Here is a 229,374-nt window from a genome sequence, read left to right as displayed (position 1 = left end):
ACCCCTCGGGCGGCAACCGATTAACCCATGACCGGGTCAAAAATAAGCCCCGGTAAAGAACTGGGGTCACACAAGGACCGGGCGGTGCTCCCGCCGGTGGGTCAGGAGAACGCGCCGGGGTGCGACTGCTCCCGGACCGTCGAGTACTGCTGACGCACCGCCTGGCCCACCGCGAGCTCCTCGCCCGGTTCGAAGATCTGCGCCGCCGCCCCCTGCCAGAGCGGGAGTTGCCCCGTCAGCGCCCACGCGGCCTGGCGCGCGGCGCCGATCGCGGCGTAGTCCGCGGGCTGCGGCACCACGACCTGCGTGCCGAAGAGCATCGGCGCCGCCGCCTGCACGGCGGGCAGCTCGGCGGCGGCGCCCAGCAGGAACACCCGCCGCACGTCCACCCCGCGCACGCGCAGCACGTCGAGCGCGTCCCCGAGCCCGCAGAGCATGCCCTCGAACGCGGCCCGCGCCAGATGCTCGGGCTTCATCGACTCGCGCCGCAGCCCGGTCAACGTCCCTGCGGCATGCGGCAGGTTCGGCGTCTTCTCCCCCTCCAGATAGGGGAGGAAGGCGAGGCCGTGCGCACCCGGCGTCGACTTCATGGCGAGCGCGGACAGCTCCTCCAGATCCGCGACGCCCAGCATCTCGGCGGTGCCGCGCAGCACCCGCACCGCATTCATGGTGTGCACCACCGGCAGCTGCATCCCGGTGGCGTCCGCGAGCGAGGTGATCATCCCGCGCGCGTCGACCAGCGCCTCGTGGTGCACGGCCATCACCGACCCCGAGGCCCCGAGCGACACCACGGCGTCGCCCTGCTGGACCCCGAGCCCGAAGGCGGCCGCCATCGTCTCGCCGGTGCCGGCCGAGATCAGCAGCCCCTCGGGCGTCGTCCCCGCGGGCTCGGCGGGACCGATGACCTCGGGCAGCATCGCCTGGTGCCCGAGCGCCAGCTCGACGAGGTCGGGGCGGTACGCGCCCGTCGCCGCCGACCAGTAGCCGGTGCCGGAGGCCCCGCCGCGGTCGGTCGTACGCCGCGCGGGGCGGCCAAGGAGCTGCCACACCAGCCAGTCGGGGGCCTGCATGAGGGCGGCCACGTGCCGCGCCGCCTCCGGCTCGGTCCTGGCCAGCCAGCGCAGCTTCGTCACGGGCTGCGCGGCCTGCGGCACACACCCCACGGCCTGCGCCCACGCCTCGCGGCCGCCGAGGGCGTCGATCAGATCAACGGCGGCCACCTGCGCACGCCGGTCGTTGCCGACGAGCGCGGGCCGCACCGTGTTGCCATGGCTGTCCAGCGGCACCAGCGCGTTCTGCTGGGCGGAGACGCCGATGGCCTGCACGCCTTCGAGCAGCCCGCCGCCCGCCGCCTCGCCGAGGGAGAGCAGCCAGGCCTGCGGATCGACGTCGGAGGGCCGGCCGCCCCCCTCCGCGCTCTGCGGCGGATGCGGGGCGTAACCCTGCTTGAGTACGGCGCCGGTGTCCGTGTCACAGACCACAATGCGCGTGAAATCGGGCGAACTGTCCAACCCTGCGACTATCCCCATGCCAGGAATTCTGCCGCACCGCACCAGGTGTCCCGTACCCCCGGCGGCACAGGGCCACCGGCGGCACGGGCCCGCGTGCCGCTAGGTGTTGCTCGTGCCCCAGTCGTCCTCGCCGGAGCCCTGTCCCCGCTCGCGCAGCGACCGCACCCGGTCGGCGACCGAGTCGGGCATCCGGTCGCCCATCTTCTCGGAGACCGAGTGGAAGGCCTTGCCCGCCACCTCGCGCCCCTGCTGGCTCGCGGACTCGACGGTGTTGCGCACGGCCGGGTTCTGCGCGATCTCGCGGGCGGACTTCCTCAACTGCTCGTAACGCTCGCGTCCGGCCCGGGTCCCGAGCACGTACCCGAGGGCCAGTCCCGCCACGAATGTGAGCCGGTACCGCATGGCTGCCACCCTTTCCTTGCGTCGGCGTCGCACGTCTCTCGCACGTCAGTCGCGCGTTCTGTCACGCGGCTGTCACTCGTCTGTCGCTCGTCTGCTGATCGGCCGAGGGGATACCGATTGGCGGAGCACCCCCCTGCTTGCGCTAATGTATGTGTCGCAGCGAGCGACCGCCGCCCGGAGAGTTCCCAGGTAGGTGCGTTCGATGCAAACGAGACGATCCCCTGTAGCTCAATTGGCAGAGCAGCCGGCTGTTAACCGGCAGGTTACTGGTTCGAGTCCAGTCGGGGGAGCTCGGTCTCCTGTAGCTCAATTGGCAGAGCAGCCGGCTGTTAACCGGCAGGTTACTGGTTCGAGTCCAGTCGGGAGAGCTGTACGGAAGGACCCCTGAGGAGCCTCTCAGGGGTCTTTTCCGTACCCCGTGGAACCACGACGGCTGCCCTGCGGTCATCATGGTCGAGCGTTGCCGACCATCCGAAGCAGGAGATCGTATGAGCGGCTATGCTGCGGCAGACGGCGCGCACAAATGTGCGCGACGCGCCGTTAGGGGCGGTAGCTCAGCCGGTTAGAGCAGCGGACTCATAATCCGTCGGCCGTGGGTTCGAGTCCCACCCGCCCCACACAGGGTTCTCCCAGCAGAACCGTTTCTACCCGTGAAGACGGTGGAACAGGGGCCGCCGCGCTGACGCGCCGGCCCCTTTCGCACGTCCGGACCAAGGCGTGCCGGGTCGAGTGCCGCGTCAGGGTGCCGGGTCGGGACGGGAGTCGCGGCGGCGGGGCCAGGTGCGGGTGTCGCGGGGTTCCACGTACGGCTCCTCCTCGGCGGGCATGCCGCCGCTGATCGCGCGCTGGCGGGCCAGTTCGGCGTCGAATTCCAGGCCGAGCAGGATGGCGAGATTCGACAGCCACAGCCAGACCAGGAAGATGACGACACCGGCCAGGGTGCCGTACGTCTTGTTGTACGAGGCGAAATTCGCGACGTAGAGCGCGAAGCCGCCGGAGGCCAGCAGCCACAGGAGTACGGCGAGCACGCTGCCGGGGCTCAGCCAGCGGAAGCCGGGGCCACGGACGTTGGGGGCGCGCCAGAACAGCAGGGCGATCATCATCATGACGATGATCAGCAGCACCGGCCACTTCGCGATGGACCAGGCGGTGACCGCCGCGTCGCCCACGCCGACGGCGTCGCCCGCGCGCTCGGCGAGCGGTCCCGTGAAGACCACGAGCAGCGCGCTGATGGCGAGCAGGATCATCAGGGCCACGGTCAGCGCGATCCGCAGCGGTGTCAGCTTCCACACCGGGCGGCCCTCGGGCAGGTCGTAGACGGCGTTGGAGGCGCGGATGAAGGCCCCCACGTAACCGGACGCGGACCACATGGCGAGGACCAGGCCCGCGATCGCCACCACGCCGCTGGTGCCGCCGCTGCCCTCCAACTGGCGTACGGCGTCGCTCAACAGGTCGCGCACCGGACCCGGGGCCAGCTTGTCCAGGTTGTTCAGCACGGAGTCGGTGGCCTTCTTCCCGATCACGCCGAGGACCGAGACCAGGACGAGCAGCGCGGGGAAGAGCGACAGGACGCCGTAGTAGGTCAGGGCGGCGGCACGGTCCGGCAGGTCGTCGTCCATGAACTCCTGGCCGGTGCGGCGCAGCACCGACCACCAGGAGCGGGCGGGCAGGTCGGTGGGTTCGTCGGGGGCCGCCTCCTCGACCTCGGGGGCCGGGCCGTGCTCGCTCCTGGGGGCGTGGGGCCTGTCCTGGTGGTCGTCGTGCTCGCTCTCGCGCTTGTGCCTGCCGAAGAGTGCCATGCGGGGGCGAGTTGGCCGACTGGGCCGAGGTATGCCTGGCGGCCCGCGGTGCCTGGCCCGGGGAGCGCGTCCGGCCCTTTGGGGCTTCCTCCAGGGGCGAGCGCAGCTGCCATGGAGAATCCGATCAAATATTTCAGATGCGAGCCGATCGGGCCTATCTTGTCGCACATGCAGTCCTACACGATCGGGCAGGCCGCGCGTCTGCTCGGGGTCAGTCCCGACACCGCCCGCCGCTGGGCGGACGCCGGCCGGGTCGCCACGCACCGCGACGAAGGCGGGCGGCGGCTCATCGACGGCCGTGACCTGGCCGCCTTCTCCATCGAGGTCGCGCAGGGCGGTGGCGCGGCCGAGGACGACGTCCCGTACACCTCCGCCCGCAACGCCTTCCCCGGCATCGTCACCGCCGTGAAGCTCGGTGACGTCGCCGCCCAGGTGGAGATCCAGGCGGGCCCGCACCGCCTGGTCTCCCTGCTGACCCGTGAGGCGGTGGAGGAACTCGGCCTGGAGGTCGGGGTGCAGGCCACCGCCCGGGTCAAGTCCACCAGCGTGCACATCGACCGTGCCTGAGCCGATCGACCGTGCCTGAGCCAGGAGCCCCAGCCATGTCCCCGTGCCACCCGAAGTCCCTCGCCGCGCGCCGTGCCGCCGCCGCTGCCGCGACCGTCGCGCTGCTCGTTCCGCTCGCCGCCGCCTGCGGCGATGACGACGACAGCGCGGGCAAGAAGGGCGGGGGGGCCGGCGGCGAGAACGTCCGTCTCACCGTCCTCGCCGCCTCCTCCCTCACCGATGTCTTCGCCACCGCCGAGAAGGCGTACGAGAAGGAGCACCCGGGCACGGACCTCACGGTCTCCGCGGCCGGTTCGCAGGAGCTCGCCGCGCAGGTCAAGCAGGGCTCGCCCGCCGATGTGCTGGTCACGGCCGACACCAAGACCATGGACGGGCTCAAGGCGGAGACCGGCGCGCCCACCGTGATCGCCAAGAACCGGCTCGTGATCGCCACGCGTGAGGGCAACCCGGACCGGATCAAGGGGCTGAAGGACCTCGCGGACCGCGGCCTGAAGGTCGTACTCGCGGACGACACCGTGCCGGTCGGGCGCTACAGCAAGGAGGTCCTTGACCGGCAGGGCGTCGAGGTGAAGCCCGTGTCGAAGGAGGCCAACGTCCGCTCCGTGCAGAGCAAGGTCGAACTCGGCGAGGCCGACGCCGGGATCGTCTACCGGACGGACGCCGCCACCGCGCCCGGCAAGGTCGACGCCGTCGAGATCCCGGACGCGCAGAACGCCGTGGCGTCCTACCCCGCCGCGACCCTCAAGAGCTCCGAGAACGGCGCTGCCGCCGCCGCGTTCGTGAAGTGGCTCAGCGGCCCCGAGGCGCAGAAGATCCTGCGGGACGCGGGCTTCCAGAAGCCGTAGCGGGGCCTCCGCTTCCGGTAGACCGGCTTGCGGACCTTCGCCGCCGGCACCTCGACTTCCGGGCGCCCGACGCCTCCCCGCAGCGGGCGCCCGGTCGCACGTTTCGCGTCAGACCACCGATCCCAGGACCGCCGATGAGCCGCCTCCGTCCCCGCGCGCCGGGGCGTCCCCGGACGCCCCTCGCCCTCGCGCTGCCCGCGCTCCTGGCGGTCGCGTTCCTGTTGATGCCGCTCATCGGCATCCTCGTACGCACCGAGTGGGGCGAGCTGGCCGACCACCTCTCCGCGCCCGGCGTCACCGAGGCCCTGAAGCTGTCGATGCTGGTGTCCTTCTGGGCGCTCGGGTTCTCCCTGCTGCTCGGGGTGCCGCTGGCCTGGCTGCTGGCGCGCGTGGACTTCCCCGGGAAGGGCTTCGTACGGTCCCTCGTGCTGCTGCCGATGGTGCTGCCGCCGACCGTCGGCGGTGTCGCGCTGCTGCTCGGCTTCGGGCGGCGCGGGCTGCTCGGGCCGTGGCTGGAGAACACGTTCGGGATCGTGCTGCCGTTCCACACCTCCGGCGCGGTGGTCGCGGCGACGTTCGTGTCGATGCCGTTCCTCGTGATCAGCCTGGAGGGCGCGCTCGGCGGGCTGCGGCCCGGCTTCGAGGAGACGGCGGCCTCCCTGGGAGCCTCTCCCGTACGGGTGTTCTTCACCGTCACGCTGCCGATGGTCGCCCCCGGGCTGGTCGCCGGGGCCGCGCTGACCTGGGCGCGGGCGCTCGGCGAGTTCGGCGCGACGATCACCTTCGCGGGCAACCTCCCCGGCACCACGCAGACCCTGCCGCTCCAGGTGTACCTGCTGCTCCAGGACTCCCCGGAGGCCGCGACCTCCCTGTCGCTGCTGCTGCTCGCCATCGCCATGGCCGTGCTGATCGGGCTGCGGGGGCGGTGGTCGGCCGGAGCGACCATGAGGACCGCCGCACCGGCCGCACCGGGGGACGGCCCGCTGGCGGAGGACGGGGCGGAGGACGGGCCCGAGCCGCTCGTCGAAGCCGTGGGACCGCAGGAGAAATGGGGTCTGCACGCCGACGTCACCGGCGCCAACCAGCAGACACTCGACGCGGAACCCGGCACCACCATCGCCGTCGTCGGGCCCAACGGCGCGGGCAAGACCACCCTGCTGCGCGCCCTCCTCGGCCTGACGCCCCGCGCCCACGCCCGGCTGCGGCTCGGCGAACGCGACGTCACCGCGCTGCCGCCGCACCGCCGAGGAGTCGCCTGGGTGCCCCAGGAAGGGGCGCTCTTCCCGCATCTGAGCGCGCTCGGCAACACCGCCTACGGGCTGCGCGCGCAGGGCGTCCGGCGCGCGCGGGCCCGCCGTGAGGCGCAGGCCTGGCTGGACCGGCTCGGCGTCGGCCACCTCGCGCACCGCAGGCCCGCGCAGTTGTCCGGCGGGCAGGCCCAGCGGGTCGCCCTCGCGCGGGCGCTCGCCGCCCGGCCCCGGCTGCTGCTCCTGGACGAACCGCTCGCCGCCCTCGACCAGACCACCCGCGCCCACGTCCGGCACACCCTGCGGCGTCACCTCGACGGCTTCGGCGGGGTCTGCCTCGTCGTCACGCACGACCCCGTCGAGGCGGTGTCGCTGGCCGACCGGGTCCTCGTACTCGACGACGGGCGTACGTTGCAGGACGCGCCGCCCGCCGAAGTCACCCGGCACCCGCGCTCGCCCTGGGTGGCGCGGATGCTCGGCCGCAACGCCTGGCCGGGCACGGCCGCCGCGGACGGCACGCTCGTGCTGGCGGGGGAGGGGCGGCTGGTCGTCGCCGACCCGCCGGCCGAGGGCACGCGGGCGCTCGCCGTCATCGCGCCGGAGGCCGTCTCGGTGCACCGCGGCCGGCCCGAGGGGAGCCCGCGCAACGTATGGCGCGGGACGGTGCGGGAGATCACGGCCGCCGGGAGCAGGCTGCGGGTCCTGATCGTCTCGGGGCAGGCGCCCGACCTGGTCGCCGAGATCACCCCGCAGGCGGCGGCCGAACTGGGGCTCGTGGACGGCGCCGAGGTGTGGACCAGCGTGAAGGCCACGGAGGTGACGGTGGTCGCGCTCTGACCCGCCGCGCCGCCGACCCCTCTACAGCGGTGCCTGCCAGGTGACCGTCGTGCCCGCCTCCACGCCGTCCGTGGCCCCGTCGTCGTACACCGTCAGACGTACGCCTTCGCGGCCGTCGGGGAGCGTGGCCCGCGCGTCGACCGCCACGTCGACCCGGGTGACGCCGGTACGGCGCGACACGGCGGCCAGGGCGCGGCGCAGGGCGGCGAGGAGATGGCTCCCCGCCGGGTCCGCGATCCGGGTGTCGACCGCGCCGGCGAAGTGCACCGAGGGCTGGACGCCGAGGAGCGCGGCGGCGCCCGCCGTCTCGCGCAGGACCTTGCCGCGGAAGGTGGCCGGGGCGTCGGCGGGCGGCTGCTGGAGGGCGAAGATGGCCGTGCGGACCTCCTGGATGGTGGACTCCAGCTCGTCGACGGCCTGGTCGAGGGTGGACTCGACCTTCGACGACCGGGCCTTGCGGCGGGTCGACTCCAGCATCATCCCGGTCGCGAAGAGACGCTGGACGACGAGGTCGTGCAGGTCGCGGGCGATGCGGTCGCGGTCCTCGAAGACCGCGAGGCGCTCCCTGCTCTGCTGGGCGTCGGCGAGGACCAGCGCGAGGGCGGCCTGCGAGGCGAACTGGGTGGCGAGCAGCCGCTCGGCGGCGGTGTAGGCGGGGGCGCCCCGTCTGCGGGGCAGCGCGAGCGTCCCGATGAGCCGGCCGCCGGCCTGGAGCGGCAGCATCATGCTGGGGCCGAAACGGACGCGTACGTGGGTCGTCATCCGGGGGTCGGTCGCGGAGTCCTCGATGAACACCGGTTCGCCGCCGAGCAGTTGGGTGAGGACCGCGCTGCCGGGTTCGATGGTGGTGCCGATGAGGTCGTCGTAGGTGGGCGGTGAGGGCGTGGGGCCGGGGCTCGGGCTGGGGGGTCCTGTGCCGGGGGAGGTGTCGGTGTCGGGCGGCGGGGTCTTCTCCGTCCGGTCCGCTCGGTCCGCCCGGTTCGCCCGGTCCGGCTGGTCCGCCCGGTCCGGCTGGGGCGTCGTGGCTGCCGTGACGGGCCCGGTGCCCGCGGGGCGGTCGCCCGCCGAGGCGCCCCAGCCATGGGGCTCGCCGTCCGTGGAGGCGGCGACGATCCGCATGCCGCCCGCCTCCGTGGGCTGCAGGATCACGCCCGCCGCCGCGCCCGCGAGGATCCGTGCCCGGTCGGCGACCGTCATCAGCGCGTCGGCCGCCGCCTCGCCGGTGAGCAGGGCCGTGGTGACCGCCGCCGCGCCCTCGATCCAGCGCTCCCGCTGCCGGGCCGCCTCGAACAGACGGGCGTTGCCGATCGCGATGCCCGCCTGGCTCGCCAGGACCTTCAGGAGCTGCCGGTCCTCGTCGGTGAACGGCCCCCGCGTCTTCTTCGCGAGCAGGAGGTCACCGAACGCCTCGTCCTGGACGGGGATCGGTACGCGGATGACGTCGCCGCCCGCCTCCTCGGCGGGGCCCCGGCCGGGGCCGCCCGCCACGAACACCTCGGCGGGGCCTTCGTGTGCGGACACTCCGGCACCGGCATCGGCACCGCCGACGTCGAGTGTGCCGTACTCCGCCCCGGTCAGCCGGGCCGCGCTGTCCACGATGTGCTGGAGCGTGGCGTGCAGGCCGAGATCCGTGCCGACGCTGAGGACGGCCTCCAGCAGTGGCATCGGCGGCAGCGGCGCCTCCGCTCCGTCGGGCATCTCGGTCACGCGCTCCGTGTCGCCGGCTCGGGGTAGCGCGCCGGTCAGGCGGACAACGGGTCCAGGGCCAGCGGCTGGGTCTTGCCCTCCAGCATGGCACCGAGGCCCAGCACGGCGCACACGTCCGGCCGTTCCGCGATTTGTACGGGCATTCCGGTCGCGTCCCGCAGCATCTGGTCGAGCCCGGGGAGCCGCGCGCTGCCGCCGACCATCATGATCCCGCGGTCCGCGAGGTCGGCGACCAGGTCCGGCGGGCAGTCCCGCAGCACCTTGCCGATGCCGTCGAGCACGGCGGTGAGCGGGGTGTGGATCGCTTCGCGTACGGCGGCGGTGTCGACGTGGACCGAGCGGGCGAGGCCCGTCGCGACGTCCCTGCCGTGGATCTCCGTGGACTCCGGGCCGTGCGGGGTGAGGCCGTTGCCGCTCAGGGCGAGCTGGAGGGGGCGTACGGACTGCGAGGGCAGCATCAGTTCGTGCTGGTGGCGCAGGTGCTGGACGATCGCGTGGTCGATGGCCTCGCCGCCCACGGGGATCCGTTCGGCCGTCACGATCGAACCCATGGAGAGGACCGCGACCTGGGTGGTGGCGGCGCCGCAGACCAGGATCATCGTCGCCTCGGGGCGCTCCACCGGCAGCCCGCAGCCGACGGCCGCCGCGATGAGGGTGTCCACCAGCTCGACCCGGCGGGCGCCGAGCCCGACCATCGTCTCGATGGCGGCGCGCTGCGCGAGCGGGTCCGCGTCGTGCGGGGTGCAGGCGGCGGCGCGCAGCCGCGGTTTGCGGCGCAGGGCGCGGCGGAGCTTCTCGCCGAGGAGGTGGCGCAGCATCCGCTGGGCCATCTCGATGTCGACGACGGTGCCGCCGGAGACGGGGCGGACCACGCGAATGTATCCCGGGGTGCGGCCCGTCATCTGCTCGGCGAACTGGCCGACCGCGATGAGCGCGCCCGTGCGGGTGTTCACGGCGGCGGCGCTCGGCTCGTCGACGACGAGGCCCGCGCCCTTCACGAACACCCGGGTGCGCGCGGCCCCCAAATCGACGGCGATGTGGCAGCGGCGCAGCTGCTCCAGACTGACGGTCATGGCAGGTCCTCCCGAGAGCGCAGACCATACGGACCGACGGTCTGCGGCCCTGTCTCGCATCGTGCGCCGCGCGCGGGGGCCGCGCGCGGCGGGCTGAGCCGGGTGGGGCGCGGCCGTACGGGTGGTGTTGGGGGGCGTTGGGTGGTGCGTCCGCCGACCGCTGGGGGTGCGGTGCGTCCGCCGTTCCGGGCGGTGCGGTGCGTCCGCCGTCTCGGGCGGTGCGGTGCGTCCGCCGTCTCGGGCGGTGCGGTGTTCCGTCGGCCTGGATGGTGCGGTGCCCCGGGACGGCGATGCGGCGGCGTCAGTCCGTCGCGGTGCGGCGGGCGTAGGCGCGGGCGGCGCGGGCGCGGTCGCCGCAGCGGGTGGAGCACCACTGGCGGCGGCCGTGTTTGAGCAGGAAGCGGTTGCAGGGCGGGGAGGCGCAGGCGGTCAGGCGGGCGGCGTCGGGGGAGGTGAGCAGGTCGGCGGTGTCGGCGGCGATGACTGCCAGGGCGTGCTCGACGATCGCGGTGGTGGGGTGGGGTGCGGCGCGGTAGGGGCCGGTCTTCTCGTCCCACAGCAGCAGGGACGCGGTGGGGACGCGGGTCATCGCGTCGTTGATCGCCTTGACGGCGGCGGGCAGGGCGGGCAGGCCGGCGGCGCGGGAGGCCAGCAGTGACCTGACCTGTTCGCGCAGCGCGCGCAGTTGCGTCGCGCACACCTCCGCCAGACCGGCGTCGGCGGGGGCGAGCTCGCGCCGCGCCAGCCACTGCTCGGCCCGCGCCGGGCTGCTCAGGAGGTCGGCCGTGTGCCCGCCGGGCAGGGCGACGGCGCTGTTGGCCAGGGCCAGGGCGGGGTGCTCCGCCTCGCCCGGCGCCGAGGGCAGGGCTGCTTCTTCCATCACGGACTCTTCCACCCTCCTCATGGTACGGGTTGCTTTCATCCGTGAGACATGCCTACAGTCGACTCACGGTTAACAAGCTATCTATCCGTGAGGAAATCCTTTCGTGTCTTCTCCGACCCCGCAGAGCAGCCCGTTCCCCGTCCGGGTCTTCGGTGGCCCGACCGCTCTGTTCGAGTACGGCGGCCTGCGCTTTCTCACCGACCCGACCTTCGACGGCCCCGGCGACCACCAGGCACCGGCCGTCGTGCTGACCAAGACGGCGGCGGCCGACGGCAGCCCGGCCGATCTCGGCCGTGTCGACGTGGTCCTGCTCTCGCACGACGAGCACGCCGACAACCTCGACACCTCAGGCCGGGCCCTGCTCGCCGACGTCCCGCTGACGCTCACCACCCCCGGCGGTGGGGAGCGCCTCGGGGAGGCGGCCACCGGCCTCGCCGACTGGCAGTCGGTCGAACTGGAGCGCAGGGACGGCGGCCCCGGCACGGTCACCGTGACCGGCGTGCCCGCCATTCACGGCCCCGGTCCGCGCGAAGAGGTCGAGCCGATCTGCGGCGAGGTCGTCGGGTTCGTCCTGACCGGCGAGGGCCTGCCCACGGTCTACGTCAGCGGCGACAACGCCTCACTCGACGCGGTCAGGGAGATCGCCGGGCGTTTCGCCCCGGTGGACACGGCCCTGCTCTTCGCCGGAGCGCCCCGCTTCTCCGGGGTCTTCGACGGCGGGCTGATCGTCCTGGACAGCGCCCAGGCCGCCCAGGCCACGAAGATCCTCGACGCCGGCCGCGTGGTCCCCGTCCACTACGACAGCTGGGCCCACTTCACCGAGGGCCGCGACGAGCTCGTCGCCGCCTTCGCCGCCGCCGGTCTCACCGAACGCGTCGACTTCGGCGTCCGCGGCTGACCCCACGTACGCCGGGCACGTACACCGGGCCCGCACACCGGACATGGCCGGGTGCCGGCCGGCAGAGACCCGCCGCGACTGTCGGCCGGCGCCCGGCCCCGCCCCACCCTTGCCTCCCGTACCACCGAAGGACCGCACCACCATGACCGACCCGATCCGCGGCACCCGCCACGGCTCCGCCCCCGCCGCCCTGTCCGTACTGGACTCCGCCATGACGGGCACCGGCCAGACAGCCGCGCAGGCGCTGGCCGGCAGCATCGAACTCGCCCGGCTCGCCGACCGGCGCGGCTTCACCCGCTACTGGATGAACGAGCACCACGCCATGCCCGGCGTCTCCACCTCCAGCCCGCCCGTCCTGCTGGCCCGGCTCACCGCGGAGACCAGCAGACTGCGGCTCGGCGCGGGCGGGATCATGCTGCCCAACCATCCGCCACTGGTCGTCGCCGAACAGTTCGGCATGCTGGGCGCCCTCGCCCCCGGCCGCATCGACCTGGGCCTCGGCCGCGCCCCGGGCACCGATCACGCCACGGCCGCCGCCCTGCGCCGCGGCGCGAGCAGCGACGAGGACTTCCCCCGGCAGGTGACCGAGCTGCTGCACCTCCTCGCCGACGACTTCCCGGCCGAGCACCCCTACGCCGACCGCGTATACGCCGTGCCAGGGCCGGCCCAGGACCGGCTCAACGGCGTCACCCCGCCCACCGGCCGCCTGCCGGTATGGCTGCTCGGCTCGTCCGGCTACTCGGCGCGGCTCGCCGCCCGGCTCGGCCTGCCGTTCGCCTTCGCCGCGCACTTCAACCCGCGCGATGTCGTGGCCGCCCTGCGCCTGTACCGCGAGCAATTCACTCCGTCCCAGGCCCTGGCCGAGCCGTACGCGCTGGTCAGCTTCACCGTCGCCGCGTCCGACGACGAGCGCGAGGCCCGCCGCCAGGCCGGCACCCTCGCGCACGCCATGCTCCGCATGTTCCAGCGCAAGCCCTACCTCCTGCCGTCCCCCGAGCAAGTGGACGCCTACACCTACGACGCCCGGGAACGCCAGGCCGTCGAGAGCTGGCTGACCCACGTCCCGCACGGCACCCCCGAGCAGGTCACCGCCCACCTGAACCAGGTCCAGCGGGACTCCGGCGCCGACGAACTCATGATCGGCAGCGTCGGTCACTCCGTCCAGGCCCGGCTGCGCTCCACCGAACTGATCGCCGACGCCTACGGCATGCCGGACAGCCCGCACTGACGCGGGACGGGCGGACCTCCGCCCGGCGACGCCCTCCACCCTTCACCGCCAAGAACCCCTGCTTCCCGAGGAGTTCCCCAGGAGTTCCCATGGCCACCGTCCTCGCCCTGTCCGGTGGCCCGTCCCCTACCGCGTCCCTCGCCCGCGCGAGCACCGGACCGCCCCGCCCGGTAAACCGCCACACCGATCTCCCGGCAACCCGAAAGTACGGACCCATGGGCCGACTGTCCCTCACTCCCACCCGCACCCCGCCCACCACCGCTCCCGCCGCCACCCCCGCCATATCCGCGGTGCAGAAGCGCACCCTGACCGTGCTGCTCGCCTCCCAGGTCCTCAGCGGTGTCGGCCTCGCCGCCGGTGTCACCGTCGCCGGACTGCTGGCCGGGCAGATGCTCCACAACACCTCGCTGTCCGGACTGCCCATCGCCCTGCTCACCGCGGGCTCCGCCGTCGCCGCCGTCGTCATCGGACGCGTCTCCCAGCGGCTCGGCCGCCGCCCCGGACTGGCCGCCGGATATCTCACCGGCGCCCTCGGCGGTGCCGGTGTCGTCGTCGCGGCCGCGCTCGACAGCCCCGCGCTGCTGTTCGTCTCCCTGTTCCTCTACGGCGCCGGCACCACGTCCAACCTCCAGGCCCGGTACGCGGGAGCCGACCTCGCCGCACCCCACCAGCGCGCCCGCGCCACCTCGACCGTCATCGTCGCCACCACCGCCGGCGGCATCGCCGGACCTCTGCTCGCCACCCCCGCCGGGCACCTCGCGACCGCCCTCCACCTGCCCGAGCTGACCGGCCTGTTCCTCCTCTCCACGGTCGCGTTCGCCCTGGCCGCACTCACTCTCCTCGTATGGCTGCGCCCGGACCCGCTGCTGCTCGCCCGGACCCTGCCCGCAGCCTCCGACAAATACGCACCGACCGACTCCCCCACCCGGACCGGCCCCGGCCTGCTCGTCGGCGTCGTGGTCCTGGTCCTCAGTCAGCTCGTCATGGTGGCCGTGATGACCATGACCCCCATCCACATGCACGCCCACGGCTTCGGCACCGCCGCGTCCGGGCTGGTCATCGCCCTGCACACCGGCTCCATGTACCTGCCGTCGCCGCTGGCGGGCCGCCTCGTCGACCGATTCGGTGCCACCGCGATGAGCGTGGTGACGGCCGGGACGCTGCTCACCGCGGGAGGAGTCGCCGCCCTCGCGCCCGGCCACTCCTTCACCCTGATCACCCTCGGCCTCGTCCTGCTCGGCGTCGGCTGGAGCTTCGGCCTGGTCACCGGCACCGCGATCGTCACCAACAGCACGCCCCTGGCCACCCGCGCCAAGGTCCAGGGGCTCGTCGATGTCGCCATCGCCGTGGCGGGCGCCATCGGCGGCCTGACCTCCGGCATCGTCGTGGCCTTCGCCGGCTACCCGATCCTCGCCATGCTGTGCGGCGCCCTCGCCTTCGCGGTCGCGCCCGCGGCCATCGTCACCGCCCGCAAGAGCTCCACCCACACCCCCGGCACACCCGCGGCGACGACGCGGCGGCCCTCCACACCTGGCGGGTAGTCACCTGGCGGCTTTCCGCCACCGCTCGTCAACTCCCCGGCCACGCAAGGCCCCTGACACTCTTCGCAGCACTCGGGCACCACCCCCGCCCGGGTCCGACGAAGAGAGGCAGCCCATGACCAGAGCCCCCGCGCGGCGCAGAGCCGGGGTCGCGGTTGTCGTCGGTCTCGTGTTCGCCCTGCTTCCTGCCGGGCCGAGCGCCACCGCCGACGACGCCCCCGAGGCAGCGCCCCCCGGCCCCCGCGACGCCGCCGCCCACACCGTCACCCTCATCACCGGCGACAAGGTCACCGTCACCCCGCTCCCCGGCGCCAGACGGACCGTCACCGTCGACCGCCCCGCGAAGGCGAGCGGCGCCGTGCGGACGCAGGTGGCGGGTGGCCGCGTGATCGTCGTACCGGATGAGGCGCGGCCGTATCTGCGCTCCGGGGTGCTGGACGAGCGGCTGTTCGACGTGAGTGAGCTGATCCGGCAGGGGTACGCCGACCGCGCCGGAGCACGGCTTCCGCTCATCGTCACGTACGGGAAGAACGCCCGGGGCGCCGCACGCCAAGTGCCGCGCGGGGCCCGGAAGGTGCGGTCCCTGCCGAGCGTCGCCGGGGTCGCCGTGACCGCCGAGCGGCCCGCCGCCCTGTGGCGTTCCGTGCGCGACGAGGCGTCCGGCATCGAGAAGGTCTGGCTCGACGGCCGCGTCGAGGCGGACATGGCGCGGAGCAACGAACAGATAGGCACCCCCAAGGCGTGGGAGGCCGGGCTCACGGGGAAGGGCGTGAAGGTCGCCGTCCTCGACACCGGCGTCGACGCGGGGCACCCGGATCTCGACGGTCGTATCACCGAGAGCAGGAGCTTCGTCCCCGGCGAGGAGGTCGCCGACCGCAACGGCCACGGCACCCACGTGGCGTCCACCGTCGGCGGCAGCGGCGCCGCCTCCGAGGGGGGCAAGGAGAAGGGGGTCGCGCCCGGCGCCTCCCTGGCCGTCGGCAAGGTGCTCAGCGACGAGGGTTTCGGCAGCGAGTCGGAGATCATCGCGGGGATGGAGTGGGCCGCCAAGGACGTCGGCGCCAAGGTGGTGTCCATGAGCCTCGGTTCGCAGGAGCCCAGCGACGGCACCGACCCGATGGCCGCCGCCGTGAACACCCTCTCCGAGGAGACCGGCGCCCTCTTCGTCGTCGCGGCCGGGAACACCGGAACGCCCTCCTCCATCGGCTCACCCGGCGCCGCCGACTCCGCCCTGACCATCGGCGCCGTCGACTCCGCCGACCGGGCCGCGTACTTCACGAGCCAGGGGCCGCGCGCGGGCGACCACGGGCTCAAGCCCGATCTGTCGGCGCCGGGCGTCGACATCCTCGCGGCCCGCTCCCGGCTCACCGCGGGCGAGGGCCCGTACACGGAGATGAGCGGTACGTCGATGGCGACCCCGCACGTCGCGGGCGTGGCCGCGCTGCTCGCCGAGCGGCACCCCGACTGGAACGGCGCCCGGCTCAAGGACGCCCTGATGTCCAGCTCCGTACAACTCGACGCCTCCGCGTACACGTTGGGGGCCGGACGGGTCAGCGTGCCCGACGCCGTCGACGCCCGGATCACCGCGACCGGCAGCGTCGACCTGGGCTTCCACGGCTGGCCGTACGAGGACAACCGGCCGGTGGTGAGGGACATCGTCTACGCCAACTCGTCCGACGAGTCCGTCACGTTGAGCCTGGCCGTGCGGGGCGCCGCCGACGGGGCCGCCGAACTCGCCGACACCATCCTCACCGTCCCGGCCCACGGCACCGCCTCGACCACCGTCACCGGCGACGGGGCGAAGGCGCCCGTCGGGAACACCAGCGGCCACGTCGTCGCGAGCGCCGGCGGCGAACAGGTCGCGCGGACCGCGTTCGGCCTGGTCAAGGAGGAGGAGCGGTACACGCTCACCGTGCGCGTCAAGAACCGTGACGGCGCTCCCGCCCCGGCCGACCTCGTGGTGCAGCGGCTCGCCGAGGGCGTCGACCCGTTCCCGGCCGCCGTGGGTGACTCCGGCACCCTGAAGCTGCGCCTGGCACCGGGAACGTACGCCGTGTCGTCCTTCCTCGACGTGCGCGGCGCCCGGGGCGCGGACTCGCTCGGCCTCGGCTTCCTCGCCGACCCGCAGATCACCCTCGACCGGGACCGCGAGGTCACCCTCGACGGGCGGAAGCTGCGCGAGATCAGCGCCGAGGTCGGCCGGCGCACCGAGACCCGGCAGCTGCTGATGGAGTACGACAGGAAGGCCGGCGGCGCCGAACTCCAGGGTGCCGTCCAGGTGCCCGTGAAGTACGACAGCGTCTTCGCCGCCCCCACCGCCGAGGTCACCGACGGCACCTTCGAATACCGCACGGTGTGGCGCCTCGGCAAGCCCCTCGTGGCCGTCAAGGGCCTGCGCGAGGCCGTCGCCCAGCCCGGCGGGACCATCGCCGAGGGGCGGCACAAGTGGGCGCTGGTGGACGCGGGCGACGGGGCCCCGGACGCGTACGCGGGCAAGGACGTGCGGGGCAAGGCCGTCGTCGTACGCCGCACGGACGCGGTCACCCCGGAGCGGCTCGGGCAGGCGGCGCAGGACGCGGGCGCCGCGGCGCTGTTCGTGACGGACGACCGGCCCGGCCGTCTGAACGCCTGGTTCGGCACGGACGACAACGCCGACCGGCCCCTCCAGATCACCACGGTCGACGTCGCCGACGGCGCCCGGCTCATCGCTGCGGCCAAGGCGACCAACGCGGGCGGGAGGGTCGAGAGCGTCGGGACCGTCGATACGCCGTACGTCTACGACCTCTCCGAGGGCCATGAGAAGGCCGTGCCGAAGGACCTGACCTTCCGGCCCGGCAAGCGTGGACTCGCCGTCCTGGACACGAAGTACCACGCGGTGAAGCCCGCCCGGGGCGGCGAGTTCCGGTACTCGATCACCGACACCTTCCCGGTCGGCATCGGCTTCCAGGAGGAGGTCGCCCTGCCGGCCGAGCGGACGGAGTACGTGTCCACGGGCCGGGGGCAGCTGTGGCACGAGTCCGTCTCCACCGGGCCCGGCGCCCTGGAGGAACGCAGCGGACTCGTCACGTATGAGGGCGGCGTGCGGACCGGCCTGAACTGGTTCAGGCCCGTCCTGCACCCCTGGCTCGGCACCGGCCTCGGCTGGGGCCAGACGCGCCGCGGCGACACCCTGGAGTTCAACGTGCCCGGCTGGGGCGACTCCGGCCCCGACCACACCGGCTTCGGCGACGTGTGGAACGAGGAGTCGATGACGCAGGTCAGCGAGGTCTTCGTGGACGGGGTCAGCGCCGACCGGCGCAAGAGCTCCGCGGTGTACGTGTGGGACGCGGACCCCGCCGAACGCACCTACAAGGTCGTCACCGACACCACCCTCGACCAGGCGCGGTGGCACCTCGCCACGAAGGGCCACACGGAGTGGACCGTCAGGTCGAAGCAGACCCCGGCGGACCGGAGGACCCGCCTGCCGCTGCTCAACCTCGGCTTCGACGTCGACACGTCCCTCTCTGGCGACGTGCGCGGCGGGCGGACCGTGCCCGTCGGCATCTTCTCCGAGTACGTCGCGGGGGCCGCGGACACCGGGAGCATCGGCGGCGGTGAGCTGTCGGTGTCGTACGACGAGGGCAGGACCTGGCGGGCCGTCGCCCTGGACAGGGACGGCGAGAAGGCTGCCTGGACAGGACGGTTGAAGGTGCCGGCCGGTGCCGACTCTGTGTCGCTGCGGGCCTCGGCCCGTGACGACCGGGGCGGGTCCGTGACGCAGGAGATCATCCGGGCGGTGGGGGTGAGGTGACCCCTGTTCAGGCCTTGCCGCCTCCGTTCCCCAGGGCGCGCTTCATGATCTTGCCCATGTCGTTGCGGGGCAGCGCCTCCAGGTAGTGGACGACCCGCGGCCGCTTGTGCGGGGCGAGCGAGGACGCGACGTGGGCCGCCAGCTCATCGGCCGGGGGCGGCGCGCCGGCGTCGGCGGGCACCACCCACGCCACGATCCGCTCGCCCAGGTCGGGGTCCGGCTCACCGGTGACCGCGGCCTCCCGCACCCCGGCATGGGCGAGGAGGGCGTTCTCGATCTCACCGGCGCCGATCTTGTAGCCGCCGCTCTTGATGAGGTCGGTGGCCTTGCGGCCGACGATCCGTACGTAGCCGTCGGGGTCGCGGACCGCCATGTCGCCCGTGCGGAACCAGCCGCCCGGCGCGAAGGCCGCGGCGGTCGCGTCGGGGCGGTTCAGGTACTCGGTGAAGAGGTTCGGGCCGCGCACCTGGATCTCCCCGACCGCCTCCGGACCGTCCGCCGGGAGCGGCTCGCCCGCCTCGTCGACCAGGCGCAGGTCGACCCCCGGCAGCGGCACCCCGACCGCGCCCGCGCGCGGCTCGCCGTCCGCGCGGACGCTGGTGTTCATGAGGGTCTCCGTCATGCCGTACCGCTCGATGACGCGGCGCCCCGTGGCCGCCGCGATCCGCTCGTGGTCGTGCACCGGCAGCGCGGCCGAGCCGGACACCAGCAGCCGTGCCCCGGCCAGCGCCTTCGCCAACTCCGGCTCACCGGGCAGGGCTTCGGCGATTCGGTGGTACATCGTCGGCACCCCGAACAGCATGGTCGCCCCGGCCCCCAGCTCGCGCGCCACGCCCTCGGTGCCGAACCGGCCGAGGTGGCGCACGCTGCCGCCGTGCCGCAGCGGGCCCAGCGTGCCGAGGATCAGGCCGTGCACGTGGAACAGCGGCAGGGCGTGGACGAGTACGTCGTCACCGGTCCACTGCCAGGCGTCCGCGAGGGCGTCCAGCGTGGCGGCGATCGCGCGGCGCGGCAGGACGGCGCCCTTGGGCGGGCCCGTGGTGCCGGAGGTGTAGACGATCAGGGCGGGGGCCTCGGGGTCGTCCGGCTCCGGGAACGCGGTTCCCGGGCGAGCCCCGGAGTCTCGTACGTCCATGTCGACGTCGAGCCGCGTCACATCCGCCAGCGCCTGCGGCAGTACGACGCCCGGCTCGGCCAGCACCAGTGACGGCGCGCTGTCCGCCACGATGTGCGCCAGCTCGCTGCCGCCGGACTTGGGGTTGAGCGGCACCGCGGGCACGCCCGCCCGCAGCGCGGCGACCACGGCGACGGCGGTCTCCAAGGAGGGCGTGGCCCAGACGGCGACGCGGCCCGCTCCGCGCAGGCTGCTCGCCAACGCCCCGCTGACGGCCGCCAGTTCGGCATGGCTCAGCGTGCGGTCGCCGAACCGCAGGGCCTCGTCGGCGGCTCGCGCGTGCGGGGCGGACAGGGTCGGGAAGAGGGGATCCACGTCGCGTACTCCTCGAAGTCTGCTCGGCCGATGCGGGCACACGCAGTCTCACACAGGGTGACGCTGTCCCTCCCGGGGAGCGGCCGTCTCAGCGGTAGTCGGCGAAGAACTCCCTGATCTCCGTGAGCATCAGGTCCGGCGCCTCCAGGGCGGCGAAGTGGCCGCCCCGGTCATAGTCCCGCCAGCGCACCACGTTGTTGATCTTCTCCTCGTCGCGGCGCAACGCGATGTCCTGCACGGTGAACTGCGCGACGCCCAGCGGGACGGACGTCGGCTCCGGTTCGCCCCAGGCCGCCGCCTCCTCGTGGTAGAAGGCGGCGGACGAGGCCGCGGTGCCGGTCAACCAGTAGATCGTCACGTTCGTGAGCAGCGTGTCGCGGTCGACGGCCTCGTGCGGCAGCTCCTTCTCCAGGCTCGTCATGTCCCGGAACTTGTCGACGATCCAGGCGAGTTGGCCGACCGGCGAGTCGGTCAGGCCGTACGCGAGTGTCTGCGGTCTCGTCGACTGGATCGCGATGTAGCCGCCCGCCTCGGCCATGAACTCGTTCATGCGCCGCACCCTGGCCCGCTCGCGGTCGCTGAGTGTCGGGTCGTCCTCGGCGGCGCTCGGGTAGGTGGTGCCGCCGTTCACATGGAGGGCGACGACGTGCTCCGGGTCGACGACGCCCAGCTCGCGGGTGATGCCGGCGCCGAGATCACCGCCCTGCGCGCCGTACCGGCCGTAGCCGAGCCTGCGCATCAGCTCGGCCCACGCGGTCGCGGTGCGGCGGGTGTTCCAGCCGCTGTCGGTGAGGGAGCCCGAGAAGCCGAAGCCGGGCAGGGAGGGGATCACCAGGTGGAAGTCGCGCGAGAGCGGACCGATCAGCTCGAGGAACTCCACGACCGACCCGGGCCAGCCGTGGGTGAGGAGCAGCGGCAGGGCGTCGGGGTCGGCGGACCGGACGTGCAGGAAGTGGATGTGCTGCCCGTCGATCACGGTGGTGAACTGCGGGTGCGCGTTCAGCCGCGCCTCCCAGGCCCGCCAGTCGTAGCCGTTCGCCCAGTGATCGGCCAGCTCCTTGAGGTACGCGACCGGGGTGCCGCGGCGCCAGCCCTGGCCGGGGGCCTCGCTGGGCCAGCGGGTGCGGCCGAGGCGGTCGCGGAGGTCGTCGAGATCGGCCTGGGGGACGGCGATCTCGAAGGGGCGGATCTCGAAGGCGTCCTCGGAAGTGCCCTCGGAAGTGCCCGGGAAAGTGCGCTGGGAAGTGCCCTGGAAGGTGTCCATGGAGAGGACGGTAGGGGCCCTTGCGGACAGGATGTGTCCTCAAGAACCCCGGGGTTTCGGCCGCCCTCCCACGTCAGTACGTCAGGACCACACCCACGTACGAGATCCCGGCGATCACACCCCACGCCACCAGGCCGAGCGCCGCGACCCGGCCGCCCGTGCGGGTCAGCGACGGCAGGTCGACCGCGCTGCCGAGGCCGAACAGGGCGGCGGCGAGCAGGAGTTCCTGCGCCACCTGGGCGGCGTCGATCGCACCGCCCGGCAAGAGGCCGGTCGTGCGCAGGGCGACCATGGCGAGGAAGCCCACGACGAAGAGCGGCACGAGCGGCGGACGCCGGGAACCTCCTGTCGCCGTCCCGGTCCGCTCGGCGGAGCGGGACCGCGACCGTGCCCGCACCGACAGCGCGACGGCCGCGACGAGCGGCGCCAGCAGCGCGACCCGCATCAGCTTGACCAGGACCGCGTCGCCGAGCGCCCCGGAGCCGGCCGTCTGCGCGGTCGCCACGACCTGCCCGACGTCGTGCACGCTCGCCCCGACCCAGCGGCCGAACTCCGCGTCACTGAGGCCCAACGGGACCTGGAGCAGGGGGAGTACGGCGATCGCGAGCGTGCCGCAGAGCGTCACCAGGGCCACCGAGGTGGCGGTGTCCCGCTCGTCGCTCTCGGAGACCTCGCTGACCGCGCCGATCGCGGACGCGCCGCAGATCGAGTAGCCGGTGGCGATGAGCAGCGGCTGGTCGCCGCGCAGGCCCATGCGGCGGCCGAGCCACCAGGTGCCGAAGAAGGTCACGGCGACCACGCCGAGCACCATCACGACCGAGGACCAGCCGAGCCCGAGCACGTCGTCCAGGCTCAGCTTCAGGCCGAGCAACACGATGCCGACCCGCATCAGCCGCTTCGCCGCGAACGTCAGCCCCGCCTTGCCTCGGCCGCGCACGAAGTGCCGCGCGGAGCCGGGCAGATGGGCCGCCACGATGCCGAGGACCACGGCGGCGGTGAGCATCGGCACGCCGGGCATCAGCCGGTGCACGCCCCAGGCCACGGCGACGCCCGCCGTGGCCAGCACGAGGCCGGGGACCTTGCCGTGCGGCCGACGGGGCCGCGCGGTGAGGGGGGCGGTGCGGGACTTGGCGCGTTCTCCGAGCAGCGCCATTACCGGTCGGCCGGCAGTTCGTACACCCGGCGGACGCTGCTGCCCAGGCGGGCTATGTCGGCGCCGTAGATGTGGAGGGATATCGCGCGCGTGCCGCAGGCGTTCCACACCCGGTGGATGTCGCCGGGCGGCGCGAAGCCGCAGACCGCGCCCCGCGGGTTGACGACGTCCTCCGTGGCGATGAGCCGGGCGGTCCCGCCGGGCTCGGCCGCGGGCACGAGGCGGTACCGGCGCTCGTGCTCCTCGCCCTCGTGCACGCCGGTGACGCACCACGAGACGTGGTCGTGGACGGAGGTCCGCTGCCCCGGCAGCCACACCAGGGCCACGATCGAGAAGCTGCCGTCCTGTTCGGCGTGCAGGACGTGCTGGCGGTAGCACTCGGGGTCGCCCTCGCACTGCTCGTCGGTGAGCAGGTCGGCGGCGCCGAGGTGCGGGGCGAGCCGCTCGCCGACCAGGTACGCGGTCAGGTCGGGAGGCAGTCCGCGCCCGACCGCCTCGCGCACGTCGGCGACGAGGGTGTCGAGGCGCTCTGTGGTCCGGGCGGCCCGGTACGCGGTCGGAGTGGTCATACCGGCAGCGTGGCGCCGCCTGATCCATCACGTCCAACGACAGTTTCTTGGCAACCCCACAACTTCCGCTTATGGATGGGGCGGGGGTGCGGGCGGACGGGGCGTGGGCGAGAGCGTCAGCAGCCGACGCGGTTGGCCGCCACCGTCCTCAGCTCGTCGAGCACCAGCGCGGTGGCCGGGATGCGCAGATGGTCCTTGAGGACGTACGCCGACACCTTGCGCCGCGAGGCGGGGTCCAGGGCGCGGCCCGTCACCTTGCGGTGGCACAGGAAGTTCAGGACGAGCCCCGGCATCATCGCGATGCCGAGCCCCTCGGCGACCAGGCTCTGCACGACCAGGTTGTCGTCGGTGGTGAAGGCGATGTCGGGCGCGAAGCCCAGCTCGGCGCACTCGTGCAGGAAGTTGGCACGGCAGCGCGGGCACCCCGCTATCCACCGCTCCTCCGCAAGCTCGGCGAGCTTGACCGAACGGCGGCGCGCCATGGGGTGCCCGGTGGGCAGCAGCACGGTCAGCTGGTCCTCCATGAGCGGGATCTCCGCCAGCTCGGCCGGCACCTCTTCGTGCAGGCCGGGGTAGGTGAAGGCGAGCGTGATGTCGCACTCGCCGCGCACCACGCGCCGCAGCGACTCCGGCGGCTCGTCCTCCAGGAGCTCCACGCGCACCCCCGGATGACCCGAGGCGAGGCGGGCCAGGGCCTCCGGGATGAGGGTGGCGTTGGCGCTCGGGAAGGCGCAGACCCGCACCCGCCCCGAGCGCAGCCGCGTGATCGCGTTCATCTGCTGCTGGGCGGCGGAGATGTCCTCCAGGATGATCCCCGCGTGCCGCGACAGTGCCTCGCCCGCCTCGGTCAGACGCATGCGGCGCCCGACGCGGGTGAACAGGGGGGTGCCCACGGACCGTTCCAGGGCCTTCATCTGCTGGGTGATCGCGGGCTGTGTATAGCCGAGGGAGCGGGCGGCCGCCGAGTACGACCCGGCCCGGACCACTTCGTGGAACGTCTTGATGTGCCGCGAATCGAACACCGCTGAATCATAAGCAGATGTTGGGAGGATCGAACAAGGGTGGGGGTGTGGCTTGTACGGGCCCCTGCCGAGGGGAGTGTGAGCGGCGCGCGACCCCGACCTTGATGCCGCCGCGCGCTCGTTACAGCACGCGTCCGACCTCTTACGCTAGGTCACTTCAGGGGTCGCGCGGAAGCGGCCCGGGTGGGGAAGGGGTACGCGCATGAGGCGACGACGCATGGCCGAGGTCATCGGGGCGCTCGCGGCGGCCGCGGCACTGGCGTTTTCCGCGCCGGGCGCGGCGTGTGCGGCGGAGGGCATGCTGACCATCAACGGCACGCGCCACGTGAATCCGCGCGGCTGCTATCCCATCGACCGGTTCCCGAGCTCGGTCATCAATGACACCCGTTCCATCGCCGAGGTCCACACCGGCCGGAACTGCACCGGCCAGGTCGAGGAACTGGTGTACCCGGGGAGGACCTACTACACGGAGACCGCCAGGAGCGTCTTCATCCTCTGAGCCGCCCCCGGAGGCGGTTGCTAGCCTGCGGGGGCCCGAACTCGCGTCCGAAGAGGAGCCTCCGTGCCCAGCCCCCGCATCGCGCTCGTCACCTGCCGGCCGCAGCCGGAGTACGACCGTGACCTGCCGGTCCTCGCGCGGGCCGTCGCCCGCGCCGGGGCCGATGTCCACGTCGTCGGCTGGGACGACCCGGACGTCGACTGGGCCGGCTTCGACCTCGCGGTGATCCGGTCCACGTGGGACTACAGCCTGCGCGCGGACGCGTACGTGGCCTGGGCCGAGCGGTGCGGCCGGCTCACCCGGCTCGCCAACCCCGCGCCGGTCGTGCGGTGGAACACCGACAAGCGCTACCTCGGCGAGCTGGCGGCGGCAGGCGTCCCCACCGTCCCGACGTACTACTGCCCGCCCGGCGAGGAGCCCGACCTGCCGGAAGCTGACGGGGAGTTCGTCGTCAAGCCGACTTCCGGGGCCGGGGCCAGGTACGCCGCCCGCTACCGCACCGAGGAGCGCGACACCGCCCTCGCCCAGATCGCGCGCATGCACGGCGAGGGATACACCGCCATGGTGCAGCCCTACATGCGGCGCATCGACACCACCGGCGAGCGCGCGCTCGTCTTCCTCGGCGGGCAGTACCTGCACGCGATACAGAAGGGCGCGGTGCTCGCGCCCGGCACGGCGTACGACGCCGACAAGATCCCCCACCCCGACCTGCGCCCCTGGGAGGCGACGGCGGCCGAACTGGACGTGGCGGCGCGGGCGTTGAAGGCCGTGCCGGACGCCCCCGAGCTGCTGTACGCGCGCGTGGACCTCGTGGACGGCCCCGAGGGCGACCCGCTCGTCATGGAACTCGAACTCGTCGAGCCAAACCTCTTCCTCGCCACGCACCCCGGCTCGCTGCCCCACGTCGTGGAGCACATCCTCAAGGCGGCGGTGTGACCCCGGAGCCGGACCCCGCGCCCATCGGCCCGCACTCCACCCGCTGAAGCAGGCCCCATGTGAACTCCGCGACGCACGCCCGCCGTTCACCGCTCCCGTCCTGCGCGGTGAACGCGAGGCGCCACCGCGTCGGTGCCGTCCCCTCCATGGGCCGCGCCGGGGCGAAGGCCCGCGCCACCTCGTCGACCGTGCAGGACCACGGGGTGAGATCGTCGACCGTACGCAACTCCGGCCCCGCCACCCCCGGTGTGCGCACCACCCACTCGTTCCACACCGCTCCGTTCGGCGCGAGCAGCACCTCGAAGCGCAGATCCGGCCAGAGCGGTACCGGCCAGAGCAGGGCCTCGCACTCCAGGTCGCCGATCTGCCGGCGGGCACTCGACTCGGGGGTGCCGAGGACCGAGCGGTAGCGCGCCGCGGCGCCCCGCGAGCGCGACCCCCGCGCCATCGCCTGCCAGCGGCGGTTGGCCTCCCGCATCTCGGCGATGGAGGCGCCCAGTTCGCGGCGGGCGTCCTCCACGAGACCGGGGTTGTGGTCGGCCATGCGGCGCAGCAGGACCAGCTGGAAGTCCAGCGGGGTGAAGGGGGCGCGGGGCGAGGAAGAGCTAGCGGGCATGCGCCCCATCGTCGCGCACCTCGAAGGCGCCCGGGCGGCGGCCTTCCGGAAGGAACAGCACCGAATTGACGTACCGGGGACGCCGGGGAGTGAGGACCCGGCGCAGCAGGCCCTGCGACACGACGTACGCCGTGTCGTCCTGGTGCGCCTCCAGGTCGAAGGCGGCCAGCGGCAGCCAGGTGTCGCCCGGCAGGACCCAGCCCCGGTATCCGTGGCCGGTGAGGAGCTCCACGATGGGGGCGATCGGCTGGATGCGGGCCTCCAGCTCGATGAAGAGCGCCGGACGGTCGCGGGTGATCAGCTCGTGCGCGCCGCGCAGCACCGCCAGTTCGTTGCCGTCCACGTCGATCTTGACGAAGTGGACGTCCCGGAGGCCGAGCCCGTCCAGGGTCAGACACGGCACGTCGAGGGCGGTGGCATGGATGTCGCGGCGGATCAGCGACGACACGCCCCGTCGGCCCTGGTCTCCGCGCGGCAGCCAGAGCCGGGCGGTGCCGGGGTGGTCGCTCGCCGCGCCCTGGACGACGCGGACGTTGCCGGGCGTGCTGGCGGCGAGCAGCCGGGCGAGGCGGGGCACCGGCTCGACGGTCACCACGCGGCGGGCCCGCCCGGCGAGGCGGCGCGACCACGGGCCGTACCAGCCGCCGACGTCCACGGCGGTGCCGCAGTCCGGCGGGCAGAGGTCGCCGAGGCGGGCCAGCTCCGGCTCGAAGCGCGGGTAGACGAGGCGGGCCAGGGAGGCGATGAGCCGGTCGGGGACATAGGGCGCGAGGCGCGCGGCGAGCGTCATGGGCGGCCCCTCCGTCACGGCGATATTCGCTTGAGCAGCTGCTCGTGCTCGTCCTCCGGGACCTGTTCGCCGGAGGAGGGCAGCAGCTGCGGGACGCCGTCGACCACCGGGTAGCGGCGGCGCAGCCGCGGGTTGTACAGCGCCTCTTCCGGTACGAGGGGCGCTTCCTGCGAGGTGAAGGACTCCTCCGGGGTGAGCAGGTGCAGCGGCCCCTTGTCCAGCGGGCAGGCGAGGATCTTCAGCAGCGGGTCTTCGGGGTTCATCCGCTTGTCAACTCCTTGGGCGGGGGCGTGGATTGCGGCGTGGGGCCGTCGTGCTTGGGCATGGCGAGCAGTACGGACACGGCGAGCACCGTGCCCGCGATGCGCAGGGCGAGGCGCACCGGTTCGTGCGGCAGGGCCTCGCCGAACGCCAGCGTGCCGAGGACCGCCGTGAACAGCGCCGTCACCGTCGTGCACACCGGCACGATCAGGGAGGCCCGGCAGCGCTGGAGCGCCGCCTGCGACATGACGAGGCCGAACGCGCCGGTGAACAGGAGCAGGTACGGGTAGGGCGAGAGCAGCAGGTCGACGAGCGCGCCGCCGAGACCGTCCGTCGTCAGATGGCTGGAGACGCCCTTGATGGCCAGCGAGCTGACGCCGTACAGCAGACCCACCGCGACGCCGTACTCCACGCCCGCCGACGGCATGCGGTGGCGGTGCTTGGCGCGGCGCTCCGCCGAGCTGTAGAGCCAGACACCGGCGGCGAGCGAGGGCAGGCAGACGGTGAGGACAAGCGGCGCGGGCGCGCCGCGGCTCACCGTGTCGTCGGTCTCGCTCAGCGACAGCACGACCATGAGCAGCGCCAGCAGGATCGCGCCGACCGCGTACCGCTCGCGCCCCGAGGTCCGCTCGCCGAGCAGGGCCGAGGACAGGAGCAGCAGCAGGACCAGGCCCGACACGAAGATGCCCTGGGCGGCGGCGATCGGCAGCGTCCGGTACACCATCAGCTGCGCGCCGAAGCCCGCCGCCAGGGCCAGCGAACCGCCGATCCACAAGGGGCTGCCGAGGACCTGCCGCAGCAGCCGCACCGGCTTGCGGACGCTGACCGACGGCATGGTGGTCAACGCCCGCTTCTCCAGGACGAACCCGGTGCTGTAGAGCACGTTCGCGAGCAGCGCCGCGGCCACACCCCACCACATGGGACTCAAGTCCTTCGGGCGTGCAGCAGCAGGATCGAGGCGGCGCTCGGGACGGCGCAGGCGAGCCGGTCCAGGGCGCGCAGCGGGCGTGGCACGCCGTGGAAGGGCGCGCCGGACAGGCCCATGACGCTGAAGCCGCTCGCCGCGACGAACTCCCGCAGCGCGCGGGCGGTGTAGAGCCGCAGGTGGCCCACGACCTCCTTGCCGGGGCGGCCGTGGATGCCGCGCAGGCTCACCTCGGAGAAGACCGGCTGCACCCCGGCGAGGAGCAGGCCGCGGTTGTACCAGGCCGCGAGGTTGGGGGTGGACAGCATGAGGTGCCCGCCCGGCCTGAGGACCCTGCGCAGCTCGTCCAGCGCGCTGTCCGGGTCCACGAGGTGCTCGATGACCTCGCTGAACAGGACGGCGTCGGCCGCGCCGTCCGCGAACGGCAGCCCGCCGTCGGTGAGTTCTCCCCGTACGACGTACGGAAGGTGGGCGTGGGCGCGCTTCAGGGCGTCCTGCGACCAGTCCACGCCGATCACCCGGTGGCCCGCGAGGAGCGGTGCCGCGGCCGCGGCGGCCGTGCCGTCGCCGCAGCCGATGTCCAGGACGGTGGCGGTGCGGGCGGTGGCCGGGCCGAGCGCGGCGGCGAGGATGCGGGCCTGGCGCAGGCTGCGGGCGTCGCCCGACGCCACAGGGACGGCCGGGTTCTCGTAGAAGTCGCGGAGCCCGGCGGACCGCCTGCCGGTCGCGGTGGTCACTTCCGCCCCTCCTCGGTCGTGCCGGTCACGGTGTCCTCCGTCGCGTGGAGGTAGTGCTCGAACAGATCCCGCAGGTGCGCTCCGTCGCCGTGGCTGAGCAGCGTCCTCGACCAGCGCAGCGCGAGGTGCAGCCGGCCCGCGGTGGACGCCGTGGTCACGGTGAGGCCGCGCGGCAGCCGGGCCGGGGCGGAGAACCACACGGCGTGCGCGCGGCCCGCGTCGCCGAAGTCCAGGGCGTACGGGATGCGGCCGATGTTGCTCAGCAGTGTCGTCGACGTCCAGGGCGCGGCGGCCCGGCGCAGCCCGCGGGTGACGGCCGCCCGCAGCGTCACCGGGAGCACTGGCGCGGTCAACAGCGTCGCGCCGTGCCCCAGTTGGGGCCTGGCCAGGGCCTTCAGCGCGCGGGTGCGGTCGGAGGTGCGGCGCAGCAGGTCGCGGATGGCCTCCGGGGTCCAGTCGCGCCGCGCCAACTCGGCGGCGCTGAAAGGCACTTCGACGAGGCGGGTGCCGTTGCCGATCGGCATGGTCGCGTCGCGGGGGCGGTCGTCCACCGGCATCGTGATGCGCACGGGCTTCGGCCGCGCGCCGTGCTCGCGGTTCCAGTGCACGATCATCAGCGCGGTCGCCACCATGAGCTGGTCGTTCACGGTGAACGGCGAGCCCTTGGGGCGGCGGGGCACGGGCAGCTCGGCGACCAGCATGCCGTTGCCGGGCGAGGGCTCCGGTGAGCCCTTGGCGACCCTGGCGGGCGGCGACCAGCCCGACGGCGCGTCGGGCGGCAGCAAAGGCGCGGCCCCGGCGCTCTCCGGCGTACGGCTGGGCGGCGCGGCCGGGGAGTTGTCCCGGCCGCCGTACAGCTCGGCGGCCGTCGCGAGGACACGCAGGCAGGCGGGGCCGTCGAGCGCGGTGTGGTTGATGGTCAGGAACAGCACCGCGCCCGGGTCCTCTCCCGGCCGGGCCCCGGAGCCCGGCTCGGCCGCCACCACCTCCAGGCGGATGGGCGGCGAGGCCGACAGCGCAGGCGCCTCGGCCAGCGCCCGCTCCCGGGCCCGTTCGAGGGCGTCCGGCTCCGGCCCCGGGAAGGTCACCACCTCGGTGTCCGGCCCGTCGGTGAGCTCCCACTCGTAACGGCGGCGGTACCAGGGCCCCTTGGCCTCCCGCATCAGGATGCGGGGATGGCGGCGCAGGGCCTCGGTGAACGCGGCCTTGAGCCGCTCGCGGTCCGGTGTGCCCGGCAGGTGCACCTCGATGTGCACGGTCTCCGGCTCCTCCTCCTGGAGGCAGTGCCGGGAGACCTCGTCGACGACGGGGAACGGCACGCGCGCGGGCGGCCGGCCGGGGCCGTCCGCACGCCGTGCCGGGTGTTCCAGTGCGGTCATCGCTGCGTGCCTTCTCCTGTGACTGCGGTCATCGCTGCGTGCCTTCTCCCGTGCCGGGTGTGCGCTTGTGCCGCGGGAAGCGGACCGTCGCGTCGCTCTGCGGCGCGGGCCCGGGGGCGGGCCCTGCCGGTTCGGGTCCACGGGCCGAGACCGTCGGGCCCGCCCCGGGGTGCGCCGGGGCCGGTGGCACCGGTGGGGCGCCCGGCGCGCCGCCGTCACGCCCGCGCTGCGGCAGCGGGGGCGCGGCAGGCTGCCCGGGGGCGGGCCCGCCGCCCGGTCCGTACACCAGCGTATCGGCGGTGTCCGGATGCGCGTACCGCTCCTTCACGCTCACAAGAGCCGCGAACAGCGCGATGAGCGCGAGGAGTTGGGCAACCGGACCGAAGGCACCCTGGTCGGCGCTCACGGCCTGCCCGGCCCCGATCGCCGCCGCGACACCCGCGCCCGCCATCGCCGCGAACGCGATCGGCACCAGCAGGGTGTGACGCCACCAGGCCAGCAGCGCCAGCGCCGGGACGAGCAGGGCGAACGGCCCCGCGATCACCGCGGCCACCAGTGTCAGCGCCACCGTGCCGAGGACCAGGCCGGGCGCGGGCGGCGCGGGCACCAGGGCGTCGGTGTTGCGCTCGCGGCGCCACAGGACGACGAGTCCGATCAGTGCCAGGACGCCGGCCCCGGCCAGGATCAGGCCGATCTCGTAGGTGCGCGACGGCTCGTAGCTGAGCTTGACCGTGCCGCCCTCGCCCTTGGGCACGAGCCAGCCCTGCTGCCAGCCGTCCAGCCGCAGCGGGGTCAGCTCCTTGCCGTCGAGGGTCGCCTTCCAGCCGTCGTTCACGTTCTCGTACGTCGTGAGGTACGAGGCCGCTCCCGCGCCGACGCTCACCTCGCGGCGGTCGCCCAGCCAGTCCTTGACCTTCAGTTCACGGGCGGCCTCGTCCACCGCGCCCGGGGTGCCCCGGGTGAGGGAGGCGTCCATGACGGCGAGCGGACCCGCGTCCCCGGTCTCGACGCTGTGCGCTCCCGCGTCGAGTCGGACCGCCGTGTCCTTCTTGCCGCGCTGGCACAGGCTGATCTCGACCGGCCTGCGCTCGGTGAGGTCCGCGACCTTGCCCTTGGCGCTCGTCTCGTACAGCTCACCGTCGATCGACATCATCGGGCCCTGGCCGCAGGGCAGCGAGAAGCGCGCCGAGGCCTTGGGCCGCGGGGTGCGGTACTCGTCGAGCGCGGGGACATAGACCTCCGTGAGGCCCACCGGCAGCCGCAGGTCGTCGTCCGCGACCGGGTTGTGGACCGTCAGCGGAGCCGTCTTCGTGATGGTGATGTCCATCTGGTCCGTGGTGATCGGGGCGAAGCGGGCGTTGCCGTGCTCGTCCACGCCCGCGGTGGCGGCACCGTCCGGCGAGCTGATCTCGATCTTCTCGGGTCGGGTCGACAGGCCGCCCGCGCCGGGCAGCACGATCTCGCCCACCGGCTTCTTGTCCGGCCACTTGAGGCGGATCACCGGACGCTTGTCCGTGCCCGCGATCCACGCCGTCGTCAGATCACCGTCGGTGAGGTTCCGCGGCGAAAGGCCGTTGCCGAGCCTGGCCGTGGAGTCCGCCGACGCGGTGATCCGCGGCTTCTGCTCCGGGGCCACCTTGTAGAGCAGCTCGTCCAGTTCGGCGCCCGGCACGGCCACCGCGCTCGCCTTCACCTCGTACTCGCCGTCGCCCGTCGTCGTGAAGCGGCGGTGCAGACCCGACTCGGCGTTCACCGGCGAGAGGGCACTCGGGTCGGAGGAGCGGTGCAGCGAGTACGTCGTCGCGTCGGCGCCGGTCGTCTTCTGAGCGTCCTTCGGCAGCTGGAGCAGCTTGGTGACGCGCACCTCGGGGAGGCTGATCTCCGAGAAGCCCGCGCCCGTCAGGCCGGGGCGCGGCTCCTGCGTGTCCACGATCGTGATCTTGATCCAGTCGGTGCTGCCCGCGCGGGCCTTGACGCGCTGCGCCGTGCCGTCCGGCTGGAGCGAACTCGTCACGGAACCGTGCTCGGTCTCGACGCGCACCCGTGTCGGCGCCGCCCGCACACCGTTCTGCGGCAGCGGCGTGACCTGGAAGGAGGAGGGGACGGTGATCGCGGAGTTGAAGTCGGCCCTGATCCACTCGCCGTCCGCCGAACCGGAGCCGCCCTCGGCCCAGGCCGTGGCCGGGTTGCCGTCGAAGGCGTTCACCGGGTCGTACTGCGGCAGGTGGAAGAGCCAGTTGCCGTAGGAGGAGGCGGTCACGGACCTGGCGCCGCGCAGCTCCGCCGTCGTCTGGTGCTCGACGCCGTCGGTCGGCAGGATCTGGTGCGGCTTCTTGCCCGGGTCCTGGACCGCTTCGGGCGCGTTCCGCTCGTCGGGGCCGTAGGTGTACGACGTGTTGGTGTTGACCAGGCCGAAGCGGGTGTCGGCGCGGCGCAGCCCGTCACCGACCGCCAGCAGGCCCGGCGTGCCGACGCCCGGGTGGTTGTCGCCCGTCAGCACGGCCGGACGGTCGCGCATCGCGGGGTCGGCGGAGAGCGGCAGCAGGGACTCCGGTCCGCCGCTGACCACCGCCGTGTTGGACACGGGCTTCAGGCCCGCCTGGCCGGGGCGTTCGGCGCCCTCGCCGGGGGCGTAGATCTCCACCGCGCGGTGGCGCGGGTAGAGGCCCTCCACCTGGAGCGGGGTGTCGTCGGGGATGACGCCGCCGGTGGTCTTCGGGCCGAAGCCGGTGACGCGGCGGAAGCCGGACTCCTCCAGGGTGCGCTTGACCGTCGCGGTCGGGACGTGGCCGACCTGGTCGGGGTCGAGGTCGTTGCGTACGACGACGTAGTACAGCCCGGCGCGGGTCAAGTAGTCGCTCAGGCCCGGCACTTCGCCGCCGGTCATCAGCGCCTGCTCGACCGCGTCCATCGCCCGGCGGTTGCCCGGCGTGCCGAACGGCACGTAGTCGCGCTGCGCCCAGCGGGACTCGGCGAGCACGTCGAGGGGCTGGTCGATGGGGGAGCCCCAGGTGTAGATCCCGTGCGCGGTCGCCGGGACGACGAGGGCGCGCGAGTCGGGGGAGTACTTCTCCAGCCAGTCGGCCGTCGTCTGCCAGTACGTCGGCAGCTTCTGGAACGAACCGGGCTGGAGGATCGAGCCGTTGAGGTACGGCCAGACGAGGCCGGGCAGCACGAGGACCGCCGCGATCAGCGGGGCATGGCGCCTGCCGCGCACCCGCCGCGCCCCGCGCGCCTGCGCGGCGACGCCGACCAGGTGCATCAGGCCGAGGACGAGCGCGAGGGCGAGGCCCGCCTGGAACTTGTAGATGTTGCGGAAGGGGACGAGCCCGCCGTTCAGCCACGACTGGACGGTCTCGTGGAAGGGCGCGCCGAACGCGCCGCCGTACCCGGCCAGCGTGATCAGGGCGACCGAAAGGACGGTCAGGACCAGCCAGCGCCGCTCGGGCAGGTCGCGCCGGGCGAGCCCCGCGAGGCCGAGCGCGGCGGCCAGCGCCGAGCAGACGACGGTCACGACGGCCGTCGCCACCGTCCAGCCGGCCGGCAGCCAGGCCTCACCGAAGTACAGGTACGCGACCCAGTTGCCGGCGCCGCGCAGCGTCTCGGTGGCCGACATGGTGCCGGTGGTGGTGGCCGAGTTCTCCACGTACGGAAGGAAGTTCTCGCCGTGGATGCCCAGCATGAGCAGCGGCACGATCCACCAGGCGGTGGCCAGGATGACGCCCGGCACCCACCAGGTGATCAGCTTCCGCTTGCGCGGGCCGTTGGGGCGGGAGAGGAGGTAGAGGGCGACCGGGAGCAGCGAGGCGAGGGTCGCCGCCGCGTTCACACCGCCCATGAACGGGATGATCAGCGCCGAGCGGCACGCGGCGAGGCGCGCGCTGATCCGCTGGTCGGCCAGCGGGAGCAGCACCCACGGCAGGACCGCGCCGGGCAGCGCCGCCGCCGACGTCGAGCCGACCACCACGGTGAACGTCGGCCACAGCGCGTACACCACCGCGCCGAGCAGCCGGCTCTGACGGCTGCCGATGCCGAGGCGTTCGGCCAGGCGCAGGGCGCCCCAGAACGCCGCCGTCACGATCAGCGACAGCCACAGCCGCTCGGCCAGCCAGACCGGCAGCTGCACCAGGTCGGCCAGGCCGTAGAACGGCAGCATCGGGAACGCGTAGCCGACGTACTGGTCCTGAATGCCGCCGAAGCCGCCGCGGTCGTGCCAGAGCTGGCCGAGGTCGGAGAGGAACTGCCAGGGGTCGACGGTGACACCGAGCTTGGTGTCGAACGTCATCCGCCCCGGTCTCACCGCGAGGAACAGCACGAGCACCACGGCCCAGAACCCCAGCAGCCAGCGCCGCGAGCGCGGCCCCCGCGAGGGTTCAGGGGCGTCGGTCGTGGGTCTTACGGCGGCCGGGGGTGGGGCCTGGACCGTGGTCATGGACACCGCCTGAGTATGAGGAGGAGGTTCCAGGTCGCGACCTCGCGCACACCCGGCACCTTGGTGATCGCCCCGGCCAGGAACGGCCAGTAGCGCGAGCGCGCCGACACCACGTCCACGTCGTCGCGGGCCCGCACCTGACGCAGGGTGGCTCCGACGTGGTGTGCGAAGAGGTTCTCGCCGAGCGTGTGTTTCGCGGCTTTTCCGGTACGTCGTTCATAGCGGGCGCGGGCCCGGTCGGCGCCCAGGTAGTGCCAGGGCGCCCACTCGTGACCGCCCCAGGGGGAGAGCCAGTTGGTGAACGAGACATAGATGAGTCCGCCGGGCCTGGTGACCCGGACCATCTCGCTCAGGAACGTCTGCGGGTCGTCGACGTGCTCCAGGACGTTCGAGGAGAACGTGACGTCGGCGACGGCGTCCGCCAGCGGCAGCAGATAGCCGTCGGCGACGACCGAGCCCTCGGGGGGCTTGGTGCCCGACGCCGTCATCTCCGCGAGATCCGGCTCGAAGAGGAAACTCTGCGCGCCGCGGCGCCGGAACTCCTCGGTGAAGTAGCCGCCTCCGCCGCCGATGTCGACGACGACGCGGTCCTTCACCGGTACGTACGCCTCCACTTGGTCGGCGGCGTCTTTCGCGAGGAGGGTGTAGCAGCGTTCGGGCTCCTGCTGTTCACGCAGGAAGGCCCGGAAGAGCGTGACGGAGCGGCGCAGGGACGGGTCTTTCACTTAGGTCCCCTGCGGGGTCGGGGGCCCGGCGGGCGCGTGGTGGGCGGCGACCGCCTCGGCCGCCACCGCCTGGAACTGCCGGACCGTGTTGCCCCAGCGGAACTGCGCGGCCCGTTCGCCCGCGGCCTTGCCCAACGCCCTGCGGCGCTCGGCGCTGAGCGCCAGCGTGCACCAGGCGGCGGCGAAGGAGCTCTCCCCGCGCGCGAGGAGGCCGGTGACCCCGTCCTCGATGGAGTCGCGGACCCCGGGGACGTCGAAGCCGACCGAGGGGGTCGAGCGCGTCGCCGCCTCGGTGATGACCAGGCCCCAGCCCTCCACGGCCGAGGGATGCAGCAGCATCCAGGCCTCGCAGAGCAGCCGGTGCTTCTCGGCCTCGGAGACATGGCCCCGGAACTCCACGCCGGGACCGGCGAGCCGCTCAAGGCGGGCCCGCTCGGGGCCCTCGCCCACGATCACGAGCCGGCCGCCGGTGACGGGCCTGACCCGTTCCCACAGCCGCAGGAGGAGATCGATCCGCTTGTACTCGACGAGGCGTCCCATGGCCAGGAACAGCGGCTCGTCGGAGCGGGCGTGCAGCGGGCCAGGCTCCTCGACGCCGTTGTGCACGATCCGTATTCGTTCACGGTCCACGCCGATGGCGCGCAGAGCCGTGGCCGTCGACGGCGAGACGGCCACCAGCAGGTTGCCGCGCTGCGCGCCGGACAGGGCCCAGTGCTCCAGTCTTCGCCCGAGCCGGGCCGCGGGGGCGAGCGCGCCTTGGAAGCGCATCCCCCACAGATCGGTGTGGACGTGGTTGACCAGGCACAGGGTCGGCCCGCGGTGCCACAGCGGTGCCAGGTACGGCATGCCGTTGCAGACCTCCACCAGCAGGTCGCAGTCGCCGACCTGCCGGGTGAAGGCGGAGCGTGCCCGCAGGTAGTGACCGAGGTCGCCACCGGCGGAGACCACGCGGTAGTCGCGGTAGGCGGCGGGCCCGCCGCACAGCAGAGTGACCTGGTGGCCGAGTCTGCTGAGCCCGTCGGCCAACCGGTCGACGAGCAGTTCGGAGCCGCCCGCGGCCGGGTTGCCGAGGTCGCGGTGGGCGAGGAAAACGATCCGGCGCGGCTGTGGGGGAGGCGCCGGAAGGTGCTGCGCGTGCCGTGGGGCGGCCTCGCGCAGCGAGGACGGTACGTGCTGGGGCATGCGTGCTCCAACTCGTCTCAGGGTGCGGAACTGTGGGGGGCCGGGCGGGAGAAACGGTCCTGCTGGGGTCTGCGGGTGCGGTGTCCGGCGTGTGCGGGGGTGGTGCGGGGACTGTGTTCGGGTGGGGTGGTCAGTTTTCGCCGCCCCTTACCGCGGGTCTACTCACCGAGGTGACAATTTCCGGGCTTTTCCGGCCTGACGTCTCATCACATCGTGCTGGGATGCAGGGCCGTCTTGGACGTTCCAGGATTCGGACTCCCCGGCTCCGCTGATCCGCCGTCCCCGCCGGGGCCGTTCCCGTGTCCGGCGGAGCCGTCCGCACCGTCGTCCCTGCGCCCGCGTACGACCCAGACGGCACCGGCGAGCGCGAGCACGGCGCCGAGTACCCCGGTAACCACCGGAAGAGTCTCACCGACCAGCTTCAGCCGGTCGCTGTCGTCCTTGGCGAGCTTGACCTGCGCCTTCTGCGTGTCCGGGGTGAAGGCGACACGCTCACTGTCGAGCAGCACCCTCGCATCCTTGTCCGAGCCGGGCGCGCGCAGCGTCTTGCGGGGCCCGATCGCGGCGTAGATGATCCGACCGGTGCGCTGGTCGGCGACGAGCTCGATGCCGTGGTTGGCGTAGTACTCGTCGGCGATCACCTGGCTCTTCCTCGGCTGTCCGACCAGCCGCCCCGGCACCTGCCGCGTACCGGTCTTGGTCGCCTTCACCGTCGCCGTGAAGCGCAGGCCCTCGTACCCCTGGATCTTCTTCGTGCCCCGGTACGTGAGCGGCACCGTCGCGCCGAGCGTGTTGTCCCACCAGCGGTAGGAGCGCTTCTCCACGTCGAAGGGGAACTTCAGGTACGCCTCCCCCTCGAAGTGCGGCTCCTCGCCGCAGCAGTGCACCGGCTTGTTCGTCTTCCGGTCGGTGACCCAGCGCTCCTGGGTCCACTGGAGCGAGTCGTGCGGGGTGGCGGCGGGCAGCGACTTGTCCGGGTCGACGGAGGTCACCACGTCCCAGACGGCCCGCCCGCTCTCCTCGCTGTCGGCGACGTCACCGCGGACCTGGCGGGTGATCGTGAGGTTCTTGTCGTGCACCGTTTTGATCTTCTTGGTGTCGAAATAGCTGCCTTTCCCCTTGAAGACGGTGATGGTGTCGATATCGGTCGGTGTGCGTTTCGCACGTGGCTCGACGTACCAGGCCAGCATGGGTGCCAGGACCAGAAGAAACGCGCCGAGGCCTAGGAGGATCAGGGAAAAGGGCGAGGTGGTGCGGCGCATGGGGGCACTCCTGGGCTATGGGCGGGAGAAGTGTTACCGAGCCGTACGTATGGGCGGGGAACCGTAGGCGCACCCTTGACTAGGTGTCAATGGATGCAGAGACTGGGGCCCAGCCGGACGGGACCGGCCGGGACTGTGGGACTGTACGAAACTCCGTGGCGCCGCCGCGCGCCATGAACCGGGACCCTATGCCCAGGGTGGGGACGACCTCCGACAGAGAGGCTGGCCCTCGCAATGCACCGACTGCTCGCCGCATCACTCACCGTCGCCGCCGGGGCGCTGCTCGCCGTGGGCGCCGCCCTCGGCATCGTCGCGCTCCTCGACGCCACACCGGAGCAGCCCAACACGCCGCTGGTGCACTACGACGCGCCTTCGCGGGGTCAGTGACCACCGTGGCCGTGACCGACACCCAGCCCCCCGAGGCCGCCGCGGCGGACCAGGGCGCCGCGCCGTCGCGCTCCGCCTGGCGGGACGTGCCGCCCCGGCAGGTCCGACGGTTCGCCGCGCTCGCCCTGGAGGAGGTCCCCGCCCTCGCCCAGGACATCCTGCGTGAGATCCGCGCCGAGTACCCGGGCCTGCCCGTCGTCCTCGACGACTCGGGGGAGCCCATGGCGCTGGTCGGCATCCGCCGCGCCCTGGAGGGCTTCGTCCAGCAGCTGGCGTCCCAGGAGGGCCGGCCCCGCTACCACCTGGAGGTCTTCCAGGAATTCGGCCGCGGCGAGGGCCTGCACGGCCGCAGCCTCGACTCGCTCCAGGCGATCTACCGCCTCGGCGTACGCCTCGCCTGGCGCCGCCTCGCCGAGATCGGCCAGCAGATCGAGATCCCGCCCCCCGCCATGTACGAACTCGCCGAGTCGGGCTTCGAGTATCTGGACGGCCTGGTCGACCAGTCCGTACGCGGCTACGCCGAGGCCGCGGCCCGCGAGGCCGGCGAGCGGCTGCGGTTGCAGCGCAAGCTGATGGAGCTGCTGCTCTCCGAGCGGCGCGCCGAATCCACCGGCGGCACGGCACACGCCACCGGCACGGGCCGCGGCTCGTCGTCCGGACCCGCCCCCTTCGGCAACGCCCTCGGCGAGCGGGCCGCACGGGTCGGCTGGCAGCTGCCCGAGCGGGTCGCCGTGGGCGTCCTGCTGCGCCCCGCCCGCGAGGCCGTCGCGCCCGCCGTCGGGGAGGGCGTCCTGCTCGACATGGAGGCCGAACAGCCCCGCATGGTCGTGCCCGACCCCGAGGCGGCCGGCCGCCCCGAACTGCTGCGCCGCGCCATGACCGGCTGGTCGGGGGCGATCGGCCCGCCCGTGCCCCTCGCCGACGCCGCGAAGTCACTGCGCTGGGCGGAGGCGGCGGTGCGGCTCATGGAGCGCGGCCTGCTGCCCGCCGGCGAGGTCCTGCACTGCACCGAGCACACCGAGGCCCTGGTGCTGCTCCAGCCCGAGGAGCTCATCGAGGACCTGGCCCGCCGCTGCCTGGCCCCGCTCGACCACTGCGGCCCCGCCCACGGCCGCCGCCTCGCCGAGACCCTCCTCGCCTGGCTGGAGACCCGCGGCGGCGCCCCCGAGGTCGCGGCCCGCCTCGGCGTCCACCCCCAGACGGTCCGCTACCGCTTGCGGCAGATCAGGGAGCTGTGGGGCGACGAGGTGGACGACCCCGACCGCCGCTTCGAGCTCGAACTGGTGCTGCGCGCACGGCGGTTGAGGGGACTGCTCGGCCGCGCCGAGCCTCCCGCGCCGGGCCGGGCAGGCGGCACCGCCAGGTGAGTCAGCAGCACTGCCAGGTGAACAGCGCCCGGTCGAAGCGGAGCTCCGCCAGGTCGGCGCGGCGTATCAGCCAGTAGAGGCAGCCCACGTCGCCCCACATCATGCCCGCCGCCTCGTCCGAGTCGAACTGGGCGAGCAGCACCCACCGCTCCGTCTCGTCGGCGAGCCGGGGGTCGTGCCAGTCGGTGCCGGGGCCCAGCGCCGCGCGGGCGACCTCCAGCTCGACGGGCCCCTGCACCGACTGCGGGGTGCCGCCGAGCTGGTGGCCCACTTCGCTGCCGTACTCCCACAGGGCATCGGTGAACTTCTCGCCGCACACCGGGTGTTCGTACTTCTCGAAGGGCTGCGCCTCAGGTGCCAAGGCCTGCTGGATCCGTGGGTGCGTGGCGCCAGCGACCGTCAGGTCGGCGCGCGCGGTGAGCGGGATGTGGGGGTAGGCGTCGAGCTCCTCGGGCGTGGCCCGCGCCTCGGCGGGCGTGCCCGCGGGCACGAACACGACCCGGGCCCCGGCCCTCGACTCGACGTCGCCCACGTCCACCAGGGCGTCGCCGTCGTCCAGTTGGCCGTCGAAGTAGAAGAAGGCCAGCGTGCCCGAGGCGGGGAACGGTATGTCGAGCACCCCTCGGGGCAGGGCCGCGCAGTCCACCGAGGCGATGAACGACAACGGGCCGTTCCCCTCCCACACCGGCCACTCCACGTCCCGTGGCAGCCGGGGCTCCCCGCCCAACTGGCCCACCACCGCGTCGTCCCCGCCCGCCGCGGTGAGCCGGACGCCGGGCCGCAGCAGCCCGAGCCACCGCTCGGCGACGTCGGAGGGAAGGTGCTCATGGGCGAGGGCGCGCAGTGCGCCCGAAGAGGTCTGCGTCATGCCCCCGATCATGCCTCCCACCACTGACAACGCCTCGCCGCGCCGGAGTTATTGATTCCGCACACAACTTTCACAGCGGTGACTTCCGCTGTCACGTGCGCGGCACCTAGCCTCCAGGCCTCATGGACTACTGCCACCCGTGCCACAGGCACCTCAACGGCGCCCTCGCCTGCCCTGGGTGCGGAACCCCGGCCGAAGCCTGCCGGGAGTACGCGCAGGCGGCCACCGCGGGGGAGGAACCGGGCGGCAAGGACGCCGCGTACGACGACGAGTCCCCGCGCATCCGCTCCCGCCGCAAGGAGCGCGGCCGCGGTGAGCGGGGCCGCAGGGAACGCGGCCGCAAGGCCGCCCACCGTCGCAGGCGCCGCAAGGTCCTGCTCGCCACCGCGGGCCTCGCGCTGGCGGCCGGCGGTCTGAGCCTGGCCGAGCTGGGCGCCGAGGGCCCCTCCGGCGACCCGGCCGCCGCGTCCGCCCCGGACGGCGGCGGTCCGAGCCCGTCCCCGGGGGCGGCCGGGGGCCCGGGCGGCAGCGCACCGGCGTCCGACGCGGCCGGCTCGTCCTCGGCGTCCGCGGAGGCGAAGAAGGACGCCGAGGACGAGACGGACGAGAAGGACGCGGCCCGGAAGAAGAAGCGGGATAAGGACCGGCAGGAGAAGCGGGACAAGGAGCGCGCGGACAGGGAAGAGCGGCAGGGGCAGGAAGAGCCCACGGACGACGGGCGGCCCGACGGCTCCTCACCGACCGCCCCTGGCGCCCCCGCCGACACCCCCGGCTCATCCGCCCCCACCACACCCCCGCCGACCGCCGAGAACCCGCGGCCGACCCCGGAACCGGAACCAGAACCGGAACCGGAAGAGCCGTGCGACCGCTTCCTGTGGTGGTGCACGTGACGCGGTGCCGCGCGGAGCGTCACGTGCGGCCGGGCCGCGTCAGTTCATGAAGGGAACGGCGTCGGCCGGGTCGGCGTGCCAGTTGGTGGAGACGGGCTTGTCGACCAGCGTGGCGCTGGGCAGCTTCAGGGTGACGGCCCCGGCCTCGTCACCGGCGACGGCGAGGTGCAGCCGCTCGTACTCCGTGCCGTAGTCGTCGTCGGTCGTCTTCGGGTTGATGCCGGCGTAGGCGGCGGTGGCACCGGAGAGCTTCACGGAGTCGGTGACGGCCTGCTCGGCAGGGGTGACCTCCGAGTCGGGGGAGGACCCGAAGGAGGCGGAGGGGATGGTGCCCTCCAGGTAGCAGGTGATGCCGGGCCTGGCCTTGGCGGTGACGAGGAGGTAGCCGCCGGCCTGCGTCTTCTCGGCGAGCTTGAAGGTCAGGTCGTTGGTGCCGCAGAGCTGCTCGACGGGAGCCTTGCTCTGGCCGCCGGCGGCCAGAGCGGTCCCGGCGGCGGTGGTGGCGAGGGCCGCGGCGGCGACGGCGGTGAGGGCGAGACGGGCGGAACGGGCGGCAAGACGCGAACGCATCGAGAACTCCATGGTGACGAAGAGCGGATGCCCAGCGAGCTGCTGGACGGCTCTCAGCGTGTGCCGCGATCCGTCCCATCCACTACGAAACCCCGACATGACGGGACGCTGGAACGCCGGAAGGGCCGCTGACCAGCACCGATGCCACCCGTCTGGAACGACCGACTGGAACGACCGACTGGAACGACGGGCTGCAACAAGGGCTGCAACGACGGACCGCAACCACCGCCCGCGACGTCGGCGGCTACGCCTCCTCGCCCAGCATCCTGCGCAGCAGCCCCCGCAGCGAGAGCCGCTCCTCGCGCGAGAGCTCGGCCAGCGGCTCGCGCGCGAAGTTCAGGGAGTCGCGCAGACCGCGGGCGACCTCGGCGCCCTCCGGGGTGGGCGCCGCCAGCTTCACGCGCCGGTCGGCGGGGTCCGGGCGCCGCTCGACGAGACCGCGCGCCTCCAGGCGGTCGACGATGCCCGTGATGTTCGACGGCTCGCACTTCAGCTTCTGCGCGATGCGGCGCATGGGCATAGGTTCGAGGAAGAGCAGACCGAGGACGCGCGCCTGCGCGCCCGTCAGCGCGTGCTCGGCCGCCGCCTCCTCGTACTCCTCGTAGTAGCGCCCGACGACCGTGCCGATCAGCTCGACGACTTCGCGCGTCAGCGGATCGGCTCGGGAGGAAGGGGTACGTGAGCTGCTGGTGGCCATGGCGACCAGGCTACCCACTTACTTGACATCATGAAATATCCAGGAGCATGGTTGTTTCACAACCTGAAGCATTTCTAGGAGGACGCCCGCATGTCCGTCACCCCCGAGCAGCTCCCCTCCGTCAGCCGCGAATGGCACCTGGTGCGCCGCCCGAACGGCTGGCCGGTCCCGGAGGACTTCGCGCTGCGCGAGGTTCCCGTCACCGCCCCCGCCGAGGGCCGCGTCCTGGTCCGCAACCTCCACTTCTCCGTGGACCCGTACATGCGGGGCCGGATGAACGACGTGAAGTCGTACGTCCCGCCGTTCCAGCTCGACCACCCCATGGAGGGCGGCGCGGTCGGCGAGGTCGTCGCCTCGAACGCCGAGGGCTTCGCCGTGGGCGACCACGTGCTGCACTTCGCGGGCTGGCGCGAGTACGCCTCGGTGCCCGCCCAGTACGCCACCAAGGTCGACGCCGACGCCGCGCCGCTCTCCGCCTACCTCGGGGTGCTCGGCATGCCGGGCCTGACCGCGTACGCCGGGCTGCTCGAAGTGGCCTCCTTCAAGGAGGGCGACGCCGTCTTCGTCTCCGGCGCCGCCGGTGCCGTCGGCAGCCAGGTCGGCCAGATCGCCAAGCTCAAGGGCGCCTCGCGCGTCATCGGCTCGGCCGGATCGGACGAGAAGGTCAAGCTCCTCGTCGAGGAGTACGGCTTCGACGCGGCCTTCAACTACAAGGACGACAAGCCGGTCGCCGAGCAGCTCAAGGAGGCCGCCCCCGACGGCATCGACGTCTACTTCGACAACGTCGGCGGCGAGCACCTGGAGGCCGCCATCGGCCGTCTGAACGTGCACGGCCGCGTCACGATCTGCGGCATGATCGCCAGCTACAACGAGAAGGAGCCGACCCCCGCTCCGCGCAACCTCGCCCTGGTCATCGGCAAGCGCCTGCGCCTTCAGGGCATGCTCGTGCAGGACCACTCCGCGCTCCAGCCGGAGTTCGTCCGCGAGGTCGGCGCCTGGATCCGCTCGGGTGAGCTGAAGTACAGCGAGACGGTCGTCGAGGGCGTCGAGAACGGCGTGGAGGCCTTCCTCGGCATGCTCCGCGGCGAGAACACCGGAAAGATGATCGTCTCCCTGGCCTGAGGCCACCGAGGACCGACCCCGATTTCCGGTATCCGATAATGTGATTCCACTTGGCCGCGGTTGTGGGCGCGCGCCGCGGCATGCATCGGGAGGAATCGGCAGTTATGTCCATTCAGAAGATCGACGTCAAGTACACCGCGGTCGCCACCGCCGAGAACGGCCGCGACGGCCGTGTGGCCAGCGACGACGGCAAGCTCGACGTCGTCGTGAACCCGCCGAAGGAGATGGGCGGCAGCGGCGCGGGCACCAACCCCGAGCAGCTGTTCGCCGCCGGGTACAGCGCCTGCTTCCAGGGCGCCCTCGGCGTCGTCGCCCGCAAGGAGAACGCCGACATCTCAGGCTCGACCGTGACCGCGAAGGTCGGCATCGGCCAGAACGAGTCCGGCGGCTTCGGCCTGGAGGTGGCGATCACCGCCTCCATTCCGAACGTGGACGCGGCCACCGCGCGGTCCCTCGTCGAGAAGGCGCACCAGGTGTGCCCCTACTCGAACGCCACGCGCGGCAACATCACGGTCGAGCTCGCGGTCGCCTGACCCGCGCTCGCCCGCACGCGAGGGCCGCACCCCGGAGCCGGGGTGCGGCCCTTCGCCGTGCCCTGCCGCTTATCGCGCGACGCTCAGCAGCGCCCGCCCGACCTGCGGGAACGCACCCTTCGGGTGGTCACGGAAGAGCGGCTCGGTGCCGAACAGGACGACGTTCGCGCCCCGTGCCGATCCGCTGACGACCGAGGCCCGGCCCGCCGCGTCCGCAGGCCCGCCGGCGCCGTCCTCCATGGCCCGCCAGTGCCCGGAGACCAGGGGGTTCCCGGCCCCGTACCGCTGCTCCACGCGCACACCGGAACCGAGGCCGGTGAACCACATCGGCGAGTAGACGAAGCTGTGGTCCGGGGCGCCGCCGGTGACCGTGCCGCCCGCGTTGGCCACGCGCACCACGCCGTTGGCGTCGCCGTTGCCCTCGACCGCCTTCGCGGCGAGCAGCTTCGTGTCGGCGTTCAGCGCGGCGCCCGCCGCGCCGCGCCCGACGAGGCCGCCGCCACGGGTGAGGAACCGGTCCAGGCCTGCCTTCGCCGTCGCGTTCAGCTTGGCGTGGTCGAGCCCCGCCGAGACGAAGAGCGCGTCGGCCTTCTTCCAGTCGAAGCCCGCGTTGAGCACGGCCGTCGACACGGGCACCACGTCGAAGTCCATCTCCCGCAGCGCGAACAGCTCGCCCGGCGTGACGGCCGCCGCGACCCGCGTCCGGTGCAGCACGGCGCCGCCCTCGGCCTTCGTCGCGTCGAACGCGACGTCGTACTTCTTCGCGGCGGCGGTCGCGGCGCGGCGCGCGGACGACGGCACGATGGCGCTGCCGTCCCGGTCCCGGCGCGCCGGAACCCCTTCGGTGAGCAGCGAGTTGAGGGCCGCGATCTCCCGTGGGTCGTCGAGCCGCAGCCGCAGGTCGCCGCGCGGCGCCACGTACCCGACACCGGCCGCGGCACGCACCTCGCGGGCCCGGACACGGTCCAGCTCACCCTTCTTCGCGGACTCCACGGAGTCGACGCTCGCGCCCCACAGCCGCCCGAGGCTCCACCCCGAGATGTCGTACATGGTCGACACCTTGCCGCTGATGTCCCGCCCCTCGGCCAGCATCACATTGGCCAGACCGCGCTTGGGCTGATGCATGTCGACGACGTACGAGCCCTTCGCGTACGTCTTCCCGCCGAGCCGGAAGCCGTGGCTCGCCCGTTCGACCCGCACGTCATTGGCGATCAGATGGTCCACGAGCCGGGCCGCCGCCGTCGCCGAACGCTGACCGCGCCCGTGTGACGCGGAGCCCGCCGGAATCACGTACGCGCGCGGGAACTCGGTCGTGTAGACGTCCTCGGGACCGATCCCGGGCACGCCCGGCACCGTCTCCTCCGAGACCGGCACCTGCTTCGCGCCCGTCGCGCCCCGCCGGAAGACCTCGATCTGGTCGGCGATCAGCGTCGTGCGCCGACTGTCGGCGAACTCGATGCTCGCGCGCATGGCCGCGCCCGCGATGTCGACGTTGATGCCGGCCCTGCGCCGCAGCTCGGCGACCGGCTGCGTCTCGTACGCCGCGTTGTTCACCTGCATCGGGAACTCGATGGTGTGCGTCGCGACCGCGCCGTGGAAGGGCATGTACTGCGGGGTGAAGATGGGCGGCCAGTCGTCCCAGCCCTCCTCCTGGTCACGGAAGGGGATGACGGCGGGCTTCACCCCGTCCTTCTCCTGCGTGTACCCGAGGCCGTTGACGGCGGCCTCCATGCCGAGGGCGTTGGCGTAGGAATTCTTGAGGAAGAGGTCGTACTCGTAGTTCTCGCCGTGCGGGGGAGTGGTCGGCTCGATCAGCGTGCCGTTCACGTACCCGTGCAGGTCGATCATCACGGCGGGCTGCTTGGCGACGGCGATGGCGCGGACCGCGCGCGCCTCGGGCTGGGAGGCGGTGATGAAGTCGCGGTTCAGGTCGAAGCCGTTGGCGTTCGCCCGGGTGCCGGCGATGCGGCCGTCGGGGTTGGTGGTGACGCTGAAGTAGAGGCGGTTGCGCGCGAGCAGGGACCGGCTCTTCCCGTCCTTCGCCTTCGCCAGCTTCTCGATGAGCTTCAGGGCGGCGTCGGTGCCCTCCCACTCGTTGCCGTGGATGTTGTTGTTGATGAAGACGGGCGTCTTGTACGAGGACTTGATCGCCTTGTCCTTGGCGGCGGACGCGGGGTGGTTCTCGATGCGCTCGCGCATCCGCTCCTGCCTGGCCGTCTCGCGCGCGGACTCCGGGGCGGTGACCGTCACGAGGTAGAGCGGGTGTCCGCCCGCCGAGCGGCCCGCGATCTCCACGCTGACGCGGTCCCCGAGCCGCTGGAGCTCATTCAGCTTCGGGGCTATGCCGTGGTACGGCGTCAGCCCCAGTTTTATCGACTTGTCGGCAGGATTCTCCGGAGGTGCGGGGAGCTTGCGCTCGCGCGGGTAGCCGCGGCCCCTGTCACCGGCGAGCCCCGGAGCCGGGGCGTCCGCCAGGGTGTCGCCGAGGGCGCGCTCGGCGGCGGCCTGTGGGGCCTTCGCCGCCCGGTCGGCGCCGAGCGGCGAACCCTCGCGGGTGACCGGGCGCGGCGTCGGGTCGGCGGTCGCGCTGCCCGGGGCGAGCGCGGTGAGGACCAGCGCGCCGGCCGTGGCGGCGGTGGTGAGCAGAACGGGTCTGGATGGCCGGGACATGCCCATGCGTACCTCCGATGATCGGTAAGCGAGGTCTTACACGGTTCAACTCCCGCGCAACAAGAGGGCATTACCAGGAAACCTTCCGCCCCTGCTGTGACAGTCCTGGCACACGGCACCCAGCAAAGCACCCCTCACCTGCGGCTAAGGTGTGCCGCATGCGTGATCTCGGTGTGGGCTTCGGCTACTTGATGAAGGGCCAGCGCTGGGTCGCCCAGCACGGCAAGCAGTACGGGATGGGCCTGTTGCCCGGCCTCATCACCCTTGTCCTGTACGCGGGGGCGCTCGTCGCGCTCGCGCTCTGGGGCGCCGATGCCATCGGCTGGGCCACGCCCTTCGCCGACGACTGGTCCTCGCCCTGGCAGGGCCTCTTCCGCGGCTTCCTGACGGCGCTGCTCTTCGCCCTCGCGCTGCTGCTCTCCGTCCTCACCTTCACCGCCGTGACGCTCCTGATCGGGCAGCCCTTCTACGAGTCGCTGTCCGAGAAGGTCGACATCGCCGAGTCGGGCCACGCCCCCGAATCCGGGCTCCCGCTCTGGCGCGAGCTGTGGATCTCCGCACGGGACAGCCTGCGCATCGTCGTACGCGCGGCCGTCTGGGGCGTCCTGCTCTTCGCGCTCGGCTTCATCCCCGTCGCCGGGCAGACCGTCGTGCCGGTCATCGGCTTCTGCGTGACCGGTTTCTTCCTGGTCGAGGAGCTCACCGCGGTCGCCCTCCAGCGCCGAGGCGTCGACCTGCGCGAGAGGCTCACGCTGCTGCGCTCGCGCAAGCAACTCGCCTGGGGATTCGGGACGCCGCTCGCCGTCGCCTTCCTGGTGCCGTTCGTCGCGGTCTTCCTGATGCCGGGCGCGGTCGCGGGGGCGACGCTGATGGCGCGGGACCTGCTGGGCGAGAACGGCTCGGACGACGGCGAAGCGGCTTCCCGTGGCGGTCAGGACTCCGCCGCGGCCACCCGCAGGATGCCCCGCACCTGAGCGATGATGTCGAGCCGGTTCCGTACGAACTCGGGGTCGGTGACGGCCCCCGTCGCCGGGTCGGTGTTCCCCGCGCCGAACTGGAGGACGGGCGTGTGCACATGGCCGCCGGGCAGCCGGTCGCGCAGCCCGAGCCGGTCCCGCAGCAGCGTCGCCCGGTAGGCGATCTCGTTGGACAGATAGTCACCGCCGCCGCCCGCACGCGCCGTCGACCCCTCGGTGGGCCCATCGGGCCGGACCACGGGCTGCGTGCCACCCGCCGGGATCTCCGTCACCGACGTGTTGTCGTACACGGGGAAGCGGCCCGTCCCGCCCTCCACGATCTTCTTGTACGGGAGGGTCGTCGTTGTCCACTGGGGCTGCGAGGCAGGGTCGTTCACCGGCACGGTCTCCGTCCTGGAGACGTTCTCGTTGTCGGGGAAGCCGCCGCGCCAGGCCCCGTTGGTCCGCTCGATGTCGAAGCGGCCCACCCGGCCCTGACTGATGGTGGTGAAGAGGTCGACGCGCGGAAGGTGCGGCCGCAGCGCACGCTCCACGGCGCCGTCGGCGAAGTCCTGCCAGCGGACGGGGAACGTGACCGCCTCGATGCGGGCGGGCCCGTCGGCGGTGCGGATCGTCGTGCCGTCCAGGGCGAGCGCGGTGGCGCCCGACGGATTGCTGATGCGGACATCCCGGTCGAGCGTGAACGGGTCGAACCCGGTCACGAGGATCCGCTTGGTGTGCCCCCGCCCATGAGGCAGGAGCACGTCGTCCTGCCCGCGTGAGGCGGACTCCAACGCCCGTATCAGCCGGTCCCGCCCGCCCTCGCCGAGGGAGAAGCGGTCGGGCTTCCACTGCCGCAGCTCACGCGTCATCCCCAGCCGGGCCCAGTACAGCGGCCGGTCGTCGTCCCGGCTCAGCTCCCCTCCGGTGGGACCGCGCCCCTGCGCCCGGTCGACGGCCCGCCGCCACAGCGACCTTCCCTCGCGTACGACGAGACGCCGCGCCTGTTCGTAGGAGCGGGCCTTGCCGAGGGCCCGCGCGAACTCCGGGGCGACGGAGTCGAATCCGCTGCGCCGCAGGATCTCCTGCGGGACGGCGCGGTCGAGCCGCTTCTCCTCGACGGTGGCGGGACGGCCGTCGGCGTCCGGGGCGGCGGTGGCGGTCGCGGGGGCGGCGAGGCCGGTGAGCAGGGCGGCGGCGCCGAGGGCGCCGAGTCGAGACAGCACAAGAGATCGAGAACGCACGCGAGTCCTTCCGTAACCGGTGGGGTGGCGGGAGTATCGCGCGACGGGAGGGGCGGGCGCTACGGCGTCCCGCGGGCGATCCGACGGCGCGCGGCCAGGGCGAGCAGGACACACCCGGCGACACCGACGAGCAGATCCGTCCACGCGGGGGCGTGGGCCTCGCGCAGCAGGGCGGAGACGCCGAAGGAGGTGTCCCACGCCGCTTCCGTGACCGCGGAGCCGAAGCCCTGGACGAGCAGGATGAAACCGAAGAGGGGCAGCAGGCCTCCCGAGGACTTCGTGGTGCTCTTCGCCATGGATGTGTCTCCCTCTGCCTATGTGATGTGCCTGCGTGATCGCACAGCGATGTGACCGCATGTCCAGGTGACCGCGTGATGTGATGCGACCGCATCGGAATGCGCTTCGCCCGATCATGCCTCGCCGACGGGATATGATGCAACCGCATCACAATCTGGGGAGGCCACGCCACATGCCCAAGCAGGTCGACTACGAGGAGCGGCGCCGCCGCATCGCCGAAGCGGTCTGCCTCCTGATCGCCCGCTCCGGGATGGAGTCCGTCAGCCTCCGCGACGTCGCCGCCGAGGCGCGGGTGTCGATGGGCGCGGTCCAGCGCTGCTTCCGCACCAAGGACGAGATGCTGCTCTTCGCTCTGGAGGACATCTCGCAGCGGGTCGGCGAGCGCGCGAGAGCCCGCATCGAGATGTCCGACGCGCCCCGCTCGGCCGCGACCCTGCTGGACCGCACGCTGGCCGCGCTCGCGCTCGTTGACGCGGAGGACAGGGAGCAGGCGCAGGTCTGGGGCGCCTTCGTGGCGCACGCCGCGGTGAGCGGGCAACTGGCGGCGGTGCTGCGCGAGACGTACGCCAAACTGCACGAACTCCTCGTCTGGCTGCTCGGCTACGGCAAGGACACCGGCGAACTGTCCCCGGCCCTGGACCCGTCCGCCGAGGCCCGCGCCCTGCTCGCCCTGACGGAGGGCCTCACCGCGCAGGTCCTGGTGGGCCATCAGACGCCGGAATCGGCACGGGAGGTGCTGGGGCGGTATGTGCGCGGCCTGATGACCTGAGCGCCCCGTGCCGGGCCCCCGCGCGTAATTCGGTTGCCGGGGCGGGGGCGCCGCCGCGAGGCTCTGGCTCATGACCACCACCATGCCGGCCGCCACCTCGGGCACCGTCACCCTGCCGCTGTCCCTCTCCGCCTCCCTCTCCGTCGCCGTTCCGGCGCGGGGTCAGCAGCAGGCCGGGCCGGATCGGAGGCCGATCCCCGCGCTCGCGTGAGCACGGCCCTGATCGCGGGCCTCCTCGCCGGCTACGGCATCGCCATGCCGGTCGGCGGGGTCGCGACCTACCTGGTGGCTCTGACTGCGCGTACGTCCCTGCGGACCGGCGCCTGCGCCGCCCTAGGCATCGCGACCGCCGACGGCCTCTACGCCCTGGTCGCCGCGGTGGGCGGCACCTCGCTCACCCGCCTCATCGCGCCGCTCATGACGCCCCTGCGCTGGGCCTCGGTCCTGGTGCTCCTCGCGCTGGCGGCACGGGGAGCGGCCGTGGCGATCCGGCAGTACCGCGACCCCGGCACGGCCGTCGGCGGGACCGGCACCCCGCTCGGCCCCGCCCGCGCCTACGCCGCCCTGCTCGGCCTCACGCTCCTGAACCCCGCCACGGTGATCTACTTCGCCGCGCTCGTCCTCGGCGGCCGGACCACCGCGTCGCTGACGGGTCCCGAGCAGCTGGTGTTCGCGCTGGCCGCCTTCGTGGCGTCCGCCAGCTGGCAGCTGCTGCTCGCGGGCGGCGGGGCGGCCCTGGGCAGGGTCCTGACGGGCCGCAAGGGGCGCCTGATCACGGCCCTCGCGTCCAGCACGCTCATCACGGGCCTCGCGGTCCACCTCCTCGCCGCGGCGCCGTGACGCCGTGCGTCACACCGGCCGGCGTGCGGGGGAGTCCTCCTCCGCCAGCCGGCCGGTACGTACATGACGTTGGACGTCCCCGCGGAGCACCAGCCGCACGGGCGCAACACCTCCGTCCGGACCGGCTGTGTACCGGGCGGTGAATTGACGCGGCCGGGCCGGCTACGGCTGCCCCAGCTCCACCGCGACGGCCCCCCGCAGCAGCTCCCGCGCCCGGTCGAGCGTCGTCGTGCCGCTCAGCCATCGCTCGCTGACCCCCTCGACCAACGCGGTGAGCCGCTCGGCGGCGGCGCGCGGGTCGACCTCGGGCGCGGCCTGCCCGGCGGTCCGCGCCTGCCGGACCAGATGCGCCAGGTCGTCGGCCCACTCCTCGGTGGCGGCGGCCAGCTGCTCGCGCAGCTCCGGGTCGAAGACCGCGGTGGCACGCAGTTCACCCCAGGCGGCGCTGTTCTCCCGTACGCGAGGGGTGTCCTGGAGCTCCAGGAGCAGCAGGTCGGTGAGGCGGGTGCGCGGGTCGGCGGCGGTGTGCAGCGCGGGATCGGTGTATCGGACCGCGCGGCGGCCGATGAACTCCAGGGTGCGGCGGAGCAGGCCCGCGCGGTCCTTGAAGTGGTAGTAGATCAGCGCCGTCGACACCCCGGCCTCGGTGGAGACCTCCTCCACGCGCAGCCCGCGCACCCCACGCCGGGCGATCAGCCGGGCGGCGGCTTCGAGGATCTGAGTGGGCCTGTCCGGCATTCGCGTACTCCACTGCCTGAGGATTCGACTGGTTCCGGCCCTCGATCATGCCTTACGCTCATCCTGACTAAATTTTCAGTCAGGTAGGGAGCGGCATGAATCGGGACACAGGGCTCGGCCCACGACTGTCCAGACGGCGGACCCTGAAGGCGGCAGGCGCCCTCACGGCCCTCGGCGCGGCGCTGACCGCCTGCGGCGCCGAGCCGGCCAGGGGGCCGGGCGACGGCCCGGACGACGGCAGCGGCTCGGACCGCCGTGCCCGGCGCCGGCGCATGCCGGACGAGGCGAGCCCACACGAGCTGACCTACATGTCCTGGCCGAGCCGCCGCATATGGAAGGCGTACGTCCATGCCATACGGGAAGACATCGCGCGGATCGCCCGGGCGATCGCCGAATTCGAACCGGTGACCCTGCTCGCGGACGAGCGGGACGCGAAGGAGGCCCGGCGGGCCTGCGGCTCGGGGGTCGAGATCCTGCCGGCGCCGGTGGACGACCTGTGGATGCGGGACACGGGCCCGAGCTTCGTGCGCGGTCCGGACGGCATCGCGGGCGTCGACCTCAACTTCAACGGCTGGGGCGGCAAGCAGCCGCACGCCCGTGACCGTCGCGTCGCGCGGCGCGTCCTGTCCGACCGTGGCGTCCCCCGCATCGAGGCGCCGATCGTCGGCGAGGGAGGCGCGATCGAGGTGGACGGCGCGGGCACGCTGCTCGCGACGGAGAGTTCGCTGGTCAACGCCAACCGCAACCCGGGCATGTCCCGCGACGACGTCGAGCGGGCGCTCAAGCGCCTCTTCGGCGTCACCGAGGTGCTCTGGGTGGACGGGGTCAGGGGCAAGGACATCACTGACCACCACATCGACGCGCTGGCCCGTTTCGCCGCACCGGGCGTGGTCGTCATGAGCACCCCGCCCTCGACGACCGCCGAGGACGTCTGGACCAGGGCCTACCGGCAGGCCCGCGACACCCTTGCCACGGCCAAGGACGCCCGCGGCAAGACCCTCGACCTGATCGACCTCCCCGAACCGACGGACATCGGCCGCCGGGGCCGCGACTTCCTCGCGAGTTACGTCAACTACTACGTGGCGAACGGCGCCGTGATCATGCCCCGCTTCGGCGACAGGAAGGCGGACGACGACGCCGCGGCGATCGTGCGGGACCTGTACCCGGGCCGCGAGGTCACCCAGGTCCCGGTGGACGCGCTCGGCGAGGGCGGCGGAGGAATCCACTGCGCGACCCAGCAACTCCCGAAGGCGGGGCGGTGAGCGCGGTGGCGGTGGCCGGTGCGCGCTCTCCCTCGTCCACCCCGGCCCGCAGCGCACCGCCGAGGAACTGACGTCCGAGGGCGGAGCGGGGTCAGCGCACGGAGAACCCGTACACGGTCTGCGAGGCGTACACCTCGCCCGGCCGCAGCGTCGCGGAGGGAAAGCCCGGCCGGTTCGGGGAGTCGGGGAAGTGCTGCGTCTCCAGCGCGATCCCGTCACCCGGTGCGAACGGCAGGTCCGCCGCGAAGTGATCCGCCGTATAGAGCTGAAGCCCGGGTTCCGTCGTCGCCACGCTGAGCGTGCGGCCGGACACGGGGTCGCTCAGCGCGGCCACCGGGACCGGCCGGGCCGTGACGCCCTTGTCGAGCACGTAGTTGTGGTCGAGCCCCGGCCCGGCAGGCCGTGCCGAACGGAAGTCGAAGCGCGTCCCGGCCACGTCCTCGTACACCCCCGTCGGAATCCCGGCGCCGTCCGTCGGAGTGATCCGGGAGGCGGCGATCCGCACCTCGTGCCCGAGCGCGCTGCCGGAACCGGCGCCCGCGAGGTTCCAGTACGTGTGGTTGGTGAGGTTCACGACGGTCGGGGCGTCGCTCGTCGCCTCGTACGCGATGGTCAGCGCCCCCGCCGCGTCCAGCGCGTACGTCGCCGCGACCGCGAGCCGTCCCGGATAGCCCTCCTCGCCGTCCGGGCTCACCCGCGAGAGCCGCACCCCGTGGTCGCCGGCCGGCTCCGCGTCCCAGACGTGCTTGTCGAAGCCGCGCTCACCGCCGTGCAGGCTGTTCGGCCCGTCGTTTCGCGCGAGGCGGTGCGTACGCCCGTCGAGCGTGAAGGCGCCGCCCGCGATCCGGTTCGCGTACCGCCCGACCAGCGCCCCGAAGTACGGCCCCGGATGGCCCAGATAGCCGTCGAGCCCCTCGAACCCCAGCGCCACCGACGCCACCAGCCCGGAACGGTCCGGAACCTGCGCCGACTGCACGATCCCGCCATACGTCAGCACGCGCACCCGCACCCCGCCCCTTTCCAGGGTCCAGCGGTGGACGGACGTGCCGTCGGGGAGCGTGCCGAAGAGTTCACTGCGCATGCCCGCGACCCTATGCCCGGGCCGCCGCCCGCCCCCGCCTACGCGACCGGCTTGCGCGCCGTCACCTGCCGGTAGGCCAGCTCGGCCAGGCGCGACTGCCCATTCTTGCTGGGGTGGAACCAGTCCCAGTGGCTCAACTGGTCGCCGTCGAAGCGGTAGTCGAAGACCGCCCCGCCGTCGTACCGGCAGCGTCGGTCCTCGTCGCACACGTCCTCAAGGACCTCGTTGTACGCCACCACTCGCTCACGCACGGTGTCGCGCCGCTCGGACGCCGCGGCACCGAGGTCGTCCGGATCGCTCAGCATCGAGGAGCAGATGCCCAGCTTCCACACCTGCTTGCCCAGTGGATTGGTGCGCCCCTGCGACCAGAGCCGCTTGAGATCCGGCACGGACGCCACGTACACCTGCGTCTTCGGCAGCGAGCGCCGCAGGGTGCGCATCGCCTGCTCGAAGTCGGCGCGGAAGTCGTCGACCGGCGTCATCGACGCGGCCGTCGGCCGGCAGGCGTCGTTGGCGCCCACCATCACGGTCACCAGCTCGGGCCGCTCGGTGACGGCGCGGGCCACCTGCCCCGGCAGATCCGCCATGCGGGCGCCGCTCTTCGCGTGGTTCCAACTGTGCGAGGCGGCCCGCCGCTTCCCCAGCAGCCGCGTCGCGAGGCTCTTCACCTCGGCGCCCGTACCGGTCGCCCAGGACGCCTCGGGGCAGTCGGAGAGCACCGAACAGGCGTCAAAACCACGCGTGATGGAGTCACCGACGGCCGCCAGTGAACGAGGCGTGGTGTCCCAGGTGGGGGTCGGTTTGGGGGAGGGGCCGACATGCGCGGAGGCGCCGGGGGCCGAGGCGTTGCCGCCCTGCGCGTCGCAGGCGGAGAGCGTCGCGGTGCCGAGGAGGGCCGCCGCCGCGAGGGCGACGGTGCCGCGCGAGCGTGAGCGGTGCCTGCGATTGCGCATCCCCTGATCCCCTCTGTCGTTCAACGTGACGTCGTGCGCGTGCCCGGGGTTGCGCCCCGCCGGGTGAAAGGTCGGACTTTCCTGCCCCTCGGACCGACGGTACGTCACACTCCTTGCGCCGCCGCACGGTAGCCTCGCCCCGTAGCTGTCCGGCCCTGCTGTCACGGGTGGCGACAGGCGGGTGATCCACCCGGTGACGCCCTGCTGCTGTGGTTCCGCTAAATTACATCACGTCACATCTGTCCCCTTTTCCCAGGTTTCTCTAGCATTTGGGGAAAATTGCTCGGCACGGGCGCGAGGCCGCTGGGGAAGGCGAACCTCGACCCACACTGGAGGTCCCGGTGACGACACGTGGAGTTCTGTACGTGCACTCCGCTCCGCGCGCGCTGTGCCCACACGTCGAGTGGGCCGTCGCGGGCGTACTCGGCGCGCGTGTGAGCCTCGACTGGATCAGGCAGCCCGCGGCGCCGGGCACCTGGAGATCCGAATTCTCCTGGCAGGGCTCGGTGGGCACAGCCTCCAAGCTCGCCTCGGCCCTGCGCGGCTGGGATCTGCTGCGCTTCGAGGTCACGGCGGAGCCCTGCGCCACCGCCGAGGGCGAGCGGTACAGCGCCACGCCCGCCCTCGGCATCTTCCACGCCGTGACCGGCCTGCACGGCGACATCCTCATCCCCGAGGACCGCCTGCGCGCCGCCCTGGCCCGCTCGCAGCGCGGCGAGAGCGACCTGGAGGCCGAGCTCGCCAAGCTCCTCGGCAAGCCCTGGGACGACGAACTCGAACCCTTCCGGTACGCGGGCGAGGGCGCGCCGGTGCGCTGGCTGCATCAGGTCGTCTGACATCTCTGCCGGGTAACCGGAAGGGCCCCCACCATGCGGTGGGGGCCCTTCCGGTTACCTACGACTCCGGTCACGTACGACCGCGTCACGCGGCCGACCGCGTCAGACGGTCCTGAACGCCAGGACCACGTTGTGACCGCCGAAGCCGAACGAGTCGTTCAGCGCCGCGATCCTGCCCTCGGGCAGCGGGCGGGCCTCGTCGCGGACGACGTCCGCGTCGACCTCCGGGTCGAGGTTCTGGATGTTGATCGTCGGCGGAGCGACGCGGTTCTTGAGCGCGAGGACCGTGGCCACGGTCTCCACGCCGCCCGCGCCACCGAGCAGGTGCCCCGTCATCGACTTGGTGCTGGAGATCGCCATGTGGTCGACGTCGTCGCCGTAGGCCTTGCGCAGCGCCTTGATCTCCGCGACGTCACCCTGCGGCGTCGAGGTGGCATGCGCGTTCACGTGCATGATCTCGGCCGGCTTGAGGTCCGTCGTGTCGATGAGGTTCTGCAACGCCGCGGCGATGCCGTTGCCGGACGGCTCGGGCTGCGTGATGTGGTGCGCGTCGGCCGAGATGCCCTGGCCGACGGCCTCCGCGTAGATCTTGGCGCCGCGGGCCTTGGCGTGCTCCTCGGACTCCAGGACGACGACGCCGGCGCCCTCACCGAGCACGAAGCCGTTGCGGTCCGCGTCGTAGGGGCGCGAGGCGCCCTGCGGGTCGTCGTTGTTCTTCGACATCGCCATCATGTTGCCGAACGCGACGATCGGCAGCGGGTGGATCGCCGCCTCCGTGCCGCCCGCGACGACGACGTCGGCGCGGCCGGTGCGGATCATCTCGATCGCGTAGCCGATGGCCTCCGCGCCCGAGGCGCAGGCCGACACCGGGGTGTGGACGCCCGCGTGGGCGCCCAGCTCGATGCCGACGTTGGCCGCCGGGGAGTTGGGCATCAGCATCGGCACGGTGTGCGGGGAGACGCGGCGTACGCCCTTCTCCTTGAGCACGTCGTACTGGTCCAGGAGGGTCGTCACGCCGCCGATTCCGGAGGCGATGACCGCGCCGAGGCGGTGCGGGTCGACCGAGGTGTCCTCGCCGGCCTTCGCGGTGTAGCCCGCGTCGGCCCAGGCCTCCTTGGCCGCGATCAGCGCGAACTGCGCCGAGCGGTCCAGCTTGCGCGCCTGCGGGCGGGGGATGACCTCGCCCGGCTCCACGGCGATCTGACCGGCGATGCGGACGGGCAGCTCGGCTGCCCAGTCCTGCGCCAGCGTGCTGACGCCGGAACGGCCCGCGAGCAGGCCCTCCCACGTCGAGGCTGCGTCGCCACCCAGCGGTGTGGTTGCGCCGATACCGGTGACGACCACGGTGCGATTGGTCGAGTTCACAGGAAATTTCTCCACGGTGTTGAGGGGATCAGCGGCGCCACCGCCGGGTGGCGACTGAGCACGGCCTGATCAGGCCTGGTGCTCGAGGATGTACTTGGTCGCGTCGCCGACCGTCTTGAGGTTCTTGACGTCGTCGTCCGGGATCTTGACGTCGAAGCGCTCTTCGGCGGCGACGACGACCTCGACCATGGACAGCGAGTCGACGTCCAGGTCGTCGGTGAAGGACTTGTCCAGCTGGACGTCCTCGACCGGGATGCCGGCGATCTCGTTCACGATCTCCGCGAGACCGGCGACGATCTCTTCCTGAGTGGCGGCCATGTTGGCGCTCCTTCTTATGTATCCAGAGGGTGTGGCGTCCTGGGGACGGACCGGATGATCCGTACGAGACGCCTAGGGGAGGGTAACGACCGTGGCGGCGTACACGAGACCCGCCCCGAAGCCGATGACGAGCGCGGTGTCGCCGCTCTTCGCCTCGCCGGTCGCCAGGAGCCGCTCCATCGCGAGCGGGATCGAGGCGGCCGAGGTGTTACCGGTGGTGCGCACATCACGGGCGACCGTGACGTGCTCCGGCAGTTTCAGAGTCTTCACCATCGAGTCGATGATCCGCTCGTTGGCCTGGTGCGGAATGAAGACATCCAGGTCGTCCGCGGTGATTCCGGCCGCGTCCAGCGCCTGCTGGGCGACCTTCGCCATCTCGAACACGGCCCAGCGGAACACCGCTTGGCCTTCCTGCGTAATCGCAGGGAACTTGTCGGGGGCGCCGTTGCGGTACGCCTCCCAGGACTCGGTCTGCTTGATCGTCTCGGACTTGTCGCCCTCCGAGCCCCACACCGTGGGGCCGATCCTCGGCTCCTTGGAGGGGCCGACGATCACGGCGCCGGCGCCGTCACCGAACAGGAACGCCGTCGCGCGGTCGCTCAGGTCGGTGAGGTCGCTCAGCCGCTCCACGCCGATGACCAGGACATACTCGGCCGAGCCGTCGGTGACCATACCCCTGGCCAGCGTCAGGCCGTAACCGAAGCCGGCACAGCCCGCGGAGATGTCGAACGCGGCGGGCTTGCCCGCGCCGATCTTGTCCGCGATCTCGGTCGCGATGGCCGGGGTCTGCTTGAAGTGCGAGACCGTCGAGACGATCACGCCGCCGATCTGCTCGGGCGTGATGCCCGCGTCGGCGATCGCCTTGCCCGCCGCCTCGATCGACATCGCGGCCACGGTCTCCTCGTCGGAGGCCCAGTGGCGGGTGGCGATGCCCGAGCGGGAACGGATCCACTCGTCGGACGAGTCGATCGTCTCCAGGATCACCTCGTTCGGCACGACACGGGTGGGCCGGTAGCCGCCGACGCCCATGATCCGCGCGTACGGGGCGCCCTGACTGGGCTTGATCTTCGACATGCGCTACGGCTCCTTGTCTGTCGTCGGCTCAGGAATGCTCGGCGACGAGCGCGCGGGCCGCGTCGAGGTCATCGGGGGTCTTCACCGCGAGCGTCTGGACGCCCTTCAGCGCGCGCTTGGCCAGACCGGTCAGCGTGCCGCCGGGGCACACCTCGATCAGCGCCGTGACGCCCAGCTCCTTGAACGTCTCCATGCACAGGTCCCAGCGGACCGGGTTGGCCACCTGGCCGACGAGGCGCTCGATCACCTCGGCACCGGTGGCGACCGGCTTGCCGTCGCGGTTCGAGACGTACGTGAACTTCGGGTCGGCGGGGGTGAGTCCCTTGACGGCCTCCTCCAGCCGGGCCACCGCCGGAGCCATGTGCCGCGTGTGGAAGGCACCCGCGACCTTGAGGGCGACGACCTTGCGCACACCCTCGGGCTTGTCGGCCTCCAACGCGGCCAGCTGCTCCTTGGTGCCGGCGGCCACGATCTGGCCCGCGCCGTTCACATTGGCCGGGGTCAGGCCGAGCTTCTCCAGGTGCGGGACGGTGATCTCCGGGTCGCCGCCGAGCAGTGCCGCCATGCCGGTCTCCGTGACGGCGGCGGCCTCGGCCATGGCGAGACCGCGCTTGCGCACCAGGCGCAGGGCGTCGTCATCACCGATGACACCGGTGTACGCGGCGGCCGTGATCTCACCGACGCTGTGTCCGGCGACCGCGCCCGGCGTGATGTCACCGAGTGCCGCGGCGGAGAGCAGTCCGGCGGCCACGAGCAGCGGCTGCGCCACGGCGGTGTCGCGGATCGCGTCCGCGTCTCCTTGCGTGCCGTAGTGGGCAAGGTCGAGCCCGATGGCGTCCGACCAGGCACCGAGGCGGTCTGCCGCGCCAGGGAGGTCGAGCCAGGGGGTCAGGAAGCCGGGCGTCTGAGCGCCTTGGCCGGGAGCGACGAGTACGAGCACTCTCACACTCTCTCTTGTCGACGGCGTAAGCCGCCCGTGGGGACAGGGACGAAGAACGGCTGGGGGAATTGTAGGGGCCCGACAAAAGCCCTACGACTGAGGATCCCCGTCGGCCAGACGCCCCAGGATGAGCGCGATCCGGAGCGTGAACGCGGAGCGCACATCGGAAGGCGACCAGCCGGTGACGTCAGTCACACGTCGAAGCCGGTAGCGCACGGTGTTGGGGTGGACGAAGAGCATCCGGGCCGCGCCTTCGAGGCTGCTCGCCTGCTCCAGATAGACACTGAGCGTCTCCAGGAGCGCGGAGCCCGCTTCCTCGAGTGGTCTGTAGATCTCCTCCACCAGCTGCTCGCGGGCCGCCGGATCCCCGGCCATGGCTCGCTCGGGCAGCAGATCGTCCGCGAGGACGGGCCGCGGGGCGTCCTGCCAGGCGGCGCACGCCTTGAGCCCGGCGGCCGCGGCCTGCGCGGAACGCGTGGCGGCGAGCAGATCAGGGACGACCGGCCCGGCCACCACGGGACCGGCGGCATACGGGCCGATCAGCGCCTTCGCGACCGCCAGCGGGTTGTCGCTGCCGCCCGCGATGACCACCAGGCGAGCACCGAGCACCCCCGTCAGGACCTGGAGCTTCGCATGCCGGGCGGCCCGGCGGATGGCCTCGACGGTGAGCTCGCTGTCGCCGTCCGGTGCGGTACCGAGCAGCACGCAGACATGCTCGGGAGAGTTCCAGCCGAGCGCGGCGGCGCGGGAGACGGCTCCCTCGTCGGCCTCCCCGGAGAGCACGGCGTTCACGACCAGCGACTCCAGCCGGGCGTCCCAGGCACCGCGTGCCTCGGCGGCCTGCGCGTACACCTGCGCGGTCGCGAAGGCGATCTCGCGGGCGTAGACGAGCAGCGCCTCACGGAGGATGGATTCGTCTCCCGGGGCCGCCACCTCGTCGATGGCGGACTCCATCACCTCGATCGTCGTACGCACCATCTCCACGGTCTGGCGCAGGGTGATCGCCCTGGTCAGCTCGCGGGGCGCGGTGCCGAAGACATCGGTGGAGATGGCCTGCGGAGCGTCCGGATGCCGGAACCACTCGGTGAACGCGGCGATACCGGCCTGGGCGACCAGGCCGATCCAGGAGCGGTTCTCCGGCGGCATCGCCCGGTACCAGGACAGTGTCTCGTCCATGCGTGCGATGGCCTGCGCCGCGAGGCTCCCTGACGACTTCTCCAGGCGCTTGAGGGTCGCGGTGTGCGCGTGGGGGGTGCGGCGGTCCTGGCGGGGCCCGGATCCCGGCTCCTGTGGGGAACCGGGCGGGAACCCCGGCCGGGACTCCTGGTGGTCTTCGTTCGCTGAGGGTTCGGGCACGGGGACAAGACTGCCTTATCGGGGCGGGGACGTGCGGTGCCGGGGCTAACGTGGGGTGCGTGATAGACGTACGGCGCTCCGGCGACCGGTACCGCGGCGGGGAGGCGGCGGCGGGCATCGAGTCCTTCCACGCCTTCTCCTTCGGACCGCACTACGACCCCGACAACCTCCGCTTCGGCGCGATCCTGGCCTGCAACGAAGAGCGCCTCGCGCCCGGCGCGGGCTTCGACGAACATCCGCACAGCCACACCGAGATCGTCACCTGGGTCGTCGAGGGCGAACTGACCCATCGCGACTCGACGGGCCGCGAGTCACTGGTCCGCCCCGGCGACGTCCAGCACCTGTCCGCGGCGGGCGGCGTCCGCCACGTGGAACGCAACGACGGCAAGGCTCCTCTCATCTTCATCCAGATGTGGCTGGCCCCCCTCGCGCCGGGCGGCGACCCGTCCTACGCCGTCATCCACGGCATCGCCGACTCGACCCCGTACGAGATCCCCGGCGCGGGCGCCCTGCTGCACACCCGCCGCCTGACCCCGGCCGAACGGACTGAGCTGCCGGACTCCCCCTTCGTCTACGTCCACGTGGTGCGCGGCGAGATACGGCTCGGTGAGGAGCGGTTGACAGCCGGGGACTCGGCGCGGATCACAGCCGAGACGGGCGTGGAGGCGGTGGCCGTGGGCGACGCCTCGGCGGAGCTGCTGGTGTGGGAGATGGCGGGGGAGTAGGCGGAGAGCAGGCGGGGGAGGGGGCAGGCGGGGTGGGTGGTGTGGGGCCGGAGCCTCAGAGCTCTCCGAGCACCGCATCGGTGAACGGCGGCCACACCTCGACGGCCCAGGGCCCGAAGGGCCGATCGGTGAGGGCGACGCACGCCGCCCCCGCGTCCGGGTCGATCCACAGGAACGTCCCGGCCTGCCCGAAGTGCCCGAACGTCCGAGGCGAAGACGAACTCCCCGTCCAGTGCGGCGCCTTGGAGTCCCGGATCTCGAACCCGAGCCCCCAGTCGTTGGGGTTCTGATGCCCGTACCCCGGCAGTACACCCTTCAGCCCCGGATACGTCACCGTCATCGCCGCGGCCACCGTCCGCGCGTCCAGCAGCCGAGGCGCCTGCACCTCCGCGGCGAACCTGACGAGGTCGTCGACAGTGGACACCCCGTCCTTGGCGGGCGAACCCTCGCCTTCCAACGCGGTGGCGCTCATGCCGAGCGGCTCCAGCACGGCCTGCCGCAGATACTCCCCGAACGGGATGTCCGTCGCCTTGGCGATGTGATCGCCCAGCACCTCGAACCCCGCGTTGGAGTACAGCCGCCGCGTCCCCGGCGCCGACATCACCCGGTGCTCGTCGAAGGCGAGCCCACTGGTGTGCGCGAGCAGATGCCGCACCGTCGAGCCCTCGGGCCCGGCGGGTTCGTCGAGCTCGACCGCACCCTCCTCGTAGGCGACCAGCGCCGCGTACGCCGCGAGAAGCTTGGTGACCGAGGCGAGGGCGAAGCGGTGGTCCGTCGGCCCGTGCGTGCCGACGACCGTCCCGTCCGCACGGACGACAGCGGCGGCAGCGGTGGACACCGGCCAGTTCTCGATCATCCCCAAGCTCTGCATGTCCAAGAGCCTAATTCCTCCCTGCTGAGCACCGTGACGCCAGGTCGCCGCCAGTGACCAAGAAATGAGACGCCCCCCTCTTTTCTCCCGAACCCACTTGCTTGGAGCACACTCCAAGGTTCTAGCGTGAGGGCATGACGGTGATGGAGACCACGCCCGCACCAGCCCGCCCGCCCCGGGAGGTCGACCCCTGCGCTTCGGCACCCGCCGGGCCCCCGCGCCCGGACGGCCAGGACCACTACACGATCAGCGAGGTGGCCGCCTTCACCGGTCTCACCGCCTACACCCTGCGCTGGTACGAGCGGATCGGCCTGATGCCCCACATCGACCGCTCCCACACGGGCCAGCGCCGCTACCGCAATCGCGACCTGGACTGGCTGGCCCTCGTCGGCAAGCTCCGCCTGACCGGGATGCCGGTGGCGGACATGGTCCGCTACGCGGAACTCGTCCGCGAGGGCCAGCACACCTTCCCCGAGCGCCAGGAGCTTCTGGAGCGCACCCGGCGCGATGTCCGCAGCCGCATCGCCGAGTTGCAGGACACCCTCTCGGTCCTCGACTACAAGATCGATACCTACGCCGGTGCCCGCAAGACGTCGGAGAGCGTCTGAACCTGCCTCACGCGAGGCCCAGGGCGAACACCGCGAACCCGGCCGCCAGGACTCCGGCGAGCGCCCGCCTCGCGTGGCTCGCGCGCTTCCACGGCGCCTCGAAGCCTCGGGCGTAACGGCCTATCAGGACCAGCAGCGCCGCGAGAACCGGAAGCCAGGCGATCCGAGCCGCTATCCAGCCCAGCGTGTCGGGGCCCGTGGTCAGCCCCGGCACCGCGCCGAGGAACGAGCCGGGCACGGCCGCGGCCAGCAGCGCCGTCTGGTGCCAGCACAGGATCGTCATCGCCGACAGGTTGACCACGACGACTGGCGCCCACAGAGCGGGTCTGCGCAGCAGACGGCCGATGCGGTCCCGCAACAGGATCGCCGCACCGCTCTGCGCGGCGGCCAGGGCAAGGACCAGCAGCGACGGCGGATGCGAGTTCGTCCGGGCCTCGCCGGGGACGCCGACCATCGACGCCGGATAGTGGAAGGCGAGGAGGAGGGCGGCGAAGAGAGCGGTGCCACCGGCCAGCAGGAGCCAGGCCCCACGCCCGCCCAGCCTCTTCTCGCCCCAGGAGACGCCCAGTTGGTAGGCGAACATCCAACCCGGCAGCAGATTCAGCAGGGAGAGCCAGGAAGGCATGCCCTCCGCGAACGGCCCGTAGCGCAGGAAGTCCACCAGGGCGACCGACCCGACCAGGGGCAGCGCGGCCCAGGCCCCCAGCCGCTCCGCCGCCCGTATGCACCAGGGGGTGAGCGCCGTGATCACCGTGTAGACGCCCACGAACCACAAGGGCTGTATGACCAGCGTGGACGCCGTGCGCAGTGTCGTGCCCGGCACCCCCAGCGTGTACAGCACCGGAAGCAGCGCGGCCCAGGCCGCGGTCACGCCCAGGACCGGCCGCCCCAGTCGCGCGAGGCGCCCACGCAGCCAGGCGCCCGTTGATTCGCCCCGCGCCACCGCCCGCCGGTACGACAGCGTGGAGGCATAGCCGCCCACGAGGAAGAAGATGCCCAGCATCTGAAGCACCCAGCTGATCGGTGCGAAGAAGCCGAACGAGGACAGGGGGCTCGCGTTGTGCAGCGCCCCTCCGGTGTCGAGGGTGAAGCCACCCAGGAGCCAGTGCCCGGTCGGCACGGCGAGCAGGGCCACGGCGCGCAGCCCGTCTATGGCTCGGTCACGGTGGGCCGGCGTTCTGGCGTCGATCGCGGAGGCCGCTCCGCGCAGCCGGTTCAGGAGGGGAAGGCTCATGTCCGTGCTCCGATGGTCCGAGTGGTGCCGGCGGAGTCGGCCCCGCCCGCGATGCGGGCGAAGGCCCGCAGGGAGTCCGTGCCGGGGGTGAAGTAGCCGGTGTGGCCCTCGGCCTGTTCGGTGGGGACGCGCCGGGCGCCGAAGCCGGGAGCCGTCGGGTCCTCGCCGTGGCCGAGGCCGAACAACTCGACGTTCGGCACGTTGCCGATCCAGTCGCTGTCGTCCTTGGCGGCCCAGACGCGGGCATCGGTGTGCAGATCGGCCACGCTCCGCGCCCGCATACCGGGAGAGCCGAGCACCACCAGGTCGGTCGCGGTGAGGCGTGGTGCGGCCAGGCCGCACACCACCGAGCCGTAGCTGTGGCAGAACACGGCGGGTCTCGGGGCGCCTGCCGCCGTCAGCCCCTGCGTGAAGCGCGCGAGGCGTGGCGCACCGGCTTCGGCGAGGCGGCCAGTGGCGGCGTCCGGGCCGAGGCCGACCGGGGTGGTGTACCCCACCCAGGCGACCACGGCCGTGCGCTTGCCCGCCGCCGCGTACAAGGAGCGACCCATCCCGGCCGGCGTGCCGTACTTGTCGTTGGTGCGGTCGAAGGTGTTCAGGTCGATGTCGGAGCCCGGCACGACGACAGAGACATGGTCGGCCCGACCCAAGTCGCCGTACACCTCCGCCACTTGGCCGCGGCCTCGCGGGTCGAACGCCAGTATCTGGCGCCCTGGGGCGAGCAGTTCGCCGTAACGGTCGATCAGGGCACGGGCCCGCGCACGGTCCTGCGCGGTGAGGCCGGGGTCGGTCGACCGGGCTCGCTCCCGCTTTCGCTCGGCTTTGAGGAAGCGGGCGTTGGCCTCGTACCGGAGAGCTATGGGAGCTCCGTCGAGATTGCCGACGACCGAGGCGTGCCGTGTCACCAGCTCTTGGCGCCGGGCGGCGCTCAACGAGTCGAAGAACGCGGCGACGCGGGCGGGGGAGGCGGTCGCGGGATCCGGCAGCCGCATCCCCAAGGAATGGTCCGCACGCCAGGAACTCGTGCCCGGCGGCGGGCCCGTGAGCGGCTGCTGCTCGTTGCCGACGGTCCAACCCGCCGTACCCGCCACGACCGTCGTCATGAGCGCGGCGGCGACCAGCGCCCTCTTGCTCCGTGCTTTCCAGGACCGAATCCGCATGGCCGGTCTCCCTCCCCGCTCCGTGGCGCGCTGTGGCCTGACGCAGCGAAAGATAGGGAGACGGTGTGCGACGGCACGTCACACCGAGGAGCCAACTCTCAGGTGATACCGGGGTATGCGGTGGTGATACCGAGGTAGGGGGTGGGCTACTGCTCGCCCGGTGTGACCAGCCCCGACTCATAGGCGAAGATCACGGCTTGGGCGCGGTCCCGCAGCCCCAACTTGCTGAGCACGCGACCGATATGGGTCTTCACCGTCTGTTCGGCGAGCACCAGGCGCTCGGCGATCTCCTGATTGGACAGGCCGCGCGCGATCAGCACCAGTACCTCGGTCTCACGCGGCGTCAGGCCGTTGAGCTGAAGCGACTGGTCCTTTCGCGGCGCGGGACGCTGCTTCGCGAAGTCCGCGATCAGCCGCCGGGTCACCGAGGGGGCCAGCAGCGCCTCGCCGGAGGCCACCACACGGACCGCCGAGATCAGGTCCGCGGGCGGCGCGTCCTTGAGCAGGAACCCGGAGGCTCCGGCGCGCAGCGCCTCGTACACATAATCGTCCACGTCGAACGTGGTGAGCATCAGCACCTTCGGCAGATGCACCACTCCCGGCGGCGGGTCCAACAGGGCGCGGGCCGCGGCGAGTCCGTCCATCTCCGGCATGCGGACGTCCATCAGGACGACATCGGGGTGTGTGCTGCGGCTGACCTCGACACCCTTCTTGCCGTCCGGTGCCTCACCCACGACGTCGATGTCGCTCTGCGCCGCCAGCAGGGCGGCGAAGCCGGCCCGCACCATGGCCTGGTCGTCGACGATGATCACGCGGATGGTCATGCGGTGCCGGAGTCCTTCGGGAGGAGGGGGAGCCGGGCGGCGACGCGGAAGCCGCCGTCGGGCAGCGGCCCGACGTCGACCGTGCCGCCGACCAACCGTACGCGCTCGCGCATGCCGACAAGTCCGTGGCCCGTGCCACTGCCCTCCAGCGAGGCGGGAGGCTGCTCGGACGGGCCGTTGACCACGAGGATCAGGAGGTTCTCGTCGTCCAGACTGAGCGTGATCGTGGTCCGGGCGCCCGGGGCGTGCCGCATCACGTTCGACAGGGCTTCCTGGACGATGCGGTACGCGGACAGGTCCACGGCCGGTGACACCTTGGCGAGGTGCGTGAGGATCGCCAGCTCCGGGCGTGACAGGTCGATCGGTATGCCGGCCCGCACCGTGGCTTCGACCAGGTGCGGCAACCGGTCCAAGCCAGGCTGGGGTGCCCGCTCGCCGTCCACACCCTCGCTGCGCAGCACCGCCAGCAGCCGCCGCATCTCGGTGAGGGATTCCCGGGCGCTCGCCGCTATGCTCCCGAACTCCTCACGTGCCGCGTCGGGAAGGCCGTCGAGTCGGTAGGGCGCGGAGTCCGCCTGGACCGTGATGACCGACATGTGGTGGGCGACGACGTCGTGCAACTCGCGGGCGATGCGGGCCCGCTCCTCAAGGAGTGTGCGCTGGGAGCGCTCGGTCTCGCTGATGGTCTCCTGCTCGACGAGCCTGCGCCGGGCGTCGCCGCGCTCACGCAGCAGGGAGCCGAGCAGCAGCACGGCCCCGCTCAGCACGATCAGCAGCACGCCGGTGTCCTGGCCGCCGCTTCCGTGGAACGCTCCGAGCACCAGCCCGGCGACCACGGTGACCAGCCAGATCCCGAGCAGTGTGCGGCGGCTCTCTCGCAGGGACAGGGCACAGCAGAGGACCAGATACCCCACGATGATCATGGGGGTCCATGGTCCCGGCCGGTCCGGGGCCGATGCCATCGTGGTGATCGCGCCGACGACATCCGCGACGATCACGATCCACCACGCGGGAAGCGGCCGGGTGACCGCGAGGAACAGCGGGGCGACCTGCGCGACTCCCAGGGCGCCCGCCAGGCCGCCACCCACGCCGTAGTCATGCGTCAGCACTTGCACGGTGACCGGGATGAGGGTGGCGACGAAGCCCAGCGCGATCACATGGGGCAACATCCGCACCCAGCGCTTGGGCGCGCTCGCCAGCAGCGGCTCGGTCGAGCCCGCGGGCGTCGCGAGGGATGCCCCCACCGTCCGCAGACCGTCCACGACGGCTGCCGTCGCACGCCGGAGGCCGGACCCGCGGCCACCCGGCTCGTCCACCGGGCGGTCGGGGCTCTGGTCGGGAGGTGTCGTCGCGCTGCTCATGGCCTGATCAGCGTAGGCGTGAAGCACCCCGCGCGCCGTCATACCGGGGTGCTGGACCGGACCTCATACCCAGGTATCACCACCGCCCCACGGGAGGCGGTGGCGACCGCGTGGATCACAGCTCGGCCAGCAGCTCGGCCTTCTTCGCCGTGAATTCCTCGTCCGTGAGCAGACCCGCCTGGTGCAGCTCGCCCAGATGCCGGATGCGGTCCGCGATGTCCGCCGGATCGCGCCGGACAGCCGATGTCGGCGCGGCTCCGACGCCGGTGGACGTCAGGGCCGGGCCCGAGGACCGAATCGCCGCGAGGACCGACGCGGCGAACGGCAGCGACTCGTGGACCGGGCCGTACCCGAGGCCGAAGACGACGGCCGCGGGGTCCTGATCGGCCTGCGCGGGCTGCGCCACGGGGGAATCACGGCGCAGCAGCCTCAGATGGCCCTCGAAGACCTCCGGGGAGCGCCACTCGATCCCACCCAGATCCGTGACGGGAAAGCTCTGGTCACCGGCCTTCCACTTCGCCGACGAGGCGCCTGTCCAGAACCACCGGAAGGACACCAGCTTGCCGTCGAAGGACGCCTTGCCGTCGTACGCCTTGAAGTGCAGCGGAGCCTCGGGGGCGGCCACCAGATAGCGATCCGGGGGTCCGGTGGCGTCCGAAGTGATCTGTGCCCGCAGCTCGTCCGCGTAGTACTCGGCGAGCGTCTCCCGCTCGGCGGGCAGCACCAAGCGGTACGGGTCGCAGCCGTCCTTGAGCTGGCCCGCCGCCGCCTCCATCAGAGGATCGGCGCCGGGTCTCGGCACGGCATGAAGAACGACGGTCCCGCGTTTCCCGGGGGAGAGTGTCACCGCTGCGATCGCCTCATGCGGGATACGCCGTTCACCGAGCGCTTGGTAGAGCTTCGGTGTGCGGATTCCCCGTTCGAAGCGGATGAGCACGGAGTCGGACTCGAACTCCCAGGCGGCATGAAATCCGGCCAGTACGTCACCCATGCGGCTCATCGTAGGCGGCACGCGTGCCTCCGTCCCTCCTGCGGCGGGCCGTTGTTTCGTCGATTTCTACGCGCGTCAGGCCGCCGCCTCGCCGGAAATGCCCTTCCGGCAGACGTCGTCCCCACTCGCGCATCGCACCCCGTCGTACGAACCTGTGCCGATCTCGGCGAAATTACGCAGGCTCTCCGTGCCCGGTTCGAAGTAGCCGGTGTGGCCCGCGGCACCCGCCGAGGACAGCACCCGCGCGCCGAAACTGCCGGACACCGGGTCGGCGCCGTGGCCGAGCCCGCCGACCTCCATGTAGGGCACATCCTGAATCCAGTCGTCGCTGTCCCGGGCGGCCCAGATCCGGGCCTCCGTACCCAACTGCGATGCCTTGTCGGCGCGCATGCCGGGACTGCCCGCGACCGCGATGTCGGTGACCCGCGCAGGCAGGGTCCGCGCGGCCACACCGCACACCACGGAGCCGTAGCTGTGGCAGTACAGCGCGACCGGTGAGCGCCCGGGGAGCCCTCGCACCATGGAGTCGAGGCGTACGGCACCGCTCTCGGCGCGCATGGCCGTGGCCGCGTCCACGCCGATGCCCACGGGCGCGGTGTAGTCGGCCCAGGCGATCACGGCGGTACGCGCGCGTGGGTTCACGGAGCGCTCCGCGCGGTAGAGCGCCTTGGCCATGCCCACCGGCGCCGAGTACTTGCGGAACGTCCGCTCGAAGGTCAGCACGTTGGTGTCGACGCCGGGTACCACGACAGAGACACGGCGGGCCTTGTCCAGGTCTCCGATGACTTCGGCCATGCGACCGGAACCCATGGGATCGAAGGCGAGGACCTGGCGTCCGGGGCGCATCATGACCCCGAAGCGCTTCATTCTGCGCTCGGCCTCCTGCTGCCCCAAGGGGGAGAGGCGTTTGTCGTGCATACGCTCCCGCTCGACCTTGCGGGCCTGTCTCAGGGCGATGCGGTTCGCGCGATAACGCAGTTCGGAAGGCGCACCGTTCATGTTGCCGACCGCGAGGGGGTAGCGGCCGGCGAGCCGGTTGCGCTGCTTCTTGTCGAGCGAGGCGAAGAACTGGCTGAGCCGAGCGGCGGGAGCATCGGGGTCGGGCAGCGCGCGCCCGTCGATGTTCCCCCGCTCCCAGGCGGAGATCGCGGCTTCGAGAGGCGAGGAGTCGCCCTTGTTGTTCCGCACGGCGGTCCAGCCCGTGGTCGCCAGCATGACGAATACGACAGCCAGCGCGAGCAGAGCACGCCACGCGTTGAGTTGTGGGGAGGAGTCGAAGGAAGTCACTGCGGAACACCCTAGGAGAACCCTGATGCATACCGTGCATCGCGTGAGGCAGATCACGTTTCCAGAGGGGTAATTGAGGCACAGCGGGCACATATCGAAGCGCTTCGTCACGCTCTGTAGGTGGACGGCGAACCGTCGCGCGCCACGCGCGTGCGTGACTTAGGGTACCTGCCTCATCGCCCAACGTAAGTGCGGATTCCACCGGTTGGACGGTTCGCGACGCGGTCGGCGCGGACGGCTAAGACGGCCGAGGTGTACGCCAGTCCGTGGCCAGGGCGGGACCCAGGTGGTCGAGGTACTGCTCGGTGAGCTCTCGGATGGACTCCACGCTGATGTCCTCGCCGGCGCCCCATAGCCGGCCTGTCACCCGCATCACGCCGCTGAACGCCGCCGCGGCCACACGCGGCCGCGGGTCGGCGTCCAAGTCGAGTCCCTCCCGTTCGGCGATCACCCGGGCGATCTCTTCCTCGGTCTCCATGGAGCGGCGCAGGTGCGCGGCGAGCAGCGAGGGCGTCGACTCGATCATCTGGTACGTGCTCATGTGCAGTTCGACCGGCACGACCTCCTCGATCGACTGCCCCATGGCCTCCCAGGCGCCGAGGATCGCTCCGCGCAGCGCCACGAGCGGGGCTTCCTCGGCGGGGCGATCGCGCAGGCTCTGGACGAACCGCGCCTCCACCATCTCCTGGACGGCGAAGGCGGCCTCCTGCTTGTTGGCGAAGTAGCGGAAGAACGTGCGCTGGGACACCTCGACGGTCTCGGCGATCTCGTCGACGGTCGTCTCCTCGAACCCCTTGGTCGTGAAGAGTTCGAGTGCCGCGCGCAGCAGCGCGTCACGAGTGCGCTGCTTCTTGCGCTCCCGCAGTCCGGGCGCCGCGAGGCCGGGTGAGACGTCCTCGGCGGTCTCGGCCTGGGTTTCCACGGGTCCTGTCGCTCGCTGCCCGATTTTCACGCCATGGCCCCCTCTGCTGTTTGCCCAGTTCAGCATATCTGCGGGCAGCTTCATGTCAGTTACCGACTTGTGAAGACGTTTGTCGACTGTCAGTCGCTGTCATTAGCCTGGTCGCATGACTAGTCAGACCACCGCCGACAAGGCGGACAAGGCGCCGGAGCCGGTGTCCGCTCCGACCCCGGCCAAGGGGCTCCGCGGTCACCCCTGGCTGACGCTCTTCTCTGTCGCGATCGGCGTGATGATGGTCGCCCTGGACGGCACCATCGTCGCGATCGCCAACCCCGCCATCCAGGCTGATCTCGGCGCCACCTTCGCGGAGGTGCAGTGGATCACCAATGGCTACTTCTTGGCGCTCGCCGTCTCGCTGATCACCGCGGGCAAGCTGGGTGACCGCTTCGGCCATCGTCAGACGTACCTCATAGGGGTGATCGGCTTCGCCGCCGCCTCCGGGGCCATCGGCCTGTCCGACACCATCCCGCTGGTGGTCACCTTCCGCGTGCTCCAGGGGTTGTTCGGTGCCCTGCTGATGCCTGCCGCGCTCGGTCTGCTCCGCGCTTCGTTCCCGGCCGAGAAGCTCAACATGGCCATCGGCATCTGGGGCATGGTGATCGGTGCCTCCACGGCGGGCGGCCCCATCCTCGGCGGTCTCCTCGTCGAGCACGTCAGCTGGCAGTCCGTCTTCTTCATCAACGTGCCGGTCGGCGTCCTCGCCGTCGCGCTCGGCCTGTTCATCCTCAGGGACCACCGCGCCGAGAACGCCCCCAGGTCCTTCGACGTCTTGGGCATCGCCCTGCTGTCGGCGGCCATGTTCTGCCTCGTCTGGGCGCTCATCAAGGCTCCGGAATGGGGCTGGGGCGACGGCCTGACCTGGACGTTCATCGCGGCCTCCGTGCTGAGCTTCGTACTCTTCGCGGCGTGGGAGTCGAAGGTCAAGGAACCGCTCATACCGCTCGGCCTGTTCCGTTCCGTGGCGCTGTCCGCGGGCGTGGTCCTCATGGTGCTGATGGCCATCGCCTTCATGGGCGGACTCTTCTTCGTCACCTTCTACTTGCAGAACGTGCACGGGATGAGTCCCGTCGACAGCGGTCTGCACCTGCTGCCCCTCACCGGCATGATGATCGTGGGCTCGCCGCTGGCGGGCGCCATGATCACCAAGACCGGCCCAAGAATTCCGCTGGCCGGCGGCATGCTGCTCACCGCCGCCGCCATGTACGGCATGTCCACGCTGGAGGCGGGCACCGGCAGCGGTCTGATGTCGCTCTGGTTCGCCCTCCTCGGCCTCGGTCTCGCTCCGGTGATGGTCGGCGCGACCGAAGTCATCGTGGGCAACGCGCCGATGGAGCTCTCCGGTGTGGCCGGCGGCCTCCAGCAGGCCGCGATGCAGATCGGCGGCAGCCTCGGCACGGCGGTCCTCGGCGCCGTCATGGCGTCGAAGGTCGACAGCGACCTGGCCGACAACTGGGCGAAGGCGAAGCTGCCGCCTCTCAGCCCCGCCGACCTCGACAAGGCCGCCGAAGCCGTCCAGGTCGGCATAGCTCCGGTTCCGCCGAAGGCGCCGCCGTCGGTCGCCGATCAGATCACCTCGGTCACGCACGACACGTTCATGTCGGGCATGGGCATGGCCTGCCTGGTCGCCACCGGTGTCGCGGTGGTCGCGGTCTTCGTCGCGTTCCTCGCCAAGCGTGGAACCAACGCCGAAGCCGGTGCGGGTGCGGTGCACATTTAGGGCATTGGGCGCGCCGCACGTCCGTGGACGGCCGGGCGGCGGCAGAAGTCAGGGAAAGCCCCTCAGGGACATTCTGGGGGGCTTTCGCCTATCCGGGTGACGCACATTCGTACCCCTTCCGATGGTGCGGTCGGACGGTCCAGAGTTCAGACATGAGATCCGCACGACGCGGACAACTGAGCTACACCACACGGGGGTTGAGCACATGCGTACGGCCATGCCCACGACCGTCACCGCCGCCGCACTCGCGGCGGTGATCCTGTCACCCACGCAAGCCGTGGCCGCGGCCCCACCGATGCTCCGCGGATGCGCGCCAGGTGAGCTCTGCCTCTGGGAGAAGGCGCAGTTCAAGGGTGACCGGCACACGTATGAGTTGGCCGACATCGACATCGAGAGCTGTATCACGCTGCCGGAGGGGGGCAGCGCGCAAGCTCTCGCCAACCGCACCGGCCGGCCCGTCACCACATACCAATCCGCGAAGTGCGGCGAGACCGGGGAGTTCAACACCTACCCGGGCAGTGGCACCTGGGCGCCCGAATCTCCTTACCGTGTGCGGGCGTTCAAGGTCTGGGAGCGCTGAAGCGGGGTACTCGCGGTCTTGAGCCCGAACGGGCTGACTCAAGGAGTGATGATGGCGGGTTTCGGACACGCCACGCGCAAGCACCCCCGCTCACGCGGCCGTACGTGGTCGCGGAGTGGGCCGGACCGCGCGACGCTCGGGGTAGTAGGAGCCGTCTGCGCGATCGCCGGGTTCTTCGTGCTGGGGATCATCCTCGGCCCCATGGCGATCGTGTGCGGCTGGCTCGCCCTGGGCCGCAGTTGGGCCGGTGCCCGCCCGGCACCGGCCCTGGCCGCCCTCGTCCTGGGCGCGATCGACACCGTCCTCGCGCTTCTTCGGATATCGGGGGCGACCACGATGGACGGCATGTTTTGACACGGGCGACCCGCCCCGGCTCAGCACGGCCCCGTCCCGCCGAGAGGCACCGCCGTCTGCCCGGCGGCGCCCTCGGCGGCCGCGGGGCGAGGCACGGAGCCCACCCGCGTCACCACGTCCGCCTCCGGTGCCGAGTCCGCGCCCGGCGCCGAGCCCGCTCCCGGCCCCGAGTCTGCTTCCGGCGCCGAGCCCGAGTCCGCAACCGAGTGCGGCCCCGGTGCGGAGTCCACATCCAGTGCCGACTCCGCGCCCGGCGCCGCGTTCGCCTCCGGCACCGGGCCCGCCTCCGGTGCCGACTCCGCCTCCGGAGCCACGTCCGCCTCCGGTGCCGAATCCGTTCCCGGTGCCGAGCCCGCTCCCGGCCCCGAGTCTGCTTCCGGCGCCGAGCCCGAGTCCGCAACCGAGTGCGGCCCCGGTGCGGAGTCCACCTCCAGTGCCGACTCCGCGCCCGGCACCGAGTCCGCTCCCCGCACCGCACCCGCCCCCGGAGCCTTGAGCGCCTTCGGTCCCACCTCCGGTGCCGGGCCCGTCTCCAGTGCCGACTCCGCGCCCGGCACCGAGTCCGCTCCCCGCACCGCACCCGCCTCCGGCACCACACCCGCCTCCGGCACCGAATCCGCTCCCCGCACCGCCCCCGCCCCCGGAGCCACGTCCGCCTCCGGTGCCGAGCCTGCTGCCGGCGCCGAGCCCGCTCCCGGCGCCACGTCCGTCTCCGGCACCGGGCCCGCTTCCGGTGCCGCACCCGCCCCCAGCACCGAGTCCACGCCCCGCACCGCCCCCGCCCCCGAAAGCCCCGCCACCTGCTCCCGCAGTGCCTTCACCTCCGCCGTCAGCGCCTCGATCGCGGCCGTCTGGCGTCGCTCCTCCGCGTCGTCCTTGTCGAATCGGGCGATGAACCACGCCGCGATGTTCGCGGTGACCACACCGAGGAGTGCGATGCCCGACAGCATCAATCCGACCGCGAGCACCCTGCCGAGTCCCGTCGTCGGAGCGTGATCGCCGTAGCCGACCGTCGTCATGGTGGTGAAGGACCACCACACCGCGTCACCCAGCGTCTTGATGTTCCCGTCCGGTGACTCCCGCTCCACGGAGAGCACCGCCAGGGAACCGAACATCAACAGGCCCACCACCGAGCCCACGACATACGTCGTCAGCCTTATCTGCGACGCCATGCGGGCCCGCCGGCCGACGAGCATCAGCGTGGAGACGAGCCGCAGCAACCGCAGCGGTTGAATCATCGGAAGGAGAACGGCACATAGGTCGAGCCAGTGCGTGCGGATGAAAAGCCGCCGCTGATCGGTGAGGAGGAGACGTACGACGTAGTCGACGGCGAACGAGCCCCAGACGACCCACTCCACGATCGTGCAGGTCCGCGTGACGGTCCGACTCGCGTCGGGCATCACGATCGGCACGGCGTAGGCGAGGGCGAACGCCACCGCGAGCGCGAGGAGAGGGCGCTGGGTGCGCTGCTCCCAACGAGTCTGTGCCGGTTGTTCCTTCATGGGCGCATCGTAGGAAACGCCGGAGGGCGACGGGACCCGTGCCCCGCCGCCCTCCGGATGGGACGTGCGCTACGCGTCGCCCCCGGCCGGGCCGGGATCGGCGGCCGCGACGTCGAGGAGCTGGTAGCGGTCGATCGCCTGCTTCAGGACGGAGCGGTCGACCTTGCCCTCGCGGGCCAGCTCGGTCAGCACGCCGACCACGATCGACTGGGCGTCGATGTGGAAGAAGCGGCGGGCCGCGCCACGCGTGTCGGCGAAGCCGAAGCCGTCCGCGCCGAGCGACTGGTAGGTGCCGGGCACCCAGCGGGAGATCTGGTCCGGGACGCTCCGCATCCAGTCGGAGACGGCCACGAACGGGCCCTCGGCGCCGGACAGCTTCCGCGTCACGTACGGGACGCGCTGCTCCTCCTCGGGGTGCAGGAGGTTGTGACGCTCCACGTCCACGGCCTCGCGGCGCAGCTCGTTCCACGAGGTGGCCGACCAGATGTCCGCCTTGACGTTCCACTCCGAGGCGAGGATCTGCTGGGCCTCGACCGCCCACGGCACGGCGACACCCGACGCGATGATCTGGGCGGGGATGGCGCCCTGCTCGCCGGACTTGAAGCGGTAGATGCCCTTGAGGATGCCTTCGACATCCACGTTCTCCGGCTCGGCCGGGTGCTGGATGGGCTCGTTGTAGACGGTGAGGTAGTAGAAGACGTCCTCGCTGTCAGGGCCGTACATCCGGCGCAGACCGTCCCTGACGATGTGCGCGATCTCGTAACCGAAGGCCGGGTCGTAGGCGACGCAGGCCGGGTTGGTCGAGGCGAGCAGCTGCGAGTGGCCGTCGGCGTGCTGGAGGCCCTCACCGGTCAGCGTCGTGCGGCCGGCGGTGGCGCCGAGGACGAAACCGCGCGCCAGCTGGTCGGCCATCTGCCAGAACTGGTCGCCGGTGCGCTGGAAACCGAACATCGAGTAGAAGACGTAGACCGGGATCAGCGGCTCGCCGTGGGTGGCGTAGGCCGAGCCGGCGGCGATCAGGGAGGCGGTGCAGCCCGCCTCCGAGATGCCGTCGTGCAGCATCTGGCCCGTCGGCGACTCCTTGTAGGCAAGGAGCAGCTCACGGTCCACGGCCTCGTACTGCTGGCCGAGCGGGTTGTAGATCTTCGCACTCGGGAAGAACGCGTCCATGCCGAAGGTGCGGTACTCGTCGGGAGCGATCAGCACGAAGCGCTTGCCAATCTCCTTGTCCCGCATGAGGTCCTTGAGGATGCGGACGAACGCCATGGTGGTGGCGATCGACTGCTGACCCGAGCCCTTCTTCGCGGCCGCGTACGCCTTGTCCTCGGGAAGCTGAAGGGGCTTGGCGCGCACGACGCGGGTCGGGACGTAACCGCCGAGGCCCTTGCGGCGGTCGTGCATGTACTGGATCTCTTCGGAGTCCCGCCCGGGGTGGTAGTACGGCGGGGCGCCGTCCTCCAGCTGCTTGTCCGTGATCGGGATGTGCAGGCGGTCGCGGAAGCCCTTGAGGTCGTCGACCGTCAGCTTCTTCATCTGGTGCGTGGCGTTGCGGCCCTCGAAGTTCGGGCCGAGGGTCCAGCCCTTGACCGTCTGGGCGAGGATCACCGTCGGCTGGCCCTTGTGGGCCTTGGCCGCCGCGTACGCCGCGTAGACCTTCTTGTGGTCGTGACCGCCGCGGCCGAGGTGCAGGATCTGCTCGTCGGTCATGTTCTCGACCATGGCGCGCAGCCGGTGGTCGTCGCCGAAGAAGTGCTCGCGGATGTAGGCGCCGGTCTCGGTCGCGTACGTCTGGAACTGGCCGTCGGGCGTGGTGTTCAGCTTGTTGACCAGGATGCCGTCCCGGTCCTGGGCGAGCAGCGGGTCCCAGCTGCGGTCCCAGACCAGCTTGATGACGTTCCAGCCGGCGCCGCGGAACTGCGACTCCAGCTCCTGGATGATCTTGCCGTTGCCGCGCACCGGGCCGTCGAGGCGCTGGAGGTTGCAGTTGACGACGAAGGTGAGGTTGTCCAGGCCCTCACGGGCGGCGATGGAGAGCTGGCCGAGCGACTCGGGCTCGTCCATCTCGCCGTCACCGAGGTACGCCCAGACGTGCGACTTGGAGGTGTCGGCGATGCCGCGCGCCTCCATGTAGCGGTTCATCCGCGCCTGATAGATCGCGCCGAGCGGGCCGAGACCCATGGAGACCGTCGGGAACTCCCAGAAGTCCGGCATCAGCCGGGGGTGGGGGTAGGAGGACAGGCCGTTGGGCGCCTTGGACTTCTCCTGGCGGAACGCGTCGAGCTGCTGCTCGGTGAGCCGGTCCAGGAGGAAGGCGCGGGCGTAGATACCGGGGGACGCGTGCCCCTGGAAGAAGATCTGGTCGCCGCCGTCGCCCTCGTCCTTGCCGCGGAAGAAGTGGTTGAAGCCCACGTCGTAGAGGGAGGCGGAGGAAGCGAAGGTGGCGATGTGGCCGCCGACGCCGATGCCGGGGCGCTGGGCGCGCGAGACCATCACCGCGGCGTTCCAGCGGGTCGCGTTCAGGACCTTGCGTTCGATTTCCTCGTTGCCGGGGAAGAACGGCTCGTCCTTGGTGGCGATCGTGTTGACGTAATCCGTGCTGCGCATTTCGGGAACGGCCACGCGCTTCTCGCGTGCGCGCTCGATCAACCGGAGCATCAGGTAGCGGGCCCGCTCACGGCCGCGTTCGTCGACCGCGGCATCGAGGGAGTCCAGCCACTCCTGGGTCTCTTCGGGATCGAAGTCCGGGACCTGACTCGGCAGGCCGCCAATGATGATCGGGTTGCGATCGGATCCGGAAGCCACGCTGTTCCTTCGCTGTTGGGGCTCTCGCCTGGGTTCTGCCTGGCCGTGCACCGCTCCCCATCGTGTACCCGACTGACGCGGACGTCATCTCTACCGAGAGGTAACCGAGACGTTCACCTGGCGGTCTCTGGGGTAGGCTCGACCAAATCGCAACGATACGCCCATCCTGCCTAGCTGCTTCGCAGAGCCGTTCGGTCCGTACGGATGAGGCGGCAGTTGCGGCGACACGGCCGGGAACGTCACCGTTTCGGCGGTCTCGGCGGCCGGGTACTTGCGCGATCCGCCCCGCCCGTGTGGACTACGGCCAATGCCCCGCGCACGCGCGTGGCTGAAGGCATTCCCGAAAAACATGATCAGGAGGCAATCCGTGAGCGCGACCGCGGACCACGCGGAGACGAACCTTGCCGTAAGGCTTGGTTTCCAGCCCGACCAGGTGGTCCAGGAGATCGGCTACGACGACGACGTCGACCAGGAGCTCCGCGAGGCCATCGAGGAGGCCACTGGCACAGAGCTCGTCGACGAGGACTACGACGACGTGGCTGATGCCGTGGTGCTCTGGTTCCGTGAGGACGACGGGGACCTGACTGATGCGCTGGTGGATGCCATCGCGTACATGGAGGAGGGCGGCCAGATTCTGCTGCTGACTCCGAAGACCGGTCGTGACGGCTACGTCGAGCCGAGCGACATCGGTGAGGCGGCCACCACCGCGGGCCTGTCCCAGACCAAGAGCATCAACGCCGGCAAGGACTGGAGCGGCACCCGCCTGGTCACGCCCAAGGCGGCCGCGAAGAAGCGCTAGCCACGCGCGCCGAGCCGCGAACCCAGCAGAGACAGCCGTGAGGCCCCCGCCGACACCATCCGTCGGCGGGGGCCTCACGCGTGTACGGACTCGCCCGCGTCCGGGCCGGCGCCCCAAAGGGCGTAGATCGACGGAAGTAGGGTGGGTGTCACCCGAACGGCCCCACCGAGGGGCCCCGTCGAAGGGATGCGTAGTCATGGCGCTCGCTGGAATCGCGACCGGCACCAAGGCCCCGGAGTTCGAGCTCAAGGACAACCACGGCCGGACCGTGAAGCTCTCCGACTTCCGCGGCGAGAAGAACGTGGTGCTGCTCTTCTACCCGTTCGCGTTCACCGGCGTGTGCACCGGCGAGCTGTGCGCGCTCCGCGACGAGCTGCCGAAGTTCGTCAACGACGACACCCAGCTGCTCGCCGTCTCCAACGACTCCATCCACACGCTGCGCGTCTTCGCCGAGCAGGAGGGTCTTGAGTACCCGCTGGTCTCCGACTTCTGGCCGCACGGCGAGGTCTCGCGCGCGTACGGCGTCTTCGACGAGGAGAAGGGCTGCGCGGTGCGCGGCACCTTCATCATCGACAAGGAGGGCGTCGTGCGCTGGAGCGTCGTCAACGGCCTGCCCGACGCGCGTGACCTGAACGAGTACGTCAAGGCGCTCGAAACGCTCTGATCCGGCCGACGACCTCAGCCCGATCCGGCCGGCGACCCCCGCTTCGGCGAACCCTTGGTTCTCTCAGGGGCGACACCCTGTGATTCTTCAGGTGCAGAGCCTGTGGCGGCCGGGAACCGGTCACTAGGATCCACTCGTTGATCCGATGCAACGCAACGCTTGGGGCTCCCCGCCCCTGGACACCAATTGGGAGGACTCGTGGGAGTCAGCCTCAGCAAGGGCGGCAACGTATCGCTGAGCAAGGAGGCGCCTGGCCTGACCGCTGTACTGGTCGGCCTCGGCTGGGACGTCCGCACCACCACAGGTACGGACTTCGACCTCGACGCCAGCGCGATCCTGACGAACGCGGAGGGCAAGGTCAGCGGTGACCAGAACTTCGTGTTCTTCAACAACCTGAAGAGCCCTGACGGCTCCGTCGAGCACACCGGTGACAACACCACCGGTGAGGGCGAGGGCGACGACGAGGTGATCAAGGTCAACCTGGCCTCGGTGCCCGCGGACGTCGAGAAGATCGTCTTCCCTGTCTCCATCTACGACGCCGAGACGCGTCAGCAGTCGTTCGGCCAGGTCCGCAACGCGTTCATCCGCGTCGTGAACCAGGCGGGCGGCGCGGAGATCGCGCGGTACGACCTCTCCGAGGATGCCTCGACGGAGACCGCCATGGTCTTCGGCGAGCTGTACCGCCACGGCGCCGAGTGGAAGTTCCGCGCGGTCGGTCAGGGTTACGCCTCGGGCCTGCGCGGTATCGCGCAGGACTTCGGCGTCAACGTCTGAGCCGAGCGGCCCTCCGCTTCTTCGTCCGGCGTCGCACACGCATGAGGTGCGGCGCCGGACGTGCTCATCACCGCGTGTCCCCGTCGGCTCGGGGGCACTCCCGTCACCTCGGGGAGGACCACGAACATGGGCGTCACACTCGCCAAGGGAGGCAACGTCTCCCTCTCCAAGGCCGCACCGAACCTCACCCAGATCCTTGTCGGCCTCGGCTGGGACGCGCGCTCCACCACCGGCGCCCCCTTCGACCTCGACGCCAGCGCGCTGCTGTGCGACGCGGGCAGGGTCCTCGGTGACGAGTGGTTCGTCTTCTACAACAACCTGAAGAGCCCTGACGGCTCCGTCGAGCACACCGGCGACAACCTCACCGGCGAGGGCGACGGCGATGACGAATCGCTCCTGGTCGACCTCTCCAAGGTCCCGGCCAACTGCGACAAGATCATCTTCCCGGTCTCGATTCATGACGCGGACAATCGCGGGCAGGCGTTCGGTCAGGTCAGCAACGCGTTCATCCGCGTGGTGAACCAGGCGGACGGGCAGGAGCTCGCGCGCTATGACCTGAGCGAGGACGCCTCGACGGAGACCGCGATGATCTTCGGCGAGGTGTACCGGTACGGAGGCGAGTGGAAGTTCCGTGCGGTCGGGCAGGGGTACGCGTCGGGTCTGCGAGGCATCGCTCTAGACTTCGGGGTCAACGTTTCGTAAAGCAGGGGACCGGCGCGGGGGAGACCGCTAAACGGGAGCCCGTACACACACGATTGGGTAACCAGTGATTCTGAAAACCTTCGGCTGGTCGTTCGCGGTGACCGCGCTCGGCCTGGTCGCCGCGGTGTTCTACGGGGGGTGGGCAGGGTTCGGCGTCGTCGCCATCCTGTCCGTCCTCGAGATCTCGCTGTCCTTCGACAACGCGGTGGTCAACGCCGGAATCCTGAAGAAGATGAGTGCCTTCTGGCAGAAAATCTTCCTCACCATCGGTGTCCTGATCGCGGTCTTCGGCATGCGGCTGGTCTTCCCCGTCGTCATCGTGGCCATCAGTGCCAAGACCGGCCCGATCGAGGCGGTGCGCCTCGCGCTCAACGACAAGGACCGATACCAGCAGCTGGTCACCGACGCCCACCCGTCGATCGCCGCCTTCGGTGGCATGTTCCTGTTGATGATCTTCCTCGACTTCATTTTCGAGGACCGTGACATCAAGTGGCTGGGCTGGATCGAGCGTCCGCTCGCCAAGCTGGGCAAGGTCGACATGCTGTCGGTCTGCATCGCGCTCGTCGTGCTCCTGATCGCCGCCATGACCGTCGCCACCCAGGCCCACCAGCACGGCGGCGTCCATGTGGACAAGGCACAGACAGTCCTGATCTCCGGTGTCGCGGGTCTCATCACCTACCTCGTGGTGGGCGGCCTCTCCGGCTACTTCGAGAACAAGCTGGAGGAAGAGGAGGAGCGCGAGCACGAGGCCGAGCAGGAGGCCAAGAAGAGCGGCAAGAAGGCACCCGCCGTCCTGATGGCGGGTAAGGCCGCGTTCTTCATGTTCCTCTACCTGGAGGTCCTTGACGCGTCGTTCTCCTTCGACGGCGTCATCGGCGCCTTCGCCGTCACCAACGACATCGTCCTGATGGCGCTCGGCCTCGGTATCGGCGCCATGTACGTCCGGTCGCTCACCGTCTACCTGGTCCGCCAGGGCACCCTCGACGACTACGTCTACCTGGAGCACGGCGCGCACTACGCGATCGGCGCCCTCGCGGTGATCCTCCTCGTCACCATCCAGTACGAGATCCACGAGCTCATCACCGGTTCTGTCGGCGTCATCCTGATCGCCTGGTCCTTCGTGTCGTCCGTGCTGCGCAACAAGCGGCTCGCGGCAGCCGAGGGACAGGGCAGTCCGGGTGAGAAGGCCGAGGTCTCGTCCGGCATCTGACGCCGACTGTTCGTTGACCTATTCCCTTGCCGCGCTGTCCGATTCCGTACTCCGGAGTGTGACGGCGGCCAGGGTGAGGAACGCTCTGAGCGGGGCGGCCATCGAGGAGGAGTCCTCATGGCCGCCCCGCCGGTCTTTCCGGGCCGGCACCACCGGCAGTCGTATGCGGCACAAGGACACATTGGGGGCGGCATGTCCTTCTGGGACGGTCTGTGGCGAGGGCGTTCGATGGACTTCGATTCGGGCGGCGCCGCGACCAACTCCATCGAACTGACCAAACGGAACCCCACGGTCTCGCTCAGCAAACAGGGCGCGGCCACCGGCAACCTCCGCGTCAACCTGTCCTGGCAGATGCGGACGTCCGACTTCATGGGCAAGCAGCGCAGGTCCGGAGGGCTGCTGCGGCACCCGCTCAAGATGTTCCAGCCCGACGTGGTGCAGGCGCACACCCAGGGCGTGGTCAACGTCGACCTCGACATCGGCTGCCTGTACGAGCTGATGGACGGCACCAAGGGCGTCGTACAACCGCTGGGAAGCTTCTTCGGGAGCCTCAACGCGCCGCCGTACGTGAAGCTGAGCGGCGACGACCGCTTCGGCTCGCCCTCCGGGGAGACGATCTACGTCAACCTCGACCACCGCGAGAACATCAAGCGGCTGCTGGTCTTCGCGTACATCTACGACCAGACGCCGGCCTTCGACCGCACGCACGCCAAGGTCACGCTCTACCCCAGCAACGGGCCGCGGATCGAGATCGACCTGGACGAGCGCCAGCCGCAGGCCCGCTCGTGCGCGGTCGTCTCCATCGAGAACGTCAAGGGCGAGCTGGTCGTCCGCCGCGAGGTGAAGTTCGTCTACGGCTTCCAGGCCGAGCTCGACCGGCTCTACGGCTGGGGGCTGCAGTGGGGCAGGGGCTACAAGACCAAGGTGGGGTGACCCCGCGCCCCGCGCCGCCGTGCCGGGCGAGGCCTGCGCCGCGCCCGGTGGAGGCTCAGCGCGGCAGGAACTGCGGTCCCTGCGGAGGCAGCCGGAAGTTCGGGTCCGGCACCGGGGTCACCACCGGCTGCGGATAACCGTACGAAGGCTGTGCGGGGTGCGGCATCGGCGGGGGACCGCCGATCGGCGTGGGCTGCGTGGGCGCCGCAGGCGGGTAGCCGTACGAGGGCTGGGGCGCCGGGTGCCGGGGCGGCTCGGGCGGATAGCCGTACGAGGGCTGGGCCGCGGGCTGTGGCTGCGGCTGGACCACGGACGGCTGCGGCAGCGGCTGCGCGACCGACGGCTGGGCCGGGCCCATGGACGGCTGGGGCTGCGGCGCGGGCTGCTGCGGCGGCAGCGGGAAATCGGCTCCGGGCGCGGCCGTGGAGGGCTCGGCGGAGTCCGTGTCGTCCACGGAGATCCCGAAGTCGGAGGCGAGCCCTTCGAGGCCGTTGGTGTACCCCTCGCCGAGGGCGCGGAACTTCCAGCCCTCGCCGCGCCGGTACAGTTCCCCGCAGATCAGCGCCGTCTCCTCGCCGGTCTGCGGAGTGATGTCGAAGTAGGCGAGCGGCTCACCTTCGGCGACCGCGGCGTCGTACAGCAGGATCCGCAGCGCCCGTACGTGTTCAAAGGCGACGCCATCCGCCGACGCGACCAGGAGCACCCGGCTGACCGCGCCCTCCATGCCGGCCAGATCTGTCTGGATCGTGTCGGTCAGGCCCTCGGCGACGCGCTTCTTGCCGAGCCGCCAGACCTTGCCGCCGGGGTGGCGCGGCTGGTTGTAGAAGACGAAGTCCTCGTCGGAACGGACCCGGCCGTCACCGCCGAGCAGCAGCGCCGACGCGTCGACGTCGGGGACGCCCTGTCCGGGGGTCCAGCGCAGCACGGCGCGGACCGCCGGGGCTTCGAGAGGGACGTTGGACCCCTTCAACATCGCGTGCGTCATGCGGTCATCCTGCCTTCCCCCGCACGGGCGGGACAACGCGGGGGGCACAAGGTCCCGGCCGCGTCGGCAGGCGCCTGACCTGCGGGTGCTGCGAGCGTGCGACGGTTGTGTGGTGAGCGTGTGCGACATGTCCGGGTTACCTGGAATTCATGCCCGGAGGGAACCCCCGACACCCGTCCCTACGTACTATTACCGGCCACATCACCACGGTTCATGGCCGACGGAACAGGCGATAACAGCGACAACAGGGGAATCACTCATGCGTCATTTCGGGCACATCGCCCCAGAGGTGCGACAGCGCCTCTTCCATCGGGAGCCGTGTGCCTTCACCGCGGACTCCCCGCCCCACCTGCTCGCCTCCGCCCTCGGCGCCACGCTCTACAGCCCCGCCACCCGCCCCCGCCTGGCCGACGACATCCTGAAGCAGGGCGGCCGCGGCGTCACCTCCATGGTGGTCTGCCTGGAGGATTCCATCGACGACGCCGAGGTGGCCGACGCCGAGGAGAACCTCGTCCGGCAATTCGCCGACCTGGCGGAAAGAGGCGTGGAACCCCCGCTGCTCTTCGTCCGGGTCCGCGCCGCCGAGCAGATTCCGGACCTCACCCGCAGGCTCGGCCCGAGCCTTCGGCTGCTGTCCGGATTCGTACTGCCCAAGTTCACCGAGGAACGAGGGGTTCCGTTCCTGGAGGCCCTCACGGTCGCGGAGACGGGGGCCGACGCCCTCGGCGGGCGGCGGCTCTTCGCCATGCCCGTCCTGGAGTCGCCCGAGCTGCTGCACCTGGAGAGCCGCGCCGAGACCCTCGCCGGGATCGCCCGCACCGTCGACAAGTACCGCGACCGGGTCCTCGCGCTGCGCCTCGGCGTCACCGACTTCTGTTCGGCCTACGGCCTGCGCAGGCCGCCGGACATGACCGCGTACGACGTACAGATCGTGGCCTCCGTCATCGCCGACGTGGTGAACGTCCTCGGCAGGGCCGACGGCACCGGATTCACCGTGACCGGGCCCGTGTGGGAGTACTTCCGCGTGCAGGAGAGGATGTTCAAGCCGCAGCTGCGCCGCAGCCCCTTCCTGGAGGGGCGGGCGGAGGAACTGCGGCAGGCCCTCATCGAGCACGACATGGACGGCCTGCTCCGCGAGATCGAGCTGGACCGGGCCAACGGCCTGCTCGGCAAGACCTGCATCCACCCCTCGCACGTGCTGCCCGTACACGCCCTGTCGGTCGTCAGCCACGAGGAGTTCAGCGACGCCGAGGACATCCTGCGTCCGGAGCGGGGCGGCGGCGGGGTGCTGCGCTCGTCGTACACGAACAAGATGAACGAAGTGAAGCCGCACCGCGCCTGGGCCGAGCGGACCCTGCGGCGCGCCGAGGTCTTCGGCGTCGCCAAGGAGGACGTCGGCTTCGTGGAACTGCTCACCGCCGGGTTGCCCGGCTGATGAACGCGAGGAACATGACGTACGTGCCACAAGACGCGGTGTGGTCCGGGAGCTGGGTCGCCGAGCGGCTCGGGGTCGGGCTCGACGGCGACGAGACGCTGCCCGGCCTGCTCGGGCTGGCGCTGCGCCGCAACCCCAAGCGGGCCCACCTCCTGGTGTCGAACGTCCTCGGCAAGCACGTGCCCCAGCACCCCTCGGTCGTCCACGGGGCCGGGCACGGCCTCGGCGTCCGGGTGCGGGAGCTGCTCGGCGACGACGAGGCCCGCCGCGCCGTCGTCCTCGGTTACGCGGAGACCGCGACCGGCCTCGGCCACTCTGTCGCCGACGGCCTCGGCCTCGCGCCCTACCTGCACTCCACCCGGCGCCCCGTCGAGGGCGTCGAGCGCGCCGGCGGCTTCGAGGAGTCCCACTCCCACGCCACCTCGCACCTGCTGCTGCCCGAGGACCCGCGGCTCCTCGCGGGGGACGGGCCCCTGGTCCTCGTCGACGACGAGTTCTCCACCGGCAACACCGTCCTGAACACCATCCGGGCCCTGCACGAGCGCTTCCCGCGCGAGCGGTACGTGATAGTCGCGCTGGTCGACATGCGCTCGCCCGACGACCAGGGCCGCCTGGCCGCCTTCGCCCGCGAGATCGGTGCCCGCGTCGACCTGGTCGCGCTGGCGTCCGGGACGGTGCGGCTGCCCGACGGTGTCCTGGAGAGGGGGCAGGCGCTGGTCGCCGAGCACGACACGGCCCCCGCCGAGCCGCCCCGCCGGGAGCGCGGCGCGGTCACCCGCGTCGAACTCGGCTGGCCCGCCGGGCTGCCCGACGGCGGGCGGCACGGCTTCACGCCCGCGCACCGCGCCCGGCTCCGGGACGCGCTGCCCGGCATGGCCGAGCGGATCGCGAAGGCCCTGCCAGAGGGCGCGCGCCGCGGCCGCGTGCTCGTCCTCGGCTTCGAGGAGCTGATGTACGCGCCGCTGGCGCTCGGCGTGGAGCTGGAGCGGCGGATGGGCGGCGCCGACGTGCGGTTCTCCACCACGACCCGCTCACCCGTGCTCGCCGTGGACGACCCCGGCTACGCCATCCGCACCCGCCTCGTCTTCCCCGCGCACGACGAGCCCGCCGACGGGGCGGGGCCCCGGTTCGCGTACAACATCGCGGGCGGTGGCTTCGACGCGGTCGTCGCGGTCGTGGACTCGGTCGCGGACACGCCCCGACTGCACGCGCCCGACGGCCTGTTGGCGCAGCTCTCCGCGCACGCCGGGCACGTGCTGCTGGCCGTCGTCCCCTCGTACGTTCCCCCGCGCGTTCCTTCCGGCGCTCCGGCGCGGGCCGTGAACGCCCCCGAAAGGTCCCCCATGCTGCCCGAGCCCCTCCGCGGCCCCGCCTTCTCCTCGTACGCGCCCGAAGACGTCGGCTGGCTGCTCCAGGACCTCTCCGCCGTGACGCTCGAAGCGCCCACGGAGGAGCGCGAGGAGGCGATACAGAGCGGTGGCGCGCACTACGCCGAGTCGCTGCCGGTCGAGTACCAGCCGAGCGAGCGCTACCAGGCGCTGTTCCACGCCGCGCTCGACACCTCCGCCGACCGCATCGCCCAGGCCGTCGGCACGGTCACCGAGATCGTCCTCGCCGAGAGGTCACCGCGTCCGGTCGTCCTGGTCTCGCTGGCCCGCGCCGGCACCCCCGTCGGCGTCCTGATGCGTCGCTGGGCCGCGCACCGGCACGGCCTCGACCTGCCGCACTACGCCGTGTCGATCGTGCGCGGCCGCGGCATCGACGCCAACGCGCTGCGCTGGCTGGCCGCCCACCACGACCCCGCCGACGTCGTCTTCGTCGACGGCTGGACGGGCAAGGGCGCGATCACCCGAGAACTGGCCGAGGCGATACGGGAGTTCGAGGCCGGTGGCGGCGCTGTGGGCTTCAGCTCCGAGATCGCCGTGCTCGCCGACCCCGGCTCGTGCGTGCGCACCTACGGCACCCGCGAGGACTTCCTCATCCCCTCCGCCTGCCTCAACTCCACGGTGTCCGGGCTGATCTCCCGCACCGTCCTGCGCGCCGACCTCGTCGGCCCGGACGATTTCCACGGCGCGAAGTTCTACCGCGAGCTGGCCGACGCCGACGTCTCCGGTGACTTCGTCGACGCCGTCGTGGGCCGCTTCGACGACGTCACCGACGCCGTGGAGGCCCAGGTCAAGGAGGCCCTCTCCGCCGACAGGACGCCGACCTGGGAGGGCTGGACGGCCGTCGAGCGGATCAGCGAGGAGTACGGCATCCACGACGTGAACCTCGTCAAGCCGGGCGTCGGCGAGACGACCCGCGTACTGCTGCGCCGCGTCCCCTGGAAGATCCTGGCCCGCGCGGGCGCGGGAGCGGACCTCGACCACATACGCCTGCTCGCCGAACAGCGGGGCGTACCCGTCGAGGAGGTCGGCGAACTCCCCTACAGCTGCGTCGGACTGATCCACCCCAAATACACGCGGGGCGCGACGGGGGCGGACGGCAAGGCCGTCGCCGCGGGCGGCGCCGACGACCGGGCGGAGGCCTCCCAGTGACCAAACTCGTCGCCAGCGATCTCGACCGCACGCTCATCTACTCCGCCGCCGCCCTCGGCCTGACCATGCCGGACGCCGAGGCGCCGCGCCTGCTCTGCGTCGAGGTGTACCAGGGCCTGCCGCTGTCGTACGTCACCGAGACCGCCGCCGGGCTCCTCGACGAGCTGGCCCGCGCCACGGTCTTCGTACCGACCACGACACGCACGCGCGAGCAGTACGGGCGGATCCATCTGCCGGGCCCGCCGCCACGGTTCGCGATCTGTGCCAACGGCGGGCACGTGCTCGTCGACGGTGTCTCCGACACCGACTGGCAGGCCCGGGTGGTGCGTCGCCTCGCCGACGAGTCGGCCTCCCTCGACGAGGTACGCGCACACCTGCTGCGCACCGCCGACCCGGCCTGGCTGCTCAAGGAACGCGTCGCCGAGGACCTCTTCGCGTATCTGGTCGTGGAGCGCGCGCTGCTGCCCGACGGCTGGGTCAAGGAGCTCGCCGCGTGGGCCGAGGAACGCGGCTGGACGGTCTCGCTCCAGGGCCGCAAGATCTACGCGGTGCCGAAGCCGCTCACCAAGAGCGCGGCGCTGCGGGAGGTCGCGCGGCGGGTGGACGCGGAGGAGATCCTCACCGCCGGTGACTCGCTGCTCGACACCGACCTGCTGCTCGCGGCGGACCGCGCCTGGCGTCCCGGCCACGGCGAACTGGCCGACACGGGCTTCGTGGCCCCCGGCCTCACGGTGCTGCCGCAGCGCGGGATCGCGGCGGGGGAGGAGATCCTGCGGGCGTTCCTCGGCACGTCCCGCGCGGCGGGGGAGCCCCGCTAGCCTGGGCCCATGCCTCGATACGAATACCGCTGCCGGTCCTGCGGCGACACGTTTGAACTGAGCCGTCCCATGGCGGAGTCCGCCGATCCCGCGGTGTGCCCGGAGGGACATGAGGACACGGTGAAGTTGTTGTCCACGGTGGCCGTGGGCGGCTCGGCGTCCAGTTCCGCCGCTGCTTCTGGTCCCGCTTCCGCGTCTCGTGGGGGCGCGGGTGGCGGGGGCTGCTGTGGCGGGGGTTGTTGCGGCTGAGACCGGGGCTTCGGGTTGCCCTCTGGCGGGGCGGCCCTGGTGGGGCTCAGCGCACGACCGTGCCGTGGGGTGCCCCCAGCAGGCGCAGTTCCGACCGCGTGGGGGCGCCCTCCCAGTCGCCCCGGGACGCCACCGCGAACGCGCCCGTGGTGACCGCCCGGTCCAGGCGTGCCGTCACGTCCGCGCCGTCCAGCAGCGCCGACAGGTACCCGGCGACGAACGCGTCGCCCGCGCCCACCGCGTCCACCGCCCGCACCTCCCGCGCGGGACGGTGGACCTCGCCCTGCGCGGTGTGGGCCCGCGCGCCGGCCGCGCCCAGTTTGACCACGACCTCGCGGACCCCGAGGTCCAAGAGGCGCCGCGGCGCCGACGCGTCGGCGGGCGTGCCCTGCGGCAGGCAGAGCGGCAGTTCGTCGTCGGAGGCGATGAGGACGTCGACGTACGGAAGCCATGTGCGCAGTTCGGCGGACGCCTCGGCCCGGCTCCACAGCCGGGAGCGGTGGTTGACGTCCAGGCAGACCTCGGTGCCGTGGTCGCGGGCGAGGCGCAGGGCGTGCCGGCAGGCGCGGGCCGCCGAGGGGCCGAGCGCCGGGGTGATGCCGGTCAGATGCAGGACCCGCGGGGGCGGGGCGAAGGCCGGCTCCACCGCCTCAGGGGTGAGCCGTGACCCCGCCGAGTCCGCACGGTAGTAGTGCACCCGCGTCACCTCCGGCAGCCGCGGTTCGAAGAGGACCCAGGCCCGTCGGCGCCTGCGCGTCCCGCGTGGCCGCGCCGAGGTCGACGCCCTCCGCGCGCAGCGTGCGCAGGACCAGCTCGCCCGCCTCGTCGTCGCCGACCGCGCCCGCCCAGCGGACGGTGTGGCCGAGCCGTGCCAGGCCGATCGCCACGTTGCTCTCGGCGCCCGCCACGGAGACCTCCAGCGAGCCGCCCAGCTTGAGGGGGCCGCCGCCGCGCAGGGCCACCATCGTCTCGCCGAGGGTGAGGACCTCGCAGGGCGCCGTGCTCATCGGCGTACCGCCCCGGTGACCTCCAGGAACCGCGCGGCCCGCGTCCGCAGCGCGGCCAGGTCGCCGCCGTCGGCCGCGTCCCCGGTCAGCGGCGAGCCGACGCCGACGGCGACCGCGCCGTGCGCCAGGTACGTCTCGGCGGCCGCCGCGTCCACGCCGCCGACCGGCACGAACGGTGTACGGGGGAAGGGGCCGCGCAGTGCCTTGAGATAGGCGGGGCCGCCGACCGCGGAGGCGGGGAAGATCTTCAGCGCGGTCACGCCCACGGCCTCGGCCGCGATCACGTCCGTGGGCGTGAGGACGCCGCCGAGCACGGGGAGGCCGAGCCGCAGGGCCTCGTCCACGCCCGCGCCGAGGCCGGGCGTCACGATGAGATCGGCGCCCGCGTCGGCGGCCCTCCGGGCGTCCTCGGCGGTGAGCACCGTGCCTGCGCCCAGCCAGGCGTCCGGGCCGAGCGCGGCGCGCGCCCGGCGCAGTACGTCCAGCGCGTCGGCGCCGCTGAGGGAGACCTCGACGAGGGGGATGCCGGATTCGACGAGCGTCATGACCGTACGGAAGGAGGCGTCCGGGTCGCTGCCGCGCACGATGGCGAGGAGCCGTTCCGTCCGCAGGGCGGCGGTGAGATCCGGCGGGGTGGGAGAGGGGGCGGGGGAGGGGCCTGGCGATGGGGCGGGCATTTCCCCAGGCTTGCACAGGGGGTTCGGTGGGGCGGACGGGGGTGGACGGGGATGGGTGGTGGGGGTCTTCGGCGGGGCGGGCGTCGGCCTTTGGCGTCGACCGGCTCCGTCCCCGGGGTTGACCGGCTCTGCCCTGGCGTTGGCCGGTCTCAGGCCCCTGGCGTTGGCCGGTCTGAGGCTCTGGCGTCGGCCGGTCTCAGGCCCCTGGCGTTGGCCGGTCTGAGGCTCTGGCGTCGGCCGGTCTCAGGCCCCTGGCGTTGGCCGGTCTGAGGCTCTGGCGTTGGCCGGTCTCAGGCCCCTGGCGTTGGCCGGTCTGAGGCTCTGGCGTTGGCCGGTCTGAGGCCCCCGGCGTTGGCCGGTCTCACGCTCCGGCCTCGGCCGGTCTCAGGCCCGGTGTTGGTCGGCCTCAGGCCCCCTGTCCCCGCTCCTCCCGGATCTGCGCGACGACGCGTGCCACCGTGGAGCGGACCGCCTCCGTCTCGGTCAGGAAGTGCCAGTAGTCGGGGTGGCGGCCCTCCAGGGAGGCCACCGCGCGGTCCAGGCGAGCCACCGAGTCGTCCAGCGGGCGGGCGTGGCGCGGCTCGGGGGTCTGGCGGCCCGCCATCGCGAGGCGCTGAGCGTCCCGGATCGCGAAGCGCGTGCGGTCGATCTCCCGCTGGGGGTCCTTCGCCACGGCGTTGAGCCGCTGGAGGCGGTCGCCGGCGGCCGAGACCGCCTCGTCCGTGGAGTTCAGCAGCGCGCGGACCGTCGAGAGCAGCGCGGTGGCGTCCGGCCAACGCTGCTCCTCGCGGGCCCGCTGGGCCTCCTTGAGCCTGGCCTCCGCCTGGCGCACGGTCTCCCCGGCCTGGTCGGGCACCCGCTGGAGGTCCTGCCAGCAGGCGAGCGTGAACCGGCGGCGCAGCTCGCTGAGGACCGGTTCGACCTGGCCGCTGCGGGTGGTCAGGGCCTCGGCGCGGGTGCGCAGCGACACGAGCCGCCGGTCGATCTCGGCGGCGCGCTCGGGCAGCCGCTCGGCCTCGGCGCGCACGGCCTCGGCGTCGCGCAGCACGCGGTCGGCGCGCTGGAGCGTCTCCGGTACGCCGTGCCGGCCCGCGCCTTGGTTGAGCTTGGTCAGCTCCGGGCCGAGGGCGGCGAGGCGGGCGGCGAGATCGTCGGCCTTCAGACCCGCCGCCCGTACCGCGTCGAGGGCGTTGGTGGCGGCGAGCAGGGTCTGGCGGGCGCGCTCGACCGCCGGGGCGAGCCGGGCGAGCTGGGTCTCCGCCTTGTCCAGCAGCGGTCCGAGGCCCTGCTGGAAGCGCTCAAGCTCGCCCTTGGTCCTGGCCAGCTCGTCCTTGGCCCGCGTCAGCTCGGTCTGGGCGCGGGCCGCGACCGCCGAGTCGAGGTCGTCCCGGTCCAGGTCGTGGGCGTCCACCGCGCTGATGTACTGGTGACTGACCTCGTCGATGCGGCGCCCTATCGCCTCGAAGTCGGAGACGGCGCGCCGAGCCGCGGGCGTGGCGTCGACGGCGGTGATCGTCTCGATGGAGATGCGCAGGTCGCGCTGGGCGGTGTCCAGTTCGTAGAAGGCGGCGGCAGCGGCGTCTTTCGCGGCCTGCGCCTCGGCGCGCAGGCTCTCGCCCCGGCCCCCGAACCACCGGCGCGTGCCGCCGCCCGCGAACGCGGCGGGCGCGGTGGCGGCGAGCAGCGGGAGAGGCAGGAGGGTGAGGGTGACGAGGGCGAGGACGTCACGCAGGGCTCCGCCGCGACGGCGAGGACCCGCGCTCCCGCGGGGCCTGCCGGCCCGGGCCCGCGGCGGTTCCGCGGATGCTGACGCCGTGGTGTCGGCCCCCGCTCCGCCCGGTGTGTACGGCTGCCAAGGTGTCGCCGTCACTATCCCTCTCCCGTGCTGTCATCCGCCCTGCCCGGTGTCACATTCTCCCACCGGTTAATGACGAACACACGGGTCGGTTAGTTCGCCGTACGCACAGTGACTTTGCGCCCTGGCCGTGGGCGCCGGTCGGGCACGGCAGGGGTTTGCGAGGCACCGCCCGCGGCAAGGTAGGCTGTCCACTCGTCCCGGGCGCGTAGCTCAGGGGTAGAGCGCCTCCCTTACAAGGAGGATGTCGGCGGTTCGAAACCGTCCGCGCCCACCGGGTCCGAACCACGACGGAGCCCCGTACCTTGATCGGTACGGGGCTCCGCTGTGTCCGTCTCAGCAGGACTCCTCGAACTTCACCGCGTCCAGCGTCACCGGCTGCCCGTCGAGCTTGGCGCCCTGTCGTGCCGTGCCGCGCCTTGGGATACTCACGGCATGGCGGACTCACGTACGCAGATCAACGCCCTCATCATCGACGCCGCCGATCCTGAGCGGCTGGCCGCGTTCTGGGCCGAAGTGCTCGGCAGGCCGGTCGTGGGCCGCACCGGGCCCTATGTCTGGCTGCGGCGCGAGAACGGTCTGGGGATCGGGTTCCAGCGGGCCGGTGAACCGGCTCCCGGCAAGAACCGCATGCACTTCGACGTCTCCTGTGCCGACCCGGCCGCCGAGCAGAAGCGGATCGAGGCGCTCGGCGGGCGAAGGCTGGAGGGGTATGAGGACGGGGGCTTCCTGGTGATGGCCGATCCGGAGGGCAATGAGTTCTGCGTCCTTCCCGACGGGCCCCTGGACCTCGATGACGAGGGGCGCACGGACTATCTCCGCTAGCCGCAGCGGGGCCCGCTCAGCGGCCTGAGTACGTCTTGGCCGGCCAGAGCAGGGGTTGGTCGAAGCCGCGGCCGACGAGGGCCAGGATCGCGACGACGATCAGTGCGTTCATGGCCGCACCTCCGTGGCTCGCGAGGGCGGCTACGGGGCTGGTGGGGGCGAGTCAACGCCCGCCCCCACCCGCTGTCAACGGCTTGCGGGGCCGGAGTCCTCGGAGGGCTCGTGGGCGTGCTTGAGCTGGGCCCTCGCGGCGACCACGTCCGGGCCTGAGAGCTGTTCCCAGTACCGGTGGCAGGTCACGAAGACCGCCAACTCCCGTTCCCGCGCGCGGAGTTTCTCGACCTCGGCCTGTTCGTCCGGGGTCCAGCCCGGGGAGGCGGGGCGCTCCACGCTGCGCCAGCCGCCGGTGTCGCTGAAGCCGTCGAGGGGCTCGACGGACCAGGGGAGGCGCTTGAGCAGGGCCAGCAGTTCGGAGCGGACCTGGTGCAGTTCCTCCTGGGCGGCGAGGAGGTCGCTCGGGAAGTCGGGGGAAGCGGAAGGAGGCACGAGCGTAATGGTACTCCTGTTCGAATTACGGGGGCGAGCGACACGTGAGGATGGAGGCGGGGGGCTGCTTCACTTGGCCTCAGGGCCTCAGGGCCTCAGGGCGTCCCTCGGACCCGTGACATCCGCCGCCCGTGCCCCGCCCCGCGCCGGTCCCGTGGTGGCAAGCTGGAGGCATGTGCCGAAGCATCAAGACGCTCCGTCCGCCCGCCATCCCCGACGACGCCACCGAGGAGGAGATCCGGGCCGCCGCGCTTCAGTACGTGCGCAAGGTGTCCGGTTTCCGCGCCCCGGCAGCCCACAACCGCGAGGTCTTCGACCGGGCCGTCGACGCCGTGGCCGAGGCGACCGCGGAGTTGCTCGCCGGACTGGAAGTGCGCGGGGCACGCGCGTCGTGACGCCGCCCCGTGAGGTCACGCCGTAACGCCTCGTGGAACGCAGGGCCGGTAACGAGGTCAGGCCGTCGGCCTGGGGCGGCGCACCAGGAACGCCGCCAACGAACCCGCCGCGAAGAGCGCGAGCAGGGAGACGCCCGTGGCGAGCCAGGTCGCGCCGAGCCACTGGCCGCCGAGGTAGCCGAGCGCCACGCTGTAGCCGGCCCAGGCCAGGCCCGCGAGCACGGACCACGGCAGGAACTCCCGCAGCTTTCGGTGGGCCGCGCCCGCGCCGAGCGAGACGATCGAACGGCCCGCCGGGGCGAAGCGCGCGATGACCACGAGGGCGCCGCCGCCCCGGGAGAGCGCCGCGCCGAGCCGTTCCTGCGCGGTGGTCAGCCTGCGGGAGCGGGCGATGGCGCGGTCGAGGCGTTCGCCGCCGCGCCAGGCGAGGCGGAAGGCGGCCATGTCGCCGAGGACCGAGGCGGTGGCCGCGCTGAGGGTGAGAAGCAGGATGTCGGGGACGTTGTGCGGGACGCCGCCCGTGCCCGCGGCGGCCGCCGCGGTGGCCGACATGATGACGAGGACGCCGCTCGGCAGGACCGGGACGAAGACGTCGAACAGCACGGACAGGGCCACGACCGCGTAGATCCATGGGCTGCCGGTCAGCGCCCCCACACTTTCCAGCACGACGACTCCCCCGTGACTCCCCGATCGGCAGCGCGTTGCCGCTGTGTCGCGGGGAGCGGCAGGGGCGGCCTGATGACAGCTGTACAGCGTACGCCGCGTGTGACGTCGTAGATCCGCTGGGGGCTCGTATGTTCCCTACGTCACGTTCACCCGGCTGCCGCCCCAAGGGCCGGGGGTGCGGCTTCACATGGCGGCGCCCTCTTCCTCGTACGTACGAGGAAGAGGGCGCCGCCATGTGTCAGGTGCAGCAGCGGTCAGGCGGCGACCGGGGCGCGCTCCGAGGCCTTGTCGTCCTCGCTCGCGCCACGCGCGGCGAAGAGCCGGTCGAGGCCGAACGCGCCGGACCCGGTGAAGACGAGGAGCAGCATCGCCCAGCAGAACATCGCCGAGGCCTCGCCGCCGTTCTCCATCGGCCACAGCGCCTCGGGCTGGTGGACCTTGAAGTAGGCGTAGGCCATCGAGCCGGACGCGATGAACGCGGCGGCGCGGGTGCCGAGGCCGAGCAGGACGAGGCTGCCGCCGACGAGCTGGATGACGGCCGCGTACCAGCCGGGCCAGGTGCCGGCGTCGATGGTGCTGCCGTCGCCGCCTGCGCCGCCGAGGACACCGAAGAGGGAGGCCGCGCCGTGGCAGGCGAAGAGCAGCCCGACCACTATGCGGAACAGGCCTATGGCGTAGGGCTGGGCGCTGTTGAGACGTCCAGTCATGGTGGGACTCCTTCGGTTGGGGACGGAACCGAGCGGAGGCCCAAGATTAGGGGAACCTAATTAGTGCTTGCAAGTTCAACATTCGGTCACTCGGGGATTCCGCTTCCCCTTCCGGCGGTGCTCCCGCGCGCCCGGAGGCGGTGCGCAGCGCGGCCCGCGCGATGGCGTCCGCGTCCGACAGGGTGACCGAGTCGACGCCGGGCCGGGCGCCGGCGGCCGTCACCCAGTGCACCCCTTCCGTGGGCACGCCGAACGCGAACCGCCGTGCGTGCGCCCGGCCTTGACGATCTATCAGGCGGTACGGCCGCGGGGTCACGTCCAGACCTCCCGTCTCGTGGCCGTCGACGACGTGGGGGCGGCAGCGGCCGGCTCCGAGGAGCGCCGCGAGCAGGTCGTCCGCCGTGCGGCGCACGTCCGGCTCGGGCAGCCGGGCCTCGATCAGTGTGGTGACCCGCACATCGGAGCCCGGTACGTCCGGGGAGTGGGCGAGGAACGCCGCGCCGTCCGGCCGCACGCTCAGCCGCGGTCCGAGCACGTCGAGGACGCCCGCCTCGATCAACGCGGTCATCTCCTCGACGCGGCGGCGCGGCGGGCCGATCGAGAGGAACGCGTTGAGCGGCGTGTACCAGCGGTCGAGGTGCGCGCGGCGCGAGGCGCCGGACAGGCCGCGGTGGTCGACGACGCGGCGCAGTTCGTTGCGCAGGTCGCGCAGCACGTCGAGCGCGGCCTTCAGCGGGCCCGCGACATTGCCGAGCGCGGCCTGCGCGGCGTCATCGCGCAGGTGGGCGAGGAGCCAGGCGCGGTGCTCGTGGGGGGAGGCGAAGGGGAGGACCGGATGCGGGCGGGAGAGCCGGTCCCACGACCAGCGGTCGATGGCCGGGACGCCCGACTCGTCGAGCAGCAGGGACTCCTGGGAGCTCTGGTGCGCGATGGCGAGAAACCGTTCCCGGAAGGCCTCGACGCTCTCCCGCGTGTCACCGCGCGCGGCGAGCAGCGCCGCGTAATAGACCGTCTCCACCTCCTTGGCGACCAGGGGCCATATGTCGTCCAGGAAGTCCGGGGCGTCGCCGCTCTCCGCACGCTTGCGGAAGCGGGCGATGACGTCGTCGGTGAGGACGGCGGGCCGGTGCCGCCCATAGGGGCCCTTCGCGTTGTCCCCGCGCGCCTGGTAGGGGACGCCGCGCCGCGATCCCGCGTACAGCCGCGGCTCGTGGCCGGAGGGCTCGTAGCGCAGGGTGCCGTCCGGCTCCCGTACGTACCGGCCGCCGCGGCCCGTGCTCAACAGCGCCATGTGGTCGAAGAAGTTGAGGCCGAGGCCGCGCAGCAGCACCGGCTCGCCGGGGGCGACGGCGGACAGGTCCAGGTCGGCCGGGTTGGCGGGCGGGAAGTGCCGCAGGCCGTGCAGCGCGGCATGGCCGGCCAGGCGCTCCTCGTCGCGGTCGGGGCGGGTCGGAAGATGTCCTTGCGCCAGGACGACGGCGGAGAGTCCGGTCAGTTCGCGGCCGTCGTCGAGTACGAGGGTCTGTAGCTCGTCCGCCGTCTCGTCGAGCCGCACGGCGCGCGCCGCGTGGACCAGGACGCGTACGGAGTCGGGGGCGGCCCGCACCACCTCGGTGAAGACCCACTCCAGGTAGCGGCCGTAGCAGGCGCGGGTCGGATAGTCATCGGGCCCGAGCCCCGGCACGCGTCCCGCGGCCGCCCATTCGTACAGGCTCGGACCCGGTCGTATCGGCCCCGAGCAGTCGACGCTCTCGTCCGTGAAGAGGGTCACCTGTGAGGCGACCGTGTTCATCAGCAGCTCGGCGGGCTGCGCCGTCCGCCAGACGCGGCCGGGGCCGGGCGGCTCGGGGTCGATGACATGGACCGTCAGCCGCGTGCCGGGGGCGAGGAGTTCGGCCGCCGACGCGCAGAGCCGTTCGAGCACGCTGGTGCCGCGGGGGCCCGCGCCGACCAGGGCGAGGGCGGTCGCATCCGGCGCGGGGGGACGCGGCGCGGGCAGAGAAGCGGACAAAGGCGTGACTCCCGGGGCATAGAGAACGCTTACGAACGCTGGAAGCGGACGGTCCGCATCATCATGCCGCCGGAAGCCCTGATGCCGAACCCTCGGTGGAGGATCCGGATGGGGGTGTGGGGTGTGTCACGTGGGGCGGGAGGGGCGCGGGGGGTCGGCCCATCGTGACGAGCGCTCATGCCGGGTGCCTCGCCCGCACGCTGCCCCGCGCCGCATCACGTCAGGTCGCGTTCCTCCGTCGTCTCCAGGCGGACGGCGCCGCCGCGAGCCGTTCGGGCCTGGTCCAGGCGGAGGCGGGCCGAGCGGCCGTGCAGCGTCAGGGTCATCAGTTGGTTTCCGAACCAGGGGCCGCCCGTGCGGCGCCAGTCGATGCCCGCCTGCGTCACGCCGCCGTGGCGGGCGAAGCGGCGGCCGAGCGCGCGGCCCACCCGGCTCCAGCCGAAGCGGAAACCGAGCTTGATCGACGTCGGGATGGAGTTGTGGACGGGGGAGCAGGTCAGCTGGAGGACACGGGCGTCGGGACCGGAATCCGGCGGCCAGCTCGGCTCGGCGACATAGGCGTGGTGGACGTCGCCCGAGAGCACGCACACCGTCGCCGGGGCCTCGCCGCCGGAGCCCGCCTCCGCGAGCAGCGAGGTGAGCGCCTCGAAGGACGGCGGAAAGGCCGACCAGTGCTCCAGGTCCGAACGTCTGCGCAGGTTCTCGCCGAAGCGGGCCCAGCGGGCGCCCCGCTCGCCACGGCACAGCGCGGCGTTCCACCCCTCGGCGTCATGGATGAGGTGCGGGAGCAGCCACGGGAGCGACGTGCCGACGAGGAGGTGGTCGACGCCGCCCGCGCCGTCGAGCGCCTGTTCGCGCAGCCAGCGCGCCTCCTCGGGATCGAGCATGGCGCGCTCCCCCTCCGTCAGGACGCGGGCCGCGCGGGTGTCGACCATCAACAGGCGTACGCGCCCGAAGTCCCGCCGGTAGCTCCAGCGCGCCGAGGTGGGGTTCGCGTCGGCCGCCGCGGCGAAGGCGCGCAGCGCGTCCGTGCCGTCGGGCGTGGCGCACACGGCGGCGTGGACGGCGTCGCTCGCCAGCTCCTCGGGGCGCAGATTGCCCAGGTGCTGGTAGACCCAGTACGACATCAGGCCGCTCAGGACGCGCTCGCGCCACCAGGGCGTGGCCCGCATCTCGGCGAGCCAGGCCGCGCTGGTGTTCCAGTCATCGATCACGTCGTGGTCGTCGAAGATCATGCAGCTGGGCACGGTGGACAGCAGCCAGCGGACCTCGGGGTCGAGCCAGGACTCGTAATAGAGGTGCGTGTACTCCTCGTAGTCGGCGACCTGGGCGCCCGGGGCATCGGCGAGGTCCCGGCGCGCGGCGAGCCAGCGGCGGGTCGCCTTGGAGGTCTGGTCCGCGTACACCTGGTCGCCGAGGAGCAGCAGGACGTCCGGGCGCTCCGCGGCCGGGTCCGCGGCGATGCGGGCGGCGAGGGTGTCCAGGGCGTCCGGGCCCACGGGGTCGTGCTCACCGGAGGGCGGCGCGGCCCAGCGGCAGGAGCCGAAGGTGACGCGCAGGGCGTCGGCGCCGTCCCCGGCGGGCGTGCGGATGGTGCTGGCGGGGAAGCGGGCATCGGGCGTCGGCCACACCGCGCCCATGCCGTCCGCCCCGCCGAGCCGCACCTCGTACGCCGTCTCAGTGCCCGGCGTCAGGCCGGTGACCGGGATCAGGGCGTAGTGGTGGCCGGCGATCTGGAAGGTGTGCGCCGAGCCGCCCGCGCCGTCCGCGCACCGCACCTCGGCGGTGCAGGGCCGGTCGGTCTCGACCCAGACGGTCGCCGCGGAGCCGTCGACGTACCTCAGCAGTGGACCAAGGCGCAGTCGTGCCACAGATGATCACCCTCCTCCGTCGCCCCGTACGGTACGGAACGACGGAGGCGGGCGGGGTGGTTCCGGCTTTCCCGGCGGTGCGGGGGCCCGACCGGGTCCGGCCCGGGTCCGGTGCCGGTGTCAGCAGCGGTTGAGGAGGGTGGTCAGGGCGCTCTTCTCCTCGGAGTTCACGGTGAGCTTGTAGTGGTGCTTCACGTCCACCCACATGCGGGCGTAGAAGCAGTGGTAGGAGGCGGTGGGCGGCAGCCATTCCGCCGGGTCCTGGTCGCCCTTGGCCTGGTTGACGTTGTCGGTGACGGCGATCAGCTGGGGCTGCGCCAGGTCGTTGGCGAAGCCCTGGCGCTGCGCGGTGGTCCAGCTGTTGGCGCCGGACTTCCAGGCCTCGGAGAGCGGGACGACGTGGTCGATGTCGACGTCGGACGCGGCGGTCCAGGTGCCGCCGTCGTACGGGGACTTCCAGGTCCCGGAGACGGCGGCGCAGCTGGAGTCCTGCTGGACGTTGGTGCCGTCGCGCTTGAGGACGACCTCGCGGGTGTTGCAGGCGCCGGACTGCGTGCTCCAGTGCGGGAACTTGTCACGGCTGTAGCCGTCGGAGGAGCCCTCGGCCTTGACGGTGAGTTCACCGAGGTAGGCGCGGGCGGTGGCGGCGCTGACCGGGGTCGGGGGAGCGGCCTGGGCGGGGGTGCCGGTGGTGAGGACGGCCGCGCAGGCCAGCAGGGTGGTGGCGCCGATGGCGGCCGGGCGGTGTCGACGCGCGTAGACAGCGGACATGCGAACTCCCTTGTCGTGGGGGGAAGTTGACCGGTGGGGCGGTCATGCTTGCGAGGCGGGGTTGCCGGTGGATGTGCGTGTGATGACAGGGTCGCGTCAATCAGGTGCAGAGTTCAATAGTTCTGGCGTGCCGTCATGTGCATTGGGTGGGGCGGGAGTTGCGTTTGAGTGATCCAGGTCACTCCGTCTCGCTCCGGCGCGGGCCGAAAGTCCCTGGCCGCGCACCGTGCGCCGTCCCGTACGATGGATGGCGCAGAAGGGGAGTAGCTCTTCGCCGGACCGTCGACATACTGCTCAGCTCGTCTGAGCCGGCGCCCGGAGGCAGGCCCTTGGGGCAGGCCAGCGAGACCTTCGGCAAGCAGTGCCCGACGTGCGCGTCCGCGTGCGTTCCTGTGTGCTGCCGTGCCGAGGTGTCGTACGCGAAGCGGTGGAACACTCTCGGCGGGGCGGCCCCGACCGATTGAGGAACCCTTGATCAGCTTCAGCGTGATGGCGCTCGTCTTCGGCGTCGTCTTCCTTGCCGAGCTGCCGGACAAGACGGCGCTGGCCGGACTCGTCCTCGGCACGCGCTACCGCGCCTCGTACGTCTTCGCCGGTGTCGCCGCCGCCTTCACCGTCCACGTGGTGCTCGCCGTCGCGGCGGGCAGTGTCCTGACCCTGCTGCCGCAGCAGCTGGTCCACGCGCTGACGGGCGTCCTCTTCCTCGGTGGTGCCGCGATGCTGCTCCTGAAGGGCGCCGGCGAGGAGGAGGACGTCAAGCAGCCCGAGGACCAGAGCTTCTGGAAGGTCTCGGGGGCGGGCTTCATGCTCATCCTGGTCGCGGAGTTCGGCGATCTGACGCAGATCATGACCGCGAACATGGCCGCCCGCTACGACGACCCGCTCTCCGTCGGTCTCGGCGCCGTGCTCGCGCTGTGGGCGGTGGCCGGGATCGGCATCGTCGGCGGCAAGGCGCTGATGAAGCGGGTGCCGCTGGTGCTCATCACGAGGATCGCGGCGCTGCTGATGCTCGGGCTCGGCGTCTGGAGCCTGTACGAGGCGATTGCGTGACGTTGCCCATTTTTGCGGGCCTTGGCCTGCCTGACCTGCGGCGTTGGCTTTTGGCGCCCTCGTTTTGTACCGTGCAGGAACAAAGTGGCTCCGCCCGTACTCCCTGACCGGCGGGCGGAGCCGCCTTGATCTTCCCTCCGCGGAACCCCATGGCGGCCGCGGGCTCCCCTGGCTCTGGAGTACGTCGATGACGTCGATGACGGCCACGCATGCCGGCCCTGTACTGACCGCCCGGGCCGTCCTCCTCGACATGGACGGCACCCTCGTCAACTCGGACGCCGTCGTCGAGCGCTGCTGGCGGCGCTGGGCCGACCGGCATGGGCTCGACTTCGACGAGGTCATCAAGGTCGTCCACGGGCGCCAGGGGTACGCGTCCATGGCGGTGCTGCTCCCCGGGCGGCCCATGGAGGAGAACCACGCCGAGAACCGCGAGATGCTCGCCGCGGAGACCGCCGACATGGAGGGCGTGGTCCCGGTGCCGGGCGCGCCCGCGTTCATGGATGCGCTGGCCCGGCTCCGTCTGCCGCACGCGCTCGTGACCTCCGCCGATGTGCCGCTGTCCACCGGACGGATGGCCGCGGCGGGGCTGGCGCTGCCGGACGTACGGGTGACCGCGGAGAGCGTCGGCGCGAGCAAGCCGGACCCCGAGGGGTTCCTCAAGGGGGCGGCGGCGCTCGGGTTCGACCCGGCCGACTGCGTGGTCTTCGAGGACTCGGAGGCGGGGATCCGCGCGGGGCGGGCGGCGGGCATGAGGGTGGTCGGCGTCGGCCCCCGGGCCGCCGCGCTCGGCCCGACCGTGCATGTGGAGGACCTGACGGGGGTGGCTGTGGCCGATGCGGGGGACGGGCGGATTCGGCTGACGTTCGGCTGACGGGGCCATGGGTGCGGCGCGGCGTTCCGTGGCGTTGTCGCACCGTGCCGCACCGTGCCGCGCCGTGCCGCGCCGTGCCGTGCCGTTCGGAGGCTGGGGGTGTCGGGGGCCGTTCCGGAGGGTCGGTCCCGTCCTCGCGGATGGGGGTGCGCCGCAGCCAAGGCGTGCTGGGCCCGGCTGCGCAGGTGGACGGCTCGCGCCGCGGGTGGGTGACGCTCGGCGCGGGGACGGGCAGCTTCGGCTGTGGGCTGCGTGGTCACATTGCCGCCACCCACGGGGCCGCGCCTGCCCGGAACGTCACGCCCTGCGGCGCAGCCGCGTCGCTGCCACCGTGCCGCACACCGCTCCGACCGCCAGCACGATCAAACCCCGCAGCCATACCTCCCGCTCGATCTGCGTCGCCAGGGCCACGCAGGACGCCGCGCCGAGGATCGGTACCACCGTCGGGGCCCGGAAATGGTCCGGCCGTGCGGTCGTGTCGCGGTGGCGCAGTACCAGGGCCGCGGTGTTGACCAGGAAGAAGACCACCAGCAAAAGCAGGACCAGCGTCGAGGCGAGTGTGGCCACGTCGCCGGTCAGCGCAAGGAGCAGGGACAGAGCCGTCGTCGCGGCGATCGCGGCCCACGGCGTACGCCTGCCCGGCAGCACCCTCGTCAGGAAACCCGGCAGCAGGCCGTCCCGTGCCATGCCGTAGGCGAGGCGCGACGACATGATGCCGGTGAGCAGCGCGCCGTTGGCGACCGCCACCAGCGCGACGGCGCCGAACAGCTCCGTCGGCACACCGCCCGCCTCCCGCACGACCTCGAGCAGCGGACCGCTGGACGAGACCAGCCTGTCGGTCGGTACGGCCGCCGCCGCGGCGGCCCCGACCAGCGCGTACACCGCACCCGCCGTGATCAGGGCACCGAAGAGCGCCCGCGGGTAGGAGCGCCGCGGGTTGCGGGTCTCCTCGGCCACGTTGACCGACGTCTCGAACCCGACGAACGAGTAGTACGCCAGCACCGCCCCGCTCAGCACCGCGGCGGCGGGCCCGTGGCTGTCCGTGCCCAGCTGCGTCAGCCTGCCCAGGTCACCGTCGCCCCGCAGCACGATCCAGAAGCCGAGCCCGATCACCAGCAGCAGCCCGCTCACCTCGATGACGGTGGCGACGACGTTGGCCCGCGTCGACTCCCGGATGCCCCGCGCGTTCAGCAGCGCCAGGGCTGCCAGGAAGACGATGACGACCAGCACCACAGGAAGCGTGACGAACTCGGTCAAGTAGTCGCCGGCGAACCCGCGGGCCAGCGCCGCGACCGAGACGATGCCTGCGGCGAGCATGCAGAACCCGGCGAGGAACCCGGCGAAGGGCCCGTACGCCAGGGTCGCGTAGTGCGAAGCGCCACCCGCGCGCGGGTACGCCGTCACCAGTTCGGCGTACGAGGCGGCCGTTAGGAGGGCCAGGCACAACGCCACGACCAGCGGCACCCATACGGCGCCGCCGGAGTCGGCGGCGACCTGGCCGACGAGAACGTACACGCCCGCGCCCAGCACGTCTCCGAGGATGAAGAAGTACAGGAGCGGGGTGGTCAGGGCCTTCTTGAGCGGCGTCGGGGTGTCCGGGACCTGCGGCATGGTGCGGAGATCTTTCACGCAGAGCCGTATACCCGGCGCGGTGTCCCCGACCACAGGACTTAGGGCTCCCTCGTCTCCGACTCCAGGCTCCGTCGCGTCTGGCGGCCGTACTCGCCCGGCGAGTCCGCGGTGAGGCCGCGCGCCCACTGGTAGCGGAGCACCGCCTCGGTGACCTCGCGCGTGTACGAACCGTTCCGTTCGCCCACGTACAGGTACAGCTGGGCCAGCCGCCCCTGGAGCTCCGTCACCCCCGGGCCCTTGTCGCCGTGGCTGAGGGTCGCCGCCGTGGTGGGCCGACGGGGCGGCGGCGCGTCCACGGAGCCCGTCGCGCGCGCCGTCGAAGGCGGCGGCGGTGACGGTGACCGTGTTGACGACGATGGGGGAGGGACCGAGCGCGTCGGCGCGGGCGGCGGCGTCGTGCCGCGCGGCGTGGCGGAGGGCGTACGGGGTGTGGGAGACCCGGACCGTTCCACGGAGGGCGGCGGTGGTTCCGTCGGGTCCGCGCGGTCCGCGGCGGAGGCGCCGGGCAGCGCGCGGTCTCTCGTCGGCCGGTCCGCGGCCGACGAGAACAGTCCGGTGGCGAAAACGGCACCGGCGGTCACCGCCGCCAGGGCGCCGGCGCCACCGAGCAGCACGTAGCGCCTGCGGCGCGCGGGACGGGGAGGGGCGGTGGGGGCGGCAGAGGTGCCGGTGGGGTCCGGGTACGCCGTGGGGTCGCCGGTGGGGTCCGGGTACGCCGTGGGGTCGCCGGTGGGGTCCGGGTACGCATCCGACGGTTCCGCCCCTGACGCCCCGCCTCCACCGAAGCCGTGTACGTACCTGGCGTCCGGCGCGGGGGCTTCCGGATCCGGCAGCGACACGTAAGGACGTATCCGCAGGGGATCGAAGTCCTCGGCGGCCGCCGTGTCCGCCGCCGCCTTCACCGACCGGGCCCGGTGCGCCGTGTCCGCTGCCGCCTCCGCGGACTGGGCCCGACGCGCCGCGGCCGCTGCCGCCTGCGTGGGCCGGGTCTGGTGCGCTGCGTCTGCTGTCGTCCGCGTGGGCCGGGTCTCGTGTGTCGCGTCCGCCTCCACCGACCGCGTCCGGTGCGCCGCAGCCTCCGCGTCCGCAGCCTCCGCGTCCGCAGCCTCCGCGTCCGCAGCCTCCGCGTCCGCAGCCACCGCCTCCGCCGCCACCCCGGCGGCCCGGGCCCGGTGCGCCGCAGCCACCGCCTCCGCCATCGCCTCCGCGGACCGGCCCCGGCGCACCTCCTCCGCCGCCCGCCGATCGCACCCGCACCCCGGGGCATCCTCATCCGGTGCCCACACCGCCCCGCACTCCGGACAGCGCCGACCGCCCCGCCGTGCCCGTCCCTCTTGAAGCCCGTCGTCTCCGGTCACCGCCGCCCCCCTCCCCTCCCGTGCCCCTCCCGCCCCGAGAACTCCGCCGATTATGCATACCGATGCTTCAACAGGCCATAACCGGTCACACGGACCACGATGGAGGGGGGAAACTCTTCGGCCACGCTTCGGCGACTCCTCGGCCCACCCCTCCAGCCACACCAGACCCACCCACCCCGGGATCCCCAGGAGGTGCCCATGACGCAGGATGTCAGCGCCCGCCCCGCCGGGCCGGGGCCCGAACCGTCGCGTGGTCACGCGGGGAACGGGCATCCGCCCGGCGGTGTCCTCGTCTCCATCGGCGCGCTGCTCCTCGGCATGCTGCTCGCGGCCCTCGACCAGACCATCGTCTCGACCGCCCTGCCGACGATCGTCAGCGAGCTGGGCGGCATGGACCACCTGTCGTGGGTCGTCACCGCGTACATGCTGGCCGCGACGGCCGCGACCCCGCTGTGGGGCAAGCTGGGCGACCAGTACGGCCGGAAGAAGCTGTTCCAGACCGCGATCGTGATCTTCCTCGTCGGGTCGGCGCTCTGCGGCATGGCGCAGAACATGCCGCAGCTCATCGGCTTCCGGGCGCTCCAGGGCCTCGGCGGCGGCGGACTCATGGTGCTGTCCATGGCGATCGTCGGCGACCTCGTCTCGCCGCGCGAGAGGGGCAAGTACCAGGGGCTCTTCGGCGCGGTCTTCGGCGCGACCAGCGTCCTCGGGCCGCTGCTCGGCGGGCTGTTCACCGAGCACCTGAGCTGGCGCTGGGTCTTCTACATCAACCTGCCGATCGGCGCGATCGCGCTCCTCGTCATCGCCACCACACTGCACATCCCGGTGCGCGACACCAAGCACACCATCGACTACCTCGGTACCTTCCTCATCGCGTCCGTCGCCACCTGCCTGGTGCTCGTCGCCTCGCTCGGCGGCACCACCTGGGCGTGGGGCTCGCCGCAGATCATCGGGCTCGCGGTGCTCGGCGCGGTCCTCGCCGCCGCCTTCGTCGCCGTGGAGCGCAAGGCCGCCGAACCGGTGCTGCCGCTCAAGCTGTTCCGCGTCCGCACCTTCACGCTCTCCGCCGTGATCAGCTTCATCGTGGGCTTCGCGATGTTCGGGGCGATGACCTACCTGCCGACGTTCCTCCAGGTCGTCCAGGGCGTCTCGCCGACCATGTCGGGCGTGCACATGCTGCCGATGGTGGTCGGCATGCTCCTGTCGACCACCGCCTCCGGCCAGGTCGTCAGCCGTACGGGCCGCTGGAAGGTCTTCCCCATCGCGGGGACCGCCGTCACCACGCTCGGCCTGCTCCTGCTGCACCAGCTGGACGAGCACAGCGGCACCGGCGAGATGAGCGTCTACTTCTTCGTCTTCGGCCTCGGTCTCGGCCTGGTCATGCAGGTGCTCGTACTCATCGTGCAGAACGCCGTCGGCTACGAGGACCTGGGCGTCGCCACGTCCGGCGCCACGTTCTTCCGCTCGATCGGAGCCTCCTTCGGCGTCGCGATCTTCGGCACCGTCTTCACCAACCGGCTCGGCGACAAACTGACCGACGCCCTCGCCGGGCAGCAGCTGCCGCCGGGGCTGAGCGTCTCCACGCTGGAGGCCGACCCGCGCGGCATCGCGCGGCTCCCCGCCGAGCTGCGGCCGAGCGCGCTGCACGCGTACGCCTCATCGATCACGGACGTCTTCCTGTACGCGGCGCCGGTCGCGCTGCTGGCCTTCGTCCTGGCGTGGTTCCTGCGCGAGGACAAGCTGCGCGGCTCGGTCACCGCGCCCGACCCGACGCAGACCCTGGCCAGCAACCCCGTCGAACGCTCCTCCCACGACGAGGTGGCGCGGGCCCTTTCGGTCCTCGGCACCCGCGAGGGGCGGCGTGAGATCTACGAGAAGATCACCGCGCGGGCGGGGTACGACCTGCTGCCCGGGGCCAGCTGGCTGCTTCTGCGCATCGCCCGGCACGGCTCCGTCGAACCGGCCGTACTCGCCGAACGCACCACCGTGCCGCTGACCGTCATCACCGCCGCCGCCCGCCAGGTGGAGGAGCGGCGCCTCGCCGAACGGCAGGGCCTTCAGATGCGCCTGACCGAACGTGGCCGCGAGGTGGCCAAAAAGCTCGCCAAGGCCCGTGAGGAGTCCCTGGCCGAGCTGCTCGGCGACTGGTGGGGCCCGCAGCGGCCGACCGACCTGAGCCAGCTGGTCGAGGAGCTGAGCGGGGAGCTGTGCGGATCGGAGTCGGAGCGGCCGCGGAACGGGGCGACGGTGCTCCGGGCGGTGTGAGGTCAGCCCCGCGGGGCCAGCTCCTTGCCGTACCAGTGCTCGGCGTAGGGCCTGTCCTCGTAGGGCTCGATCTCCTCGTAGCCGTGGCGCGTGTACAGCGCGCGGGCCTCCACCAGGTCGGTGCGGGTGTCCAGGACGATCCGCGCGGCACCGAGCGCGCGGGCCGCGTCCTCGGCCGCGGCCAGCAGGGCGGGCGCGCCGCCCTTGCCGCGCGCGTCCTCGCGCACGAAAACTCTCTTGAGCTCGGCGGTTCCCGCGTCGAGGAGCCGTACGCCCGCCGTGCCGACGGGCTCCTCGCCGTACCGCGCCACCAGCAGCACCCCGTCCGGCGGCGCGAGATCCGCCCCGGTCTCCGCGGCCACCTCGCGCTCCAGCTCCTCGGGGTCGGTGGCCCGGCCCTCGTGGAGCACGTACCAGCGGTCGCTGACCTCGGTGTAGTACGCGCGCCACAGGGCGGCGGCCACGGGCGAGTCGTACGGCTCGGGAGCGACGGACCAGGAGACGGCGACGGCACAGGCTTCGGTCATGACGTCATTCTGCGGCCACAAAGGCGGCGCCCCGCAAGCCGATTGGCCCGCGGGGCGCCGTGCGGATCCCGGTCAGCTCTTGGGCGCGGCCTGCTGCACGACCTCGAAGGACCAGACCGTGGAGCCGGAGGCGGCCGGCTTGGGCCGCTCGCCGCCGCCCTCGCCGCCACCCTGGTGCGCGGCCTTCATGGGGCCCTCCATCCACGCCTGGAAGGAGGCCTCGTCGCGCCAGCGGGTGTAGACGAGGTACTGGTCGGTGCCTTCGATGGGGCGCAGCAGCTCGAACCACTCGAAGCCGTCGGAGTTCTCCACCGTGCCCGCGCGGGACGCGAAGCGCTTCTCCAGGACCTCGCGCTGTTCCTCGGGGACGGTGAGGGCGTTGATCTTCACGATGCTCATGCCGCCATCCTGCCGTACCGCCTCGCGCGGCTCAGAGCCGCAGCAGGCGCTCGGCCGTCTCGCGGTAGTCGCGCAAGGCCAGGCGGAGCTGTTCGGTGTCGGTGGCCGAGGCCTCGGCCGGGGCTCCCTCCGTGGCCAGGGCGCCGCCCGGCGCGACACCGGCGGCCGGGATGCCGCCGTCCGCCGCGGGCCGGGCGGGCGTGGTCTGCCAGGAGGAGCGCAGGACGCGGCGGCGTTCGGCCAGGGTGTCCGAGAGGCGGGCGATGGCCTCCTCCAGGACGTGGTCGACCTCCTCCACCGCGCCGCGCGGGCCGTCGACGAAGCCGTTGACGGCGTTCTGGAGGCGCAGGGTCAGCTTGTCGCGTTCCTCGGGCGGGAACAGGGCGGTGTCGGACGGAGAGGTGTTGGACGGAGCGGTCTTGGACGCAGCGGTGTCAGCCATGCTGGACTCCCCTTCGCGTGATGCCGGTCGAACGCTTGCCGGTCGTGTGCTTGCCGGGGCGGGCGGCGGAACGGCCGTCGGGCTCGTCCGCGATCAGGGCGTCGAAGAGCGCCCGCGCCTCGATCATGGCCGCGCGCATCTCCTCGGTGCCGGCCCGGCCCTCTTCGGAGCCCGTCGTGTCGAGCGCCGCGCGGTGCACCCTGCGGAAGCCGTGGACGTGCGTGGAGTGGTGCACCGAGAGCGCGTCCAGCTGGTCCTCGTAGTGCCCGGCGTCGGGGAAGCCGCGGGCCCCGGCCAGTTCGGCGATGAGGTGGTCCGCCTCGGCCACGGCCTCGCGCGGGGAGTCGACGAAGCGCTCCTGGGCGAGGTTCCAGCGGTCGGAGTACTGCTCACGTGCCGCCGGGTCCAACGGCCGCGGACGCAGCGAACCGTGGCGCTTCACCCGCTCGCCGAGGTCGCGCTCGGCCGCTTTGGTGTCGCCGTCGTGCCGGGCGACCGCGTGGTCGTACTCGGGGCCGAAGCGGCGCTTGAGGCTGCCGCCGCCTCCGTTCAGGCGCCTGCGGTTCAGCATGGCGAACGCGGCGGCGGCGAGGACGACGACGACCACGATCAGAGCAATGATCATGACTGTGGACATGGATGGGTGCCTTCCCGGGGGTGGGCCTTGCGGTGCGAGGCACGGCGTGCGGCCTCGCACCTGTCCCCGGGGCGAGTTGCCAGGAAGCGGTCCGTCAAACGGCGTGGCGTTCCCGCCAGTCGCGGGCCACCTCGTCGACGTCGTACGGGGTGAGGCCGAGCGGCGGGCCGGGGGGCGGGGTGCGCAGGGCCGTGCGGATCTTTTCGTTCAGCTCCGTCACGAGTCTGCGCGCCATGTGTTCGGAAGGGGCCTCGGCGGCCGCGGTCAGCGTGTCCTCGGCCTCCTTGCGCAGGGCGAGCGTGGGGGAGAGGTAGGAGAGGCCTTCGCGGGCCATCTTCTGCTTGACCCACCACATCTCGTCGTACGTGGGGTCGGGGCCCTCCGGCAGCGGCTTGCCCTTCCCCGGCAGGGAGGCGAAATCGCCGCGCTCCTCGGCCTCGCGGATCTGCTTGTCGATCCACGACTCGAAGTCGACTCCAGGTGGCTTGCGCTCAGTCATGGGGCCCATTGTCCCAGGAGGGCCGTGCGCGCGCCCCGGGAGCGACTTAAAATGCCGCAGCGCGCGACGGCCAACCATGCTCGCGCCGCCCCGAGTTGAAGGAGCGTACCCACGTGCTGGAGCTGACGATGGCCTCGGTTTCCGGGGCGGAGGCGGGCGCGACCGCCGGCATGCTCATGGCCGAGGCACCGAGCGAGCCGGGCGCGGTGCTGCGCGTGGGGCGTGACGCGAACGTGTGCCGTCTGGTGACGCCGGACGACTGGCTCTTCGTCTCCCGTACGCATCTGGAGTTCCGCTGCGGGCCCGACGGGGCCTGGTCCGTGACCTGGCTGCGCGGCTCGAACCCGGACCCCGCCTCGGAGGTGCGGGTGCTGTCAGGGGGAGCGGCGCGGCCCCTCGCGTACGGGGGTGTGGCGCCGCTCTCCCGGGGCGGTTCGGGCGAGGTGGTCATTCAGGACAGGTCGGGGCCGCGGAGCGTGAACGTCGGCTTCTACCACGAGGGTTGAGCCGCGCCCCGCGAGCGGCGGGGCCGGTCAGTCCAGTACGCGGGCCAGCGCGAAGCCGTCGTAGCCCTTGGTGCCCACCGTCTGTACCGCCGTCGCGCGCAGCTTCGGGTGCCGTGCCATGAGGTCGAGGGCGGCGCGGGTGCCGCGCACGTTCGGGTCCGTGTCGTCGGGGTCGGTGACGGCTCCGCCGCGGACGACGTTGTCGAGGACGATGAGGCTGCCGGGGCGGGTGAGCTTGAGCGACCACTCCACGTAGTGCGGGTTGTTGACCTTGTCGGCGTCGATGAAGACGAAGTCGAAGGGCGCTGTGTTCGCGGTGCCTTCGGCGTATTCGGCGTGTTCGGCGCCGAGCGCGGCGAGGGACTCCAGGGCGGGGCCGACGCGGATCTCGGTGAGTTTGTCGAGCCCGGCGCGGGCGAGGTTGCCGCGGGCCACCTCGGCGTGCTCGGGCTTGTGCTCCAGGGTGATCAGGTGGCCGTCGGCGGGCAGGGCGCGGGCCAGCCAGATCGTGCTGTAGCCGCCGAGGGTGCCGATCTCCAGGATGCGGCGGGCGCCCTGGGTGAGGGCGAGGAGGTGGAGCAACTTGCCCTGGTTCGGGGCCACGTTGATGCGCGGCAGGCCGGCCGCGTCGCTGTCGCGCAGGGCGGCGGCGAGGGCGTCGTCGGGCGGGGCGAGGAGGCCGGTGAAGTAGTCGTCGACGGAGTTCCACTGCTGCTGGCTCATGCGGGCGCACGTTCCCTTCGACTGTCTAGTTAGTTTCGCTAAGTAGCTTAGTCGGGTGGGGGGTGATTGTCAGTGGAGGCTCGCATACTGGGTCCGTTGCGCGGGGCTCTGCCCCGGACCCCGCTCCTCAAGCGCCGGAGGGGCTGGAGATTGTGCGCAGCCGAAAGCCCCGTCCGCTACTCCGCCGGCGGCGACCCCGGCAGGGGCCTGCCCGCTGATTCCGTCATGTACCAGACCGCGACGCCGCCCACCACGGCCGCCGCCATCATGTAGTACGCGGGCATCATCTTGTCGCCCGTCGCCCCGATCAGCGCCGTCACCACCAGCGGCGTCGTCCCGCCGAAGATCGAGACGGAGATGTTGAAGCCGATGGAGAGCGATCCGTAGCGGACCTTGGTGGGGAAGAGTGCCGGGAGGGTCGAGGGCATCGACGCCGTGAAGCAGACCAGGAGCAGGCCGAGGCCTCCGAGGCCCAGGCCGATCGCCCAGAGTGAGCCGTCGCGGATCAGGAGCAGCGCGGGGACGGAGAGCAGGAAGAAGCCCGCGCAGCCCGTCGCGATCACCGGGCGGCGGCCCACCCGGTCCGTCAGCGCGCCGACGAACGGCTGGGCGCACATCATCAGCGCCATGACCGCCAGGATGACGAGCAGCCCGTGCGTCTCGTCGTACTTCAGCTCGCTGGTCAGATAGCTCGGCATGTACGAGAGCAGCATGTAGTCCGTGACGTTGAAGACCAGGACCAGTCCCATGCACAGGAGCAGCGCCCTCCACTGGCCGGTGACCATGTCGCGCAGCCGGACCTTCGCGCGGGACTGCTCGTCCTTGTGGGCCTTCTCCAGTTCGGCGGCGAAGGCGGGGGTCTCTTCGAGCCGCATCCGCAGGTAGAGGCCGATCAGGCCCATCGGGCCCGCGATGAGGAACGGGATGCGCCAGCCCCAGGAGACGAGGTCCTCCGAGGACATCAGCGCGGTCATGAGCGTGACCAGGCCCGCGCCGCCGATGTAGCCGGCGAGCGTGCCGAACTCCAGCCAGCTGCCGAGGAAGCCGCGCTTCTTGTCGGGGGCGTACTCCGCGATGAACGTGGAGGCACCCGCGTACTCCCCGCCCGTCGAGAAGCCCTGCACCAGGCGGGCGAGGAGGAGCAGGACCGGCGCCCAGACGCCGATCGTCGCGTAGGAGGGGATCAGGCCGATCGCGAACGTGCCCGCCGCCATCATGATCATGGTGACGGCGAGGACCTTCTGCCGGCCGACGCGGTCGCCCAGCGGGCCGAAGACCATGCCGCCGAGCGGCCGGATCAGGAAGGCCGCGGCGAAGGCGCCGAAGGTGGAGAGCAGCTGGGCCGTGGGGTTGCCCGAGGGGAAGAAGACCTTGCCCAGCGTCACGGCGATGTAGCTGTAGACGCCGAAGTCGAACCACTCCATCGCGTTGCCGAGGGCGGCCGCCTTCACCGCGCGCTTGACCAGTGCGGGGTCGGTGACGGTGACGCCCGGGGCGGACTCGGGCTTCCGGAGTGCGACGGAGGTGGCGCTCGGCAAGGGTTCGCTCGCCCGCTTTCGGTCGACGACAAGGACAGGGCCGCCCGAGGAAACCGGGGCGGCCCGAAAACCGACCATAGGGGTACTCGTCGCCCTTACGGTCGGTATCCGGGTGATCGCATAGGGCGTGAAAACAGCTTCTATGCAGGTCAAACGGCCTTTCCTCGGGCAGCGCGGACAAGCCGCCCCTGTGATCTATGTCGCGGCCCCCGCCGGGAACCACGCGGGAAGAACCCGCGAAGTCGCCCGCGGACAGACGTTCGAAGGTGTCCGAGAAGCATGCCCTCGCGTTGGGCACACCGGACAAAAGCCGATAAAGAGCGGTGTGGCTGCCAGGTGAACCGGCGGTTGCGTGCGTCCCTCAGGGAGGACCACGGGCCACAGGCAGGACGCATGGGGCGGGAGGTGCGACGCGGCATGGCGAACGGCGAGCACAGGGAACCGCGCGATGCCATGGGGGCGGGGCCGGCCACCGGACCACGGCCACGGACCGGAGCGGCTCGCGTCGCCCTGTGGCTGTTCGCCGCCGTCCTGGCCGTCCGGCAGGTGGCCGTCGTCCTGCGCACCCCCGAGGGCGAGCGCCTCACCGACCTGGAGACCTGGCTCGGGCCGGACGGCGTCCTGCACGTCAAGGGCTCCCTCTACGACGCGGACCGGTTCACCGGCACCCCCTTCGCCGGCCTCGTCCTCAAGCCCCTCGCCCGCTCCGGGGAGCAGGCCCTCGGCTGGGCCTGGACCTTCGGCACGCTCGGCCTGGTCGTCGTGCTCGGCCTGGTCGCCGCCCGGGCCCTGCCGCAGCCGATCTCCCGGCGCACCTCGCTGCTCGCCGCCCCCGTGGCGGTCAGCCTGCTCATCGTGTCGCTGCCCGTGCGCAACACCCTGCACCTCGGACAGACCAGCATCATCCCGGTCCTGCTGGTGCTCCTCGGCCTCTTCGCCGTGCGCGGCGAGCGGACCTGCGGCGTCCTGATCGGCGTCGGGGCGGCGCTGCAGCCGACCATGCTGCTCTTCGCCGCGCTGCTGTGGTGCACCGGCCGCAGGAGGGCCGCCGTGTCCACCGGCGCGGGCTTCGCCCTGTGCGCGGCGCTCGCCTGGGCCGCGATGCCGCACGACTCATGGACGTACTGGTTCCATCACCTCGCCGGAGCAGGCCTCGGCGCGGATCCGGACGCCGCCGCCAACCAGTCGCTGCACGGCCTGCTGCTCCGCCTCGGCCTCCGGGGCCCCCTGGAGACCGGGCTCTTCCTGGCACTCGGCGCCGCCGTCGTCTACGCCGGCCTGCGCCGCGCCGTGCGCTACGCCAAGGACGGGCAGCTGCTCCTCGCCGCCGCGATCACCGGCTGCGTGGCGGTCGCCGTATCGCCGACGACCTGGCGGCACCAGCTCCTGTGGGTGCTCTTCGCGGTGGTCGGCCGGGTCGGCAGGCGCCGGTCCGACCGGTACGTGTGGCCGGTGGCCGTCGTCCTCGTGTCGACGCTGCCCGCCACGATGATGCTGCCGAACATGCCGGTCACCGAGCCGGTCCGCGACAACATCGTGCTGATCGCGGCGCTCGCCGCCGCCGTCGCCGTGCCGTTCCTCTCCCGCACGCACCCGCAGTACCAGGCGCCCATCCCCACGGAGTACGCCGCCCCGGTCCCGGCCCGGTGGCGCCGGGTGCCGCTGATGCCCTTCTGGCGGCGGGTCCTGACCCGCCCGAACCTGCTGCTCGAACTGCTCCTGATCCGCGTCGGCTACTCCGCCTACCAGCAGGTCAGACTCGCCGCGACCGGCGGCACGATCTCCGGGGGCCGCGCCACGGCCGAGCACCACGGCGAGCAGATCCACTCCGTCGAGCGGTTCCTGCACATCGACGTCGAGCACTGGGTCAACCACGCGGTGGTGAAGGCGGGTTGGCCGGAGGAGTTCTTCGACTTCTACTACACATCGTTCCACTTCGTGGTGCCGCTGAGCGTCCTCGCCGTCCTGTACGCGCGCCGGCCCGCGGAGTACCGCTGGGCGCGCTCCGCGCTCGGCTTTGCGACGGTCCTCGCCCTCGTCGGCTTCTGGGCCTACCCGCTCGCCCCGCCACGCCTCATGCCGGACCTCGGCTTCATCGACACGGTGCACGGCGTGCAGGACTTCACCAAGCCGAACTACGGCACGCTCACCGACCTGACCAACCAGTACGCGGCCATGCCCTCGCTGCACTTCGGCTGGTCCCTGTGGTGCGGCCTGGTCATCGCGGTCCTCGCCCCCAAGGGGTGGATGAAGGCGCTCGGGCTGCTGCACCCGCTCCTGACGCTCTCCGCGATCGTGGCGACGGGCAACCACTGGATCCTCGACGCGGCGGGCGGCGCGGTGGTGGTCGGCGCCGGCTTCGGCCTCACCTACCTGCTCTCGGGCCCCCGCGCGAGCCGCTCCCGCGAGGCCGCCGCGGGGGCACAGGCGCCACCGGTCACCGGCACGACGAAGGGCTCGGCGAAGGACCGTAGCCCGAGCTGATCCGGTAGGTGCCGGGCCCGGGCACCGACAGCCGCGTGAACTCGCCCTGCCGCTCCAGGCAGGCGCCCTCGGCCCGCAGCCACGGCGAGTACACGAGGCGCACCGTCACCGCGCCCCGCTCGGGGACGCGCACCACGATGTCGGAGTCCGTGCCGCGGACGACGGAGGCGGGCCGGGAGACCAGCGGCACCGCCTCCCGCACCCGGAAGATCCGCCAGTTGGCGTCCTGCCAGACCGCTTCCAGCCACTCGGGTTCCCGCGCCACCAGCTCCGCCTCCTGTTCGGCGAACCCGTCCGGCTTGCCCGAGGGCAGGACGACGTATCCGACCGCCCACTTGTCCAGCCAGGCCCGGTAGGTGGCCGCCGAGAACGTCCCGTCGTAGAAGAGGCGCCCACGCTCGATGTCGAGCTGGCGGTTCCAGCCGCGCGCCAGGTTCACGTGCGGGGCGAGCGCCGTGGCCTCGCGGTGGTTGCGCGCCGGGACCACCTCGACGCGGGACCGGTCGGCGCCCAGCCGCTCCAGCTCCCGCACCACACCACGGGTGTCGGCCGCCCAGTGCGGCACCTGCGTGGAGACCACGAGGTCGTCGGCGGTCTTCTGGACCACCCACACCGAGCACAGCGCCAGGGCCACCGCGAGCACGGCCCGCCGCACCCGGCCGAGCCCCGGCGCGAGCAGGGCCGCGAGCAGCGCGGCGGGGCCGACCAGCTCGGCGAGCCGCTCGACGTTCGTACCGATCGGAGAGGGGATGAGATACGCGAGCACGGTCCCGGCCGCGTACACGCCCGCGCACCACCGGAGCACCCGCCACCCGCCCGGTGCCGCCAGGATCAGGGCCAGGGAGAACACCACGGGCGGGAAGATCCGGTCGAAGGGCATCAAGTGCTCGCCGGTGAAGGGGAAGAGCGCCGTCGTGACCGCCACGACCACGAACGGCGGCGCGATGAGCGCGGCCGCGCGCGGCCAGTCGCGTACGAAGAAGTAGCCCGCGCCCGCGACCACCAGGAAGAGGCCCGCCACCGGCGACGCCATGGTGGCGAGGGCCGCGCACACCGTGGCGAGGGCGGCGCGCCGCTCCCGCACCAGCGCCAGACAGGCCGCGAGAGCGAAGGCGAGGCCGAGCGCGAACGTCGTGCGTCCCGAGGCGACGTTGCACCACACACCGAGCGAGCCGAGCACCGCGGGCCACAGGGGTTCGCGGACGCCGGTGCGTTCGATGAGGGCGGCGACCAGCCAGGCCCCCGCGATCCCGGAGAGCACCGTCACGGTCTTCACACCGAGCGCGGCCATCAGGTGGGGCGAGATCAGGCTGTAGTTGGCGGTGTGCATGCCGCCGTACCAGAAGAGGCCGTACGCGGCCGTGCCGTGCTCGGCGGCGAACCGCGCCCATGCCTCCTGGGCGGCGAGGTCCCCGCCGCCCGTCGCGAGGAACGCCGCCCACACCGCGTACAGGGGAAGGGTGGGCACGGTGGCGAGCAGCGGGACGCGGTGCCGACGGCCGAACATCCGGAAGGAGGACCGGGCCGGCTTGCGCTCGGCGGGTCCGCTGTCGGACGGGACGATCGGGGAGTCGGCGAAGACCACGGCCACCGTTTCCGTTCGAAGTCATGGGAGAGGCAAGGCTCACTTCTCCGGACGCGTGGCGCAACGGAAACGTTGGTTCCGTGAAGCCGGTGAACCCGTATGGCGGTCAGCCGGTGCTGACCCGCAGTTCCTTGACTCCGTTGAGCCAGGCCGAGCGGAGCCTGCGCGGGTCGCCGGTCAGCCGGAGGCCGGGCATGGCGTCGGCGATCGCGTGGAAGATGAGGTTGATCTCCAGGACCGCGAGGGACTTGCCGAGGCAGAAGTGCGGGCCGCCGCCCCCGAAGCCGAGGTGCGGGTTGGGGTCGCGGGTGATGTCGAAGACGTCCGGGGCCTCGAAGACGTCGGGGTCGTGGTTGGCGGAGGAGTAGAAGATGCCGACGCGGTCGCCCCGCTTGATCGTGGCGCCGCCCAGCTCCGTGTCCTGCGTCGCTGTGCGCTGGAAGGCGACGACCGGGGTCGCCCAGCGCACTATCTCCTCGGCCGTGGTGTCGGGGCGCTCGCGCTTGTACAGCTCCCACTGGCCGGGGTGGGTGAGGAAGGCGTGCATGCCGTGGGTGATGGCGTTGCGGGTCGTCTCGTTGCCGGCCACCGCGAGCAGGATCACGAAGAAGCCGAACTCGTCGCCCGAGAGGTTCCCCTCGTCCTCGGCCGCCACCAGTTGGCTGACGATGTCCTTGGCCGGGCACTCCTTGCGGGCCGCGGCGAGGTTCATCGCGTAGGAGACGATCTCCATGGCCGCCTCGGCGCCGATCTCCTCGGTGATGGCGTACTCCGGGTCGTCGTACCCCGCCATCTTGTTGGACCAGTCGAAGATCTTCGTGCGGTCCTCCTGGGGGACGCCGATCAGCTCGGCGATCGCCTGGAGCGGCAGTTCGACGGCGACGTTCGTCACGAAGTCGAAGGAGCCGTCCGGGCCCGCGGTCTCCAGGGCCGCCGCGACGATGGAGCGGGCGCGCTCGCGCAGGGCGTCCTCCAGCGAGCGTATGGCGCGGGGCGTGAAGCCGCGCTGCACGATCTGCCGGACCCGGGTGTGCTCGGGCGGATCCATGTTGATCATGATCAGCTTCTGGACGTCGATCTGGTCGCGGCTGATCGACTCGTTGAAGCGGATGATCGCGGTGTTGACGTTCGAGGAGAACAACTCCGGGTGCGTGGAGACGTACTTGACGTCCTCGTGCCGGGTGACGGCCCAGTAGCCCGCGTCGTCAAAACCGGACACGCGGGGCCGCTGGGCGATCCAGCGCACCGGTTCCGTCCGCCGCAGCCGTGCGAACTCCGGGAGCGGCACGCGGGCTTGGAGCAGGTCGGGGTCGGTGAAGTCGAACCCGTCGGGAAGCGCTGGACAGGTCATCGGCAACTCCAGGCGGCGAGGGCGAGTTCTGACGGTCCATCAGAAGCCTTGCCGGGCAAGGTAATAACGGGTTCTACAAGTGGCAAGGCTCAGGGCGGGGCCGGTTCCGGCCGGTTCCGGGCAAGGTGCGTGCAAGACCCTTGCGGCGCCGGGGCTCCGCTCAGCAGACTGCTGGAGAGAACTAGAACGCGTACTAGTTCCTCTCGCGAGCCGCCGGGACGGCTCGCGGGACGTGGACGGAGAGGACCAGCCCCATGGCCGCGGAACCTGTCATCGTCGAAGCCGTACGCACCCCCATCGGCAAGCGCGCGGGCGCGCTCGCCAACCTCCACCCCGCCTATCTGCTCGGGGAGACCTACCGCGAACTCCTCGGACGCACCGGCATCCACGCCGACTGCGTCGAGCAGATCGTCGGCGGCACGGTGACGCACGCCGGGGAGCAGTCGATGAACCCGGCGCGCACGGCCTGGCTGACCATGGGGCTTCCGTACGAGACGGCGGCGACGACGGTGGACTGCCAGTGCGGCTCCTCGCAGCAGGCCGCCCACCTGGTGGCGAACATGGTGGCGGCCGGTGTCATCGACGTCGGGATCAGCTGCGGCGTCGAGGCGATGTCGCGGGTGCCGCTGGGGTCGGGGTCCAAGCACGGTCCCGGCAAGCCGTTCCCCGACGAGTGGAACGTCGACCTGCCCAACCAGTTCGAGGCCGCCGAGCGCATCGCCCGCAAGCGGGGGCTCACCCGCGAGAACGTGGACTCGCTCGGCCTCATCTCGCAGGAGCGGGCGGCCGTCGCCTGGTCCGAGGAGCGCTTCAAGCGCGAGACGTTCGCCGTCCAGGTGCCCACCACGGAGGAGGAGCAGGCCGCCGGGCAGGGCATGTGGCGGCTCGTCGACCGCGACGAGGGGCTGCGCGACACGACGATGGAGGCGCTCGGCGGACTCAAGCCGGTCATGCCGACCGCCGTGCACACGGCCGGGAACTCCTCGCAGATATCGGACGGCGCGGCCGCCCTCATGTGGGCGTCCAAGCGGATGGCGCGGGCGCTGAAGCTGAAGCCGCGGGCGCGGATCGTGGCCCAGGCGCTGGTCGGCGCCGACCCGCACTTCCATCTGGACGGGCCGATCGACGCGACGCGCGCCGTGCTCGGCAAGGCCGGGATGTCCCTGAAGGACATCGACATCGTCGAGATCAACGAGGCCTTCGCGTCGGTGGTGCTGAGCTGGGCGCAGGTCTTCGACCAGGACCTGGAGAAGGTCAACGTGAACGGCGGGGCGATCGCGCTGGGGCACCCCGTGGGGGCCACCGGGGCGCGGCTGATCACCACGGCCCTGCACGAACTGGAGCGGCGGGACAAGGAGTTCGCGCTGGTGACGATGTGTGCGGGGGGTGCGGTGGCTACGGGGACGATCTTGCAGCGGTTGTAGGGGGCCGGGCGTCGTCCCGGGGTCTGGGGGGGGCGGGGCGTCTGGGTGGTGCGGGGCCGTGCCGGTATGTCCGTCCTCGCTATCGCCTGCGGCGCCCCTTTGTGCTTCGGAGCCCCTTGGCCGTGCTTGCCGTGCTCCGGGCGGACATACCGGCACGGCCCCTCGCGTCTCGATGGCGACCGCGGGCCGTCCGTGGGCGCGAAAAAAGGCGGCACCCCCCGGGTGGGGAGTGCCGCCTCTTTTGGGCCGGATCAGTACCAGCCGTTGGCCTGCCAGTGGCTCCACGCGCCGACGGGGCTGCCGTAGCGGTCGTTCATGTAGTTCAGGCCCCACTTGATCTGGGTCTCGGGGTTGGTCTTCCAGTCGGCGCCCGCCGAGGCCATCTTCGAGGCGGGCAGCGCCTGGACCAGACCGTAGGCGCCGGAGGAGGAGTTCGTCGCGCTGACGTTCCAGCCGCTCTCGTGCGAGACGATCTTGTCGAACGCGGCGAACTGCGCCGGGTCCGAGATGAGCTTCTTCGCGATCGCCTTGGCGGACGTCGGGGCGGCGGCGGGAGCGGCGGCCGGGGCGGCGGCCTTCGCGGTGGTCGGGGTGGCTGCCTGGGCCGGTGCCGCGGCGAAGACCATGCCGGTGGCGGCTGCGGCGACGATGCCGCCGGTGATGGCCTTCTTCGGGGAAGCGATGCGGCGGATGAGCGAGGCGGACACAGAGGACCTTCCGGTGGGGGATGGGGGAGTCGCGGTGCACGCCGTGAAACGTGGGGGACATGCGGTGGCGCCGAGTCCCGTGGGGGGCGTCGGCGCCTTGCGACTCATCCAGAGAAACAGGCTGGGAACGCCGCCGCAATGCCCCCCTTTACTAGTGGAAGTCGCACCCGCGCCGAATGTCCCCTCTGTGACGTGGCTCTCAATCCGCAGGTCAGGGCGGTGATTGATGCGTGTACGTCAAAGGTGAAAGGTACGCCCTCGCCTAGTAGAGGACCTAAGTCCTGTGGGCCGCCTCACGGATTCGTGGCCGCGATGTCACGGAGAGCTCAACCTCCCCTACGGCTTCGGGGCCTCGAATGTGACCGGCGCCTCGAAAGCCGCCCGCCGCGTGGCCCGCCGCAGCGCCTTCAGGACAGCGGGCCCGAGCGCGAGGCTCAGTACGACCGTGACCACGGCCCTCGGCAGGTCCCAGCCCAGCGACGTGGCCAGGCAGTAGGCGACGAAGCGGGCCAGGTTGTCCGCGAGGGGGTCGCCGGGCACGAAGGAGACGCCGGTGGCCAGACCGCCGAGGTAGGGCCAGCCCTGGAGGTTCATGACGGTGCCGTACAGCACGGAGGCCACCGCCCCGTACACGGCCAGCAGCCACAGCTCCCGGCGGCCCCGCAGCGTGTCGGCGCCCGGCAGCAGCCCCGCGCCCATGCAGACCCACCCCATCGACAGCATCTGGAAGGGCATCCACGGCCCGACGCCCCCGGTGAGCAGCGCCGAGGCGAACATCGACACCGCCCCGAGCACGAACCCGAAGCCGGGGCCGAGCACCCGCCCGCTCAGCACCATCAGGAAGAACATCGGCTCGATGCCCGCCGTGCCCGCGCCCAGCGGCCGCAGCGCCGCCCCCGCGGCGGCCAGCACGCCCAGCATGGCGATGGCCTTGGCGTCCAGGCCTACGTCCGCGATGGTCGCCACGACCACGGCGAGCAGCAGCGGCAGCAGCGCCGCGAAGAGCCAGGGCGCGTCCCCGGCGTGAGTACCGATCCCCGAGCCGGCGTCCGCGAGCAGCGGCCACCCGAACGCGGCCACCCCCACGGCGCTGACCAGCGCGAGCGCCACGACCGAGCGAGGGCCGAGCCGGACGGGGCGGGCCTGCGGGGCGGCGCTCACGACGCGTCCCGCGCCATGCCCAGCGCCTCGCGCACCTGCGCCACCGTCAGCCACTCCCGCGGCGCCAGGACCTTGGTGACCTGGGGCGCGAAGGACGGCGACGACACCACGATCTGCGGGGTCGGGCCGTCCGCGACGACCTCGCCGTCCGCGAGGATCACCACGCGGTGGGCGATCTCGGCGGCCAGTTCCACGTCGTGCGTGGCCAGCACGATCGCGTGGCCCTCGGCCGCGAGGCCCCGCAGGATCGTGACCAGGCGGGCCTTGGCCGCGTAGTCCAGGCCGCGGGTCGGCTCGTCGAGGAGGAGAAGGGGAGGGCGCGCGGTCAGCACGATCGCCAGGGCGAGCGCGAGCCGCTGGCCCTCGGAGAGATCCCGGGGATGCGTGTCGTCCGCGATGTCCGGCAGCAGCTCGCTCACCAGGGCGCGGCACGTGCCGGGCGCGGCGTCCGCGTCCCGGTCGGCGGCGGCGCACTCGGCGGCCACGGTGTCCGCGTACAGCAGGTCACGCGGCTCCTGGGGGACCAGGCCGACGTGTCGCACCAGCTGACGCGGTGCTGTGCGGTGCGGGACGGCGCCGCCGACGCGCACGGTCCCCGAGGTGGGTTCCAGAAGGCCGACCAGGGTGGACAGGAGCGTGGACTTCCCGGCGCCGTTGCGGCCCATGAGGGCGACCGTCTCGCCGGGCGTCACGGTGAGGTCGACGCGGCGCAGCGCCTCGACGCGGCCGTGCCGCACGGCGAGGCGTTCGACGCGGGCGGCCGCCGCGGTCGCCGTCTTGTGGGGGGTACGTTCCTTGCGCGGCCGGAGCCACCGGGCGGACGGCGACTCCACGGGAGGTACGGCCGTCTCCTCCTGGCGCGGCGCGAGGTCCGCGAGCCGCTCCCGCAGCGCACCCGCCCTGCGCCGCGCGTCCCGCACGGTCAGCGGCAGCGGCGACCAGCCCGCGAGGCGCCCGAGCGCGACCACCGGCGGATACACGGGGGAGCGCGCCATCAGCTCCGCCGGGTCACCGAGGACTGGCGGCTCGCTGGGCGCCGCGAGCAGCAGCACCTGATCCGCGTACTGCACGACCCGCTCGAGCCGGTGCTCGGCCATCAGCACCGTCGTGCCCAGGTCGTGGACGAGCCGCTGGAGCACCGCGAGGACCTCCTCGGCGGCGGCCGGGTCGAGCGCGGAGGTCGGCTCGTCCAGGACGAGGACCCGGGGGTGCGGGGTGAGGACCGAACCGATCGCGACGCGCTGGCGCTGGCCTCCGGAGAGCGTGGCGATGGGCCTGTCGCGCAGATCGGCGAGGCCGAGCAGGTCCAGGGTCTCCTCGACCCGGCGGCGCATCACGTCGGGGGCGAGACCGAGCGACTCCATGCCGTACGCCAGCTCGTCCTCGACGGTGTCCGTCACGAAGTGCGCGAGGGGGTCCTGGCCCACCGTGCCGACGACGTCGGCCAGTTCGCGCGGCTTGTGGGTACGGGTGTCGCGGCCCGCCACGGTCACCCGGCCGCGCAGGGTGCCGCCCGTGAAGTGCGGGACCAGACCGCTGACCGTGCCGAGCAGCGTCGACTTGCCGACCCCGGACGGGCCGACGAGCAGCGCGAGCTCGCCCTCGGGGACGGTGAGATCCACCCCCTGAACGGTGGGGCCCGCTGCTCCCTCGTACGTCACGGAGACGTCCTCGAAGCGGATCATGAGGTCTCCTCGGGGGCTGTGGGGGAGGGGCTTGTCGTGTCGGCGGGCTTCTCCGCGCGTGCCGCGTCCTCCGGCGGCACCGGCGCCACGAAGGCCGGCAGCAGCCCGAGGAGCACCGCAAGCGCGGGCCACAGCGGCAACTGCGGTGCGACAAGCGGTACGACGCCGGGGTGCAGGGCCGCCGGGTCGGACGACGCGGCCGAGATCACCAGGCCCGCGACGGCGACCCCCGAACCGGCGACCAGCCAGGCCCGCACACCCCACCGGTCGGGCCGGTAGCGGGTGCGCACGGCCCGGCGGCCACCGAGCCGCAGCCCCGCGAGCGCCGCGAGGAGTCCTGCCACGAGCGCGGGCAGGCCGTAGGAGCCGCCCTGCGCGGTCAGCAGCCCGTACGTCCCGACGCAGACGCCCATCAGGCCGCCGAGCGTCAGCACGGCGATGGCCCTGCGCACCCCCGCGGACACGGCGGCGGTGCGCCCGAAGCCGCGCGCGTCCATCGCCGCGGCCAGCGCCACCGACCGCTCAAGGGCGCCCTCCAGGACCGGAAGCCCGACCTGGAGCAGCCCGCGCACCCCGCTGTCGGAGCGCCCGCGCAGCCGCCGCGCGGACCGCAGCCGCCGGACGTCCGCGATGAGGTTCGGCGCGAAGGTCATCGCCACGACGACGGCGACCCCCACCTCGTACAGCGCGCCCGGCAGCGACTTGAGCAGCCTGGAGGGGCTGGCGAGGGCATTCGCCGCGCCGACACAGATCAGCAGACCGGCCAGTCTGATCCCGTCGTAGAGCGCGAAGATGACGCCCTCCGCCGTGACCCGGCCGCCGATCCGCACGCCCTTGGCCCAGTCGGGCAGCGGGACCTCGGGCAACGTCACGATGACGTGCGTACCCGGGATCGGCGAGCCGAGCACGACCGCGAACACCAGCCGGATACCGATGACGAGCAGCGCCAGCTTCACGAACGCGCCGTACGACTTCGCCCACGGCGCCGAGGTGCGGCGCGCCGCCACGACATACCCCGCGACGCCGATCAGCAGCGCGATCAGCAGCGGGTTCGTCGTCCGGGACGCGGCCGTGCCGAGCCCGAGCGCCCACACCCACCAGGCGCCGGGGTGCAGGGCGTTGCTCCGGTGCGCCTCGGGGGCGAGGCGGCGCCGGAGGAGGCCGGGCGCGCGGGCATGGTCCGTCAGGTCCCTCATGGTGCTGTCCGTGTCATCCGTGTGTCGGCGGCAGGTGCCGCGTCAGCCGCGACGGCGCCGGGCCTGCCAGAACGCGGCGCCGCCGAGGACCGCCACCGCGGCGATCCCGGCGATCAGCCCCACGGAGGGCCCGCCGCCGTCCCGGTCCTGGCTCTTCGTCTCCTCGGAGCCGTCCCGCGCCGTACCGTCGCCGGAGACCTGTTCGCCGCAGCCCGACTTCGGGTAGCCGTCGATGGCGCAGAGCAGCGCCTTGCTGTCGTAGCGCAGCGGCTTGGCCACAGAGGCGAGCGCTTCCGCGCTGGTGGCGTCCTCTGCGACGCGCGCGCAGGCCGACCGGGGCGCGGGCGGCGACTCCCCGCGCGGGGCGTCCTCGCGCGTACCGAAGTCGAGGACGAGGGCGATCCGCTTGCGGCCCTCCTCGGCGGGCGTTCTCGCGCAGATGTCGGCGAAGTCCGCGGGGCCGCGCGGCTTCGCGGCGTCCTGGGAGTCCGCCGAGACCGAGAAGCGGAACCCCTGCACGGCACCGTCATCGGGCCGGGCGGTGCCGGGCCCCTGACTGGCGTACGTCCATGTGCCGCCGTCCCGGTCCCAGAACGACCAGTAGCGGTAGCCGGCGGCCTGTGAGGGCACGGCGGCGAGGACGCACAGCAGCGCGGCGAGCAGCGCCCCGACCGCCGTGCGTGCACGCCACCCGCGGCCCCGCGTCCGGCCTGCCCGGCCCCGCGTCACGGCTGCTGCTTCTTGCGGTTGGCGCTGTACAGGAAGCCGATGCCGATGCCGGCGACCAGGCCGACGCCGATGATCCACCAGATGCTGACGCCTTCGTCCTTCTTCTCGTCGGAGTCCGCGTCCGAGGCGGAGTCGGACGTGGCGGCCTTCTCCGGCGGCGGGCCCTGGGCGCTGAGCTGCTTGACGAGGTCGGCGCCGCCGAAGTCGCGGGGGTCCATGCCCGCCGCGTGGGCGGCGAAGACGAGCTGGGCGTGGGCGGCGGGGCCGGACTGCTTCGCCCAGGCCGCGGAGTTGTCCGCGAGCCACTCGGCGGACTTCTTGGCCTGCTCGCTCTGCCCTGCGGCGGCGAGGGCGACCACGGCGTCCGCGGTGTTGCCCTGGTCCGGCTGGTCCTTGGCGCCCGGCATGGCGGACATCAGGTGGTCGTCGTTCTCGCCGAGGACGTCCAGGAGGTAGGCCGTGCCGTTGCTCGCGGCCTGTGCGGCGGTGTCCGGCTTCGCGCACTTGGGGGCGTCGCCCGCGTCCGATGCCTTCTTGCCCGGCGGCACGACGAGGCCCTTGCCGAGGCTGCCGAGCACACCGGCCGCGGTGGCGTCCGCGTTCGGGCTCAGCTTCTTGGACTTGGCGTCGGCGAGGCCGAAGGCACCGTCGCCCTTGCCGCAGTCCATGGCGAGCTTCGGCAGCGCGTCGTAGGGGGACCTGCCCTTCTGCGACTTCACGTTCGCGGGGTTCTCACCGGCCGCGGCGAGGGCGCCGACGACGATGCCGGTGGAGTTGGCGTCGGAGGGCAGGCCCGGGTTGTAGCCCCAGCCGCCGTCCTGGTTCTGCACGGACTTCAGCCAGCCGACGCTCTTCTTGACCGTCGCGGCCAGGTTCTTGTCCTTGCCGCCGAGGGCGGCGAGGGCCTGCACGGCGGCGGCGGTGGAGTTGCTGTCGACCGCCGTCTTGGAGTCGCACGGCTCACTCGCGTCGGCGCGGTAGGCGGCGAAGCCACCGCTCGCGCACTGCTGCCCGGTCAGCCACGTCACGGCCTTCTGGGCGGGCTCGACACCCGCGGTGTCCAGCGCGAGCAGGGCGTAAGACTGCCGGAAGACGCCGTCGAACTTCGGGTCGGACTTGCCGTACAGGCCCGAGGGGAGCGCGGTCGAGGGCGACGGGGCGTCGTCCGCGAAGGCGGCCGGTGCGGCGGCGGAGCCGAACACGGCGACGGCGGCCAGGACCGCTGCGCTGCGGCGAACGTTCATGATGCGGCGGGTTGCCTCTCCCTGCGGGGAGCGGGGCGGCACGGACCGTGCGGGCACGGCTCTTCCGGGCGGCTCCGGCTCCGTATACCTCGACGGTGCCGCTCATCGGGGGTCCCGATGAGCGAGCCGGTCACGTTCCGCACAGGGCATTCCGGCTCACCGCTGAAGGCGGTACACGGACCGGGGCCTCCCCTGCTCGAGCGAAGCCGAGAACTCGGGGAAGGGCCTGCGCCGGATTCGCACCGGCTTCCCCCCGCGCGGACGTGAGGACGACCCGCCCACTCTACCGGCCGGTCGGCGGGCGCCCCCGGTCACACCGCCACGTACATCACCGGATCGCTCCCCGCCACCGCCTCCGCCCGCCCGAGCTTCACCAGGCGCCGCACGTGGGCCTCGGCCTCCGAGACCGCGATGCTGCGCGAGCCGTGGGGGATCTCGTCCCAGGGGCGGTTCCACGCCATGCGCTCGGCGAGCCGCCAGGGGGTGAGGGGCTCGGTGAGGAGGGCCAGCAGGCCGGTCAGGCGCTCCTCGTGGTGGGCGATCAGCTCGCGGACGCGGGCGGGGGCGCCGGTGAAGGCGCGCTGGTGGGCGGGCAGCACCTCGGCCGGGTCGAGGCGCCCGACGCGTTTCAGGGAGTCCAGGTAACGCCCGAGGGGATCGGTGACCGTGTCGTCGTCCGGGTCCTCGTACAGGCCGATGTGCGGGGTGATGCCGGGCAGGAGGTGGTCGCCGGAGAAGAGCCGGCCGGAGCCCCGCAGCCCCGCCGGGTGCTCCTCCTCCAAGTGCAGGCAGACGTGGCCGGGGGTGTGGCCCGGCGTCCAGATCGCGCGCAGGCGGCGGCCCGGCAGGTCGAGCAGCTCGCCCGGGGTGATCCCGCGGTCGGGCAGGGCCGGGTCGAGGCCGGGCAGCCGGCGCGGGCGGCCCTCGTCGCGGGCGCGGAGCAGCGGCGCGACGTGCTCGGCGGGGGCGCCCGCCGCGGTGAGCTTCGCGGCCATGTAGCCGTACCAGCGCTCGGGCGGCTGGGAGCGGGTGCGGCGGACGACGGACGCGTCCGCCTCGTGCATCGCGATCCACGCCCCGGACACCTCGCGGACCTTCGCGGACAGGCCGTGGTGGTCGGGGTGGTGGTGGGTGATGACCACACCGTGTACGTCCTCGACGGCGACGCCGCACGTGCCGAGCCCGGCGGTCAGCGCGGACCAGGAGGTGGGGTCGTCCCAGCCGGTGTCGATGAGGACGGGACCGGCGTCGGTGGCCAGGAGGTGGACGAGGGTGAAGCCGAGGGGGTTGTCGGGGATCGGGACCTTGACGCTCCAGACGCCCCCGCCGTGCTCGATCACCGGCGGTTCGGACACCTGCGGTTCGGTCGCCTGCGGGGCCATGGGCGCCTCGTCTCTCGTCGACGGACGCCCACTATAACTAGAACTAGTTTCAATGGTCGCCCAAGTCGACTGAATCCCAAGTCGGAGGAACTCGGGGGCGGTTGGCCGTCCCGGGCGTGGACTCCTCGAACTAGAACTGGTATCAGTTCTGAGGCAACGTCAGGAAGAAGCACGTCAGGAAGTGTCGGGAAGCAGCGCCCCGCAGGAGGCGGTCAGCCATGACGGAGCTCGTGGAACACGGACAGCTGTTCATCGGCGGGGAGTTGGTGGACCCGCTCGGCAAGGACGTCATCGACGTCGTCTCCCCGCACACCGGCCAGGTCTTCGCCCGCGTGCCGCACGCCGCCCCCGCCGACGTGGACCGCGCCGTCGCCACCGCACGCAAGGCGTTCGACCGGGGCCCATGGCCGCACATGACCCTGGACGAGCGGATCGAGGTCGTCACCAGGATCAAGGACGGCTTCGCGGCGCGCCACGAGGAGATCGCCCGCGTCATCAGCTCCGAGAACGGCACCCCCTACACCTCCAGCGTGATGGTGCAGGCCCTCGCCGCCATGATGGTGTGGGACGCGGCGCTCACCGTCGCCCGCGACTTCCGTTACGAGGAGAGCCGCGACGGAGTCCTCGGGAAACTGCTCGTGCGGCGCGAGCCGGTCGGCGTCGTCGCGGCCGTCGTGCCCTGGAATGTCCCGCAGTTCACCGCCGCCGCCAAGCTCGCCCCCGCGCTGCTCGCCGGCTGCCCGGTGGTCCTGAAGACCTCGCCGGAGGCGCCGCTCGACGCGTACGTCCTCGCGGAGATCGCCGCGGAGGCGGGCCTGCCGGAGGGCGTGCTCTCGATCATCTCCGCCGACCGCGAGGTCAGCGAGTACCTCGTCGGGCACCCCGGCGTCGACAAGGTCTCTTTCACCGGGTCCGTCGCCGCGGGCAAGCGCGTCATGGAGGTCGCCGCCCGCAACCTCACCCGCGTCACCCTGGAACTCGGCGGCAAGTCGGCCGCCGTGATCCTGCCCGACGCCGACGCGGCGAGCGCGGTCGCGGGCATCGTGCCGTTCGCCTGGATGATCAACGGCCAGGCGTGCGTGGCCCAGAGCCGCATCCTCGTGCCGCGCACCCGCTACGACGAGTTCGCCGAGGCCTTCGCCGCCGCGGCGTCCGCGCTCAAGGTCGGCGACCCGATGGACCTCGCCACGGAACTCGGCCCGCTCGTCGCGAAGCGGCAGCAGCAGCGCTCCCTCGACTACATCCGGATCGGTCAGGAGGAGGGCGCCAAGATCCTCGCGGGCGGCGGCCGGCCGCCCGGACTCGACCAGGGCTGGTACGTCGAGCCGACCCTCTTCGGCGGCGTCGACAACTCCATGCGCATCGCCCGCGAGGAGATCTTCGGCCCCGTCATCTGCCTGCTCCCGTACGGCGACGCGGACGAGGCCGTCGAGATCGCCAACGACTCCGACTACGGCCTGAGCGGCAGTGTGTGGACCGCCGACGTCGAGCGCGGCATCGACATCGCCCGGCGGGTGCGCACGGGAACGTACTCGGTGAACACCTTCAGCCTCGACATGCTCGGCCCCTTCGGCGGCTACAAGAACTCCGGTCTGGGACGGGAGTTCGGGCCCGAGGGGTACGGCGAGTACTTCGAGCACAAGATGATCCACCTGCCGGCGGGTCACCGACCGGCCGGTCACGAAGGGACGGGTGCCTGATGGGCGACCGCTGGCGCGTCGAGGTCGACCGGTCGGTCTGCATCGGCTCGGGCATGTGCGTGATCACCGCACCCGGCGCCTTCACCCTGGACGCCGCCCGGCAGTCCCGCCCCGCGGCGCCCGAGCGTGACGCCGACGAACGGGTCCTGGAGGCCGCCGAGGGCTGCCCGGTCGAGGCGATCACCCTCACGCTGGCCGACAGCGGGGAGGTCGTGTTCCCGCCCGAGGACTGAGGTCCGGGCGCGCCCCGGGCCCGGGGTCAGGCCCGGGGCGTGGCGGTGAGGTCGATGAGGCGGCAGACGGTCTCGATGTCGATCTTCACCTGGGCGATCGACGCCCGCCCCGAAAGCCAGGTGATCAGCGCGGAGTGCCAGGTGTGCTCGATGACCCGTACGGCGGAGAGCTGCTGCGCGGTCGGCGGCTCCGGCAGGCCCATCGCGTCCAGGATGATCGCCGTCGTCAGCCGCGAGACCGTGTCGACCTCGGGGCTCACCGAGCGGTCGGCGAAGGTCAGGGCCCGCACCATCGCGTCCGCCAGGTGCGGCTCACGCTGGAGGGCGCGGAAGGCCCGCATCAGCGTCTCGGCGACCCGTTCGGCGGGCGTCTCGCCGGCCGGGGGGCGCTTGCGGATCGTGGTGTGCATGTGCTGGAGCTGGTCCTGCATGGTCGCCACCAGCAGATGCACCTTGGAGGGGAAGTAGCGGTAGAGGGTGCCGAGGGCCACGCCCGCCGCCTCGGCGACCTCGCGCATCTGCACGGCGTCGAAGCCGCCGCGGCTGGCCAGTTGCGCGCTGGCGTGCAGGATGCGGCGCCGGCGCGCCTCCTGGCGCTCCGTGAGGGGCGGCGTCGCGGGGCTCCCCGCCTTGGCTTCCGCTGTCATGTCGATGCCCCTTTGGAAAACGCCTCCCGAGATCGCACAGCATGGCAGGGAGCATGTCGTGGCGCGAATCACCTGATCCGGGCCTTACACCTCGCCTACCTGCCGGTAGATTCAAAGCTCGTTCGGCGATCACTCGGCGATCAAGTCTGAAACTTGTTCTAGATTACCGTCCCGGCGTAACCTCGCGGACAACTGCACGGAGAAGGGGGCCGAGAGTGACCGCTGAGGCCATGGAGGCGGGCCCCCGCAAGGGCTCCGACGCCGACGGCGACCGACCGTTGCGCATCGCTCTCCTCACGTACAAAGGGAACCCGTTCTGCGGGGGCCAGGGCGTCTACGTACGCCATCTCTCGCGCGAGCTGGCCCGGCTCGGCCACAGCGTCGAAGTGATCGGCTCGCAGCCCTACCCCGTCCTCGACGAGGGCGAGGGCCTGGAAGGCCTCAAGCTCACCGAACTGCCGAGTCTGGACCTCTACCGCTCCCCGGACCCCTTCCGCACCCCGGGGCGCGACGAGTACCGCGACTGGGTCGATGCCCTCGAAGTGGCGACCATGTGGACCGGCGGCTTTCCGGAGCCCGTGACGTTCAGCCTGCGCGCCCGGCGCCATCTGCGGGCCCGGCGCGGCGACTTCGACGTCGTGCACGACAACCAGACCCTCGGCTACGGCCTGCTGGGCGACCTCGGCGCACCTCTGGTCACCACGATCCACCACCCCATCACCGTCGACCGGCAGCTGGAGCTGGACGCCGCGCCCGACTTCAAGCGCCGCCTGTCCGTCCGCCGCTGGTACGCCTTCACCCGCATGCAGAAGCGCGTCGCGCGCCGCCTCCCGTCGGTCCTCACCGTCTCCGGCAGCTCCCGCCAGGAGATCATCGACCACCTCGGGGTGCGCGAGGACCGCGTCGACGTCGTCCACATCGGCGCCGACACCGGTCTCTTCTCGCCGGACCCGGCCGTGCCCGAGGTGCCGGGCCGCATCGTGACGACCTCCAGCGCCGACGTGCCGCTCAAGGGCCTCGTCCACCTCGTCGAGGCGCTCGCCAAGGTCCGCGCCGAGCACCCGGGCGCCCACCTCGTCGTCGTCGGCAAGCGCGCCGAGGACGGACCCGTCGCGCAGGCCATCGAGCGCTACGGCCTCGCGGGCTCCGTCGAGTTCGTCAAGGGCATCACCGACGCCGAACTGGTCGATCTCGTCCGCTCCGCGCAGGTCGCCTGCGTCCCTTCGCTGTACGAGGGGTTCTCCCTCCCCGCGGCCGAGGCCATGGCGACCGGCACGCCGCTCGTCGCGACCACCGGCGGCGCGATCCCGGAGGTCGCGGGCCCCGACGGCGAGACCTGCCTCGCGGTGCCGCCGGGCGACGCGGGCGCGCTGGCCACCGCCCTGAACCGGCTCCTCGGCGACCGCGAGCTGCGCGCCCGCCTCGGCCACGCGGGCCGCGAACGCGTCCTTGGGAAGTTCACCTGGGCGCAGGCCGCCAAGGGCACGGCCGACCGCTACCGCGAGGCCATCCGCCGCTCCGCCGCCACGAACCCCGGCCGCACCGCGGCCACCCCGACGCACTCCGGGAGCCATCGCTGATGCTGACCGTCGACTTCACCCGCTTCCCGCTCGCCGCGGGCGACCGCGTCCTCGACCTGGGGTGCGGCGCGGGCCGGCACGCCTTCGAGTGCTACCGGCGCGGCGCGCGGGTGGTGGCCCTCGACCAGAACGCCGAGGAGATCCGCGAGGTCGCCAAGTGGTTCGCCGCGATGAAGGAGGCGGGCGAGGCCCCGGCGGGGGCGACGGCCACCGCGATGGAGGGTGACGCGCTCAACCTCCCCTTCCCCGACGCTTCGTTCGACGTCGTGATCATCTCCGAGGTCATGGAGCACATCCCCGACGACAAGGGCGTCCTCGCCGAGATGGTGCGGGTCCTCAAGCCCGGCGGCCGCATCGCCGTGACCGTCCCGCGCTACGGCCCCGAGAAGGTCTGCTGGGCGCTCAGCGACGCCTACCACGAGGTCGAGGGGGGCCACATCCGCATCTACAAGGCCGACGAACTCCTCACGAAGATGCGGGAGTCGGGCCTCAAGCCGTACGGCACACACCACGCGCACGCGCTGCACGCGCCGTACTGGTGGCTAAAGTGCGCGTTCGGCGTCGACAACGACAAGGCGCTGCCCGTGCGGGCGTACCACAAGCTGCTGGTCTGGGACATCATGAAGAAGCCCCTCGCCACGCGCGTGGCCGAGCAGCTGCTCAACCCCGTCGTCGGCAAGAGCTTCGTGGCCTACGCGACCAAGCCGCACCTGCCGCGTGCGGCGGCCGACGCCGCGGTGGCCGCCAAGTGACGAGCCCCGAGCGGACCGAACACCTCGTCCTGCCCGGCGTCCTGACGGCCGATCAGGCGACGGCCACGGTACGCGGCATTCTCGCCGTCCAGCGTGAGGACGGCGCCATCCCGTGGTTCCGCGGACATCACCTCGACCCGTGGGACCACACCGAGGCCGCCATGGCCCTGGACGCCGCCGGGGAGCACGCCGCCGCCGGGCGCGCCTACGACTGGCTGGCCCGGCACCAGAACCAGGACGGCTCCTGGTACGCGGCGTACGCCGACGGGGACCCGCACGACGTCACCGACCGGAGCCGCGAGACCAACTTCTGCGCGTACATCGCCGTCGGCGTCTGGCACCACTACCTCGCCACCGGCGACGAGGCGTTCCTGGACCGCATGTGGCCCGCCGTGTTCGCCGCCGTCGAGTTCGTCCTCGCGCTCCAGCAGCCCGGCGGGCAGATCGGCTGGAAGCGGGAGGCCGACGGCACGCCGGTCACCGACGCGCTGCTCACCGGCTGCTCCTCGATCCACCAGGCACTGCGCTGCGCCCTCGCCGTCGCCGAGCAGCGCGGGGAGCCGCAGCCCGACTGGGAACTGGCGGCCGGCGCCCTCGCGCACGCGATCAGCAGCCACCCCGAGCGGTTCCTCGACAAGAACCGCTACTCGATGGACTGGTACTACCCGGTCCTCGGCGGCGCGCTGAGCGGCGAGGAGGCCAAGGCGCGCATCGAGGAGGGCTGGGACCGCTTCGTGGTGCCGGACCTCGGCGTGCGCTGCGTCGTCCCGAACCCGTGGGTCACCGGCGGCGAGAGCGCCGAACTGGCCCTCGCCCTGTGGATGGTGGGGGAGTCGGACCGCGCCCTGGAGATCCTCCAGTCCATCCAGCACCTGCGCGACCCGGAGAGCGGCCTGTACTGGACGGGCTACGTCTTCGACGACAAGGCGGTCTGGCCCGAGGAACTGACCACCTGGACGGCGGGCTCCCTGCTCCTCGCGGTGGCGGCGCTCGGCGGCGACGAGGCGACCTGCGCGGTCTTCTCCGGCGAGCGACTCCCGCGGGGCCTCGCCCCAAAGTGCTGCGGCTGACGCTTCGCCGGGGTGCGGGGGTTGACCTGCGGGCCGGATGTGGCTGGGCGCGCAGTTCCCCGCGCCCCTCTGGGGGGCGCCTCCCTCGGCGCGTTTTTCAGTACCGGCGTAGGCGGCCCGCTACCGCGTGGCCTACCAGGAGGTAGACGACCGCCGCGAGGCCGTAGCCCGCGACGACCCTGGCCCACTTCTCGTCGAAGGTGAACAGGTCGTGCGACCAGCCGGCCAGCCACCGGGCCACGTCGTGGATGAACTGGACGAGGTCGTTGGCGCGGTTCGCGTCCAGCAGGTACATCAGGATCCACAGGCCGAGTATGGCGGCCATGATGTCGGCGACGAGCGCGATGACCCGTGCCGCTGTGCTGCCGTGGGAGTGCCGCGTGGGAGACATGGTGGCCGGGTACCGGGGGGCACCCCGTTCGAAACCCGTTCGGGCCCGCCCCGCTGGCGGCGCCCCGGGGCCGGGGCGAGGCTGCGGGGAGGACCGCTCATCTCTGGAGGCCGCTGCCGTGCCCACCCCTGTATCCGTCCGCCGCGCCGGAGTCTCCCTCACCCTGTGCTGCACGCTGCTCGTCGGAGCGACGGCCTGCGGCAGCGACGACAAGGACACCGCGGCGGCGCCGTCCGGTACCAGCACCGCCGAGAAGCAGAAGTTCGCCAAGACCCGCTTCGTCGCCAACGCGGGCCTCGCCGCGGGCGCCACCTACCAGTGGATCGTGAAGCCCTACCGCGCGGGCAAGTTCAAGAAGGGCGCGAACGGCCGGACGACGGCCCTGGTCAAGGCGGGCCTCGCGGGCGCGTTCACGTACAACAGGCTGAAGGCGGCGACGAAGAACGCGCAGGGCGACCCGACCCTCTCCAAGGCGGTGGCGCCCCTGACGGCCGGCATCGACGCCCTGAAGGACCTGCCCGGCAAGCTCCGCAAGGGCGAATCGACGGATTCGATCGTGAACTCCTTCGACGGCGCCATCAACTCCGTGAAGGACGCGGGCAAGAGCGCGGGCGCGGAGGTCAGGGACAAGGTGCCCTCGACCGGCCAGCTGAGGAACGGCTAGGCGACGCCTAGGAGTTGAGCTCGGCGAGGACACGCAGGGTGTGCGGGTCCGGCGCGAGGACCAGCAGGTCGGTGACCGGGCCCGCGCGCCACGGCTCCAGCCGTTCCGCGATGCGTTCGCGCGGGCCCACCAGGGAGATCTCGTCGGCGAAGGCGTCCGGCACCGCGAGCACGGCCTCCTCCCTGCGCCCCGCGAGGAACAGCTCCTGGACCTGCCGCGCTTCTTCCTCGTACCCCATGCGCGCCATCAGGTCGGCGTGGAAGTTGCGGGCGGCGTGCCCCATGCCGCCGATGTAGAAGCCCAGCATGGCCTTGACGGGCAGCAGCCCCTCGGCGACGTCGTCGCAGACCTTCGCCCGCGCCATGGGGGCGATCACGAAGCCCTCCCGCAGGTCGCCGAGCGAGGCCTCGTACACGTCCGTGCGCGTCGGCGACCAGTACAGCGGCAGCCAGCCGTCCGCGATCCGCGTCGTCTGCGCGATGTTCTTCGGCCCCTCGGCGCCGAGCAGGACCGGCAGGTCGGCCCGCAGCGGATGCGTGATCGGCTTGAGCGCCTTGCCGAGGCCGGTGCCGTCCGCACCCCGGTAGGGGTGGGCGTGGAAGCGGCCGGCGACCTCCACCGGGCCCTCGCGGCGCAACACCTGGCGGACGACATCGACGTACTCCCGGGTCGCGGTGAGCGGCGACTCCGGGAAGGGCCGCCCGTACCAGCCCTCGACCACCTGCGGCCCCGACAGGCCGAGGCCGAGCATCATCCGGCCGCCGGAGAGGTGGTCGAGGGTGAGGGCGTGCATGGCGGTGGTGGTGGGGGAGCGGGCCGCCATCTGCGCGACGGCCGTGCCCAGCCTGATCCGGGAGGTGTGGGCGGCGATCCAGGTCAGCGGCGTGAAGGCGTCCGAACCCCAGGCCTCGGCGGTCCACACGGAGTCGTAGCCGAGCCGCTCGGCCTCCCGGGCGAGGGCGAGGTGGCCGGGGTCGGGACCGCGCCCCCAGTAGCCGAGTGCGAGCCCGAGCCTCATCGCGTGCCCTCCTGGTTGCTGACGACCTGTCAGTTTCCTGCTGGCGGGAGACTGTACGACAACGGCCCCCCACCCGGAAGGGCGAGGGGCCGCGCAGTGCCTGTGGGGTCAGCCGCGCTGGATCCCCGTGGTGTCCTGAAGGACGCCGCGGCGGCCGTCCTGCGTCTGGGCCACCAGGGTCGCGCCGCGCTGCTCGACGGCCAAGTACCAGGTGCCGGGCGCCAGTTCGGCGATCGGCGTGGGCGAACCGTCCTCCGCGTACAGCGGACGCGGCACCGGCACGGCGAACCAGAACGGCGAGAAGTCACCGGACGGCTGCGCCTGCGCGGGCGGCGGGGTCTGCCCGCCCTGCGGCTGCGGCTGACCGCCGAAGGACTGGCCCTGCGGCTGGCCGGGCTGGCCGCCGTAGGGAGCACCCGGCTGCGGCTGACCGGCACCGGCGCCGGGGTAGCCGTAACCACCCTGCGGCTGACCGCCGTAGGGACCCGGGGCGGCCGGACGCGGGGCGCCCATGAGGGGGGCCTTCAGGGCCGGGACGATCTGCGTGGCGACCGCGGCGGCGGCGAGCACGAGCGCGCCGATCACGCCGAGGATGAGGCCGACACCGGCGTCGGGGCTTTCGTTGCTGCCCCCGAATTGATTGAAGAAGAAGCCGTACGACTGGTCGGTGTCGAAGATCGCGCCGAGCGAGCTGAGGGCGGAGGCGATGGTGAACGCCACCCCGAGCTGGCCGAGGTCGAGACCCGCGACCTTGCGCTGCTGCGGCATCGCGCGGCCCACGACGATGAGCGCCGCACCGATGATGCCGAGCAGATACACGCTGATCAGCAGGTTGCCGTTTTCCCAGGCATTCGGGAACTTGTCGCTGTCGCCGCCATCAGGGTCCAGCGTATTGAGGAACGAGGCGATGAAGAGCAACACCGCTGCTCCGATCACCACGCCGTCGCCTCGAGTGAGGGAGCGGAAATTCACTTCAGGTCCTTCGTCAGTCGTCTCGTCAGTGGAGGCGTCGCTGTCGCCGTAGTCGCGTTCGTGTCGCGGTGCGCGAAGCGCGGGGGTGGCCCCTCATCGTAGGGAGGACAATATCGTCCGTACACAGCGGGTGTCTGCTCGGGATAAAGACGTGCACGACTTGGTACGCGGACGTTCACGCGCTATCCCCGCAGGAATCCGTCGATTCCCTCAGAAATGCCCCGCGCCGCCTTCTGCCGCCACTCCGCGCTCTTCAAGAGCGCCGCGTCCTTCGCGTCCCGCATGTTGCCGCACTCGATGAACACCTTCGGCACCGTGGAGAGGTTGAGGCCGCCGAGGTCGCTGCGGACGTCCAGGCCGGTGCCGCCGCCCACGTAGTTGGAAGGGGCGCTGCCCGTCGCGCTCACGAACTTTCCGGCGATGCGCTCGCCCAACTCCCGGGAGGGGGCGACGATCGGTGAGGTGTCGGCCGCGCCGCCCTTCACCTTCGCGGGCAGGATCACGTGGTAGCCGCGGTTGCCCGCGCCCGAACCGTCGGCGTGGATGGAGACCACCGCGTCGGCGCGGGCCTCATTTCCGATCCGGGCGCGCTCGTCGACGCACGGGCCCCAGGGGCGGTCGCCGTCCTGGGTGAACTTGACCGTGGCGCCCTGCTTCTCAAGGAGCGTGCGCAGGCGGCGGGCGACATCCAGGGTGAAGGTGGCCTCGGTGTAACCGTCGTTGGTCGACGTGCCCGTGGTGTCGCATTCCTTGCGGTTCGTACCGATGTCGACCTGGCGGTTGATCTCGGCGGTATGCCGGAAGTTGCCCGTGTTGTGCCCGGGGTCGACGACGACCACCTTGCCCTTGAGGGGGCCGTCCGCGGCGGGGCGGCGCGTGGGCGGCTTCGTACTCGAATCGTTGCCGTCGCCCTTGCCGTCCTCGCCCTTGTCCTTGTCCTTTTCCTGCCCCTTGTCCGACTTCGAGGGGGAGGGCGGGCCTGCCTCGGAGGGCATGGAGCGGTCGGCGGACGGGCTCGACGACGCCGGCAGCGATCTCGCCGGTTCGTTCCCGTCGGGCCCGCTCGTCGCCTGGTAGACCAGCCAGCCGGCCAGGCAGGTGGGCACCAGCGCGGCCACCGTCACGGCCAGCGGGCGGCCGATGCGGCGGCGGGGCGGCTGGGAGGGATCGAATTCCGGACCTACGTACGACACGAGGGCGAGCCTATCGGCGAGGTCACATCCCCGCTCCCGTTCGCCGCAGCACGCGCAGCGAGTCCACCGCCGAGACCTCGGTGAACGCCCCGGACGCCAGCGCCCTGAGATAGACGCGGTACGGCGCCTGCCCGGTCATGATGTCGACCGGATCGGGGAACACGTCGTGGATGACGAGCAGCCCGCCCTCGGCGACGTGCGGTGCCCAGCCCTCGTAGTCGGCGGTGGCGTGCTCGTCCGTGTGCCCGCCGTCGATGAAGACCAGGCCGAGTGCCCCGCCCCATGCCTTCGCCACCTGCGGCGAACGGCCCACGACCGCGATCACGTGCTCCTCCAGGCCCGCCCGGTGCAGGGTGCGGCGGAAGGTGGGGAGCGTGTCCATCAGGCCGATCTCGGGGTCCACCGTCTCGGGGTCGTGGTACTCCCAGCCGGGCTGCTGCTCCTCGCTGCCGCGGTGGTGGTCCACGGTGATCGCGCTCACCCCGGCCGCGCGGGCCGCGTCGGCGAGCAGGATCGTGGAGCGGCCGCAGTACGTGCCGACCTCCAGCAGGGGCAGGCCGAGCGCGGCGGCCTCCGTCGCGGCCGCGTACAGCGCGAGCCCCTCACCGCGCGGCATGAAGCCCTTGGCGGCCTCGAACGCGGCGAGGACCTCCGGCGTGGGTTCGGCGGCCACGGCCACGGTTTCCTCCAGGTCATACGTACGAATGGGTGGTGCCGTGTGTCATGGGCGGCACCGGCGCCCATGATGCACGGCACCCCCGCCACCGGCGTGACGGGGGTGCGTGAGGCGTGCGGGGCCGCGCACATGCATGCGTACGTACGTCAGGCCGGGACGTCGCTCTCCTCGGAAGAACCCGTCAGCGCCAGGTCGACCCGCACCGGCCGGTCGTCCCCGTGGTACGCCGCCGCCGAGGCGCGCGGCGCGTGCCCCGTGGCGGTGGCCGCGAGGACGTAGGAGCCGGCGGCGGGGACGGCCAGGGCGTAGCGGCCGTCGGAGTCGGTGAGGGCGGCGCCCGCCTGCCTGCCGCGGGGGTCGATCAGCGTCACCTTCGCCCGGGGCAGCGGGGCGCCGTCCACGCCGTGCACCCGGCCGTGGAAGCCCGCGAGGACCTCGGCCGCGCGCTCCAGGTTGGCGTCCTCCTCACTGCTCGCCCGCAGCAGCGTCGTGGTGGGGCGGCGGGCGGAGGGCAGCAGCAGGGCGAAGAGCAGGCCGATGACGACCGCGCCCGTGGCGATCAGGAAGGAGAGGCGGAAGCCGTGCATGGTGGGCACGGCGACGCCGCCGACGTGGTCCGCGGTGTTGGCGAGGACCATGCCGATCACGGCGGACGACACCGAGGTGCCGATGGAGCGCATCAGGGTGTTGAGGCCGTTGGCGGCGCCGGTCTCGGAGGGGTCGACCGAGCCGATGATGAGCGCGGGAAGCGAGGAGTAGGCGAGGCCGATGCCCGCGCCGAGCACCACCGAGATGACGATGGTCTGCCAGGCGGCGCTCATCAGGCCGAGGCCCGCGCCGTAGCCGACGGCGATGATCAGCATGCCGAGGATGAGGGTGGTCTTCGGGCCGTACTTCGCCGAGAGGCGGGCGTAGACAGGCGCCGTGAACATCATCGTCAGGCCGAGCGGCATCACGCACAGGCCCGCGACGACCATCGACTGGCCGAGGCCGTAGCCGGTGGCGGACGGCAGCTGGAGCAGCTGCGGCAGGACGAGCGATACGGCGTAGAAGGCGACGCCGACCATGATCGAGGCGAGGTTGGTGAAGAGCACCGAGCGGCGGGCCGTGGTGCGCAGGTCCACCAGCGGCGCCTTGACGCGCAGCTCCATCACGCCCCACAGGACGAGGACGACGGCCGCGGCGGCGAACAGGCCGAGCGTGGTGCCCGAGCTCCAGCCCCAGTCGCTGCCCTTGGTGATCGGCAGCAGGAACAGCACGAGCCCGGCGGAGAGGCCGAGCGCGCCGAGCACGTCGAAGGTGCCCTTGGCGCGCATGGGGCTCTCCGGCACGAAGACGAGGGTGAGCGCCATCGCCAGGACGCCGAGACCGGCGGCGCCGAAGAACAGCGCGTGCCAGTCGGCGTGCTGCGCGACGAGCGCGGCCAGCGGCAGCGCGATGCCGCCGCCGACACCGATGGAGGAGCTCATCAGGGCCATCGCCGAGCCGAGCTTCTCGCGGGGCAGCTGATCGCGCATCAGGCCGATGCCGAGCGGGATGGCGCCCATGGCGAAGCCCTGGAGGGCGCGGCCCATGATCATCACGACCAGATCGTCGGTGAAACCGCAGATCAGCGAGCCGACGACCATCACGGCGAGGCTGGCGAGCAGCATCTTCCGTTTGCCGAAGAGATCCCCGAGGCGGCCCATGATCGGCGTGGCGACGGCGCCCGCGAGGAGGGTCGCGGTCAGGACCCAGGTGGCGTTCGAGGGGGCGGTGCTCAGCAGGGCCGGCAGGTCCTTGATGACCGGCACGAGCAGGGTCTGCATCACCGCGACGACGATGCCGGAGAAGGCGAGTACGGGGACGACTCCGCGTATGCCGCGTGGGTGGGTCGTCGTCATCGACATTGCGTGGGGCCTCCAGGGCGGAAGGTCGGACACTCCAGGGGGTACGTGTAAAGCGAACCTGTTTCCCCGGGCGACTATTCCGACGGATGTCGTACGAGGGGAAGCCTTGACTTTCGAGAGGGGGTCTTGACCTTTCGTTGACCGACTCGTCACCGGTTACGGCGGTCGCCGCGCCATCTGACTGTCCGTCAGTCTTCCGTCGTTTTGGAACGTGTTCTACTCTGTCGCGGTCCCGGCAGCTGCTACCGGCGAGGATGCCCATGGGGATCGGAATCACGCGGGAACAAGGGGAGTTGGCGGCGGCCGTACGCGGGTGGATCGCGCGCGCCGTCCCACCGGACGCGGTGCGCGAGCTGCTCGACGACCCCCCTGCCGGCGGCCACCCCGCCCACTGGGACGGCCTCGCCCGGCAAGGACTGCTCGGCGTGCACCTGCCCGAGGAGTGCGGAGGCGGGGACGGCGACCTGCTCGACCTGGCGGTCGTCCTCGAAGAGGCGGCGCGGGCCGCGCTCCCGGGACCGCTCGCGGCGAACTCCCTCGCCTCGCTGGTACTGCGCCGCGCGGGCGCCCACGCGATGGCCGCCGAGCTGGCGGCCGGCACCCGCATCGGTGCCGTCGCGCTCGACGCGGGCACGCTCACCGCGGTGTCCGTCGGCGACGGGTACGTCCTCGAAGGGACGGCGCCGCCCGTCCTCTCCGGCGCCGAGGCCGACCTGCTGATCCTGGCCGCCGTCCACGCGTCGGGCCCGGTGTGGCTGGCCGTCGACGCGACCGGGCTGAGCGTCCGCGCACACGACAGCGCCGATCCGACCCGGCCCACCGCCGAGGTGACCGCACACGCCACGCACGTCCCGGCGGACCGGACCCTCGCGGTGGACCGCGCGCTCGTGCGGGACCTGGCCGCCGCCGTACTGGCCGCGGACGCCTGCGGCACCGCGGCATGGGCGCTGGACACCGCCGCCGCACACGCCAAGGCGCGCGAGCAGTTCGGGCGGCCCATCGGACGGTTCCAGGGCGTGAAGCACCTCTGCGCCGACATGCTGGTCCGCGTCGAGCGGGCCCGCGCCCTGGCCTGGGACGCGGCCCGCGCCGCCGACGAACCCGGCCTGCCGGACGGCGCGCGGAGCCTGGCCGCCTCGCTCGCCGCGGGCACGGCCCTCGACGCCGCGTACTCCTGCGCCAAGGACTGCGTGCAGATCCTCGGCGGCATCGGTTTCACCTGGGAGCACGACGCCCACCTGTATCTGCGCAGAGCCGTCGTGGCGCGGCAGCTGCTCGGCGCGGGCGACGCGCACCGGCTGCGCGCCGTGCGGCTCGCCGAGAGCGGCGTGCGCAGGGAGCTGCGCCTGGAACTGCCCGAGCAGGCGGAGGCGTACCGGGCCCGGGCCCGCGAGGTGATCGCCCGGGCCCGCGGCCTCGGCCCCGCCGCCGCCCGCAAGGCGCTCGCCCCCACCGGGTACGCCGCCCCGCACCTCCCCGAGCCCCACGGCCTCGGCGCCGGGCCGATCCAGCAGCTCGTCATCCAGGAGGAGCTGCGGGCCGCCGAGGTCACCCTCAGCGATCTCGGCATCGCGACCTGGGTGGTGCCCTCCCTCATCGCGTACGGCACGAAGGAGCAGCAGGAGCGCTTCCTCGCGCCCACCCTGCGCGGGGAACTCCTCTGGTGCCAGCTCTTCAGCGAACCGGGCGCGGGCTCCGACCTGGCCTCCCTGCGGACGAGGGCCGAACGCGTCGAGGCGGGCTGGCGCGTCAACGGCCAGAAGGTGTGGACGAGCGCGGCCCAGTGGGCGGACCACGGCATCCTGCTCGCCCGCACGAACCCGGACGCGCCGAAACACAAGGGGCTGACGTACTTCCTCGTCGACATGAAGAACGCCGAGGGGCTCGACATCCGCCCCCTCAAGGAGATCACCGGGGAGTCCCTCTTCAACGAGGTGTACTTCGATGACGTGCTCCTCCCCGAGGACGCGGTCGTCGGAGAGGTCGACGACGGCTGGCGCGTGGCCCGCCACACCCTCGGCGACGAACGCGTCCACATGGCCGACCAGCTGACCTTCGACACCGGTCTCGAAGCGCTCATCGCCCGTGCCGCCGGTCTCGACGGCGCGCTGCGGGCCCGCGTCGGAGCGCTCGCCGCCGAGGCGCACGCGCTGGCCTGCATCGGGCTGCGGACGACGATCCGGCAGGTCGCCGGGGCCGAGCCGGGCGCGGGCGCCTCCGTGCGCAAGCTCATCCAGACGCCGCACCAGCAGAAGGTCGCCGAACTCGCCCTTGAGCTGCTCGGCCCGGCGGGCGCGGTGCGCGAGGGCGCGGGCGAGCGGGCGCTGCACGGCTTTCTGATGTCGCGCTGCCTGACCATCGCGGGCGGCACCACCCAGGTCCAGCTGAATGTCGTCGCCGAGCGGATCCTCGGCCTGCCCCGTGACTGAACCGTCCGACAGCGAAGGGACCACCATGAAGGCGTACGTCGTCGGCGTCGGAATGACGAAGTTCGAGAAGCCCGAGACGCGCGAGTGGCAGTACTGGGACATGGCGAAGGAGGCCGGCACCAAGGCCCTGGAGGACGCCGGCATCGCCTACGACGCCATCGAGCAGGTCCCCGTCGGCTACTGCTTCCAGCCCTCGACGGCCGGGCAGCGCGCCGTCTACGGACTGGGCCTGACCGGTGTCCCCGTCTACAACGTCAACAACAACTGCGCGACCGGGTCGACGGCGCTGATGATGGCCCGGCAGTTCGTCGAGGGCGGACTCAACGACTGCGTGCTCGCGCTCGGCTTCGAGAAGATGGCGCGCGGCTCGCTGGGAGGCGGGGACGGGAGCGACTTCAAGACATCCCCCGTGGCCCGGCACTACGAGATCATGGCCGCCCGGCACGGCTTCGAGATGACCCCGCCCACCGCGCAGATCTTCGGCGACGCGGCGCGCGAGCACATGGAGACGTACGGCACGACCGAGGCGCAGCTCGCCGCGGTCGGCGCGAAGAACCACCGGCACTCGGTGAACAATCCGTACGCCCAGTTCCAGGACGCGTACACCGTCGACGAGGTCCTGGCCGCCAAGACCGTCCACCGGCCGCTCACCAGGCTCCAGTGCTCGCCGACCTCGGACGGCGCGGCGGCCGCGGTCGTCGTCTCCGAGCGGTTCGTGGAACGGCACGGCCTGGCGGGGCGGGCCGTGGAGATCGCTGCCCAGGCCATGACCACGGACACCGCCGAGTCCTTCGCCTCCGGCTCGTGCGTCGACGTCGTCGGACAGCCGATGTCGCGGGAGGCGGCGCGGCAGGTGTACGAGGGGTCCGGACTCGGCATCGAGGACGTGGACGTCATCGAGCTGCACGACTGCTTCTCCATCAACGAACTCCTGACGTACGAGGCGCTCGGCATGTGCGCGCCCGGCGAGTCCGGGAAGCTCGTCGAGAGCGGCGCGACGACCTACGGCGGGCGCTGGGTGGTGAACCCCTCCGGCGGCCTCATCTCCAAGGGGCACCCGCTCGGCGCGACCGGCATCGCGCAGATCGCCGAACTGACCTGGCAGCTGCGGGGCGAGGCGGGGGCGCGGCAGGTCGAGGGCGCCGGGGTGGGGCTCGCGCACAACATCGGTCTCGGCGGGGCGGCGGTGGTGACGGTGCTGCGGCGGTAGGGGGGCCCGGGTTGCCGGGTGCCGCCGCGTGGGCGAGGGGCCTCGGCCGCCGGGTGTCGCCGCGTCGGCAGAGGCTCGGGGCCGGATGTCAGGCGTCGTCGGCCTGGGTACCTGCCCCGATCCCAGGTGCCGCGGCCGGGAGGGCGTGCGGCCCGGAGGCGTAGGCCCTTCGGCCCAGGCGGGTCCAGCCAATTTCCGATGCGTGCGGCTCGCGTGGCTTGAGAGGATGGCTGTCATGGTCCAGACGCCCTCCACCACTTACACCCCCGACGCCGCCACCGCCCCGCCGAAGAAGTCCGCCCCGGTATGGGCGGTCCTGCTCGCCGCCTGCGCCGGCCAGTTCCTGGTCGTCCTCGACGTGTCGGTGGTGAACACCGCACTGCCCTCGATGCGGGCCGACCTCGGCATGAGCGCCATCGGGCTCCAGTGGGTCGTCAACGCCTACTCCATCGCCTTCGCGGGCTTCATGCTGCTCGGCGGCCGGGCCGGCGACCTCTTCGGACGCAAGCGGATGTTCCTCCTCGGCCTCGGCCTCTTCACCGCCGCCTCCCTCGGCGGCGGCCTCGCGCAGGCCGAGTGGCAGCTCCTGGCGGCGCGGGCCGTCCAGGGGCTCGGCGCCGCGATCCTCGCGCCGTCGACGCTGACGATCCTCACCTCGGCCGTGCCCGAGGGCCCGGCGCGCATACGGGCGATCGGCGTCTGGTCGGCGGTCGGCGCGGGCGGCGGCGCGGCCGGCGGCCTGGTCGGCGGCGTCCTCACCGACCTGCTCTCCTGGCGCTGGGTGCTCCTGATCAACGTCCCCATCGGCGCCCTGGTCATCGTCGCGGGGCTGGCCTGGCTCACCGAGAGCAGGGCGGGCCAGGGGCGCCGCCTCGACGTGCCGGGCGCGGTGCTCGTCACCGCCGGGCTCGCCACCCTCGCGTACGGGATCGTGCAGACCGAGGAGAAGGGCTGGACGGCGGCGGCGACCCTGGTGCCGCTGGCGGCGGGGCTCGCGCTGCTCGCGGCCTTCCTCGTGGTGGAGGCGCGCGCGAAGGTGCCGCTGATGCCGCTGAAGCTGTTCAGGGTGCGGTCGGTGTCGGCCGCGAACGCCGCGATGTTCATGTGCGGCGGCGGGATGTTCGCCATGTGGATGTTCATGACGCTGTACGCCCAGAACGTCCTCGACTACTCCCCGCTCAAGGCGGGCCTCGCCCTCATCCCGTCGTCCCTCACCATCGTCCTCGGCTCGATGCTGGCGCCGCGCGTGATGCCGGTGCTCGGCGCGAAGAACGTCTCCGTGCTCGGCATCGTGGTGGCCGCCGCGGGCTTCGGCTGGCAGTCGACGATGACGGTCGACGGGGCGTACGTGACCTCGATCATGCTGCCCGGCATCGTGATGATGTTCGGCGCGGGCCTCGCCACGACCCCGCTCGCCTCCCTCGCCACGTCGGGCGCGCAGCCGGGCGACGCGGGGCTCGTCTCGGGCCTGATCAACACCTCCCGCACGATGGGCGGCGCGCTCGGCCTCGCGGTGCTCTCCACGGTGGCGGCGGCGCAGATGGACGGCTCGACGTCGCGGCAGGCGCTGACGGACGGCTACGCCATGGCGTTCCGCACGAGCGGGTTCATCCTGCTGGCGGGCGTGGTGATGCTGCTCCTGTGGATGCCGGCGCAGCGGACGGCCGCCTCCCGGGGGCGAGGCTCCCAGGACAGCTGAACTGACGCTGCGTCAGACGGCGCGCGTCCGGAGCCTTCACAACTTCCCGGGGCTCGGCTATACATGGGACGCCGGACTGGAACGCGTTCTAGAACGGCCCTGTTGCGACCTCGGTGCGGTCGACGGTGCGGACGGCCGCACCGAGGTCTTCCGCTGTCGGCCGAAGAGCCCAAGGAGCTGCCACCCCATGCCCATTGACGCCGCGAAGGCCGTGGCTGCCGAACCCCGGTCCGCCGAGATCACCTGGGACCACAAGGACGTCCAGCTCTACCACCTGGGCCTCGGCGCGGGACGGCCCGCCACCGACCCCGCCGAACTGCGGTACACGCTGGAGTCCGGCCTGCACGTCCTGCCCAGCTTCGCCACCGTCGCGGGCGCCGGCATGGGCATCATGGGCGGCCTCTCGGCCCCCGGCATCGACGTGGACCTCGCCGCCGTGCTGCACGGCGGCCAGACCATCACGCTGCACCGCCCCATCCCCGTCAACGGCAAGGCCGTGACCACCTCGAAGGTCGCCGCGGTGTACGACAAGGGCAAGGCGGCGATCCTCGTCCTGCGCTCCGAGGCCGCCGACGCCGAGGGCCCGCTGTGGACGAGCGACGCCCAGATCTTCGTACGCGGCGAAGGCGGCTTCGGCGGCGACCGCGGCCCCTCCACCAGGCTGCCCGCCCCCGAGGGCGACCCCGACCTGGAGGTCGAGCGCCCCGTCCGCGAGGACCAGGCGCTGCTCTACCGCCTCTCCGGCGACTGGAACCCGCTGCACGCCGACCCCGAGTTCGCGAAGCTCGCCGGCTTCGACCGGCCGATCCTGCACGGCCTGTGCACGTACGGGATGACCCTCAAGGCCGTCGTCGACACGCAACTGGACGGCGACGTGTCCCGGGTGCGCGGCTACGGCACCCGCTTCGTCGGGGTCGTCTTCCCCGGCGAGACCCTGCGCATCCGCATGTGGCGCACCGAGGGCCGCGTCCAGGCCACGGTCACGGCGGTCGAACGGGACGACGCGCCGGTCCTCGCCGACACCGTCGTCGAGCACGTCTGAGCCGCTTCGGGGAGCGCCCGGAGCCGAGCCGCTTCGGGGCGGGCCCGGAGCTTCGTACGCCGAGAGGAGCCGCACGATGCGCGCAGCCGTACTGCACGAGATAGGCCAGGACAAGCTCGAAGTACTCGACGACGTGGAGGCGTTGGGCTTCGGTCCGGGCAAGGTGAGGATCCGGGTCCGGGCCACCGGCCTGTGCCACTCCGACGTCTCCGCGATGAACGGCGTGCTGCCGCAGCCCGCGCCCTTCATCCCCGGCCACGAGGGCGCCGGCGAGATCCTCGACGTCGGCGACGGCGTCAGCGGCCTCGCGCCGGGCGACCGGGTCCTCCTGAGCTGGCTCCCCGCCTGCGGCACCTGCCCCGCCTGCAAGCGCGGCCAGACCCAGCTCTGTCTCGCCGGTTTCATGAACGCGGGCACCCCCAACTTCAAGCGCCCCGGCGGTGACGTCTTCGGCTTCGCGGGCACGGGCACCTTCACCGAGGAGGTCGTCGTCGACGCCGGGTGCGCCGTGCCGATCCCCGACGACGTGCCCTTCGACATCGCGGCGCTCATCGGCTGCGGGGTGACCACGGGGCTCGGCGCGGCCATCAACACCGCCGACGTGCGGGCCGGTTCGTCGGTGGCCGTCATCGGCTGCGGTGGCGTCGGCATCTCCGCGATCCAGGGGGCCAGGCTCAAGGGCGCGGCGCAGATCGTCGCGGTCGACCCGGTCGCCTCACGCAGGGAGGCGGCGCTCGGCTTCGGCGCCACGGAGGCGGTCCCGCCCGACGGGCTGGCCGACGCCAAGCAGCGGATCACCGCGGGCGAGGGCTTCGACTACGTCTTCGAGGTCGTCGGCAAGTCCGCCACGGCCCGCACGGCGTACGAGACGACGCGGCGCGGCGGCACGCTGTGCGTCGTCGGCGCGGGCGCCATGGACGACCACCTCCAGCTCAACATGTTCGAGCTGTTCTTCGACGAGAAGCGGATCCTGCCCTCCATGTACGGCGGGGGCGACGTCCTCCAGTCGTACGAACGGGCCATCGCGCTCTGGCGGGCGGGCCGCATCGACTTGGAGAACCTCATCACGCACCGGGTGCGGCTCACCGAGATCAACGAGGCCCTCGACCAGATGCGTACCGGGACCGCCCTGCGTACGTGCATCGAGATCTGAGAGGACATGGGGGACATCGATGTCACTGCCACTGCCACTTGAGGGTCTGGCCGCGGTCGTCACCGGCGCGGGCCGCGGGCTCGGCCGCGCCGAGGCCCTGGAACTGGCCCGGCTCGGCGCGAGCGTCGTCGTCAACGACTTCGGGCAGCCGGGGCGCGACGGCTCCGGTGAGGCGTCGGCGGCGCCCGCCGAGGAGGTCGCCGCCGAGATCCGGGCCGAGGGCGGACAGGCCGTGGCCCACACCGGCGACGTGGCGGACCACGACCAGGCCCGCACGCTGATCGGGCTGGCGGTCGACACGTACGGAAAGCTCGACATCCTGGTCAACAACGCGGGCATCCTGCGGGACCGGATGATCTTCTCGATGAGCGAGGGCGAGTGGGACTCGGTCATCCGCGTCCACCTCAAGGGCCACTTCAACACGACCCACTTCGCGTCCGTCCACTGGCGCGAGCGCTCCAAGGCCGCGGGCGGCCCGGTGTACGGGCGGATCGTGAACACCTCGTCGGAGGCGTTCCTCGCCGGATCCGCGGGCCAGCCCAACTACGCGGCGGCGAAGGGCGGCATCGTCGGACTGACGACGTCGACGGCGCTGGCACTCGCCAAGTACGGCGTGACGGCCAACGCGATCTGCCCCCGCGCGCGGACGCGGATGACCGAGGACGTCTTCCAGGGGTTCCAGGAGCCGACGGACGGCCGGCTGGACCCGCTCGCGCCCGAACACGTGTCGCCGCTGGTCGGCTATCTCGCCTCACCCGCCGCCGGCCGCGTCAACGGCCAACTGCTCGTGGTCCACGGGGGGATGGTCGCGATCGTCGAACGTCCCAAGGTGGCGGCGAAGTTCGACGCGGCGAAGGAGGCGTTCACCTTCGAGGAGCTGGACGAGCTGATCTCGCCGTACTACGCGGCGCGCCCCCCGGCCGAGACGTTCGCGGCGGCCGAGGTGCTCGGCCTGAAGCGGGAAAAGGCCTGAAGCGGGAGAAGCTCTGAAAGTGGGGTAGGCGGTTCTTGGTGGAAACGCAGGGAAGCCCCGCCCGGGGGCCGCTTGTGACGGCCTTTGGGCGGGGCTCTCCGCGACGCGGTGCGTGTGGTGGTGCGTGCTTCGGTGCGTCAGGAGTCCGACGGCTGCCTGCGGTGGCGGCCCCTCGGCGCGGTGGCCTCGTCGTGCTCGGCCACCGGCCCGCGGTGCCTACCGGCGCCGGACCGTGCGGTCGAGGTCGCGGCGGCCATCGCCTGCCGCGGATCGGTCTCCCACTGTGTCTCGCGCTGTGTCGTCCACGGCGTCTCCCGCTGTGTCGTCCACTGCGTTTCCGTCTGTGTCTCCGTTATGGCCTCGGTCGACATCTCTCTACTCACCCCGTAAGAAGATCCTTCGTGCAGCCGGGCGAGTCTAACCGGCCGCCACCCGCCCGCCGAGGGGCGCCTGTTGCAGGGGCACGGGCCGGGGCGCGGGGGGCGGTACCGGCTTGAGCGACGGCGCGTCCGGCAGCTCCTGCGGGGGCGCCGTCACCCGCGCGACACCGCAGGGCACGTCCCGCGTCACGTACGGAAGTCGCAGCACGCCGTCCCGCGTCCAGTGCCCCGAACCGGCCAACCAGCCCACGGGTGCGGGCAGTTGCCGAATGCGCCGCTCGGCGGGCCGCCAGACGCCGAGCCAGGTGCCCGCCGCGCCGTCGATCCGCAGCGCCACCGCGCAGCCCTCCGGGAGGAGCGTCTGTCCCGGCTGGATCGCGAACGGCGTGACGGCGCAGTCCGCGAGCCGCAGCGACTCGGGGAAGCGGACGGGGAGGGTGCCGCCGAGCACGCCCCAGCCGAGCCGGTCGTGGCCCGGCGCGTTCGAACGGATGAGGAGCAGGCCGCTGTCCGCGTCGGCGAGCAGCAGCCGGTCGTCGCTCCCCTCGGCGATCTGGAGCAGCGGAGACACCTCGCCGCCCCGCTCCAGGTCGACGGCCACCGTCTTCACGCACCCGGCCGACTCCCGGTCCAGGGCGAGCAGCCGCCCCGTACGGTCCAGCCAGACGCCGCCCGAGCAGCGCCCGGGCACCTCGGCGACGTGCTCGGGGCCGAAGGAGCCGCCCGCCACCAGCCATACGTCCGTCGAGCGGGCGCCGACCGCGAGGGCGTAGGCACGGGTGCCGTCCGGGGCGGGCGGCAGCAGGCTCAGCCCGCCCTCGCACTCCACGCCGCCGAGAGGGATCTCACCGGTCTCCGGGCCCGTGGGGTAGAGCAGCGCGAAGGCGTGGCGTCCGTCCACCAGGCGGTGGATGAGGACGCGCCCGTCGCTCAGCGGCAGCACTTCGGTGCCGGGCTCCTCGGGCTGGTGGCCGGCGAGCGGCACCGCGTAGGGCTCGGGGGAGTCCAGCGTCCAGCGCTCGGGGAACCAGGAGTCGCCCCGCCGTGCGAGCCGTGCCGCGTAGGAACCGTCCGCCGTGATCGTTGCCGCTGTCATGGTCGGTGTCACCTCCGCCTTCGACGCTAGGTTCGTACGCGCTGACGTGGGGTGCACGGCTGTCCGCTTCACACAGAAGGGTGGAGATGTCCCGGTTGGCCTGAGGGGGCGGGGGCGGTTGTGCTGCGCGGGGCGGCACTGCCTAAAGTCAGGCGGACCTGAGCTCGGCCGGTCCGGGCAGCGCACCTTTGGAGTCCCGATGTCCGAGTTCCCCCGGACGGCACGAGCCGTACGGTCCCGGTCCCCGCGGCGCGGCCGCCGCGCCGCCGCGACGGTCGCCCTCGCCGTGACCGCCGCGCTCACGCTCGCCGCCTGCGGCTCGGGCGGCGACGGCTCCGCGAAGTCCGACGACGGCACCGGCAGCAAGGCCGTCGCCCAGGGCGGCGACGACTTCGCCGAGGCCGCCGAGCGGACGGCGAAGATGGGCACGACCGCGAAGCCGGGCCAGTTCCCGCGCACGATCGAGCACGCCCGCGGCGAGACCGAGCTGAAGAAGCGGCCCCGGCGCGTCGTCGTACTCGACGTGGGCGAGCTGGACAACGTGGTCTCGCTGGGCGTCAAGCCCGTCGGATACGCCCCCACCGAGGGCGACGACGGCGTCCCCGGCTACCTCGAGAAGGAGGCCGGCAGCCCCAAGGACGTCGGCACGATCAACTCCCTCAACCTGGAAGCCATCGCCGCGCTCAAGCCGGACCTGATCCTCGGCAGCGAACTGCGCGCCGCCAAGCTCTACCCGCAGCTCTCCGAGATCGCCCCGACGGTGTTCTCCATCCGCCCCGGCTTCACGTGGAAGGAGAACTACCTCCTGAACGCCGCCGCGCTCGACGAGACCGCCAAGGCCGAGGAGGAGCTCGCCGCGTACGAGAAGCGGGCGAAGGGCCTCGGCAAGGAGATCGCCGCCTCCCACGGCGGCAAGAAGCCGACCGTCACGATGCTCCGCTACATGCCGGACCGCATCCGCCTCTACGCCAAGGCGTCCTTCATCGGCACGATCCTCGACGACGCGGGTCTGCCGCGGCCCGAGAACCAGCGGATCAACGACCTCGCCACCGAGATCAGCCCCGAGAAGATCGACCAGGCCGACGCGGACTGGATCTTCACGGGTGTCTACGGCGACGCGAAGAAGACGGGCCGCTCCGCCGCCGAGAAGAACCCGCTCTGGAAGAAGCTCGGCGCGGTGAGGAAGGGGCACGCGAAGGACGTGCCGGACGAGACGTGGTACCTGGGCCTCGGCGTGACGGCGGCGAACGAGGTCCTGTCCGACCTCAAGACCAACCTCGCCCCGTAAGGGGCGCGGGGAACTGCGCGAGCAACCACAGAAGAGCCGCAGACGCACCCGCTCAGAACTCGGCAGTCGCGTCTGCGGCTCTTGAGGGGCCGAACGAGCAGTGCCCCGTGCCCCACCGGGAAGGGGCGTTCCGTAGCCGCCCGGCCACTCAAGGTAAGGCCAGGTATGCCGAGCGCAGCGGGAAGGTAGCCTTTCCCCGTGCCCCGTCTGTCTGAAGTCATCGCCGCCCTCGACGCCCTGTGGCCCGCCGATCTGGCCGAGAGCTGGGACGCGGTCGGCACGGTCTGCGGCGACCCCGACGCGGAGGTCTCCCGGGTCCTCTTCGCCGTCGACCCCGTCCAGGAGATCGCCGACGAGGCGGTGCGGCTCGGAGCCCAGCTCCTGGTCACCCACCACCCGCTCTACCTGCGCGGTACGACGACGGTCGCGGCCTCCACCTTCAAGGGCCGCGTCGTCCACGACCTCATCAAGAACGACGTCGCGCTGCACGTCGCGCACACCAACGCCGACCGCGCCGACCCGGGCGTCTCCGACGCGCTCGCGGGCGCCCTCGACCTGCGGGTCGTACGCCCCCTCGTGCCGGACCCCACCGACCGCCACGGCCGGCGCGGGCTCGGCAGGATCTGCGAGCTCGAACACCCGCTGACCCTCGCCGAGCTGGCCGAGCGCGCGGCGAAGCGGCTGCCCGCCACCGCGCAGGGCATCCGCGCCGCGGGCGACCCGGACGCGCTGATCCGCACCGTCGCGGTGAGCGGCGGCTCCGGCGACAGCCTCTTCGACGACGTGCGCGCCGCCGGTGTGGACGCCTTCCTCACCGCCGACCTGCGCCACCACCCGGCCTCCGAGGCCCGCGAACGCACACCGCTGGCGCTGCTCGACGCCGCCCACTGGGCCACCGAGTGGCCCTGGTGCGAGCTGGCCGCAGCCCAGCTCGATCAGATCTCCGACCGCAACGGATGGGGCCTTCGCGTCCACGTCTCGCACACGGTCACCGACCCCTGGACCGCCCACGCGGCCTCTACTCACGACACACCTGGAGCCCCCAACTGAACGCCGCGCCCGCCGACCAGATCCGACTGCTCGACGTCCAGGCCCTGGACACCCGACTTCAGCAGCTCGCGCACAAGAAGAGGTCCCTTCCCGAGCACGCCGAGATCGAGTCGCTGACCAAGGACCTCACGCAGCTGCGCGACCTCCTCGTCGCCTCGACGACCGAGGAGGGCGACTGCGCCCGCGAGCAGACCAAGGCGGAGCAGGACGTCGACCAGGTCCGTCAGCGCGCGGCCCGCGACCAGCAGCGCCTGGACTCCGGCGCGGTCTCGTCCCCTAAGGACCTGGAGAACCTCCAGCGCGAGATCGCCTCGCTCGCCAAGCGCCAGGGTGACCTGGAGGACGTCGTCCTGGAGGTCATGGAGCGCCGGGAGTCCGCGCAGGAGCGGGTCGCCGAGCTGACCGAGCGGGTCTCCTCGATCCAGGCGAAGATCGACGACGCGACGGGCCGCAGGGACGCCGCGTCCGAGGAGCTCGACCGCGAGATGGCCACGGCCACCAAGGAGCGCGAGGTCGTCTCGGCCTCCATCCCGGCCGACCTCCTCAAGCTGTACGACAAGCTCCGCGCGCAGCAGGGCGGCGTCGGCGCGGCCAAGCTCTACCAGCGGCGCTGCGAGGGCTGCCGCCTTGAGCTCAACATCACCGAGGTCAACGAAGTGAAGGCGGCCTCCCCCGACACCGTCCTGCGGTGCGAGAACTGCCGTCGCATCCTGGTCCGTACGTCCGAGTCCGGCCTGTAAGGACCCTGCTCCATGCGCGAGTTCATCGTCGAGGCCGATGGCGGCTCCCGGGGCAACCCGGGGCCCGCGGGCTACGGCTCGGTGGTCATCGACGCGGCCACGGGGGAGACCCTGATGGAGGCCGCGGAGTACATCGGCGTCGCGACGAACAACGTCGCGGAGTACAAGGGCCTGGTGGCCGGCCTGAAGGCGGCCCACCAACTCGACCCGACGGCCTCCGTCCACGTCCGCATGGACTCCAAACTCGTCGTGGAGCAGATGTCGGGCCGCTGGAAGATCAAGCACCCCGACATGAAGCCGCTCGCGGCCGAGGCGGCGCGGGTCTTCCCGTCGTCCCAGGTGACGTACGAGTGGATCCCGCGCGAGAAGAACAAGCACGCGGACCGGCTCGCCAACGAGGCGATGGACGCGGGCAAGCGGGGCGTGGCGTGGTCGCCGTCGGCGTCGACCGCGGAACTGGACGCGAGGGCCGCGCGCGCGGCCGCCGCCGCACCGGAGCCGTCCGGCCCGCCGGGTGACGCGGTGGCCGGGGCGGCGAGGGCGCGGGCGGCGCTGGCGGGGGCGAGGCCTTCGGCTGACGTGACGGCGACCCCCGTGGATGATGCGACCGCCGTCGCCGGTGAGGCTGTCGTGACCGGTGAGGCCGTCGCGCCCGGCGGGGCTGTGGCGACCGGTGAGAGCGCCGACCGGCGGGCGGCGAGCGGCGCGGCGCGGACGACCCCGCCCGTCGGCTGGGCGGCCCCCGCCGACCTCGGAGCGCCCGCCACCTTCGTACTGCTGCGGCACGGCGAGACCCCGCTGACGCCCGAGAAGCGCTTCTCCGGGAGCGGCGGCACCGACCCGTCCCTGTCCGCGGTGGGGCGTGAGCAGGCCGAGCGCGCGGCGGCCGCCTTCGCGGCGCGCGGCACGATCCAGGCGATCGTCTCCTCGCCGCTCAAGCGCTGCCAGGAGACCGCGCACACCGTCGCCGCCCGCCTGGGACTCGACGTCCACCTCGAGGACGGCCTGCGCGAAACGGACTTCGGGGCCTGGGAAGGGCTCACCTTCGGCGAGGTGCGCGAGCGCCACCCCGAGGAGCTGAACGCCTGGCTGGCCTCACCGAAGGTGGCGCCGCCGGGCGGTGAGTCGTTCGCGGCGGTCTCCCGCCGGGTGGCCTCCGCCCGCGACCGCCTGACGTCGGCGTACGCGGGCCGCACGGTCCTGCTCGTCACCCACGTGACGCCCATCAAGACCCTGGTGCGCCTGGCGCTCGGCGCCCCGCCGGAGTCCCTGTTCCGCATGGAACTCGCGGCGGCCTCGGTATCAGCGGTGGCGTACTACGCCGACGGCAACGCCTCACTGCGCCTCCTGAACGACACGTCGCACCTGCGGTAGGGCGCCCGGAGCGTCACCGCAGGGTGGAGGCCTCCCGCGCCAAGGACTCCACGCGCGCCCAGTCCTTCGCCGCGACGGCGTCGGAGGGCAGCATCCAACTGCCGCCCACGCAGCCGACGTTCTTCAGCGCGAGATACGTCGGCGCGGTGCCGGGCGTGATGCCGCCGGTCGGACAGAAGCGGGCCTGGGGCAGTGGGCCGCCGAGGGACTTGAGGTAGGCGGTTCCGCCGGCGGCCTCCGCGGGGAAGAACTTCATCTCACTGACGCCGCGTTCCAGCAGTGCCACGACCTCCGAGGTCGTCGAGACGCCGGGCAGGAACGGCACCCCGGACCCCTCCATGGCCTCCAGCAGCGACTCCGTCCAGCCGGGGCTGACGAGGAAGCGGGCGCCGGCCGCCACGGAGTCGGCGACGTTCCGCGCGGATATCACGGTGCCGGCGCCGACGACCGCGTCCGGCACCTCGGCGGCGATGGCCCGGATCGCGTCGAGCGCGACCGGCGTCCGCAGCGTCACCTCGATCGCGGGCAGGCCCCCGGCCACCAGGGCCCGCGCCATCGGCACGGCGTCGGCGAGGTCCTCCACGACGACCACGGGGACGACGGAGGCGAGGTCGAGAACGGACGGGGCGGGGGACGGTGCGGCGTACGGCGCGGAGGGCGAGTCAGGAACCATGGGGGCATAGTGCCCGGCACCGTGCAGCACACGCAAAGGGCGTTGCGCATGCTGCAACCGAGCTGCCGGTCGGATCAGCCGTCCTGTGGTGCGTGCCCGGGTGTGTACTGCTCCGCGTACTCCGCGCCCGCCGCCACCACGGTGATGACGTCGATCAGTACGCCGTCCGGTGCGGCGACGATGAAGTGGCGCTGCCCGAACTCCTCCGTCCGCAGGGAGAGCAGCTCCGGCAGGCCCGCCTGCCCGACCAGCCTGCGGTATTCGGCGTCGACGTCGTCGACCTCGAAGTTGAGCAGGAGGCCGCCCCGCACCGGCGTGCGGTGCCCTTCCGGGAGGGTGGGGTGGGTGTGGTCGAGCAGGGCGAGTTCGTACTGCGGGGCGTCCGGGCGGTGGAGGCTCACGTACCAGTCGGCCTCGAAGGTCGCCTCGAAGCCGAAGTGGCGGACGTAGAAGTCGCGTGCGGCCGCCACGTCGCGGGTGGCGATCACCGGATAGAAGCTGCCGAGCTCGGTCTTCATGGCGGGTGGCTCCTCTGCTCGTCGTAAGGGTGCTCGCTTTGGCGTACTTCGGGTATGTGGAACGGGACGCTAACATACCCGGGGTATGTGAAACGGTGAGAGGAGACGGGCGGGATGGCGGTCACCAGGGCCGAGCAGCGGGCGGCGACACGGCGGGCCCTGTTGGCCGAGGGGCGGCGGAGATTCGCCGCGGACGGATACCACGCCGTGGTCCTCGCCGACGTGGCGCGGGCGGCCGGGGTCACCAAGGGGGCCGCCTACCACCACTTCGCGAGCAAGGCGGGGCTGTTCCGCGCGGTCGTCGCCGAGGTGCAGGAAGAGCTGGGGGAGCGGGTCGCGGCCGCCGCCGAGCGCCACGAGGACCCCTGGGAGCAGTTGCTGGCGGGCTGCCGGGCCTTCCTTGCCGCCGGGCGCGACCCGGTGGTGCGGCGCATCGTCCTGGTCGACGCGCCGGCCGTGCTCGGGTGGGACGAGTGGCGGGCCATGGACGAGGAGGGTTCCGCCCGGCACCTGGCCCAGGCGCTGGACACGCTGGTCGCTTCCGGGGTCATCGCCGAGCAGCCGGTCGAGCCGTTGGCGCGCCTGCTGTCGGGAGCGATGAACGAGGCGGCGCTGTGGCTGGCCCGCGGGGGCGACGCCTCACCGCAGGCGCCGGCCCTGACGGAGCGGGCGCTGGAGCGGTTGCTGGGCGGGCTGCGTGCGGGGGGAGGGGGCGGCTCGGTGGCGGTCGACGGGGGGTGACCGGGGGACTGGGGGGCGTGTACGAGTGCCGTGCGCCGCTGCCGTGCGCGCCGCGTGGCGGGCCGGGCCGAAGCCGGCCCGCGGTCACGGTGTGCCGTTCTCGGGCGCTCCGCTCAGTGCACGTCCCGTACCACCACGTCCAGCGCCCACGGCCTGCCCGCCTTCGCGGGGGGCTCCGCCTCCACCACATGCCCCAGGTCCCGCAGCGCTTCCACCAGCTCGGCGGGGCCCTCGGGCCGGGCGCCCGTGGTCAGCAGGGACCGGACGATGCGGCCCTTCGTCGCCTTGTTGAAGTGCGAGACCACGGACCGCTTCTCGACCCCGTCCACCAGCTGCGCGTGCAGCACCCGCACGGTCGCCGTCCGCCCCGCCACCTCGCCCTTGGGCTTCCAGGCCGCCGCGTACGCCGACGACCGCAGGTCCAGGACCAGCCCGTCGCCCGCCGCCTCCGGCATGACGGAGGCCATCGGCGTACGCCAGAACGCGCCGAGCGCCCCGAGGCCCGGCAGCTTCACGCCCATCGAGCAGCGGTAGGAGGGGATCTTGTCGCTCACACCGACGGCGCCCCACAGCCCGGAGAAGACGAGCAGGGAGCGGGCGGCGCGGCGCTTGGCGGCGGCGTCGAGCGAGGCCAGGTCCAGGGCGTCGTACAGCACGCCCGTGTAGATCTCCCCCGCGGGACGGGCGCCGGCCGTACGCAGCCCGGCGTTCTTGGCGACCTCGCCCCGCAGCCCTTCGCTGAGCCCGAGCACGAGCCGCGCCTTCTCCTCGTCGGCGGCGCACAGCTCGACCAGCTCGTCGAGCACGGCCCGCCGAGCCTCGGCGAGCCCCGGCAACGACAGCGTCTCGGGCTTGAGCGGAGCACCCCGCCCGGACGAGGCCTTGCCTTCGGACGGCGGCAGCAGGACGAGCACGAGCGGACTCCTTAGGCGGTACGAGGGAGGGGGTGCGGCCCCTGCGAAAGGGTACGGGGTGTGGGGTCCTTGCCGGGGGGCGTGGGGGCGGGGAGGCGCTCCCCCGTTCGGCATGCCAGGAGCAGCGGTCCGCCATACGCTCGGGTCATGCCGCGCCGCCAGCTCCGTGTGACCGGCGCAGCGGAGGCTCCGTTGCGGGCCGCGCTGCGTGCACTGCGTACGACACTCGACGTGCCCGACGCCTTCCCCGCCGACGTCCTCGCGGAGGCGGAACGCGCCGCCGCGGCGCCCCGGCTGCCGGACCACGACGCGACGGACATCCCCTTCCTCACCATCGACCCGCCCACCTCCGTCGACCTCGACCAGGCCATGCACCTGTCGCGGCGCGAGGGCGGCGGCTACCGCGTGCGGTACGCGATCGCCGACGTCGCGGCGTACGTCACGCCCGGTGGCGCGATCGACGCCGAGGCCCACCGCCGCGTCACCACCCTCTACTTCCCCGACGAGAAGGTCCCGCTGCACCCCACGGCCCTGAGCGAGGGCGCCGCCAGCCTGCTCCCCGGCCAGGTCTGCCCGGCAGTCCTGTGGACGATCGACCTCGACGAGGACGGCCGCGCCGATCGCGCCGACGTACGCCGCGCCCTCGTACGCAGCCGGGCGAGACTGGACTACGAAGGGGTGCAGCGCGCCATCGACGACGGCACGGCGGAGGAGCCGGTCGCCCTGCTGCGGGACATCGGGACACTGCGCGAGCGCCTGGAGGTCGACCGCGGCGGTATCTCACTCAACGTGCCCGAGCAGGAGATCGTCGAGCACGACAACCCCGATAACACAGGCAACACCGACGACGCCGACGCCACCGACGGCACGTATGGCACGTACGAACTCGCCTACCGCGCGCCCCTGCCCGCTGACGGCTGGAACGCCCAGATCTCCCTGCTCACCGGCATGGCCGCCGCCCAGCTCATGATCGACTCCGGTACGGGCATCCTGCGGACCCTGCCGACCGCCCCTGACGGCGCGGTCGGCCGCCTGCGCCGCACCGCCAAGGCGCTGCACGTCGACTGGCCGCACCACGTCCCGTACGCGGAGCTCGTACGGACCCTCGACCCCCGGCAGCCGCACCACGCCGCCTTCCTCCAGGAGTGCACGACGCTGCTGCGCGGCGCGGGCTACACGGCGTTCAGCGGCGGCGAGATCCCCGAGCACACCCTGCACGCCGCGGTCGCCGCCCCCTACGCCCACTGCACCGCACCCCTGCGCCGCCTCGTCGACCGCTACGCCTCCGAGCTCTGCCTCGCGGCCTGCGCGGGCGCGGGCGTCCCGCAGTGGGTACTGGCCGCCCTGGACGAGCTGCCCAAGGAGATGGCGGAGGGCACCCGGCGCGGCAACATGGTGGAACGGGAGTGCGTGGACATCGTCGAGGCCGCGCTGCTCAAGGACCGGATCGGCGAACTCTTCGACGCGGTGGTGGTGGACGTGAAGGGCCACGAACCGACCGCTGGCACCGTGCAGTTGACCGACCCGGCGATCGTGGCCCGCGTCGAGGGCGGCCCCGCGGAACTGCCGCTGGGCGAGCGCCTGCGCGTACGCCTCACGCAGGCGGACCCGGCGAAGGCGAAGGTGCGGTTCACGCCCGCGTGACGGTTCGGCCGACAGCCGCGTGAGCGCGGGGCGCGATCCCTGAGCGTCCACGGGTCCCCGCGCTTCTTGATCACGGCCTCCTGCCGAGCGAGGTCCGCGTCCAGCTCGGCGAGAACCTCCGTGAGGTTCCGGCCCGCGTCGTCGGAGAGGACGTCACGTACTTCGGTGAGGCCGAGCGCCCTTGACGGCTAACGGCGTTAGCCATAACGTGGCAGGGCCAAAGCTAACGCCGTTAGCCACTCAGGGGGAGCCCGCATGGCCACCGTCACATCCAGCACCACCGCGAAGCCCACCGCCCTCGCCGTCGTCCGCCGCGTCGCCTGGTTCGCCAACGCCGTGGTCTGGTCCGTCCTCGCCGTCCTCGAAGCCGTCGACCACGGCTGGGTCGCGGGCCTGCTCGCCGTCTTCTTCTTCATCGCGCCCGACCTGACGTTCCTCGTCGGCCTCCGCGACGCCCCCCACATGTCGCGAGGCCAACTCCCGCCCCGCGCCGTCCCGTTCTACAACGCCGCCCACCGCGCCCTGGTCCCCGCCGCGCTCATCGTCGCCGTCCACACCGTCGGGCAGGCGGTCTGGGCACCCGTCCTCGCGGCCCTGTGCGGCTGGCTCGCCCACATCTCGTACGATCGCGCCTTCGGCTATGGACTGCGTACGAAGGAAGGGTTCCAGCGTGGCTGACCAGCACGGGACGCACGGTCGCCCGGCGTGGGGGCGACACCTCACCCCCCGGGCCAGGGAGATCGTCGCCGCGGCCCGGGAGCTGCTGGAGGAGTCCGGGGCTGAGAAGCTCACGATGCGTCTCCTCGCCGACCGGCTCGGCATCAAGGCGCCCTCCCTCTACAAGCACTTCCCCGACAAGTCCGCGGTGGAGGTGCAGCTGATCGCGCAGATGCTGGACGAGTCCGCCGCGGTCTGCGAAGCCGCCGAGGCCGAGGCGCCGGGCTCCCTCGACGCCCTCACCGACGCCTACCGCGCCTACGCCCTGCGCCACCCGCACCTCTACCGCCTGGCCACTGAGCGCCCCCTCCCGCGCCACGCCCTCCCCGAGGGCCTGGAGGAGCGGGCCGCGGCTCCCCTGATGCGGGCCTGCGCCGGGGACGTCGACCTGGCCCGTGCCCTATGGGCGTTCGGGCACGGCATGGTCATCCTGGAGATCCACGGACGGTTCCCGGACGGCGTCGACCTCGACGCGGCATGGCGGAAGGGCACGCGGGCGTTGCACTCCTGAGAGAGCGTGAGGGTACGAGGGCGCAGGCCGCGCGGCGCGGCTCCGGGGGAGTGGGCAGCACATGGGCATAGGTGGCATGGACGACATGGGCGACATGGACGTCATCAACGACTCGGATGTCATGGATGGCCAGGCGGCACAGACGGCGGGGCGTCCCCGCGAGCACGCACACTGGGCCAGGGCGCCCCTCGGTCCGGGCGGCGACTCCCTCGACCTGCTGACCGCCCGTTTCGACCGGCATCGCTACGCCCCGCACTACCACGAGGAGTTCACCGTCGGCGTCTGCGTCAGCGGGACCGAGATCATCGACTACCGGGGCGGGCGGCTGCACGTCGGGCCGGGCTCCATCGTCGTCCTCGCCCCCGGAGAGGTGCACACCGGCGGCCCCGGCGCCACCGACGGCTACGCCTACCGCGCCATGTACCCCGCGCCGTCCCTCCTCACCGAGGCCATCGCCACCCCGCCGCACTTCCCCGACCCGCTGGTGGACGACCCCCGGCTGGCGGCGGCCCTGCGTGCCGCCCACACCGAGCTGAGCGCCCACGCCGACCCGCTGGAGGCCGAGTCCCGCCTCCCGTGGCTGCTCACCGCGCTCGCCCGCAGACACGGCGGCGCCCGCCCCCTCACCGACCACGCCACCCTTGGGCGCGGCCCCGGCGCCGACCACATCACCCGCACCGTCCGGGACCGGCTCGCCGACGAACTCCTCGCCCCGCCCTCCCTCGCCGAACTCGCCGCCCCGCTCGGCCTCTCCCGCTACCAGCTCCTGCGCGCCTTCCGTACGTCGACGGGCATGCCGCCCTACGCCTGGCTCGCCCAGCACCGGGTCAAGCGGGCCCGCGCCCACCTGGAGGAGGGCCTGCGCCCCGCCGAGGCGGCCTCCCTCGTGGGCTTCGCCGACCAGGCGCACCTCACCCGCTGGTTCCGCAGGGTCCTCGGGGTGACCCCGGCGGCGTACCGCGACAGCGTCAGGCCGCAACAGCGTTCAAGACAGAGGGCGCCGGCGCGGCCGAGACTGCCCGCATGACGGCACGCGCCTGGTTCCTCTTCTCCCTGATGGGTGTCCTGTGGGGCATCCCGTACTTCATGATCAAAGTGGCGGTGGACAGCGACCTGTCCCCGTCGATGGTGGTCTTCACGCGCTGCGCGCTGGGCGCGGCACTCCTGCTTCCGTTCGCCGTACGACAGGGCGGACTGCCCCGCGTACTGAAAACCCACTGGCGCCCCATGCTGGCCTTCGCCTGCGTCGAGATCATCGGCCCGTGGTGGACCCTGACCGACGCCGAGCGCCGCATCTCCAGCTCCACGGCCGGGCTGCTCATCGCCGCCGTCCCGATCATCGGCGCGCTCCTGGCCCGCTTCTTCGGCGACACGGAACGCCTGGGCGCCCGCCGCCTCACGGGCCTGGGCCTCGGCCTGGCGGGCGTCGCGGTCCTCACCGTGCCGCACCTCACGGGCGGCGACGCGTGGTCCCTGACAGAGGTCATGCTCACCGCGCTCGGCTACGCCGTGGCCCCCCTGATCGTGGCCCGCCACCTCCGCGACGTACCCACCCTCCAGCTGATCGCGCCGTGCCTGGTCCTGGCCGCCTTGGTCTATGCCCCCGCGGCGGCGACGACGTGGCCCGGCACGGTGCCCGACACCCCCACGCTCCTGTCCCTCGCGGGCCTCGGCGTGATCTGCACGGCCCTGGCGTTCGTCGTCTTCCTCGAACTGATCCGGGAGGCGGGCCCGACCCGGGCGGTCGTCTTCACCTACGTCAATCCGGCCGTCGCGGTGGCCGCGGGCGTCACGTTCCTCTCCGAGCCACTGACGGCGGACGTCGTGGCGGCCTTCGCGCTGATCCTCGCGGGTTCGTTCCTGGCGACGGCGGCGACGGCGGGCACGGCGCCGGGGCGGACCCCCCGCCGGGTAACATGGTCGGCACGGCAGACGAGCCGGGCGGACGGCCGCGTGAAGACCCCTTCGGGGACCCTTCCCGAGGAACGTCCGGGCTCCACAGGGCAAGGTGGTGGCTAACGGCCACCCGGGGTGACCCGCGGGACAGTGCCACAGAAAACAGACCGCCGGGGACCTCGGTCCTCGGTAAGGGTGAAACGGTGGTGTAAGAGACCACCAGTGCCCAGGGTGACCTGGGCAGCTAGGTAAACCCCACCTGGAGCAAGGTCAAAAGGAGCGCGGTAAAAGGCGCTCTGCGCGGACGTTCGAGGGCTGCCCGCCCGAGTCCGCGGGTAGACCGCACGAGGCCGGCAGCAATGCCGGCCCTAGATGGATGGCCGTCGCCGCGATGTCCGCGAGGACCCGCGGCACAGAACCCGGCGTACAGCCCGACTCGTCTGCCCGTCAGGGCCTCTGGCCGGCCAAGGGTGGCCGGCCGGGTCCCGCGACTGCACTCGGCCGCCACATGCCTCCGCACCGCCACCGGCCGCTTCCGCCCCCGACCGGATCAGCTCCCCGCACCGTGAGTGCGAGATCCAGAGCGTCGAAGCGGTCAAACTCTGAAGTCTCGATCTCGGAGAGCGCGTCTTCAGCGCGCTCTTGACGATCGGTTCCATGGCTTCGACCGCGTTGTCCACGGGGAAGTTGTGGCGGGAAATAATCTTGGCCATGTGTTCCCCTTCCTCAGTAGATCTGTAAATGCTCTATTGCGGAGCACGAAAACTAGTACTTGCCCGACAGATCCTCCAGGTCATCCAACGAAGGAGCTCCCTCAGGGGCATCCTCACCTATAGAGCCGATCTCTGGACGTGGAGTCACCTGAGTGAGCCATTCCAGCGCCTTGAGCGGAGTGAGACCCTGATTGTGGGCGTCCCGAAGCAACAACAGCCACTGGACGCCGGCCGCAAATGCCGCATCGCCAGCGGCAGTTCGAGGCTCGTAACCTGCCGCATCATTGTTAACGGAAGCCCACACATAGCCCAGCGTTTGCGTTTCGCGCTGAATTGCAAAGTAACGCACAGGACTGTCTGTTGTCTCCGGGTACTCGTCTTCCGCTGGAGGAAGTCCGGAACGAAGTCGGCGCGACCGGGCCGCGATCTCAAACGTTCCCCAAGAGTCGCTGTAGGCGGGGCCCTCGGTCCGCGGGTCCTCAAAACCCGCTTCCGTCGGGGTGGCGTGACGGTTTGGGTCGCCAGGTTCGGGGTTGCTGCCGAGCAGGGCTGAAACTTCCGTCAGAGCAGCTGTGAGCCGTGGGGCATTCTCTGCATGGACCGCAGCCTGCTCTCGCTCACGCGTGTCCATTGTGAGCCATGCATCGGAGTAGGTTTCCAGAGTCACTACGGTCAGACTGCTCTTCCAGACGTCTACCTGGATGGCGAACAGCTGCTCTGCACGATGCTTCACCCCAGACTCCAGCCAGATGCCGGGGCATCGAATCCGGAGGCTCACAAGAAGATCGCCCTGGAGCGACCCCGCCTGCTCCACGGCTTCCGAAAGAGCAGTCCCCGGCCTCAGCGGGTCGGCTTCCAGGATCAGGCCCGACATGTCGAGATGAACGTTCCGCATGTCATTTACGGAACGAACCGAGAGGCTGGCCTTACCTGCAGGTACGGCCAGCTCGTGGTTGGCCAGGATGCCCCAGATCGAGACGGCTGTCTCCGCGGCTCCGGCAGCGGTGGCGCCATCACCGCTCGAAGTGATTTCCCAAGTCCAGTCGCCGATAGGGTCAGTGGTGATCACAGCATGTCCTTGGGGTCAGTCTTGCTACCTGGCGGGATGACGAGTGTTCCATCCTCCAGACGGACAACGAAAGTGATGCCCTCACCCTTCGGCCCGCGCCCGCCGCGGTGGCTTCGGACTTGGCCAGCTGAAGCAAATACTTGCCTCTACTGATTTCACTCACCGGATCCACGGGATCGTTGAGGTGTTTCATCTGGTAGGAGTAAACCTCGCCGGACTCACCTGTGATGCGGATGTCTGCATCGGCACCGACTGGGACCTTATGTTCGAAAGCAATGGCGTCAGCAGGCACCCCGCTCCTGACGAGATCGTCGGCAAAGAGGATCTGGTCGGCACCGGGCTGGTACATAGCCTCTTTTCGTGCTCCCAAGGACGATACGACTTGGCCGAACTCGTAACTTTGGTTGAAGCGGCCGGACGCAATGACGTCAGCGACCCGTTGTCCGTTGGCTTCTGAGGCAAGTCTGGCGAGCACCCTCTCGAGGACGTCAGGCCCGCGACGGTCGGCAGTTTGCTGACCGCCTTGCCGCCCACCGTGAGCCCGGCCGAGAGGGGGTCGGCGTACGTGCCGATCTTCGCGCCGATTCCGGCGGCTTTCACGCCGAGGCCCGCCTTGCCGGCGACGGAGCCGCCCCTGGCGAGTGCGCCCAGTGGTCCGGCGCCGAGCGTGAGGACGTTGAAGGTGGTGGTCCCGGCGGCTTGGACCGGGTGCTCCTCCCACTGGTCCCAGGCGACCATGGCCTTGCCGACCTCGCGGGCGGCGGCCTTCTGCCGCTTGTGGATGGCCGTCGCCGCGACGTCCGCGAGGACCCGCGGCACAGAACCCGGCGTACAGCCCGACTCGTCTGCCCGTCAGGGCCTCTGGCCGGCCAAGGGTGGCCGGACGGGTCCCGCGGCAGCACTCGGCCGCCACATGCCTCCGCACCGCCACCGGCCGCTTCCGCCCCCGACCGGATCAGCTCCCCGCACCGTCCGTCACGCTCCCTCCTGTGTCCGCTTCAGGTGCCGGCTGAGCTGCTGCAGTGTCGCCCAGGAGCCTGGGTCGGTGCCGTCTCCCAGGGGGTAGTGGAGTGCGGGCCGGGCCGCGGGGCCGAGTTGGGTGGGGCGGGCGCCGGCCTGTGGGTGCTGGGCGTGGCCGCGGCCGATCTCGTTCACCGCGTCCGCGCCCAGGGTGAAGGCGAGGGGAATCGGCGGGGTCTCGAACCTGGGCGGGACGGTGAGGTCCCGGTCGGCGGTGCGGAGTGTGGTGAGCATGGAGGCCAGGCCGTGCTCGGTGGCGAGGGTCTCGGCCAGCGGGGCGACGGCGTCCAGGGGCGGGGCTTCGTCGGCGCCGTATCCGAGGGTGAGGACGATGTGCTCCTCGATGCCCGACGAGGTGTGGGTGACGCGGGTGGTGGCGATGGCCGGGCGGTCGGGGGAGCCGATGGTGGTCAGCCACGTGGGGGCGGACCTCTGGGCACGGGAGCGGGCCAGCTCGGTCATCTGGCGTCGGGACCAGGGCAGACAGATGGGTTCGGCGGTGGACCAGCCGGCCGGTGAAGTACCGGTGAGGGCCTGCCAGGCGGCTTCCAGGGCGCCGCCGAGCAGGAGGTGTTCGTCTGCGGCGTGGGTCGTGTGAAGGGAGAGACTCAGCTGGCGCGCGCCCGGAGCGTCGGGTGCGGTCCTGGGTTTGAAGGCTTCGGCCACCCGGGTGTTTCCGTCCGCGGACCTCACCGGCGTGAAGTGGCCGTCCTGCCAGTGGAGTTCGGCACCGGAGAGGCCGTCGTAGTAACCGCAGTCGGGGTCCTGCACGACCCAGCGGTTGGGTTGCCCGTGCAAGGCGGTGCGGGTGGGCAGGGTGAGCCTGGTGTGTGGTGGCGTGACGATCTGAAGGGCCAGGTCGCCGGCGGCAGCCGTGCGCAGGGCGTCGGCCAGCCAACTGGTGATCGCCACGACGGGGCGGTCCTGGATGACGACCGCGGCCTTGTCGGTGAGGACGTCGACGGCGGGAGGTGCCGAGTCCGGTGCCGGGGCGGCGGTGGCGGTCTCGGGGGTGAGCGGGACGACATCTGTGTGGGCCGCTTCCGGCGGCCAGACCGTGCCGTCGAGCACGGCGGCAAGGCGTCCGGCGAACGAACCGGCGAGCCGCTCGCCCTCCTCGACGGCGGTGGAGGCGCGGGCTTCGGTCCACCAGAACGGGACGTGGGGAGCGGTCGCTTCGGCTCCGAGCAGGCGCTGTGCCTCGCCGGGGACCTGAATGAGGAGGGGCGCTTCGACGGAGACGAGAGGGCGGCCGTTCGGGGTGCAGAGCTGGACGACGGCTCCCTCGTGCACGCCGGTGACGCCCAGGGAGGGGCCGCCCGCGAAGAGCCCGGCGAGCAGGACGTTGATGTCGGGCATCGTGGGCGTGAGGGCGATGACGTCCTTGGTCACGGTCGCTGGGTCTCCGTGTCGATCGTGCCGGTCTCTGGGGCGAGGGCGGTCTGGATGAGCTGGTGGCGTCGGCCCCGGCGGACCAGGGTGCCGCGGCCGGGCGGCTGGGGGGAGGCGTAGAGGCCGGGGAAGAGCTGGCCTTCGGTGCGGTCGCCGGTCATGAGCAGGGCGGTGGTTCCGGTCTCGCGCAGGGTGGTGAGGAAGGGCTCGTACAGGGCGCGGGAGGCTCCGGCGACGCGGCGGGCGATGACGAAGTGCAGGCCGATGTCCTGGGCGGAGGAGACATAGGGCAGGAAGGGCGCCAGGGGCTGCTGGCCCGCGGTGGTGAGGATGTCGTAGTCGTCCACGAGGATGACGATGCGGGGGCCGGTGAAGCTGGGCCCGTCGGCGATCGTGTCGGGGTCGGCGGTCTCCGGGAGGCGCTTTTCGAGTTCGCCCGCGATGCCGGTGGCGAGGGCGGCGGCGAGCTTGGCGTTGTGGGCGTAGCCGCCGCGGTAGGGCTCGGGGACGGTGCCGCGCAGACCCCGGCGCGGGTCGAAGACGCCGAAGACCAGGTCCTTGTCGCCGTGGCGGTCGATGAGCTGCTGGGTGATCAGCTTCAGCAGGTTCGTCTTGCCGCATTCGTTGTCGCCGAGGACCAGCAGGTGCTGGTCGCTGCCGAACAGGTCGAGGTGGGCCGGGGCGAGGGCGTCCTGGTCGACGCCGAGCGGGATGCGGGAGGGCTCGGCGGTGGGTGAGGGCAGTTTCGCGGCGGGCAGCGTGGTGGGCAACACCCTTACCGGTGCGGCTAGTTCGCCGTGCCAGCTCGCCCGCAGCGTGCGGGCAGCGCTCTCCAGGGAGGGGCCGAGGTCGCCGGTGGCGGGGCGGCCGTCGATGCGGGGCAGGGCGGTCTGGGCGAAGAGCTTGGCGTCGGTCAGGACCCGGCCCGGGGTGTCCGCGGTCAGCGTCTCGGACAGCTTGCGGTCGACACTCGAGTCCGAAGGGTCGTTGAGACGTAGCTCGACACGCGAGCCGAACATGGACTGGGTGGCGATGCGTACGTCGTTCCAGCGCAGCATGCCCGCCACGATGTGGAGGCCGTAGCCACTGCCGCGTTTGAGGAGGTCGGCCACGGTGTCGTCGAGCTCGGAGAACTCGTCGCGCAGCGCGCCGAATCCGTCGATGAGCAGGACGATGTCGGTCGAGCCGAGTTCGGTCAGTCTGCCCCGCGCCCGCAGGTGGCGCAGCTGGTCGACGGAGTCGATCCCGTGCTCACGGAACAGCTCTTCGCGCAGGGCGAGTTGGGCGCGGACCTCGGCCACGGTGCGCGCGGCGCGTTCGTGGTCGGCGCGGCCCGCGATGCCGCCGACGTGCGGAAGACCGGCCAGGGCGGAGAGCCCGCCGCCGACCAGGTCAAGGCCGTACACGGCGACGTCGGCAGGGGTGTGGGTGAGGGACAGGGAAAGCGCGAGGGTGCGCAGCAGGGTCGTCTTGCCGGACTGCGGGCCGCCGATGACGGCGGTATGACCGCCCGCGACGGTCAGGTCCAGGAACCAGGGTTCCTGCCACTGTTTGGCCGGGTCGTCGAGTACGCCGAGGGGTACGCGCATCGCGTCATCGCCCCGCCGGGCGAGGTGAAGGCCGCGTTCGGAGGCTTGGACGGGGCCGGCGGCCTGGTCGAGGGTGAGGGCGTCGGGCAGCGGGGGCAGCCAGATGCGGCGTACGGGGGGAGCGGCGGTGCGCAGCTGGTCGACCATGGCCGAAAGGACCGTCGGGCCGGTCTCCCGCTCCCGCATGGCGGGTTCCGCGGGCGCGTCGGCCTGGGGGGCCTGCCCCGTGTTGTAGGTGGGATAGAGCCAGGCGAGGGGTTCGTCATCGGACTGGCCGGTCAGAGCCGGGCCGCGGTGTGCGCCGGAGACGTAGCCCGCTTTGAAGCGTTCATACGTCGATGTGTCGACCTTGAGATAGCCGAAGCCCGGCAGTGGCGGCAGCTGGAAGGCGTCGACCGTGTCCAGGACGGTGCGGGACTCATCGGCGGAGAAGGTGCGCAGGCCGAGCCGGTAGGAGAGGTAGGTCTCAAGGCCCTTGAGCTTGCCGGATTCGATGCGTTGGCTGGAGAGCAGCAGGTGGACGCCGATGGAGCGGCCGATGCGGCCGATGGAGAGGAACAGGTCGATGAAGTCGGGCTTGGCGGTGAGGAGTTCGCCGAACTCGTCTATGACGACGAAGAGGTGGGGCAGTGCCTCCAGGTCGAGTTCGGGATGTTTGGCGCGAAGGGCGGCGTAGTGGCCGATGTCCGCGACGTTCCCGGCGTCCTTGAGGACCTGCTGGCGGCGCTTGACCTCGCCGGCCAGGCTGGTGTGGACACGTTCGACGAGTCCGGCCTGGTTCTCCAGGTTGGTGATGACCCCGGCGACGTGCGGGAGTTCGTTGAAGGGGGCGAAGGTGGCGCCGCCCTTGTAGTCGACCAGGACGAGCGCCAAGTCCTCGGGGGAGTGCGTGGCGACCAGGGCAAGGACGAGGGTGCGCAGGAGTTCGCTCTTGCCGGAGCCGGTCGCGCCGACGCAGAGCCCGTGCGGGCCCATGCCCAGCTCGGAGGACTCCTTGAGGTCCAGCAGGACTGGTTCGTGCCGGTCGTTGAGGCCGATGGGTACGCGCAGGAAGTCGCGTTCGCCGCGTGGCGCCCACAGTCGCTTCAGGTCGAGGGCGGCCGGGTCGTCGATGCCGAGGAGGGTGGGGAAGTCGACGGGACCGGAGATCGGAGTGCCCTCGGCGGCGGACTCGGCCGACAGGCGCAGCGGGGCGAGCATGCGGGCCAGGCCTTCGGCGCCGGGAACGCTGACCGCGTCGGTGGTTCCGTGCCCGGGCGTCGCGTCGGGGGTGCGCAGGTCCTCGACGGTGACCTTCTCGCCGTCGACGGTGATCCGCACCGACACCTGGTCGGGTTCGTGCACCTGCTGTTCGAGCAGGTGGAGCACGGTCACGCCCATGCCGGCGAGGTCGACGGCGGTGTCCGGGCGGGGTAGTTCGGCGGCTGTGCTGCCGTGGCAGTCGCTGACCACCAGGAGCCGGTCGTTCATCCGCAGCGCGTTGCGGTCGGAGAGGCCGCGGCGCACTTCGGCGGCGTAGGAGGAACGGCGTCGCAGGTCCGGGGCGCACTGGCGGGCGAGCTGGTCGAGGCTGGGCGCGATGCGCCGGGCGGCGACCGGCCCGTCGTCCCGCAGTGTGTCGAGGACGTGCGGCAGCCACTTGGTCCACTCCCACTCGTCCAGGCGTTCGCCGGGCACGCCGAGCGCGATCGAGACATCGTCCGGGGCGTGGGTCACGGCGGCCTGGATCAGCAGAGCCCGGGCCACCCGGAGTACGTCCTCGCGTTCGCCGATGACGCTGACGTTGCCCGCGCGGTCCAGGGGCGCCATGAGGGGGAAGTCGGTGGCGGTGGTGAACCGGTGCTGCAGGGCCCGTGCTTCGTTCAGCATGAAGGGGTCGGGCGGGGTCAGCACACCGCTGCCCGAGTTCTGCCCGATCTCCAGGCGCTGCACGGGTACGTCGCCGGTGCCGAGCCGCACGCGCAGGAAGTCCGCGTCGAGACGGCGTCGCTCCCACAGCCGGGCCGGGTCGCGCACCAGGTCGTACAGGGCTGCCGGAGGCGGATTGAGGACCCGTGCCCGGCGCCGCAACTCCCGCTCGACGGCGCCCAGTTCCTCGCGCTGCTCCTCGACGTACTCGAGATAGCGCTCGCGCTGGGCACGCCGGGTGCGCTGGGCCTTGCCGCGCTGGGAGAGGAAGAGGGCGACCGCGCCGAGCAGGGCGAAGACGAGGACGATGGCGCCGACGGCGGCGAACTGGCTGTTGCGGATGACGGTCATCATCACGACCGAGCCCATGACGCCGGCCATGGGCAGGAGCGCGGTGGCGGCGTTGCCCATCTTGCCCTCGGGCAGGTTCGGGGGCGGCTCGATGGTGCGCTCGGGCGTGGTGTCCAGTGGCCGGGTGGAGCGGGCCGGGCGGTGGATCAGGCGGTGGGTCATCGCACCCGCACCGCCCGCCCCATCGCCTCGGCCGCCAACCGCACGGCGGCGTCCCGGGAGTTCTGGCCGAGCATGCCGGTGTGGATGGGGCCTCCTTGGGCCAGATGACGGTCGTAGGGCAGGGTGACGACGGCCGCCCCGGTCTCCCGCAGATGCGCGGTGGCGGCCTTCAGGTCGAGTGTCGTGTCGGGGGAGTTGGCGGACAGCGCGACCACGGTGGTGGCCAGGGCCGAGTGCGGCAGCTGGGCCAGCCAGTCCAGGACGATGCGGGTGCCGCCGACGCCCTCGGCGGTCATCGGGGCGACGACCACGCGGGCGTGGGCGGTGTCCATGGCGGTGCGGGCCACCTCGCCGGGCAGGGTCTCGCAGTCGACCACGGTGACGGCGAAGTAGCGGCGCAGGGCGAGGGTGACGGTGCGGTAGGTGGGTACGTCGAGCGGGGCGCCGACGCGTCCCCGGCTCGCGGGCAGCAGCCAGCCGCCGTCGGTCACGGGGACCAGGTAGCCGGTGACGTCGGTGAGCCGCATGGCGGGGCTCAGGACGTGGGCGAGGTCCGCGCAGGCCCAGCGCACCGACTCGGCGCCGAGGCGGACCGGCAGGGTGCCGAGCGCGGCGTCGGCCTCCAGGGCGAGGACGGGGTCGTGCCGGTAGTGGTTGAAGGTCCGGGCCAGGAGCGCGGAGACGGTGGACTTGCCGACCCCGCCCCGGATCGACGTGACGGCGATGACACGGCCGGTGGTGACCGGCTGCTGCACCTCGCGGGCGAGCCGGGTCTGCTCGGTGACCTCCTGGCCGGCCGACGCGGTGAGCTTGCGCAGCGAGCGTCCGGTGCGGCGGACCGCGGAGTCGCCGTGCTGCGGGCTGCCCAGGGCGCGGGCCAGGCGGGGGTCGACGGTGGGGACGGGCTCGGGGGCGGGCATGGGGATGCGGGGGTCGCGGGCGTTGCCGGGTACGGGGCGGGCCGGAGCCGTCGGCTGGGGAGCGGGCCGTCGGTCACTGTCCGCTCCGCGGAGCACGTCGGCCGGTTCGACCGCCGGGCCGATGCTCGCACCGAGATCCCTCAGTACGTTCCGCTGCCAGTCGTCTTCGTGAGCCATGCCGACCCCCTACGCGAAGGTGTCGAGCAGACGCCCGTACACACCGAACACGCCGATGGCCAGCGGCAGCAGCGCGATCACGCCCACGGACTCCACGAGGTCCCCGGCCCGCCGAAGCCGCACCCGCACGTGCTCGGGCGGCTGCACCGCGAGCACCACGAGCGGAATCACGGCGAGTACGACGAGGACAGCCAGCGGGCCCGCGGCAGGGGAACGCCCCAGCCACACCACGACCAGCGCCACGACGACGACGGCGGCGGCGGCGAACAGCGCGACCACCTCGGCGACCAGCGGAAAGGCCCGGGCCCGCAGCGCGAGCACCACCGCCGTGACCACGGCGAGGAGCACGGTCCACACGGTCGGCTCCTTGAGCACCAGCACGCCGGCGGCCGCCGCCGAGACGGCCAGCACGACGGTGGCGACAGCCAGTCCACGATGGGTGGCGGTCAGCGCGGTGGTCACGCGATAACGGCTCACCGACGTCCCGCCCGAACGCCGGTCGTCCAGTCCCGAAAGGCCGGAGGCCATCAGGGCGAGCCGCGGCAGCACACCGAGAACAACCACGGATACGACGGCGAGCAGGGTCCCCATCCGGGCCTGCTCGGTCACGGTCCGCGCCCCGTCCTGCGAGGCGACGGCCGCTTCCCACAGAACCAGGCAGCCGAGGGTGGCCCCGGCCCCGATCAACCCGCCCCGCCCCAACGGCGAGAACCACCCCAGGAAGAGCAGCACCAGCAGCACGGCCAGGGCCACCCCGGCCAACCGCACGGCAGCGGACCAGGCATGGGCATCGGCCGACGTCCATGCCCCGAGCGCGCCCAGGGCACCGGCGGTGACGATCAATGTGGCGGCGAGCCCCTGCCGCTTCATGCGCCCCGACACGATCCCGGCGATGCCGGCCAGAACGGCGGCACCCACCAGGGCGTTGCCCACGTCCCCCAACGCGAACTCACCGCGCGCCAGCACCCCTGCGGCAAGAGCCCAGACAACGGTGGCAAGCCCGGCCACCACCCGCCGGGTCGCGGGCCCCCACCGCCAGGCCCGACCCTCCAGATCGTCGGCGGCCTCATCGGTGACGTCGTGCACGACGGGCGCGGAGGGCGCGTCCTCGGCCCGCACCAGCCGCAGCACGGCGCCGTCCGGTATCCCGGCGGACTCCAGGGAGCTGTCATGTGCGAGGGCCGAACCATCCGCGGTGACGAGATGCCGCAGCATGGGCCGACCGGCGGTCTGATCACCGAGCAGCCGCAGCACCTCGGGCAGCAGGAGCCCGACGGGCTCCTGGGAGGGAAGGACAAGGTCCACCCGCCGCTGCTCTCCGACCAGGGTGACCCGGCTCAAGGCCGTACGACTCGTACCGCTCGTGCGGCTCAACGGCCCCGCAGATATCACGCGTTCGAACCTATCATCGAGAGGAAGGTGTTACGGAGGGAGAAGCGGAGGGTGCGGACGTCGGGGAAGTCGGCACTGAAGTGCTGTAGGGGCTCTTCCCGATAAGCCGATGCGAAATGAACGACCACCCCACACACCCGGCACACACCACGGCCGCGATCACCACCCCGGCGAATGCCTTCCCCAGCCGCTCATCGACGGTCCGTCGCTGCCGCTGCGTCCCGAACAAGAGGGCGTCGCGAAGCCGGCGACGACGGACTGATACCGACTCCAGCAGCTGGCTGTCGTAATCGTGGGCTGGCAATGCCTTCTGATCCGTCCGATCGATGTGTCACCGTAGTTGACTGTGGCCGCGGATGAATCAGGTAGGGAATTCTCCGAGCCAACTGTGTTGGAGCAAGTGCTTGGGAAGGTATTCCGACTCGATCCCGATGGGAATATTTCCGTCGTAGGCCAGGCATGCGATAGCCAGCGGTCCGAGTGCGATGCTGCCTTCGATGTCACTCTTCCGTTCCTGGTTCAAGGTCCAGTACGCCTGGTGCAGCTTCAGTGCTTCCCCGAGGGCCGGGCTGAAACCTTCTTCGTCCTTGCTCACAAACCGGTAGAAGACATTGATCGGAGGATAAAGGAGGCCGTCCAACAGGTCCCGCGGGGCAATCTGCGCCACCGACGGATCGGAAGCTTGAAATGTGGCGGTGAGCTTCTCCACCAGGCCAGGGCGGCGCAGCCAGTACGTCTGCAAAGTGTCGACCCAGTGGTAGATGTACTCGTCGTACTGCCCCTCCGGTGCGCGCAGGCGATCCAGCGGGACCTCGCACAACCGCGTCACGCGCTCCTGTTCCCGGCAGATGACAGCCAGCCAGAAGGCCTGCAACCAGGTTCCGGCATCGGCGGTGGACAGAGGGCCGACCGCCCGCAAACTGCGTACTTTACGGTTGATGCGACACTCCAGCGTGCCCTCGCTCACCCCGGTCACAGCGAACAGCGCCGAACCGAGCTGCATCGCCATGACCGCCGCTTCCCAGGTCTCCACCGTCGCTGCCCGCGGGTCGATGACACACCGAGCCCTCAGGTGCAAAAGCGATGTGTTGAACACGCCCTTGATGTTGGCTGTGGACTCTTCGAGGCGGTCGATCTTCCTGCTGAAGTACTGACCGAGCTGTTCCGCATACTGCTCGGCCTCAGGTCCTGCCGGCAGTTCATGCCGGTCGATGCGTACGGTCACGTAAGGGTCCCCTTGCTGATGTCGAACCGGCGATATTTGTACCCGGTGTACGTGCCGGTGTTCTTCTCGCCCCTGATGACGACATATTCTAGCTTCCCCTCTGTGAGTGCCTTGTCTATGGCTTCCGTCAGAGCGAACTCGCCACGACTTTCCATGGCTGCGACTATTTCGTCGAAGTATTCCCTGCTTCCCTGGGAGACCTGGCGGCCATTCGTCAGAGTGCGTCGTCCCAGGTCGGTGGTGGGGCCGCTCTTGGCCTCGATAACCACCACCCTGCCATCCTCATGCGTCCAGACCTGATCGAATCGATCGTTTCCGCTGTTCGGGCCGAGGAGGGGTTCATCTTTGAATCCGTGGTAATTTTCGGCAATGTAATGGTGTCTTGCCGCTGCCTCGCCAAACGCCTCAGCCTCCTTTCCCATCAGGGTGTGTGCTTCCTTGTACAGGCCCCGAGCCTCGCCGAATTGTGCAGCTGTTTCGACGGTTCCATGGGATTCGTGGGCCTTGCCCGCCTCCGCTTTCAAGTCCGAGACAATGTTGTCCCAGTCGATTGCGAATTGCCGATTTCTTGCCGCTTCTTCCAGGATCTTGCGTCGAGACGCATTCGATACGGTATCAGCGCCCACGGAGATGTAAGCGTCGTCGAGGAAATGAGGCTGGGGCGGCGCCGGTATGTCCTTGGCGCGGATCCAGGGCCCATTGTCAGAGAGCCGAGTGAGCTGAGGCGGGGTGTAGCCACTTTCGTCGTAGCGCTCCAGCAGTCTTCGGGTGCCGTCCTTGCGGTAGAAGTGCTCACGGTAGCCGGGCTCGTGATTGGCCCGATAAACCTGGATCTCCTCGATCTGCTCCAGCGTCAGCGACCCGCGAGGTCCGTACGGATTACCGCTGCCCCGCATGAAACTGGGACGCTCAGCCCGGATGGGATGGCTCGGGGAATCCCCGCGAGGCGTGGCTGCGCCTTCTCCATCTGTGCCATGTCCCGCTCGGTCCGGATTGGTCAGGCCGTCATCAGCCCCGCCACCGCCGCCGGGGCGTACCGAACCGCCTTGCCCCTTGCCACCGGGCGACTCGTGACCCGTGGAACGATTCGGGCTGGGCCCGTCGTTGCTCTGGGCTCCGGCCGAGCCGCCGGAGTCGGCACGTCCGTTGCCTTGTGCTGGCCCTGCATTCTTTCCGTCGGCATGAGGTTCGTGGCTTGCCCGTGGCGAAAGGTGTTCGCCGACCTCGGCGATGGCGCCGGGCCCCCGCCCCCCGGCACCGGCCAAAGCGTGTTCTCGCCGGGACGCCATTTCCGGGGGAACGGCCCTCTGGGCGGCGCTCTTATCCTTCGGGGCCGTATCCCTGATGGGGTTGCCGTCGGTGTCGAGACGGATGAACTTGCCGTCCTCGATGCGGACTCTGGCGCCATCGAACTCAAGGGTGCTGTATACCCGCTCGATGTTTGCCGTGGCGCCGGCCCCGGCGCGGATCCGGGACGTGACCTCCGCGACGGTCGGCAGTTTGCTGACCGCCTTGCCGCCCACCGTGAGCCCGGCCGAGAGGGGGTCGGCGTACGTGCCGATCTTCGCGCCGATTCCGGCGGCTTTCGCGCCGAGGCCCGCCTTGCCGGCGACGGAGCCGCCCCTGGCGAGTGCGCCCAGCGGTCCGGCGCCGAGCGTGAGGATGTTGAAGGTGGTGGTCCCGGCGGCCTGGACCGGGTGCTCCTCCCACTGGTCCCAGGCGACCATGGCCTTGCCGACCTCGCGGGCGGCGGCCTTCTGCCGCTTCATGGTCTCGGTGTCCTGGTCCGCGAACATGGTCTGGTCCATGGCCCAGTCCAGGGGGGTCACCAGGTAGTAACCGGCGCCCATGGCGGCATCGCCGAGATTGCCCCAGGCCTCCTTGGCCGAACCGCCGATCCCCACCAGGGCCCCGAGGCCCTTGAGGGTGGCCCCGGCGCCGTCGACGGCGAAACCGTCGTACAGGAAATTCTTCAGGTGACCTTTGATGTCCCCGGGGGCGGTGGTCTCGCTCACCGGGCTGCCCCAGGGCAACTCCTCCGCCTGCTTGAGCACATCGGCGTCGTAGCCGTACATCACGGTCTGCTCGGTCGCTTTGTGGCTTCCGTCGTCCTCGATGTACTTGGGGCCGCCCACGATCGCCGAGATCTTGCCGGCCGCCCGGCGCTCGGCGGCTCGGAAGGCGCTCTCGGCCGCGATCACGTCCGCCCACAACTCGTTGTTGCGGGCGACTTTGTCTTCGTCGTCCGTCCAGTCGTCGTCACCTTCGACGTCGGCGACGAACTTGAAGGCGTTCTCGCGCAACGTCTTCAGCTTCTCGGCGAGCGGGCGGGCCTCGGCGGCGAAGGTGTCCAGCGCGTCGGCCACCGTCTCCAGATGCGCGGCGAAGGTGTCCGCCTCGTCCATCACCGGCTGTGTGGTGGCGAACAGGTCGTCGGCCTCCGGCGCGGTGTAGTACGCCCCCAGCATCTGGAAGCGGGAATGGACGTCGGCCCCGCCGTTGCGGATACCGATGGCGTCGCTGCGCAGCCCGGAGACGTCCTTCGCCAACTGCCCCCAGTCACCGATGAACCGGGGTATGCCCGCCGGCTTGATCATGTCCACGGACCGGCACCCTTCTGCCGAGCCGTCGGCAGGAACACCGTCACGTCGGGTGCCTGAGCCGCCTGTTCCTGTGCGTTCGCGGCCTGCTCCAAGTCCCCTGCCACATAGTGGTTGGTCGCCTCGATCGCGCCGTTCACCGACTTGGCGGCCCGCTTCCCGAGGAAGCGCACATCACTCTCTGTCCCCACCATGAACCGTGTCAGCGCGTCGCCGATCGGGCCGACGGGCGCGGCTCCGCAGTAGGACGTGCCGAGTGTGCCGGCCGATGCCGCCGCGCTCTCCACGTCGGTCACGTAAGCCTTGACGTCCTTGGCCATGTCGTCCATCGCCAGCCGCACCAGCGAGGTCACCGAGTCCACACCGGACGGTGAGATGTCCCACCCAGGCATGTCAAATCCCCCTACAAGTCCCCGTAAAGCCGCCTCTGTCGCCCTGCCGTTCCGCGGGCCGGTCAGCCGATGTTGTCGACCGCGGCCCGCGCCCTGGCGAGCGTCGTCTGGGCGGTGCCGTCGTTCTTCTCCAAGGTGTCGCGCACCAGGCGGATGATGTCGCGCACCTCGTTCGCCGCCTTGTTCCAGCGGACTTCCTTGCCGTGGTACTCGTCCGAGACGCCATCGGCCTGATAGTCGGCCATCGCGGCCTTCACGGCGCGGTCGCGGTCGCCGAGGACGCGTTCGAGTTGCCCGATGATGATCTGGAGTCCGCCCTGTACGTCGGACGAGGCGCCGGTGTCGTAGGAACGACGATTCTGATTTGCCATGACGAAACAGCCCCTTGTGGCTGAGAAGCGTGCGTGAACGGTCGGTCGGATGCGGCTCAGCCGGAGAAGCGCGCGGCCTCGAAGTTGGCGGCACCCATGTTCTGGTGCGCGTTGTCGGCCTGCTCGTCGTCACCGGTACCGAAGGCCTCGTCCATGCCCGCCTGGCCGCCCAGGATCGAGGAAAGCGCCCCGTTCAGATCCGCGGTGATGTCGTCCGCGCGCAGCTTGAACGAGTCGAAGGTCGCCTTGCCGGCGCCGTTGAACTTGCCTTCCAGGGGCTCGGCCGCCTGGACCAGCAGATGGATCAGCGTGCCGAGATCGTCGCTGGACCCCACCGTGCTCTTCCCCAGCACCGCGAGGGTCGTATCCCCCATGTCGAACTTCATGAACCCACCCCGTAACCCGTCAACTGGCTGGGCGCCCGGCCTGTTCGGTCGTCGCAGCGCGCGCACGCCCCACTCACGCCGCGTAGTGTATCGAACATACTCTCGCCTCAGGAGTTGCAGGCGCAACGCGTTAAGGGCGAGTGGCGTGATCTGCTCGGTCGGCCCGTGACGGCCAAGCCGCCTGCCATGATCGTCATCATGGGGATACGCATCGAACCGGCCGGGGTGGCCGACTTTCACCAGGTCCTGACCGACCACTCCCGTTACTGGGGTGAACGCGACCTCCGGTCGCTGCACCTTCTGGCGCTGGTGCAGGAGTTCGGCTCAACCTGCCTGGTCGCCCGAGCCGCGGACGGTATCCGGGGATACGTCTTCGGGTTCGTCACTCCCGATGGCACCGGGTACGTACATTTGATCGCCACCCGGGACGATGCCCGCGGCACCGGGCTCGGGCGGCGTCTGTATGGGGCGTTCACCGAGGCCGCGGAACGCCATGGTGCACGGCGGTTGAAGGCGATCACGTCGATCGGGAACACCGGCTCGATCGCCTTCCATCGCAGCCTCGGCTTCGACATGAAGATCGTCGACGACTACGACGGCCCCGGACGGACCATGGCCGTCTTCCGCCGGGATCTGCCGCTCGACCTCTCGTGGCCGTGAGCAATCAGCCGTCACTCTGACGTGGGGCGGGGCGAGGGCGAGGGTGACGGCCCGGGGCAAGAGTACCGACGGCTCACCGCCTACCCCTCCGCCCGCTCCCACCGCCCGGCGAAGGGAAAGCACGTGTCGAGGAATCCGCGCACCTCGGCCGTGACCCGTTCCTGGTCGGCCGGCGGGGTGTTGACGTCGTTGAGGCAGAGGAAGTCGTACTTGTGCCCGGGGGTGAACTCCGCGAGCGCCTCCCGTACGTCCGTCTTTCCGATGTCGATGTAGCGCTGCCTGTACTTGCCGGGTACCGCGCGGCCGGTGAGATACGCGTGGTGGTGGTGCAGCGCGGTGGTCATCGCGATGTCCTCGACGGAGCGGAAGCGGCTGCGGCTCGTGCGCGTCACCGCCTCCGCGCAGGACTCCTCCAGCTCGGTCATCACTGAACGGAGCTGCGGCTGCGGGGCGTGCTTGAACTTGCTGACCGTCAGGCGGTGGTGGGCGTCGAGGACGAGGCCGCGCACGTTCTTGCCGGCGGAGTTGGGTGCCGGCTCGTCGGGGTGCGGGGCGCCCAGGCCGAGTTGGAAGGAGGAGAAGGGGAGCTTGGCGATGCCGTTGCCGTGGAAGAAGTGCCCGGCGGTGACCGGGCCGACGAAGAAGAAGTCGTCGTTGAGGTAGAGGTAGTGCTCCGACAGGCCCGCTATGTGGTGGAGCTGGGTCTCGATGGCGTGGGAGTTGAAGACGGGGAGCGCCGACGGGTCGGTGAAGATCTCCTTGTGGTCCACGACCTGGAGGCCGGGGACGTCCGTGTTCAGCCAGGTGGGGGTCTGCCCGTCGGTCACGAGGTAGATGTTCCGTACGAACGGCGCGTACATCTCGACCGACCGCAAGGAGTACTTCAGCTCGTCACGGCTCGTGTAGCGGGAGGCGCCGGTCTCGCGTGCGTGGATGCGGGCCGTCCGCGCGTCATCGCGGTAGGACTCGCGGCGGGCCAGCAGCTCGGGGTCCGCGCCGTCCACCCAGGTGTAGACGAGGTCGACGGGGAAGTCGACGGTGTCGACGCGGGGGTGGGAGAAGGCCTCGTACGTGGGGTGTTCGCGCCCCTCGACGGTGTGGCGGGCCGGGACCCGGGCCTGGAGCGGGAGCGTGTCGGTCACGGCGTTGGGGCGAGGGGCGACAAGGGCCTCGGCGAGCACGGCGGGCGGGGCCTGGGTGCGCAGGGCCTCGATGTGCGCGGTCGCCCGCTCGTCGTCGAGGAGCCGGCCGCCGTCCTGCCAGAACTCGACGTCGCAGCCGTACGACAGGTCGGCGAGTATCCGGCCGGACGGGTCGAGCAGGATCTCGCCGAAGCGGATGACGTCCTGGCGCTTCAGCGCGGTGGGGAGCGAGCCGTCCGCGTACAGCACCGCGCCGGAGGGGATGGGGGCCGTGCCGGGTTTCACGGCGTACAGCGCGCTTTCCCCGTACATCGCCCGCAGCTCGTCGAGCAGCCTCTTGCGGTCGGCGAGGCGGATGCCGACGACATGGCGGGTGTTCGAGCGGCCCGCGACCAGGAAGTAGTCGACATCCGCGCGTTCCAGGGCGTCGGCCACCAGCCCGAGGTTGCGGGCGGAGGCGCCGGCGGACGTGAAGTGGTCGACGGTGCGGCCGTAATACGTGTGGCCCTCGAAGCGGACTTCGCGGATCTCGGGGTCCGATGCGAGAAGAGCGAGCCGTCGGGCCGCGATCTTCTCCTGCCGTCCTCGCTCCGCCGCCGCGGCCCGGGCGGCCTCGCTCTCCCGGGCCCGTTCCTCGCTCTGCCTGGCCTGCTCCTCGCTCTGCCGCGCCCGTTCCGCGCGGACGCGGGCGGGAAGCAGGCGGGTGGTGAGCTTCTTGGTGAGTAACGGCATGGTGATTCCTATGGGGCGGACCCGGCCGGCGGCGCGGGCTGCGGGAACGTCTGACGGTCGTCGGGTGCTATGTCTGGCGGCGCATCAGACGCGCGCCTTGATCCACGTGAGGACTTTCTCCGGCATGCCCGCGGTGTCCAGGAGCCCGCCGCCATGCGCGGCGCTGCCCGTGACCGTCTCGACGGTGACACCGTCAGCCGGCATGTCGTGGCCGACTTCCTCGGCCGCCTCAAGGTCGAGGGAGTGCTGGACGGGTACGAAGTCCCCCTCGGAGTGGACGAGGTACATGGGAGCGTCGTCCGCACCGGAGGCGCGGTTCTTGACGACCATGTCCTTCCAGGTGTCCCAGCAGCTCGCGTGCAGTGAGGCATCCGTGTCGGCCGGGTCGGGGAAGCACCGGGCGAGGATGGTGGCGTTGTCGCGGACCTTGCGCTCCTTGGCCGTGCTGTCGTCGTTGTTGCCGTCGTTCCAGGCACGGTAGGGCGAGGCGACGGGGGAGAGCGCGACAACTCCCTTGATCCGGTCGCCTCCTGAGCCGTAGGTGGCGAGCGAGGTCGCTATCTGACCGCCGGCGGAGGAGCCGAGAACCACGATGCGCTCCGGGTCGAGGTCGAACTTCGCCGCATTCGCCTTGATCCATGTGAGAGCCGAAAGGGCATCGTTGCGCTGCGCGGGCCAAGGCGCATCGAAATTCAGCCGGTAGTCGACCGAGAAAACAGCCATGCCCTTGTCGGCGAAGTGGCGGGACCAGGTCGTCCAGCCGGAATCCTCGTACCAGTACCCGCCGTGGAGGATGACGATTCCGGGACGCTTGGTATCCGAGGCATTCCAGAAAGCGTCCAGTTTCTGCCTGTCGTGCGAGCCGTACGAGTAGGTCGTCTCACTGTGCTCGGCGGCCGCGCTGTCCCGTGTTTCCAGGCTGAGGAAGCCGACGATCAAGGCCATGCACGTCACGAGACACATCAGGAGGCGCTTCACGGAATCTTCTCTCTCGTTCGCGCCTCGCCACTGGAGATGCGTGGAATGTGCCGAGTCTGACGCCTCGAAGACGACGCTTCTGAGGCGGTGTGTCGACATCTCGAACCACCAGTGTGTTCGAGGTGAAGAAACTATGAAGTCATGACTGACGCGTCGTCAAGCATGCGGAGATCTTTTGTCCGCTTTTGCCGGAAACCTAATGAAAAAGGAGTCAAGCTGCTCCCTCGGGGCGCTTGGAATCATTTCTCTGCCATAAAACGGGCATGGGCTTGACATGGAGAGTGCCGGGTCAATTACCTTTGCGCCCGCCCGGCTGGTGCTTGATAGCGGAATGAAAGTTTCAACCAGCATGCACCGGGCTGGATTAAAAACGACATATGGAGGGGTGGGGGGTGACTCATGCGTAAACGCATGAGCGGGGTCGGGCTGGTGGCGATAGCGGTCACAGTCTTCGCTGTCACCGGGGGAGTGGGCACACGAGGACAGCAAGCCGCGGCGGCTGCCGCATGCGCCGGAGGAACCGCGACAGATTTCAACGGTGACGGTGTCACGGACACGGTTGTCGCCGATCCGAACGCGACCGTGACGGAGGCGGCGCGGGCCGGCCTGGTGCGCGTGGTGCTCGGTGGGGGCAAGGGCGTCTTCGAGATCTCGCAGGCGACCAACGGAATGAACGCGGTGCCCGAGCGGGGTGACCAGTTCGGGGCCGCACGCGCGGCCTTCGACGCCGACGGCGACGGCTGCACGGATCTCGTGGTCGGCGCGCCCTACGAGGACGTCACGAAAGACGGCGCCGACCTGCACGACGCCGGGGCCGTCTACGTCATCCACGGCACCCCCGCCGGCTTCGGCGCCGGTTCTTCGATCGAGAGTTACACCCAGGCCCAGTTCGACCCGAGCACCGTGACGGAGGAGTACGACCGCTTCGGGTTCGCCCTGCAGTCGGGCACCACATCGGACAGCGCTCCCTACCTCGCCATCGGGGCGCCCGGGGAGAACATCACCAGCGGTGGCAAGGAATTCGCGGACGCGGGCTGCATTCACTACATGCAGGGTGCGGCCAAGTCCACCGTCAGCGAGGACGACCCGGGCGTTCCCGGGGTCGTCGAGGCCCACGATCGTTTCGGCTACTCGCTGACGGGCACGAACCGGTACCTCGCGGTGGGTTCGCCGGGCGAGACCATCGGCGCCGACACTCCGTTCGCCGGGGCCGTGACCGTGTTCAAGCACACCCTCACCGGCGGCGCTCCCACGGCACTGGCCGGTCTCGACCAGGGTGTGACGCAGGAGGGCCTGGACGGTGTGGCCGAGCCGAACGACCAGTTCGGCACGTCGATCGACATGACGAACTTCCGGCCCGACGACCAGACGTACAACTCGGACGCGCTCCTGGCGATCGGCACTCCGGGGGAGACCGTGGGCTCGGTGACCAACTCGGGTGCCGTGACCGTGGTCCGCATCAAGCCGTCCGGCGCCTACACGCAGGTGGCGGCGGTCGACGCCTCGTCGGACGGGGTCGAAGGCTTCCCCACCGATGGCGACTTCTTCGGTCAGCGCGTGGCCCTCACCAACACGGATACCTCGGTGGTGAGCAGCGACGCCACCATCCGCCTCGCGGTGGGGGTCCCGGGTCGCGATGCCAAGGACGCCAAGGACGCCGGCGCCGTGCACATCTTGCGGCCGTTGGACACGTCGATCGGTGCGAACGACAAGGTCATCACGCGGGCCCCGAGCGGAAGCGTTCTGCCCGGCACGGCCACGTCCCGCGACTACACCGGCATCAGCCTGACCGCGGGCAGCGACAACCTCTACGTGGGCGTGCCCTACAGCAAGAATTCGGACACCCCCAAGGGGGTCCTCTACGTCATCCCGTGGACGGACATGACCGGTTCCACCACCACGGGCACGACGACCCTCAAGCCGGGCGCCGGCGGTATCCCCGACGCGGGGATGTCCTTCGGAGTGGTCGGGTGAACGGCGATATGTCCAGAAAGGGACGGCCTCTCGTGAACCGTCGTGCTACCGGCACCCGCCCCGAGTTCCGGGCCGTCGCAGTCACCGTCACATTGACCGCACTCCTCTCGTCCGGCCTGGGCGTGGTGCCCACGGGCCTCGCGGGCGGCCCCCGGCCGGCGGCCGCCGCGGAGAAGGAGGCACCGAAGGTCACGAGCGCGTCCGAGGCCCAGGCCAAGGCAGCCGAGTCGGGCGAGAAGGTGGAGGTGCCGGCGCTCCGGGACGAACGCAGCACCACGGTCGCCAACCCGGACGGCACCTTCACCACCACCCAGTACGTCCAGCCGATCCGTACCCGCAAGGCCGGTAAGTGGGCGGACATCGACACCACGCTCGTCGAGCAGCCAGGCGGTACCTACGCGCCGAAGGCCGCACTGACGGCCATGACGTTCTCCGGCGGCGGTGACACCACCTTCGCCGAGATCGGCAAGGACGGGCGCTCGCTCTCCCTCGACTGGCCGCACAAGTTGCCCCGGCCGAAGATCGCCGGTTCCACCGCCACGTACACCGATGTGCTGGAGGGCGTCGACCTCAAGGTCACCGCCGGGGCCGAGGGTTTCTCCCACGTCCTGGTCGTCAAGAACGCGAAGGCCGCGGCCCGGCCTGAGCTGGCCAGGCTGGAACTGCCCCTGGACACCGACTCCGTCACGCTGAAGGAAACGGATGACGGCGGGCTGGAGGCCGAGGCCGACGGCAGCGGCGGCACGGTCTTCGAGGCACCGCAGCCGATGATGTGGGACTCCAGCCATACCGTCGGTGGTCCGCGCGAGGAGGGCTCCTCCCCGGCCCCCTCGCCGACAGACGGATCCGGGCCGGACAGCGCGGTCACCCCGCCTCAGGGCGCACAGGTGTCCGACGTAGCGGTGGACGCGGATGCGGACTCGGTGACGCTGGAGCCCGACGCCGACCTGCTCAAGGGTGCCGACACCGTCTATCCGGTCTACATCGATCCGGTCTACAAGACGGCCAACCGGACCGGCTGGACCATGGTCTCCTCGTACTACTCCTCCTCGGAGTTCTGGAAGTTCGACGACGACGAGGGTGTCGGGCGCTGCCCGGCCGACGTCTCCTACCGCTGCACCAGTGGAAGCGATGTCAAGCGGCAGTTCTTCGCGCTGCCGACGGGCACGTTCGAGGACAAGGACATCGTCTCCGCGCAGTTCGCGGTGACGATGGTGCACACCTACAGCGAGTCCGCGAAGGGCGTTCAACTCGGCCGAGTCAACTCCGGCGGCGCGAGCGCGATCAGCTCCGGGACGAACTGGAGCAACCAGCCTTCGCTGAAGGACGCGATCACCACCAAATCGCCGACGAATCCCGCTGGTTCGTGCACGTCCACGAATCAGAACGTCCGCTTCGACGTGAGCGGCACCGTGCAGAAGGCCGCGAGCAGCGGCTGGGACACGACGACCTTCCGCCTCAAGGCGGAGGAAGAGGGAAGCTACGCGTACTGGAAGCGCTTCTGCGGCAACGCGCAGCTGGAGGTCATCTACAACCGCCCGCCGCTTCAACCGGACATGGACGAACTGAAGATGTCCCCGGGCGGCGCGTGCGAGTACGGCAACGCCGAGGAGCACTACGTCTCCGACGCGCCCAAGCTGAAGGCGTTCCTGAAGGACTACGACCACGGCGACATCGGCAGCAACTCCGAGACCTTGAAAGCCCAGTTCCACGTCTTCTGGACGGTCGGGGGCAAGACGTACGACCATTACTCCACCACGGCGGCGCAGAGCACGGTCGACGCGTCGAAGAGCGGTCAAACGGGTGGGGCATCCTTCTCGTACACCGTCGGGACGAACCTGAGCTCCGACGACGACGACGCGAGCTACACCATCCCGCAGAACGTGACCGTCGGCTGGGCGGTGCGCGCATCCGACGGCACGTCGTGGGGGCCGTGGAGCCTGGCGGGCAACGGCACGCGCTGTGAGTTCATCTACGACGCGACGGCACCCAAGGCCCCTGAGGTCTTCTCGACCAAGTACCCGGACGACGACGCCTGGCACGCGGGCGTCGGAGACTACGGCCTGTTCATCATCGACTCACCGTCGAGGGACGTCACGCAGTACAAGTACCGCTTCGCGGGCGGCAGTTGGATTACCGCGAACGTCAAGATCGCAGGTGCGCCCCTCACCGTGCGCTGGATGCCGCCGGACGAGGGGCCCATGTCCCTGGAGGCCAAGGCGATCGACGGCGCAGGCAACGCCCAGAAGACGCCGACCGCACATGTCTTCCTCGTCAGCGACGGGCGTGCCCCCGCCGCGGGCTGGACGCTCGGCGATGCCAAGGGGGCCACGGCTGCTGCCGGCATGAGCGGGGCGCCCGCGGCGTCCGCGGGCTCCGGCGTCACCTTCGGCGCCGAGGGACCGCTGGGGCCGACGGACACCGCTGTCTCCCTCGACGGTTCGCAGAAGGCCTACCTCGACGCGGGGAAGCCCGCGGTCGACACGAGCGGGACGTTCTCGGTGAGCGCCTGGGTGAACCTGCCCGAGCGGCCGACGGACGACGTGAGCGTGGTCAGCCAGGACGGGACAGCGGCACCCGGATTCGACCTCGGGTACGACGTGGACGCCCGGTCGTGGACGTTCCGTACGCCGATGAACGACATGGAGAACATGGGGTCCTGGAAGGTGTCCGGAGCCACCGCCGTGCCGGGCAGCTGGACCCACCTCATAGGCGTCTACGACGATGAACTGGGCACCCTGAGCCTGTTCGTCAACGGTGACCTGATCGAGGAGGACGTCCAGAAGCGCCGTACGAAATGGAACGCGACCGGCGGCGTGCAGATCGGGCGGAAGCTCGCCCTGGACGGCTACACCTCCCACTTCAAGGGCAGTGTCGCCGACGTCAAGATCTACGACCGGGTGGTGCCGGAGGCCGAGGGCGAAGCGCTGGGCGGGATCTCCGCGAGGCAGCTCTCCTACTGGCAGGTCGACGGAGACGTCAATGGCGTGTCTCCCGAAGAGGCGGGGAGAGCGGGTCTGACATTGGGCGGTGGCGCCGGAATCTACGTGCCGGACGAGTCCTGTGACAGCGAGGCGGACCCGGAATGCGTACCGCCCGCCGAACCGCTGTGGGGTGACGGCCACTTGGTGCTGAACGGCACCGGGGCCCATGCGAAGCGCGCGGCGGGTCTCCTCGCCAAGGAGGACAGCTTCACCCTGACGGCGCGTGCCCGTCTGGCGGCCGCCGACCCGACGAAGGACCAGACGGTCATGTCATTGGCCGGCGCACGGGGGAGTGCGCTGACAGTGAAGTACGCGGCCTCCGCCAAGCGATGGCAGCTCGCCGTGACGAACAAGGACGAGACGGGAGCGAGGGTTTCGACCGTCGACGCCAAGGGCGTGATGCCGAGCAGCGCGGGCGACGGAGACCATCTGACGCTCGTCTATTCGGCGGTCTTCGGTGACGCACTGCTGTACGTCGACGGCACCCTCGCCGCACAGGTGCCCTGGGACAACGCGTGGGACTTCACCACGGCGTCCCTTCAGGTCGGCAGGGTCCTGACGGGTACCACGCCATCCGGGTTCTTCGACGGTGCCGTCGACGAGCTGCGGGTCTTCCGCGGTGCTCTGGACGCGAGCGCCGTGCCCACGGTCGCGCTGCTTCCGGCCGGTTCGAGCATCGAATAGACCGTTATGTGACGGCATGACACAGCAGGGCGCTCCGCAGCACGGGTCGTGAGGACTCGACGGCGGAGCGCCCCGCCCGTCATGCCCTGTCGTCCCCCTTCTCATCTCTCTCACCTTCTGTAACCCGTTCTCTGTTGTCACGACTCTCCAACTCTCCCTTCGGAGCTGCTATGCGCTCGCCTTTCCGGTCACGGTGGCGAATACCGGCCGCCAGGAGCACGGCGCTGGGGCTCGGTGTCGCCCTTGCCGTCGGCTTGCTGCCGCAATACGCCCCTGATGCCACCGCCAGGGACGGCGGGCTGACCCGTCCCGCCACCCAGACGAACCTCGACGACCCCGTCGACGGCAAGGACGTCAGGGCCAAGACGTACGACAGGACGGACCCAGCGGCACGTGCCGCCGTGAAGTCCGCCGACACGCCCCGGTGGCCCAAGGCGGCCGCGGACGATGTCGACCTGCCGAAGGGCGAGAAACTCACGGCAGCCAAGGGGCTGCCGCTCAGGGTGGCCACCTCCGGCAAGGCCGGCCCGGCCTCGGTGCGCGTGGCGGTCCTGGGCCGCAAGAAGGCGAAGGCCGCCGGCGTCGGGGCCCCGCTGATGACGGTGGCCAGGACGGACGGGTCCGAGAAGTCCGCACCGGTGCGGGTCAGTCTGGACTACGCGGACTATGCCGGTGCCTACGGCGGAAGCTACGGATCCCGGCTGCGCCTGGTCCAGTACCCGTCCTGCGTACTGACGTCGCCCCAGAAGAGGTCCTGCGCCACGCCCAAGCCGGTCAAGAGCGGCAATGACACGGCGAAGCAGGCCCTGACCGCGACCCTCCCCGCGGCGGCTGACAGCGGCTCGGCGGTCACCGTGTTCGCCGCGGAGGCCGGCGCCTCCGGTGACCAGGGCGACTTCGGCGCCACGCCGTTGCAAGCGTCTTCGCAGTGGAGCGTCTCGAACTCCTCCGGTGCCTTCAACTGGTCGTACCCGATCTCGGCCCCACCGGTCCCGGGCACCCTGTCGCCGGGGGTCTCCCTCGGCTACAGCTCACAGTCCGTCGACGGCCAGACCGCGGCCACCAACAACCAGGGCTCGTGGATCGGCCAGGGCTTCTCGTACGAGCCGGGCTACATCGAACGCCGCTACAAGCCGTGTGCCGACGACGGACACGACGACACCTACGGTGACCAGTGCTGGGGCGGGGACAACGCCACGATCTCGCTGGCGGGCGGCGCCTCAGGAGAGCTGATCAAGGATGACAAGACCGGCGAGTGGCGGGTCAGTTCCGACGACTTCAGCAAGGTCGAAAAGCTCACCGGGACCACGAACGGTGACAACAGCGGCGAACACTGGAAAGTCACCGATGACGACGGCACCCAGTACTTCTTCGGTCTGAACCGACTGCCGGGATACGCCTCCGGCGACGAGTCGACCAATTCGGCGTGGACCGTACCTGTCTACGGTGACGACTCCGGAGAACCGTGTTACGACGCGACGTTCGCGAACGCCCACTGCGCGCAGGCCTGGCGGTGGAACCTCGACCACGTCATCGACCCGCATGGCAACGCCATGACGTACTACTACGCGAAGGAGACCAACTACTACACGCAGGGCCTGAAGACCGGGGAGAACGGCAAGGCCTACACCCGTGGCGGGTACCTCAAGCGCGTCGACTACGGCCAGCGTGCCGACAAGGTCTACGACGCCGAGCCCGCCGCCCGCGTCGTCTTCACCACCGGCGAGCGGTGTATCGGTGACCTGACGGACTGCTCCTCCGGCGCGCTGACCGACGCCACGGCGGCCGACTGGCCGGACGTGCCGTGGGACAGCAACTGCAAGGCCGACACCAAGTGCACCGGCCAGAACTCACCGACGTTCTGGACCCGCAAGCAGCTGAAGAAGATCACGACTCAGATCCGCACGGGCACCGGTACCTTCGCGGATGTCGATTCCTGGACGCTGAACCACGACTTCACCGACAACGGTGACGGATCCAAGTCGCTGTGGCTGCAATCGATCGACCACACCGGGCGGGTGGGCACCGACGAGGCCGTCCCGTCGGTGAAGTTGTACGGCAAGCAGCTGGCCAACCGCGTCGACGTGGCCAATGACAACATCCAGCCCTTCATCCGTTTCCGCATGTCGGCGGTGGAGAGCGAATCCGGTGGCGTGCTGTCGGTCAACTATGCCGACACACAGTGCACGTCCGCGGACCGTCCCGTAGTCGGCAAGTCCACCGTCCGCTGCTACCCCGTCAAGTGGAACCCGCCGGGTATCAAGGACCCCGTCACCGAGTGGTTCCACAAGTACGCCGTCTCCTCTGTCGTCGAGAAGGACCTGGTGGGCAACGGCCCCGACCAGATCACCTCCTACACCTACCTCGGTGACGCGGGCTGGCGGAAGGCGAAGGCCGACGGTTTCACCAAGTCCGAGTACCTGACCTGGAGCGACTGGCGAGGCTACGGAAAGGTGCGGGTCACGACCTCCGACGGCACCGAGAACGCCTCCAACACCAGATCCGAACACGTCTTCTTCCGAGGCCTGGACGGCGACAGCGACCCCGACGGCGGCACCAGATCGTCCTCGGTAAAGGACTCCACCGGAACCAGCCACACCGACTCCGACTGGAAGTCCGGCTTCGAGCTGGAGACGACGACATACAACGGCGACAAGGTCGTCTCGAAGTCGATCAACACTCCTTGGACCAAGGTCACCGCCACCCGCACCAAGGACTGGGGCACCCGCGAGGCCCGGTTCGTCCGGCCCGAGCGCACGGACACCTACGAGGCGCTCGCGTCCGGCGGCTGGCGTCAGTCCGCCTCCGTCACCAGCTATGACGACGCTACGGGCCGCGTCACCAGATCCAACGACCTGGGCGAACTCGGCGTCTCGGACAACCAGTGCAGCCGCACCGAGTACGCCGACAACGTGTCGAAGCACATGTACGCCTACGTCTCCCGGGTGGAGACGGTGAGCGTCGACTGCGCCACCACGCCGGACCGCTCCAAGCACGTGCTCGCCGACGACCAGACGCTGTACGACGACGCCACCACCGTCGGCGCGGCGCCCAGCCTGGGCAACGCGACCACCGTCAAGCGGCTCGCCTCGCACAACGGCGTGACCGGCACCTACCAGACGGTCTCCACGACCAAGTACGACCAGTTCGGGCGTCCGGTGAAGGTCACCGACGCGGCCGGAACGCCGAAGACCATCGACTACACGGACACGAACGGCCTCGCGACCGCCAAGACCGAGACCAACGTGCTGGGCTGGACCACCAAGACGGAGTACGCCCCGCAGTGGGGCACCCCGATCGCCCAGATCGACGTGCACGGCAAGCGCACCGACCTGGCGTACGACGGCCTCGGCCGGCTGACCTCGGTGTGGCTCCCCGACCGCCCGAAGGCGGACTCCTTCGCCCCGTCGGTCAAGTACTCGTATGGCATCCGCGCCACTGGCCCGAGCTACATCCGCACCCAGCGGCTGGAGAACGGCGGCACCACCTACGGCAGCGAGTACTCGCTGTTCGACGGCCTGCTGCGGCCCCGCCAGGTGCAGACCGAGGGCCAGGACGGCGGCCGCCTCATCGCGGACACGTACTACGACGGCTCCGGCCGTACGGTCAAGACGAACGAGACGTACTGGACGACCGGCGCACCCACCGCCACTCTCTTCGAACCGCGCAACGAGGACATCGACGCGCAGACGGTGACGGAGTTCGACGGCAACAGCCGTCCCACGGCGACGATCCTCAAGGTGGCCGGCGCGGAGAAGCACCGCACCACGTACACGTACGGCGGAGACCGGGTCCATGTGGATCCGCCGACCGGCCAGACCGCGACCACGACCATCACGGACGCCGATGACCGTACGGTCGAGTTGCGCCAGTACAAGGGGGACAAGCCGCTGCCCCTGGGCACCTCGGCGGACTACCTCTCCACCACCTACGGCTATACGCCCGACGGGAAGCTGTCCGAGGTCAAGGACAACGACGGCAACACCTGGACGTACGGATACGACCAACGCCGCCGCAAAATCGAGGCCGTCGACCCGGACACCGGACGGTCGAGGTTCGGCTACGACGAGCTCGACCGTCAGACGACCGTCACCGACGCCCGCGAGAACACCACGACGACCGTCTACGACCAGCTGGGCCGTACGAAGTCGACCTGGCAGGGCGCGGCGGAGACAGGCACGAAACTGTCCGTCTCCACGTACGACACGATCGCCAAGGGCGCGCTGTACGGCACTTACACCTACAAGAGCGGCGCGGTCCACTCGTCGGTGACCTATCCGGTCCTCGACGAGAAGAACGACTACAAGCCCACCTCCACCAAGTACTACCTGTCCAAGACGGCGGAGCCGGAACTGGGCGGCACCTACGAGTTCCAGACCCAGTACAACGACGACGGCACCGTCAAGGGCCAGAACTTCCCCGCCGCTGGCGGCCTCGCGGCCGAAGCCGTCTCCTACCAGTACGACGCGCTACAGCGTCCGAAAGCGCTCAACACCTCGCTCGGCGGCGGCACGTATGTCCCGCAGGTGAAGTACTCGCCGACGAACCAGCTGGAACAGCTGCAGCTGTCGACAGGCGGGGCGTCGGACAAGAAGACGTGGCTCAACTACAGCTACGAGCAGGGCACCAACAGGGTCAACAACGCCCGCGTCGTGGTCGAGGGCGCCGCGTCGATGGCCTACGACGCCGACTACACGTACGACGCGGGCGGCAACGTCCTGTCCATCGTCGACAACCCGACGGGCGGGACGCGCGACACCCAGTGCTTCCGTCACGACAGCCTGCGCCGGACGACCGACGACTGGACGTCGTCCCAGGCACCGGACGGCGCGGTCGGCACCGGCAAGCCGGACGCGGCCTGTGCCTCGGCGCCGTCCGCGGACACGGTGGGCGGAGTCGCACCCTTCTGGCACAGCTACGAGTACGACGCCACGGGCAACCGCACCGCGCAGACGGACCACGGCGTCGGCGGCGCGGCGACGGCGACGAAGAAGTACAAGTACGGGGAGAACGGCGAGGGCCCGCACCAGCTCACGTCGGTCACCACGGACACGGCGGCGGCCGGCACGAAGCCCGCGGTCACCTCCCTGGACACCTACACGTACGACGCCGCCGGCAATACCGAGACCCGCGTCCTGAACGGAGACACCCAGAGCCTGACCTGGGACAAGCAGAACGAGCTGACCAAGGTCACCAACGCCGACGGCAGCACGTCTTCCTATGTCCACGACGCCGCGGGCAGCCGCGTGCTGCGCAAGTCGCCGACCGAGACGACCTTCTACCTGCCCGGCATGGAGCTGCGTCTCGACACGTCGACCAAGGCGGTCGAGGCGACCCGCTACTACACGCTCGCCGGTCAGACCGTGGCGGTGCGCGACTCCGGTGGCGTCACCTTCCTGGCCGGGGACCACCACGGCACGGCCCAGCTCGCCGTCGACGCGACGACGGGCGCGACGCAGCGCCGCCGCCTCGACCCGTTCGGCGCGGGCCGCGACGCCGATTCGGCGGATCCCTCCAAGTGGGTGGACGACAAGGGATTCGTCGGCGGCACGAATGACGACACCTCGGGTCTGGTGACCCTGGGCGCACGTGAATACGACGCCTCGACCGGCCGCTTCATCTCGGCCGACCCCATCATCGACTTCACCGACCCGCAACAGATCAACGGCTACGCCTACAGCTACAACAACCCGGCCAGCTTCTCCGACCCCGACGGTCTGAAGCCCGACGACTGCATCTACGTAGGCGTGCAGTGCAGCATGAAGAGCAACGGTGGCTGGAAGGTCAAGCCCACCAAGACCTATTACCAGTACTACGGCTACAAGGCCCCCGACGAGTCACCGGCCGTCTACAAGGCCCGACAGCAGCGGGCCAAGGCCGACGTGGCGAAACAGCGTGCGGTCGCCATCGCCAAGGAACTCGGCAAGATCCTGGCGGACGAACTCGGTATCACCGACGCGCTGGACTGCTTCACCACAGGGGCGCTCGGCGCGTGCGGCGCCACGGCGGCCAACATCGTCACGTCGCTCATCGGCGGCGGCCCCATCGGGAAGCTGGTCGCCAAGTACTGGAACAGGATCGACAAGGCGTACGCACTCGGCAAACGGATCGTCAGCCTGAGCAAGCAGTTGTGGGGGGCGTTCAAGGGCTGGCGGAAGAGCAACAAGGCGGCGGAGGCGGCCGAGGCCTGCGTGGCCAACAGCTTCACACCCAAGACCAAGGTGCTGATGGCCAACGGAAAGACGAAGGCCATCGAGGACGTCGACATCGGCGACAAGGTCCTGGCCACCGACCCCGAGACCGGCAAGACCAAGGTCCAGACGGTCACCGCGGAGATCAAGGGCAAGGGCGTCAAGCACCTCGTCCGGGTCACGATCGACGTGGACGGCAAGAAGGGTTCGAAGACCGCCTCGGTCACGGCCACCGACGGGCACCCGTTCTGGGTTCCGGAGCTGGGCGAGTGGATCGACGCCACGGACCTGAAGGCCGGGGAGACGCTGCGGACCGGCGCCGACACACGGGTCCAGATCACGGCCGTGAAGCGGTGGGTGGCCTCGGGTGCCGCCGTTCATAACCTGACCGTTGGTGAGTTGCATACGTACTATGTGCTGGCGGGGGCTACGCCGGTACTCGTTCATAATTGCGGTGAGGCCGCTGACGACTTGCTCGACTTCGCAGATGAGGCACTGAGTGTGAGTCCGGAATCACGTCCCAACGTTGCCACGAAGATTACTTCTTCGGATGGAGAGCATGTCCGTCTCTCCTATGCAACAGATACGCGTAGCGGTGCAATGCCTCCGCAGACGGCGAGGGCAGTAGCTAACTCCGGACACCATGGAGGATGTGGGGAAGTTGGGTGCGCCATTCAGTTCGAGAACGCTGGAATACCACTGGAGGGGTCAACGTTCCAGTCCGTCAAGATCGGTGGTGGCGGTAGAGGGAATTCGTTCCCCATTGAGGATCATGGCGAGCTGATCGCGCCATGCCCTGCCTGTCAGCGGTTCTTGCCTCAAATCGGTGGGCGTGGGTGAATCCTATGCCTGTCTCTCCAGAGTTGCGCGCCGCACTTCAAAGATTGAGAGAAGTGCGGTCCAAAAGGCCTCAAGGTGAGCGTGAGACCGAATCTTTTGCCGCATGGCGGGAAATGATTGCAGACGCGTTGGATTCACTGGCTGGCGTTCTGATCTATCAGGAAGATCGCCAGAGAGCTGCCGCTGAAGCGGCCGCTGCCCGCGCTGAAGCGGAAAGAATTCGCGTCGAGCTGGACAAGCTGGCCTGATCGATAGGCATTTGCTCTGATCTGTCTTTTTCTGCAACTGCGTTGCGGGAATGGCCTTGCATGTGCCAGAAGCCCCGCCGAGAGTGATCTCGGTGGGGCTTCTGTGCCGCTTGACGGCAACGCTGACGGCAACGTCAGCGGACGACGGCTGCGGTGGGCGGGTCGTCTGGATCGTCGGTCGGGCTGAGGACGCTGCCGAGGGTATCGATGGCCTGACGCTGGAGGTGCCTCGCGGGCGATCTCATCGCGCAGCAGGTAGTTCGTGATCGTCCCGTGGTGCTTGCCCGGCTCCGGTTCCTGGCGGACGTGTTGCCGCCACCGAGTTCGCCGACCTCAGCGACGAGGAGCTGCTGGCGCGGGAAGCAGAGCTCGACCGACGATGGGACGTGGTTCGGGAGGAGCATCAGCGGCTTTACGGCGAGCGCCGGAAGGCCAAGCGGGAGAAGAGCCGACGCGGCCTGTTCCTGCCACCCTTGCATGACGACGACGCCGAGCCGGACATGTCGCCGAGCGAGAAGCTGAACACCGCGCTGACCGAATCGAAGAAGCGCCGGCAACAGCGGCCCTGACCATCGACCGGGCAACTCGATCAGTGGGTGAGCTGTTCAGAGTTTCTTTACTTGATCAAGGGCGTCCCGCTGACGCGGGCCGCCGCGCGCCGGCGGTCGGTGACCGCCGCCCGCTCCTGTCTGCCGCCCCGCCGGCGACGGCCGCCGACCACTCGGCGCGCAGAGCCCGGGAGCGTAAGCCGGACCCCCAATCGGAAGCCCCGGTCCGACCGCTCAGCAGCAGACTGGCCGGGCACCTGAGAGGCCGCCCGGGGGCTCGCGCCGTCCCGGACGCGCCCATGCTTGCTGCCTGGCTGGGGGCCGTGACGATGGAGATAACTGGGCTGATGGCGGTGCGGGGTTGAGCGAGACACACGTGGCGGGTGATCGGTTGGCGCGCCCACCGTCGTGGCTGACTTTCTGTGGCAGAGGTCAGAACCCCCATGGGCACGGCACGCACGTGAGGGCCCGTCCCTGCCGGGGCTGACGAGTGCGGGGGAGCCTCGATCGGCTGCGCCCGGCAGGGACGGGAGTTGGGTGGTCAGCGCGGTGCGGCACCTGGGCGAGCGAGGCGGATCACGTCTGGTGCCAGGTCCGCCAGGGGCGGGTGATGATCTCCCGGTAGGTGTGGTGGGACGGGTTCTGACCGCAGTGCCGCAACACCCACTCCTGCGGTTCGGCGAACTCCTCGCTCGTCGGTGAGGTCTCTCCGTCCACGGCGCACTGCATCGCGTACAGGACTGGCTCCGCGTCCGGCTCGCGGTCGGGTTGGAGCGTCCAGGTCTCGTAGCGCAGGACCGAGCGAGGGGTCACCGTCCCCACGTCCGGTTGGCCACGGCCACCTTCGCGCTCAACTCCTCCGTCGGAGTCGGTGGGCGAACGTCCTCGGGCAGCACGTCCCACTCCCGGCCACCGCGCGGCGGCCGAAGCTGCGCGTACGTCCCCACACGCCCCATCACCACGCCCACCTTGCCGTTCCGCTGGTCGACCACCAGGGCACCGGCATAGAGCGAGACGGTGTGCCCGTCGGCATCAGAGGTGGGGTGGTACTCATTCGCACGGTGACGCTCCTCGGCGGCGTTGATACGTGCCCCTGGGCCTGTTGGCGCCGCAGGGTCGGCACCGATCCTCACGCCGGTCACCGGGACGAAGGAACCTCCACCAAACCCCACTTCGGGACGTCCCGCACCGTGTAGAACGTCCCTAGTGCCGCCCTGAGACGAAGGGGGAGACTCGTGCCGAACGAGAGACTACGAGCCGTCATGGCGGCGGGAGGCTGGACGTACGCCGCACTCGCTCAGCAGGTCGAGGTCGACCCCAAGTCGGTCGAGCGCTGGGTGAACCTCGGGCGTATCCCACGTCGTGCCACCGCCCTCCAGGCGGCCAAAGCCCTGGGAGAAGACGTGCACGCACTCAGGCCGGCGCTCCGCCAGGCCCGCCCCGCCCGCGCCATCAGCCCCGAACTGGTCGCGCTCTACGAACAGCGGGCCGACATCCCCGTCTCGACGTTCACCGACCTGATGGCCCAAGCCCGGGAACGGATCGACATCCTCGTCTACGCGGCAGTCTTCCTCCACGAGGCGTACCCGCGGCTGAACGAACTCCTCACCGAACGCGCCGCCGAAGGCTGCACCGCCCGCATCGCGATCGGGGACCCCGACAGCGACAACGTCCAAGCCCGCGGCCAGGAAGAGCGGTTCGGCCACGGCATCGAATCCCGCTGCCGCCTCGCACTCATGCACTACAAGCCGCTCGCCGACACCCCCGGCATCGAAGTCCGCACCCACGGCACCACGCTCTACAACTCCCTCTACCGGGCCGACGACCAGCAACTCGTCAACGCACACGTCTGGGGCGCCAACGCCTACGCAGCCCCCGTGTGGCACCTTCGCCGTCACGAGACAGGCGGCATGTTTGACACCTACGCCGACAGCTTCGACGCCGTGTGGGCGACCGCAACCCCCGTACGAGAGGAAGACTGACCGTGGCCCGCACCGAGTACTACGACGACCCCAACGCGCCCAAGCCGAACAGCATGGTCGTCGCCGCTTCCGCCGTCGTCACCGACGACCACGGACGCATCCTCCTCCAGCGCCGCCGCGACAACGACCTCTGGGCACTGCCCGGAGGCGGCATGGACCTCACCGACTCCCTGCCAGGCACAGCCGTCCGCGAGGTCAAAGAGGAGACCGGCCTCGATGTCGAGATCACCGGCCTAGTCGGCACCTACACCGACCCGAAACACATCATCGCCTACACCGACGGCGAGGTCCGGCGACAGTTCAACGTCTGCTTCACCGCCCGCATCACCGGCGGCCAACTGACAATCTCCGACGAGTCCACCGAGCTCCGGTTCGTGCCGCCGGAAGAGATCGAGCAGCTGCCGATGCACCACACTCAACGACTCAGGCTCCAACACTTCCTGGAACAGCGCGAAAAGCCGTACCTGGGCTGAACCGTCTGACGGCAGTAGCGACGGCAACAACCCCGCACAACCACGAACGCCCACGCACCTCACCGGACCAGCAAACCGCACTTGACCTGTGAAATAGCAGGTAGTGGTTTTGTTCACGAATAGCGACAGCAGATGTACGCGTCACCGAGCAGCACACGGATGGCGGCGTGTTCGATGTTCATGAGAAATGACAGCGGCCGCGCGGCCGCAGGCCCGCAGCCGCATCCACCGGGCGAGAACTGGGTCGTTCACAGCCAGGTGGTGGCCAGCCAGGTGATCACGGCCGCAGTTGCGATGAGCCCGACGTTGAGTGTGATCTGGCGATCTTTGCCGGTCAGGTGGACAGTGGTCGCGCCGATCTGCAGGATCACGAACCCGATGGCCGCAGCCAGTGCCAACCAGGGTGCGATGCCGGTCAGTGGGGGCAGGATCAGCCCGGTCGCGCCGAGTACTTCGACCGTCCCCAGCACCCTGACAGCGGGCAGGGGTATGCGGTCGACCCAGGCCATCATCGGGCGAAGCTGATCGCGGCTGCGGATCACCTTCATCGCGCCTGCGTAGATGTAGAAGAGGGCGAGCAGTCCGGCGACGATCCAATATGCGATGTTCATGATTCCCATCCACGGCCACCGGTTGCAGGTGACTCGTCGATTCCCAGGGCACCCCCTGGAGAAGGCCGGGCCATTGTCTGAGCGACCCGGAAGGCGAAAGGCGGGAGTGCCCCGGCTGCGCTGGTCAGGTGGAGGACGGCCGGGCGGTTTCATCCCGCCGGCTTCAGGTGAGGTCGGTGGCGGGCTCGGTCGCGTAGCGGCTCATCGCGCGGATGCTGGCCTGTGGCGTCAGCGGCTGGTCGCCGGCCATCACGTCCTGGAGGTCTCGGAAGTACTGCACGTACAGGTCGGGGGTGAATGTGCTGAGCATGACGGCGGGTTGGTCGGTCAGGTTGGCGAAGGTGTGCGGGACGCCGGGCGGGACCATCACGAGCGTGCCCGTGGTGGCGTCGTAGTCCTTTTCCCCGACGGTGAACCGCACGGTGCCGGAGAGGATGTAGAAGCCCTCGTCGTGCTGGGCGTGGCGGTGCTGCGGCGGTCCGGGGGTGTGCGGGGCGAGGACGGACTCGGAGATTCCGAGGCGGTGCCTGGTATGGCTGCCGTCTTCGAGGACGCGCATGCGCGTGGTGCCCATGACGATCGTCTCGCCGTCGTCGGGACCGACCACCGATACGGTGGGGTCGGCCTGCGGTTCGCTCGTCTTCGCTTCGTCGGTCATGCCCCGAGTGCACCGCCAGGGCCCTGCGGCTGTCCAAGACTCATTCCGTAGCGCCGATACCTTGTGGGTATCGTTGCAGCGTGGAGCTACGTGTCCTGCGCTACTTCGTGGCGGTCGCCGAGGAACTCCACTTCGGTCGGGCCGCCACTCGACTGCACATGAGCCAGCCGCCGCTGAGCCGGGCGATCAAGCAGCTGGAGACCGAGGTCGGTGCCCTGCTGTTCGCCCGCTCGCCTGCCGGCATCACGCTCACCCCGGTGGGCGCAGTGCTGCTCGATGAGGCGCGGGCCCTGCTCGAACAAGCCGACCGCGTCCGTGAACGCGTGACCGCGGCGGCCGGCGTCGCGACCATCACCGTCGGCATCCTGGGCGACAGCACTGATCCGGGAGCGACCAGGCTGGCCGCCGCTTACCGCCGGAGCCACCCCGGCATCGACATCCGCGTCCGTGACACCGACCTGACCGACCCGACCTGCGGGCTGCGCGCCGGACTGGTCGACGTCGCCCTGACTCGGGCGCCGTTCAACGAGACCGCCCTGACGGTGCGTGAGCTGCGTACCGATCCGGTAGGCGTAGTCCTGCGCGCCGACGATCCGCTGGCCCGCCGCGGTCGGCTGCAGCTGGCCGACCTGGGCGACCGCCGCTGGTTCCAGTTCCCGCGGGGAACCGACCCGATCTGGCAGTCGTACTGGAACGGCGGCGAGCCGCGCGAGGGCCCAGTGGTGCGCGTCGTCCAGGAATGCCTTCAGGCCGTGCTGTGGAACGGCACAGTCGGCCTGGCCCCGCTCGGACACGACCTGCCCGCACAGCTGGCCGCAGTGCCGCTGATCGACATGGCGCCAAGCCGAGTCGTGGCGGTGTGGAACGAAGGTGACACCAACCCGTTGACCCGATCCTTCATCGAGATCGCGACAGCTGCGTACCGCCGCTGAGTACCTCCGCCGCAGCTCATGAACAATTCGAACACGGCGGCCCTCAAGACTGCCTCCCGAAGTGGTGAACATCTGCCGCCGGTTCTCGTGTACAGAGCCAAGGTAGAGGGGTCCGCGTAGCACACGTGCTGTGTGCTGGCGGGGGCTACGCCGGTACTCGTTCACAACTGCAATCTGGGTGACTATGCCGACAGCGTTCGCAACGAACGGCCGACTGCTGGAAGACCTGGAGATCAACTGATGTCCTTGATTCGCTTCGACTCGCTCCGCGAGGATCTGCTTGGGGCGCTTGTTGCGTCCGGATGGAGCGCGGACAGGAAGGTTGACCCAGGTCAATGGGTCGTGCCGCTGGAGGGAGAAGGGTACCGATCCCATCCATTGGCAGAGGAAATCCTCGCGGCGGTGGGAGGGCTCTCAATCGAGCCAGTAAATCGAGTCGGCCCGAACTTCAGTAATGACGAGCCTTGCAATTTCGATCCCATCGCCGCTGGGTCAGGGCAGCGTGATCTAGCAATAGAGGTGGAGAGTGTTCTCGGTGGGGATTATTTCCCCATCGGTGAATGGCTCAGTTATTCAAGCGTTTTCGTAGAAGCCGGGGGGAGGGTGGTTGCTGCTGGCATGGGTTGGATTTGGGAGCTTGGTTCCACCTTTGAAGACTCCCTGGAGCTGGCGGTCTGCGCGAATCGCCCACTGAACTGTCTGCACTCCGATCCGGGACTCGATCCTTGGCCGAGACCTGATCCTCGTTGGTGAATCTCGGCCGCGTAGAGCTTCATGTAACGGGGCTTCTGGCCGGGTTGACGGCAGTAGTTGACGGCAACGGCGGCGGACACCTGGGTGTCCGCCGCCGTCGCCGTACGTATGTCAGGGGTGGTCGAGGAGTTCCTTGATCACGACGAGGTCGATGCCCTGTTCGCCCGCCGGTTGGTTGAAGCCCTGGCGGAAGCGCTCAGGGGCGCGGGCTCGCGCGGAGTGTGCATCCCGGGTCAGGGAGGGCGGCCGAGGATGCCTGACTCCTCGAATGCCGGCGCACACCCGGTACGCAGCGCTTCCCGGGGCCGCTACCGCTTCCGCGAGCGGGTGAGCGCTGAGGGGGATTCTGTGTGTCGTCCGGGAGTACGGCCAGGTGATCGCAGGACATCGGCTCAGGGCGCCGATCGAGGTCCGGCCGGCGTCGCCGCGTCCTCCGTCATGCTCAGGTGGATCAGATGCGCCACCGTCGGCGCCGTCCGCTTGCTGCGGATGCGGCGCAGGTACGTGCTCACCGTGTGCACGCTGATGCCCAGCCGCCGGGCCACCTGCTTGTGGGAGAGGCCTGCCGCGATGTGCGCCAGCACCTGACGCTCTCGCTGGGACAGCGCCGGAGCGCTCTGCGGGCGGCTGGTTGCTGGCATGTTCCCTCCGGGAGGGACTGGCTACTGGCGACTTCTACGAGGCTGTGACCGTGACTCGACTTGATCTAACCATGGCCGTGCGGAAACAGAAAGGAATCCCCGCACCCCTCGTGGCGCCCCCTCGTGCCCCTCCTGACGCCCCCGCACAAGCCCCCCTGCTACCGAGCGCCATTGGCCTTGTCAAGTCACCAACTCGGGTGACTTTAGGCGCGCTTCCGAGCGGGTGAGTGTGAAGCCGTCTCGGCTGAGTCCAGCCGTGCACGGCCGGTGAACGGCAACAGAGCAGCGGTACAGAGGCGGACCAGGGGGAACGTTGAGGCACTTTCGCCTGCTCGTCGTGGGTAACGCCGTATCGGCATACGGCAGTTACCTGAACATGGTCGCCCTCAACGTCTTCGTCTACGAGGTGACCGACAGCGCCCTGGCCGCCGGGCTGTTCATGACCGTACGTCTCATGACCAGCGTCGTATCCGGCTTTGTGAGCGGACGGCTGGTCTCGGCGTACGACCGCAAGAGGTTGATGGTCGGCGCCGATCTGACTCAGTGCCTCGCCATGGTAGCGCTGCTGATCGCCCCCGAGGCCGGACGGGCGGGGCTGCTGTACGTCCTCGCCGTCGTCACCGGGTTCTGCTCGACCCTCTCGGGCGTCGCCCTGCGCAGCAGCATCCCGGAGATCGTCGGCGGCGAGCTGCGCGTGCGCGCCAACTCGCTGCTCGCCACGGGGCGTTCACTCGCGATGATCGCCGGGTTCGCCTCCGCGGGCGTCATCGTCGCGAAGCTCGGCTACGTCGCCGCCATCTCCCTCGACGCCGCCTCCTTCGCCGTCTCGGCCAGTGTCCTTCTCGCCCTGCCGATCCGCACCAAGGCGGCCGCGTCGCAGGCAACCGAGTCGCAGGAGCCACAGGAGGCGGACAAGGACGGAGGGAGGCGTGCGCGGCGACGGCAGGCCGGTTCGCTGCTGTTGCTGCGCGCCGCCCCCGTGCTCGCCGTCATGATCGCCGTCCGAGCCGCCGACGGCCTCGGGTCGTCGTCCCACAACGTCGCCCTGCCCGTCTACTCCAGCGCCCTCGATCCCTCGCATCCCGCCACGTTCGTCAGCCAGTTCTGGGCCACGTGGGCCATCGGCAACATCGTCATGCAGCAGGTGTGCGGACGCTGGGCCGGGCGCGGCGGGCGGCAGGGGCCGGGGGAGCGGGCCTTCGCGATCGGGGCCTGTGTGATGTCGGCCGCGTTCATCGTGGTCTTCGCCGGGCTGCCCACGGGGGTGGCCGTCGTGGCGGCCCTGGTGGCAGGCATGGCCGACGGGCTCACCGAGATCGCCTACGTCAGCCGGCTCCAGGCGGCACCCGACGCGCAGCGCGGCCGGCTCTTCGGCCTCTCCGCCTCGGTCGAGAACACCGGGTTCGGGCTCGGGATGCTCCTGAGCGGCGCGCTTCTCGACCACTTCCGGCCGCTCCAAGTCGTGGGGCTGCTGCATGGGCTGGCGATCGTCCTGTGCCTCGGGATGTTCGTCGTCATGGTGCGGTACGGCCGCCGGGACCGCCCCGCGCCCGAGACGGCGCCGGAACGCGACGTGCCGCCCGTCGAGAGCGAGGCCCGATGACCGTCAACGCCGCCCCCGATGCCGTGGCCGTCGTAGGGATGTCCTTCCGGCTGCCCGGCGCGGACACCCCCGAGGAGTACTGGCGCACGATCCGCGACGGCGCCGACCGCATCCGCCGCTTCACCGAGGCCGAACTGGCCGCCGCGGGCATCCCCGAGGAGCAGTACCGCGCCGACGACTTCGTGGGGGCCAGCGGCGTACTGGAGGGCATCGCGGGCTTCGACGCGGGCTTCTTCGGGATGAGCGCGCACGAGGCCCGCATCACCGACCCCCAGCAGCGGCTCTTCCTGGAGTGCGTGCACCATGCCCTGGAGAACGCCGGGTACGCGGGAGGGCAAGCGGCCGACAGCCACCACGTGGGCGTCTACGCCAGCACCGGCTACCACCTCTACTCCCTCCAGACCTACCTCCAGAACAACGTCCTGCCGGACGGCGTGGCCGACTGGGTGGCCGGGCTCCAGGTCACCATCGGCAACTTCACCGACTTCGCCGCCAACCGCGCCGCGTACCGCCTCGGCCTGACCGGCCCAGCCATCAACATCCAGACGGCGTGCTCCAGTTCGCTGACGGCGGTGTACCTCGCCGCGCAGTCCGTGGCCCACGGCGAGTGCGACATCGCGGTGGCCGGGGCCACCGCCGTGCACGTGCCGCAGGTCCTCGGCTACCAGTACGTCAAGGGGTCCATCCTCTCCAAGAGCGGTCACCTGCGGCCCTTCGACGCCGACGCCGACGGCACCGTCGGCGGCACGGGCGTCGCGGCCCTCGTGCTCAAGCGCCTCGACCGGGCGCTCGCGGACGGCGACCACGTCCACGGCGTCATCCGGGGCTGGGGAGTCAACAACGACGGCGCCGACAAGCGGGCGTTCTCCGCGCCCAGCGCCGACGGCCAGCGGGGCGCCATCCGGCGCGCCCTGGAGAAGGCGGGCGTCGGCGCGGACACCATCGGCTACCTGGAGACCCACGGGACCGGCACCTTCAAGGGCGACCCGATCGAGTTCGAGGGCGCCACCGCCGCGTTCCGCGCCGACACCGACCGCACCGGCTACTGCGCGCTCGGCTCGGTCAAGGCCAACATCGGTCACCTCGACGTGTGTTCGGGCCTGGCGAGCCTCATCAAGGCCCTGCTCGTGCTGCGGCACGGCGTCATCCCGCCGATGGCGGGCTTCCGCCGCCCGAACCCGGCCCTCGACCTCGCGGCGAGTCCGTTCTACATCCCCGAGTCGCCTCGCCCCTGGCCTCGCGGCGACGCGCCCCGCCGGGCCTGCGTCAGCTCCTTCGGCGTCGGCGGCACCAACGTCCACGTCGTCCTTGAAGAGGCCCCCGAGCCCGCGCCCCGCCCCGCCGCCGACACACCGCCACCCCCGGACATCCTCGTCGTCTCCGGTCACACCGAGGGGGCGCTCACCGACAACGCGCGGGCCCTGCGCGACCACCTGCGCGCGCACCCCGGCACGCACCCCGCGGACGTCGTGACGACGCTGGCGCTCGGCCGCGCCCACCGCAGGCACCGCCTCGCGGTACGCGGCGACACGGTGGCCGCGTTCACCGAGGCCCTCGACGCCTGGCTCGCGGACCCACAACCGGCGGCGGCCGGGACGGACGGGGCCGACACCGGGTTCCTCTTCACCGGACAGGGCAGCCTCCACCGGGGCGCGGCACGCCACCTCCACGACCGTTTCCCCGTCGTACGCGAGGTCCTGGACACCTGCGAGCGGCAGTACGCCGCGCTCACCGGCGGCGACAGCCTGCTGACCCCGCTGCTGGACCAGGAGGACCCCGGCGCCGAGCCCCCCTGGCCCACCGAACTGGCGCAGCCCGCGCTCTTCGCCCTCCAGTGCGCGCTGATCCGCCTATGGCGCGAGGCCGGGATCACGCCGAGTGTGGTGGCCGGGCACAGCGTGGGGGAGTACGCGGCGCTGTACGCGGCCGGGGTATTCGGCATCGAGGACGGGCTGTGCCTGACGGCGGGGCGCGGCGCGCTCATGCGCCGCCACTGCGCGCCCGGCGCGATGCTCGCGGTCCCGGTCGCGGCGCACGAGGCCGCGGAACTGGCCGCCGAGGTGCCCGGCGTCGAGCTCGCCGTCGTCAACGGCCCGCGCGGCCAGGTTCTCGCGGGCCCGGCCGCGGCCGTGGAGCGCCTGAAGACCCTGCTGGCCGCGCGCGGGGTCCCGGCGCGTGAGCTGCCGGTGCGGCACGCGTTCCACACGGCCCTGATGGACCCGGCCCTCGACGGGCTGCGCGAGCTGTGCGCGGAGGTGGAGTTCAGGCCGGTCGAGGTGCCGTTCGTGAGCGGCCTCGACGGGCGCACCCGGCCGCCGGGCTGGCTCCCGGACACCGACTATCTCGTACGACAGACGCGTCAACCGGTGAGATTCGCCGACGCCCTGCACGAGCTCGGCACGTCGCACACGGGCACCGGCACGCTCCTGGAGCTCGGCCCGCACACCACACTCAGCGGGCTCGCACGGCGGCAGCTGCCGGACCGGGCGGCGTATCCGACGCTGCGGCGCGGCGGCGGACTCGCACCGCTCCGGGACGCGGCGGCCGGCCTCTACCGGGCCGGGGCACCGGTCGACTGGCGGGCCCTCATGGGCGGGGCGGGCCGCAGGATCCCCCTGCCCGGCTACCGCTTCCAGCACAAGGACTACTGGACAGGGCCGGAGAACCACCTTCCCCGGCCCGCACAACCGGCAAGGGATGGGGCCGAAGTGGCACAGGACGAGGCAGCGGTCGAGCGCGTGCTCCAGCACATCATCAAGGTCACGGCGCAACACCTCAGCTATGACACGAGCGAGATAGCGGAGGACGCTTCCTTCTTCGACCTCGGCGCGGACTCGCTGCAAATGATCGGCGTGCTGCGGGAGCTGGAGGAGGAGCACCGGGTCAAGGTGTCGATGCGGGAGCTCTTCGAGGAGGCGGGGTCGGCGAAGGGGCTGGCTCTGATCATCGTGCGCAAGATGGGGGGAGCGGGGGTGGCGCCCGCGTCGCCTGAGCCGCCGGCGCCCGCGCCCGCGCCTTCACTGACGGTTCCTGAGCCGCCCGCCCCGGCCCCCGAGGCCACGCCGACGCTCGCGCCTTCGCCGGCAGCACCGGAGCCGCCCGCCCCCGCACCCGCCGCCCAGGCCGAGTACGCCACCCGCCAGGAGGTCGAGGACCTCGTACGCCAGGTGCACCAGCTCTCGCAGATGCAGCTCCAGCTGATGGGCCAGCTCTCCCAGCTGCTGGCCGCCCAGACCGCCCAGACCGTCCGGACGGACCGATGAGCGCCCCCGGCCGCTCCGTCTCCGCGGCGGTCGACCAGGACCTCGCCGCGATGGCCGAGCTGTCGCAGCGCATCGCCGAGCAGATGGGCGTACCGGCGCAGGCATCCGCAGCCGAGGCCGCGCCCACCACCCAGGACGCGCCCCCCGCCGAGCGGGCCCGGCCCGCCCAGCACGGCCCGCGCCTGGAGGTGGCCCGCGCCTCCGGCATGGTCGGCGGGGGCTCGCCCGAGTCCCAGCGGGCCCACCTCGACGACCTGGTGCGCCGCTACACCGCCAAGACGCCCACGTCGAAGCGGATCGCCCAGCGCTACCGCCGGGTGCTGGCCGACAGCCGGGCCGCGGTGGGCTTCCGCAGCAGCACGAAGGAGATGCTGTACCCCATCGCGGGGCGGCGGGCCAAGGGCTCATGGCTGGAGGACGTCGACGGCAACCGCTACGTCGACATCACCATGGGCTTCGGCGTGCTGCTCTTCGGCCACGAGCCCGCCTTCGTCTCCGAGGCCGTGCGCGAGCACCTGTCGCGCGGCGTCCAGCTCGGCCCCCGCAACGTCGAGACGGGCGAGGCCGCCGAACTCCTCGCCGAGCTGACCGGCATGGAGCGGGTCGCCTTCGCCAACTCCGGCACCGAGGCGAACTCCGCCGCGATCCGCCTCGCCCGCGCCGCCACCGGCCGCACCCGGATCATCACCTTCGAGGGCGCCTACCACGGCCACAACGACAACGTCCTCGGCCGCTCCCCGCGCACCGGCGGCGAAGGCCTCACCACCGTCCCCATGTCCGCGGGCGTCCCGCAGAACGCCGTCGCCGACCTGCTGGTCCTGCCCTACGGCAGCGAGGAGAGCCTCGCCGTCATCGAGCGGCAGGCGGACGGCATCGCGGCCGTCGTCGTCGAGCCGGTGCAGAGCCGCCACCCGGCCCTCCAGCCCGCGGCCTTCGTACGACGGCTGCGCGAGCTGACCGCGCGGCACGGCATCGTGCTGCTCTTCGACGAGATGCTGACCGGCTTCCGCCCCGCGCCGCGCGGCGCCCAGGAGCTGTACGGCGTCACCCCCGACCTCGCCACCTACGGCAAGCTGCTCGGCGGCGGCTTCCCCATCGGGGCCATCGCGGGCCGCGCCGACATCATGGACGGCATCGACGGCGGGTACTGGAGCTACGGGGACGACAGCTACCCGCAGGCCGACACCACCTTCTTCGGCGGTACGTACATCCAGCACCCCGTGTCGATGGTCGCCGCGCGCGCCGTGCTGGCCCACCTCAAGGAGCACAGCCCCCGGCTCCAGGAGCGGCTGAACGCCCGTACCGACGAACTGGCCGGCACGCTCAACTCCTTCTTCGAGGCGGAGGAGTTCGCCCTGAGCATGAGCCACTTCGGCTCCATGTTCCGGTTCGAGCACCGCGCCGACATGGAGCTGCTCTACCACCACCTCATGCTGCGTGGCGTCCATGTGTGGGAGTGGCGCAACTTCTTCCTCTCCACCGAACACTCCGACGGCGACGTTGAGTTCATCGCGGACGCGGTCAAGGGGTCCTTGCGGGAGCTACGGGACGCGGGCTTCTTCCGTACGAAGGCGAAGGCGCTTCCGGTGGCTTCCGTGGCTCCGGTTGCCCCGGTTGCCGCGGTGCCGAAGCCGCAGGCCATGGCGTGGAACGGCGCCGCGGCCGCTGCCGCCGCCCCCGCCCGGCCCGTGGCGCCCCGCCCCCGCCCCCGCCCCCTCGACTTCGGCGTCTACTTCTTCGGCGACTACCCGCAGGACGAGAAGAGTCCCCGGCACGGCAAGTACGACCACCTCCTGGAGACCGCCCGCTTCGCCGACCGCAACGGCTTCCACTCCCTGTGGATCCCCGAACGGCACTTCCACTCCTTCGGCGGCCTCTTCCCCAACCCGGTCGTACTCGCCGCAGCGCTCGCCCGCGAGACCGAGCGCGTCCGCATCAACGCCGGCTCCGTCGTGCTGCCGCTGCACGACCCGATCCGCGTCGCCGAGGAGTGGTCGATGGTCGACAACCTCTCCGGGGGCCGCGTCGGCATCGGCTGCGCCAGTGGCTGGCACGCCAATGACTTCGTCTTCTTCCCCGAGCGGTTCGGCTCCCACAAGGAGACGATGTACGAACAGGTCGCCCAGGTGCGGCAGTTGTGGCGCGGCGAGTCCGTGCGCCGCACCACCGGCGCCGGGGAGAGCGACCTGCGGCTGTTCCCGCGGCCCGTCCAGGACGCCCCGCCGATGTACACGGCCGTCGTCGGCAACCCGGCATCGTACGAGCTGGCCGCACGCCATGACCTCGGCATCGTCACCAACCTCATGACGCAGGGCATCGAGCAGCTCCGCGAGAACATCGCCCTCTACCGCCGTACGCGCGCCGAGCACGGCCTGGACCCGGAGGCGGGGCGCGTGGCCGTGCTCCTGCACACCTACCTGGCGGAGGACCACGCGGCGGCGCGCGCGGAGGCCCGCGAGCCGTTGTCGCGGTACATGCGGGCGTCCTTGTCGCTGTTCGGCGGCGTCGCCAACAGCCTGGGGCATCAGGTCGACCTGTCGGCGATGTCGGAGGACGACCTGGACGTGCTCTTCCGCCGCGCCTACGACCGCTACTGCGACCAACGGGCCCTGATCGGCAGCCCCGAGAGCGTGCGGCCCGTGGTCGAGGAGGTGCGTGCCGCGGGCGCCGACGAGGTAGTGGCCCTGGTCGACTTCGGCGTGGCCGCCACCGCGATGAGATCCGGCCTGACCCACCTCAACGCTCTGCGCAGCGCCTGCGCGGTGCCCGCCACGTCTTCTCAGGGGGCAGTGCCCGCACCCGGCCCGGCGTCCGCCGCGTCTGCTCCGACGGCCGTGTCCGGGCTCGCGACGGCGCCCACCGCACCTGCTCCGACGACCGTGTCTGCCTCCGCTCCGGTGCCCGCCGCGCCTTCTCCCACGGCTGCCGCGCTCACTTCACCAGCCGCTCCCGGGACGGCTCCGGCGCCCGCCTCCGGGACTCCGCTCTCCCCCGGCCAGCAGCGGATCTGGTTCCTGGAGCGGATGCTCCCCGGCCGTACCGCGTACAACGAGACCAAGGCCATCGAGCTCGAAGGGCCGCTTGACGTCGGTGCCCTGCGCGCCGCCCTGCACGCGCTGGTCGAGCGGCACGAGCAGCTGCGTACCGTCTTCCGGGAAGTGGGCGGAGAGGCGCGGCAGTTCGCCCGGAGGCCGAGTGAGGTGGACTTCGCGGTCGTCGACGGGGCGACCCCCGGCGGTGACGTGGTCGCCGACGCCCTCAAGGCCGAGAGCGAGCGCCGCTTCGATCTGGCGGAGGGGCCGCTGTTCGTCACGCGCCTGGTCCGGCTGGGTACCGAGCGGCACGTCCTGATCCTGTCGCTGCACCACATCGTGATGGACGCGGCGTCGGCAGCCGTGCTCGCCCGCGACCTCTCCGCCCTGTACCGCGCGCGGCTCGCGGGCGCCCCGGACGCGGGGCTGCCCGCCCTCACCCGCACCTACGCCGACCACGCCCGCGGCCAGCTCGACTCGCTCGGCGGTGCGAAGGCGGCGGAGGACCTCGCGTACTGGAAGAAGGCGCTCGACGGCGACCTGCCGGTCCTCGCCCTGCCCACCGACCGGCCGAGGCCCGCCGTGATGACGTCGAACGGCCGCGCCCTGTTCCGGACGTTGTCACCCGAACTATCCGGTCAAGTCAGGGAGTTCGGGCGCAAGAGGCGCTGCACCCTCTTCATGACGCTGCTCGCCGGTTACGCGGCGGCGCTGGGCCGCGTCACCGGTCAGGACGACCTCGTCGTCGGCACCCCGATGTCGGACCGAACCCCGCCGTACGAGGACGTCGTCGGGTTCTTCGTGAACACCCTGGCGCTGCGCCTGGACCTCAGCGGCGACCCGGACTTCGGCACGCTCCTGGACCGCGTGCGCGCGGTCGCCCTGGACGCGTACGACCACGCGGACGTGCCCTTCGAGGCAGTCGTCCGGGAGCTGACCCCCGCGCGGGCGCTCGACCGGACGCCGGTCTTCCAGACGCTCGCCGAGTTCGAGCCGGACGACCCCTTCCGCTTCGACCTGCCCGGGGTACGCGCGACACCGCTCGACTCCGGCCCCGACAAGGCGCTGACCGACCTCAGCGTGTACTTCACCGACCAGCCGGACGGCATCCGCTGCCACCTGGAGTACAACACCGACCTCTTCGACGAGACGACGGTCGACGCGCTCTTCGGGACGTTCCGTGACGTCCTCGCGGAAGCGGTGGGCGACGGGTGGCGGCGCGGCCGCGTCCGGCAGCGCACCCGCAGCACCGTCCACGCCCTGGCCTCCCGCTGGGCGGAGGCGGCCCCCGACCGCACCGCCGTGATCAGCGGCGGCGAGACGCTGACCTACCGCGAGCTGGACCAGCGCGCCGAACGGCTCGCGGCCGTCCTGCGCGGCCGGGACGGCGGCGGCGCGCCGGTCGCCCTGTGGCTGCCGCGCGGCACCGACCTGATCGTCGCCATGCTCGCGGCGCTCAAGGCGGGCCACGGTTACGTGCCGCTGGACCCCGGCCAGGGCAGGGCGCGGGCCGAGACGATCCTCGCGGAGAGCGGCACCCGGATCCTCGTGGTCAACGGCGAGGAACCCGCGGACGCCCGGCCGACGCCCCCGCCCGGCACGGCCGTGGTGGACGCGGCGGCCGGGCCCGCGCCGGGTCCGCCGTACACCGCCCCGGCCCCCCGCTCCGCGCCCGGACCCGAGTCCCTCTGCTTCGCCATCTACACCTCCGGCAGCACCGGCACCCCCAAGGGCGTGGCCGTACCGCACCGGGCCGTGGTGGACCTTTGCCAGTGGCACCACGAACGCTTCGGGTTCACCGCGGACGACCGCAGCGCCGCCGTGTGCAGCCAGGGCTTCGACGCCGCCGCGCTGGAGATCTGGCCCGCGCTGACCGCCGGCGCCACGGTCGTCGTCGCCGACGAGACGGCCCGCAAGGACCCGGCCGCCCTGGCCCGCTGGTACACGGACCGGAAGATCACCTTCTCCATCCTGCCCACCGCCCTCGGTGAGGCGGTCCTCGCACTGCCGGACGACCTCCAGCCACCGCTGCGGCACCTGCTGCTGGGCGGCGACGTGCTGCGCACCCGGCCGCGCCCCGGCGCCCCGTACGAGACGGTGAATGTGTACGGGCCCACCGAGACGACGGTGCTGTGCACGGCCCACACGGTGGAGCCCGCCGGTAGCGGCGACGCGGCCATCGCACCTATCCCGATAGGGCGCCCCGTCGACAACGTCACGCTGCGGGTGCTCGACGCGCGGGGCCGCGAGGTGCCCGCGGGGGAGGCCGGGGAGCTGTACGTCGGCGGACCCGGCGTGGCCACCGGCTACCTGGGCCGGCCCGACCTGACGGCGGAGCGCTTCGTCCGCGATCCGCTGGGCGGCACGGAGCCGATGTACCGCACCGGGGACCTGGTGCGCCGGGACGAGTCGGGGGTCCTGGAATTTTTGGGCCGCGGCGACGACCAGGTGAAGATACGGGGCTACCGCGTCGAGCCCGAGGAGGTCACACGCGCCCTCAACGGCTGCGCGGGCGTCGCCGAGGCGGTCGTCCTGCCCCGCCGTGACCAGCGGGGCGAGGCCCGGCTCGGCGCCTATGTCGTACCCGCGACGCCGACTGCACGCCACCAGGAGCTCGCCGACCGCCTGACGGAGGAGCTGGCCGCGCGGCTGCCCGACCACCTGGTGCCGCGCGCCTGGTCCGTCCTGTCCGCGCTCCCGCTGTCCGGCAACGGAAAGCTGGACCGGGCCGCGCTGCCCGCCCCCGCGCTCATCACCTCGCCCACCGGCCCGGGCGGGCCCGGCAAGGCACCGGCCGCCACCACCCCCGCGCGCCCCGCGCCTCCCGCGGCGAGGGACGTCGAGGCGCGCCTGCGGGAGCTGTGGGCCGCGGAGTTCGAGCTGGACTCGGGCGCGGTCGGCCCCGACGCCTCGTTCTTCGAGCTGGGCGGCCACTCCCTCACCGCCATCCGCCTGGCCAACAGCGTGCGGGAGGAGTTCGGCGTCGAGTACCCCGTCGCCCGCTTCTACGAGGAGCCCACGCTGCGCGCGATGGCGGCGTACCTCGCGGACGGGACGGACGGCGACCCGGGTGACGTACTCGGCAGCGCCCCCGTCACCGCCCAGCAGAGCGCCTTCATCACCCGGCATCTGACCCACCCACGCCCGCAGATCTACAACGTGGCCATGCGCCTCACCTTCACGGGAACGCTGGACGTCCCGGCCCTGCGCACCGCGCTGACCGGCCTTGTCGCCCGCCACGAGGCGCTGCGCACCCGGCTCGTGGAGGACGCGGTCACGGGGGAGTGGCGGCAGGAGGCGTTGCGCCCCCGGCCGGTCGAGCTGCCCGAGGAGGACCTGTTCGCGCGCCTCGGTTCGGCGGCGGAAGCGGCGGCGGAGGGCGAGCGCCTGGCGGCGGAGACGGCTGCGGAGCCTTTCGACATCCGCGCCGAACTCGCCCCCGTACTCCGCCTGTTGCGCACCGGCCATGACCGCTGGGCGCTGCTCTTCGTCCTGCACCACGCCGCCTGCGACGGCTGGTCGGTCAGCGTCCTGCTGCGCGAACTGGCCGCGCTGTACCGCGCGGCGGCCACCGGGACGCCGCACGGCCTGGCCGTGAGCGTGCCGCAGCCGGGCGAGTACGCGCGCTGGCAGCGGGAGCACGGCCGCACCCAGGACCGGGGCCGCCTGGTCGACTACTGGGCGCGGGAGCTCAAGGGCGCGCCGTTCGGCCTGGCGCTGCCGCTGGACCGGCCCCGTCCGCAGAAGCTGAGCGGCGCCGGGGACGTGGTGCTGTTCACGGTGGAGCCGGCCGTACGGGCCGGTGTGGAGGCGATGGCGCGGCGGCACCGCACGACGCCCTTCGTGGTGACGGCGGCGGCCCTCGGGCGGCTGGTCGCGAAGGTGACGGGCGAGCCGGACGTCCTGCTCGCCATCTCCTACGCCAACCGCGAGCGGCGGGAGTTCGAGGCGCTCGCGGCCTGCACGGTGTCGTCCTTCACGCTGCGGATCCGCGGCGGCGAGGCCGCCTCGTTCGGGGCGCTGGTGGACCAGGTGGCGCGCGGCGCGGTCGGGGCCATCGACCATGCCGCGCCGATCCGGACGGTGGCGGCGGAGCTGACGGAGGCGCTCGGCACCGAGGTCCCGGACCGGCTGCCGCTCGGCTTCCAGTACCAGAGCTCGCTGGAGACGGACATCGAGTTGCCGGGTGTGACCACGGCGGTGGAGGACCTGGCGGTGCCCGGCGCGCGCTCGGAGTTCAACTTCGGCCTGATCCCCACGGGGGACGTCCTCTCCGGCTATCTGGAGTACTCGACCGACCTGTGGGACCGCGCGACGGTCGAGGCGTGGACGGGTGCGTACGTCGCTCTCCTGGCCGAGGGCGTCGCCGCCGCGGCGGAGGGGGAGAGCTGAGCGGCCGGATTTGGTCGTGACATGTCAATAATCATGGGGGTCTGCCTTGTCTCCTTCGGTGGCCTGTGCCTCAATGGGCGCGATCCCGCTGCCTGACGCTCCGTCAACACCCGTACAGCCGACCGGGATCGCTCCCCCCACCCTCCAGGCCAACGAAGGCAGGCCCCCATGCGACACGACACGCTCAGTAGAGGCATCGGCTCGGCCCTGGGCGCCGGCGTACTCGCCGTCGGCGCGCTCGCGATGGCACCCGCGGCCGGTGCCGTGGAGCCGCGGACCGCCACCCTCTCGTTCGACTGCGGATCGTTCGGCTCCGGGACGGCGACCCTCACCGCCGCCCAGAACGGCACCAGCGCCACCATCGAGGTGTCCACCTCGGCGATCACGGCCCCCATCGACGTGGCGGCGGGCTCCGTCGACTCGACCCTCACCCTCACCAAGAACGGCTCGGGGACGACCGCGTTCACCGGCAACTCCAACCCGGCCATACCCGCCGGCGGCCCCGTCTCCACGGGCCCCCTCACCGGGACCGTCGCCGCGGGCGACAGCCTCGCCGGGAAATCCCTGAAGATCGTCGTCTTCGGCATCACCGTGACCTGCGAGGCCACATCGGCGCAGTCGCCGGGACCGTTCGTCTTCTGACGCGCGACACGGGGCGGCGCCCGCCTCCGGGCAAGGGGCGCCGCCCTCAGGCGAGTTCACCGGCGCCGCCGTCGGAAAACCGTTCGCGGCCGCCCCCCGCCCGACACTACGGTGCCGTCATGCTGCCCGAGGTGACCACGGACGAGGAATGGGACCGCGTCGTCCCGGACGACGCGATCATGCGCCCCGGGGCGGAGGACCTGTGCGCGCGGCTCGGCCTGGGCGGAGCGCCCCTGACCCGCTACCCGGAAGGGTCACAGGCCGTCTACGCGATCGGCGACCGGCACGTGCTCAAGCTGTTCCCCGCGCTCGACGCCAGGGACTGCGTCACCGAGGCCCGCGTGCTCGGCCACGTCCAGGGCAGGCTGCCCGTCCCCACCCCCGAGCTCCACGACGTCGGCACGTACGTCAACGGCTGGCGCTACGTCCTGATGTCCCGCCTGCCAGGCGAAGGCCTCGCCACCGCCTGGCCCCGCATCCCGCGGGCGGACCGGGAGCGGATCATCACCGACGCCGCGCAGGCCCTCGCCGCGCTGCACGCCCTCGACCACGAACCGCTGGCCGACGTCCTCGGCCCCGGCGACTGGGACACCTTCCTCGCCGGGCAGCGCGCCGGCGCGGTGGAGCAGCAGCGCAAGCGTGGACTGCCCGAGAGCTGGCTTGAGCAGATCCCCGCCTTCCTGGACTCGGTGACACTGCCCGCCACCGGCACCGGCGAAGTGCACGGACCCGCCCTGCTGCACACCGAGTTCATGCGCCAGCACCTGGTCGTCGACCCCGACGACGGATGGCGCCTCACCGGCCTCCTCGACTTCGAGCCCGCCATGATCGGCGACCGGGCGTACGACTTCGTGGGCGTCGGACTCTTCGTCACCCGCGCCGAACCGGGGCTGCTCCCGCGCTTCATGAAGGCGTACGGCACGACGTACGATCCGCGCCAACTCCTCGCGTACACGCTGCTCCACGTGTACAGCCATCTGCCCTGGTACCTGCGCGAACTGCCCGCTCCGCCCGAGCCCACGCTCGACGCGCTCGCCGAGACGTGGTTCGGGCAGGACCTCTCGTAGGAAGCCGCGTCAGACGGTTTTCAGCGGTCGGTGCGGGCCCTCAGGCAGCTCGACCTCGATCGCGTCACCGGGGCGGACCTCGCCGCCCTGGTGGACCACGCTCATGACGCCCGCCCGGTGGACGACGGCGCCGCTCTCGTCGCGCCCGACGACCTTCTTCATGAGCCCGGCCCGGAAGTCGTCGATCTGCCGGCAGGGGTTGCGCAGCCCCGTGATCTCCACGACCGCGCTCCCGCCGATGCGCAGCAGCGCGCCCGTGGGCAGGCCGAGCAGGTCGAGGCCGCGCGTGGTGATGTTCTCGCCCAGCTCACCCGGCGCCACGGCGAAACCGTCCGCCGCCAGCTCCTCGAAGAGTTCCTCGTGGATGAGGTGGACCTGGCGCAGGTTCGGCTGGTCGGGGTCCTGCCGGACGCGGAAGCGGTGCTTGACCTTCTCCCCGGCGTGCACGTCGCCCTCGACGCCGAGCCCGGCGAGCAGCGTGACGCATCCCCGGTTCGGCTTGCTGAAGGAGTACGTGGCGTTGCTGCTGACCGCCGTGACCCGCGCACCCATCGTGCAGCCCTCTTTCCGTACTCACGTTCCGTAATGCAGTGACGCCCGACCCTAACCCGCCTCAGGCGACCGGGGCCAAAGTGAGATACGCGAGCCCGAGCACACCGCGATAGCCGCGCAGCCAGCTGGAACGCTGTGCGTCGACGCGCGCCCGCGTCTCCGCCGCCAAGGGGTGGCCGGGGTGCGAGGCGAGCCACTCCTCGGTGTCGCAGCGGTAGCCGGACTCGAAGTCCTCCCACTCGTCGGCGTTCGCCGTCTCCACCCACAGTGGCCGGAACCCGGCCTCGACCGCCGCGTCCACCAGGCCGCCGAGCGACAGGTGCTCGTCGGCGCGGGCGTCCGGCCACATCGCGGCGAGCTCGTCCCGCGAGGGCGTCCGCTCCCAGAAGCCCTCACCGAGTACGACCCGGCCGCCGGGCGCGACCAGGCCGCGCAGCGCACGGAGCGCCTCGGCCGTCGAGCGGGGCGGCGGGGCGGAGCTGAGGGCCTGGCTCGCGCCGAGGCAGAGCACGACGTCGGCCGGGCCGCGCGCGGTGTCCGTGGCCGACTCCTCGGCGAAGACCACCCTGCCGTCCAGGCCGCGCTTCTCGGCGGCGGCGCGGCCGCGTGCCAGATCCTCCGCCTTGATGTCCACACCGACGCCGGTGGCCCCCGGGACGGCCCCGACGACGCGGAGCAGCAGCTCGCCCCAGCCGCAGCCGAGGTCGAGGACCGTACGGGGCTCCGTCGCCGCGAGCCGGTCCACGAACCGCCGCGCGCGGTCCTCGGAGAGCGGGCCGTGGAAGGCGAGCCGGGTGAGCCGCGGCGGGTGGTCGACGTCAGTGGTCATGGGCGGCGACGCTAACGCCTCAACTGCCGCCCCGCACGTGGTTTTCCGAGCGCTCGCTCACCCGCCGCAGATGCGCGGTGAGGACGGCCCGGGTGTCGGGGGTCAGGGTGCGCAGCGCCACCATGGCCGTCACGACGACATCGCACAGCTCGGCCCGGACGTCGTCCCAGGTGTGGGTGGTGCCCTTGCGCGGGTTCTGGCCGGTGGTGCCGATGACCGCCTGAGCGACCTCGCCGACCTCCTCCGAGAGCTTCAACACGCGCAGCAGCAGGGCCTCTTGGGGCGCGCGGTCGTTGTGGGCGTCGAGCCAGCCGTGCAGCCGGTCGATGGTGTCCCACAGGTCCGGGGAGTCCGTCGGGTCCGGCAGGTGCTCGCGGGGGTGGTCGTCCATGGCCCGTAGCCTGCCACGGCGGGCTACGCCTCGGGCGGGACACCCTCGCTCTGCTCGCGGACCTTCCTCTTCCTGGCGGCCAGCGTCGCCAGCACCCCGACGGCCGTCCCGGCGAGCGCCGCCGGCACCATCCAGCCGCGGTTGAGGCAGTGGCCGAGCGCGTGGTCGACGGAGTAGCGGCCGGGGCCCGTGACGGCGAGGGCCGCGCAGACCATGCCGAGGAACGCCGGGTACTCGTAGCCGCCGCCCTGGCTGAAGAAGCCCTGCGGCGCGTGCACGGCGGCGGCGCCCGCCATCGCGCCCGCCGCCGCGGAGCCCGCCGCCGGGGTCGCGAGGCCGAGGGCGAGCAGCGTGCCGCCGCCCGCCTCGGCGAGCCCCGCGGTCAGGGCGTTGCGCTTGCCGGGTGCGTAGCCGATGGACTCCATGAAGGCGCCCGTGCCCTCGAGGCCGCCGCCGCCGAACCAGCCGAACAGCTTCTGGCTGCCGTGGGCGGCGAGCACTCCTCCGGTCCCCGCGCGCAGCAACAGCAGGCCGAGGTCGCGTCGGTCCAGGCATGAACAGGTCATCGGGGCTCCCGGGGGTCGTCGGTGGCGTAAACGGTCCTCCCCCACCGTCCGACGGACCGGCGCCGGGCACCTGGTCCGCGCGGCCGTACGGGTGAGAGCCGCCGCCCGCCCGGTGGCGCCGGGGGCGGCCCGGTGTGACGGTGACCCCATGAGCATTCAGGTAAACCGGCTCGGCGACCCCGTGGTCCGTGCCTTCGTCGCCGCGGTGAACTCCCATGACAAGGACGCCTTCGAGGCGCTGCTCGCGCCCGGCGCGACCATGTCCGACGACGGCTCCGAGCGGGAGATCGACGACTGGACCGACCGGGAGGTCTTCTCCTCCCACGGCCACATGGACGTCGAGTCGGAGTCGGACGCCGGCCGCACGCTGCTCGTCACCTACCGCAACGACGCATGGGGCGAGATGCGCACGAAGTGGCGCTTCGACATCGACGACGCGGGCAGGATCTCCCGCTTCGAGACGGGTCAGGCCTGAGCGGGCGGGATCCGCACCGCCGCCCCGCTCACCCGCACCCGCCGGTCGCCTTCCCGCAACGTCACCGTCAGCACGCCGGGCCGGCCCATGTCCTCACCCTGGTGCAGGGTGAGGACCGAATCCGGCGGGACGAGGGCGAGTTCACGGGCGTACGCCCCGAAGGCCGCGGCGGCCGCGCCCGTCGCCGGGTCCTCCACGACGCCGCCCACCGGGAACGGATCGCGGGCGTGGAAGACGTACCGCGACTCCCGCCACACCAGTTGGACGGTCGTCAGGTCGAGGCGCCGCATCAGCGTCTCAAGCCGGGCGAAGTCGTAGTCGAGGCGGGCGAGCCGTGCGCGCGTCGCGGCCGCGAGCACCAGATGGCGGGCGCCCGCGAAGGCGATCCGGGGCGGCAGGTCGGCGGCCTGCTCGTCGGCGGCCCAGCCGAGCGCGGCGAGCGCCTCGGCCACGTCGTCCGGCGCGGCCTCCTCGACGTGCGGGGTGACGCTGGTGAGCGTGGCCCGCACGGTGCCCGCCGCGCGTGAGACCGCCACCGGCACCGTGCCCGCGCGGGTCGCGAAGACGTACGCGGCCTCCTCGCCGTCACCGGTCACGGCGCCGTCCCGCTCCGCGAGCGCCACCGCGGCCGCGACGGTGGCGTGCCCGCAGAAGGGGACCTCGGCCTTGGGGCTGAAGTACCGCGCGGTGTAGTGCTGCTCGGAGTCGTCGGGGCTGCCGGCGGCCGGGGTCAGGAACGCCGTCTCGCTGTACCCGACGTCGGCCGCGATCGTGAGCATCGCCGCGTCGTCGAGCCCGGCCGCTTCGAGGACGACCCCCGCCGGATTGCCTCCGGAGGGGTCGGCCGTGAACGCCGCGTAGCGCAGCACGGCGGGGGAGGGGGCGGTGGGAACCTTCGTCGTCATGTCGCGGGGCAACCGCTCCGCGGCCCGGGTCATTCCCGCGGGCCCCCGCCCGCCGCGGACCGGCCGCCCCGTTCTTCCCCCTCGGCGGTGGTCAGTGGCAGTTCTTGGTCCCGCGGTCGCTCCGCGTCCAGGAGCAGGAGTCCTGGAGCGAGCCGCTCGGCTTGACCAGGCGGGCCTTGTCGGAGGTGTTGTTCCAGACGTAGCTGCCGCGGCCCCAGTAGCGCACGCCGGAGGTGTTGGTGCCCTTGCCGGTGCGGACCTTGACGGTCTTGCCGGCGCCGATCTTGTAGCTGCCGAAGGTGTAGGTGTAGCCGGTGTCGTCCTTCAGCTCGTAGCCCTTGAGCTGGATCGCGGAGCGGCTGCTGTTGTGGATGTTCACCCACTCCGCGTTCAGCGAGGAGTTGGAGCGGGTGTCGCGCCCCGGGCTGTCGTACTGGATGTAGCCGAGGTGCAGCCCGCCCTGGTGGCGCGCGGTCGCCGCGGAGGCGGGCGAGGCGGCGAGCAGGGACACCGAGAGGGCGGTGGCGGCGAGGACCGCGGGGGCCATGGTGCGTATGCGCAAGGGAGTGCTCCAAGTGTGAAGTTCTCGTGGAGAGAAGCTGAGCATACGGTGCCCGTCGGCCGCCCTTGAGGCGGTACGTCCGATTCCATTTGTGGAGATCTCCCGTGCCCGGCCGCGCGCCGCCCTCGCCGGCGCGGAACCGTCGGGGCGTCAACCCCGCCCGACGTACGGCATGTTGGTCGCGAGGACCGTCGCGAACTGGACGTTCGCCTCCAGCGGCAGCTCCGCCATGTGCCGCACGGTGCGCGCCACGTCCGCCACGTCCATCACCGGCTCGCTCGCCAGTTCGCCGTTGGCCTGGAGGATCCCGGACTGCATGCGCGCGGTCATGTCGGTCGCGGCGTTGCCGATGTCGATCTGCCCGACGGCGATGCGGTACGGGCGCCCGTCCAGGGAGAGGGACTTCGTCAGGCCGGTCAGCGCGTGCTTCGTCGCCGTGTACGCCACCGAGTGCGGGCGCGGGGCGTGCGCCGAGATCGACCCGTTGTTGATGATCCGTCCGCCCCGCGGCTCCTGCTCCTTCATCTGCCGGAAGGCCGCCTGCGCGCACAGGAACGCGCCGTTGAGGTTGGTGTCGACGACGTGGCGCCAGGCGTCGTAGGGCAGCTCCTCGACCGGGACGCCGCCGGGACCGAACGTACCGGCGTTGTTGAAGAGCAGGTCCAGGCGCCCGAAGCGCTCGCGTACGACGGCGAAGAGCGCCGCCACGTCGTCCGGCCGCGCCACGTCGGTCCGTACGCACAAGGTGGCGCCGCCTCGCGCGGAGGCGAGGGAGGCCGTCTCCTCCAGGGTTTCCATGCGGCGGCCCGCGAGCGCCACCGACCAGCCGGCGGCGAGCAGTTCGAGGGCCACGGCACGGCCGATCCCGGAGCCGGCGCCGGTCACCACGGCGATCCGCGGGTTCTCCGGCGCGGCGGGCTCCACGAGCTCCTCCACGGCGGTCTCCACGACGCTCTCCGCCTCGGCGACCACGGCGGCCGTCGCGACGGCCTCCACGGTGGTCCCCACGGCGCTGTCGGCGGCGGGCTCCACGGTGCTGTCCGTGGTGGTTTGCGCGGCGCTGTCCGCCGTGCGTCCCGCGGTGCTGTCCGCCTCGGGGGCCACGGCGGTCGTCGCGACGCCCTCCACGGCGGTCTCCGCGGCATGGTCACCAGCCGTCCCCGCGGCGGGTTCCGGCGCGTCCGGCAGGTCAGTTCGCTCAGCGTTCATGGGCCCGCAGCGTACGGGAGGGCCGTCCACGCGGACATCATCCGCCCGCCATACGGCTGTTGTGTACGTGACAGGCGGAGGTCGTCCCCCGCCACTTACATGCCCCTGACAGCAATCGTCAGGGGAGGGCCACATGACACTCGCAGCCCAGCAGCACTCACCCGAACTCCGGGCCGCCGCCCGCCACGTGGGGCGCCGTCGCTTCCTCACCGTCACGGGCGCCGCCGCCGCGCTCGCCTTCACCACCGACCTGCCCACCGAGGGCGTCGCGGCCGCCGCCGAGCTGGACGGCCGCCGCATCAAGGCCGACCCCTTCACCCTCGGCGTCGCCTCCGGAGACCCGCTGCCCTCCTCCGTCCTGCTCTGGACCCGGCTCGCCCCCGCCCCCTACCAGCCGGGCGGCGGCCTGCCCAAGGAGCGCGTCACCGTCCACTGGGAACTCGCCCACGACGCCCGCTTCCGGCGCGTCGCCAGACGCGGCACGACCACCGCGCACCCCGAGTTCAACCACACCGCGCACGTGGAGGTCGACCACCTGGAGGCGGGCCGCACCTACTACTTCCGCTTCAGGGCCGGCAGCTGGGTGAGCGAGACAGGCCGCACCCGAACCGCCCCCGCCCCGGGCAGCCGCCCCGCCGCACTCACCCTCGCCGCCGTCTCCTGCCAGGCCTACCACGACGGCTACTTCACCGCGTACAAGCACCTGGCGCAGGACGACGTCGACGTCGTCTTCCACCTCGGCGACTACCTCTACGAGTACGCGGTCAACGCCACCGGCGGCGCGCGCAACCACACCGACCGCACGCTGCCCGCCCACTACAACAAGGAGACGCAGACCCTGGAGGACTACCGCCTGCGGTACGCCCTCTACAAGTCCGACCCCGACCTGCGCGCCGCCCACGCCGCGCACCCCTTCGTCGTCACATGGGACGACCACGAGACCGAGAACAACTACGCCGACGACATCGACGAGAACGGCAACCCCCCGGCCGAGTTCCTGCTGCGCCGCGCCGCCGCCTACCGCGCGTACTGGGAGAACCTGCCGCTGCGCCGCCCGCAGCTGCCGAAGGGCCCCGACGCGCAGCTCTACCGGCGCCTGGTCTGGGGCCGCCTCGCCCAGTTCGACATCCTCGACACCCGGCAGTACCGCTCCGACCAGGCCTACGGCGACAAGGCCCACGCCCCCGGCCCCGAGACGGACGACCCGAAGCGCACCATCACCGGCGCCACCCAGGAGCGCTGGCTCATCGACGGCTGGCGCCGCTCGCGCGCCCTGTGGAACGTCGTCCCGCAGCAGGTCACCTTCTCCCAGCGCAAGCTCGACCTGACCGCGCAGGCGAAGCTCTCCATGGACGCCTGGGACGGCTACCGCGCCTCCCGCGAGCGGGTCCTCGCGGGCGCGAAGTCGGCGGGCCTGGAGAACCTCATGGTCCTCACCGGCGACGTGCACGTCGGCTACGCCTTCGACATCAAGGCCGACTTCGACGACCCCGCCTCCAGGACCCTCGGCACGGAGATCGTCGCCACGTCCATCTCCAGCGGCAAGGACGGCGCCGACAAGCCGGCCAACTGGGAGACCTACACCAAGGCCAACCCGCACCTGAAGTTCTACAACGGACGGCGCGGCTACGTCACGGTCGGCCTCGGCCGTCAGTCCGCGCGCGCGGACTTCAAGACGGTCTCGTCGGTCACCACTCCGGGAGCGCCCATCAGGACGGCGGCGTCCTTCGTGACGGAGGCGGGCGACCCGGGGCTGCGGCCCGCGTAGGCGCCCGTATCCGCCGGCACCGCCCTGACCACCAGGGACAGGTCGTTGGCGGCGGTGAAGCGCGGGCGCACCGAGACGGCGGCGCCGTCCCGGGGGCCGGGCAGCTCGGCGGCCGGATACACGTCGGTGCGCCTGCGGTCGACGACGTCACCGATGACGCGCGCCACGCGGACCGGCTCGGCCCCGGGGGACAGCCGCAGCGCCAGGTCCAGGGTCGCCGCTTCGCCGCCGCAGGCGTCCAGCGCACGGGAGTACGCCAGACAGAAGCGGAAGCGGTCCGCCCCGAGCGTCGCCACCTCGGTCTCGAAGGCGGCGGACGGGTCGTGGCGCGGGACGGCGAGGAGACGGGGACGCAGCCCCGGAACGAACCGCGCGCCGTGCAGCGTGCCTTCGACCGTGCACGACGCCGCGTCGGTGGTCAGGGCGCTCGCCTCCGCGTGCGCGGGGCGGTGCCAGGTCCGTACGGAGAGGTTGTCCTTGACGGTCGAGTACGGAATCCACCAGCTGAACGGCGCTCCCGGCGACGGCTCCAGGCTCAGCAGGCTCTGCTGTTCGACCGCCGATGAGGCGACACGGCGCCGCGCCCCGTCGTCCGAGCGGACGACATGGAGATCCCAGCGGCCCTCCGCGAGCGGCAGGGCCCGGCGCTCCAGCACGGCCGTCCACGGCTCCTCGTCGCTCTCGGGCCGCCGCAGCGGCATCTCGACCAGATGGCCGCCCCGGCCGTCCGACCCCCGCAACGTCGCCGTCAGCGTGAACGCGCCGCCGGGCAGCCCGGCCCGGTCCAGCCGTACGACGAGATCGCCCGCCGCGTCGACCGCGCAGGTGGACGTCGGACGCAGGGGGCCGGGGCCCGCCGAGCGCCAACGCCGGGCCCGGTGGACGGTCCGGCGCAGCGCGTGCCGGGCGGCGGCGCGGGCACGCCCGGCACCGGCCACCACACGGCGGTCGAGCGGGGCCGGGGCGGGCGGGGCGGTGGCGCGCAGACCGTCGAACAGTTCCTCGTAGCGCCGGGCGATGTTCTCCGGCGCGTACCGCTCGGCGCTGCGCCGGGCGGCACTGCCCATGGCCCGCCGCAGCCCGTCGTCCTCGATGAGCCTCAGCAGGCCCCCGGCCACGGCGTCACGGTCGCCCGAACGGACGAGCAGACCGTCCTCGCCGTCCCGGATGATCTCGGCGGGCCCGTGGGGGCAGTCGGTGGCCACCACGGGGGTGCCGCACCCCATGGCCTCCACGATGGTCATGCCGAACGACTCCTCGCGTGAGGTGACGGCGGCGATCGCCCCCTTGGCCCACTCCGTGGCGAGGGACGGGTTGGCGCCCATCAGGAAGACGTGGTCGCTCAGACCGAGTTCGTCGATGCGGGCGCGCAGCGCGCCGTGCTTGGGGCCGCGGCCGTAGATCCGCAGCTTCCACCGCGGGTGCGCGGCGGCCACCGTGGCGAAGGCCTCCACGAGGAGGTGGTACCGCTTCACCGGGATGAGGCGCCCGCCCGCGATGACGAGCGGTGCCTCGCCGTCCGGCGCGGTGGTGAGCAGGGGCGGCGGCGAGGCGTTGGGGACGGCCACGATCGGGGTGCCCGTGGCCGCGAGGCGCCTGCGGTGCGTGACGGCGTCCGCCTCCGTGATGGTGGTGTACGCGTCCAGCGCGGCGATGGCGGTGTCCTGTGCGGCGCGGATCCCGGGCTCGTGCGTGCCGTAGACCCGGTGCTCCTGACCGACCCGCAGGTAATGGCGGCGGCCGAACGCGGCCAGGTAGATCACCAGGCCGGGCCTGGTGGCCACCACCACGTCGGCGTCGGTACGGCCGAGGAACCGCGCCACCCGCCGGTCGGTGAGGCCGTCGAAGCCGGCCCCGCGCGCCTCGACCGGGGGGACCAGCGCGCTCGGGGTGCCGAGCAGCGCGCTGCCGAGGTCGTTGCGGGGCGCGTTCGGGCGTCTGTCGATCAGCGGCCGCAGCCGGATCTCTCCGCTGAGCGGCAGACAGGGCCTGTCGTGCGTGCGCCAGACGCTGACGATCTCGACGTCATGGCGCTCGGCGAGGGCACCGGCACAGTTGAAGGTGGCGCGGACGGTGCCACCGATCCCGTAGGCGTTCTGCAGCAGAAAGGAGATTTTCATCGAGCCTTGCCCAGGTCGGCAATCGGGTGAGGCCGGACACGTTTCCACGCCCCGGGCCCTCTTCCGGTGAGCACACGCCTCGGAACGCGAGGGGCACTCCGTACGGTGAACGGGCCGTCGCCGCGTTGACCCGTCACCGGAACCGGGTGAACCAGCGCTGCCCCGGGTCCCCCGTGGCGCACGCGGCCAGCCGCAGCCCCGGGCGCGGCCGCAGCAGGTCGTCCTGGGTCAGACACCTCTCGCCGGTGCGCAACTGCCCGCGTGGCGTGATCGTCCACCGGGCCGGTGCGCGGGCGCAGGAGGCGAGCGCGACGGCCCGGCCCGCGACGTGTACGCAGCGAGGGCCGACGTCACCGCTCCACGTTCTCTCCGCCCGCAGAACGCCGTCCGTGAGACGCCAGCGCTGGCGGACCGTGCCGGTACAGGGGAGGGTGCGGACCGTGCCTCGGCCCCGCGTCAGACAGAGATCGGACGTGGTGAAGCCGGCGGCCGTGGAGCCGATCCAGGAGACGACGGTGCCCGGACGGGGATCGGGTACCGGGCGCGCGTAGCTCCGCTCCAGCCAGCGCTCGTACTGGGGCGCCACCTTCCTGGTGGGCGCGCAGTAATGCCCGGGGCAGCTGTTCCCCCGCCGCTCGTCATGGATGTAGTAGTGCGCGAACACGGCGGCCTTGCGGGCGGCTCGGGCGGCGTCGAGATTGGGCGGGCGCACGGCGTTCCCGTACCCCTCGTATCCCCTCAGGCGCGGCGGCCGCCCCTGCGGACGCGCTCTGAGGGCCGCCAGGCGGAGATAGCGGCCGGTGACCGCGTGGTCGTTGTGGTCGGCCCACCTCTCGCCGGACGACCTCAGCGCGGTGTTGGCGAAGTCCAGCGTGCGGACGGTGCTCGGCCGGAAGAGCTCGATGAGAGCGGCCAGCGTGGCGATCAGCGTCGCTTCCGTGTACCGGGCGGAGCCGTCCACGGCGCGGAGCGAGCGCACCCTGGACTGGAAGAGGGCCAGCAGGCTCCGGCGCCGCGACGCCTCTTCGCGCCAGCCGCCGTCGGGCAGCCGCAGGAACATCAGCCGGATGTCGGGCCGCAGCGGGCCGTTGTCCAGGCGCATACCGTGCACGGTCCGCCCGCCGGCCCGCACCGGGGAAACCTGCCAGGGGGTCGGCTCCCCGGGGCGTATCGGCCGCCCGGCGAGAGCGCTGTACGCCTGCTGCACGCCCCTCTCCCGGCGGCCGACATACCCGCTCGCCCACTCCAGATGGGCGTCGCCCGCCGTCACGTACACGACGCGCAGGCAGCTGCCCCGGTCGAAGTCCTCGGCGACCGCCGGATTGATGAACAGCAGGTCGTCGTCCTGGTGCGCCACCCCGACCAGCGTCGTGTCACGGCACTGGGCGCCACCGGCCGACGGGGCCGGCGCGGGCAGGGTGAAGGCCAGGGCGGCGAGGCCGATGAGCACAGCCGGCACCAGCCGGTGTCTGCGCATGGCGCGTCACCCCCGCTTCTTCTGCTTCTTCGACTTCTTCGGGTTCTTCGGCTTCTTCCGCGAAGCCGGGGTCCGATGGAACGGCCCGGTGCTGAAGCCAAACGAGTGCGACTTCAGGTCGTCACACAAACTCCCGGGGCGACGCCCGCGAAGCAGGCCCCCGGGGCACGAACCGGTCCCGACCACGCGCCCGGAGCTGCGACCATGGACGGCGGATCCAATCGACCGGGAGGGGCGCGATGCCTGAGCGCGGGCAGACCACGGAACACCAGATACCGAAGGCGGCGGAGCCCAAGGGCACCGCCGCCCTCCGCCGTACCGGGGCCCTGGTCACCCTCGTACTCGGCGGCCTCACCGCCGTCCCCCCGCTCTCCATGGACATGTACCTCCCGGCCCTGCCGGAGGTCACCGACGCGCTGCACGCCCCGGCCGCCACCGTCCAGCTGACCCTGACCGCCTGCCTGATGGGCATGGCACTCGGACAGCTCGTCGTCGGCCCGATGAGCGACAAGTGGGGGCGCCGCCGCCCGCTCCTCATCGGTCTGCTCGTCTACATCCTCGCCACCGCCATCTGCGCCTTCGCGCCCACCGCGCAGCTCCTCATCGGCTTCCGCCTCGTCCAGGGCCTCGCCGGGGCGGCCGGCATCGTCATCGCCCGCGCGATCGTCCGCGACCTGTACGACGGCGTGGAGATGGCCCGCTTCTTCTCCACCCTGATGCTGATCTCCGGCGTCGCCCCCGTCGTCGCGCCCCTCATCGGTGGCCAGGTCCTGCGCTTCACCGACTGGCGCGGCATCTTCGTCGTCCTCACGGGCGTCGGCATCGCGCTGACCCTCCTGGTGTGGCGGCGCCTGCCCGAGACCCTCGCCCCCGAGAAGCGGCACAGCGGCGGCACGGTGGAGGCGCTGCGCACGATGAGGTCGCTGCTTGCCGACCGCGTCTTCACCGGCTACATGATCGCGGGCGGCTTCGCGTTCGCCGCGCTCTTCGCGTACATCTCCGCCTCGCCCTTCGTGATCCAGGAGATCTACGGCGCCTCCCCGCAGACCTTCAGCCTCCTCTTCGGCGTCAACTCCGTCGGACTGATCGCCGTCGGCCAGATCAACGGCAAGGTCCTCGTCGGCCGCGTCAGCCTCAACAAGGCGCTCGCGTTCGGCCTGACGACCATCACCGTCGCCGCGACCGCGCTGCTGCTCATGACGGCCGGCGTCTTCGGCGAAGTCGGCCTGTTCCCCGTCGCCGCCGGGCTGTTCGTCCTGATGTCGGCGATGGGCCTGGCCATGCCCAACACCCAGTCCCTGGCCCTCACCCGCACGCCCCACGCGGCCGGTTCCGCTTCCGCGCTCCTCGGCACCACCTCCTTCCTCGTTGGCGCGATCGCCTCGCCGCTCGTGGGCGTCGCGGGCGAGGACACGGCCGTCCCGATGGCCGTCGTCCAGCTGGTCTGCGCGCTGGCGGCCATCGCGTGCTTCGTGGGACTGTGCCGCCCCTGGCAGCACGGGCCCACGGAGGAGGCGGACCACTGAGCGCACCACGGCTCCTGCGCACCGACACCCCGGACCGCGCGGGCCTCGACCCGGACGAGATCGGCCGCCTCGTCGCCGAGGTGCGCGAGCTGCCGCGCGGGGAGCGGCCCTGGTGCGCGGGCGCCGTGGTGATCGTGGGCCGCGGCCCCGTGATCGCGGCCGAGGCCGCTGCGGGCTGGGCGGTGCGCTACGCCTCGTACGACCCGACGACCGACGCGGGCGTCGAGCTGCCGCACGAGTGGCAGGTGCCGATGCGCACCGACACGCCCTTCGACCTGGCCTCGCTCACCAAGCTCTTCACCACCGTCGCCGCCGTGCAGCAGCTGGAGCGCGGCACGCTCGGCATCGACGCGCTGGTCGGGGCGTACGTCCCCGAGTTCCGGGCCGCCGCCGAGCACGGCATCACGGTGCGCCGGCTGCTCACGCACACCTCGGGTCTGCGCCCCGAACTCCCTCTGTACGACTGTCCGGACCACGCCTCGCGCCTCACGGCCCTGTACGCCGAGGCACCGGTCACCGAGCCCGGCGAGTACGTCTACTCCGACCTCAACATGCTGCTGCTCCAGCACGTCCTGGAGCGCCTCACCCGCCGCCCCCTGGACGCCCTCGTACGCGAGGGCATCACCCGGCCGCTCGGCATGACGGCGACCGGCTTCGGGCCCCGCCCGGACGCCGCCGCGACCGAGGACCAGCGCAGGCCGTGGGCGAAGGCCGACCGGGGGATGCTGCGGGGTGTCGTCCACGACGAGAACGCGTGGGCGCTCGGTGGCGTGGCCGGGCACGCGGGCCTCTTCTCCACGGCCCGCGACCTGGCGGTGTTCTGCCGCACCCTGCTGTGCGGCGGCTCCTACGGCAGGGCCCGCATCCTCGGCCCCGACTTCGTGGAGCTGCTGTTCACCGGCTCCGGCCTGGGCTTCGCCATCGACCAGCCGTGGTTCATGGGGGAACTGGCGGGCCGCGGCGCGGCCGGCCACACGGGCTTCACGGGAACGTCCCTGGTCATCGACGCGGCGACCGACACGTTCCTGATCCTTCTGGGCAACACGGTGCACCCGCGGCGCAGGCCCCCGGACAACGGCCCCCGCGTGGCCGCGGCCACGAGACTCGCCCGCGCGGCAGCCCCGTAAGGGGCGCGGGGAGCGGCGCGCTCAGCCCACGAGAAGCCGCAGGCGCGTGTGCCGGGTTGTTTCGCGGATGCGTCTGCGGGTGGTTCGTGGTTGTTCGCGCAGTTCCCCGCGCCCCTGGGGGGCGGTGGTGCTTGTGCCTCGTCAGGGGGGGCGGGGAGCGGCGCGCTCAGCCCACGAGAAGCCGCAGGCGCGTGTGCCGGGTTGTTTCGCGGATGCGTCTGCGGGTGGTTCGTGGTTGTTCGCGCAGTTCCCCGCGCCCCTGGAGGGCGGTGGTGCTTGTGCCTCGTCAGGGGGGGCGGGGAGCGGCGCGCTCAGCCCACGAGAAGCCGCAGGCGCGTGTGCCGGGTTGTTTCGCGGATGCGTCTGCGGGTGGTTCGTGGTTGCTCGCGCAGTTCCCCGCGCCCCTGGAGGGCGGTGGTGCTCGTGCCCCGTCAGGGGCGCGGGGAACTGCGCGACCAGCCCAGGTCGGCCCGCACCCGCGATGGCGCCGAGGGACGGGGCCCGTCCCCGTAGACTCGCTGGGTGAACGACCTGAACGACTCCCCGGCCGAAACCCTGAGCGGCGCCCTCGCGAGGGCGCTGGACGGGGTGCCGCCCACGCAGGCCGCGCAGGCCGTCGAGCGGCTGATCGGCAGCTACCGGGGACGCACCCCGACTGACGCGCCGATCCTGCGGGACCGCGCGGACGTCGCCGCGTACGCCGCCTACCGCATGCCCGCGACCTTCGAGGCCGTGCGGTCCGCCCTCGCCGCCCTCGCGGACGCGGCGCCCGAGGGATGGGCGCCGGGCAGCCAGGTGGACGTCGGCGGCGGGACCGGCGCGGCGA

At 71.8% G+C, this 229,374-nt stretch carries 195 protein-coding genes, 4 tRNA genes, 1 other RNA gene and 4 pseudogenes (1 of these 204 only partly in view); 90 read left to right on the top strand and 114 right to left on the bottom strand.

Features of this window, described 5'->3' with window-relative positions; genetic code table 11:
* Positions 1-101: 101 nt before the first annotated feature.
* The gene (locus ACF062_RS03740) at positions 102-1,529 is read right to left on the bottom strand and encodes an FGGY family carbohydrate kinase (protein ID WP_392135198.1); all 1,428 of its coding nucleotides are present in this window, start codon (positions 1,527-1,529) and stop codon (positions 102-104) included.
* 81 nt (positions 1,530-1,610) lie between these two features.
* The gene (locus ACF062_RS03735) at positions 1,611-1,913 is read right to left on the bottom strand and encodes a YtxH domain-containing protein (protein WP_223779025.1); all 303 of its coding nucleotides are present in this window, start codon (positions 1,911-1,913) and stop codon (positions 1,611-1,613) included.
* Positions 1,914-2,130: 217 nt separating this feature from the next.
* Here ACF062_RS03735 and ACF062_RS03730 point away from each other — a divergent pair.
* From ACF062_RS03730 to ACF062_RS03720, 3 genes are all read left to right on the top strand, one after another.
* Positions 2,131-2,203 (top strand) — tRNA-Asn (locus ACF062_RS03730).
* A 5-nt stretch (positions 2,204-2,208) separates the two neighbouring features.
* Positions 2,209-2,281: transfer RNA gene (locus tag ACF062_RS03725), tRNA-Asn, on the top strand.
* Positions 2,282-2,456: 175 nt separating this feature from the next.
* Positions 2,457-2,530 (top strand) — tRNA-Ile (locus ACF062_RS03720).
* 120 nt (positions 2,531-2,650) lie between these two features.
* Here the strand turns inward: ACF062_RS03720 and ACF062_RS03715 are convergent.
* Positions 2,651-3,712: a YihY/virulence factor BrkB family protein gene (locus tag ACF062_RS03715; RefSeq protein WP_392135196.1), complete on the bottom strand. Its 1,062-nt coding sequence runs from the start codon at positions 3,710-3,712 to the stop codon at positions 2,651-2,653.
* A 168-nt stretch (positions 3,713-3,880) separates the two neighbouring features.
* Here ACF062_RS03715 and ACF062_RS03710 point away from each other — a divergent pair, with 168 nt between their 5' ends.
* The 3 genes from ACF062_RS03710 (at position 3,881) to ACF062_RS03700 (ending at position 7,208) form a co-directional block, all read left to right on the top strand.
* Positions 3,881-4,279, top strand: coding sequence for a helix-turn-helix transcriptional regulator (locus tag ACF062_RS03710; RefSeq protein WP_356573492.1), 399 nt, complete (start codon positions 3,881-3,883; stop codon positions 4,277-4,279).
* 35 nt (positions 4,280-4,314) lie between these two features.
* On the top strand, positions 4,315-5,124 hold the full coding sequence (gene modA / locus ACF062_RS03705; RefSeq protein ID WP_392135193.1) for a molybdate ABC transporter substrate-binding protein: 810 nt from the start codon (positions 4,315-4,317) through the stop codon (positions 5,122-5,124).
* Positions 5,125-5,258: 134 nt separating this feature from the next.
* Complete coding sequence (locus ACF062_RS03700; RefSeq protein WP_392135190.1) at positions 5,259-7,208, top strand: ABC transporter permease; 1,950 nt, start codon at positions 5,259-5,261, stop codon at positions 7,206-7,208.
* Between the two features lie 21 nt (positions 7,209-7,229).
* Here ACF062_RS03700 and ACF062_RS03695 read toward each other — a convergent pair whose 3' ends face one another.
* The 3 genes from ACF062_RS03695 to ACF062_RS03685 form a co-directional block, all read right to left on the bottom strand.
* The gene (locus ACF062_RS03695; RefSeq protein ID WP_392136507.1) at positions 7,230-8,906 is read right to left on the bottom strand and encodes a GAF domain-containing protein; all 1,677 of its coding nucleotides are present in this window, start codon (positions 8,904-8,906) and stop codon (positions 7,230-7,232) included.
* A 44-nt stretch (positions 8,907-8,950) separates the two neighbouring features.
* Entirely contained in the window at positions 8,951-9,988 is a 1,038-nt protein-coding gene (locus tag ACF062_RS03690; RefSeq protein ID WP_392135188.1) for a rod shape-determining protein, read from the bottom strand.
* A 301-nt stretch (positions 9,989-10,289) separates the two neighbouring features.
* Entirely contained in the window at positions 10,290-10,892 is a 603-nt protein-coding gene (locus ACF062_RS03685; protein ID WP_392135185.1) for a CGNR zinc finger domain-containing protein, read from the bottom strand.
* A gap of 82 nt (positions 10,893-10,974) precedes the next feature.
* Here ACF062_RS03685 and ACF062_RS03680 point away from each other — a divergent pair, with 82 nt between their 5' ends.
* From ACF062_RS03680 to ACF062_RS03665, 4 genes are all read left to right on the top strand, one after another.
* On the top strand, positions 10,975-11,769 hold the full coding sequence (locus ACF062_RS03680) for an MBL fold metallo-hydrolase (RefSeq protein ID WP_392135182.1): 795 nt from the start codon (positions 10,975-10,977) through the stop codon (positions 11,767-11,769).
* Between the two features lie 142 nt (positions 11,770-11,911).
* Positions 11,912-12,997, top strand: a complete 1,086-nt coding sequence (locus ACF062_RS03675; protein ID WP_392135180.1) for an LLM class flavin-dependent oxidoreductase — start codon at positions 11,912-11,914, stop codon at positions 12,995-12,997.
* A 215-nt stretch (positions 12,998-13,212) separates the two neighbouring features.
* Positions 13,213-14,538 (top strand): MFS transporter, encoded by a 1,326-nt coding sequence (locus ACF062_RS03670; protein WP_392135177.1) that lies wholly within the window; start codon positions 13,213-13,215, stop codon positions 14,536-14,538.
* Between the two features lie 115 nt (positions 14,539-14,653).
* A complete protein-coding gene (locus tag ACF062_RS03665; RefSeq protein ID WP_392135174.1) occupies positions 14,654-18,328 on the top strand; it encodes a S8 family serine peptidase in 3,675 nt (1,224 codons plus the stop codon).
* A 7-nt stretch (positions 18,329-18,335) separates the two neighbouring features.
* On the opposite strand, the gene ACF062_RS03660 is transcribed toward ACF062_RS03665, so the two are convergent.
* The 5 genes from ACF062_RS03660 to ACF062_RS03640 all read right to left on the bottom strand — a co-directional run bounded on the left by ACF062_RS03660 (position 18,336) and on the right by ACF062_RS03640 (position 23,825).
* Entirely contained in the window at positions 18,336-19,817 is a 1,482-nt protein-coding gene (locus ACF062_RS03660; RefSeq protein ID WP_392135171.1) for an acyl-CoA synthetase, read from the bottom strand.
* Between the two features lie 88 nt (positions 19,818-19,905).
* Positions 19,906-21,081 (bottom strand): epoxide hydrolase family protein, encoded by a 1,176-nt coding sequence (locus ACF062_RS03655; protein WP_392135168.1) that lies wholly within the window; start codon positions 21,079-21,081, stop codon positions 19,906-19,908.
* Positions 21,082-21,154: 73 nt separating this feature from the next.
* Positions 21,155-22,234, bottom strand: a complete 1,080-nt coding sequence (locus ACF062_RS03650) for a YeiH family protein (protein ID WP_392135165.1) — start codon at positions 22,232-22,234, stop codon at positions 21,155-21,157.
* Positions 22,234-22,803, bottom strand: coding sequence for a cysteine dioxygenase (locus tag ACF062_RS03645; protein WP_392135163.1), 570 nt, complete (start codon positions 22,801-22,803; stop codon positions 22,234-22,236). The genes ACF062_RS03650 and ACF062_RS03645 overlap by 1 nt, the downstream gene beginning before the upstream one ends.
* A gap of 116 nt (positions 22,804-22,919) precedes the next feature.
* Positions 22,920-23,825: a LysR family transcriptional regulator gene (locus tag ACF062_RS03640; protein WP_392135160.1), complete on the bottom strand. Its 906-nt coding sequence runs from the start codon at positions 23,823-23,825 to the stop codon at positions 22,920-22,922.
* 202 nt (positions 23,826-24,027) lie between these two features.
* Here ACF062_RS03640 and ACF062_RS03635 point away from each other — a divergent pair, with 202 nt between their 5' ends.
* Positions 24,028-24,324 carry a hypothetical protein gene (locus tag ACF062_RS03635; protein WP_392135158.1) on the top strand — a complete coding sequence of 99 codons (297 nt, stop codon included), beginning with the start codon at positions 24,028-24,030 and terminating at the stop codon, positions 24,322-24,324.
* A gap of 63 nt (positions 24,325-24,387) precedes the next feature.
* Complete coding sequence (locus ACF062_RS03630) at positions 24,388-25,260, top strand: RimK family alpha-L-glutamate ligase (RefSeq protein WP_392135156.1); 873 nt, start codon at positions 24,388-24,390, stop codon at positions 25,258-25,260.
* Here ACF062_RS03630 and ACF062_RS03625 read toward each other — a convergent pair.
* The 10 genes from ACF062_RS03625 to ACF062_RS03580 form a co-directional block, all read right to left on the bottom strand.
* Positions 25,244-25,885, bottom strand: coding sequence for a hypothetical protein (locus ACF062_RS03625; RefSeq protein ID WP_392135154.1), 642 nt, complete (start codon positions 25,883-25,885; stop codon positions 25,244-25,246). The two genes, ACF062_RS03630 and ACF062_RS03625, sit on opposite strands and share 17 nt — an antisense overlap.
* The gene (locus ACF062_RS03620; protein ID WP_392135151.1) at positions 25,866-26,666 is read right to left on the bottom strand and encodes an FkbM family methyltransferase; all 801 of its coding nucleotides are present in this window, start codon (positions 26,664-26,666) and stop codon (positions 25,866-25,868) included. Before ACF062_RS03620 ends, ACF062_RS03625 begins: the two co-directional genes overlap by 20 nt.
* Positions 26,667-26,680: 14 nt before the next feature.
* On the bottom strand, positions 26,681-26,929 hold the full coding sequence (locus ACF062_RS03615; protein WP_392135148.1) for a Trm112 family protein: 249 nt from the start codon (positions 26,927-26,929) through the stop codon (positions 26,681-26,683).
* Positions 26,926-27,834, bottom strand: coding sequence for a hypothetical protein (locus tag ACF062_RS03610; protein ID WP_392136504.1), 909 nt, complete (start codon positions 27,832-27,834; stop codon positions 26,926-26,928). Before ACF062_RS03610 ends, ACF062_RS03615 begins: the two co-directional genes overlap by 4 nt.
* A 17-nt stretch (positions 27,835-27,851) precedes the next feature.
* A complete protein-coding gene (locus ACF062_RS03605) occupies positions 27,852-28,589 on the bottom strand; it encodes a class I SAM-dependent methyltransferase (protein WP_392135145.1) in 738 nt (245 codons plus the stop codon).
* A complete protein-coding gene (locus tag ACF062_RS03600; RefSeq protein WP_392135142.1) occupies positions 28,586-29,968 on the bottom strand; it encodes a condensation protein in 1,383 nt (460 codons plus the stop codon). Before ACF062_RS03600 ends, ACF062_RS03605 begins: the two co-directional genes overlap by 4 nt.
* Positions 29,969-29,996: 28 nt before the next feature.
* The gene (locus ACF062_RS03595; RefSeq protein ID WP_392136501.1) at positions 29,997-34,400 is read right to left on the bottom strand and encodes an alpha-(1->3)-arabinofuranosyltransferase family protein; all 4,404 of its coding nucleotides are present in this window, start codon (positions 34,398-34,400) and stop codon (positions 29,997-29,999) included.
* On the bottom strand, positions 34,397-35,125 hold the full coding sequence (locus ACF062_RS03590; RefSeq protein WP_392135139.1) for a class I SAM-dependent methyltransferase: 729 nt from the start codon (positions 35,123-35,125) through the stop codon (positions 34,397-34,399). The genes ACF062_RS03595 and ACF062_RS03590 overlap by 4 nt, the downstream gene beginning before the upstream one ends.
* The gene (locus ACF062_RS03585) at positions 35,126-36,307 is read right to left on the bottom strand and encodes a glycosyltransferase family 4 protein (RefSeq protein WP_392135136.1); all 1,182 of its coding nucleotides are present in this window, start codon (positions 36,305-36,307) and stop codon (positions 35,126-35,128) included.
* 206 nt (positions 36,308-36,513) lie between these two features.
* Positions 36,514-37,569, bottom strand: a complete 1,056-nt coding sequence (locus tag ACF062_RS03580) for a DUF3068 domain-containing protein (RefSeq protein ID WP_392135133.1) — start codon at positions 37,567-37,569, stop codon at positions 36,514-36,516.
* Between the two features lie 234 nt (positions 37,570-37,803).
* Between ACF062_RS03580 and ACF062_RS03575 the strand changes: the two genes are divergently transcribed.
* Both ACF062_RS03575 and ACF062_RS03570 read left to right on the top strand, forming a co-directional pair.
* Entirely contained in the window at positions 37,804-37,956 is a 153-nt protein-coding gene (locus ACF062_RS03575; protein ID WP_223774437.1) for a hypothetical protein, read from the top strand.
* An 11-nt stretch (positions 37,957-37,967) separates the two neighbouring features.
* Entirely contained in the window at positions 37,968-39,323 is a 1,356-nt protein-coding gene (locus ACF062_RS03570) for a helix-turn-helix domain-containing protein (RefSeq protein WP_392135130.1), read from the top strand.
* Between the two features lies 1 nt (position 39,324).
* Here the strand turns inward: ACF062_RS03570 and ACF062_RS03565 are convergent, their stop codons facing one another.
* Entirely contained in the window at positions 39,325-40,191 is an 867-nt protein-coding gene (locus ACF062_RS03565; RefSeq protein ID WP_392135127.1) for a YwqG family protein, read from the bottom strand.
* A 122-nt stretch (positions 40,192-40,313) separates the two neighbouring features.
* Between ACF062_RS03565 and ACF062_RS03560 the strand changes: the two genes are divergently transcribed.
* Complete coding sequence (locus ACF062_RS03560) at positions 40,314-41,081, top strand: hypothetical protein (protein ID WP_392135125.1); 768 nt, start codon at positions 40,314-40,316, stop codon at positions 41,079-41,081.
* Positions 41,082-41,120: 39 nt separating this feature from the next.
* On the opposite strand, the gene ACF062_RS03555 is transcribed toward ACF062_RS03560, so the two are convergent.
* Both ACF062_RS03555 and ACF062_RS03550 read right to left on the bottom strand, forming a co-directional pair.
* Entirely contained in the window at positions 41,121-41,651 is a 531-nt protein-coding gene (locus ACF062_RS03555; protein WP_392135122.1) for a DUF4232 domain-containing protein, read from the bottom strand.
* A 244-nt stretch (positions 41,652-41,895) separates the two neighbouring features.
* Positions 41,896-42,348 (bottom strand): MarR family winged helix-turn-helix transcriptional regulator, encoded by a 453-nt coding sequence (locus tag ACF062_RS03550; RefSeq protein ID WP_392135119.1) that lies wholly within the window; start codon positions 42,346-42,348, stop codon positions 41,896-41,898.
* Positions 42,349-42,438: 90 nt separating this feature from the next.
* Here ACF062_RS03550 and ACF062_RS03545 point away from each other — a divergent pair, with 90 nt between their 5' ends.
* Complete coding sequence (locus ACF062_RS03545; RefSeq protein WP_392135116.1) at positions 42,439-43,470, top strand: NADP-dependent oxidoreductase; 1,032 nt, start codon at positions 42,439-42,441, stop codon at positions 43,468-43,470.
* A 104-nt stretch (positions 43,471-43,574) separates the two neighbouring features.
* A complete protein-coding gene (locus ACF062_RS03540; RefSeq protein ID WP_392135113.1) occupies positions 43,575-44,003 on the top strand; it encodes an organic hydroperoxide resistance protein in 429 nt (142 codons plus the stop codon).
* Between the two features lie 69 nt (positions 44,004-44,072).
* Here ACF062_RS03540 and ACF062_RS03535 read toward each other — a convergent pair whose 3' ends face one another.
* Positions 44,073-46,679 (bottom strand): M14 family zinc carboxypeptidase, encoded by a 2,607-nt coding sequence (locus tag ACF062_RS03535; protein ID WP_392135110.1) that lies wholly within the window; start codon positions 46,677-46,679, stop codon positions 44,073-44,075.
* A gap of 152 nt (positions 46,680-46,831) precedes the next feature.
* On the opposite strand from ACF062_RS03535, the gene ACF062_RS03530 reads away from it, so the two are divergent.
* Complete coding sequence (locus tag ACF062_RS03530; protein ID WP_392135107.1) at positions 46,832-47,647, top strand: EI24 domain-containing protein; 816 nt, start codon at positions 46,832-46,834, stop codon at positions 47,645-47,647.
* Here ACF062_RS03530 and ACF062_RS03525 read toward each other — a convergent pair.
* Together ACF062_RS03525 and ACF062_RS03520 are read right to left on the bottom strand one after the other, a co-directional pair.
* A complete protein-coding gene (locus ACF062_RS03525) occupies positions 47,605-48,873 on the bottom strand; it encodes a pyroglutamyl peptidase (protein ID WP_392135104.1) in 1,269 nt (422 codons plus the stop codon). The two genes, ACF062_RS03530 and ACF062_RS03525, sit on opposite strands and share 43 nt — an antisense overlap.
* A gap of 59 nt (positions 48,874-48,932) precedes the next feature.
* Complete coding sequence (locus ACF062_RS03520; protein WP_392135101.1) at positions 48,933-49,169, bottom strand: hypothetical protein; 237 nt, start codon at positions 49,167-49,169, stop codon at positions 48,933-48,935.
* A gap of 173 nt (positions 49,170-49,342) precedes the next feature.
* Between ACF062_RS03520 and ACF062_RS03515 the strand changes: the two genes are divergently transcribed.
* The 3 genes from ACF062_RS03515 to ACF062_RS03505 all read left to right on the top strand — a co-directional run bounded on the left by ACF062_RS03515 (position 49,343) and on the right by ACF062_RS03505 (position 50,779).
* Positions 49,343-49,939: a TetR/AcrR family transcriptional regulator gene (locus tag ACF062_RS03515; RefSeq protein ID WP_392135098.1), complete on the top strand. Its 597-nt coding sequence runs from the start codon at positions 49,343-49,345 to the stop codon at positions 49,937-49,939.
* Between the two features lie 70 nt (positions 49,940-50,009).
* Positions 50,010-50,150: a hypothetical protein gene (locus ACF062_RS03510; RefSeq protein ID WP_356577329.1), complete on the top strand. Its 141-nt coding sequence runs from the start codon at positions 50,010-50,012 to the stop codon at positions 50,148-50,150.
* On the top strand, positions 50,147-50,779 hold the full coding sequence (locus ACF062_RS03505; protein ID WP_392135095.1) for a LysE family transporter: 633 nt from the start codon (positions 50,147-50,149) through the stop codon (positions 50,777-50,779). Before ACF062_RS03510 ends, ACF062_RS03505 begins: the two co-directional genes overlap by 4 nt.
* Before the next feature lie 162 nt (positions 50,780-50,941).
* Here ACF062_RS03505 and ACF062_RS03500 read toward each other — a convergent pair whose 3' ends face one another.
* The gene (locus ACF062_RS03500) at positions 50,942-51,517 is read right to left on the bottom strand and encodes a TetR/AcrR family transcriptional regulator (protein ID WP_392135092.1); all 576 of its coding nucleotides are present in this window, start codon (positions 51,515-51,517) and stop codon (positions 50,942-50,944) included.
* A 95-nt stretch (positions 51,518-51,612) separates the two neighbouring features.
* Here ACF062_RS03500 and ACF062_RS03495 point away from each other — a divergent pair, with 95 nt between their 5' ends.
* Complete coding sequence (locus tag ACF062_RS03495; protein WP_392135089.1) at positions 51,613-52,779, top strand: agmatine deiminase family protein; 1,167 nt, start codon at positions 51,613-51,615, stop codon at positions 52,777-52,779.
* A 91-nt stretch (positions 52,780-52,870) separates the two neighbouring features.
* Here the strand turns inward: ACF062_RS03495 and ACF062_RS03490 are convergent, their stop codons facing one another.
* Entirely contained in the window at positions 52,871-53,860 is a 990-nt protein-coding gene (locus tag ACF062_RS03490; protein ID WP_392135086.1) for an aldose epimerase family protein, read from the bottom strand.
* A 38-nt stretch (positions 53,861-53,898) separates the two neighbouring features.
* The gene (locus ACF062_RS03485; protein ID WP_392135084.1) at positions 53,899-54,813 is read right to left on the bottom strand and encodes an SGNH/GDSL hydrolase family protein; all 915 of its coding nucleotides are present in this window, start codon (positions 54,811-54,813) and stop codon (positions 53,899-53,901) included.
* A gap of 341 nt (positions 54,814-55,154) precedes the next feature.
* Here ACF062_RS03485 and ACF062_RS03480 point away from each other — a divergent pair, with 341 nt between their 5' ends.
* Positions 55,155-55,649 carry a DUF3145 domain-containing protein gene (locus ACF062_RS03480; RefSeq protein WP_205033928.1) on the top strand — a complete coding sequence of 165 codons (495 nt, stop codon included), beginning with the start codon at positions 55,155-55,157 and terminating at the stop codon, positions 55,647-55,649.
* A 102-nt stretch (positions 55,650-55,751) separates the two neighbouring features.
* Here the strand turns inward: ACF062_RS03480 and fabF are convergent, their stop codons facing one another.
* The 5 genes from fabF to fasR form a co-directional block, all read right to left on the bottom strand.
* Positions 55,752-57,014 (bottom strand): beta-ketoacyl-ACP synthase II, encoded by a 1,263-nt coding sequence (fabF, locus tag ACF062_RS03475; RefSeq protein ID WP_392135081.1) that lies wholly within the window; start codon positions 57,012-57,014, stop codon positions 55,752-55,754.
* Positions 57,015-57,083: 69 nt separating this feature from the next.
* The gene (locus tag ACF062_RS03470; RefSeq protein WP_055531551.1) at positions 57,084-57,332 is read right to left on the bottom strand and encodes an acyl carrier protein; all 249 of its coding nucleotides are present in this window, start codon (positions 57,330-57,332) and stop codon (positions 57,084-57,086) included.
* 72 nt (positions 57,333-57,404) lie between these two features.
* On the bottom strand, positions 57,405-58,406 hold the full coding sequence (locus tag ACF062_RS03465) for a ketoacyl-ACP synthase III (protein ID WP_223774419.1): 1,002 nt from the start codon (positions 58,404-58,406) through the stop codon (positions 57,405-57,407).
* Between the two features lie 28 nt (positions 58,407-58,434).
* Entirely contained in the window at positions 58,435-59,346 is a 912-nt protein-coding gene (locus tag ACF062_RS03460) for an ACP S-malonyltransferase (RefSeq protein ID WP_356577320.1), read from the bottom strand.
* Positions 59,347-59,436: 90 nt separating this feature from the next.
* Positions 59,437-60,567, bottom strand: coding sequence for a fatty acid biosynthesis transcriptional regulator FasR (gene fasR, locus ACF062_RS03455; protein WP_392136498.1), 1,131 nt, complete (start codon positions 60,565-60,567; stop codon positions 59,437-59,439).
* Between the two features lie 194 nt (positions 60,568-60,761).
* On the opposite strand from fasR, the gene ACF062_RS03450 reads away from it, so the two are divergent.
* The gene (locus ACF062_RS03450) at positions 60,762-61,427 is read left to right on the top strand and encodes a pirin family protein (protein WP_392135078.1); all 666 of its coding nucleotides are present in this window, start codon (positions 60,762-60,764) and stop codon (positions 61,425-61,427) included.
* 55 nt (positions 61,428-61,482) lie between these two features.
* On the opposite strand, the gene ACF062_RS03445 is transcribed toward ACF062_RS03450, so the two are convergent.
* Positions 61,483-62,298, bottom strand: coding sequence for a serine hydrolase domain-containing protein (locus tag ACF062_RS03445; protein WP_392135076.1), 816 nt, complete (start codon positions 62,296-62,298; stop codon positions 61,483-61,485).
* 134 nt (positions 62,299-62,432) lie between these two features.
* On the opposite strand from ACF062_RS03445, the gene ACF062_RS03440 reads away from it, so the two are divergent.
* The gene (locus tag ACF062_RS03440) at positions 62,433-62,906 is read left to right on the top strand and encodes a MerR family transcriptional regulator (protein WP_392135074.1); all 474 of its coding nucleotides are present in this window, start codon (positions 62,433-62,435) and stop codon (positions 62,904-62,906) included.
* Between the two features lie 7 nt (positions 62,907-62,913).
* On the opposite strand, the gene ACF062_RS03435 is transcribed toward ACF062_RS03440, so the two are convergent.
* From ACF062_RS03435 to ACF062_RS03405, 7 genes are all read right to left on the bottom strand, one after another.
* Entirely contained in the window at positions 62,914-64,140 is a 1,227-nt protein-coding gene (locus ACF062_RS03435; protein ID WP_392135072.1) for an acyltransferase, read from the bottom strand.
* Positions 64,137-65,300 (bottom strand): alpha/beta hydrolase, encoded by a 1,164-nt coding sequence (locus tag ACF062_RS03430; RefSeq protein WP_392135070.1) that lies wholly within the window; start codon positions 65,298-65,300, stop codon positions 64,137-64,139. The genes ACF062_RS03435 and ACF062_RS03430 overlap by 4 nt, the downstream gene beginning before the upstream one ends.
* Before the next feature lie 146 nt (positions 65,301-65,446).
* A complete protein-coding gene (locus tag ACF062_RS03425; protein ID WP_320591050.1) occupies positions 65,447-66,124 on the bottom strand; it encodes a response regulator transcription factor in 678 nt (225 codons plus the stop codon).
* The gene (locus ACF062_RS03420) at positions 66,121-67,485 is read right to left on the bottom strand and encodes a sensor histidine kinase (protein WP_392135067.1); all 1,365 of its coding nucleotides are present in this window, start codon (positions 67,483-67,485) and stop codon (positions 66,121-66,123) included. The genes ACF062_RS03425 and ACF062_RS03420 overlap by 4 nt, the downstream gene beginning before the upstream one ends.
* Before the next feature lie 115 nt (positions 67,486-67,600).
* Positions 67,601-68,476: a DUF4429 domain-containing protein gene (locus ACF062_RS03415; RefSeq protein WP_392135064.1), complete on the bottom strand. Its 876-nt coding sequence runs from the start codon at positions 68,474-68,476 to the stop codon at positions 67,601-67,603.
* Between the two features lie 75 nt (positions 68,477-68,551).
* A complete protein-coding gene (locus tag ACF062_RS03410) occupies positions 68,552-69,763 on the bottom strand; it encodes an alpha/beta hydrolase (protein ID WP_392135061.1) in 1,212 nt (403 codons plus the stop codon).
* 238 nt (positions 69,764-70,001) lie between these two features.
* Positions 70,002-70,685, bottom strand: coding sequence for a TetR/AcrR family transcriptional regulator (locus ACF062_RS03405; RefSeq protein WP_392135058.1), 684 nt, complete (start codon positions 70,683-70,685; stop codon positions 70,002-70,004).
* 145 nt (positions 70,686-70,830) lie between these two features.
* Between ACF062_RS03405 and ACF062_RS03400 the strand changes: the two genes are divergently transcribed.
* The 3 genes from ACF062_RS03400 (at position 70,831) to ACF062_RS03390 (ending at position 73,375) form a co-directional block, all read left to right on the top strand.
* Positions 70,831-72,441 carry an MFS transporter gene (locus ACF062_RS03400; RefSeq protein ID WP_392135055.1) on the top strand — a complete coding sequence of 537 codons (1,611 nt, stop codon included), beginning with the start codon at positions 70,831-70,833 and terminating at the stop codon, positions 72,439-72,441.
* A gap of 205 nt (positions 72,442-72,646) precedes the next feature.
* Positions 72,647-73,021 carry a peptidase inhibitor family I36 protein gene (locus tag ACF062_RS03395; protein WP_392135052.1) on the top strand — a complete coding sequence of 125 codons (375 nt, stop codon included), beginning with the start codon at positions 72,647-72,649 and terminating at the stop codon, positions 73,019-73,021.
* A gap of 48 nt (positions 73,022-73,069) precedes the next feature.
* Positions 73,070-73,375, top strand: coding sequence for a small hydrophobic protein (locus ACF062_RS03390; protein ID WP_392135049.1), 306 nt, complete (start codon positions 73,070-73,072; stop codon positions 73,373-73,375).
* A 785-nt stretch (positions 73,376-74,160) separates the two neighbouring features.
* Here ACF062_RS03390 and ACF062_RS03385 read toward each other — a convergent pair.
* Positions 74,161-74,877 (bottom strand): annotated as a pseudogene (locus ACF062_RS03385) (potassium channel family protein); the annotation flags it as partial.
* A gap of 69 nt (positions 74,878-74,946) precedes the next feature.
* Positions 74,947-77,679: a pyruvate dehydrogenase (acetyl-transferring), homodimeric type gene (gene aceE, locus ACF062_RS03380; RefSeq protein ID WP_392135046.1), complete on the bottom strand. Its 2,733-nt coding sequence runs from the start codon at positions 77,677-77,679 to the stop codon at positions 74,947-74,949.
* Positions 77,680-78,046: 367 nt separating this feature from the next.
* Here aceE and ACF062_RS03375 point away from each other — a divergent pair, with 367 nt between their 5' ends.
* The 6 genes from ACF062_RS03375 to ACF062_RS03350 all read left to right on the top strand — a co-directional run bounded on the left by ACF062_RS03375 (position 78,047) and on the right by ACF062_RS03350 (position 82,761).
* Positions 78,047-78,478 (top strand): DUF3052 domain-containing protein, encoded by a 432-nt coding sequence (locus tag ACF062_RS03375; protein ID WP_205033912.1) that lies wholly within the window; start codon positions 78,047-78,049, stop codon positions 78,476-78,478.
* Between the two features lie 196 nt (positions 78,479-78,674).
* Positions 78,675-79,142, top strand: a complete 468-nt coding sequence (locus tag ACF062_RS03370; RefSeq protein ID WP_356577294.1) for a peroxiredoxin — start codon at positions 78,675-78,677, stop codon at positions 79,140-79,142.
* Positions 79,143-79,340: 198 nt separating this feature from the next.
* Positions 79,341-79,916, top strand: coding sequence for a TerD family protein (locus ACF062_RS03365; protein ID WP_392135042.1), 576 nt, complete (start codon positions 79,341-79,343; stop codon positions 79,914-79,916).
* 126 nt (positions 79,917-80,042) lie between these two features.
* The gene (locus ACF062_RS03360) at positions 80,043-80,618 is read left to right on the top strand and encodes a TerD family protein (protein ID WP_223774402.1); all 576 of its coding nucleotides are present in this window, start codon (positions 80,043-80,045) and stop codon (positions 80,616-80,618) included.
* A 64-nt stretch (positions 80,619-80,682) separates the two neighbouring features.
* On the top strand, positions 80,683-81,828 hold the full coding sequence (locus ACF062_RS03355; RefSeq protein ID WP_392135039.1) for a DUF475 domain-containing protein: 1,146 nt from the start codon (positions 80,683-80,685) through the stop codon (positions 81,826-81,828).
* Between the two features lie 192 nt (positions 81,829-82,020).
* Positions 82,021-82,761, top strand: coding sequence for a Tellurium resistance (locus ACF062_RS03350; protein WP_392136496.1), 741 nt, complete (start codon positions 82,021-82,023; stop codon positions 82,759-82,761).
* 55 nt (positions 82,762-82,816) lie between these two features.
* On the opposite strand, the gene ACF062_RS03345 is transcribed toward ACF062_RS03350, so the two are convergent.
* Positions 82,817-83,746, bottom strand: a complete 930-nt coding sequence (locus ACF062_RS03345) for a TerD family protein (RefSeq protein ID WP_392135036.1) — start codon at positions 83,744-83,746, stop codon at positions 82,817-82,819.
* A gap of 259 nt (positions 83,747-84,005) precedes the next feature.
* Between ACF062_RS03345 and ACF062_RS03340 the strand changes: the two genes are divergently transcribed.
* Genes ACF062_RS03340 through ACF062_RS03325 form a run of 4 tightly spaced genes read left to right on the top strand, consistent with a single transcriptional unit; the run spans position 84,006 to position 88,785 of the window.
* Positions 84,006-85,181: an HpcH/HpaI aldolase/citrate lyase family protein gene (locus tag ACF062_RS03340; RefSeq protein ID WP_223774398.1), complete on the top strand. Its 1,176-nt coding sequence runs from the start codon at positions 84,006-84,008 to the stop codon at positions 85,179-85,181.
* Positions 85,182-85,195: 14 nt separating this feature from the next.
* Positions 85,196-87,718 carry a phosphoribosyltransferase gene (locus tag ACF062_RS03335; protein ID WP_392135033.1) on the top strand — a complete coding sequence of 841 codons (2,523 nt, stop codon included), beginning with the start codon at positions 85,196-85,198 and terminating at the stop codon, positions 87,716-87,718.
* Positions 87,715-88,536, top strand: coding sequence for an HAD family hydrolase (locus tag ACF062_RS03330; protein WP_392135030.1), 822 nt, complete (start codon positions 87,715-87,717; stop codon positions 88,534-88,536). The genes ACF062_RS03335 and ACF062_RS03330 overlap by 4 nt, the downstream gene beginning before the upstream one ends.
* Before the next feature lie 9 nt (positions 88,537-88,545).
* Complete coding sequence (locus ACF062_RS03325) at positions 88,546-88,785, top strand: zinc ribbon domain-containing protein (RefSeq protein ID WP_392135027.1); 240 nt, start codon at positions 88,546-88,548, stop codon at positions 88,783-88,785.
* Positions 88,786-88,831: 46 nt separating this feature from the next.
* Here ACF062_RS03325 and ACF062_RS03320 read toward each other — a convergent pair.
* The 3 genes and pseudogenes from ACF062_RS03320 to ACF062_RS03310 form a co-directional block, all read right to left on the bottom strand.
* Positions 88,832-89,792 (bottom strand): annotated as a pseudogene (locus ACF062_RS03320) (sugar kinase).
* Positions 89,789-90,469, bottom strand: coding sequence for a bifunctional 4-hydroxy-2-oxoglutarate aldolase/2-dehydro-3-deoxy-phosphogluconate aldolase (locus tag ACF062_RS03315; RefSeq protein WP_392135024.1), 681 nt, complete (start codon positions 90,467-90,469; stop codon positions 89,789-89,791). Before ACF062_RS03315 ends, ACF062_RS03320 begins: the two are co-directional and overlap by 4 nt.
* A 406-nt stretch (positions 90,470-90,875) precedes the next feature.
* Positions 90,876-92,339, bottom strand: coding sequence for a hypothetical protein (locus tag ACF062_RS03310; protein WP_392135022.1), 1,464 nt, complete (start codon positions 92,337-92,339; stop codon positions 90,876-90,878).
* 187 nt (positions 92,340-92,526) lie between these two features.
* On the opposite strand from ACF062_RS03310, the gene ACF062_RS03305 reads away from it, so the two are divergent.
* Together ACF062_RS03305 and ACF062_RS03300 are read left to right on the top strand one after the other, a co-directional pair.
* Positions 92,527-92,598 (top strand) — tRNA-Val (locus ACF062_RS03305).
* 161 nt (positions 92,599-92,759) lie between these two features.
* Positions 92,760-93,149: a VOC family protein gene (locus ACF062_RS03300; RefSeq protein WP_392135019.1), complete on the top strand. Its 390-nt coding sequence runs from the start codon at positions 92,760-92,762 to the stop codon at positions 93,147-93,149.
* Positions 93,150-93,335: 186 nt separating this feature from the next.
* Here the strand turns inward: ACF062_RS03300 and ACF062_RS03295 are convergent, their stop codons facing one another.
* The gene (locus ACF062_RS03295) at positions 93,336-93,695 is read right to left on the bottom strand and encodes a hypothetical protein (RefSeq protein ID WP_392135016.1); all 360 of its coding nucleotides are present in this window, start codon (positions 93,693-93,695) and stop codon (positions 93,336-93,338) included.
* Between the two features lie 173 nt (positions 93,696-93,868).
* Here ACF062_RS03295 and ACF062_RS03290 point away from each other — a divergent pair, with 173 nt between their 5' ends.
* Complete coding sequence (locus ACF062_RS03290) at positions 93,869-94,090, top strand: DUF2277 domain-containing protein (RefSeq protein ID WP_127908514.1); 222 nt, start codon at positions 93,869-93,871, stop codon at positions 94,088-94,090.
* A gap of 57 nt (positions 94,091-94,147) precedes the next feature.
* On the opposite strand, the gene ACF062_RS03285 is transcribed toward ACF062_RS03290, so the two are convergent.
* From ACF062_RS03285 to ACF062_RS03265, 5 genes are all read right to left on the bottom strand, one after another.
* The gene (locus tag ACF062_RS03285) at positions 94,148-94,756 is read right to left on the bottom strand and encodes a DedA family protein (RefSeq protein ID WP_223774389.1); all 609 of its coding nucleotides are present in this window, start codon (positions 94,754-94,756) and stop codon (positions 94,148-94,150) included.
* Between the two features lie 254 nt (positions 94,757-95,010).
* Entirely contained in the window at positions 95,011-95,463 is a 453-nt protein-coding gene (locus tag ACF062_RS03280) for a DoxX family protein (RefSeq protein ID WP_392135012.1), read from the bottom strand.
* A gap of 46 nt (positions 95,464-95,509) precedes the next feature.
* Positions 95,510-97,474, bottom strand: a complete 1,965-nt coding sequence (locus tag ACF062_RS03275) for an FAD/NAD(P)-binding protein (RefSeq protein ID WP_392135009.1) — start codon at positions 97,472-97,474, stop codon at positions 95,510-95,512.
* Between the two features lie 215 nt (positions 97,475-97,689).
* Positions 97,690-99,345, bottom strand: a complete 1,656-nt coding sequence (locus ACF062_RS03270) for an alkaline phosphatase D family protein (RefSeq protein WP_392135006.1) — start codon at positions 99,343-99,345, stop codon at positions 97,690-97,692.
* Positions 99,346-99,465: 120 nt separating this feature from the next.
* Positions 99,466-100,116, bottom strand: coding sequence for an HNH endonuclease family protein (locus tag ACF062_RS03265; protein WP_392135003.1), 651 nt, complete (start codon positions 100,114-100,116; stop codon positions 99,466-99,468).
* 471 nt (positions 100,117-100,587) lie between these two features.
* On the opposite strand from ACF062_RS03265, the gene ACF062_RS03260 reads away from it, so the two are divergent.
* Both ACF062_RS03260 and ACF062_RS03255 read left to right on the top strand, forming a co-directional pair.
* The gene (locus ACF062_RS03260) at positions 100,588-101,166 is read left to right on the top strand and encodes a TMEM165/GDT1 family protein (protein WP_223774384.1); all 579 of its coding nucleotides are present in this window, start codon (positions 100,588-100,590) and stop codon (positions 101,164-101,166) included.
* Positions 101,167-101,362: 196 nt separating this feature from the next.
* A complete protein-coding gene (locus ACF062_RS03255; RefSeq protein WP_392136494.1) occupies positions 101,363-102,037 on the top strand; it encodes an HAD family hydrolase in 675 nt (224 codons plus the stop codon).
* Positions 102,038-102,334: 297 nt separating this feature from the next.
* On the opposite strand, the gene ACF062_RS03250 is transcribed toward ACF062_RS03255, so the two are convergent.
* Both ACF062_RS03250 and ACF062_RS03245 read right to left on the bottom strand, forming a co-directional pair.
* Complete coding sequence (locus tag ACF062_RS03250; protein ID WP_392136491.1) at positions 102,335-103,648, bottom strand: APC family permease; 1,314 nt, start codon at positions 103,646-103,648, stop codon at positions 102,335-102,337.
* Between the two features lie 59 nt (positions 103,649-103,707).
* The gene (locus tag ACF062_RS03245) at positions 103,708-104,868 is read right to left on the bottom strand and encodes a peptidoglycan-binding protein (RefSeq protein ID WP_392134999.1); all 1,161 of its coding nucleotides are present in this window, start codon (positions 104,866-104,868) and stop codon (positions 103,708-103,710) included.
* A 357-nt stretch (positions 104,869-105,225) separates the two neighbouring features.
* On the opposite strand from ACF062_RS03245, the gene ACF062_RS03240 reads away from it, so the two are divergent.
* Complete coding sequence (locus ACF062_RS03240; protein ID WP_392134996.1) at positions 105,226-107,292, top strand: DHA2 family efflux MFS transporter permease subunit; 2,067 nt, start codon at positions 105,226-105,228, stop codon at positions 107,290-107,292.
* Positions 107,293-107,294: 2 nt separating this feature from the next.
* Here the strand turns inward: ACF062_RS03240 and ACF062_RS03235 are convergent, their stop codons facing one another.
* The 5 genes from ACF062_RS03235 to ACF062_RS03215 all read right to left on the bottom strand — a co-directional run bounded on the left by ACF062_RS03235 (position 107,295) and on the right by ACF062_RS03215 (position 109,796).
* Positions 107,295-107,819: a GNAT family N-acetyltransferase gene (locus ACF062_RS03235; protein ID WP_392134993.1), complete on the bottom strand. Its 525-nt coding sequence runs from the start codon at positions 107,817-107,819 to the stop codon at positions 107,295-107,297.
* Between the two features lie 72 nt (positions 107,820-107,891).
* Complete coding sequence (locus ACF062_RS03230; RefSeq protein WP_363252674.1) at positions 107,892-108,218, bottom strand: antibiotic biosynthesis monooxygenase; 327 nt, start codon at positions 108,216-108,218, stop codon at positions 107,892-107,894.
* A gap of 31 nt (positions 108,219-108,249) precedes the next feature.
* Positions 108,250-108,660: a hypothetical protein gene (locus ACF062_RS03225; protein WP_392134990.1), complete on the bottom strand. Its 411-nt coding sequence runs from the start codon at positions 108,658-108,660 to the stop codon at positions 108,250-108,252.
* Complete coding sequence (locus ACF062_RS03220; protein ID WP_392134987.1) at positions 108,653-109,297, bottom strand: hypothetical protein; 645 nt, start codon at positions 109,295-109,297, stop codon at positions 108,653-108,655. Before ACF062_RS03220 ends, ACF062_RS03225 begins: the two co-directional genes overlap by 8 nt.
* 94 nt (positions 109,298-109,391) lie before the next feature.
* Positions 109,392-109,796 (bottom strand): DUF1992 domain-containing protein, encoded by a 405-nt coding sequence (locus ACF062_RS03215; protein WP_392134984.1) that lies wholly within the window; start codon positions 109,794-109,796, stop codon positions 109,392-109,394.
* A gap of 113 nt (positions 109,797-109,909) precedes the next feature.
* Between ACF062_RS03215 and ACF062_RS03210 the strand changes: the two genes are divergently transcribed.
* Positions 109,910-110,302, top strand: coding sequence for a hypothetical protein (locus tag ACF062_RS03210; protein WP_392134981.1), 393 nt, complete (start codon positions 109,910-109,912; stop codon positions 110,300-110,302).
* 27 nt (positions 110,303-110,329) lie between these two features.
* Here ACF062_RS03210 and ACF062_RS03205 read toward each other — a convergent pair whose 3' ends face one another.
* Together ACF062_RS03205 and proP are read right to left on the bottom strand one after the other, a co-directional pair.
* Positions 110,330-111,025, bottom strand: a complete 696-nt coding sequence (locus ACF062_RS03205) for an O-methyltransferase (protein WP_392134978.1) — start codon at positions 111,023-111,025, stop codon at positions 110,330-110,332.
* A 176-nt stretch (positions 111,026-111,201) separates the two neighbouring features.
* Positions 111,202-112,641 (bottom strand): glycine betaine/L-proline transporter ProP, encoded by a 1,440-nt coding sequence (gene proP / locus ACF062_RS03200; RefSeq protein ID WP_392134975.1) that lies wholly within the window; start codon positions 112,639-112,641, stop codon positions 111,202-111,204.
* A 339-nt stretch (positions 112,642-112,980) separates the two neighbouring features.
* Between proP and ACF062_RS03195 the strand changes: the two genes are divergently transcribed.
* Positions 112,981-115,047 (top strand): bifunctional glycosyltransferase 87/phosphatase PAP2 family protein, encoded by a 2,067-nt coding sequence (locus ACF062_RS03195; RefSeq protein ID WP_392134973.1) that lies wholly within the window; start codon positions 112,981-112,983, stop codon positions 115,045-115,047.
* Here the strand turns inward: ACF062_RS03195 and ACF062_RS03190 are convergent.
* Positions 115,001-116,554, bottom strand: coding sequence for a hypothetical protein (locus tag ACF062_RS03190; protein WP_392136488.1), 1,554 nt, complete (start codon positions 116,552-116,554; stop codon positions 115,001-115,003). The genes ACF062_RS03195 and ACF062_RS03190 overlap by 47 nt on opposite strands.
* A gap of 184 nt (positions 116,555-116,738) precedes the next feature.
* Complete coding sequence (locus tag ACF062_RS03185) at positions 116,739-117,983, bottom strand: cytochrome P450 (RefSeq protein WP_392134970.1); 1,245 nt, start codon at positions 117,981-117,983, stop codon at positions 116,739-116,741.
* Positions 117,984-118,237: 254 nt separating this feature from the next.
* Between ACF062_RS03185 and ACF062_RS03180 the strand changes: the two genes are divergently transcribed.
* Positions 118,238-119,407, top strand: coding sequence for a steroid 3-ketoacyl-CoA thiolase (locus ACF062_RS03180; RefSeq protein WP_223774373.1), 1,170 nt, complete (start codon positions 118,238-118,240; stop codon positions 119,405-119,407).
* 251 nt (positions 119,408-119,658) lie between these two features.
* Here the strand turns inward: ACF062_RS03180 and ACF062_RS03175 are convergent, their stop codons facing one another.
* The 7 genes from ACF062_RS03175 to ACF062_RS03145 all read right to left on the bottom strand — a co-directional run bounded on the left by ACF062_RS03175 (position 119,659) and on the right by ACF062_RS03145 (position 127,511).
* A complete protein-coding gene (locus ACF062_RS03175; protein WP_356577243.1) occupies positions 119,659-120,114 on the bottom strand; it encodes a transglycosylase SLT domain-containing protein in 456 nt (151 codons plus the stop codon).
* A gap of 336 nt (positions 120,115-120,450) precedes the next feature.
* Complete coding sequence (locus ACF062_RS03170; RefSeq protein WP_392134965.1) at positions 120,451-121,275, bottom strand: ECF transporter S component; 825 nt, start codon at positions 121,273-121,275, stop codon at positions 120,451-120,453.
* Positions 121,272-122,960, bottom strand: a complete 1,689-nt coding sequence (locus tag ACF062_RS03165) for an ABC transporter ATP-binding protein (RefSeq protein WP_392134962.1) — start codon at positions 122,958-122,960, stop codon at positions 121,272-121,274. The genes ACF062_RS03170 and ACF062_RS03165 overlap by 4 nt, the downstream gene beginning before the upstream one ends.
* Positions 122,957-124,156, bottom strand: a complete 1,200-nt coding sequence (locus tag ACF062_RS03160; RefSeq protein WP_392134959.1) for an energy-coupling factor transporter transmembrane component T — start codon at positions 124,154-124,156, stop codon at positions 122,957-122,959. Before ACF062_RS03160 ends, ACF062_RS03165 begins: the two co-directional genes overlap by 4 nt.
* A 42-nt stretch (positions 124,157-124,198) precedes the next feature.
* Positions 124,199-124,885: an SCO2322 family protein gene (locus ACF062_RS03155; RefSeq protein ID WP_392134956.1), complete on the bottom strand. Its 687-nt coding sequence runs from the start codon at positions 124,883-124,885 to the stop codon at positions 124,199-124,201.
* Entirely contained in the window at positions 124,882-126,129 is a 1,248-nt protein-coding gene (locus ACF062_RS03150) for a prenyltransferase/squalene oxidase repeat-containing protein (protein ID WP_392134953.1), read from the bottom strand. The genes ACF062_RS03155 and ACF062_RS03150 overlap by 4 nt, the downstream gene beginning before the upstream one ends.
* 311 nt (positions 126,130-126,440) lie before the next feature.
* Complete coding sequence (locus ACF062_RS03145) at positions 126,441-127,511, bottom strand: MBL fold metallo-hydrolase (protein WP_392134950.1); 1,071 nt, start codon at positions 127,509-127,511, stop codon at positions 126,441-126,443.
* A 218-nt stretch (positions 127,512-127,729) separates the two neighbouring features.
* Here ACF062_RS03145 and ACF062_RS03140 point away from each other — a divergent pair, with 218 nt between their 5' ends.
* Together ACF062_RS03140 and ACF062_RS03135 are read left to right on the top strand one after the other, a co-directional pair.
* Positions 127,730-129,211: an aldehyde dehydrogenase gene (locus ACF062_RS03140; RefSeq protein WP_392134947.1), complete on the top strand. Its 1,482-nt coding sequence runs from the start codon at positions 127,730-127,732 to the stop codon at positions 129,209-129,211.
* On the top strand, positions 129,211-129,444 hold the full coding sequence (locus tag ACF062_RS03135; protein ID WP_392134944.1) for a ferredoxin: 234 nt from the start codon (positions 129,211-129,213) through the stop codon (positions 129,442-129,444). The genes ACF062_RS03140 and ACF062_RS03135 overlap by 1 nt, the downstream gene beginning before the upstream one ends.
* A gap of 26 nt (positions 129,445-129,470) precedes the next feature.
* Here ACF062_RS03135 and ACF062_RS03130 read toward each other — a convergent pair whose 3' ends face one another.
* Positions 129,471-130,091: a TetR family transcriptional regulator gene (locus tag ACF062_RS03130; protein ID WP_223774364.1), complete on the bottom strand. Its 621-nt coding sequence runs from the start codon at positions 130,089-130,091 to the stop codon at positions 129,471-129,473.
* Positions 130,092-130,306: 215 nt separating this feature from the next.
* Here ACF062_RS03130 and ACF062_RS03125 point away from each other — a divergent pair, with 215 nt between their 5' ends.
* Genes ACF062_RS03125 through ACF062_RS03115 form a run of 3 tightly spaced genes read left to right on the top strand, consistent with a single transcriptional unit; the run spans position 130,307 to position 133,493 of the window.
* A complete protein-coding gene (locus ACF062_RS03125) occupies positions 130,307-131,671 on the top strand; it encodes a glycosyltransferase family 4 protein (protein ID WP_392134942.1) in 1,365 nt (454 codons plus the stop codon).
* Positions 131,671-132,423, top strand: coding sequence for a class I SAM-dependent methyltransferase (locus tag ACF062_RS03120; RefSeq protein ID WP_392134939.1), 753 nt, complete (start codon positions 131,671-131,673; stop codon positions 132,421-132,423). Before ACF062_RS03125 ends, ACF062_RS03120 begins: the two co-directional genes overlap by 1 nt.
* On the top strand, positions 132,420-133,493 hold the full coding sequence (locus tag ACF062_RS03115) for a prenyltransferase (RefSeq protein WP_392134936.1): 1,074 nt from the start codon (positions 132,420-132,422) through the stop codon (positions 133,491-133,493). Before ACF062_RS03120 ends, ACF062_RS03115 begins: the two co-directional genes overlap by 4 nt.
* A 97-nt stretch (positions 133,494-133,590) precedes the next feature.
* Here ACF062_RS03115 and ACF062_RS03110 read toward each other — a convergent pair whose 3' ends face one another.
* Positions 133,591-133,884, bottom strand: a complete 294-nt coding sequence (locus ACF062_RS03110; RefSeq protein WP_392134933.1) for a hypothetical protein — start codon at positions 133,882-133,884, stop codon at positions 133,591-133,593.
* Between the two features lie 118 nt (positions 133,885-134,002).
* Between ACF062_RS03110 and ACF062_RS03105 the strand changes: the two genes are divergently transcribed.
* Entirely contained in the window at positions 134,003-134,548 is a 546-nt protein-coding gene (locus ACF062_RS03105) for a hypothetical protein (RefSeq protein WP_392134930.1), read from the top strand.
* A 7-nt stretch (positions 134,549-134,555) separates the two neighbouring features.
* Here ACF062_RS03105 and ACF062_RS03100 read toward each other — a convergent pair whose 3' ends face one another.
* The 5 genes from ACF062_RS03100 to ACF062_RS03080 all read right to left on the bottom strand — a co-directional run bounded on the left by ACF062_RS03100 (position 134,556) and on the right by ACF062_RS03080 (position 140,296).
* Complete coding sequence (locus ACF062_RS03100; RefSeq protein ID WP_392134928.1) at positions 134,556-135,566, bottom strand: LLM class F420-dependent oxidoreductase; 1,011 nt, start codon at positions 135,564-135,566, stop codon at positions 134,556-134,558.
* Positions 135,567-135,674: 108 nt separating this feature from the next.
* Positions 135,675-136,538: a hypothetical protein gene (locus tag ACF062_RS03095; RefSeq protein ID WP_392134925.1), complete on the bottom strand. Its 864-nt coding sequence runs from the start codon at positions 136,536-136,538 to the stop codon at positions 135,675-135,677.
* Between the two features lie 182 nt (positions 136,539-136,720).
* On the bottom strand, positions 136,721-137,731 hold the full coding sequence (locus ACF062_RS03090) for an N-acetylmuramoyl-L-alanine amidase (RefSeq protein ID WP_392134922.1): 1,011 nt from the start codon (positions 137,729-137,731) through the stop codon (positions 136,721-136,723).
* A gap of 22 nt (positions 137,732-137,753) precedes the next feature.
* Positions 137,754-138,347, bottom strand: a complete 594-nt coding sequence (locus tag ACF062_RS03085; RefSeq protein WP_392136486.1) for a class I SAM-dependent methyltransferase — start codon at positions 138,345-138,347, stop codon at positions 137,754-137,756.
* A gap of 206 nt (positions 138,348-138,553) precedes the next feature.
* Positions 138,554-140,296 (bottom strand): MFS transporter, encoded by a 1,743-nt coding sequence (locus ACF062_RS03080; RefSeq protein WP_392134919.1) that lies wholly within the window; start codon positions 140,294-140,296, stop codon positions 138,554-138,556.
* Between the two features lie 260 nt (positions 140,297-140,556).
* Here ACF062_RS03080 and ACF062_RS03075 point away from each other — a divergent pair, with 260 nt between their 5' ends.
* From ACF062_RS03075 to ACF062_RS03050, 6 genes are all read left to right on the top strand, one after another.
* Positions 140,557-142,725 (top strand): acyl-CoA dehydrogenase family protein, encoded by a 2,169-nt coding sequence (locus ACF062_RS03075; RefSeq protein WP_392134916.1) that lies wholly within the window; start codon positions 140,557-140,559, stop codon positions 142,723-142,725.
* Between the two features lie 25 nt (positions 142,726-142,750).
* Positions 142,751-143,935, top strand: a complete 1,185-nt coding sequence (locus ACF062_RS03070; protein WP_392136483.1) for a lipid-transfer protein — start codon at positions 142,751-142,753, stop codon at positions 143,933-143,935.
* Between the two features lie 235 nt (positions 143,936-144,170).
* A complete protein-coding gene (locus tag ACF062_RS03065; protein ID WP_392134914.1) occupies positions 144,171-145,634 on the top strand; it encodes an MFS transporter in 1,464 nt (487 codons plus the stop codon).
* A 187-nt stretch (positions 145,635-145,821) separates the two neighbouring features.
* On the top strand, positions 145,822-146,676 hold the full coding sequence (locus tag ACF062_RS03060) for a MaoC/PaaZ C-terminal domain-containing protein (protein WP_392134912.1): 855 nt from the start codon (positions 145,822-145,824) through the stop codon (positions 146,674-146,676).
* 76 nt (positions 146,677-146,752) lie between these two features.
* Entirely contained in the window at positions 146,753-147,829 is a 1,077-nt protein-coding gene (locus tag ACF062_RS03055) for a Zn-dependent alcohol dehydrogenase (protein ID WP_392134910.1), read from the top strand.
* A 19-nt stretch (positions 147,830-147,848) separates the two neighbouring features.
* Positions 147,849-148,802, top strand: coding sequence for a 3-oxoacyl-ACP reductase (locus tag ACF062_RS03050; RefSeq protein WP_392134907.1), 954 nt, complete (start codon positions 147,849-147,851; stop codon positions 148,800-148,802).
* A 137-nt stretch (positions 148,803-148,939) separates the two neighbouring features.
* On the opposite strand, the gene ACF062_RS03045 is transcribed toward ACF062_RS03050, so the two are convergent.
* Together ACF062_RS03045 and ACF062_RS03040 are read right to left on the bottom strand one after the other, a co-directional pair.
* On the bottom strand, positions 148,940-149,185 hold the full coding sequence (locus tag ACF062_RS03045) for a hypothetical protein (protein ID WP_392134904.1): 246 nt from the start codon (positions 149,183-149,185) through the stop codon (positions 148,940-148,942).
* Between the two features lie 34 nt (positions 149,186-149,219).
* Positions 149,220-150,278, bottom strand: a complete 1,059-nt coding sequence (locus tag ACF062_RS03040) for a hypothetical protein (RefSeq protein WP_392134901.1) — start codon at positions 150,276-150,278, stop codon at positions 149,220-149,222.
* A 199-nt stretch (positions 150,279-150,477) separates the two neighbouring features.
* Here ACF062_RS03040 and ACF062_RS03035 point away from each other — a divergent pair, with 199 nt between their 5' ends.
* The 4 genes from ACF062_RS03035 (at position 150,478) to ACF062_RS03020 (ending at position 154,730) form a co-directional block, all read left to right on the top strand.
* Positions 150,478-151,566 carry an ABC transporter substrate-binding protein gene (locus ACF062_RS03035; protein ID WP_392134899.1) on the top strand — a complete coding sequence of 363 codons (1,089 nt, stop codon included), beginning with the start codon at positions 150,478-150,480 and terminating at the stop codon, positions 151,564-151,566.
* 198 nt (positions 151,567-151,764) lie between these two features.
* Positions 151,765-152,616: a Nif3-like dinuclear metal center hexameric protein gene (locus tag ACF062_RS03030; RefSeq protein WP_392134896.1), complete on the top strand. Its 852-nt coding sequence runs from the start codon at positions 151,765-151,767 to the stop codon at positions 152,614-152,616.
* A complete protein-coding gene (locus tag ACF062_RS03025; protein WP_223779006.1) occupies positions 152,613-153,356 on the top strand; it encodes a zinc ribbon domain-containing protein in 744 nt (247 codons plus the stop codon). The genes ACF062_RS03030 and ACF062_RS03025 overlap by 4 nt, the downstream gene beginning before the upstream one ends.
* A 12-nt stretch (positions 153,357-153,368) precedes the next feature.
* Entirely contained in the window at positions 153,369-154,730 is a 1,362-nt protein-coding gene (locus tag ACF062_RS03020; RefSeq protein WP_392134893.1) for a bifunctional RNase H/acid phosphatase, read from the top strand.
* Positions 154,731-154,743: 13 nt separating this feature from the next.
* On the opposite strand, the gene eda is transcribed toward ACF062_RS03020, so the two are convergent.
* Together eda and ACF062_RS03010 are read right to left on the bottom strand one after the other, a co-directional pair.
* Positions 154,744-155,403, bottom strand: coding sequence for a bifunctional 4-hydroxy-2-oxoglutarate aldolase/2-dehydro-3-deoxy-phosphogluconate aldolase (gene eda, locus ACF062_RS03015; RefSeq protein ID WP_392134890.1), 660 nt, complete (start codon positions 155,401-155,403; stop codon positions 154,744-154,746).
* A 74-nt stretch (positions 155,404-155,477) separates the two neighbouring features.
* Complete coding sequence (locus tag ACF062_RS03010) at positions 155,478-155,921, bottom strand: VOC family protein (RefSeq protein ID WP_392134888.1); 444 nt, start codon at positions 155,919-155,921, stop codon at positions 155,478-155,480.
* Positions 155,922-156,035: 114 nt separating this feature from the next.
* Here ACF062_RS03010 and ACF062_RS03005 point away from each other — a divergent pair, with 114 nt between their 5' ends.
* A complete protein-coding gene (locus ACF062_RS03005) occupies positions 156,036-156,662 on the top strand; it encodes a TetR/AcrR family transcriptional regulator (RefSeq protein WP_392134885.1) in 627 nt (208 codons plus the stop codon).
* A 113-nt stretch (positions 156,663-156,775) separates the two neighbouring features.
* Here the strand turns inward: ACF062_RS03005 and yaaA are convergent, their stop codons facing one another.
* A complete protein-coding gene (gene yaaA / locus ACF062_RS03000; protein WP_392134884.1) occupies positions 156,776-157,576 on the bottom strand; it encodes a peroxide stress protein YaaA in 801 nt (266 codons plus the stop codon).
* Positions 157,577-157,723: 147 nt separating this feature from the next.
* On the opposite strand from yaaA, the gene ACF062_RS02995 reads away from it, so the two are divergent.
* Positions 157,724-159,220, top strand: a complete 1,497-nt coding sequence (locus ACF062_RS02995; protein ID WP_392134881.1) for an RNB domain-containing ribonuclease — start codon at positions 157,724-157,726, stop codon at positions 159,218-159,220.
* A 59-nt stretch (positions 159,221-159,279) separates the two neighbouring features.
* Here the strand turns inward: ACF062_RS02995 and ACF062_RS02990 are convergent.
* Positions 159,280-159,396, bottom strand: a pseudogene (locus tag ACF062_RS02990) (MerR family transcriptional regulator); the annotation flags it as partial.
* A 79-nt stretch (positions 159,397-159,475) separates the two neighbouring features.
* On the opposite strand from ACF062_RS02990, the gene ACF062_RS02985 reads away from it, so the two are divergent.
* From ACF062_RS02985 to rnpB, 5 genes and pseudogenes are all read left to right on the top strand, one after another.
* Complete coding sequence (locus ACF062_RS02985) at positions 159,476-159,898, top strand: DUF4260 family protein (protein ID WP_392134878.1); 423 nt, start codon at positions 159,476-159,478, stop codon at positions 159,896-159,898.
* Positions 159,891-160,448 carry a TetR/AcrR family transcriptional regulator gene (locus ACF062_RS02980; protein ID WP_223774339.1) on the top strand — a complete coding sequence of 186 codons (558 nt, stop codon included), beginning with the start codon at positions 159,891-159,893 and terminating at the stop codon, positions 160,446-160,448. Before ACF062_RS02985 ends, ACF062_RS02980 begins: the two co-directional genes overlap by 8 nt.
* A gap of 121 nt (positions 160,449-160,569) precedes the next feature.
* On the top strand, positions 160,570-161,475 hold the full coding sequence (locus ACF062_RS02975; protein ID WP_392136480.1) for an AraC family ligand binding domain-containing protein: 906 nt from the start codon (positions 160,570-160,572) through the stop codon (positions 161,473-161,475).
* Positions 161,472-162,302: pseudogene (locus tag ACF062_RS02970) on the top strand (DMT family transporter); the annotation flags it as partial. The gene ACF062_RS02975 and the pseudogene ACF062_RS02970, both read left to right, overlap by 4 nt.
* Positions 162,303-162,381: 79 nt before the next feature.
* An RNA gene (gene rnpB / locus ACF062_RS02965) (RNase P RNA component class A) lies at positions 162,382-162,787 on the top strand.
* Between the two features lie 322 nt (positions 162,788-163,109).
* Here the strand turns inward: rnpB and ACF062_RS02960 are convergent.
* The 12 genes from ACF062_RS02960 to ACF062_RS02905 form a co-directional block, all read right to left on the bottom strand.
* Entirely contained in the window at positions 163,110-164,126 is a 1,017-nt protein-coding gene (locus ACF062_RS02960; RefSeq protein WP_392134875.1) for a hypothetical protein, read from the bottom strand.
* A gap of 189 nt (positions 164,127-164,315) precedes the next feature.
* The gene (locus tag ACF062_RS02955; protein ID WP_392134872.1) at positions 164,316-164,945 is read right to left on the bottom strand and encodes a hypothetical protein; all 630 of its coding nucleotides are present in this window, start codon (positions 164,943-164,945) and stop codon (positions 164,316-164,318) included.
* 156 nt (positions 164,946-165,101) lie between these two features.
* Positions 165,102-166,538, bottom strand: a complete 1,437-nt coding sequence (locus ACF062_RS02950; protein WP_392134869.1) for a DUF6177 family protein — start codon at positions 166,536-166,538, stop codon at positions 165,102-165,104.
* Positions 166,535-170,548, bottom strand: coding sequence for a type VII secretion protein EccCa (eccCa, locus tag ACF062_RS02945; protein WP_392134866.1), 4,014 nt, complete (start codon positions 170,546-170,548; stop codon positions 166,535-166,537). The genes ACF062_RS02950 and eccCa overlap by 4 nt, the downstream gene beginning before the upstream one ends.
* The gene (locus ACF062_RS02940) at positions 170,545-171,645 is read right to left on the bottom strand and encodes a type VII secretion protein (protein WP_392134863.1); all 1,101 of its coding nucleotides are present in this window, start codon (positions 171,643-171,645) and stop codon (positions 170,545-170,547) included. The genes eccCa and ACF062_RS02940 overlap by 4 nt, the downstream gene beginning before the upstream one ends.
* Positions 171,646-171,654: 9 nt before the next feature.
* On the bottom strand, positions 171,655-173,019 hold the full coding sequence (eccD, locus tag ACF062_RS02935; RefSeq protein WP_392136477.1) for a type VII secretion integral membrane protein EccD: 1,365 nt from the start codon (positions 173,017-173,019) through the stop codon (positions 171,655-171,657).
* A 31-nt stretch (positions 173,020-173,050) separates the two neighbouring features.
* Positions 173,051-173,341, bottom strand: coding sequence for a hypothetical protein (locus ACF062_RS02930; protein ID WP_392134860.1), 291 nt, complete (start codon positions 173,339-173,341; stop codon positions 173,051-173,053).
* A 57-nt stretch (positions 173,342-173,398) separates the two neighbouring features.
* The gene (locus tag ACF062_RS02925; protein WP_392134858.1) at positions 173,399-174,262 is read right to left on the bottom strand and encodes an immunity 49 family protein; all 864 of its coding nucleotides are present in this window, start codon (positions 174,260-174,262) and stop codon (positions 173,399-173,401) included.
* Positions 174,259-176,859 (bottom strand): hypothetical protein, encoded by a 2,601-nt coding sequence (locus tag ACF062_RS02920; protein WP_392136474.1) that lies wholly within the window; start codon positions 176,857-176,859, stop codon positions 174,259-174,261. Before ACF062_RS02920 ends, ACF062_RS02925 begins: the two co-directional genes overlap by 4 nt.
* Positions 176,856-177,254, bottom strand: coding sequence for a DUF6507 family protein (locus ACF062_RS02915; RefSeq protein ID WP_392134855.1), 399 nt, complete (start codon positions 177,252-177,254; stop codon positions 176,856-176,858). Before ACF062_RS02915 ends, ACF062_RS02920 begins: the two co-directional genes overlap by 4 nt.
* 62 nt (positions 177,255-177,316) lie before the next feature.
* Complete coding sequence (locus ACF062_RS02910) at positions 177,317-177,625, bottom strand: pore-forming ESAT-6 family protein (protein WP_223774330.1); 309 nt, start codon at positions 177,623-177,625, stop codon at positions 177,317-177,319.
* A gap of 56 nt (positions 177,626-177,681) precedes the next feature.
* Positions 177,682-178,011 (bottom strand): hypothetical protein, encoded by a 330-nt coding sequence (locus ACF062_RS02905; RefSeq protein WP_223774329.1) that lies wholly within the window; start codon positions 178,009-178,011, stop codon positions 177,682-177,684.
* A 186-nt stretch (positions 178,012-178,197) separates the two neighbouring features.
* On the opposite strand from ACF062_RS02905, the gene ACF062_RS02900 reads away from it, so the two are divergent.
* Positions 178,198-178,671, top strand: coding sequence for a GNAT family N-acetyltransferase (locus ACF062_RS02900; protein ID WP_392136471.1), 474 nt, complete (start codon positions 178,198-178,200; stop codon positions 178,669-178,671).
* 80 nt (positions 178,672-178,751) lie between these two features.
* Here ACF062_RS02900 and ACF062_RS02895 read toward each other — a convergent pair whose 3' ends face one another.
* A complete protein-coding gene (locus ACF062_RS02895) occupies positions 178,752-180,545 on the bottom strand; it encodes a stealth conserved region 3 domain-containing protein (protein ID WP_392134851.1) in 1,794 nt (597 codons plus the stop codon).
* Between the two features lie 84 nt (positions 180,546-180,629).
* Entirely contained in the window at positions 180,630-181,490 is an 861-nt protein-coding gene (locus tag ACF062_RS02890) for an alpha/beta hydrolase (RefSeq protein ID WP_392134849.1), read from the bottom strand.
* Positions 181,491-181,922: 432 nt separating this feature from the next.
* On the opposite strand from ACF062_RS02890, the gene ACF062_RS02885 reads away from it, so the two are divergent.
* From ACF062_RS02885 to ACF062_RS02865, 5 genes are all read left to right on the top strand, one after another.
* On the top strand, positions 181,923-183,497 hold the full coding sequence (locus tag ACF062_RS02885; RefSeq protein WP_392134846.1) for a VCBS repeat-containing protein: 1,575 nt from the start codon (positions 181,923-181,925) through the stop codon (positions 183,495-183,497).
* Between the two features lie 32 nt (positions 183,498-183,529).
* Positions 183,530-187,165 (top strand): LamG-like jellyroll fold domain-containing protein, encoded by a 3,636-nt coding sequence (locus ACF062_RS02880; protein WP_392134843.1) that lies wholly within the window; start codon positions 183,530-183,532, stop codon positions 187,163-187,165.
* Positions 187,166-187,335: 170 nt separating this feature from the next.
* Complete coding sequence (locus ACF062_RS02875) at positions 187,336-194,196, top strand: polymorphic toxin-type HINT domain-containing protein (protein WP_392134840.1); 6,861 nt, start codon at positions 187,336-187,338, stop codon at positions 194,194-194,196.
* A gap of 5 nt (positions 194,197-194,201) precedes the next feature.
* Positions 194,202-194,444 (top strand): hypothetical protein, encoded by a 243-nt coding sequence (locus ACF062_RS02870; protein WP_392134837.1) that lies wholly within the window; start codon positions 194,202-194,204, stop codon positions 194,442-194,444.
* 386 nt (positions 194,445-194,830) lie between these two features.
* Positions 194,831-195,013, top strand: coding sequence for a hypothetical protein (locus ACF062_RS02865; protein WP_392134835.1), 183 nt, complete (start codon positions 194,831-194,833; stop codon positions 195,011-195,013).
* A gap of 555 nt (positions 195,014-195,568) precedes the next feature.
* Here ACF062_RS02865 and ACF062_RS02860 read toward each other — a convergent pair.
* Positions 195,569-195,814 carry a hypothetical protein gene (locus ACF062_RS02860; protein ID WP_392134832.1) on the bottom strand — a complete coding sequence of 82 codons (246 nt, stop codon included), beginning with the start codon at positions 195,812-195,814 and terminating at the stop codon, positions 195,569-195,571.
* Positions 195,802-195,987, bottom strand: a complete 186-nt coding sequence (locus ACF062_RS02855; RefSeq protein ID WP_392136468.1) for a hypothetical protein — start codon at positions 195,985-195,987, stop codon at positions 195,802-195,804. Before ACF062_RS02855 ends, ACF062_RS02860 begins: the two co-directional genes overlap by 13 nt.
* 267 nt (positions 195,988-196,254) lie before the next feature.
* On the opposite strand from ACF062_RS02855, the gene ACF062_RS02850 reads away from it, so the two are divergent.
* On the top strand, positions 196,255-196,974 hold the full coding sequence (locus ACF062_RS02850) for an XRE family transcriptional regulator (protein ID WP_392136465.1): 720 nt from the start codon (positions 196,255-196,257) through the stop codon (positions 196,972-196,974).
* A gap of 2 nt (positions 196,975-196,976) precedes the next feature.
* Complete coding sequence (locus tag ACF062_RS02845; protein ID WP_388347236.1) at positions 196,977-197,447, top strand: NUDIX domain-containing protein; 471 nt, start codon at positions 196,977-196,979, stop codon at positions 197,445-197,447.
* 248 nt (positions 197,448-197,695) lie between these two features.
* On the opposite strand, the gene ACF062_RS02840 is transcribed toward ACF062_RS02845, so the two are convergent.
* Both ACF062_RS02840 and ACF062_RS02835 read right to left on the bottom strand, forming a co-directional pair.
* On the bottom strand, positions 197,696-198,058 hold the full coding sequence (locus ACF062_RS02840) for a DoxX family protein (protein ID WP_392134829.1): 363 nt from the start codon (positions 198,056-198,058) through the stop codon (positions 197,696-197,698).
* Between the two features lie 163 nt (positions 198,059-198,221).
* Positions 198,222-198,716, bottom strand: coding sequence for a cupin domain-containing protein (locus ACF062_RS02835; RefSeq protein ID WP_392134826.1), 495 nt, complete (start codon positions 198,714-198,716; stop codon positions 198,222-198,224).
* Positions 198,717-198,796: 80 nt separating this feature from the next.
* Here ACF062_RS02835 and ACF062_RS02830 point away from each other — a divergent pair, with 80 nt between their 5' ends.
* Positions 198,797-199,648: a LysR family transcriptional regulator gene (locus ACF062_RS02830; protein ID WP_392134823.1), complete on the top strand. Its 852-nt coding sequence runs from the start codon at positions 198,797-198,799 to the stop codon at positions 199,646-199,648.
* A 240-nt stretch (positions 199,649-199,888) separates the two neighbouring features.
* On the top strand, positions 199,889-200,401 hold the full coding sequence (locus ACF062_RS02825; RefSeq protein ID WP_392134820.1) for an SUKH-3 domain-containing protein: 513 nt from the start codon (positions 199,889-199,891) through the stop codon (positions 200,399-200,401).
* A gap of 392 nt (positions 200,402-200,793) precedes the next feature.
* Here ACF062_RS02825 and ACF062_RS02820 read toward each other — a convergent pair whose 3' ends face one another.
* Complete coding sequence (locus tag ACF062_RS02820; RefSeq protein ID WP_392134817.1) at positions 200,794-201,042, bottom strand: response regulator transcription factor; 249 nt, start codon at positions 201,040-201,042, stop codon at positions 200,794-200,796.
* 337 nt (positions 201,043-201,379) lie between these two features.
* Between ACF062_RS02820 and ACF062_RS02815 the strand changes: the two genes are divergently transcribed.
* The 5 genes from ACF062_RS02815 to ACF062_RS02795 all read left to right on the top strand — a co-directional run bounded on the left by ACF062_RS02815 (position 201,380) and on the right by ACF062_RS02795 (position 215,041).
* The gene (locus tag ACF062_RS02815) at positions 201,380-202,645 is read left to right on the top strand and encodes an MFS transporter (RefSeq protein WP_392134814.1); all 1,266 of its coding nucleotides are present in this window, start codon (positions 201,380-201,382) and stop codon (positions 202,643-202,645) included.
* Positions 202,642-205,908 carry a type I polyketide synthase gene (locus ACF062_RS02810; protein WP_392134811.1) on the top strand — a complete coding sequence of 1,089 codons (3,267 nt, stop codon included), beginning with the start codon at positions 202,642-202,644 and terminating at the stop codon, positions 205,906-205,908. The genes ACF062_RS02815 and ACF062_RS02810 overlap by 4 nt, the downstream gene beginning before the upstream one ends.
* Positions 205,905-213,332, top strand: a complete 7,428-nt coding sequence (locus ACF062_RS02805; protein ID WP_392134808.1) for a MupA/Atu3671 family FMN-dependent luciferase-like monooxygenase — start codon at positions 205,905-205,907, stop codon at positions 213,330-213,332. Before ACF062_RS02810 ends, ACF062_RS02805 begins: the two co-directional genes overlap by 4 nt.
* A gap of 168 nt (positions 213,333-213,500) precedes the next feature.
* Positions 213,501-213,974 carry a hypothetical protein gene (locus tag ACF062_RS02800; RefSeq protein ID WP_392134805.1) on the top strand — a complete coding sequence of 158 codons (474 nt, stop codon included), beginning with the start codon at positions 213,501-213,503 and terminating at the stop codon, positions 213,972-213,974.
* A gap of 119 nt (positions 213,975-214,093) precedes the next feature.
* A complete protein-coding gene (locus tag ACF062_RS02795) occupies positions 214,094-215,041 on the top strand; it encodes an aminoglycoside phosphotransferase family protein (protein WP_392134802.1) in 948 nt (315 codons plus the stop codon).
* 9 nt (positions 215,042-215,050) lie between these two features.
* Here the strand turns inward: ACF062_RS02795 and ACF062_RS02790 are convergent, their stop codons facing one another.
* The 4 genes from ACF062_RS02790 to ACF062_RS02775 form a co-directional block, all read right to left on the bottom strand.
* Positions 215,051-215,593 carry an MOSC domain-containing protein gene (locus tag ACF062_RS02790; RefSeq protein WP_392134801.1) on the bottom strand — a complete coding sequence of 181 codons (543 nt, stop codon included), beginning with the start codon at positions 215,591-215,593 and terminating at the stop codon, positions 215,051-215,053.
* Positions 215,594-215,654: 61 nt separating this feature from the next.
* Positions 215,655-216,422: an SAM-dependent methyltransferase gene (locus ACF062_RS02785; protein WP_392134798.1), complete on the bottom strand. Its 768-nt coding sequence runs from the start codon at positions 216,420-216,422 to the stop codon at positions 215,655-215,657.
* A 19-nt stretch (positions 216,423-216,441) separates the two neighbouring features.
* The gene (locus tag ACF062_RS02780) at positions 216,442-216,813 is read right to left on the bottom strand and encodes a MazG-like family protein (RefSeq protein ID WP_392134795.1); all 372 of its coding nucleotides are present in this window, start codon (positions 216,811-216,813) and stop codon (positions 216,442-216,444) included.
* Between the two features lie 23 nt (positions 216,814-216,836).
* On the bottom strand, positions 216,837-217,379 hold the full coding sequence (locus ACF062_RS02775; protein ID WP_392134793.1) for a DoxX family protein: 543 nt from the start codon (positions 217,377-217,379) through the stop codon (positions 216,837-216,839).
* A 148-nt stretch (positions 217,380-217,527) separates the two neighbouring features.
* Between ACF062_RS02775 and ACF062_RS02770 the strand changes: the two genes are divergently transcribed.
* A complete protein-coding gene (locus ACF062_RS02770; RefSeq protein WP_392134790.1) occupies positions 217,528-217,854 on the top strand; it encodes a nuclear transport factor 2 family protein in 327 nt (108 codons plus the stop codon).
* Here the strand turns inward: ACF062_RS02770 and ACF062_RS02765 are convergent.
* From ACF062_RS02765 to ACF062_RS02755, 3 genes are all read right to left on the bottom strand, one after another.
* Entirely contained in the window at positions 217,845-218,759 is a 915-nt protein-coding gene (locus ACF062_RS02765) for a PhzF family phenazine biosynthesis protein (protein WP_392134787.1), read from the bottom strand. The genes ACF062_RS02770 and ACF062_RS02765 overlap by 10 nt on opposite strands.
* A 91-nt stretch (positions 218,760-218,850) precedes the next feature.
* Positions 218,851-219,321 carry a lamin tail domain-containing protein gene (locus ACF062_RS02760; RefSeq protein WP_392134784.1) on the bottom strand — a complete coding sequence of 157 codons (471 nt, stop codon included), beginning with the start codon at positions 219,319-219,321 and terminating at the stop codon, positions 218,851-218,853.
* 150 nt (positions 219,322-219,471) lie between these two features.
* Complete coding sequence (locus ACF062_RS02755) at positions 219,472-220,245, bottom strand: SDR family oxidoreductase (protein ID WP_392136462.1); 774 nt, start codon at positions 220,243-220,245, stop codon at positions 219,472-219,474.
* 418 nt (positions 220,246-220,663) lie between these two features.
* Between ACF062_RS02755 and ACF062_RS02750 the strand changes: the two genes are divergently transcribed.
* Positions 220,664-222,298, top strand: coding sequence for an alkaline phosphatase D family protein (locus ACF062_RS02750; protein WP_392134781.1), 1,635 nt, complete (start codon positions 220,664-220,666; stop codon positions 222,296-222,298).
* Here the strand turns inward: ACF062_RS02750 and ACF062_RS02745 are convergent.
* On the bottom strand, positions 222,181-224,418 hold the full coding sequence (locus ACF062_RS02745; RefSeq protein WP_392134778.1) for a glycosyltransferase family 4 protein: 2,238 nt from the start codon (positions 224,416-224,418) through the stop codon (positions 222,181-222,183). The genes ACF062_RS02750 and ACF062_RS02745 overlap by 118 nt on opposite strands.
* Before the next feature lie 133 nt (positions 224,419-224,551).
* The gene (locus tag ACF062_RS02740) at positions 224,552-225,895 is read right to left on the bottom strand and encodes a ricin-type beta-trefoil lectin domain protein (RefSeq protein WP_392134775.1); all 1,344 of its coding nucleotides are present in this window, start codon (positions 225,893-225,895) and stop codon (positions 224,552-224,554) included.
* Between the two features lie 239 nt (positions 225,896-226,134).
* On the opposite strand from ACF062_RS02740, the gene ACF062_RS02735 reads away from it, so the two are divergent.
* The 3 genes from ACF062_RS02735 to ACF062_RS02725 all read left to right on the top strand — a co-directional run.
* A complete protein-coding gene (locus ACF062_RS02735) occupies positions 226,135-227,421 on the top strand; it encodes a Bcr/CflA family multidrug efflux MFS transporter (RefSeq protein ID WP_392134772.1) in 1,287 nt (428 codons plus the stop codon).
* Positions 227,376-228,548 (top strand): serine hydrolase domain-containing protein, encoded by a 1,173-nt coding sequence (locus tag ACF062_RS02730; RefSeq protein WP_392134769.1) that lies wholly within the window; start codon positions 227,376-227,378, stop codon positions 228,546-228,548. The genes ACF062_RS02735 and ACF062_RS02730 overlap by 46 nt, the downstream gene beginning before the upstream one ends.
* Positions 228,549-229,079: 531 nt before the next feature.
* Positions 229,080-229,374: the 5' portion of a small ribosomal subunit Rsm22 family protein gene (locus ACF062_RS02725; protein WP_392136459.1), read on the top strand. 698 nt of this gene lie beyond the right edge of the window; only the first 295 of its 993 coding nucleotides appear in the window; it begins with the start codon at positions 229,080-229,082; its stop codon lies beyond the right edge, outside the window.

Origin of the sequence: Streptomyces sp. NPDC015345 (genome assembly GCF_043078805.1) — a bacterium.
Lineage (GTDB): Bacteria > Actinomycetota > Actinomycetes > Streptomycetales > Streptomycetaceae > Streptomyces.
This window is presented reverse-complemented; position numbering and strand designations above follow the sequence as displayed.

Excerpts from the sequence above, each read along its gene's own strand:
- ACF062_RS03435 (WP_392135072.1), bottom strand. The coding sequence starts at position 64,140 with ATGAGCCTTCCCCTCCTGAACCGGCTGCGCGGAGCGGCCTCCGCGATC.
- ACF062_RS03565 (WP_392135127.1), bottom strand. The coding sequence starts at position 40,191 with ATGACGCAGACCTCTTCGGGCGCACTGCGCGCCCTCGCCCATGAGCAC.
- ACF062_RS03020 (WP_392134893.1), top strand. The coding sequence starts at position 153,369 with ATGCGCGAGTTCATCGTCGAGGCCGATGGCGGCTCCCGGGGCAACCCG.
- ACF062_RS03165 (WP_392134962.1), bottom strand. The coding sequence starts at position 122,960 with ATGATCCGCTTCGAGGACGTCTCCGTGACGTACGAGGGAGCAGCGGGC.
- ACF062_RS03220 (WP_392134987.1), bottom strand. The coding sequence starts at position 109,297 with ATGTCCACAGTCATGATCATTGCTCTGATCGTGGTCGTCGTCGTCCTC.
- ACF062_RS03690 (WP_392135188.1), bottom strand. The coding sequence starts at position 9,988 with ATGACCGTCAGTCTGGAGCAGCTGCGCCGCTGCCACATCGCCGTCGAT.
- ACF062_RS03150 (WP_392134953.1), bottom strand. The coding sequence starts at position 126,129 with ATGAACGTTCGCCGCAGCGCAGCGGTCCTGGCCGCCGTCGCCGTGTTC.
- ACF062_RS02735 (WP_392134772.1), top strand. The coding sequence starts at position 226,135 with ATGCCTGAGCGCGGGCAGACCACGGAACACCAGATACCGAAGGCGGCG.
- ACF062_RS03190 (WP_392136488.1), bottom strand. The coding sequence starts at position 116,554 with ATGTTCGGCCGTCGGCACCGCGTCCCGCTGCTCGCCACCGTGCCCACC.
- ACF062_RS02905 (WP_223774329.1), bottom strand. The coding sequence starts at position 178,011 with ATGAAGTTCGACATGGGGGATACGACCCTCGCGGTGCTGGGGAAGAGC.
- ACF062_RS03655 (WP_392135168.1), bottom strand. The coding sequence starts at position 21,081 with ATGGACACCTTCCAGGGCACTTCCCAGCGCACTTTCCCGGGCACTTCC.
- ACF062_RS03430 (WP_392135070.1), bottom strand. The coding sequence starts at position 65,300 with ATGCGGATTCGGTCCTGGAAAGCACGGAGCAAGAGGGCGCTGGTCGCC.
- ACF062_RS02740 (WP_392134775.1), bottom strand. The coding sequence starts at position 225,895 with ATGCGCAGACACCGGCTGGTGCCGGCTGTGCTCATCGGCCTCGCCGCC.
- ACF062_RS02780 (WP_392134795.1), bottom strand. The coding sequence starts at position 216,813 with ATGGACGACCACCCCCGCGAGCACCTGCCGGACCCGACGGACTCCCCG.
- ACF062_RS03415 (WP_392135064.1), bottom strand. The coding sequence starts at position 68,476 with ATGGGTGACGTACTGGCCGGATTTCATGCCGCCTGGGAGTTCGAGTCC.
- ACF062_RS03120 (WP_392134939.1), top strand. The coding sequence starts at position 131,671 with ATGCTGACCGTCGACTTCACCCGCTTCCCGCTCGCCGCGGGCGACCGC.
- ACF062_RS03710 (WP_356573492.1), top strand. The coding sequence starts at position 3,881 with ATGCAGTCCTACACGATCGGGCAGGCCGCGCGTCTGCTCGGGGTCAGT.
- ACF062_RS03110 (WP_392134933.1), bottom strand. The coding sequence starts at position 133,884 with ATGTCTCCCACGCGGCACTCCCACGGCAGCACAGCGGCACGGGTCATC.
- ACF062_RS03290 (WP_127908514.1), top strand. The coding sequence starts at position 93,869 with ATGTGCCGAAGCATCAAGACGCTCCGTCCGCCCGCCATCCCCGACGAC.
- ACF062_RS02900 (WP_392136471.1), top strand. The coding sequence starts at position 178,198 with ATGATCGTCATCATGGGGATACGCATCGAACCGGCCGGGGTGGCCGAC.
- ACF062_RS02850 (WP_392136465.1), top strand. The coding sequence starts at position 196,255 with ATGGCGGCGGGAGGCTGGACGTACGCCGCACTCGCTCAGCAGGTCGAG.
- ACF062_RS02765 (WP_392134787.1), bottom strand. The coding sequence starts at position 218,759 with ATGACGACGAAGGTTCCCACCGCCCCCTCCCCCGCCGTGCTGCGCTAC.
- ACF062_RS03515 (WP_392135098.1), top strand. The coding sequence starts at position 49,343 with ATGCCCAAGCAGGTCGACTACGAGGAGCGGCGCCGCCGCATCGCCGAA.
- ACF062_RS02810 (WP_392134811.1), top strand. The coding sequence starts at position 202,642 with ATGACCGTCAACGCCGCCCCCGATGCCGTGGCCGTCGTAGGGATGTCC.
- ACF062_RS03675 (WP_392135180.1), top strand. The coding sequence starts at position 11,912 with ATGACCGACCCGATCCGCGGCACCCGCCACGGCTCCGCCCCCGCCGCC.
- ACF062_RS03055 (WP_392134910.1), top strand. The coding sequence starts at position 146,753 with ATGCGCGCAGCCGTACTGCACGAGATAGGCCAGGACAAGCTCGAAGTA.
- ACF062_RS03350 (WP_392136496.1), top strand. The coding sequence starts at position 82,021 with ATGTCCTTCTGGGACGGTCTGTGGCGAGGGCGTTCGATGGACTTCGAT.
- ACF062_RS03160 (WP_392134959.1), bottom strand. The coding sequence starts at position 124,156 with ATGAGGGACCTGACGGACCATGCCCGCGCGCCCGGCCTCCTCCGGCGC.
- ACF062_RS02795 (WP_392134802.1), top strand. The coding sequence starts at position 214,094 with ATGCTGCCCGAGGTGACCACGGACGAGGAATGGGACCGCGTCGTCCCG.
- ACF062_RS03050 (WP_392134907.1), top strand. The coding sequence starts at position 147,849 with ATGTCACTGCCACTGCCACTTGAGGGTCTGGCCGCGGTCGTCACCGGC.
- ACF062_RS02775 (WP_392134793.1), bottom strand. The coding sequence starts at position 217,379 with ATGACCTGTTCATGCCTGGACCGACGCGACCTCGGCCTGCTGTTGCTG.
- ACF062_RS02840 (WP_392134829.1), bottom strand. The coding sequence starts at position 198,058 with ATGAACATCGCATATTGGATCGTCGCCGGACTGCTCGCCCTCTTCTAC.
- ACF062_RS03510 (WP_356577329.1), top strand. The coding sequence starts at position 50,010 with ATGACCACCACCATGCCGGCCGCCACCTCGGGCACCGTCACCCTGCCG.
- ACF062_RS02820 (WP_392134817.1), bottom strand. The coding sequence starts at position 201,042 with ATGCCAGCAACCAGCCGCCCGCAGAGCGCTCCGGCGCTGTCCCAGCGA.
- ACF062_RS02985 (WP_392134878.1), top strand. The coding sequence starts at position 159,476 with ATGGCCACCGTCACATCCAGCACCACCGCGAAGCCCACCGCCCTCGCC.
- ACF062_RS03195 (WP_392134973.1), top strand. The coding sequence starts at position 112,981 with ATGGCGAACGGCGAGCACAGGGAACCGCGCGATGCCATGGGGGCGGGG.
- ACF062_RS02835 (WP_392134826.1), bottom strand. The coding sequence starts at position 198,716 with ATGACCGACGAAGCGAAGACGAGCGAACCGCAGGCCGACCCCACCGTA.
- ACF062_RS03665 (WP_392135174.1), top strand. The coding sequence starts at position 14,654 with ATGACCAGAGCCCCCGCGCGGCGCAGAGCCGGGGTCGCGGTTGTCGTC.
- ACF062_RS03080 (WP_392134919.1), bottom strand. The coding sequence starts at position 140,296 with ATGTCGATGACGACGACCCACCCACGCGGCATACGCGGAGTCGTCCCC.
- ACF062_RS03440 (WP_392135074.1), top strand. The coding sequence starts at position 62,433 with ATGACGGTGATGGAGACCACGCCCGCACCAGCCCGCCCGCCCCGGGAG.
- ACF062_RS03555 (WP_392135122.1), bottom strand. The coding sequence starts at position 41,651 with ATGCGTTCGCGTCTTGCCGCCCGTTCCGCCCGTCTCGCCCTCACCGCC.
- ACF062_RS03425 (WP_320591050.1), bottom strand. The coding sequence starts at position 66,124 with ATGACCATCCGCGTGATCATCGTCGACGACCAGGCCATGGTGCGGGCC.
- ACF062_RS02825 (WP_392134820.1), top strand. The coding sequence starts at position 199,889 with ATGTCCTTGATTCGCTTCGACTCGCTCCGCGAGGATCTGCTTGGGGCG.
- ACF062_RS03650 (WP_392135165.1), bottom strand. The coding sequence starts at position 22,234 with ATGGCGCTGCTCGGAGAACGCGCCAAGTCCCGCACCGCCCCCCTCACC.
- ACF062_RS03575 (WP_223774437.1), top strand. The coding sequence starts at position 37,804 with ATGCACCGACTGCTCGCCGCATCACTCACCGTCGCCGCCGGGGCGCTG.
- ACF062_RS02995 (WP_392134881.1), top strand. The coding sequence starts at position 157,724 with ATGCCGCGCCGCCAGCTCCGTGTGACCGGCGCAGCGGAGGCTCCGTTG.
- ACF062_RS03695 (WP_392136507.1), bottom strand. The coding sequence starts at position 8,906 with ATGCCCGACGGAGCGGAGGCGCCGCTGCCGCCGATGCCACTGCTGGAG.
- ACF062_RS03530 (WP_392135107.1), top strand. The coding sequence starts at position 46,832 with ATGCGTGATCTCGGTGTGGGCTTCGGCTACTTGATGAAGGGCCAGCGC.
- ACF062_RS03670 (WP_392135177.1), top strand. The coding sequence starts at position 13,213 with ATGGGCCGACTGTCCCTCACTCCCACCCGCACCCCGCCCACCACCGCT.
- ACF062_RS03060 (WP_392134912.1), top strand. The coding sequence starts at position 145,822 with ATGCCCATTGACGCCGCGAAGGCCGTGGCTGCCGAACCCCGGTCCGCC.
- ACF062_RS02975 (WP_392136480.1), top strand. The coding sequence starts at position 160,570 with ATGGATGGCCAGGCGGCACAGACGGCGGGGCGTCCCCGCGAGCACGCA.
- ACF062_RS02800 (WP_392134805.1), top strand. The coding sequence starts at position 213,501 with ATGCGACACGACACGCTCAGTAGAGGCATCGGCTCGGCCCTGGGCGCC.
- ACF062_RS03250 (WP_392136491.1), bottom strand. The coding sequence starts at position 103,648 with ATGCCGCAGGTCCCGGACACCCCGACGCCGCTCAAGAAGGCCCTGACC.
- ACF062_RS03075 (WP_392134916.1), top strand. The coding sequence starts at position 140,557 with ATGGGGATCGGAATCACGCGGGAACAAGGGGAGTTGGCGGCGGCCGTA.
- ACF062_RS02770 (WP_392134790.1), top strand. The coding sequence starts at position 217,528 with ATGAGCATTCAGGTAAACCGGCTCGGCGACCCCGTGGTCCGTGCCTTC.
- ACF062_RS03185 (WP_392134970.1), bottom strand. The coding sequence starts at position 117,983 with ATGACCTGTCCAGCGCTTCCCGACGGGTTCGACTTCACCGACCCCGAC.
- ACF062_RS03225 (WP_392134990.1), bottom strand. The coding sequence starts at position 108,660 with ATGGCTGACACCGCTGCGTCCAAGACCGCTCCGTCCAACACCTCTCCG.
- ACF062_RS03550 (WP_392135119.1), bottom strand. The coding sequence starts at position 42,348 with ATGGCCACCAGCAGCTCACGTACCCCTTCCTCCCGAGCCGATCCGCTG.
- eda (WP_392134890.1), bottom strand. The coding sequence starts at position 155,403 with ATGGTTCCTGACTCGCCCTCCGCGCCGTACGCCGCACCGTCCCCCGCC.
- ACF062_RS03470 (WP_055531551.1), bottom strand. The coding sequence starts at position 57,332 with ATGGCCGCCACTCAGGAAGAGATCGTCGCCGGTCTCGCGGAGATCGTG.
- ACF062_RS03635 (WP_392135158.1), top strand. The coding sequence starts at position 24,028 with ATGAGGCGACGACGCATGGCCGAGGTCATCGGGGCGCTCGCGGCGGCC.
- ACF062_RS03685 (WP_392135185.1), bottom strand. The coding sequence starts at position 10,892 with ATGAGGAGGGTGGAAGAGTCCGTGATGGAAGAAGCAGCCCTGCCCTCG.
- ACF062_RS03070 (WP_392136483.1), top strand. The coding sequence starts at position 142,751 with ATGAAGGCGTACGTCGTCGGCGTCGGAATGACGAAGTTCGAGAAGCCC.
- ACF062_RS02940 (WP_392134863.1), bottom strand. The coding sequence starts at position 171,645 with ATGGCTCACGAAGACGACTGGCAGCGGAACGTACTGAGGGATCTCGGT.
- ACF062_RS03215 (WP_392134984.1), bottom strand. The coding sequence starts at position 109,796 with ATGACTGAGCGCAAGCCACCTGGAGTCGACTTCGAGTCGTGGATCGAC.
- ACF062_RS03265 (WP_392135003.1), bottom strand. The coding sequence starts at position 100,116 with ATGTCCGCTGTCTACGCGCGTCGACACCGCCCGGCCGCCATCGGCGCC.
- ACF062_RS03625 (WP_392135154.1), bottom strand. The coding sequence starts at position 25,885 with ATGGGGCGCATGCCCGCTAGCTCTTCCTCGCCCCGCGCCCCCTTCACC.
- ACF062_RS03130 (WP_223774364.1), bottom strand. The coding sequence starts at position 130,091 with ATGACAGCGGAAGCCAAGGCGGGGAGCCCCGCGACGCCGCCCCTCACG.
- ACF062_RS03740 (WP_392135198.1), bottom strand. The coding sequence starts at position 1,529 with ATGGGGATAGTCGCAGGGTTGGACAGTTCGCCCGATTTCACGCGCATT.
- ACF062_RS03315 (WP_392135024.1), bottom strand. The coding sequence starts at position 90,469 with ATGCCCGCCCCATCGCCAGGCCCCTCCCCCGCCCCCTCTCCCACCCCG.
- ACF062_RS02870 (WP_392134837.1), top strand. The coding sequence starts at position 194,202 with ATGCCTGTCTCTCCAGAGTTGCGCGCCGCACTTCAAAGATTGAGAGAA.
- ACF062_RS03615 (WP_392135148.1), bottom strand. The coding sequence starts at position 26,929 with ATGAACCCCGAAGACCCGCTGCTGAAGATCCTCGCCTGCCCGCTGGAC.
- ACF062_RS03520 (WP_392135101.1), bottom strand. The coding sequence starts at position 49,169 with ATGGCGAAGAGCACCACGAAGTCCTCGGGAGGCCTGCTGCCCCTCTTC.
- ACF062_RS03345 (WP_392135036.1), bottom strand. The coding sequence starts at position 83,746 with ATGACGCACGCGATGTTGAAGGGGTCCAACGTCCCTCTCGAAGCCCCG.
- ACF062_RS03700 (WP_392135190.1), top strand. The coding sequence starts at position 5,259 with ATGAGCCGCCTCCGTCCCCGCGCGCCGGGGCGTCCCCGGACGCCCCTC.
- ACF062_RS03715 (WP_392135196.1), bottom strand. The coding sequence starts at position 3,712 with ATGGCACTCTTCGGCAGGCACAAGCGCGAGAGCGAGCACGACGACCAC.
- ACF062_RS03580 (WP_392135133.1), bottom strand. The coding sequence starts at position 37,569 with ATGCGCCGCACCACCTCGCCCTTTTCCCTGATCCTCCTAGGCCTCGGC.
- ACF062_RS03085 (WP_392136486.1), bottom strand. The coding sequence starts at position 138,347 with ATGCCGCGCGGTGAGGGGCTCGCGCTGTACGCGGCCGCGACGGAGGCC.
- ACF062_RS03585 (WP_392135136.1), bottom strand. The coding sequence starts at position 36,307 with ATGCCCCAGCACGTACCGTCCTCGCTGCGCGAGGCCGCCCCACGGCAC.
- ACF062_RS03390 (WP_392135049.1), top strand. The coding sequence starts at position 73,070 with ATGATGGCGGGTTTCGGACACGCCACGCGCAAGCACCCCCGCTCACGC.
- ACF062_RS03465 (WP_223774419.1), bottom strand. The coding sequence starts at position 58,406 with ATGTCGAAGATCAAGCCCAGTCAGGGCGCCCCGTACGCGCGGATCATG.
- ACF062_RS03420 (WP_392135067.1), bottom strand. The coding sequence starts at position 67,485 with ATGAGCAGCGCGACGACACCTCCCGACCAGAGCCCCGACCGCCCGGTG.
- ACF062_RS03240 (WP_392134996.1), top strand. The coding sequence starts at position 105,226 with ATGACGCAGGATGTCAGCGCCCGCCCCGCCGGGCCGGGGCCCGAACCG.
- ACF062_RS03065 (WP_392134914.1), top strand. The coding sequence starts at position 144,171 with ATGGTCCAGACGCCCTCCACCACTTACACCCCCGACGCCGCCACCGCC.
- ACF062_RS03595 (WP_392136501.1), bottom strand. The coding sequence starts at position 34,400 with ATGACCACGGTCCAGGCCCCACCCCCGGCCGCCGTAAGACCCACGACC.
- ACF062_RS02745 (WP_392134778.1), bottom strand. The coding sequence starts at position 224,418 with ATGAAAATCTCCTTTCTGCTGCAGAACGCCTACGGGATCGGTGGCACC.
- ACF062_RS03300 (WP_392135019.1), top strand. The coding sequence starts at position 92,760 with ATGGCGGACTCACGTACGCAGATCAACGCCCTCATCATCGACGCCGCC.
- ACF062_RS02890 (WP_392134849.1), bottom strand. The coding sequence starts at position 181,490 with ATGGCCTTGATCGTCGGCTTCCTCAGCCTGGAAACACGGGACAGCGCG.
- ACF062_RS03180 (WP_223774373.1), top strand. The coding sequence starts at position 118,238 with ATGGCCGCGGAACCTGTCATCGTCGAAGCCGTACGCACCCCCATCGGC.
- ACF062_RS02805 (WP_392134808.1), top strand. The coding sequence starts at position 205,905 with ATGAGCGCCCCCGGCCGCTCCGTCTCCGCGGCGGTCGACCAGGACCTC.
- ACF062_RS02790 (WP_392134801.1), bottom strand. The coding sequence starts at position 215,593 with ATGGGTGCGCGGGTCACGGCGGTCAGCAGCAACGCCACGTACTCCTTC.
- ACF062_RS03645 (WP_392135163.1), bottom strand. The coding sequence starts at position 22,803 with ATGACCACTCCGACCGCGTACCGGGCCGCCCGGACCACAGAGCGCCTC.
- ACF062_RS03400 (WP_392135055.1), top strand. The coding sequence starts at position 70,831 with ATGACTAGTCAGACCACCGCCGACAAGGCGGACAAGGCGCCGGAGCCG.
- ACF062_RS03545 (WP_392135116.1), top strand. The coding sequence starts at position 42,439 with ATGTCCGTCACCCCCGAGCAGCTCCCCTCCGTCAGCCGCGAATGGCAC.
- proP (WP_392134975.1), bottom strand. The coding sequence starts at position 112,641 with ATGGTCGGTTTTCGGGCCGCCCCGGTTTCCTCGGGCGGCCCTGTCCTT.
- ACF062_RS03325 (WP_392135027.1), top strand. The coding sequence starts at position 88,546 with ATGCCTCGATACGAATACCGCTGCCGGTCCTGCGGCGACACGTTTGAA.
- ACF062_RS02885 (WP_392134846.1), top strand. The coding sequence starts at position 181,923 with ATGCGTAAACGCATGAGCGGGGTCGGGCTGGTGGCGATAGCGGTCACA.
- ACF062_RS03735 (WP_223779025.1), bottom strand. The coding sequence starts at position 1,913 with ATGCGGTACCGGCTCACATTCGTGGCGGGACTGGCCCTCGGGTACGTG.
- ACF062_RS03230 (WP_363252674.1), bottom strand. The coding sequence starts at position 108,218 with ATGAGCATCGTGAAGATCAACGCCCTCACCGTCCCCGAGGAACAGCGC.
- ACF062_RS03540 (WP_392135113.1), top strand. The coding sequence starts at position 43,575 with ATGTCCATTCAGAAGATCGACGTCAAGTACACCGCGGTCGCCACCGCC.
- ACF062_RS02915 (WP_392134855.1), bottom strand. The coding sequence starts at position 177,254 with ATGCCTGGGTGGGACATCTCACCGTCCGGTGTGGACTCGGTGACCTCG.
- ACF062_RS03280 (WP_392135012.1), bottom strand. The coding sequence starts at position 95,463 with ATGACTGGACGTCTCAACAGCGCCCAGCCCTACGCCATAGGCCTGTTC.
- ACF062_RS03135 (WP_392134944.1), top strand. The coding sequence starts at position 129,211 with ATGGGCGACCGCTGGCGCGTCGAGGTCGACCGGTCGGTCTGCATCGGC.
- ACF062_RS03145 (WP_392134950.1), bottom strand. The coding sequence starts at position 127,511 with ATGGCCCCGCAGGCGACCGAACCGCAGGTGTCCGAACCGCCGGTGATC.
- ACF062_RS03485 (WP_392135084.1), bottom strand. The coding sequence starts at position 54,813 with ATGCGCAATCGCAGGCACCGCTCACGCTCGCGCGGCACCGTCGCCCTC.
- ACF062_RS03335 (WP_392135033.1), top strand. The coding sequence starts at position 85,196 with ATGACGTACGTGCCACAAGACGCGGTGTGGTCCGGGAGCTGGGTCGCC.
- ACF062_RS02910 (WP_223774330.1), bottom strand. The coding sequence starts at position 177,625 with ATGGCAAATCAGAATCGTCGTTCCTACGACACCGGCGCCTCGTCCGAC.
- ACF062_RS03040 (WP_392134901.1), bottom strand. The coding sequence starts at position 150,278 with ATGACAGCGGCAACGATCACGGCGGACGGTTCCTACGCGGCACGGCTC.
- ACF062_RS03035 (WP_392134899.1), top strand. The coding sequence starts at position 150,478 with ATGTCCGAGTTCCCCCGGACGGCACGAGCCGTACGGTCCCGGTCCCCG.
- ACF062_RS03620 (WP_392135151.1), bottom strand. The coding sequence starts at position 26,666 with ATGACGCTCGCCGCGCGCCTCGCGCCCTATGTCCCCGACCGGCTCATC.
- ACF062_RS03370 (WP_356577294.1), top strand. The coding sequence starts at position 78,675 with ATGGCGCTCGCTGGAATCGCGACCGGCACCAAGGCCCCGGAGTTCGAG.
- ACF062_RS03205 (WP_392134978.1), bottom strand. The coding sequence starts at position 111,025 with ATGAGCCAGCAGCAGTGGAACTCCGTCGACGACTACTTCACCGGCCTC.
- ACF062_RS03500 (WP_392135092.1), bottom strand. The coding sequence starts at position 51,517 with ATGCCGGACAGGCCCACTCAGATCCTCGAAGCCGCCGCCCGGCTGATC.
- modA (WP_392135193.1), top strand. The coding sequence starts at position 4,315 with ATGTCCCCGTGCCACCCGAAGTCCCTCGCCGCGCGCCGTGCCGCCGCC.
- ACF062_RS03100 (WP_392134928.1), bottom strand. The coding sequence starts at position 135,566 with ATGAGGCTCGGGCTCGCACTCGGCTACTGGGGGCGCGGTCCCGACCCC.
- ACF062_RS03005 (WP_392134885.1), top strand. The coding sequence starts at position 156,036 with ATGGCGGTCACCAGGGCCGAGCAGCGGGCGGCGACACGGCGGGCCCTG.
- ACF062_RS03235 (WP_392134993.1), bottom strand. The coding sequence starts at position 107,819 with ATGACCGAAGCCTGTGCCGTCGCCGTCTCCTGGTCCGTCGCTCCCGAG.
- ACF062_RS03360 (WP_223774402.1), top strand. The coding sequence starts at position 80,043 with ATGGGCGTCACACTCGCCAAGGGAGGCAACGTCTCCCTCTCCAAGGCC.
- ACF062_RS02785 (WP_392134798.1), bottom strand. The coding sequence starts at position 216,422 with ATGACCACTGACGTCGACCACCCGCCGCGGCTCACCCGGCTCGCCTTC.
- ACF062_RS03600 (WP_392135142.1), bottom strand. The coding sequence starts at position 29,968 with ATGACCGCACTGGAACACCCGGCACGGCGTGCGGACGGCCCCGGCCGG.
- ACF062_RS03445 (WP_392135076.1), bottom strand. The coding sequence starts at position 62,298 with ATGCAGAGCTTGGGGATGATCGAGAACTGGCCGGTGTCCACCGCTGCC.
- ACF062_RS03255 (WP_392136494.1), top strand. The coding sequence starts at position 101,363 with ATGACGGCCACGCATGCCGGCCCTGTACTGACCGCCCGGGCCGTCCTC.
- ACF062_RS03395 (WP_392135052.1), top strand. The coding sequence starts at position 72,647 with ATGCGTACGGCCATGCCCACGACCGTCACCGCCGCCGCACTCGCGGCG.
- ACF062_RS03140 (WP_392134947.1), top strand. The coding sequence starts at position 127,730 with ATGACGGAGCTCGTGGAACACGGACAGCTGTTCATCGGCGGGGAGTTG.
- ACF062_RS03340 (WP_223774398.1), top strand. The coding sequence starts at position 84,006 with ATGCGTCATTTCGGGCACATCGCCCCAGAGGTGCGACAGCGCCTCTTC.
- ACF062_RS02875 (WP_392134840.1), top strand. The coding sequence starts at position 187,336 with ATGCGCTCGCCTTTCCGGTCACGGTGGCGAATACCGGCCGCCAGGAGC.
- ACF062_RS03495 (WP_392135089.1), top strand. The coding sequence starts at position 51,613 with ATGAATCGGGACACAGGGCTCGGCCCACGACTGTCCAGACGGCGGACC.
- ACF062_RS03245 (WP_392134999.1), bottom strand. The coding sequence starts at position 104,868 with ATGGCGGAGGCGGTGGCTGCGGCGCACCGGGCCCGGGCCGCCGGGGTG.
- eccCa (WP_392134866.1), bottom strand. The coding sequence starts at position 170,548 with ATGACCCACCGCCTGATCCACCGCCCGGCCCGCTCCACCCGGCCACTG.
- ACF062_RS02895 (WP_392134851.1), bottom strand. The coding sequence starts at position 180,545 with ATGCCGTTACTCACCAAGAAGCTCACCACCCGCCTGCTTCCCGCCCGC.
- ACF062_RS03490 (WP_392135086.1), bottom strand. The coding sequence starts at position 53,860 with ATGCGCAGTGAACTCTTCGGCACGCTCCCCGACGGCACGTCCGTCCAC.
- ACF062_RS03010 (WP_392134888.1), bottom strand. The coding sequence starts at position 155,921 with ATGAAGACCGAGCTCGGCAGCTTCTATCCGGTGATCGCCACCCGCGAC.
- ACF062_RS03535 (WP_392135110.1), bottom strand. The coding sequence starts at position 46,679 with ATGGGCATGTCCCGGCCATCCAGACCCGTTCTGCTCACCACCGCCGCC.
- ACF062_RS02750 (WP_392134781.1), top strand. The coding sequence starts at position 220,664 with ATGACACTCGCAGCCCAGCAGCACTCACCCGAACTCCGGGCCGCCGCC.
- ACF062_RS03560 (WP_392135125.1), top strand. The coding sequence starts at position 40,314 with ATGGACTACTGCCACCCGTGCCACAGGCACCTCAACGGCGCCCTCGCC.
- ACF062_RS02920 (WP_392136474.1), bottom strand. The coding sequence starts at position 176,859 with ATGATCAAGCCGGCGGGCATACCCCGGTTCATCGGTGACTGGGGGCAG.